Genomic DNA, 222,881 nt, shown 5'->3' on the forward strand with positions numbered 1-222,881 from the left:
CCGAAAGCCCAAGGTTTCCTTGCGCAACGTTAATCGACGCAGGGTGAGTCGGCCCCTAAGGCGAGGCAGAAATGCGTAGTCGATGGGAAGCAGGTTAATATTCCTGCACCTCGCACAAGTGCGATGGAGGGACGGAGAAGGTTAGGTCTACCGGGCGTTGGTTGTCCCGGGGAAAGGCGGTAGGAATGGATCTCTGGCAAATCCGGGATCCTTTATTCCGAGCACCGAGACGAGCTCATTAGAGCGAAGTGACTGATACCACGCTTCCAGGAAAAGCTCCTAAGCTTCAGCTTGTGCAGACCGTACCGTAAACCGACACAGGTGGGTAGGATGAGAATTCTCAGGCGCTTGAGAGAACTCGGGTGAAGGAACTAGGCAACATGGCACCGTAACTTCGGGAGAAGGTGCGCCCTTTCTGGTGGCTACATGCGTAGCTGAGCTGGGAGGGGCCGCAGTGACCAGGCCGCTGCGACTGTTTATCAAAAACACAGCACTCTGCAAACACGAAAGTGGACGTATAGGGTGTGACGCCTGCCCGGTGCCGGAAGGTTAATTGATGGGGTCAGCCGCAAGGCGAAGCTCTTGATCGAAGCCCCGGTAAACGGCGGCCGTAACTATAACGGTCCTAAGGTAGCGAAATTCCTTGTCGGGTAAGTTCCGACCTGCACGAATGGCGTAACGACAGCGGCGCTGTCTCCACCCGAGACTCAGTGAAATTGAAATCGCTGTGAAGATGCAGCGTTCCCGTGGCAAGACGGAAAGACCCCGTGAACCTTTACTATAGCTTCACACTGAACGTTGAGTTCGTCTGTGTAGGATAGGTGGGAGGCTGTGAAACCCTGGCGCTAGCTGGGGTGGAGCCATCCTTGAAATACCACCCTGTCGTGCTTGACGTTCTAACCTGGGCCCGTAATCCGGGTCGGGGACCGTGTGTGGTGGGTAGTTTGACTGGGGCGGTCTCCTCCCAAAGAGTAACGGAGGAGCTCGAAGGTACGCTCAGCGCGGTCGGACATCGCGCACTGTGTGCAAAGGCATAAGCGTGCTTGACTGCAAGATCGACGGATCAAGCAGGTACGAAAGTAGGACTTAGTGATCCGGTGGTTCTGTATGGAAGGGCCATCGCTCAACGGATAAAAGGTACTCCGGGGATAACAGGCTGATACCGCCCAAGAGTTCATATCGACGGCGGTGTTTGGCACCTCGATGTCGGCTCATCACATCCTGGGGCTGTAGTCGGTCCCAAGGGTATGGCTGTTCGCCATTTAAAGTGGTACGCGAGCTGGGTTCAGAACGTCGTGAGACAGTTCGGTCCCTATCTGCCATGGGCGTTGGAGATTTGAGAGGGGCTGCTCCTAGTACGAGAGGACCGGAGTGGACGAATCTCTGGTGTTCCGGTTGTCACGCCAGTGGCATTGCCGGGTAGCTATATTCGGAAGCGATAACCGCTGAAAGCATCTAAGCGGGAAGCGCGCCTCAAGATGAGATCTCCCGGGGCACAAGCCCCCTGAAGGAACCATCAAGACCAGGTGGTTGATAGGCAGGGTGTGTAAGCGCAGCAATGCGTTGAGCTAACCTGTACTAATGATCCGTGTGGCTTGACCATATAACCTCAAGTGGCCTTGGACTCGACGGCACGTCGATGTTCGAAGCAAACAGTTTCGCTACGTCCCAACTTATTCGCCGACGGCAGGCCGCTTCATGGGCTTGTTCCGAGGCAACCAACGAGAGCGTGTGCGCGTTTATCGGCCAATCCACCGGCTGCGCGACCCTCCACCCTCTCCCTGGTGACAATAGCTGCGTGGAACCACCCGATCCCATCCCGAACTCGGAAGTGAAACGCGCACGCGCCGATGGTAGTGTGCACCTAGCATGCGAGAGTAGGTCATTGCCAGGGTCTTTACCCCGAAACCCCACAGCCTTGGCTGTGGGGTTTCTTTTTGGTTTCTTCGCGTGATTTCGGGGCGGTCTTGCTCGAGCGCTTGCTACGCAGCCGTGGACCAGGGTCACGGGCTTGCGAACACAAGGATCCCGCCTTTCCCCAGGCCCAACCACTTTCGGAAGCCGGGATTCCCGGACGAGGGGCCGCGCTGGATTTGCGGTCAGAGCACGACCGGCGGCTCGCCGCCCACGATGACCACGTCCGCGGGACGTCGTGCGAACAGGCCGACGCTGACGACACCGGGGATCTGGTTGAGCTCGCGTTCGAGCACCAGCGGCTCGGTGATGGACAGGCCGTGCACGTCGAGGATCCAGTTGCCGTTGTCGGTCTGCACGCCTTCGCGCCAGACCGGCTGCGCACCGGTAGCGGCCACGATCGCGCGCGCGACCAGGCTGCGGGCCATCGGGATGACTTCGATCGGCAACGGGAACCTGCCCAGGACATCGACCCGCTTGCTTGGATCGATGATGCAGACGAACTTGTCGCTGGCCTCGGCAATGATCTTCTCGCGCGTGAGCGCCGCGCCGCCGCCCTTGATCAGGCACTTGTGCGGGTCGCATTCGTCGGCGCCGTCGACGTAGAGCGCCAGCCGGCCCGCGTTGTTGGGGTCGATCACCTCGATGCCGTGGCCGCGGAGCCGAGCGCTGCTCTGCTCGGAGCTTGAAACAGCCCCTTCGATCCTGTGTCGCATGCGCGCCAGGGCGTCGATGAAATAGGCCACCGTGGAGCCGGTGCCGACGCCGACGATCATCCCGTCCTCGACGAATTCGATGGCTTTCTCGGCGGCGAGTCGCTTGGCTTCGGTCATGGTGTTCGGGATTGGGGGTTGAGGGCTACTTCTTGCCTTCCAGCGCCAGCAGCAGCTTCCATTGCTTCGCGGTCACCGGCAGCACCGACAGGCGCGAGCCCTTGCGGGTCAGGGCGAAATCCTCGCCCAGCGCATCGGCATGGCCTCGGATCGTGTCCAGCGGAATTGGCGCGTCCAGCTTGCGCACGAAACCGACGTCGACCAGGAACCAGCGCGGCTGTTCCTGCGTCGCCTTGGCATCGTGGTACTTGGACTTTTTCTGGAACTGGGTCGGGTCCGGATAGGCGGTGCTGGCGACCTCGGCGATCCCGTAGATGCCCGGTACGTCGCAGTTGGAGTGGTAGAACAGGACACCGTCGCCAACCTGCATGTCGTCGCGCATGGAGTTGCGCGCCTGGTAGTTGCGCACGCCGGTCCAGGGCTCGGTGCCGACGCGCTGCAGGTCGTCGATCGAGAAATCCGTCGGTTCGGATTTCATCAGCCAGTAGCGTTTGCGTGGGCTCATTCGGTGTCGGGCGGTGCGGGAAAGACTCGTTGTTCGGTGCAGACCGCGTCCATGCGCACGTCCCAGGATTGGGCTGCGATCGCGTCGACCTGCTGGGCGGCGAAGGCTGCACCCACCAGCCAGGGCGGCGCGGCACGTTCCCGCCGGAACGCGAAGCTGCGATCGTACCAGCCCGCTCCCATGCCGAGGCGATGGCACCGTGCATCGAACGCGACCAGCGGGGCGACGACGAGCGCCATGTCCTCCGCGGCAAGCAGGCCGTCGGGTGTGATATCGGGCTCGGGAATGCCGTACCGGTTCGACAGCAGCGCGCCGCCGGGGCGCCACGGTGCGAAGCGCAGGCGATCCTCGTGCAGGACGGGCAGGCAATAAACGAGCGACGGCGGCAGGAGCAGCTGCCAGGCGTGCAGCCCGATCTCGCCGTCGATCGCCCAATAGCCGGCGACATGGCCGCGGTCGGGCATGAAGGGCAGCGACAACAACTGGTCGGCGAGGCGTTCGGCCGCGGAAATGCGCTGGCTGGCCGGCGTGGTCCGCCGCTGCTCGCGGATGGAGTGGCGCAATGCCTTTGCGTCAGCGGCGGCTTTTGCGTCCGCGTTCATGCGGGCATCGGCGCACTCGCGGCGCCACCGCTTGGCCGCGCGCAAGGCCGCGCGCGGGCGCAGGAAAATACGTCCTCCACCATGTCGATGCGTGCCAAACGACCTTGAACCCGGGGTTCAAGTGGGAGCGTCGGGAATCCTTCGGGCTTACCGCTGCGAGGCGGGCTTGCACACCCGGTTTCCACTGCGCCCCCGTGGTCGTCATTAAGGGACAAGGCGCATGTTTGTGCACGCCGTCGATCACGGCAGAGAACGCGGGAAGAGTATAGCGCGAGGCGACCGGTACCCGGTTCCGTTCGTCGGCCGGCATTCATGGTGGGCGTGGACGCATGCCGCGCGAAACGGCCGCCGCACTCAGGCATCGAACAGCGCATCGAGCTTGCGCTGCAGCTCGCCCACCGTGCTCGCCAGCTCGCGGTCGCGGCGCTCGGACTGTTCGCGCAGCTGCTGCAGTTCGTGTGCGAAGTTCAGCGCGGCCAGCACCGCGACCCGGTCGACCGCGGCCATGCGGTTGGCGCCGCGCACCTCGCGCATGCGGGTGTCGAGCAGCTTGGCCGCCGTCATCAGGCTGTCGCGTTCGTCCGGCTCGACGCCGACGGTGTACTCGCGGTCGAGGACGCGGATGCTGGCCGGTTCGCTGGCGCTCACGTGTGCTGCTCCAATGACTTGAGCCGGGCGATCATCGCCTCGACGCGCGAGCGCGCCTGCTCGTTCTTCGCCAGCAGTTGCGAGCGCTCGCCGGCCAGCTGTTCGTGCTGTTGGCGCAGGCTGCGGTTCTCTTCGGCCAGCCGGCGTGTGCGTTCGGCGAGCGCGTCGAAGCGGTCGGCGAGCGCGCGCAGCTGTTCGATCACGTCCGGGCTGTCCATGTCGGCAAGATAGGCACGCGGCGGGGGGCGGTCAAGGCGTGGTCGCAGTCGCGCCGGCACGGGCCGGGCCCCACTGGCGGATGAAGGCCAGGCAGGCGTGCGCGTCCAGCGGCCGCGATAGCCAGAATCCCTGGATCTCGTCGCAGCCCTGGGCGCGCAGGAACTGCAGCTGCGCCTGCGTCTCGACGCCCTCGGCGACGACGTTCAGCCCCAGCGAGTGGGCCATGGTGATGACCGTGCTGGTGATCGCCGCGTCGTCCGGATCGCGCGATAGGTCGCCGATGAACTCCTTGTCGATCTTGATCGTGGTGATCGGCAGCCGCTTGAGGTAGGCGAGCGAGGAATAACCCGTGCCGAAGTCGTCGATCGCCAGCGATACGCCGATCTCGCGGAACGCCTGCAGCTTGCCGGCCGTCTGCGCCGCGTTGGCCATCAGCACGCTTTCGGTCAGCTCCAGCTCCAGCGCGCTGGCCGGAACGCCGGTGTCGGCGAGGATGCGTTGCACGACCTCGGGGAAGTTGCCGCGCAACAGCTGCAGCACCGACATGTTGACGGCGATGTTCAGGTTCGCGAGGCCGTGCTGGCGCCAGCGGTGCAGGGTGAGGCAGGCTTCGCGCAGCACCCATTCGCCGATTTCCAGGATCTGGCCGCTCTCCTCGGCCAGCGGGATGAATTCGCTGGGCGGGATCTCGCCGTGCTCTTCGCTGGTCCAGCGCAGCAGCGCCTCGACCCCGGTGATGCGCGAAGGCTGCAGCGCCAGCCGCGGCTGGTAGGCCAGGTGCAGTTCGCCGCGGTCGATCACCTTGCGCAGCGCGCCGGAGATGGTGGCGCGCTGCCGGACCGACACGTCCATCGCGTCGTCGTAGCGGGTGAAGGTGCGGCGGCCGGCGGCCTTGGCCTGGTACATCGCGGTGTCGGCCTGCTTGAGCAGTTCGGTCGGGACCTGGCCGTGGTCGGGGTAGACGCTGATGCCGATCGAGGGCGAGATCGAGACTTCCTGGCGCTCGTCGATGATCAGCGGCGCTTCGAAAGCCATGATGATCTCGCGCGCGACCTTGTCCGCGTCGGCCAGGCTCTCCAGGTTTTCGAGTACCACCGTGAACTCGTCGCCGCTGAGCCGGGCGACGGTATGGTGCTGGCCGACGGTTTGCTGCAGGCGCACCGCCGCCGAGCGCAGGATCCGGTCGCCGGCGGCGTGGCCGAGCGAGTCGTTGATGTCCTTGAAGCGATCCAGGTCGAGGAACAGCACCGCGACGCGGTTGTTCTCGCGCCGGGCGCGCACGATCGCCCGCGACAGGCGTTCGGACAGCAGGGTCCGGTTGGGCAGGTTGGTCAGGGTGTCGAAGTTGGCGAGGTAGCGCAGTTCCTGCTCGGCGCGCTTTTGCTGGGTGATGTCGCTGAGCACGGCGACGTACAGCGGCGGCTCGCCTTCGGCCTCCTGCACGACGCTGGTCTCGATCGCGCAGAGGAACTCCTCGCCGTCCTTGCGCCGCTGCCACATCTCGCCGGAGAAACGCCCCTGGCGCGCGGCGATCTCGCGGACGTGGCGATAGAACGCGGGGTCGTGCTGCGGGCTGTCGAGCAGGTCCGCGCCGCGGCCGGCGATTTCCTCGTCCGCGTATCCGGTCATGCGGGTGAACGCGGGATTGACCGAGACGAATCCGAAATCATGGTCGAGGACGGCGACCGCCTCGTTCATGTTGCGCAGCACGGCGCTGGCGATCCGTCGCTCGCGTTCGACGTGGCGGTCGCTGGTGATGTTGAGCGCGGTACCGGCCAGGCGCAGCACGTTTCCTGCAGCGTCGCGCGACACCGCGCGCCCGCGTGCGCGGATCCAGACCCATTCGCCGAGGTTGTCGAGCACGCGGTGTTCGGAACGGAACATCGGCGTTGTCCCTTCGAGGTACTGGCGCAGGCGGTCGCGTGCCAGCGGCAGGTCGTCGGGGTGCACCACCTGCGAGATCTCGACCGGTCCGGCGAGCCTGGGGAACCCGTCGTCCTGGGCGATTTTTTCATCCGGCTGGAACCGGCGCAGCTTGCCGCTGGCCAGGTCGTAGTCCCAGTAGTGTTCGCCGGTGGCCCACAGCGCCAGCTTCAACCGTGCTTCGCGGTCGCGCAGCTTGGCCACGTAGTCCCGCTCGCTGCGTCGCCGCAGCGCCACGAGGGTCGCCAGCGCGGCGACCAGCGCCAGCACCAGGACGATGAACCCCAGCAGGAGCAGGTCGGCATGATCGGTCAAGACGAAAGCCCTCTGCCGCCTCCCCGCGGCTCGCCGCAGTGTAATCCAGATGCGGGCGCGCAGTGCCCGCGGCCGGGGCGGTGGCGTTGCTACACTTGGGACCCCCGAACCCGGATGCATGCCTTGTCCCCGGAACTGCCTTCCCTGCGCGAAATCGACGACGCCAGCCGCAGCCTCGGGCTGGGCGTGGATGCGCCGGAACTGCATGGCGCGCTGTGCGGATGGCTCGCCGGCGGCGGCAGCGACGGCCCCGACTGGCTCGGCAAACTGCTCGTCGACGCGGAGCTGCCGGCGATCGTCGAAGGCAGTGCGCTCGACCGCATGGCCAGGGCCAGTGCCGCGCAGCTCGAGGATCACAGCTTCGAGTTCGCACTGCTGCTGCCCGACGACGATGCAGGCCTGGCCGAACGCAGCGGCGCGCTGTTCGAATGGTGCCGCGGCTTCCTCGGTGCGTTCGGCCTGGCCGCCGGCAAGGACCCGCCGCTGTCGGACGAAAGCCGCGAGGCGCTGGCCGACATCGCCCGGCTCGCCGCCGCCTCGCCGCAGGACGATGGCGACGAGGAGGACGAGCAGGCGCTCGCCGAGATCGAGGAATTCGTGCGCGTGGCGACCCTGCTGCTGCACGGCGACTGCGCGCTGGGCCCGCGACACCGCAAGAACCTCAACTGACCGGCGCGTGGCCGGTTCGAACCCGACAATCCGGACGACGATGGCCAACAATCCAGTGATACCCCGGACCCAGCATGCGCGGCGGCGCAAGCAGTTGATGCGCATGGCCGGGAACGACGCGATCCTGATCCTGCCCGCTGCGCCCGAGCGCGTGCGCAGCCGCGACACCCACTATCCGTACCGGCAGGATTCCGACCTGCTGTACCTGGCCGGCTTTCCCGAACCCGAAGCGGTGCTGGTGCTCGTGCCCGGGCGCAAGCACGGGGAAAACCTGCTGTTCTGCCGCGAACGCGACCCCGCGCGCGAAGCCTGGGACGGGCCGCGCACCGGCCCGGAAGGCGCCGTCGACGCCTACGGCATGGACGACGCCTACCCGATCGACGACATCGACGAAATCCTGCCCGGCCTGCTGGAGGGCCGCACGCGGGTGTACTACCACTTCGGCCGCGACACCGACTTCGACCTGAAGCTGATCGGCTGGCTCAACCGCGTGCGCGCGCAGGTGCGTCGTGGTGCCGAGCCGCCGCACGAGTTCCTGGAGCTGGGGCACCTGCTCGACGAGATGCGGCTGTTCAAGTCGCGCGACGAGTTGAAGCTGATGCGCAAGGCCGCCCAGGTCACCGTGCTCGCGCACCAGGCGGCGATGCGCGCCGCGCGCCCGGGCGTGCGCGAATATGAGCTGCAGGCCGAGATCGAGCGGGTGTTCCGCGCCCACGACGGTTATCCGGCCTACGGCAGCATTGTCGGTGCCGGCGCCAACGGCTGCGTGCTGCACTACATCGCCAACTCTGCGAAGGCGAAGGACGGCGACCTGGTGCTGGTCGACGCCGGCGCCGAGATCGGCGGCTACGCGGCCGACATCACCCGCACCTTCCCGGTCAACGGCCGCTTCAGCAAGGAGCAGCGCGCGCTGCACGACCTGGTCGGCGCCGCGCAGGCCGCCGCGCTGGCGCAGGCGCGTCCGGGCGTGCCCTACGAGGCCGGCCACGACGCCGTGGTCGAGACCCTGACCGAAGGCCTGCTCCAGTTCGGCCTGCTCAAGGGCAAGCTCGAAAAGAACATCGCCGACGGCAGCTACAAGCGCTTCTACCTGCACAAGACCGGCCACTGGATCGGCCTGGATGTGCACGACGTGGGTGATTACCGCATCGACGGGCAGTCGCGGCTGCTCGAGCCGGGCATGGCGTTCACGATCGAGCCCGGTTTGTACATCCCGCCGGATGACAAGTCGGTGGCGGCGAAGTGGCGTGGCATCGGCATCCGCACCGAGGATGACATTGTGATCACCAAGGATGGCCACGAAGTGCTGACCGAAGGGCTGGCGCGCAGTGCCGATGAGATCGAGGAATTCATGGCAGCGCGCTAGGCGCGGCTTTTGCCTGGTCCTTCTCCCATCCGGGGGATGCACGATCAAGTCGACCATGCCGTACCCGATGGGGTCGTTGTGTCCTGGCGGTCGGGAGCCGCTTTCCCTCGGCAGGACATCCATGTCTTGACCCGGGCGCGCGCCATCCATGGCGCGCTTGTCGCTCATCCCCTCAGCCAACCCTCTCCCGCAAACGGGAAGAGGGCGGTGCGCGCGTGGGCGCTCAGCCCAGGTTGGCGAACTCTTCGCGCGTCAGGTTCACCGGCTCGCCGTCCGTGCACACGACGTCGTCCTCGATGCGGACGCCGCCATACGGGCGGAAGGCATCGATGCGCGACCAGTCGATGGCGTCGGCGTGGCCGTCCTGTTTCAGCTTCTCGAGCAGCATGTCGATCACGTAGATGCCCGGCTCGATGGTCACCACCATGCCCGGCTCCAGCACGCGGGTCAGGCGAAGGAACGGGTGGCCTTCGGGCGGCTCGATCCGGCCGCCGGTGTCGGAGGCGGCGAAGCCGGCGACATCGTGGACCTGCAGGCCGATCCCATGGCCCAGGCCGTGCGGGAAGAACGCCGCGCTGATGCCCCGGGCCAATGCGTCCCCGGGCGATACCTTGAGCACGCCGAAATCCTTCAGCACCGTCGCCAGCGCCAGGTGCGCGTCGATGTGCAGCTGCTTGTAGTCGGCGCCGGCGCGGACCTGCGCGCACATCTTCTGCTGCGCGGCGTCGACTGCGTCGACCAGCGCCTGGAACTCGTCGCCGGTGTCGGCCGAGTAGGTGCGGGTGATGTCGGCCGCGTAGCCGCCGTGGCTGGCGCCGGCGTCGATCAGGAAGCTGCGTACCGGTTTCGGCGGCAGGCGGCCGAGTTCGGTGTAGTGCAGGACCGCGCCGTGCTCGTTGAGCGCGACGATGTTGCCGTAGGGCAGCTCGGTGCTGTCTTGCCCGGCGGCCTGGCAGTAGGCCAGGTGGATGCCGAACTCGCTGGCGCCGGCACGGAAGGCGCGCTCGGCGGCGCGGTGCGCGCGCACGCCGCGGCGCGTGGCCTCGCGCATCATCGCGATCTCGTACGGCGTCTTGTACGCGCGGTGGTATTCGAGATAGTCGACAGCGGCTGGCGGGTTGTTGGGCTTGAACGCGCCGTACTGGCCCAGCGCGCTCTGCGGCTCGCCGAGGATCGCGCAGCGGCTGGCGTTCTTGGGCAGGTGCTGCTGCGCCTCGTCGGCGCTGCGGATCACCACCACCTCGAAGTGGTCGACCCAGTACCCGGCCGGCGCATCGGGCACGACGTGCCAGTAATCGTGCGGCTGCAGGTACACCAGGCGCGGCTTGTTGCCCGGCGTGTACACCAGCCAGCTGCCGGGATTGCGGGTCAGCGGCAGCCAGGCCTTGAACTGCGGGTTGACCGCGTAGGGATAGTCGCGATCGTCGAACAGCTGGTAGTGCACGGTGCCGCTGGGTACGACGAGATGGTCGAGGCTGGCGCGCTCCAGGGCGGCATCGGCGCGGTCTTTCAGCACTTCCAGGTGCGCGGCATATAGGATTGCGGGGTCTGCGTTCATCAACGGGGCACGATGGAGAGGTCCGCGCATTTTGCCGCAAGCACACGGTCGCTGCAGGACGACGGTGTCCAGGCGCAGTCGCTGCTGCTCGGCCTGCCGGCCTGGGTATTCGCGCTGGCAGGGCTGCTGGCGGGCCTGCTGGCGACCGCCGCGGTGCTGCTGCTCGAACGCGACAGCCTCCAGGCGGCGGCGCAGCTGCAGGATTCACAGGTGGCGCGGCGCAGCGTGGCGCAGGTGGAGCGGCAGCTCGAGACCAGCGGCCTGCTGCTGCGCGCGTTGCAGTCGTCGTTCATGGTCGGTGGCGACATCGACCAGCAACAGTTCGCGGGCGTGCACGACAACCTGCATGCGCAGGAGGTGCTTCCAAGCCTGGTGGCGATGGTGTTCGCGCGTCGCAGCGAGCCCGGACACCCCGGCGGGCCGCCGGGATATCGCTACGAGAACGTCGTGCCGCTGGCCGGCAATCGCAGCCTGGTCGGTTTCGACATGGCCGCGCAGGAGGCCAATCTGCGGGCGCTGCTGCGCGCCCGCGACATCGATCGCCCGGTGATGACCGCCGCCTTCCCGCTGCGCCAGCCGGTCGACGATGCGCGCGACGCGATGGGTATGGTCGTGCGGCTTCCGGTCTACAGTCGCGGATCGCGCCCGTCGAATGTCGCCCAGCGCCGTGCGCGCGAGATCGGCGCGCTGGGCATCAGCATGCGCGTGCGGCCAATGCTGCTTGCCGCGTTGCCGCCGGACGCACTGCATCGCTACCGAGTGGAAGTGCTCGACACCACCGGTGAAACGACCATGACCCTGTACGACTCCGGCGGCGATGTCGCGCCCGGTGCCGCGGTCCATGGCGGCGAGGTTTCCTTTGGCGAGCGCCGCTGGAAGGTGCAGCTGCAGCCGCGCGACAGCGGCTACGATGCCGGCCTGCTGTGGCTGATGGGTGCCACCGGCACCGTCGCCAGCCTGCTGCTGGCGCTGCTGCTGTGGTCGGCGGCGACCATGCGCCGGCGCGCGGTGACGCTGGGCCGGCAGCTGGCCCAGCGCTATCGCGAGAGCGAGGAACGCTTCCGCACCCTCAACGACCTGCTGCCGGCGCTGGTGCTGATGGCGCAGGCCGATGACGGTCGCATCGTCTACGCCAACGAGGCCGCCGCCGCGCGCCTGGGCGAGAACGTGGCCGACGGCGCGACCCTGGCGTCGCTGTTCGAGGATCCGGCGCAGCAGCGCGCGCTGGCCGCGCCGGTCGGAGACGTGCGCTGGAGCAACGTGGATGCGCCGCTGCGCACGCTCGGCAACGATCGGTTCTGGGCGTCGACCTCGATCAGCAAGGTGCAGCTGGGTGGCCTGGACAAGCTGCTGGTGGTGGCCAGCGATGTGTCCGAGCAGCGCCAGCTCACCGAGCTGCTGGGCTACCAGGCCACGCACGACGCGCTGACCGGCCTGTGCAACCGGCGCGAGTTCGAGCGCAGCGTGCGCCGCGAGCTGGAGGCCGTGGCGCGGGGCGGCCCGCAGGCGGCGCTGCTGTACATCGACCTGGACCAGTTCAAGCTGATCAACGACACCTCGGGCCACCTTGCAGGCGACCAGTTGCTGAGCCAGCTGGCGCTGGCGCTGGCCGAGCACCTGCGCGGCGACGACATCCTCGCGCGGCTGGGCGGCGACGAGTTCGGCGTGCTCGCGCGCGACGTGGATTTCGAAGGCGTGCAGCTGCTGGCCGAGCGCCTGCGCACGCGCATCGAGGGATTGATCTACATCTGGGAGCAGCGTTCGTACACGATCAGCGCCAGCATCGGCGTGGTGATGATCGACCGCCCGGGCCTGACCCTGGAAGACGTGTTCGCCCATGCCGACGCCGCCTGCTACATGGCCAAGGACCACGGCCGCAACCGCATCCATTTCTACTCCGCGCAGGACGACGAGACGGTGCGCCGCCGCGGCGAGATGGAGTGGGCCAACCGACTGCGCTGGGTGATCGACGAGGGCCGGCTGCTGCTGGACTACCAGGAGGTCCGTCCGCTGCAGGGCCAGCCCGCGGATGAGCCGTACGTCGAACTGCTGATCCGGCTGCGCGACGAGGAGGGGCGCGTGGTGCCGCCGGGCGCCTTCCTGCCCGCGGCCGAGCGCTACGGGATGATGCCGGTGCTGGACCGCTGGGTGATCGGCGAGGCGATCGCGAACTTCGACCGCCTCCATGCCAGCGGGCGCGCGCCGGGGCGCTGTTCGCTCAACCTCGCCGCGTCGACGCTCGACGACGACGGCCTGGCCGAATACGTGCTCGACCTGATCGACCGGCACGGCGTGGCGCCGTCGCGGCTGTGCTTCGAGATCACCGAGACCGAGGCGGTACGCAACCTGGCGCGCGCAGTGCGGGTGATGGAGCGGCTGCGCGCGGTTGGTTGCCGGGTTGCGCTCGACGACTTCGGCGCCGGCATGTCGTCGTTCGGCTATCTCAAGAACCTGCCCGTGGACGTGATCAAGATCGACGGCAGCTTCATCCGCGAGCTCGAGCACGACGCGATGAGCCGCTCGATCGTCGATGCCATCACGCAGATCGGCCACCAGCGCGGCCTGGAGGTGGTGGCCGAGTGGGTAGCCACTGCACGCGTGGTTGAACTGCTGCGCGAACTGGGCGTCGACTACGGGCAGGGGTATGCGCTGCACCGACCCGAGCGCGTGCTATACCAGCGGGGCGGGAGCGGGGAATGGAAGGTCGTCGATAGCCTGCCGTGACGTGGGCCGGGCCTGCGTGCCGGCACCTGCGCTGCAGGACTCCAGTTGCGGAGAAGCCATCGGGCGGTGCCCCGACGCGTGCAGCGCTTACTCGTAATGCCCGCCGGGTGCCTCGATCCACTTCTGCAGGTTGACCAGGCACTCCGGAGCGACGGCGATGAAGCGCAGGCCGATCCAGGCCTGGCCCGGGGCGCTGGCGCGGTCCATCCACAGCAGGTGGGCGCCGACCTCGACGGTCTCCGGCTGCGCCTTGTCGCCGGGCAGCGCGAACTGCAGCTGGTAGAGCGCGTCGTCGACCAGGGTTTCGTTGGCGATCAGCAGCATGCCGCTTTCGGACAGGTTGCCGATGCGGCCGACCACGCGTTCGGTCATCGCGTCGGTGACCAGGATGGTGTCGGCGGCCTTGCGGCGGCGTGCGCGGCGGAATTCGTTGATCATTTCGGCTCCAGCAGCGCCGGCTCGTCGCCGCGGCCGGCGAAGCTGCGCAGCGCGCTGACCGCGGCCTGCCAGGCGCGGTCGACCAGGCGCCCGCGCTCGGCGGTGACGATGCGCGCCTGCCCGGCGGCGACCATGCGCGCGAGGCTGTCGATCGAGTGCTCGCCCACGCGCTGGCCGCGCTGGTTCACGAACAGGGCGTTGTCGGTGACCGGGCTGAACCACGACAGGCGGCGGCGCACCAGGTCGCCCTGCTGGTTGATGACGAACTCGATCCAGGTGCCGAACGGCATCACCCGCAGCTGTTCGTAGCGCGCCTGCTCTTCCGGCGTCCGCGGCGGCAGCTTCGGGCGCCTGGCCTTGGCCGGGTCTTCGCCCAGTCGTGCGCGCGCCTTGAGCTTGATGGCCAGCTCGGTGCGGGAAGCCGGATCGTCCTCGTCGTCGGGGATGCGGCTGGTCAGGCGCTGTGCGATCACCCCGGCTTCGTCGGCGTGGTAGCCCACCTGGCCCAGCGCTTCGGCGACATGGGTGGTCAGCGCGGGATCGGCGGGCGCGTCTTCGTTGCAGCAGGCAGCGACGATGCGCTGCGTGGCCTCGACCTGCGTGCGCCACTGGTCGGAGCCTTCGCCCTGACGCAGCAGGGTCAGGGTGAGCACGTCCGCCCAGGCCTGGTTGAGCAGGGCGCGGACGAACTTGGCCAGGCGCTGGTCGCCGATGATCGCATCGAGCGTCTGCGTGGCGCGCAGCTTGGCGACCTCGAGCTTTTCCTTGCCGCGCGCGGCCTCGACGTGCCGGCGTTCGAGCAGTTCGGCCTTGCGGACCTGCTCCTGCAGGTGGGTCTCGAGCTTGCCGTTGCTGGCGTCGAACACTGCGTCGTCGCCGTCGTAGTTCTCGACCACATGGGTGACGGCCTGCTGCAGCGGCAGCAGCATCTGCGGGTCGTAGTCGTCCTTGTCCAGCCATTTGGCGGCCGACTCGGCGACGGTGTTGAGCAGCCGTCGCGCAGGGTGGTGGCCGCGGACGAAGAACGCGCGGTCCTGCAGCGCGACGCGCAACAGCGGCAGCTGCAGGCGGCGGATCAGCGCGGCGCCGGGCGCGTCCGAGCGGATCTCCTCCTCGATCTGCCCGTACAGCATCGAGATCAGTTCGAAGGTGTCGTTGTCCTTCTGCGACAGCGCCGCGCCCTGGCCGCGCTGCTGCCGCGCCTGCGCCAGCAGCGTCTGCTTGATGTCCTGCAGGCTGCTGCCCGTGTTCGGCGAGGACGGCCGGTTCTGCAGCTCGCCCAGCGCCTGGAACACGTCCCGGGTGCTCAGTTCCTGGCGCGGACCGGTGGGCTGGTGCGGGCGCAGCTTGCCGATCAGCGCATGGCGCCCGGCCATCAGCTGCTGCAGCATCGCCAGGGAGGCCTGTTCGTCCTCGCCGTCCGGATCGTCCCAGGATTCGCCCATCCAGGCGGTGTGCGGGCGCGGCTGGCCGGGAGGTGCACGCGTGCTGGCCGGCGTGGCCGCTGCGCGACGGTCGTTCGCGTGGCCGTCGCGAGGTGGCGATGTGCCACCGCCACCGCCACCGCTGCTACCACCGCCATCCCCGCTTCCAGCGTTGGCGGTCCTCGCCGTGCGACCGTCGCCCGTGGTCCCGGCCCCCGGCTTGCCGCCGGTTTCCTGCCCGCCCTGGGCCGTGGCGCGCGCGCGCACCGGGACGAAGGTCAGGCCCGGCAGCACGCCGGCGGCGTCCATTGCCTCGTCCAGTCGTTCGAGGACGCGCGAGTAGCCGGCCATCACCTGGCGATCGAAGATCCGGTACAGCAGCAGGCGCGCCTCGTAGGGCACCTGCAGCGTCTGGCTGGCGTCGCGCATGGCGCGGCACAGCGCGCGCGGACCCAGCGGGATGCGCTCGGCGTCGAAGGCCGGGCTGCCGGCCAGCACGCCGAAGCGCTGGCCCAGCAGGTGCAGCGGCAGCGCCGCGCGGGATTCCTGGCGGGTGGCGACCTCGCGCAGCACCGCGCCTTCGTCCATCACCTCGTCCTCGACCAGGCTCAGGTTCTGGAAGCGCACGCGATTGGCCGCTTCGGATTCCTCGGGCGGCGGTTGCGCGGTGCGGATCGCCGCGACCCCGGCTTCGAGTTCGAGCATGAAGCGCGGGATCAGGTCGGCGCGGTTCATGCGCAGCGTGCGCAGCGTCTGCATGTAGTTCGACTCGACGCCGGGCGTGCGCGCCAGGTCGGCAAGCCGGAACAGCTCCTGTTCGAACTCCTTGAGCATCGTGCCGAGGCTGTCGTCCAGCTCGACCGAAACCAGCGAGAGCGCCTGTTCGAGTGCCTTGCGCACGCGACGGGGCAAGCCTGCGGCGGCGAGCGTGCGCGGCGTGGCGTCGTTCGGTGGTGTCGAAGCGGACATGGATTCGATTGTGCTCCCCCGCATGCTTCTTAGCACGCCGGCGGCGGCGGGGCCAGCATACGGATTCCGAACGGGCATTCGGCCAGCGACTGGCGACCGGGCCCGGCGCCGGCGCCAGTGGCCTCAGGCATCGAGGAACAGCGCGATCACGTCGTTGCCGAAACGGCGTCCCAGCGCGGTTGGCCGCACGTGGTCGCCGTCGGTCTCCAGCCAGCCGTTCGCCCGGGCCCGTTCGAGCGGCGCGGCGATCGTCGTGCGTGACAGGCCGGTGCGCGCCTCGAACCGCGCCAGCGTGAATCCTTCCACCAGGCGCAGCGCGTTGAGCATGTATTCGAACGGCCGGCGCGCCGGTTCGATGCGCTCGTCGCCGCCGATCGCCTGCGCGGTCCCGGCCACGGCCAGGTATGCCGTCGGGTGCTTGTGCTTCCAGCGCCGCACGATTGCCTGCTCGGCGCCAAGCGTGAGCTTGCCGTGCGCGCCCGCGCCGATGCCGAGGTAGTCGCCGAAGCGCCAGTAGTTGAGGTTGTGCGCGCACTGCATGCCGGGCCGCGCGTAGGCGCTGACCTCGTATTGCGTGTAGCCGGCGTCGGCGAGCAGCGCCTGGCAGCGTTCCTGCATGTCCCAGGCCGCGTCCTCGTCGGGGATGCCTGATGGTGGCCTGGCGGCGAAGACCGTGTTGGGTTCGAGCGTGAGCTGGTAGTGCGAGACGTGCGCCGGCTGCAGCGCCAGCGCGCGCTCGATGTCGCGTTCGGCCATCGCCAGCGTCTGGCCGGGCAGGGCGTACATCAGGTCGAGGTTGAAGTTGTCGTAGCCGGCGTCGCGCGCGAGCTTCACCGCGGCATCGGCCTCGGCGCTGTCGTGGATGCGGCCCAGGCGCTGCAGCACGGCGTCATCGAAGGTCTGCACGCCGAAGCTCAGCCGGTTCACGCCGGCCGCGCGGTAGTGCTCGAAGCGGCCGTGCTCGGCGGTGCCCGGGTTGGTTTCCAGCGTCACCTCCAGCCCTGGCGCGAAGCGCAGCCGCGCGCTGGCGCCCTGCAGGAACGCATCGATCGCCTCGGCGGGGAACAGGCTCGGCGTTCCGCCGCCGAAGAACACGCTGTGCACGGTGCGGCCCCAGGCCAGCGGCAGGTCGTGGTCCAGGTCCGCCAGCAGCGCCTCGACGTACTGCGCGAACGGCGGCGTGCCACCGGCGCCGCGGAACTCGTGCGAGTTGAAGTCGCAGTACGGACACTTGCGCACGCACCAGGGCAGGTGGACGTAGAGCGACAGCGGCGGCGGGGTGAGCATGGCAGGCATTGTAGGAGCGGCGGAAGCCGCGAGCTTTGCTCCCTCCCCTGCCTTCGCAGGGGAGGGTCGGGGAGGGGTGCCGTTGGCATCGCCCGAACGGTGACCGCCCCCTCCCAGCCTCCCCCTGCCAGGGAGCAAAGCTCGCGGCTTCCGCCGCCCCTACAAGAGCGCCAGCCGCTCGCGCAGCGCCGCGAGCGCCAGGCCGCGATGGCTGATGCGGTTCTTCAGCGCCGGCTCGAGTTCGGCCGCCGTCCGGCCACGTCCGGGGTCGAGGAACACCGGGTCGTAGCCGAAGCCGCCGTCGCCGCGCGGCGCGTGCAGGATGCGGCCGTGCCAGCTGCCTTCGGCGATCAGCGGCTGCGGGTCTTCCGCGTGGCGCAGCAGCACGATCGCGGCGTGGAAGTGCGCGCTGCGGCGCTCGTCCGGCACCTCGCGCAGCGCGTCGAGCAGCTTGTCGATGTTCGCCCGTGCATCGCCGTGGGTGCCGGCGTAGCGTGCCGAGTACAGCCCCGGTGCGCCGCCCAGCGCGTCCACGCACAGGCCGGAGTCATCGGCCAGCGCCGGCAGGCCGGTTTCGCGCGCGGCATGGCGGGCCTTGAGCAGGGCGTTCTCGACGAAGGAAAGCCCGGTCTCTTCGACGTCTTCGACGCCGAGTTCGCCCTGCGCGACGGAGTCGATGCCTGCGTCGCAGAGCAGCTGCCGGAACTCGGCCAGCTTGCCGGCGTTGCCGCTGGCGATGACCAGCTTCATGACGTGCGCGGAGCGACGCGATCGTGGCGCATCAGCGCGCCAGGGCCTCGCGCTGTGCGGCGAACAGCTGCGTGCAGCCGGAGTCGGCCAGTGCCAGCAGGGCGTCGAGTTCGTCGCGGCGGAAGGCGTGGCCTTCGGCCGTGCCCTGCAGTTCGATGAAGCCGCCGCCGTCGTTCATGACCACGTTCATGTCGGTGTCGCAGTCGCTGTCTTCGGCGTAGTCGAGGTCGAGCACCGGCACGCCGCGATAAATGCCGACCGACACAGCGGCCACCGCGCCCACGATCGGCTGGCGGTTGCAGGACGGCGGCTTGATCGCGCGGCTGTCGAGCAGCCCCTGCACCGCGTCGACCAGCGCCACGTAGGCGCCGGTGATCGCCGCGGTGCGGGTGCCGCCGTCGGCCTGCAGCACGTCGCAGTCCAGGGTGATGGTGCGTTCGCCGAGCAGGCCGCGGTCGACGCAGGCGCGCAGCGAGCGGCCGATCAGGCGCTGGATTTCCAGCGTGCGCCCGCCCTGCTTGCCGCGCGCGGCCTCGCGGTCGCTGCGGGTGTGGGTGGCGCGCGGCAGCATGCCGTATTCGGCCGTCACCCAGCCCTCGCCCTTGCCGCGCAGGAAGCCGGGCACGCGGTTCTCGACGCTGGCCGTGCACAGCACGCGGGTGTCGCCGAAGCTCACCAGCACCGAGCCTTCGGCGTGGCGGGTGAAGGCGCGCTCGATGCGCACCTCGCGCAACTGGTCGGGCGCGCGGCCGCTGGGGCGGGCAATGAAGTTCATGGGCAAATCGCGAAATGGGGCGCGTGAGTCTAACGTAGAGCGTGCCCAGGACTTGATCCGCGGTCGGGGTCACGCCCCGACGGCTCGTGGTCCCGGTGCACCGCGCGTCGGGGGCGTAGCCCCGACCTACTGCGTCTTTCAGTCCGGGTCCGGGGCGTAGCCCCGACCTACGATCCTGCGGTGGCATACTTTGCGACTGTAACCGCACGAGTTGCCAACGCATGATCCGCAGCATGACCGCCTTCGCCGCAGGCGAGCGCAACACCGAATGGGGCGCGCTCGGCTGTGAGATGCGCGCGGTCAACCACCGCTTCCTCGAACTGGGCGTGCGCCTGCCCGAGGAACTCCGGCTGCTCGAACCCGCGCTGCGCCAGCGCGTCTCGGCGCGGGTGTCGCGCGGCAAGGTCGACCTCACCCTGCGCCTGCGCGCCGGCGAGGGCGGCGGCAGCCTGCAGGTCAACGACGCGCTGCTGCAGCAGCTCGGCGCGCTTGCGGGCGACCTGGACTCGCGCTTCCCCGGGATGCGCACGCAGTTCACCGAGGTGCTGCAGTTCCCCGGCGTGCTGCAGTCGACGGCCGGTGATCCCGCGGAGCTGCACGCGCAGGCGCTGGCGCTGCTGGACGAGGTGCTCGACGACTTCATCGCCGCGCGCGAGCGGGAAGGCGGCACGCTGGTGGCCGCGATCCTCGAACGCGTCGACGGCATCGCCGCGCAGGCCGCGCAGGTGCGCGAGTTGATCCCGGCGATCCGCGCCGGCCAGCGCGCCAAGCTCGACGCGCGCATCGCCGACCTGGCGCAGGCGGCCGACCCCGGGCGCATGGAGCAGGAACTGGTGCTGTGGCTGCAGAAGCTCGACGTCGACGAGGAACTCGACCGCCTCGACAGCCACGTCGTCGAGATCCGCCGCATCTTCACCCAGGAAAAGCCGGTCGGCCGCCGCCTGGACTTCCTGCTGCAGGAGTTCAACCGCGAAGCCAATACCCTGGGTTCCAAGTCCGTCGACGCGCGCACCAGCAACATCGCCGTGGAGCTGAAGGTGCTGATCGACCAGATCCGCGAGCAGGTGCAGAACATTGAATAGCGGGGGCCGGGGACTGGGGACTGGGGGCTGGGGCATCTTCCTGTCCGCAGTCGCGCCCGCTCCAGGGCTATCCGCAGACGAGTCGTACCATCATCCATGCCAATGAGCAGTCCCCAGATCCCGGATCCCAGCCCCTTTTCGCGCGGCACCCTGTTCATCGTCGCAGCGCCGTCCGGTGCGGGGAAATCCAGCATCGTCAACGCCTGCCTGGCGCGCGACCCGAACGTCTGCCTGTCGATCTCCTACACCTCGCGCGACCCGCGGCCGGGCGAGCGCCACGCCGAGCACTACAACTTCATCTCGCGCGAGGAATTCGCGCGCATGATCGAGGCCGGCGACTTCTTCGAGCACGCGCTGGTGCACGGCGACTGGAAGGGCACGGCGAAGCACGCGGTGGAGTCGCGCCTGGCCGAGGGCCGCGACGTGCTGCTGGAGATCGACTGGCAGGGCGCGCGCCAGGTGCGCGAGCAGGTGCCGGGGGCGGTGAGCGTATTCATCCTGCCGCCGTCGCGCGAGGCCCTCGACCAGCGCATGCGCAAGCGCGGGCAGGACAGCGAGGAAGTCATGGCCCGGCGCCTGGCCGCCGCGCGCGAGGAAATGTCGCACTACGACGAGTTCGACTACGTCATCGTCAACGAGCACTTCGACACCGCCGTCGACGAGATGTGCACGATCTTCGCCGCCAGCCGGCTGCGCCGGGAGGTCCAGGCGGGGCGCCACGCGGAGCTGATCCGGAACCTGCTGGCCGGGGAGTAGGCGTCAGGGCTCTTCGTGCCCTTGTGGGAGCGGCTTCAGCCGCGAGCTCTTGGGGCTGGTCGAAAGAAAAGCTCGCGGCTGAAGCCGCTCCCACGGGATTGTGGGCGTAGAATGGGTCGCAAGTGATTGATTTTCCGGCGGGACGCTTGTGCCGGCGCCGGTCGATCCCGTAAAATCCGCGGTCCCCTGTCCTTTGATCGACGGCCCGACCGGCCGCCGGGAGTGTTATGGCCCGCATTACCGTGGAAGATTGCCTGGAAGTGGTCGACAACCGCTTCGAACTCGTGATGATGGCCGCCAAGCGCGCGCGCCAGCTCGCCAATGGCGTCGAGGCGCAGATCGACAACGCCGAGAACGACGACAAGCCGACCGTGCTCGCCCTGCGCGAGATCGCCGCGCGCCGCATCGACCAGGACTACATCGACGCCGTCGACAAGGCCGAACGCGAGCGCAAGGAGCGCGAGGCGCTGGAATGGGCCGCCGCCGAGGTGGTCGCCGACGAGGACATGTCCAAGGGCGACGATCTGTAGGAATCCGGGAATCGGGATTTGGGATTTTGGATTCGGAAAAGCGGATCCCGGCGTTTTCCTCCAGTGCCGGATCGAACGCGGCCCCGCGAAAGCGGGGCCGTTGCGTTTCCGGCCCCCTGAACGCGGCTGGGCCGCGGCGACCACCGCCTTGGCCTTTCCGAATCCCGAATCCCAAATCCCGATTCCCAAATCCCGGCCTGAGGCCTTAGGCTCGCCCCATGACCCCTGCCGAGCCCGCCCATCTCGAGCACGCGACCCCCGCCGACGACGCCGTCCCCGACTACGTCCTCGACCTGGAGCGCGCCGCCGAGTACCTGCCTGCCGAGCAGCGCGCGCTGCTGCGCCGGGCCTGGGCGGTAGGCGCGGCGGCGCACGCCGGGCAGCTGCGCAAGTCGGGCGAGCCCTACATCACCCATCCGGTGGCCGTGGCGCGGGTGCTGGCCGAGCAGAACGTCGACGTCGAGACCCTGGTCGCGGCGATCCTGCACGACACCATCGAGGACACGCCGCTGGACCGCGCGCAGCTCGCCGCCGAGTTCGGCGAGACCGTGGCCGAACTGGTCGACGGCGTCACCAAGCTCGACAAGCTCAAGTTCCAGGACCGCCAGGAGGCGGCCGCGGAGAGCTTCCGCAAGATGCTGCTGGCGATGGCGCGCGACCTGCGGGTGATCCTGATCAAGCTCGCCGACCGCCTGCACAACATGCGCACCCTGGGCGCGCAGTCGCCGGAGGCGCGCGAGCGCATCGCCCGCGAGACGCTGGAGATCTACGCGCCGATCGCGCAGCGCCTGGGCATGAACCTGATCAAGTCCGAGTTGCAGGACCTGGGCTTCCGCGCGCTGCATCCGATCCGCCACGCGGTGCTGCAAAAGCGCATCCGCGCCCAGCCGCTGCTGCGGCGCGAGGCGCTGGCGCGGATCGAGGCGCAGCTGGCGCAGAAGCTGGCCAACGAAGGCCTGCAGCACCGGCTGGTGAGCCGGGTGAAGTCGCCGTGGAGCATCTACAACAAGATGCAGGCCGAGGGGAAGACATTCACCCAGGTCATGGACGTGTTCGGCTTCCGCATCATCGTCGGCACCGTGGCCGACTGCTACCACGCGCTGGGCGTGGTGCATTCGGTGTACAAGCCGCTGGACGGGCGCTTCCGCGATTTCATCGCCATTCCCAAGGCCAACGGCTACCAGTCGCTGCACACGGTGCTGTTCGGCCCCTACGGCTCGCCGATCGAGGTGCAGATCCGGACCCAGGAGATGGACCTGATCGCCGAGCGTGGCATCGCCGCGCACTGGACCTACAAGCACGGCGGCGAGGCGCCCAACAGCGCCCAGGTGCGCGCGCATTCGTGGATCAGCAACCTGCTCGAGTCGCAGCGCGGGACCGGTTCGTCGCTGGAATTCCTGGAGAACGTCAAGGTCGACCTGTTCCCGGACGAGGTCTACCTGTTCACGCCCAAGGGCGACATCCTGTCGCTGCCGCGCAACTCCACCGCGCTCGACTTCGCCTACGCGGTGCATACCGATGTCGGCAACCAGGCGGTGGCCGCGCGCGTGGACAAGAAGCTGGTGCCGCTGCGCACCAAGCTGGTGAGCGGGCAGAAGGTGGAAGTCGTCACCGCGAAATCCTCGATGCCCAAGCCGCAATGGCTGGAATTCGTGGTCACCGGCAAGGCACGCACCGCGATCCGCCACCAGCTCAAGCACCTCGAGCACGAGGACGCGGTGCGGCTGGGCCATCGCATGCTCGACCGCGCGCTCGAGGAACTCGGCAGCTCGCTCGAACGCCTGCCGGCCCCGCGCCTGGACGCCTACCTGGGCGAGCTGCGCTACCCGCGGCTGGAGGAGCTGCTGGCCGACATCGCCCTGGGCAACCGGATGCCGGCGCAGGTCGCCCAGGCGCTGACCCGCGACGAGGGCGGCACGCTGGACCTGCTCGACACCGGCGCGATGCCGCGCAGCGGCGACAAGATCCTGATCACCGGCAACGAGCGCGGCATCATCACTTTCGCCTCGTGCTGCATGCCGATCCCCGGCGACGAGATCATGGGCTACCACACCACCGGCCGCGGCATCATGGTGCATCGCATGGAATGCCCGAACGTGGCCGACTATCGCAAGTCGCCCGAGCGCTGGGTGGCGATCGGCTGGGACCGCGAGGTCAGCGGCGACTTCGGCGCCGCGCTGCGGGTCGAGGTGGACAACAGCCCCGGCGTGCTGGCGCAGGTGGCCGCGGCGATCGCCGAGGCGCACTCCAACATCGACGGCGTCGAATACCTGGAGCGCGACACCAACGTCGCGGCGATCCGCTTCTCGATCGAGGTCAAGAGCCGCAAGCACCTGGCGGACGTGATCCGGCGTACGCGGCGGCTGCAGGTGGTGCATGGGGTGCAGCGGCTGTAGGGCCGTAGGGCCGGGAATAGGGAATCGGGAATGGGGAATCGAAAAAGCCGCTGAACCGGCTTTTGCGTTTACGATTCTCCATTCCCGATTCCCTATTCCCGGCATCCACATGCGCCAGCCCATCCAGACCGACAACGCCCCCGCCGCCATCGGCCCGTATTCGCAGGCCGTGCGCTGCGGCGACACCGTCTACATGTCCGGCCAGATCCCGATCGACCCGGCCACCGGCGAGCTGGTCGCCGGCGACATCGGCGCCCAGGCACGTCGTGCGTTCGACAACCTCAGGGCCGTGTGCGAGGCCGCCGGCGGTTCACTCGATGACGTCGCGCGCGTGGGGCTGTACCTGACCAACCTGGGCCAGTTCGCCGAGGTCAACGCGGTGATGGCCGAATACTTCAGCCAGCCATACCCGGCGCGTTCCACCATCGAGGTCTCGGCGCTGCCCAAGGGCGCGGCGTTCGAGGTCGATGCGGTGATGGTCGCCGGCTGATCCTGTCCATCGGCCACCCGCTCCCACAAAGAACCCCCGATCAACGCCGGGGGCTTACGACCCGCCGCGCATCGCGCTCGGCGTGCGCCCGGTCCAGCGCTTGAACGCGCGCCGGAACTCGCGCGCGTCGCGGAAGCCGACGCTGGCGCCAACCTGGGCGATCGGCAGGTCGCCGGCGCGCAGCAATTCGCGCGCGCGTTCGCTGCGCACTTCGTCGTGCAGCAGGCGGAAGCCGCTGCCGGCCGCGACCAGCTGCCGGCGCAGGGTGCGTTCGGTCAGGTGCAGTTCGGCGGCGATGTCGCCAAGGCCCGGGTTTTCGTGCAGGCGCGCGCGCAGCAGCTGGCGCACCGCGGCCACGATCTCGCCGCTGGCCGGCCCGCGCGGCATCTGCGCGCGGCACAGCGCCAACGCCTGCTGCGCGCTGACCGGGTTCCAGGCCGGCAGCCGGCGCGGCAGCCAGGCCGGGTCGACCAGCTTGCGGTTGCGCGGCATGCCGAAGCGCACCTCGCACTCGAACAACGCCTCGTACTCTTGCGCGTAGGCAGGCGCCGGATACGCCAGTTCCAGCCGCAGCGGCCGGAACGACGGCCCCACCAGCCCGCGGCACAGCATCAGCGTGCTGGCGAACAGCTCCTCGCAAAGGAACGGCAGGATCGCCTCCTCCGGCGCGCGCGGGCTGGCCACCAGGGCAAGCGCGGCCGGGTCGGAGGCGTCCAGCTCCAGGTCCATCAGGCTGCCGGAGACCGGTGAGTACTGCAGCCCGATCGCCACCGCGTCGCCGAAGGTACGCGCGGTCATCATCGCCAGCCCCAGCAGGCCGAAGTTGGCGGTGGTCTGCTGGCGACCCAAGCACAGGCCGACATCGGCGTCGGGCAGGTCGCGCAGCGCGCGCTGGACCACGCGACTTGCCTGGCGGTACGACACCCGCACCGCGGCATCGTCCACCTGCGCCCGCGCCAGCGGCAGCCCGGCGAACCAGTGCCCGCAGGCGATGCCGCGCTCCTCGGCCATCAGGCACAGGCCCGACAGGATGTTGGTGGCGATGCTGGCGGTGGTCAGGCGCGGGTCGACGGCGTTGCGTTGCATGCGATTGCAGCCAGTTTGTCCGGTTTGCCCCCCGTGAGTATGCCGCCAATGCCCTCCACGCGCGCGGGCTGCCCGGTCGAGACTGTCATGGAGGGGCCGCCGTCACGCGCCGGCCGGGGAGGACGCCACCGATGTGGAAGACGACGCTGTCGACATTCGCCGCCTGCGCGCTGCTGGCTGCCTGCGGCCAGGGCCAGGAGGCCGCCGCGCCGCCGGTCGCGGACGCCGGTTACCAGAAGGTGCTGCAGCAGCAGTTGCTGGACGCCAAGCCCGGCGACGTGATCGAGATCCCCGCCGGTCGCCACGTGCTGGACCGCAGCCTCAGCCTGCGCGTGGACGGGGTGACCATCCGCGGCGCCGGCATGGACAAGACCGTGCTCAGCTTCAAGGGCCAGCGCAGCGGCGCCGAGGGGCTGATCGTGACCGCCGACGACTTCACCCTGGAAAACCTCGCCATCGAGGACAGCAGGGGCGACGGGGTCAAGGTCAACGAGGGCGAGAACATCACCATCCGCGGCGTGCGCGTGGAGTGGACCAACGGGCCGGACACCGACAACGGCGCCTACGGCCTGTACCCGGTGCAGACCCGCAACGTGCTGATCGAAGACTCGGTGGTGATCGGCGCGTCGGATGCCGGCATCTACGTCGGCCAGTCGCAGGACGTGGTGGTGCGCCGCAACCGCGCCGAGAAGAACGTGGCCGGGATCGAGATCGAGAACTGCATCCGTGCCGACGTGCACGACAACGTCGCCACCGGCAACACCGGAGGCATCCTGGTGTTCAACATGCCCGACCTGCCGCAGCCCGGGCACACCACGCGCGTGTTCGACAACCGCATCGTCGCCAACAACCACGACAACTTCGGCCGCGAGGGCACGGCGGTGGCCGCGGTGCCGGCCGGCTCGGGCGTGGTGATCATGTCCAACGACGCGGTGGAGATCTTCGGCAACGAGATCGCCGACAACAAGACCGCCAACGTGCTGATCGCCAGCCACTACTCGGCCGGCTACGACAGCAAGTACAAACCCTCGGCGGCGTTCGACCCGTACCCGGAGCGGATCTTCATCCACGACAACCGCTTCTCCGGCGGCGGCGACTCGCCCGACGGGCTGGACCTGAAGGCGCTGAAGGTGGCGATGTTCGGCCTGCGCGGGCATTTCCCCGACGTGTTCTGGGACGGCTACGCCAACGGCGAGCGCGCCGAAGGCCCGCAGATCTGCGTGCAGGGGGCGTCGGGCGTGGTCAACGCCGATGCGCCGAACAAGTTCAAGAACCCGACCTCCGATGCCAAGCCGTTCGACTGCACGCTCGAGCCGCTGGCGGCGGTGGAGTTGAAGCGGGGTTGAGCGGCGCGATGGCAGGCCCGCTCCAACGTCGTCATTCCCGCGAAAGCGGGAACCCAGCGACTTCCTTGCTTCCGCCGGACGTCTTCCGGGCAGGAAGAACACGAAGTCGCTGGGTTCCCGCTTTCGCGGGAATGACGATGCGGGGACTGGTTGGCGCATTCGTCCTGTGCGTCGCCGCCTGCAGTCCTGCCCCCGCCCCCGTCACCTTCCACGCCGACGGCTACCCGGAAAAGCTCAGCGACTGGAACGTCGTTTACCGCGCCGGCGACGCGCTGGCGCTCAACGACCGCGTGGTGCCGTTCGACCTCAACACGCCGCTGTTCAGCGACTACGCGCACAAGCTGCGCACGGTGTGGATGCCCGAAGGCGTGCATGCGCGCTACGAGGCGCACGAGGCGCTCGACTTCCCGGTCGGCACCATCATCAGCAAGACCTTCTTCTACCCGCTCGCCGACGGCAAGGACGCGGTCGCGCGCACCGAAGACACCGCGCACGATCGCGCCGGCGAGGGCCTGGACCTGCGCAACGTGCGCATGATCGAGACCCGCCTGCTGGTGCGCCGCGAGGCCGGCTGGGTGGCGATCCCCTACGTCTGGAACGACGCCCAGACCGAAGCCACGCTGGAACGCACCGGCGCCGACGTGCCGCTGCAGCTGGTCGCCGCCGACGGCAGCCGCGAGGACTTCACCTACGAGGTGCCCGACCAGAACCAGTGCGCCGGCTGCCACGCCAGCAACAACACCACGCGCGACACCAAGCCGCTGGGGCCGAAGGCGCGGCACCTCGACAAGGACTACGACTACGCCGGCGGGCGCGAGAACCAGCTCGCGCACCTGCAGCGGATCGGTTACCTGCAGGGCGTGCCGGCCGACGGCGTGCCGCGCAACGCCGACTGGCGCGACGCTGCGCACGCCAGCCTCGACGACCGTGCGCGTGCCTACCTCGACATCAACTGCGGCCATTGCCACAACGCGCACGGCCCCGCGGATACCTCGGGCCTGTGGCTGGACGCCGGCGAACACCCGCCACGGCACCTGGGCCTGTGCAAGCCGTCCGTCGCGGCGGGGCAGGGGACGGGCGGGCATCGTTTCGATATCGTGCCCGGCAATGCCGACGCGTCGATCCTGGCCTTCCGCATGGCCAGCGACGACCCCGGCGTGCGGATGCCGGAGGTCGGCCGCGACGTGGTCCATCGCGAAGGAGTCGACCTGATCCGCACCTGGATCGCGCAGATGGAAGGGGATTGCGGAAAGGGTTGAGACGGACGCGGAACGCCGCGGCCACGACGCATGACAACGTGCAGCACCATCCACCGGGGAAGGGAGAGAACGCGATGTCGCTGAAACAAGGGATCCTGTGCACCTGCCTGCGCCGCGCCATCTTCGGCGCGTGCGCCGTGCCGCTGGCGGCGCTGGCGCAGCAGCCGCCCGACCAGCCCGCGCAGGCGCAGCCGGCGGCCGTGTCCGCGCCGGTCGCCGAGGCGCAGACGCTCGACCGCATCATCGTCACCGCGCAGAGTCGCGAGCAGGAACTGCAGGACGTGCCGATCGCGCTGCAGGTGGTGGACGCGCAGGTCATCGAAGACGTCGCCGCCGAAGACCTCGGCGACCTCGACAGCTTCATCCCCGGGCTGGTGGTCAACAGCCAGCAGCCCACGCAGCCGAGCTTCGAGCTGCGCGGCATCAGTACCGACGACTTCGGCATCGGCACCGATCCGGCCGTGGGCGTCTATGTCGACGGGGTCTATGCCGGCCGCGGCGGCGGCGTGCTGCTGCCGTTCACCGACGTCGAGCGCATCGAGGTGCTCAAGGGTCCGCAGGGCACGCTGTTCGGCCGCAACACCGCCGCCGGCGCGATCTCGATCATTACCCGCAAGCCGGCCAACGAGCAGGAAGCGCGGGCCAAGCTGCGCCTAGGCAACTACGGCAAGCAGTATTTCGAGGCGATGTTCAACCAGCCGGTGGGCGAGGATTCCGCATTCCGCATCAATGGCCTGTTCAACCATGCCGACGGATGGATCGACGACGCGGTCACCGGCGAGCACCTCAACCCGGAGAACAACTGGGCCACGCGCGCCGCGTTCCGCACCCGCTTCGGCGACAACACCACGGCCATCGTCAGCTGGGACCACGAAAGCCTCGACCAGCGCGCGGTGGCGACCACCGGCGTCGTCGCGCTGCCGGCGGCGCCCGGGATCCCGGCGCTGCCGGTGGACGAGTCGGCGTACCTCGATCCGCGCAAGATCCCCACCGTCAGCGACGCGGTCGGCAGCAACGAGTTCCGCCGCTTCGACGGCGTGACGCTGATCGTCGACCACGCCTTCGAATGGGGCGGCCTGACCTCCACCACGTCATGGCGCGACTACGACTCGGCCAATGCCGCGGTCGACGAGGACGGCACCAACCGGCGCGACCTGTACGTGGATTCGACCAACACCGAGAGCAACACCAGCGTCTACCAGGAGTTCAAGTTCAACGGCAGCAGCGACCGCCTCGACTGGGTGGCCGGCGTGAGCTACTTCAAGGAGAGCGCCGACCAGACCAGCGAGGTCAACTCCTACACCGACGCGGTCGACACGATCGTGCGCAACCTCGGCATGGGCCTGCCGCCGCAGGTCGACCCGCAGGGCCGGCTGTTCGGCTTCGTCAGCGACGTGGCCGCGGCCAACGGGATCCCGCTGAGCCTGATGGGGCACCGCTGGAACGAGAAGTTCATCAACACCGGCGACACCAGGGCCTACGCGCTGTTCGGCGACGTGATCTGGCACGCCACCGACCGGCTCAACCTGACCTTCGGCCTGCGCTGGACCCGCGACGAGAAGGACTTCACCTGGCTCAACAACCCGCGCTCGGCGCCGACCCTGGACGCGACGCTGGCGCAGCTCGACGCGATCGGCCTGTTCGCCGCGCTCAACCAGATGGGGCTGCCGATCTCGCCCGACACCTTCATGTTCGACATCGCCTTCATCGATCCGCCGGCGATGCTCAACAAGGGCGTGTTGAACAAGGCCTCCAACTCGTGGACGGACGTGAGCCCGCGCTTCGTCGTCGACTACGACTTCAACGACGACACCATGGGCTACGCCTCGCTGGCCAAGGGCTACAAGGCCGGCGGCTTCAACTCGCTGCAGATCGGCAGCGACTTCGACAACGAGGACGTGTGGAACTTCGAAACCGGCATCAAGCAGGCGTTCCCGGACCTGCGCCTGCAATACAACGCCTCGGCGTTCTACTACGTCTATGACAACCGCCAGGCGGTGCGGCTGGACATGACCACGTCGATCCCGCGCTACGTGGTCGACACCTCGGACCTGGAAGCCTTCGGCGTCGACTTCGACACCCGCTGGCAGGCCACCGACGGCTTGGCGCTGGACTTCAATGCGTCGTACATCGACTCGACCTACAAGGACTACGTCACGCCCGAAGGCATCGACGTCAGCGGCCAGCCCACCGGCATCCCGAAATGGTCGGCGGCGATCGGCCTGGACTACCTGTGGCGGATGAACGACGCCGGCGACCTGCGCTTCACCCTGCGCCACGCCTATCGCGGCGCGACGCGCTGCAGCGACGAGTCGCAGTCGCAGGGCACCTGCGGCATCAGCCCGGCGCTGGACCTGGGCGAGTCGCAGCAGCTGACCAATGCGCGCATCGCGTGGACCTCGGCGCAAGGCCACTGGACCTGGGCGCTGTACGGCCGCAACCTGCTCGACAACCAGTACATCAACTCGCTGGGCACCTATGGCAAGACGGTGCTGGGCACGGTTGGCGCGCGCGTGAGCGAGCCGCGCACGTATGGCGTGGAGGTGGGCGTGAAGTTCTGATCGCGGCGCCGGGCACCCGCGGCCGCTCACTCGTGCTTCGGCGCCTGCGGCACGTAGTCGGAGCCTTCCTCGCGGTCGCGGTACAGCGCGGCGCGCACCAGCAGCATCAGGGTGATCGGGGTGGTCACGGTGAGGAACACCCCGATCAGGATCTCGTGGAAGACCGGGCGCCCGTGCAACACCGAGAAGCAGGTGATCGAGCCGGCCAGCACCAGGAACGTGCCCAGCGTGGTGCCCAGCGTCGGTGCGTGCACGCGCTGGTAGAAGTTCTTCAGTCGCAGCAGGCCGAGCGAGCCGATGAACGCGAACAGCGCGCCGGCGAGCACCAGCGCCGCGACGGTGATCGCCGCCCAGGGCGGCAGCGCGTCGAGATGATTCATTCGATCACCTCCCCGCGCATCAGGAACTTCGACAGGGCGACGGTGCTGGCAAAACCAAGCAGCGCGATGATCAGGCCGGCCTCGACGTAGAGCAGGCTGCCGGTGCGGATGCCGATCGTGAGCAGCAGGATCATCGCGTTGACGTACAGCGCGTCCAGGGCCACCACGCGGTCCTGGGCGCGCGGTCCGCGCACCATCCGCACGATCGAGAAGCCCATGGCGAGCAGCAGCAGGACCTGCGCCAGCATGATCGCCATGGCGAGCAGCTCGTGGCTCATTGGAAGATCTCCAGCAGGGGACGCTCGTATCGCTGCTGGATCGTGTCGATCCAGGCCTGCTCGTCGACCAGGTCCAGGACGTGGATCAGCAGCATGTTCCCGATCGGGTCGTAGCTGACCCAGATGGTGCCCGGCGTCGAGGTGATGATGCAGCCCAGCACCGCCAGGCCGTGGTGGTTGGTCAGGGCCAGCGGGATGGCGACGAAGCCGGAGTGGACGCCGCCGTCGCCGCGCAGGATGAGCCGGGCGACGATCAGGTTCGAGCGCACGATGTCGAACATGACCCGCAGCAGCAGCCGCGCGGCCATCGGATAGTTGCGGATGTGCGACTTGGGCGGTCGCAGCAGCCCGAACACCTTGCCCAGCAGCAGCCCGAGCACGATTCCCAGCAGGATCGTGCCCGGCGACAGGCTCTGGTTGAACACCAGCCAGATCAGCGCCAGCAGGCCCGACAGCAGCGGATACGGCAGCCAACGCCGGATCATGGCCGTGCCCCGTCCGCCGGCAGCACGCCGTGCACGTAGTTGCCGGCGTCGTGCAGCTGGCGCGCGGCGGCGTGCAGGTAGTCCAGCGGCGCCTGCACCACCACCGTCAGCAGCAGGCACAGGCCCAGCAGCAGCACGATGGCGCTGACCTCGGTGACGCGCGCGTGCGGGAAGTGCCGGTCCGCTTCTGCCCAGAAGATCTGGATGCCGGCGCGGCACATCGCGATCACCGTGCAGAAGCCGGACGCGATGACCAGGACGAACAGCGCCATCGTGCCGTCGCGCGACGGCGCTTCGAGCATCGGCGCGAGCATCGCGAACTTGGCCAGGAAGCCCGACAGCGGCGGCAGCCCGGCCAGCAGCAGCGCGCAAAGCAGGAAGCTCGCGCCCAGCATCGCGACCGGAGCCGGGATCACCACCCGGCTTTCGTCCTCGTCCGCGTACAGTTCGTCGCCGCGCCCGTCGCCGCCCACCGGCTCGTACGGCTCCAGCGCCAGCGCGTCGTCGTCCTCTTCCTCGCCCTCGGGCGTGAGCAGGCCGGCGACCAGGAACAGCGCGCCGATGCCCAGCGTGGAGACCACCAGGTAGGCCAGTGCGCCGGCGGTAACCGCCGGTTGCTGCAGGCCCACCGCGCCAAGCAGCGTACCGGAGGAAATGATGACGTTGTAGCCGGCCAGCTTGCCCAGGTCGCGCGCGCCGAGCATGCCGATGGTGCCGGCGACGATCGTCGCCACGCCGCCCCACAGCAGCCAGGCGCTGCCGAAGTGGCTCGAAGCCGGCCCCGCATCGTCGCCGAACAGCAGCAGGCTCAGCCGCAGCAGCACGTAGATGCCGACCTTGGTCATCAGCGCGAACATCGCCGCCACAGCCGGCGCGGACGCGGCGTAGGTACGCGGCAGCCAGAAGCCCAGCGGCCACATCGCGGTCTTGATCAGGAAGGCGATGCCCAGGATCGCGGCGCCGGCGTGCAGCAGCGAGCGCGTGTTCTCCGGCACGGTCGGGATCAGCTCGGCCAGCGCGGCCATGTTCAGCGTGCCGGTGACGCCGAAGATCAGGCTCACACCGATCAGGAACAGCATCGACGCGGTCAGGTTGACCGCGATGTAGTGCAGCCCGGCGCTAACCCGCCGCGCGCCGGAGCCATGCAGCGCCAGCCCGTAGGACGCGGCGAGCAGCACCTCGAAGAACACGAACAGGTTGAACAGGTCGCCGGTCAGGAACGCGCCGTTCAGCCCCATCAGCAGGAACTGGAACAGCGGCTGGAAGTAGTTGCCGCGATGCTGCCAGCGCGCCAGCGCGGCCGGCAGCACCGCCAGCGACATCACCGCGGTCAGCAGCAGCATCAGCGCCGACAGCCGGTCGACCACCAGCACGATACCGAAGCGCGCCGGCCAGTTGCCGATCCTGTAGACCGTAGCCAGCGCGCCGTCGCCGCCGGGCCGTGCGGCGGCCAGCAGCAGCATCGTCGCCAACGCAACCAGCGCCAGGCACGAGGCGATGCTCAGCGCCAGCACCGTTCGCTGGCGGCGCTCGCCGGCCAGCAGCATCAGCGCGGCCACCAGCAGCGGCAGCACGATCGGGGCGATGGCCAGGTGCGGATTCATGGCGTGCCGTCGCCGCCGTCGACGTGGTCGTTGCCGGTCAGTCCGCGCGAGGTCAGCAGCACGACGAGGAATAGCGCCGTGGTCGCGAACCCGATCACGATCGCGGTCAGCACCAGCGCCTGCGGCAGCGGATCGGCGTACTGGCCGATGTCACCGGCAGCCTGCTTGAGCACCGGATCGGCGCCGGTGCGCAGGCCGCCGATCGAGAAGATGAAAAGGTTTACCGCGTAGGAAATCAGGGTCAGTCCGATGATCACCTGGAAGGTGCGCGGCCGCAGCAGCAGCCACACGCCGGACGCGGCCAGGATCCCGATGGCGATCGACAGCACGAGTTCCATCAGTTCGCCCCTTCCGGTTCGATCGTGCCGTCCGCGGTCACGATGGTCGGCACGCGCGGGCGGCGCAGCGACTGGTGCGCCAGCGCGACCAGCATCAGCGTGGTGGCGCCGACCACCAGGCAGAACACGCCCAGGTCGAACAGCACCGCCGAGGCCAGCGGGATCTTCCCGAACAGCGGCAGGTCCGCATACTGGAAGTGCGAGGTGAGGAACGGATGTCCGAACAGCAGCGAGCCCAGGCCGGTGCCGACGGCCAGCAGCAGGCCGGCGCCGACCCAGCGCACCGGCTGCACCCGCAGGTGCGTCTCGACCCAGCGCGCGCCGCGCGTCATGTACAGCAGGATCAGCGCCACCGACACCGTGATGCCCGCGGAGAACCCGCCGCCGGGCAGGTCGTGCCCGCGCAGGAACAGGTGCACGCCGAACAGCACGATCACCGGGAACATCAGCTGCACGATCAGGCCCGGGATCATCAGGTAGTCGGCCGTCGACTGGTCGATGAGGCGGTCGGAGCCGGCCAGGTCGACCACCGAGTTGCGGCGCTGCTGGCGCAGCGTGTTGATGCTTTCGGCCGCGGGCCGGAAACGGCGCAGCAGCACGAACACCGTCAGCGCCACGGTCGCGAGCACGCTGATCTCGCCCAGCGTGTCGAAGCCGCGGAAGTCGACCAGGATCACATTCACCACGTTGCGGCCGCCGCCCTCGGTGTACGCGCGCTCGAGGAAAAAGCGCGAGACCGAGTCGGACACCGGATGCATCATCGCCGCATATGCAACGGTCGCCACGCCGGCCCCGACGGCCAGCGCGACCAGCGCGTCGCGCCAGCGCATCACGCGCGTGAGCCGGGCGTCGGGCGACATCCCCTGGATGCGCTTGGGCAGCCAGCGCAGGCCCAGCAGGATCAGGATCGTGGTCACCACCTCCACCAGCAGCTGGGTGGCCGCCAGGTCCGGCGCCGACAGCCACACGAAGCTCACGCACGACACCAGCCCGGCGCCGCCGGTGAGGATCAGCGCCGCCAGGCGGTGGAACTTGGCCTGGGTGGCGGCGCCGATCGCGCATGCCGCGCCCAGCACCCACAGCAGGGCGAACGCCGGGTCGATGCCGGCCCAGTCCGGCGACGGCGCGTCGAACGGCGCGGTGGTCGCGGCCAGCACGCCGGCCAGCAGTGCGGTGAGCACGATCAGCATCAGCTGCGGCTGCAGCCGCCGGCCGGGGAAGAACCGGCCCAGCCACGCCGGCACGTCCGCGGTGAAGATCGCCAGTGCGCGCTCGAAGATCCGCTTGCCGCTGATCCACCCGATCAGCGGCAAGCGCTCGCAGCGCCTGAAATAGCCGAGCAGGGCCACGTACAGCAGGCAACCGGAGATGAAGGCGATGACGCTCATCTGCAGCGGCGCATTCCAGCCGTGCCAGATCGCCAGACTGTAGCTCGGTGCCTGCGCGCCCAGCACTGCGCCGGCTGCCGCCTGCAACGACGGGCCGATCACCTGCGCCGGCAGGATGCCGACCAGCAGGCAGGCCAGCGCCAGCAGGCCGATCGGGATGCGCATCCAGCGCGGCGGTTCGTGCGGCTGGCGCGGCAGCCGCGGGGACACCGGGCCGAAGAACACGCCGCGCACGAAGCGCAGCGAATAGACCACGCCGAACGCGCTGGCCGCGATTGCCATCAGCACCGGCACGATGTCGGCCAGCATCCCGCGCTGCGCCGCCAGCGTTTCGGCGAAGAACATCTCCTTCGACAGGAAGCCGTTGAGCAGCGGCACGCCCGCCATCGCCGCGCCGGCGACCACCGCCAGCATCGCGGTGTTGGGCATGAAGCGGCGCAGCCCGCCCAGCTCGCGCAGGTCGCGCGTGCCGGCTTCGTGGTCGACCGCGCCGGCGGCCATGAACAGCGAGGCTTTGAACGTGGCGTGGTTGACGATGTGGAAGATCGCCGCCACCACGCCCAGCGCGCTGCCCATCCCGACCAGCATGGTGATCAGGCCCAGGTGGCTGATCGTCGAATAGGCCAGCACCGCCTTCAGGTCCTGCTGGAACATCGCGGCAAACGCGCCCAGCACCAGGGTGACCATGCCGGCGCCGCCGACGATCCAGAACCACTGCTCGGTGCCCGCGAGCACCGGCCAGAAGCGCACCAGCAGGAACACGCCTGCCTTCACCATCGTCGCCGAATGCAGGTAGGCCGACACCGGCGTCGGCGCCGACATCGCCTGCGGCAGCCAGAAGTGGAACGGGAACTGTGCGCTCTTGGTCAGCGCGCCCAGCAGCACCAGCACCAGCGTCGGCGTGTACAGCGGATGCGCGCGCACCAGTTCGCCGGCGGCGAGGATCGCGTCCAGGTCGTAGCTGCCCACGATGTGGCCCAGCAGCAGCACGCCTGCCAGCAGGCAGAAGCCGCCGCCGCCGGTGACGATCAGCGCCATCCGCGCGCCGTCGCGCGCCGAGGCGCCGTTGTTCCAGTAGCCGATCAGCAGGAACGAGAACAGGCTGGTCAGTTCCCAGAAGAACACCAGCTGGATCACGTTGCCCGACATCACGATGCCCAGCATCGCGCCCATGAATGCCAGCAACAGCGCGAACAGGCGCGACAGCGGGTCGTCGACGGGCATGTAGTAGCGCGCGTAGACGCCCACCAGCATCCCGATGCCGCACACCAGCAGCATGAACAACCAGCTGAAGCCGTCCACGCGCAGGGTGAAGTCCAGGCCCAGCGACGGCGCCCACTCGAACACGTGGCGCAGCGCCTCCCCGCCTGCGATCGCCGGATACAGCGACAGCGTCAGCACTAGGCACGCCAGCGCCGTGCACGTCATCAGCCATGCGGCCAGGGTGCGTCCGCGGCCGCGCAGCACGAACACGACCAGGCTGGCCACGAACGGCAGCCAGAGGATCACGCTCGGCACGGCGTGGTCAGGCATCGGTCAGCGCCTCGCTGGATGCGGGCCGGCGATCGCGTATCGCAACGCCGTGGTGGCCCGGCAACGCACGCATCGCCACGACGCCGGCGGCATGCGGCGATGCGGGCGTGGACGCGGCGTTGGCGGGACCTCGGGGCAAGCGGACTCCGTGATGGAAGTGGAACGAAGGGTGCCCGAACGCAGTGACCGGCGATTGCGCCGCGCCGCTGCATCGTGCGGATGACCGGGCTGCCCGCGCGGCGCAGGCCATCGGCTTGCGGCGAACTGCGATCAGCCCATGATTCTATACAGCCAAGGTCGCCACTGGCTGGCGATTGTGCAATCGTTGGCCGCATTTCCGGCTCCGGCCGCAGCATTGCGGGAGGTTATGCATGAGCGCTTCCAACCCGGTTCCGGCCCGGCCCCGCAGGATACTGATGGCGACCGACCTCAGCGCCCGCTGCGATCGCGCGCTCGATCGCGCCGTCCAGCTTTCCGGACAATGGCAGGTGCCATTGCAGGTGGTGCACGCGGCGCCGCGCGAGGCGGTCGGCGCGCGGTCCGCGGCGGACACGCTGGCGTCGATCCGCAAGCGCATCGAGCGCGACCTGGACGACGGGGCGATCGACGTCCGCGTCGAAGAGGGCGAGCCGGCCGAGGTGGTCCTCGACGTCGCCCGGCGAAGCGGCAGCGACCTGATCGTGCTCGGCGACGCCAGCGGCGTGCCCGGGCGCCGCCTGCTCGGCAACACGGTCGAAACCCTGGTGCGCAGCGCGCCCGCGTCGGTGCTGGTGGTCAAGCAGCGCCCGCGCGGCGGCTACCGGCGCGTGCTGGTCGGCACCGACCTCACGCCTGAGTCGCGGCACGGCCTGGAGACCGCCGCGGCGCTGTTCCCGGAGGCCGGGTTCACGCTGCTGCACGCGCTGGACATTCCATATGAATCGCTCTGGCTGGACGCCCGGCACCGGGGGGATCTCACGCGCATGGAAATGGCCACGATCGAAGCGTTCGCGGCACAGGCGCGGCTGCCGGCAGGCCTGCGCCGCCAGCTGCAACTGCGGGTCGAGCACGGCCACCCGGAAAGCATGCTGCGCAAGCACGCGCTGGAGTACGACTGCGACCTCACCGTGATCGGCGCGTTCCGCCGCGGCCTGGCCTTCCACCTGCTTGTCGGCGGTACCACGCGCCGGATCGTGCAGGTGGCGCCGAGCGACGTGCTGGTGGTGCGGGCTTCGACGCAGGCCGGCGACGCGCAATCGGAGGAGTAGCCGTCGGGGGCGTAGCCCCGACCTGCGGTTATTCCGACGCGTGGATGCGGACAATTCCGACACCGCGCCGCGGGTTGCCGGGTTTTCGTTTTGTGCGTGATCCCGGCATCCTTGCGTGATGCCGGTTCCCGCTGCCGCCGCCATGCCGTCCGATCCCGCCCACGCCCCGTTGACCGGCCTGCAGGGCGTGGGGCCGCGCGTAGCGGAGAAGCTGGCCGCGCGCGGCATGGCCACGCTGCAGGACCTGTGGCTGCAGTTGCCGCGCCAGTACGAGGACCGCACCCGGCTGGCGCCGATCCGCGGCCTGCAGGCGGGTGTGGCGGCGCAGGTCGAGGGTGTGGTCGAGGCGGTCGAACGCAGCTTCCGCTACCGGCCGATGCTGCGGGTGGCGATCGGCGACGACTCGAACGCGACCCTGGTGCTGCGCTTCTTCCATTTCCGCGCCGCGCAGGTGGCGCAGTTCGCGCCCGGCGTGCGGGTGCGCTGCTACGGCACGCCGCGACTGGGCCAGCACGGGCTGGAGATGGTGCATCCGAGCTACCGCATCGTCGGCGACGACGAGGCCGGCGCGCTCGGCGACAGCCTCGATCCCGTGTATCCGGCGATCGAGGGCATCGGCCCGGCGACGCTGCGCAAGCTGATCGCGCAGGCGCTCGACCGACTGCCCGAGGCGGACGCGCTGGAACTGCTGCCGCGCGACTGGCTCGACGGCGCGCTGCCCGGCCTGCGCGAGGCGCTGCTGACCATGCACCGCCCGCCGCAGGGCGCGGACGTGGCCGCGCTGATCGCCGGCACCCATCCCGCGCAGCGGCGGCTGGCGCTGGAGGAACTGCTCGCCCACCACCTGAGCCTGCGCCGCCAGCGCATCGCCCTGCAGGCGCACGCCGCGCCGGTGCTTGAAGGCGCGGCACTGGCCGAACGCCTGCGCGCGTCGCTGCCGTTCGCGCTGACCGGGGCGCAGCAGCGCGTGTTCGCGCAGGTCCGCGATGACCTCGGCAAGCCGGTGCCGATGCTGCGCCTGGTGCAGGGCGACGTCGGCTCCGGCAAGACCGTGGTCGCGGCGCTGGCGGCGATGCTCGCGGTGGAGGACGGCCGCCAGGCTGCGTTGATGGCGCCGACCGAACTGCTCGCCGAACAGCACCTGGCCAACCTGCGCGCGTGGCTCGAACCGCTGGGCGTCAACGTCGCCTGGCTCGCCGGCAAGGTCACCGGCCGCGCGCGCGCCGCGGCGCTGGCACAGGTGGCCGAAGGCCAGGCGCAGGTCGTGGTCGGCACCCACGCGCTGATGCAGGAGGGCGTCGCCTTCCACGACCTGGCGCTGGCGATCGTCGACGAGCAGCACCGCTTCGGCGTGCACCAGCGCCTGGCGCTGCGCGACAAGGGCGGCGAGGGCGGGCGCGTGCCGCACCAGCTGGTGATGACCGCCACGCCCATCCCGCGCACCCTGGCGATGGCGGCCTATGCCGACCTCGACGTGTCCGCCATCGACGAACTGCCGCCCGGCCGCACGCCGGTGCAGACCGTGGTGCTGGGCGCGCAGCGGCGCCCGGAGTTGATCGAACGCATCCGCGCCGCGTGCGCCGAAGGTCGCCAGGCGTATTGGGTGTGCACGATCATCGACGAGTCCGAGGAGATCGTCGCGCAGGCTGCGCAAAGCACGTTCGAGCTGCTGTCGAAGGCGCTGCCGGAGCTGCGCGTGGGCTTCGTGCACGGGCGCATGAAGGCCGGCGACAAGCAGGCGGCGATGCGCGCGTTCAAGGCCGGCGAGCTCGACCTGCTGGTGGCGACCACGGTGATCGAGGTCGGCGTCGACGTGCCCAACGCCTCGCTGATGATCGTCGAGAACGCCGAACGCCTCGGGCTTGCCCAGCTGCACCAGCTGCGCGGTCGCGTCGGCCGCGGCAGCGCGGCGTCGAGCTGCGTACTGCTGTATCAGCCACCGCTGTCGCAGATGGCGCGGCAGCGGCTGGAAACCATGCGCGAGACCAGCGACGGTTTCGTTATCGCCGAGAAGGACCTCGAGCTGCGCGGCCCGGGCGAGCTGCTGGGCACGCGCCAGACCGGCCTGGCCGCGTTCCGCGTCGCCGATTTGGTCCGCGACGCCGACCTGCTGCCGCTGGTGCACGACATCGGCGAGCGCCTGCAGCGCGAGGCGCCGGACATCGCAGACCGGCTGGTCGAACGCTGGATCGGCGGCGCCGCGCGCTACGCCTCGGCCTGAGCGAACTTTCGCAGGGCCGCGCGGAGTGCGACACTCACCCGCCGAACAGAGCAACGACCAGATGACCGAACGGATTCCCCTGCTCATCGACACCGATCCCGGCGTCGACGACGCGCTTGCACTCCTGATGGCCTTCGCCGACACCCGCCACGAGGTCGTCGGCCTCACCATCGCCGCCGGCAACGTCGGCCTGCGCCACACCGTCGCCAACGCGCTGAAGCTGTGCGAAGTGGCCGGCCGCGCCGACGTGCCCGTGTATGCAGGCTGCGAGGCGCCGCTGCTGCATCCCTCGCCCGATGCCGGTGACGTGCACGGGCAGGACGGCTTCGGCGACGTCGGCTACGAGGCCGCCGCCCGCAAGCCGGAGACCGAACACGCCGCTCAGGCGATCCTGCGCCTGTCGCACGAACACGCCGGCAGGCTGGTCCTGGTCGCCTTGGGCCCGCTGACCAACATCGCGCTGGCGCTCAAGCTCGATCCCACGCTGCCCACGCGCATCGCGCGGCTGGTGGTGATGGGCGGCGCGGTGACCTGCCACGGCAACATCACCCCGGCGGCGGAGTTCAACGTCTACTTCGACCCCGAGGCCGCGCACATCGTGTTCGAAGCCTTCCCGCGCTTCGACCTGTCCGACTGGGAGGCCACCATCGCCCACGGCCTGCACCACGACTCGGTGGTGGAATGGCTGCGCGCCGGCGGCGACGTCGCCGCCTTCTACGAGCACATCTCGCGCAGGACCCGCGAGTGGTCGGCCGACCGCCGCGGCGACCACTGGCACTCCGCCGACGGCCTGGCCATGGCCTACGCCCTGCAGCCCGACGGGGCGCTGGAGACCGCCGAGCGGCCGCTGGACGTGGCCCTGGAGGGCCCGCACGCCCGCGGCGCGACCCTGGTCGACTGGAACCGCCAGACCGGCCGGCCGGACCGGGCCCGGATCCTGCTGCGCTACGACCAGGCCCGGTTCGAGGGGCTGGTGCGGGCGGCGCTGGGCGCTGCCTGAGGCGGCTTGCGCCCGCCGGCCGTGGCGGGCTAAAATGCCGCTCTTGTCCCCAGCAGAACCGGTGCCGCCATGAAGGCCGACATCCATCCCGAATACAAAGAAGTCGTGTTCCAGGACGTGACTTCCGATTTCAAGTTCCTGACCCGCTCGACCCTTGGCAGCAAGGAGACGATCAAGTGGGAAGACGGCAACGAGTACCCGCTGATCAAGGTCGACGTGTCGTCGGCCACGCACCCGTTCTACACGGGCCAGAACAAGATCATGGATACCAGCGGCCGCGTCGACAAGTTCCGCAAGCGTTACGCGAAGTAAGACGCGCACGGCGCTGCGCGAATGCGTGCACGGACGGCCGCCACAGTGCGGCCGTCGTCGTTTCCGGCGCCCGCGTTCGCACTCGTCCCCGTCGCCGCCGGAACGCTGCGTGTGGCAGGGCAGGTGGCGGCTGTCGAGTCCCGGCTCAACGGCGCTGTGCGATAATTGCTGCATCGCGGCAAGCCGCGGATTCCATCCACCCCGTGCCGGGCAGGGCGGGCCACGAGGAGTGCATCAAGTGTCCGAAACATCCACGATCGAACAAGTCACGCTCAATGCCGGCGACAAGGCGGTCACGCTGCCGGTGGCGCGTGGCACGCTCGGCGCCCCCTGCATCGAGATCGCGAAGCTGCCGAAGGAAACCGGCTGCTTCACCTACGACCCCGGCTTCACCGCCACCGCCTCGTGCCGCTCGGCGATCACCTACATCGACGGCGACGCCGGCGTGCTGCTGTACCGCGGCTACCCGATCGAGCAGCTGGCGAAGGACTCGAGCTTCCTCGAGGTCGCCTACCTGCTGATGCACGGCGAGCTGCCGGACAGGCAGTCGTTCACCAGCTTCGAGCACGACGTCACCCACCACACGATGCTGCACGAGGCCTTCAAGGGCTTCCTTGGCGGTTTCCGCCACGATGCGCACCCGATGTCGATGCTGGTTGGCATGCTCGGCTCGATGGCGAGCTTCTACCACAACGACCTGGACTACGACGATCCGCAGCAGCGCCGCCTCGCCGCGATCCGCCTGATCGCCAAGCTGCCGACCATCGCCGCCGCCTGCCACCGCCATTCGGTGGGCTGGCCGCTGCGCTACCCGCGCAACAACCTCGAATACGTCGACCGCTTCCTGCACATGATGTTCGAGGTGCCGAGCGGACCGCTGGAGATGAACCCGGTCGCGGCCAAGGCGCTCGACCTGCTGTTCATCCTGCACGCCGACCACGAGCAGAACGCTTCGACGTCGACCGTGCGCCTGGTCGGTTCCACCGGCGCCAATCCCTACGCGTGCATCGCCGCCGGCGTGGCCGCGCTGTGGGGCCCGGCGCATGGCGGCGCCAACGAGGCGGTGCTGAAGATGCTGGCCGAGATCGGCGACGCGAAGCACGTGCAGTCGGCGGTCGACAGGGCCAAGGACAAGGAGTCGGGCTTCCGCCTGATGGGCTTCGGCCACCGCGTCTACAAGAACTTCGACCCGCGCGCCAAGATCATCCGCGAGATGTGCCACCAGGTGCTCGACGAGCTCGGCGTCGACGATCCGCTGCTGGAAGTGGCGATGCGCCTGGAGGAAGCCGCGCTCAAGGACGACTACTTCGTGCAGCGCAAGCTGTACCCGAACGTCGACTTCTACTCCGGCATCATCTACAAGGCGCTGGGCATCCCGACCGAGATGTTTACGGTGATGTTCGCCATCGCCCGCACCGCCGGCTGGGTCGCGCACTGGCTCGAGCAGCAGGAAGACCCGGAGTTCAAGATCGGCCGCCCGCGCCAGATCTACACCGGCCACGACGCGCGCGACTACGTGCCGGTGGGCAAGCGCTGAGTTCGCGCATCTCGATATCGCAGAAGCAAACGCCCCGCATCGCGGGGCGTTTTTCATTGAAAGCGCGCTCCGGCCCCGGTGTCTTGTCGAGGAACTCGGGTTCCGCCGCTCCTGCAGGCGCGCGACGATCGGTGCCTTTGCCTTTGCTGTTGCCTTTGATCTTGATCTTTGGGGCCCCTCCGTAGCGGCGGAGCCGGCGGACAAGACCCGAAGGGCGCCGCACATGGATGTGCGGCGTTTTCGGCAGGGCCAGGATGGCCCTTCCGAAAATCCCGCCGGCTCCGCGAACCCGGTGCGCAGCACCGGGCGCGCAGGCGGGGTGTGCTTTCTTTGCGCCAGGTTTCTTTGCACAAGCAAAGAAAGGTGGCTCGCGCCGTCACGGCGCGAAAGCTCTTGATCTTGATTTCGGCGAAACAGCAGGCGGGTCAAGACCAGCCCTACGACGGCGCCGCGACGCGAAAAGCGCGTCGGGGGCGTAGCCCCGACCTACGGCGCTGTTGAGGTTGATCCTTGATCTTCCGGGGCTTTGCCGTGGCGGACAAGACCCGCGGGAGCGTCGGGACGCAGTCACGTCCCGCCCGCGACGACGATCAGCCCCTCGCGACCTCGTAGCCCTCGATCTCCTCCTGCGCCAGCAACTCGCGCAGCTGCGCGGTCGAAGCACGCTTCATCGGTTTCTCGTCGATGCCCGACAGCGGCGCCTGGCGCAGGGCGTCGGCGGGCAGCACGGTCAGGTCGAACGTCAGGTCCTCGGCGCTGAAGACCCAGACCGGGAAATCCCCCTCGCGCGTACGGTCCAGGCGCACGTGGCGTTCGCGCGCGTCGGCCGGGATGTGGTGTTCGTCGAGGAAGCGTGGCACCGCGTCGGCGTCGTCGGCGTACAGCTGCAGCGCGACCGGCGTGTTGGCGTCGGCGGTGCCGTCGAGCACCGGGCCGACCAGGCGCGCGTCGAAGCCGGCGAAGAACTCCAGCGCCCGCAGCGCGGCCTCGCGGCGCAGGCGCAGGGCGGCGCGGTGGCTGTCGCCATGGAACAGCCGCTGGTACTCGCGCAGCGCATCCTCGATCTCGCGGTTGCGCGGCAGCGAGGCGTCGTCGTGGATGCCCAGGCGGGTGGCGGCCTTGAGCTTGGCCTGGTGGTAGTCGCGGATGCCGCCTTCGGCCATCAGCCTCGCGGCCTCATGGGCGAGGCGCCGCCTGCGTTCGCGGGTGCGGGTTTCGGCGTGCTGCCGGGCGCGATGCATGTCGATCTCCCTGCCGAAACCTGGGGCAACTGTACACAACGGCCCGTGGATGTCCATGTGAGCAGGCAGGGCGCGGATGTCGGGGGCGCAGCCCCGACCTGCGGCGCGCACATGCGTAGGCCGGGGCTACGCCCCCGATGGCGTCTTGGGTTCCTGGACGGTTCCTAGAAGATGTCGAACGCTTCCTCGTCCAGCGCGTCCTCGTCGCTGTAGTCGGTGTAGTTCTGCATGCGCTCGAGGTCCTCGACCTTGACGTACTCGGTGATCCCGCCGCCGCCGTCGGGGATCAGCGTGCCGTTGGCGGCCACCGAGACCTTGACCATGCCGTCGGGCGGATCGTTGGGCGCCACCGGGCGCCCTTCCAGCGCCACGCGCATGTAATCGATCCAGATCGGAAGCGCGGCGCGGCCGCCGTACTCGCGGTAGCCGAGCGAACGGAAATCGTCGCGCCCGACCCAGACCGTGGTGACCACGCCGCCGCCGAAGCCCGAGAACCAGGCGTCGCGGTAATCATTGGTCGATCCGGTCTTGCCGGCCACGTCCTCGCGGCCCAGCACCCTGGCGGCGGTGCCGGTGCCGCGCTGGACCACGTCACGCATCATCGAGACCAGCTGGTAGGCCACGCGCGGGTCGATCGCGCGCGGCGCGGCCACGAAATCCTCGGGCAGCGGCGCCGCTTCCGCCGGCGCGGGCTCGCTTTCCGCTTCGGGCGCGGGCTTGGGCGGTTCAGCGGGGCGCGCCGGGCCGAGGTTGAAGCCGTCGACCACGTTCGAGACCACGACCGCCTGCGAGCCACCGGTGCCGACGCAGCTGCGGCAGGCGGTCGGCGGCTTTTCCTTGAAGATGACCTTGTTGTCGCGGTCGCGGACCTCGTCGATGAACCACGGCGTGATCCGGAAGCCGCCGTTGGCGAACACCGAGTAGCCGCGCGCGATCATCAACGGCGGCAGCGACGCGGTGCCCAGCGACATCGACAGGTTCGGCGGCAGCAGCGCCTCGTCGAGGCCGAAATGGCTGATGTAGCGGCGTGCGTACTCGACGCCGATCGCATCGAGCAGGCGCACCGACACCAGGTTGCGCGACTGCACCAGGGCTTCGCGCAGCCGCATCGGGCCTGCGAAGTTGCCGCTGTCGTTCTGCGGCCGCCACACCTTGCCGCCGCGCATGCGGAACACCACCGGCGCGTCGAGCACGATCGAAGCCGGGTTGTAGCCTCGTTCGAACGCCGCCGCGTACAGGAACGGCTTGAAGCTCGACCCCGGCTGGCGTCGCGCCTGGGTGGCGCGGTTGAACTTGCTGCCGGCAAAGCTGAAGCCGCCGGTGAGCGCCAGCAGCGCGCCGTTCTCGGGGTTCAGCGACACCAGGGCGGTTTGCGCGCGCGGCAGCTGGTCGAGCTGCCAGGTCACCTTGACCTCCGGTGCGGCCGCCGCTTCGCCGTCCGCAGCGTCGTCGCCATCCTTGCTGCCGGCGTCTGCGGCGCCGGCCTTCTTCTTCACCGGCGTCTCGATCCTGCGCACGCGGACCAGGTCGCCGCGCTTGGCGAGCGCAGAGGGCGCGCGTCCGGTCCACTTGCTGTCGCCGGCGTCGAGCGTGAGCGTGGTGGCGTCGGCCAGGACCACGTCGATGCTGCCGTTGCCGCTGCGCATGACCACGGCCGGCAGCAGGTTGTTCTGCGCGGGAATGCGGCGCAGGCGCGCGGCCGCGGTGGCGGCGTCCTCGTCTTCGGCCAGGTCGAAGTGCTGTTCGACCTTGTTCCAGCCGTGGCGGTGGTCGTAGGTCTCCAGGCCATCGCGGGTCGCGGTGGCCGCCGCGGCCTGCAGGGTGGGGTCGATCGTGGTGGTGACGTGGTAGCCGCGGGTGAGCACGTCGCCGCCGTAGCGCGCGATCATCTCCCGCCGCACCATCTCGGCCACGTAGGGCGCGTCCACCTCGATCGGGCGCTCGTGCGGGCTGGCGTGCATCGGCACGGCGCGCGCGGCGGCCGCCTCCGCTTCGGACACGAAGCCCAGTTCCGCCATCCGCGCCAGTACGTAGTCGTCGCGCCGCTCCTGCGCCCGCTCCGGGTTCGACAGCGGATTGCCGCTGGACGGGAACTTCGGGATCGCGGCCAGCGAGGCCATTTCGTCGAGGTCGAGCTCGTCGAGCTTCTTGCCGTAGTAGAACTCCGCCGCCGCGGCGATGCCGTAGGAGCGGTTGCCGAAGAACGACTTGTTCAGGTACAGCTGGAAGATCTCGTCCTTGCTCAGCTCGCGCTCCATCTTCATCGCCAGCAGCATCTCGGCGAACTTGCGGGTGTAGGTGACCTCGGAGCTGAGGAAGAACTGGCGCGCGACCTGCTGGGTGATGGTCGACCCGCCGGGCACGCCTTCCTTCGACCCGGTCTTGATGATCAGCCAGATCGCGCGCGCCACGCCGTTGTAGTCGACCCCCCCGTGTTCGTAGAAGCGCGCGTCCTCGGTGGCCAGGAAGGCCTGCTTGAGCCGTTTGGGGACGTCGTCGATGTCGATCGGGTAGCGGCGGGTCTCGCCGAACAGCGCCATCAGGCGCCCGTCGCTGGCATAGACGTACATCGGCTCCTGCATCTCGACGTGGCGCAGGGCCTGCACGTCCGGGAGCTTGGCGGAGACAACGAAATAGAGCGTGGCCAGGGCAAGGCCGCCCAGCAGGACTGCCGCGGCGAACGCGATCAGCGTCCAGCGCAGCAAACGGCGGAAACGTGGCATCGGTGGGGAATTCCTGTGGTGCGTCATTGCGGGTATCGAAGGCGCGGAGTATAGAGGAGCGGCCGATTCGACCGGGTGCGGCACCGGAGCAGGAACGGGGCGCCGGAATGCGGCAGGGGGCACGGTCCTGCGATCGAATGGTTGCCAAGGGGTGAAAAGTCCGTTATTTAATGCCGCGGGGCACGAAGCGCGCGTAAGCGCCCGTGACAAGGGGAGAAATCGTGGGGCTCATCACAAAAAGCCAGGCACCGCTCGTCGGCGTCGACATCAGTTCGACCGCCGTCAAGCTGCTCCAGCTGTCGCGATCAGGTGATCGCTATCGCGTGGAGCACTATGCGGTCGAGCCGCTGCCGCCCAACGCGGTGGTGGAAAAGAGCATTGTCGAGGTCGAGGCGGTCGGCGAGGCCATCCGCCGGGCGGTCTCGCGTTCGGGCACGCGCGCCAAGCAGGCCGCCGCGGCCGTGGCCGGGTCGGCGGTGATCACCAAGGTGATCCCGATGCCCGCTGACCTGGACGACGACGACATGGAGTCGCAGGTCGAGCTCGAAGCGGTCAACTACATTCCGTACCCGATCGAGGAAGTGAACCTCGACTTCGAGGTGCTGGGCATGATGCCGGGCAACGCCGAGATGGTGCAGGTGCTACTGGCGGCCTCGCGTTCGGAGAACGTCGAGATGCGCGCCTCCGCGCTCGAACTCGGCGGGCTCACGGCGCGGGTCATGGACGTCGAGGCGTTCGCGATCGAGAACGCGTTCGCGCTGCTCGCCAACTCGCTCAACATCCCGCACGACGGCATCGTCGCGATGGTCGACGTCGGCGCGACGATGACCACGCTCAACATCCTGCGCAACGGCCGCAGCCTGTACAGCCGCGAACAGGTGTTCGGCGGCAAGCAGCTCACCGACGAGGTGATGCGCCGCTACGGGCTGAGCTACGAGGAAGCCGGCTTGGCCAAGCGCCAGGGCGGCCTGCCCGAGAGCTACGAGATCGAAGTGCTCGAGCCGTTCAAGGAGGCGCTGGTCCAGCAGATCAGCCGCCTGCTGCAGTTCTTCTACGCCGGCAGCGAGTTCAACCGCGTCGACCAGGTCGTCCTGGCCGGCGGTTGCGCCTCGATCCCCGGCGTGGCCGAAATGGTCGAGGAACAACTCGGCGTGCAGACGGTGGTCGCCAACCCGCTCGCGCAGATGACGCTCGGGCCGCGCGTGCAGGCGCATGCGCTGGCCCAGGACGCCCCTGCGCTGCTGATCGCCTGCGGGCTCGCCCTGAGGAGCTTCGACTGATGGCCCGGATCAACCTGCTGCCCTGGCGCGCCGAACGCCGCAAGCAGCGACAGAAGGAATTCGGCGTCATGCTGGCCTTCGCGGCGCTGGCGGGCCTGGCGCTGTGGTTCCTGGTCAACAGCTACTACAACGGCCAGATCTCCGGGCAGGAAGAGCGCAACGCCTACCTGCAGACCCAGATCAGCCAGGTCGACACCAAGATCAAGGAGATCGAGGAGCTCGACCGGCAGAAGTCGCGCCTGCTGGCACGCAAGGAGGTCATCGAGCAACTGCAGGCCAACCGCTCGCAGATGGTGCACCTGTTCGACTCGCTGGTGCGCACCATCCCCGACGGCGTGGTCCTGACCTCGATCAAGCAGGAGGGCGAGAAGCTCACCCTGGAAGGTCGTTCGCAGTCCAATGCGCGCGTCAGCACCTACATGCGCAACCTCGAAGGCTCGGGCTGGATGACCGCGCCGGAGCTGTCGATCATCGAGGCCACGGGCGCGGTCAAGGGCCTCCCGTACGCGTTCTCGCTCACCGTTACCCTGGCCAACCCCAATGCGGCCAAGGACGAAGACGGCGACGGGGTTCCCGATGCGGTGCCGCCGGTGGGTGAAGCGCCTGCCGACAGCGCCAAGCCGGCTGCCGCCGCCAACGAAGGAGCCGCGTCGTGAGCCAGAGAAAAGTGAAGCTCAGCGAGCTCGACCTCAACAATCCCGGCGGCTGGCCGCGGCCGTACAAGATCGGTTTCTGCGTGCTGCTCGGCGCGCTGATCTTCGGACTGCTGTGGTGGGTGGTTACCCGCGACAAGGGCGACCAGCTCGAGCAGCTCGACAAGCGCGAGGCCGAACTGCGCGACGACTTCGTCGAGAAGCAGGGCCGCGCCTCCAACCTCGAACCGCTCAAGCAGCAGCTCGCGCAGATGGAGCAGCAACTGCAGCAGATGCTGCGCCAGCTGCCGAGCAAGACCGAGATGCCCGACCTGATCGTCGACATCTCGCAGACCGCGCTGGCCACCGGCATCCAGAACGAGCTGTTCCAGCCCGGCCCGGAGACGCCCAAGGAGTTCTACGCCGAGAAGCCGATCGCGCTGAAGATGGTGGGTACCTACCACCAGTTCGGCGCCTTCGTCAGCGGCGTGGCCTCGCTGCCGCGCGTGGTGATCATGACCATGCACGACATCTCGCTGCGGCCGGTGAACGCCGACAAGGACCCTGCCGCCGCGATCCGCCCCAACTCCAGCCTCGAGCTCGCCGGTACGGTGAAGACCTACCGCTACCTCGACGAGGAAGAGACCGCCGCGGCTGCGGAAGCCTCGGCAGCCGCCAAGGGAGGGAAGTGACATGCGCATGTCGAACAACCTCATCCGCGGCATGCTCGCATTCGCCCTCGCCCTCGCGCTCGGCGCCTGCGGGCGCAGCGTCACCAGCGGCCCGGAACCGGCCTCGAACCTCGAAGAGTGGGTCGCCAACGTCAAGGCCAGGCCGGCCCCGCCGCTCGATCCGTTGCCGGTGATGCAGCAGTTCGAGACGTTCGAGTACGCGGCCCAGGGCATGCGCGACCCGTTCAGCGACGCCTTCACGTCGAAGGACACGGGCAGCGGCCCGCGGCCCGATTCGCATCGTCGCAAGCAGACGCTGGAGCAGTTCCCGCTCGACAGCCTCGACATGGTCGGCACGATTGGCCGCGGTGGCGGCATGGTCGGGCTGGTGGTGGCGCCCGACAAGGTCGTCTACCGGATCCACCCGGGCGTCTACATGGGGCAGAACGACGGTCGCGTGACGGCCGTCCATGAAGATCGCATTGAACTCGTCGAACTTGTGCCGGATGGCGCGGGCGGCTGGCTGGAAAGGCCGGCGTCGGTTGCGCTCGAAGACAATTGATAGGGGAAGCAAGATGACCGTTACCCAAGCGCAACACCTGCCCAAGAGCCGACGCGCCATGCCGCTGCGGGCCGGCATGGTCGGCCTCGTCGCAGGGCTGGTCTCGGCCTTCGGCGCCGTGCACGCCCAACCCGCCGCGGCGGCTTCGTACTTCGCGATCGCGCAGTCCGCCGCCCCCGCCGCGGTCGACCCCGCCAAGCAGGTTGCGGGCGGGCTGGCCGTCTCCAGCATCGACTTCAAGCGCGGCGACGGCGGCTCCGGCAAGCTGATCATGCGTTTCAGCGGCGACGGTGCCGTGCCCGACATGCGCAAGCAGGGCTCGGACGTGGTCATCAACGTCGGCAATGCGAGCATCTCGCCCGCGCTGCAGCGCCCGCTCAACGTCACCGACTTCGCCACCCCGGTGCAGCGCATCGACGCGAGCGCGTCCGGCGCGGGATCGCAGATCGTGCTCAGCACCGACGGGCCGTTCGAGTCGATGGCCTACCAGACCGGCCGCGACTACATCGTCGAGATCGTGCCGCGCGCCGCCACGGCCAAGCGTGCAGTGGGTGCGCCGCAGTCCGCCGCGAGCACCGTCGTCGATCCGCTGGAGCCGAAGTACTCGGGCAAGCCGGTGACCTTCGACTTCCAGAACATCGCCGTGCGCACGGTGCTGAAGCTGATCGCCGACGAATCCAACCTCAACATCGTCGCCTCCGACTCGGTCGTGGGCGACGTGACCCTGCGCCTGGACAACGTGCCGTGGGACCAGGCGCTGGACATCGTGCTGCAGGCCAAGGGCCTGGACAAGCGCCGCAGCGGCAACGTCATCTGGGTGGCGCCGCAGGTCGAGATCGCCAAGTACGAGCAGGACAAGGCCGACGCGCGCATCGCGATCGAGGAGCGCGCCGAGATGGTGACCGAGTACATCCCGGTCAACTACGGCAGCGCCGAGGACATCGCCAAGCTGCTGACCGAGGAAAGCAAGAGCAGCATGGGCTCCGGCGGCGGCGCGGGCGGCGGTGGCAACAGCCGCATCCAGAGCCGCGGTTTCCTGTCCTCGCGTGGCAGCATCAGCTTCGACCGCCGCACCAATACCCTGCTGGTGATCGACATCCCCGAGCGCGTGTCCAACATCAAGAACCTGGTGATGCAGCTCGACCGCCCGGTCGACCAGGTGGTGATCGAGGCACGCATCGTGATCGCGACCGAATCGTTCGCGCGCGAGCTGGGCGCCAAGTTCGGCATCAACGGCGCGACCGGCAAGCCGGGCGACCGCAGCTCGCTCGGGTTCGGCGGCACCGTCGCCGACTCCAGCAACAACGCCCAGGAGCGCGGCAACAACGTCGGTCCGGGCAACCCGCGCGGCTACAGCGATGCCTACAGCCAGGGCCTGAACGTCAACCTGCCGGCGACGCTCGCCGGGGCCGGCTCGTTCGCACTGTCGATCCTCAACGCCGGCTACCTGCTCGACATCGAGCTGTCGGCGCTGCAGACCGAGGGCCGCGGCGAGGTCATCTCCAACCCGCGCGTGGTGACCAGCAACCAGAAGGAAGCGGTGATCACCCAGGGTCGCGAGATCGGCTACGTCACGGTGACCGGCGGCCAGAGCAACAACGTGCCGACCGTGCAGTTCAAGGAAGCGTTGCTGCAACTGAAGGTCACTCCGACCATCACCAACGATGGCCGCGTGTTCCTCAACATGTTCGTGACCAAGAACGAGCAGGACGGGGAGGTGGACCTGGGCGACTTCGGCTACGTGCCCACCATCGCCCGCCGCGAGGTCAACACGGCCGTGCTGGTGGACGACGGCCAGACCGTGGTGATCGGCGGGGTTTACGAGTTCACCGACAGGAACAGCGTGTCCAAGATCCCGTTCCTCGGCGACATCCCGTTCCTCGGCAACCTGTTCAAGAACAGGTCGCGCGACAGGCAGAAGGCCGAGCTGCTGGTGTTCGTGACGCCGAAGATCCTGCGGGTGGCGCAGCGCTGAGGCCTGCCGGCAGGATTGCGGACCAACGGGGCCTTCGGGCCCCGTTTCCGTTTTCGTGGAGAAATCCTGAACGGCGCCCGGAACCACGCCGCCGCACTTGGGTCAAACTGCACCCGACGCCATCCGGGCGCCGCCGCACGGTCGATCCATGGACACCCCCAGCCACGACACCTCCCGCTTGCACGGCCTGTTCACCGCCCTGCGCGAGGATCTCTCGACGCAGATCGTCGGCCAGGCCGCGCTGGTCGAGCGCCTGCTGATCGCGCTGCTGGCGGACGGGCACCTGCTGGTCGAGGGTGCGCCCGGGCTGGCCAAGACCACGGCCATCCGCGCGCTGGCGTCGCGGGTGGAGGCGGATTTCGCGCGCGTCCAGTTCACTCCCGACCTGCTGCCGGCCGACCTGACCGGCACCGAAGTCTGGCGCCCGCAGGACGGGCGCTTCGAGTTCCAGCCTGGCCCGATCTTCCACTCGGTGCTGCTGGCCGACGAGATCAACCGCGCGCCGGCCAAGGTGCAGTCGGCCCTGCTCGAGGCAATGGGCGAGCGGCAGGTCACCGTCGGCCGGCAGACCTATGCGCTGCCGTCGCTGTTCCTGGTGATGGCGACGCAGAATCCGATCGAACAGGAGGGCACCTTCCCGCTGCCCGAGGCGCAGCTCGACCGCTTCCTGATGTACGTACGCATCGGCTACCCGGCCGCCGACGCCGAGGGCGAGATCCTGCGGCTGGCGCGCGAACGCGCCAGGAAAGGGCTGCAGGTCGAAGCGGCAGCGGCCGAGCCGATCTCGCAGGACGACGTGTTCGCCGCGCGCGCCGCGGTGCTCGACCTGCACCTGGCCCCGCAGCTGGAGCGCTACCTGATCGAACTCGTGCTCGCCTCGCGCGATGCATCGCGCTACGACCCGGCGCTGGCGCGCCGCATCAGCTGGGGCGCCAGCCCGCGCGGCTCGATCGCGCTCGAACGCTGCGCCCGCGCGCGCGCCTGGCTGGCGGGGCGCGATTTCGTGACCCCGGACGACGTCCGCGCGATCGCACCCGACGTGCTGCGCCATCGCGTGCTGCCCAGCTATGAGGCGACCGCTGAGGGCTGGGACGGCGACAGGCTGGTGGCCGAGCTGCTCGACAAGGTGCCGCTGCCATGAAAAGCCGAGATTCGGGATTCGGGATTCGGGATTCGGGAAAGAGCCAAGCCGTAGGTCGGGGCTACGCCCCCGACGCCGCGCCAAGCTTCGCCTGCCTGCGATCACGCGACCGGAGAACCGGGCGGTACACGCATGGTTCCGATTCGCGGCGTCGGGGGCGTAGCCCCGACCTACGGTGATGGGCGACGGCATCGTTCCCACGCTTGCCGAACTGGTCACCCTGCGCGCCGCCGCGCAGGGCCGGCGGCCGCCGCGGCGCGGGCGCCACGGGGTAAGCGGCCAGGCACCGTCGCCGCTGCGCGGGCGCGGGATGGAGTACGCGGAGTCGCGCGAGTACGCGATCGGCGACGACGCGCGCCACATCGACTGGCGCCTCACCGCGCGCAGTGGCAAGCCGCACACCAAGCTGTTCCAGGCCGAGCGTGAGCGGCTGACGCTACTCGTGGCCGACACCGCGCCGGCGCTGTACTTCGGCACGCGCGTGCGCTTCAAGTCGGTGCAGGCCGCGCGCGCGGGCGCGGTCGCCGCCTGGGCCGCGGTGCGTGATGGCGACCGCATCGCGGCGCTGCGCGGGAGCACCTCGGAACCCCCGGTGCCGCCCGCGGCCGGACCGCGCGGCGCGCTGCGCGTGCTCGACGCGCTGGTGCGCTGGTACTCGCAGCCGCCCGCGGACGATGGCGGCCTGGCGCTGGCGCTCGACCATGCCGGCCGGCTGCTGCGCCCGGGTTCGCGGATGGTGGTGCTGGCTGACGCTGCGAGCGTCGCCGCCGTGCCCGCCTCGCGCTGGCCGGCGCTGTCGATGCACGGCGAAGTGATCGTGCTGCTGCTCGGCGACCCGCTCGAGCGCGACCCGCCGCGCGCGCCGTTGCCGTTCGCCACCCCGACGCACCGGGTGGAGCTCGACCTCGGCGTCGCCGCGCAGCGCCAGCGCTGGCGGCAGGAGTTCGTCGCTCCGGTCGATGCCGCATTGGCGACATTGCCGCCGCGCGGCGTGCGCGTGCACCTGCTGTCCAGCGATGCACCCAGCGAGTCGTGGCTGCCCTCGTTCGCCGTGTCGAGGGTGGCGTGATGGCGCTGCAGGAGTTGCCGTTGCGCGACATCCACCAGCCACCGGCGCCGCCGTGGTGGCCGCCGGCGCCGGGCTGGTGGTGGCTGGCGGCGGTGGTGCTGGTGCTGCTGGCGTTCGCCGCGTGGTGGTGGTTGCGCGCAAGGCGAAGGCGCGCGGCGATCGTGCGCCTGTTCGACGAACGCATGCGCGCGGCGGCTACGCCGGTCGAGCGTGTCGCGGCGATGTCCGAGCTGCTGCGCCGCGCTGCGCGCCGTCGCGATCCTGCGGCCGATCGTCTGCAGGGCGATGTCTGGCTGGTCTTCCTCGACAACGCGAAGGCGACGGGCGCGCCGCGGAATTTTTCCGAAGGCGCAGGGCGCGTGCTGCTCGAAGGCGGCTTCCGTCGTGAAGTGGACGCCGCGGATGCCGACGCATTGCTGCCGCTGGCGCGCGAGCGCTATCTCGAACTGATGGCGGTGCGCCGGTGAAGCGCCTGCCGCCAACGCAGATGCGGGAGCGGCAGGCGCCGCGATGCAAAGGAATCGCCGGATCAGGGCCACTCCCGCGACGGTTGCCACGCCCATGACCGCGATCTGGCCAAGCTTTGCCGGCTTCGCCTGGCCGTGGCTGCTGTTGGCGCTGCCGCTGCCGTGGCTGGTGCGGCGCCTGCTGCCCGCCGCGCGCAGCGCATCGGCTGCGCTCAAGGTGCCGTACGGCACGCGGCTGGACGCGATCGCAGGCGGCAGCGGCCTGGCGCGCGGCGGCCGCGCATCGTGGTGGCTGTGGCTGGCGTGGCTGCTGCTGTGCGTGGCGGCGGCGCGTCCGCAGCAGCTGGGCGAAGCGGTGCAGCCGCCGCAGGCCGGGCGCGACCTGATGCTGGCCGTCGACCTGTCCGGCAGCATGGGCGAAGAGGACATGACCCTCGGCAACGCCATCGTCGATCGCCTCACCGCCGCCAAGGCGGTGATCGCCGATTTCCTCGACCGCCGCGCCGGCGACCGCGTCGGCCTGCTCGTCTTCGGCCAGAAGGCCTACGCCCTGGCGCCGCTGACCCTGGACCGCGAAAGCGTGCGCCAGCAGCTGCGCGACAGCGTGGTCGGCCTTGCCGGGCGCGAAACCGCGATCGGCGACGCCATCGGCCTGGCCGTCAAGCGCCTGCGCGCGCAGCCGGCCGGGCAGCGCGTACTCATCCTGCTCACCGACGGCGTCAGCAACGCCGGCCAGCTCGACCCGGTCAAGGCGGCGGAACTGGCGCGCGACAACGGCGTGCGCGTGCATACCATCGCGTTCGGCGGCGAGGGCGGCGACATGTCCGTGTTCGGCTTCCGCATGCCGATGCCCGGCGGCGGCGACAGCATGGACGAGGCCACGCTCAAGCGCATCGCCGACATCACCGGCGGGCGCGCCTTCCGTGCGCGCGACACCGCCGAGCTGGCCGGCATCTACGCGGAAATCGACCGTCTCGAACCGGTGCAGCGCCCGGGCGAAAGCGTGCGCCCGCGGCTGGAGCGGTATCCGTGGCCGCTGGCGACGGCGCTGCTGTGCTGGCTGCTGGGCTTCCTGCTGCCGCGCGGCATGCGATTGCCGCTGCGCACGAGGAGCGTGGCGTGAACCCGCAGGCGCTCGCGCAGGCATTCGAGGCGCTGCATTTCCTGCGCCCGCACTGGCTGTGGGCGCTGCTGGCGTTGCCGTTGCTCGCATGGGCCTGGCGCCAGCGCAGGCTGCGGCGCAGCGCGTGGCGCGGCGCGGTCGATGCGCACCTGCTGCCGCACCTGCTCGACCGCAGCGAAGGCCGGCGCGGCATCGCGGCGCTGTGCGTGCTGCTGCTCGGCTTCGCCATCGCGGTGCTGGCGATGGCTGGGCCGAGTTGGCGCCAGGGCGAGCAACCGTTGTTGCAGGGCGAGGCGCCGCTGGTGGTGGTGCTCGACATGTCGAGCGCGATGCTCGCCAACGATCTGCCGCCCTCGCGCCTGCTGCAGGTGCGCGCCAAGCTGGCGACGCTGCTGCAACAGCGCAGCGGCGGGCAGGTCGGGCTGGTGGTGTTCGCCGACGACGCCTACACCGTTGCGCCACTCACGCGCGACGCGGCCAACGTGGCGCTGTTCCTCGATTCGCTCGGCCCTGACGTGATGCCGGTCGACGGCAGCAACCCGGCCAGCGGCATCGAACAGGCGGTGCGGTTGCTCAGGCAGGCGGGATTCACCCGGGGCGACATCCTGCTGATCGGCAACCAGGGCGACGCGCGTGCACGCGGCGCCGCTGCCGATGCGAAGCGCGCCGGCTATCGCGTATCCGTGCTGGGGCTGGGTACGCCGGCCGGTGCCGCCTATCGTACGGGGCAGGGCACGATCACCCACACGCGCCTGGACGCAGCGTCGCTGCGCGCGCTCGCCGGCGCCGGTGGCGGACGCTACGAAATGCTGTCCGCCGGAACCGGCGATCTTGCCGCGCTCGGCGTGCTCGACGCATCGGCGGGCGGGCAGGATGTCGCAGCGGGCAAGGCTGCGACTTGGCGCGACGACGGCTACTGGCTGCTGCTGCCGCTGATGCTGCTGGGGCTGTTTGCGTTCCGGCGCGGCGGCGGCATCGCGGCGCTGCTGCTGTGCGCCTGCCTGCCGTGGCAGCAGGTGCTGGCGGCCGAAGACGGAACACTCTGGCGCCGCGGCGACCAGGTGCGGCATGAGCGCATGCAGGAAGGCGCTGATGCATATCGTCGCAAGGATTACGCTGCCGCCACTGATGCCTGGCAGGCGCTGCCCGGCGCCGATGCGGCCTACAACCGAGGCAATGCGCTGGCGCGTGCCGGCCGCTACGAAGACGCCATCCAGGCCTACGACCAGGCGCTGGCACAGCAGCCGGGCATGGCCGACGCAATCGCCAACCGCAAGCTGGTCGAGGCGGCGATGAAGCGCAAGCCGCCGCCTTCACAGCAGTCCGGAGGTCGCGGCGACGAGCAGCAAAACCCGGACAGCGGCAAGCCGAACGATGATGCGTCAAATCCGGACGGGAAGTCCGGCCAGCAGCCGCCGTCATCCTCCGAGTCCGGGTCGCGCGAATCGCAGGACAAGCCCGACCAGGGAAAGCCACGCAACCCCGGCGACGAACAGCAACCGCCGTCGCAACCTGATTCGCCACCGCAACCGGCCGACGCCGACGCCCAGCGCAAGGCCGACGCCGAGCAGCGCGCGCGCATGCAGCAGGCGCTGGACAAAGCACAGGCGGAGGGCGAACGCGCCGACGACGGCAAGCCGCGGGCCGGCGAGCAGGCGGCCGCGCAAAGCGCCGCCGAACGCGAGAAGCAGCGCGCCAACGAAGCCTGGCTGCGACGCGTGCCCGACGACCCCGGCGGCCTGCTGCGCGCCAAGTTCCGGCTCGAACACGAGCGCCGCCAGAAAACCGGAGAACGCTGATGCCACGCTGGTGCATATCGCTGGCCTGCCTGCTGCTGCTGTCTGCCAGCTTCGCCGCGCAGGCGCAGGTGCGGGCCTGGATCGATCGCGACCAGGTCGCGCTCGGCGAAACCCTGACCCTCAACGTCGAGACCAGCAACGCGGGCTCCGAAGCGCCCGACTGGTCGCCGCTGGAGAAGGATTTCGTCGTCAGCGGCAACAGCAGCAGCCGGCAGGTGGAGATCGTCAACGGACGCGCCAGCACGCGGATGCTGTTCGCCGTCGCCCTGCAGCCCAGGCGCGAAGGCCTGCTGACGGTGCCGGCGCTGGAGGTGGGCGGCCAGCAGACGCAGCCGCTGTCGCTGACCGTCACCGAAGCGCCGCCGCCCGCGCGCGCCGGCAGCGCGGCCTTCATCGAGGCGCAGATCGACGACGAGGACCCCTACGTGCAGCAGTCGGTGGGCTACACGCTGCGGCTGTACTACGCCACGCCGCTGGTCTCCGGGCAGCTGGACCAGGCCGCGCCCGACGGCGCCTCGCTGCAGCGCGTCGGCAGCGACCTGCAGTACACGCGCCTGGTCGGCGGCAAGCGCTATACGGTGGTCGAGCGCCGCTTCCTGCTGGTTCCCGAGCGCAGCGGACCGCTGACCATCCCCGGTGCACGCTTCAGCGGGCGCGGCAGCGGCGGTTTCTTCGACGACATGTTCGGCGATGGCTCGCGCGAGCTGAGTGCCAACGGCGCGCCGCGCTTCATCACCGTGCGCCCGGTCCCGGCAAAGGCGCCGCAACCATGGCTGCCGCTGCGCGGCCTCGGGCTGCGCTACCTGGCCACGCCGCAGCATGCGCGTGCTGGCGAAGCGGCGACGGTCACCATCGAGGCGCGCGCGGACGGCGCGACGGCGGCGCAGTTCCCGGAGATCGAGCTGCCGTCGATCGACGGCGCACAGGTGTTCGCCGAGCCCGCGCAGACCGACGAGACCTTCGAGAACGGCCGGCCAAGCGTCACGGTGACGCGCAAGTTCTCGATCGTGCCCTCGCGCAGCGGTGCGCTGCGCATCCCCGGCCCGCGCATCGCATGGTGGGACGTGCGCGCGGCCGTCGCGCGCACCGCGTCGCTGCCGGACCTGCAGCTGCAGGTGGGGCCCGGCGTTCCGGGTGGCAATGCGCCGGGTGCGCAGCCGGGTGCTGCGGGCAGCGAAGTCACCGACGGAGACGGCGGCGCCGTGCGCGTGCCTGGCGCGTCCGGCGATGCGCGGGCCTGGGCCTGGGCCACGGCCGGCTTCGCGCTGCTGTGGCTGGCTACGCTGGCGTGGGCACTGCAGCGCAGGCCGCAGGCGGCACCGCAGCACGACAAACGCGCCGAACCACCGAAATCCGGAGCAGGCCTGCGCGACCTGAAGCGCGTGCTCGACAACGGCGATTTCGGCGAGGTTGCCGAAGTGCTGTGCGCGATGGCCGACCCGCCCGCGGCAGACCTCGACGCCGTGCGCGAGCGCCTCGCCGATGACGCGCAGCGCGACGCCGTCGCGCAGCTGCAGCGCGCGCGATGGGGCGATGGCGATGGCCCGGCCGCGCGCGCCGGGCTGCGTGCGGCGTTTGCCGGCGGCCCGCGCTGGCACGAGCAGGGCAAGGTCGACACTCCGCCGCTGCCCCCGCTGTATCCGCAGCGGTGACGGCGTTCCGCGGCGCGCCGGAGCCGTCGTGCCGCATGCGCGCGGCATCGCTCCGCAGTACGGTCGATTCCATCGAAATGGCGTCGGTCGCCGTGCCTGCGGCTGGCCGCCTGCCCCGGTTTGCTAAGCTCCGGACCTTCCCGCGCGCGAGCGAACCACGCCCATGACCGAACCGACCACGCCCGCCAGGGCGGCCATGCCGCTGCACTGGAAGATCGGCATCGGCTTCTTCCTCGGCCTCGTCCTTGGCCTGATCGTGTACTACACGGGGCTGCATGGATGGACGCCCGTCGACCTGGGCTCCGCCGCCTGCGTGGCCGGCGAGCCTGCGTGGTACTGCCGCCCGGTGGTGGAGGTGATCGTGCACGGGATCACCCGGCCGTTCGGCCAGCTGTTCCTGTCGCTGATCTTCATGCTGATCGTGCCGCTGCTGTTCTCGGCGCTGGTGACGGGCGTGACCGAGATGGGCGACATCCGCTCGCTAGGCCGCATCGGCTGGCGCACGCTGGGCTACACCATCCTGCTGTCGGGCATCGCGGTGGTGCTGGGCCTGGTGATGGTGGACGTGTTCGAGCCCGGCGCCGGCGTGGACCCGGTGCTCGCGCAGCAGCTGCTCAGCGAGGGCGCCGAGCGCGCGCAGGCCATCGTGCAGGACAGCCAGGGCCAGGCCAGCGGCCTGGACATGCTGCTGTCGATCGTGCCGGACAACGTCGTCGGCGCAGCGTCGAGCAATGCCTCGATCCTGGCGCTGATGTTCTTCGCGCTGATGTTCGGCGTGGGCATTGTGGTCAGCAAGACGACGCCGGCGATCGAGACGCTGCGCCGCGGCATCGAGGGCCTGTTCGAGGTCTCGATGACCCTGATCGGGCTGGTCATCAAGCTGGCGCCGTACGCGGTGTTCTGCTTCATGTTCAACCTTGCCGTGCTGTTCGGCTGGGAGCTGCTGGTGCGGCTGGGCGCGTACGTGGCGGTGGTGTTCGGGGCGCTGGTGCTGCATACGCTCGTGACGTACTCGCTGGCGCTGAAGTTCATCGGCGGCTACTCGCCGGTGCGGTTCTTCAAGGGCGTGCAGGAGGCGATGCTGATGGCCTTCTCCACGGCGTCGAGCAATGCTACGTTGCCGACCGCGCTGCGGGTGGCGGACGAAGAGCTGGGCCTGCCCAGGCGCGTGTCGCGCTTCGTGCTGACCATCGGCGCCACCGCCAACCAGAACGGCACCGCGCTGTTCGAGGGCGTGACGGTGATCTTCCTCGCCCAATTCTTCGGCGTGGAGCTGACGATCGGCCAGCAGGTGATGGTGATGCTGGTGTGCATCCTCGGTGGCATCGGCACCGCCGGCGTGCCCTCGGGCTCGCTGCCGGTGGTGGCGCTGATCTGCGCGATGGTGGGCGTGCCGCCGGAAGGCATCGGCCTGATCCTGGGCGTGAACCATTTCCTCGACATGTCGCGCACCGTGGTCAACGTCACCGGCGACCTGGGCATCGCGGCGATGGTGTCGAAGGGCGAGCCGGAAACCACGGCGCTGGACGAACCGGCAAGCGCGTAGCCCCACTTCGCCCCCTTTGCAAAAGGGGGCAGGCCGGCGCGCAGCGCCAGACGGGGGATTTGCTTTTGACTTTGCCAACGCAGGCCAAGGCCAGGAGCAAATCCCCCGCTGCGCTTCGCTCCGCCGCCCCCTTTTCCAAAGGGGGCTTGAACTGCCAAGGCCGATGATGGTGATGCTGGTGTGCATCCTCGGCGGCATCGGCACCGCCGGCGTGCCGTCCGGCTCGCTGCCAGTGGTCGCGCTGATCTGCGCGTCGACTTCGCCCCCTTTGCAAAAGGGGGCAGGCCGGCGCATAGCGCCGGACGGGGGATTTGCTCTTGACGTTGCTTGCGCAGGGCAAGGCTAGGAGCAAATCCCCCGCTACGCTTCGCTCCGCTGCCCCCTCTCCAAAGGGGGCTCAATCCGGCCCCGGGCTTTTTGCTTCCTCCGGGAGGCGTGGGACAATGTGCCGCCCGCGAATCGCCGGGCGCCGCCTTCCGTGACTGCCCCCATGACGACGCCCAGCCGCCGCGATCTCGCCAACGCCATCCGTTTCCTCGCCATCGACGCCGTGCAGGCCGCCAACTCCGGCCACCCGGGCATGCCGATGGGCATGGCCGACATCGCCGAGGTGCTCTGGAACGACTACCTGGGCCACAACCCCAACAACCCGAAGTGGTTCAACCGCGACCGCTTCGTGCTCTCCAACGGCCACGGTTCGATGCTGCAGTACGCGCTGCTGCACCTGTCGGGCTACGACCTGCCGATCGAGCAGATCAGGAACTTCCGCCAGCTGGGGTCGCTGACGCCGGGCCATCCCGAGAACTTCGTCACCCCGGGCGTGGAGACCACCACCGGCCCGCTCGGCCAGGGCTTCGCCAACGCCGTGGGCATGGCGCTGGCGGAAAAGCTGCTGGCGCAGCGCTTCAACCGCCCGGAATTCAACATCGTCGACCATCGCACCTGGGTGTTCATGGGCGACGGCTGCATGATGGAAGGCATCTCGCACGAGGCCGCCTCGCTCGCCGGCACGCTGGGCCTGGGCAAGCTGGTCGCGTTCTGGGACGACAACCACATCTCGATCGACGGCGAGGTCGAGGGCTGGTTCACCGACGACACGCCGGCGCGCTTCGAGGCCTACGGCTGGCGCGTGGTCCGCGACGTCGACGGCCATGACGCCGACGCGGTCAAGGCGGCGATCGATCAGGCCATGGCGCACGACGACAAGCCGGTGCTGATCTGCTGCCGCACCACGATCGGCTTCGGCTCGCCCAACAAGGCCGGCAAGGAGTCCTCGCACGGCGCCGCGCTGGGCAAGGACGAGGTGGAGGCCACGCGCAAGGCGCTGGGCTGGGACTACGGCCCGTTCGAAATCCCGCAGCACATCCGCGACGGCTGGCGCGCCGGCAACGCGGGCCTGGTGCGCGAGGAGCAGTGGAACCGGATGTTCGACCAGTACGCCGCGCGCCACCCGGCGCTGGCCGAGGAACTGGTGCGCCGCTCGCACGCCGAACTGCCGGAAGATTTCGCCGCCGAAGCCGATGCCTACATCGCCAAGCTGCAGGCCGACGGCCCCAAGGTCGCCTCGCGCAAGGCCTCGCAGATGGCGATCGAGGCGTTCGCGCCGCACCTGCCGGAGCTGATCGGCGGCTCGGCCGACCTGGCCGGCTCCAACCTGACGTTGTGGAGCGGCAGCAAGACGGTGGTTGGTGACAGCCCCAACGCCAACTACATCTACTTCGGCGTGCGCGAATTCGCGATGACCGCGATCAGCAACGGCCTTGCCGTGCACGGTGGCTTCATTCCCTATGACGCCACGTTCCTCGTGTTCAGCGACTACGCGCGCAACGCCGTGCGCATGAGCGCGCTGATGGGCGCGCACGCGATCCACGTCTATACCCACGACTCGATCGGCCTGGGCGAGGACGGTCCCACGCATCAGCCGGTCGAACATCTGGCGAGCCTGCGCTACATCCCCGGCAACGACGTCTGGCGTCCCTGCGATGCGGTGGAATCGGCGGTGTGCTGGCGCGCGGCGATCGAGCGCCGCGACGGCCCGAGTTGCCTGGTGTTCTCGCGCCAGGGCCTCGCCCACCAGCCGCGCAGCGACGCACAGGTGGCCGACATCGCGCGCGGCGGCTACGTGCTGAAGGACAGCAACGGCGCGCCGGAACTGATCCTGATCGCGACCGGTTCGGAGGTGGACCTGGCGATGCAGGCGGCCGCGCAACTTGGAGACAAGGTGCGCGTGGTGTCGATGCCGTCGACCGACGTGTTCGACCGCCAGCCGGCGGAGTATCGCGAAGCGGTGCTGCCGAATGCCTGTCGCAAGCGCGTTGCCATCGAGGCGGGCGTCACCGACTTCTGGCGCAAGTACGTGGGCCTGGACGGCGCGGTGGTCGGCATCGACACCTTCGGCGCCAGCGCGCCGATCGAAGACCTGATGCCGCACTTCGGTTTCACGGTCGAGCACGTGGTCGAGGCGGAGCGTTCCCTGAAATAGCGTAGGGCGGGTCTTGACCCGCCGCCCGGCATCGCGCATCGCGCCATTCCATTGCCCAACCATCATGCGGCGGGTCAAGACCCGCCCTACGGCTGGACCGGGTTTCGTAGGAGCGGCGGAAGCTGCGATGCTTTCCCGGCGGCACCATCGCGGCTTCCGCCGCTCCTACGAATTCGCGGGGGGCTGCGTCTTCGCCAGCGCGAGCCGCAGCAACCGCGCCTGCAGCCATTCGCCAGCACCCTTTGGCGCCGACAACTCCATCCGCGCCAGTGCCGCGTCGTCGCGTGCGCCGGGTGACAGCAGCGCCGCGGTCACCGTGCGGGCCTTGCCGCCGGCGTTGCCGGTGCGCGCCTTCAGCCAGCCCAGCGCCTTGAGCAGGCGCTGCTCGACGTCGGTGAAATCGCTGCCCAGCGGATAGTCGGGCAGGGTGCCGTCGGCGCGGAACGGGGCCAGGGCCTCGCGCAGGCGTGCGGGCGTGTTGCGCGACCACGCCTCCGGTGCCACGAAGTCGCGCCGCAGCTTGCGGTCGCGCTTCGCCGCCTCGATGAGCCCGCGCTGGTGGCGCGCGTCGGCGATGCCGGCCATCGCGATCACGCAGTCCTCGTCGTTCCTGCCGCGCAGGTCGGCGATGCCGTACTCGTTGATGTACACATCGCGCAGGTGGCGCGGGATGGTGCAGTGGCCGTAGTTCCAGCGGATGTTCGAGCCGGCGCCGTCGCCTGCCTCGCGCGTGGCGCGCAGCAGCAGCACCGAACGCGCGTCCGGCAGCGCATGCGCCATCGCCACGAAGTTGTACTGGCCGCCCACGCCGGACACCACGCGCCCGTCGTCGAGCCCGTCCGACACCGCTGCGCCCAGCGCGGTCGCCATCATGCAGGTGTTGAAGAAGCGCGCCTCGCGCCGCTGCGCGCGTTCGAGCATTTCGTTGCCGCCGTAGAGCTGGTTCACCTCGCCCACGCGGCACATGCCGATGCCGCGGCGGGTGTCGTCGTCCAGGTCGCGCAGCCAGTCGTAGAAGTCCTGCGAGCCGAGGTAGAACGCGCCGTGCAGGAACTGGCCGTCGCGCGCGACCAGTTCGCGGTCCAGCTCGCTGGCCGTGCCGTCGTCCATGCGCTGCATCAGCGGCAGCTTGTCGACCACGCGCCGCCGCATCACGCCGCGTTCGACCAGCAGCTTGAAACCCTCGTTGACCATCTCGCTGCAGCCGTACAGGCCCTGCTCGAAGGGGCCGAGGCCACCGCTGGCGACGACTGCGGGGTGCCGTTCGAGCTCCGGGTCCAGCGCCGCCAGCACGCGCCGGTAGGCCGCGTTGTCCTCGTGGCGCAGTACCAGCGCGTGGCACAGCGCGTCCGACAGCGCGCCGATTCCGACCTGCAGCGTGCCGCCGTCGCGCACCAGCGCGCTGGCGTACAGGCCGATCGCGTGCTCCGCATCGCCCACGGGCTGGCGCGGCAGCGCGAACAGCTTCGGGTACGGTGCCGGCGGCGCGACGACGATGTCGAAGAAATCCAGCGGCACCGCCGCCGTGCCGCCCAGCCACGGCAGCAGCGGGTCGATTTCGGCCACCAGCAGCGGCCGCGGCAAGCCCGCTCCGGCCAGGGCGTCGATCGCGTCGAAGGTCAGGTCGGTGTTGGACGACAGCGATAGCTGCGTGCCCTCGGCGTTCGCGGCGACCTTCTGCACGACGCAGTTGAGCCCGCGATCGACCAGCGCGCGCGCCACGTGGGTGTAGTTGAGGCTGGCGTAGTGCCGCTGCGCCTGCGACGAGCCCAGCAGCGCGCCGGACTGCAGGTAGAACTCCTCGACCGTGACGTTGGCCGGCAGCGCGTCGCGCTTCTGCGCGGCCACGTAGTCCAGCCGCGGGAAGTCCTCGCCGAAGTGGCGCGCCACGAACGGGCCGAGGAAGCGGCCTTCCAGCCCCTTGCCGGGCGATGGCGGGTCCAGCGACAGCGCGGTGTACAGCGCCAGCGTGCGCGCGGGGTCGCGTTCGACGCGCCCGTACAGCGCATTGAGCAGGCGGTGCGGCTTGCCGAGGCCCAGGGGCGCGCCCACGGCCAGCGGCCCGGGGATGCGCGCGAGGATGTGGTCGACGGCCAGGTCCAGCGAATCGATGAATTCGGTCATCGCGGCAGGGTACGGAGGGAGGCGTTAAGGGGTGGAGTGGGGGCCGCCGTCGACGGCGCGTATCCCCACAGCGTAGGGCGGGTCTTGACCCGCCACTGCCGCCAACCGCCATCACTGCCCGCTGCCCGCATTGCCGGGCGGCGGGTCAAGACCCGCCCTACTTGACACTGCCAATATTTACGCGTGTAATCGATAAAAATTACAGGTGTAAACACATGCCCGTCAGCGACGCCGAAGCCCAGGTCATGCAGGTCCTGTGGGATCGCCATCCCCGCAGCGCCGACGAAGTGGTCGCCGCGCTCGCGGGCAGCACCGACTGGGCGGAGCCGACGGTCAAGACCCTGCTCAACCGGTTGCTCAACAAGGGCGCGATCGATGCCGTCCGCGACGGCCGCCGCTACCTCTACTCGCCGGTACTCACGCGCGAGGCGTGGGTGGCGCAGCAGAGCGAGGGCCTGCTCGAACGCCTGTTCGGCGGCCGCGTGGCGCCGCTGGTGGCGCACTTCAGCGAGCGGGGCCGGCTGAGCGAGGCCGACGTTGCCGAACTGCGCAAGCTGCTCGGGGAGATCGACGATGACGCAGGCTGAACTGTTCCGCTGGCTGGTCGAGAGCACCTGCGCCAGCAGCGCCGCGATCGTGCTGGTGCTGGTGCTGCGCCGGCCGTTGCGCTCGGCCTTCGGCGCCAACGCTGCCTACCTGCTGTGGCTGCTGCCGCCGCTGGCGGTGCTGGCCGCGTCGCTGCCGGCGCGGGTGGTGCGGGTGGTGGTGTCGGAGGCGGCGGGCAATGTCGGGGTCGGCAGGGTCGGTGCGGGCATGCCGCTGGACACGACGACCCCCGCGGTCGGGTGGCTGCTGCCGGCCTGGTTCGCGGGCGTCGCCGGGTTCGCCCTGTGGCAGTTCGCGGTGCAGCGGCGTTTCCGGCGCAGCCTCGGCGCCCTGCGCATGGGCGCCGACGGCCACCTGCGCGCCGAAGCCAGCGCGGGCCTGCCGGCGGTAGTCGGGCTGCGTGCACGGATCGTGCTGCCGGCCGATTTCGAGGCCCGCTACGGCGACGACGAACGCGCGCTGATCCTCGCCCACGAACGCATCCACCTCGCCCGCCGCGACGTGCTCGGCAACGCACTGCTTGCGGCGCTGCGCTGCGCGTACTGGTTCAACCCGCTGGCCTGGCTCGCCGCCGACCGCTTCCGCCGCGACCAGGAACTGGCCTGCGACGAAACCGTCGTCGCCCGCCACCCGCGCGCGCGCCGCGTCTACGGCGAAGCGATGGTCAAGACGCAACTGTCGGCGATGCCGGCGCCCCTGGCCTGCCATTGGTTCGGCGGCCATCCACTCAAGGAGAGAATCGCCATGCTCAAGCGTCCCGTTCCTGGTCCGCGCCGCATATTCGCCGGCCTTGCCACCGCCGCGGTGGTGGTGGCCGGTGCGTCCTATGCCGTCTGGACGATGCGTCCGGCCACCAGGGTCATTGCGGGTGGAGACACATCGTCGCCGGCGGCCGGAGCGTCGACGATCGCGCTGTCCGCCGTGGACCGGCCGGTGCGCGAGATCGCGCTGGAGGCCGCCGAACGCGCCGGCATCCGCGTGCTCAATCCGCAGGCGCTGGCGGAGAAGCCGGTGACGATGGAGTTCAGCAGCGTCAGCATCGAGACGGTGATGAAGATCGCCGCTGAGGAGTCCGGCCTCGTTGCCAGCTTCGACGGCGGCAACGTGTCGTTCCTGGCCTCCACCGAAGCGATCGCCCGGGGCAAGACGTCCACCGTGGCGGACGCCGGTGCGTCGGTCGACATCCGCTCGAAGAACCTGGCGCCGCCGAAGTATCCGGCCGAAGCCGTCGCCGCGAAGATCACCGGCAAGGTCGTGGTGATCGTCGATGTCGCCGCCGACGGCAGCGTGTCGGGCGTGCGGGTGGAGAAGTCGCAGCCGGCCGGCGTGTTCGACGAGGCGACGCTGGAGGCGGTCAGGAAGTGGACATTCGAACCGGCGATCAAGGATGGCCGGCCGGTCGCCGGTCGCGTGCGCGTGCCGGTGGATTTCGCAATGGACGCGCCGGCCAGCGCGCCGGCCGGCGGCAAGGCCTGATCCGATGCATGCCTGCGGTGCCGGCGCGCGGACGCTGGCGGGCCTGGTCCTGGCTGCCGTCGCGACGGGCTGCGCGACCCGCAGCAGCAGCGTCGACCACCGCATGCTGCTGCCGCAGGGTGGCGATCGCGTCGAGCTTGAGTCGCGGGAGCTGTTCGTGATGCCGGTTGCGCTGGCGTCGCCGGAGCCGGTGTTCCCCGCGGCCGCGGCCGGATCGGTCGAGGTGGAAGTCTGCGCCGAGATCTGGCTGTCGGCCGACGGCGACGTGACCCGGGTGGCGCCGTTCCATGCCACGCCCGAATGCGCGCAGGGCGCCGATCCGGCGGTGCGCGACTACGCGCAGGCGGTGGATGCGGCGTTGCGGCGCTGGGAGTTCACGCCGGCGATGATCTGCGAGTTCCCGCCGGAGCTGCTGGCCATGCGGGACGAGGGTGACTGCCGGGGTCCCGAAATCACGGTGCGGCGCGTGCCGGTGCGGTTGAACTATGCGTTCACTTTCAGCAGCCGTGGCGGGACGCGTCGGGTGGGGGTGGCGAGGCAGCGGGCGTCGGATGGTGTGGAGTAGCGCCGGATTCCCGGGAAAAATGGGCCCCATTCTCCCGCTTGCCGTAGGTCGGGGCTACGTCCCCGACGCGCTTTTCGCGTTGCGGCGCCATCGTAGGGCGGGTCTTGACCCGCCTGCTGTTCCGGTTCCGCTGAAATCAAGAAAGATCAAAAGCTTTCGCGCCGTGACGGCGCGAGCCACCTTTCTTTGCTTGTGCAAAGAAACCTGGCGCAAAGAAACACACCCCGCCTTCGCGCCCGACGCTTCGTGTCGGGTCCGCGGAGCCGGCGGGATTTTTCGAAGGGGCATCCTGCCCCTGCGAAAAACGCCGCACATCCCTGTGCGGCGCCCTGCGGGGTCTTGTCCGCCGTCTCCGCCGCTACGGAGGGGTCCCGAAGATCAAGATCAACGGCAACGGCAACGGCAACGGCAACGGCGAGAGGCGCTTCTGCGCGGGTTGGCCGTAGGTCGGGGTTACATCCCCGACGTGCTTTCCCGGCTGGTCAATCCAGTACATGCACCGCCCGCGTCAGCCGTTCGACTTCGTCGGCCGAGTGACTGACATAGATGATCGGCAGCGAGGTCTCGTCGCGCACGCGTTGCAGATAGGGGATCAGTTCGTCGCGGCGGGCCTGGTCGAGGTTCGACAGCGGTTCGTCGAGTAGCAGGATCCGCGGCTGCGACAGCAGGGCGCGGCCGAGCGCCACGCGCTGCGCCTCGCCGCCGGAGAGGTTGGCGGTGTGGCGTCCGAGCAGTGCGCCGATGCCGAGCAGGGCGACCACGTCGTCGAACGCGAACGCGGCCTGCCCGCCGGTGCGCCGTGCGTAGCGCAGGTTGCCGCGCACGCTCAGGTGCGGGAACAGCCGCGCGTCCTGGAATACGTAGCCGACCTGGCGCTCGTGCACCGGCACGTCGATGCCGGCGGCGGCGTCGAACAGGCAGCGCCCGTCGATCTCGATGCGGCCTTCGCGCGGTCGTACCAGCCCGGCGATGGCGTGCAGTACCGAGGTCTTGCCGGCACCGGAATGCCCGGCCAGTGCAATCACCCGCGCGTCGTCGGCGATGCGCACGTGGCGCCGGAAGCCGCCGCCCCTGCGCGTGCCACGCTCGATGACGATGTCCAGCGCGAGCATCAGCGCGCCCGCTCGCCGCGCTGGCGCCGCACCAGCCACTCGGACACCAGCAGCGCCAGCAGCGAAATCGCCATTGCCACCAGCGCCAGCCGCCAGATGCCGGCGTCGCTGCCAGGCACCTGCAGCAGGCCATAGATCGCCGAGGAAATCGTCTGCGTCTCGCCGGGGATCGCGGAAACGAAGGTGATCGTGGCACCGAATTCGCCCAGCGCCTTGGCGAATGCCAATACCGAGCCGGCAACGATGCCCGGCCACGCCAGCGGAAGCGTCACGCTGCGGAACACGCGCCAGGGCGTTGCGCCGAGCGTGGCGGCAGCCTGTTCGAGGCGGCGGTCGGCGGACTCGATCGACAGCCGGATCGTGCGCACCATCAGCGGGAAGCCCATCACCGCGCTGGCCAGCGCCGCGCCGGTCCAGCGGAAGGCGACGCCGACGCCGAAGTGCTCCATCAGGAAGCCGCCGATCACGCCGTTGTTGCCCAGCGCCACCAGCAGCACGTAGCCGACCACCACCGGTGGCAGTACCAGCGGCAGGTGCACCAGCGCATCGACCAGCGCCTTGCCGAAGAAGCGCTTGCGCGCCAGCAGCCAGCCGGTGGCGATGCCCAGCGGCAGGCTGGCCAGCGCGGCGACCGTGGCCACCTTCAGGCTCAGGGCGATCGCGGTGAGTTCGGCGGGGGTGAAGTGGAACATGCGGTGGGATGCTGCGCCGGTGCCTGGGGTGTGGGGTGCAGTTGTAGCACTGTCGTGCGGCTGGGGAAGCAACAGCAACAGCAAATCCCCCGCTGCGCGCTTCGCGCTTGCTGCCCCCTTTTTCAAAGGGGGCCAACGCAGATCAAGTCGTGGCAGCTTTTCAAGCCCCCTTTGGAAAAGGGGGCGGGCCGGCGCGCAGCGCCGGACGGGGGATTTGCTTGTCGTCGGTCGCGTCAGCGCACGCTGAACCCATGTTCGCGGAAGATCGCAGCGGCCGCCGGCGTGTGCAACCAGCGCACGAAGGCGGCCGCCTGCGGATGCCGGCTCGCCTTCACCTTCGCCACCGGATACACGATCGGCGGGTGCGAGTCTTGCGGGAACGTCGCCAGCACCTTCACCCGCGGCTCGGCCTTCGCGTCGCTGCCGTAGACCACGCCAAGCGGTGTTTCGCCGCGGGCGACCAGCAGCAGCGCGGCGCGCACGTTCTCGGCCTCGGCGGCGCGCGGCTGCAGCGCATCCCACATGCCCAGCGACGTAAACGCAGCCTTGGCGTACTTGCCTGCCGGCACGCTGTCGACCAGCGCCAGCGCGATCCGGCCGCGCGCGCCGAGCAGCGGGCGCAGGTCGGCGCCCTGCTGCAGTTCGACCGGTGCCGCGACGCTGTCCTCCGGCGCCACCAGCACCAGCGTGTTGCCGAGCAGCTCGCTGCGCGTGGCGATGTCGATCAATCCCTTCGACTGCAGTTCGTCCATCCAGTCCAGGTCGGCGGAAACGAACACGTCGGCCGGCGCGCCCTGTCCGATCTGCCGCGCCAGCGCGGAGCTGCCGGCGTAGGACACGCGAACCGCCTGGCCGGTGTCACGCTGGAACGCGAGCGCGGCTTCGTCCATCGACTCCTTGAGGCTGGCGGCGGCGAAGACGGTGAGCGGGGCGTCGGCCGCGCGTGCGGGGAGGGCGCAGGCGAAGAGGACGAAACAGGTGGCGAGGAGGAGTCGCATGGCGGGATTGTTTCCTTGCATCGGGAGGCTCGCGGCTTCCGCCGCTCCTACAGCGCGTCGGGTGTTGCAGGAGCGGCGGAAGCCGCGAGCTTTCCCCGTCGAGACGCCATCACGGCGCCACGATCACGGTGATCGCCCGCACCTGCCGCACCGAGCGCGCAGCGCGCGCTTCGCCGGGAACGACCAGTCGCAGCGGGCCGGCCTGTTCGTCGAGTGCCTTGCCGTTGCAGCGATCGACGAGGAACGCGGCATGGTTGCCGAGGGTGGGGTCGAACTCGGCCAGCGAAAACACAGCGCGATAGCCATCGCGGGCATCGACCTGCACGTAGCGGGCCAGCTGCGCGCCGCGCAGCGGTTCGGCGGGCATTGCGCCGGCCACCTGCATCAGTGCCGCCAGCGCAACGCCTTCGCACTGCAGCGTTTCGCCGTGCGCCGTGGCGGCGACCGTTTCGCGCGGCAGCCCGGCCAGCGTGGTGGCGTCGAGCGGGACCACCACCGGCGAAGGCAGCACCGGCGCTTGCGGCGGCGCGGCGTGCAGGTGCGGGTCGTGAGTTGCAGCGGACAGCGGCGTGGATGTCGTTGCCAGCGCAGGCGCAGGCGCAGGCGGTGCGGTGCCGGTCGTGGTGCAGGCCGGCAGCAGCAGGACAAGAACGAGCGCGATCAGGTGTCGTGACATGGCCATGCGACAAGTGTCCTGCAGCAGGCGCTGCCTGTCATCCGCCGGCTGCGGCACACCGGCGGAAGCGCCCGTGGCGCGGGACCTCGCCGGGAATGCCCTTGCGCCCACGAGGCGCTCCTACAGCGTATCGAGCGGCACCTTGAAATAGCGGATGCCGTTGTCTTCGGCTTCCGGCAGCGCACCGGCGCGGATGTTGGCCTGCACCGAGGGGATGATCAGCGCCGGCATCGCCAGCGTCGCATCACGCGCTTCGCGCAGGCGCACGTATTCGGCCTCGCCGGTGTCGCCGCGCACGTGGATGTTGGCGCGCTTCTGTTCGCCGAGCGTGGTTTCGAATGCCGGTTCGCGCCCGCCCGGGCCGTAGTCGTGGCAGACGAAAACGCGGGTCTGGTCGGGCAACGCGTCGTACAGGCGGCGGATCGAGCGGTACAGCAGCTGCGCGCTGCCGCCGGGAAAGTCGCAGCGCGCCGTGCCGCCGTCGGGCATGAACAGCGAGTCGCCGGTGAACAGCGCATCGCCAACCAGGTACGCGACGCTGTCGCTGGTGTGCCCAGGCACCGCGATCACCTGCACCCGGAGGTTGCCGATCGCAAACACCTCGTCGTCGGCGAAAAGGTGGTCGAACTGCGAACCGTCCACCACGAAGTCGTCGCCGAGGTTGAAGATCGGGCGGAAGGTTTCCTGCACCGTGCGGATGCCGGCGCCGATGGCGAGCGTCGCGCCGGGAAAATGCCGCGTCTTGAGCCAGTGTGCCGCGGACACGTGGTCGGCGTGGGCGTGGGTTTCCAGCAGCCAGCGCACGTTCGCCCCGCGCTCGCGTACCGCGTCCACAAGTGCCTGCGCCGACTGCGTGCCGGTGCGCCCTGATGCGGCCTCGTAATCGAGCACCGGGTCGAGCAATGCAGCGTCGCCACTGGCCGGATCGAGGACCACGTAGCTCCAGGTGCCGGTGCCGGCGTGGCGGAACGGCAGGACTTCGGGACGCATCGCAGTTCTCCGCGTGGCGGAAGCCGACAGTATCGCGCAGGCGGGAGAGGCACGGAATCCGGCACCCGTGAAACCCCGCCATGCCCGTAGGAGCGGCGGAAGCCGCGAGCTTCCGGTCTTCGGGTTGAAAAGCTCGTGGCTGAAGCCGCTCCCACAAGAGTGATTCCGCTTGCTCCCTGTCTCCGAGGGGAGGGGCCAAGGCAACGGCCCGCGGCTTCCGCCGCTCCTACGGCTCGTCTGCGTCCGGCGCGCCTTCGCCCAGCGCCTCGTTGAGCACCAGCGCCAGCCGGTACGCCGCCTGACGCACGCGCTGTTCGGCCAGCGGGCGGTATTCGTCGAGGTAGGCCTTGTCGAGCTTGTGCGTGCCGACCGGGTACAGCCCGCGCGCGTCGACCAGGCGGCAGGATTCGCCGGCCCAGGCTTCCGGGCTGCTGTGGCCGGCGTTCGTCATCGGCGGCCAGGGCAGGGCGCCGAGCTTGTCGGCGTAGGGCGTGACCGCCTTGCGGTCGGCGCCGAAACCGGCGGTGCCGAGGATGTAGTAGTCCCACACCGAGTGCAGGTTGGTGCCCATCACCCCGTTTTCGTAGTGCTTGCGCGCGTAGGCCTCGGGCGGCAGGTCGGTGCGCAGGCTGATCTGGTAGCCGTTGCCGCCGGCGTCGGTGTGGTTGGTGGCGTGCAGCGGCTGGTGCACGTCGCCGACGAAGTGGACCACGAACTTGAGTGCGTCGCGGCGAGCCGCATCCGGCTGGCTGCGGTCGGAGAGGATCGCCAGCTGTTTCTCGATCGCGCCGACCACGCAGTTGCCGTCCGGGCAGTCGCGTGCGGGGACGTAGCGGCAGCCACCGTCCGGCGCGGTGTTGACGTAGTGCCATCTGGAGGTGGCCTTGAAGCGCGGCGGGTCCTCGTTGCGCAGGGTATCGGCCCAGGCGGCGACGCCGGCAAGGGTCGGGTCCTTCTCGCCGGCCAGCAGCCGCGCGACTTCCGCATCGGCGGCCGGGGTGAGATGGCGTTGCGCCAGTTCGCCGACCAGGCGGTGGCCGAGCTGGGCCCAGCCCAGTGCGACGGGTGCCAGCAGCAGCAGGGCGGCGGCGAAAAGCAGGCGTGGCATCGTTTTCATGGCGGAAAGGGCTCGGCGGGGCTGAAAGCGCGGGCGGGAAACGGCTAAAATAACGCGCTTTTTCCCTTTCCGTGGTTTCCCCGGTTTTTCCCCGTCTTTCCTTGCAGGAGCGTGACATGGCGATCAAGGTTGGTATCAACGGTTTCGGCCGCATCGGGCGCAACGTGCTGCGTTCGGCCATTGAGAATTTCGGCAGCGACATCGAGGTCGTCGCCATCAATGACCTGCTGGAACCGGACTACCTCGCCTACATGCTGCAGTACGACTCCGTGCACGGCCGCTTCAAGGGCGACGTGAAGGTGGACGGCGGCAACATCGTCGTCAACGGCAAGACCATCCGCCTGACCCAGGAGCGCGACCCGGCCAGCCTGAAGTGGGGCGAGGCGGGCGTGGACGTGGTGATCGAATCCACCGGCCTGTTCCTGACCAAGGAAGCCGCGCAGAAGCACATCGACGCCGGCGCGAAGAAGGTGGTCCTGTCGGCGCCGTCCAAGGACGACACGCCGATGTTCGTCTTCGGCGTCAACGACAAGACCTACAACGGCGAGGCGATCATCTCCAACGCCTCGTGCACCACCAACTGCCTGGCGCCGCTGGCCAAGGTGCTGCACGACAAGTGGGGCATCAAGCGCGGCCTGATGACCACCGTGCACGCCGCCACGGCCACCCAGAAGACCGTCGACGGCCCGAGCAACAAGGACTGGCGCGGCGGCCGCGGCATCCTTGAGAACATCATCCCGTCGTCCACTGGCGCGGCCAAGGCCGTGGGCGTGGTGATCCCCGAGCTCAACAAGAAGCTCACCGGCATGAGCTTCCGCGTGCCGACCTCGGACGTGTCGGTGGTCGACCTGACCTGCGAGCTGGAAAAGCCGGCGACCTACGACGAGATCAAGGCCGAGATGAAGGCGCAGAGCGAAGGCGCGCTGAAGGGCATCCTCGGCTACACCGAGGACAAGGTGGTCGCCACCGATTTCCGCGGCGACACCCGCACCTCGATCTTCGACGCCGACGCCGGCATCGCGCTCGACTCCACCTTCGTCAAGCTGGTGAGCTGGTACGACAACGAGTGGGGCTATTCGAACAAGTGCCTGGAGATGGTGCGCGTCATCGCGAAGTAAGCCGCGACATGGCCGCATCGAAGAAGCCCCGCATTCGCGGGGCTTTTTTTCTCCCAACTCCGGGAGTCATGTCAATGCATTGTGCGATTCAACGCATTGTGCGATCGCACGCGGTGCCGCGATCTGGGGGGCCGGAAGCGACCGGCGGCCTTTGGGGGGGGAATGTCCTCCGGCATCCGCCTGCGGCGAATGCCTCCCCCTTGATTTCCCCCCAAAGGCCGCCGGCCACTTCCGGTCACGGGATCGCAGGCTTGCGGAGGACGGGCGTTTGCCCGCGCGCCAACATCGAACCGGTTCCGCTTTTCCCTCAGTTGGGAGAAGGACCTTTTATCGCTCAGCCGGGCCCGGGCGCGGCGGCGCGCCCGAATGCCGGAAGTCGTGCCCGCTGCGGGCTCAGCCGGTGGCTTCGCGGATCAGCAGCTTCAGCTTGTCCGGCACCCCGTCCCACTGCTTTGCGTCGGGCAGCGCCGGCTTCTTGCGGTCGATCACCGGCCATTGCGGCGCCAGTTCGGCGTTGATGGCGAGGAAATGCTCCTGCCCGCCGGGGACGTCATCCTCGGGATAGATCGCGCCGACCGGGCATTCGGCCACGCACAGGGTGCAGTCGATGCAGCTTTCCGGGTCGATGACCAGGAAATTCGGGCCTTCGTGGAAGCAGTCTACCGGGCACACTTCCACGCAGTCGGTGTGCTTGCAGTTGATGCAGTTCTCGGTGACGACGTGGGTCACGGTGCGCGGGGCGGTCGGGGACACGCGTAGTCTGGTCGTATCGACCGTGCAGTGCCCTGACCTGGATCAAGGCGCTTCCGCGACATCGGCGCGATCATCAGGCTTGGCCCTTCCTGCGCGGCGCTTGTGAACCGGCGCCGCGCCCGCATCTTTCCCGCATGTCCACGCAGCCCACCCACGAACAGATCGAAGTACTGGTCGACCGTTTCTACGACCGCATCCAGGTCCATCCCACGCTTGGCCCGGTGTTCAACGCCGCGGTCGACGACTGGGACGAGCACAAGCGCCTGCTGGTGTCGTTCTGGACCTCGGTGGTGCTGCGCGCCGGCACCTACCGCGGCAACCCGATGGCCGCGCACCGGCCGCACCCGATCACGACCGAGCACTTCGTGCAGTGGCTGGAGCTGTGGCGCGCCACGGCCGACGAGATGCTCGCGCCGGAACACGCCGAACTGCTGCACGAATACGCCGCCCGCATCGGCCGCAGCCTGCGCTACGGCCTGGGGCTGCCGGAACCGGGCGAGGCGCGCTCGCCGTTCGGCCCGGCGGTGACCCTGCGCGGCGGCTGAGCGGGGCGCTCAGGCCAGCGCGGCGAGTGCGGCGTCGTAGTCCGGCTCTTCGCCGATCTCGCCCACCAGCTGCGCGTGCACGATGCGGTCGTTCTCGTCGACCACGACCACCGCGCGCGCCGCCACGCCGGCCAGCGGGCCCTCGGCGATCGCCACGCCGTAGTTTTCGAGGAACTCGCGGCCGCGCATCGTCGACAGCATCACCACCCGCTCCAGCCCCTCGGCGCCGCAGAAGCGCGCCTGTGCGAACGGCAGGTCGGCGGAAATGCCCAGCACCACCGCGTTGTCCGGCTTCGAGGCCAGTTCGTTGAACTTGCGCAGCGCGGTCGCGCACACGCCGGTGTCGACGCTTGGGAAGATGTTGAGCAGCTTGCGCTTGCCCTTGAACGCGGCCAGCGACACGTCGGCCAGGTCCTTGCCGACCAGGGTGAACGGACGGGCCTGCTCGCCGGCGACGGGGAAACGGCCGTCGACGCGGACCGGATTGCCGTGGAAGGTGACCTGGGACATGAAGTGACTCCTTGATCGGGAAGGGGAGGTTGCCGCGCGCGCCGCGCGGCTCAGTAGAACATCAGCTTGGCGAGCACCACGATCGCCGCCATCAGGCACAGCACGACGTGGTGGGTGCGCCGGAACCGGCACGGGTCCATTGTCCCACGCATGCCGGCGCGGATCGCGGTGACGAACACCGCCAGCACCGCGAACGCCAGCGCCACCTTGGTCGACAGCAGCCAGCCGAAGCGCGAGCCGATGCAGGCGAAGCCGTCGCAGCGCAGGTCGAACAGCGCGAAACCGCTCAGGAACAGCAGCGCGACCACGAACGGCATGAAGCGCCGCACCCGCGCCATCACCGCCGCTTCGATGCGTGCCATGACCTCGTGCTCGAAGTGCCGGTGGAGCGATTCGAGCACCAGCACCTCGAAGGCCACCGCGCCGACGAACACGATCGCGCAGGACAGGTGCAGCAGCAGGATCAGCGGATACCAGGCGGCCATCGCCACCAGCGTGCGCGGCGGTGCGGGTCGCCGCGTTGACCTGCGTCAACCGGTGCACATTCCTGGGAGCGGCCGAGACCGGGCGCTTTTGCCCTGGCCCCTCCCCCTGCGACGGCAGGGGGAGGCTGGGAGGGGGTGGTCACGGTTCGATCTGATCCTGAAAGCACCCCTCCCCAACCCTCCCCTGCCTTCGCAGGGGAGGGGGCCAAAAGCGCGCCGCCCCCGCCACGCCTGCGCAAGCGGTGATGGCCACGGTTACGGCGATAGCGCCGCGCCAGTTTGCCTGCATCCCCGGGCGCCGGGACAATGGCCAGTCCATCCGCGGACGATCCGGCCGCGCACCGCCCCCCTTCCAGCGAACCACCAGGACCCCCATGACCATCCAGCGAATGACCGACCTCGACCTCTCCGGCAAGCGCGTCCTGATCCGCCAGGACCTCAACGTTCCGGTCGACGGCGGCAAGGTCACCTCCGACCAGCGCATCACCGCTTCGCTGCCCACGCTGCGTGCCGCGCTCGACGCCGGCGCCGCGGTGATGGTGATGTCGCACCTGGGCCGGCCGAAGGAGGGCGCCTGGAGCGAGGCCGATTCGCTGGCGCCGGTGGCCGCGCGCCTGGGCGAGCTGCTCGGCCGCGAGGTGCCGCTGGTGCGCGATTACCTCGACGGCGTCGACGTCGCCCCCGGCCAGCTGGTGTTGCTGGAGAACTGCCGCATGAACGCCGGCGAGAAGGCCGACGACGAGGCGTTGGCGAAGCGCTACGCCGCGCTGTGCGACGTGTTCGTGATGGACGCCTTCGGCACCGCGCACCGCGCGCAGGCCTCCACCCACGGCGTGATCCGCTTCGCGGCGAAGGCCGCCGGCGGCCCGCTGCTGATGGCCGAACTCGATGCGCTCGCCAAGGCACTCGACAACCCGGCGCGGCCGCTGCTGGCGATCGTCGCGGGCTCCAAGGTCAGCACCAAGCTCGAACTGCTGTCGTCGCTGGTCGGCAAGGTCGACCAGCTGATCGTCGGCGGCGGCATCGCCAACACTTTCATCGCCGCCGAGGGCTTCGGCGTCGGCAAGTCGCTGTACGAGGCGGACCTGGTCGACACCGCGAAAAAGATCATGGCCGACGCCAAGACGCGCGGCGCCGACATCCCGGTGCCCACCGACGTGGTGGTCGCGCCCGAGTTCAAGGCCGACGCGCCGGCCACCGTGAAGCCGGTGGACGCCATCGGCGCCGACGACATGGTGCTCGACATCGGCCCCGACACCGCGCAGCGCTACGCGCAGATGATCGCCAACGCCGGCACCGTGGTCTGGAACGGCCCGGTCGGCGTGTTCGAGTTCGATGCCTTCGGCAAGGGCACCGAAACCCTCGCCCGCGCGATTGCTGCATCGAACGCGTTCTCGATCGCCGGCGGCGGCGACACGCTCGCCGCGGTCGACAAGTACGGCATCGCCGGCGAGGTGTCCTACATCTCCACCGGCGGCGGCGCGTTCCTCGAATTCCTCGAAGGCAAGACCCTGCCGGCGGTGGCGGCGCTGGAAGCCCGCGCCGGCTGACCATTGCGGTTCCGCAGGAGCGGCGGAAGCCGTGACCTGTTCCGTCAGAGGCACACTGCCAACGCGCTCCCTCCATGAATGCGCCGGGCCTCACAGTCCCGGCACGGCATCACGCATCGCTTACATGACGCAGCGGGGGCGCTGCTAGCGTCGCTCGCGCGGCAACGTTGCCGCGCAAGGATGAAGGAGGCGCGTCATGCGTCGATCCACCCGTGTCGTTGCCGCATGCGCGGCGGTCGTGGCCCTGGCATCGCTGGCTGCCGTGGCGAAGAAACCGGGCCCCGAGTGGCCCGGCACCTACGTGTATTACGACGACGCCGGCAACGTCGTGGGCGAGGCCACCAACGTGCTGTGCAAGCCGCAGGCGGCGTGGGGCGAGGTGACCGCCAACTACGACTACAACCTGGGCTGCAACATCACCCGTTGACGAGGCGACGCGCGGCCAGCCCGTCGATTCCGGCGCTTCGCGCCGCCCTCGACGCGGGCCCGCGCGTCCCATGCAGGTAAACAGGAGAGCGAACGATGAAGATTTCGATGCGGAACCTCCGGCTGGTCGCGCTGGGCGCGGTCCTTGCGATCTCGGCCAGTGCGGCAGTTGCCGATGATGCCGCCAACTGCTGCTATCCCGGCTCGGTGGTGTACTACGACGAAGCCGACACCATCGTCGGCGTGCGCATGTTCGGGTGTGGCGATCCCGGCTGGGGCGTGGTGACGTCGAGGTCGAAGACCTACAACGGCTGCATCATGTAGGTCGGCGTCGCCAGGTTGCGACATGGCACGGCCCGGTCTTCCGGGCCGTGCTGCATTCCGCGCCGTGGGCGGTCCGCGATCCGGCGTGGGGCAAGGGTGGCAATCGATGTGCAGCCGGCTGTGGCGCGTGATGCGTTGGGCTACGATGGCAGCTTCCCGCCATCGCGGATTCCCGTATGTCCGAGCACCGCCGCCGTACCCGCATCCTCGCCACCCTCGGTCCGGCGACCGACGCGCCCGGCGTGCTCGACGCGCTGTTGCAGGCGGGTGTCGACGTTGTCCGGCTGAACTTCTCGCACGGCGATCCGGCCGCGCAGGCCGCGCGGGCCCAGGCCGTGCGCGATGCGGCGGCACGGGTGGGCAAGGAAGTCGGCATCCTCGCCGACCTGCCGGGGCCGAAGATCCGCGTGGAAACCTTCGTCGACGGTCCGGTCGCGCTGCGCGCCGGCGAGCGCTTCGACCTGGTCGCCAGCGACAATGCGCCACCGGGCGACGCGACCCAGGTCGGCGTGAGCTACCTGGACCTGCCGAGGGACCTGTCTCCCGGCGACATCCTGCTGCTCGACGACGGCATGGTGCAGCTGAAAGTGGAGCTCATCGAGGGCGAGCGCATCGTCACCCGCGTGATCAACGACAGCGTGCTGTCCGACCGCAAGGGCCTCAACCGGCTCGGCGGTGGCCTGTCGCTGGGTGCGCTGACCGACCGCGACCGCGAGCTGATCGGCGTCGCTGCCGGGATGGACGTCGATTTCATCGCGGTGTCGTTCTGCCGCAATGCCGCCGACATGGAAGAGGCGCGAACGGTCGCGCGCAAGCACGGCAGCCACGCCGCGCTGGTGTCGAAGATCGAGCGCGCCGAGGCGATCGAGAACCTGTCCGAGATCGTGGAGGCCAGCGACGTGGTGATGGTCGCGCGCGGCGACCTGGGCGTGGAGATCGGCGACGCCGAGCTGCCCGGCCTGCAGAAGAAGATCATCCGCGAGTCGCTCGCCCGCAACCGCGTGGTGATCACCGCCACGCAGATGCTGCAGTCGATGGTCGACAGCCCGATCCCCACCCGCGCCGAAGTGCTGGACGTGGCCAACGCGGTGATCGACGGCACCGACGCGGTGATGCTGTCGGCGGAAACCGCGGCCGGCAATTTCCCGGTGCGCGCGGTCGAGGCGATGGCGCGGATCTGCGTCGGTGCCGAAAAGCAGTTCGAGGTCGACATCGATTTCGGCAAGGCCTCGCGCGACATGCAGCGCGCCGACCAGGCGATCGCGATGGCGGCGATGTTCCTGTCCGAGCACATGGCGGTGCGCGCGATCGTGGCGATGACCGAATCCGGCGGCACCGCGCGCTTCCTGTCGCGGTTCCGCTCCAGCGTGCCGATCTACGCGCTGTCGCGGCACGGTGGTTCGCGGCGGCGGATGGCGCTGATGCGCGACGTGTTCCCGATCGACTTCGACAGCCGCGGCCTGGCCACCCGCGAGGCCGCGCGCGACGCCGTGCAGGCGCTGCACGACGCCGGTCTGCTAGCCGCCGGCGACCACATCATGTTCACCAGCGGCGACCACATGGAGCACCGCGGCGCGACCAACACGCTGCGCCTGCTGAAGGTGGGTGCGGGCGGCAGGGCCGAGGGGCTGGGCGAGTTGTAGGCCGGCCGCGGGCGGGCTTCCCGCGGGTCCGCGGCGGCCCGTGCCACGGGTCGCATGAAACCGGTTGCAAGCCTTTTTCCCGGCCAATCGCGCGCGGTGGCGGGCTATAATCGACAGTCTTTCCGCCGCCTCCGAGCCTTTCCGACATGAGTATCGAACAGCTTGCCGAAACCGCCCTGGCCATGGTCGCGCCGGGCAAGGGCATCATCGCCATCGACGAATCCACCGGCACCATCGCCAAGCGCTTCGCCGGCGTCGGCATCGAGAACACCGAAGAGAACCGCCGCGCCTACCGCGAGCTGCTGCTGACCACGCCCAACCTGTCCGAGCACATCAGCGGCGCGATCCTGTTCGACGAGACCATCCGCCAGAAGACGAAGGACGGCGTGCCGTTCGCCAAGTACATGGCCGACCACGGCATGATCCCGGGCATCAAGGTCGACAAGGGCACGCACGCACTGGCCGGTTTCCCGGGCGAGGTGGTGACCGAGGGCCTGGACGGCCTGCGCGCGCGCCTGGAGGAGTACTACAAGCTCGGCGCCCGCTTCGCCAAGTGGCGCGCGGTGATCAACATCGGCGACGACATCCCGTCCGGCACCTGCATCGAGGCCAACGCCCACGCGCTGGCGCGCTACGCCGCGCTGTGCCAGGAGCAGGGCCTGGTGCCGATGGTGGAGCCGGAAGTGCTGATGGACGGCGACCACGACATCGAGACCTGCTTCGAGGTCACCGAAGTCACCCTGCGCGCGCTGTTCGACGCGCTGTACCAGCAGAACGTCGCGCTGGAGGGCACCATCCTCAAGGCGTCGATGGTCGTCCCGGGCAAGGATTGCGACGAGCAGGCCAGCGTCGACGAGGTTGCCGAGGCCACGCTGATGTGCCTGAAGTCCACCGTGCCTGCGATCCTGCCGGGCATCGTGTTCCTGTCCGGCGGCCAGAGCGACGCCGACGCCACCGCGCACCTGGACGCGATGAACCGCCTCGGCCCGAATCCGTGGCCGCTGAGCTTCTCCTACGGCCGCGCGATGCAGTCCGCGGCGCTGAAGCTGTGGTCGCAGGACCTGGTGAACAACTACGCCGGCGCGCAGGACACCGTGTTCGCCCGCGCCCGTGACAACGGCATGGCCGCGCTGGGCAAGTGGGACCGCGCCGCCTGACCGCAGCTGCACAGTCGAAAGAACGCCGGCCCCGCGCCGGCGTTTTTTTTGCACGGCCGCCCGTAGGATGGGTAGAGCGAAGCGAAACCCATCGGCATGTCCAAACGCGCGGGATGACGGGTTGACCAGCTTCGCTGTTGAAGGCCGCTTCGCTCTACCCATCCTACGCGCGAGGGTAGGGTCACGAGGCGTCAAAGACCGGTACCGTAAGCTGTCCGCTGATCCGTCCGGGGCCGTGCCATGTCGTCGAACCCATTCCAGCTGCCGCCCGACGCCGTCGCCGCGCTGGCGCGTGGCGAGATGGCGGCGGCGGTCAAGGCCGTGCGCGAGGCGACTGGCATGTCGCTGAAGGACGCGCACGACCTGGTGCGTGCGCATGCGAACCGGCCCGGCGGCGCGCGCGTCGACGCGTCCGGGCGGGTGGAGTTCGAATTCCCGCCCGCGGCGGCGGCAGCCGTGGCGCGCGGCGAGTTCGTCAACGCCATCGCCCTGCTGCGCGAGGCGAACCCGCAGCTCAACCTGAAGACGGCAAAGGACGCGGTCGACCACGTCCGCCGCGGCGCGCTGCCGACCGCCGACCAGCCGGTGGAGAAGGCGCTGTCCCGGTATCCGCCGCGCGTCCCGACCGTGGTCGCCGGCGACCGCGGCAGCCGCGGCTGGCTGACGGTGATGCTGGTCGTGGTGCTCGGCGTCTTCCTGCTGTGGCTGCTGGGGGGCGTGTAGCCCGATCCGGCAGGACGCGGATGCATGTCCTGCGATCAAGTGACGATCGTAGGATGGGTAGAGCGAAGCGAAACCCATCGCCGCTCGCCCAACCATCGTGCCCGATCCATCGATGACCGATGGCCGATGGGTTTCGCTTCGCTCTACCCATCCTACGTGTCCCTTTCAGTTGGCCAGTAGCCTTCGATACTCTGTGGCGATACCGCTGCCGAAGCTGCACAGCAGCGTGCGTTCCGGCAGGTCTGCCGACCAGTCGCGCAGCTGCGCGGTCGCGATTGCCGCGGCTTCCGCATGCGGATACCCGAACACGCCGCAGCTGATCGCCGGGAACGCGATCGACGCCACCTCGTGCTCCGCTGCCAGCCGTAGCGAGTTCGCGTAGCACGCCGCCAGCAACTCCGGCTCTCCCGAGCCGCCGCCGCGCCAGACCGGTCCGACGGTGTGGATCACGAAACGCGCCGGCAGGCGATGCCCGCCGGTGATGCGCGCCTCGCCCGTCGGGCAGCGCACGCCGGGCCGCACTTCCGGCAATGCCCGGCATTCGGCAAGCAGCCCCGGCCCGGCTGCGCGGTGGATCGCGCCGTCCACGCCGCCGCCGCCGAGCAGCGACTCGTTGGCGGCGTTGACGATCGCGTCGACCGCGAGCGCGGTGATGTCGCCCTCGACGACCTCGATGCGCATCGTCGTGCCGGGACGTCTCAGCCCAGCGACGCCAGCCACGCGTCGTCGGAACCTTCCTCCACGCCTTCAAGCAGGAACGTCGACAGGTAGCGCTCGCCGGTGTCGGGCAGCATCGCCAGGATCACGTCGCCGTCGTTCGCCGATTTCGCCACTTCCAGCGCCGCCGCCACGGTGGCGCCGGCGGAGATGCCGACGAAGATGCCTTCCTCGCGCGCCAGCCGCAGCGAGGTGTCGCGCGCGACCACGTCGTCGACGGTCAGGATGCGCGTTGCGGCCTTGCGGTCGAGCACGGCGGGCACGAAGTCCGGCGTCCAGCCCTGGATCTTGTGCGGCGACCATTCCTTGCCGGCGAGCAGCGAGGCGACGGCGGGCTCGGCGGCGGTGACCTTCACCTCCGGGCGCGCCACGCGCAGCACGTCGGCCACGCCGGTGAGCGTGCCGCCGGTGCCCCAGCCGCTGACGAAGTGGTCCAGGCGCTTGCCGGCGAAGTCGCGCAGGATTTCCGCCGCCGTGGTCTGGCGGTGGTAGGCGGGATTGGCCTGGTTCTCGAATTGCCGCGCCAGGAACCAGCCGTGCTTCTTCGCCAGTTCCTCGGCCTTGCGCACCATGCCGGTGCCGCGCTCGGCGGCGGCGGTGAGGATCACCTTCGCGCCGTATGCGCGCATCAGCTTGCGGCGCTCGATCGAGAAGGTCTCGGTCATGATCGCCACGAAGTTGTAGCCGCGCGCCGCGCACACCATCGCCAGCGCCACGCCGGTGTTGCCGGAGGTCGCCTCGACCACGGTGTCGCCGGGCTTGAGCTGGCCGCGGGCCTCGGCGTCGAGGATGATGGCGATCGCCAGCCGGTCCTTGACCGAGCCGCCGGGGTTGAACGCCTCGACCTTGGCGTAGAGCTCGATGTTGGCGGGGGCGATGCGGTTCAGGCGCACGACCGGAGTGCGGCCGATGGTGTCGAGGATGCTGTCGTGGATCATGGCCAAACCTGTGCGTGACGGGGGGAAGGGCCGACACTACGCCCGTCGGCGGCCGCGCGCACGGCCACGGATGACACGCCGGGAAGCGGCCAATGGAACGATCGCCGCCGGGCAGCCGGTCCAGACGGGCGATCGGGCCCCGTGTCCGGGGTGCGTAACGCGCGGGCGGGCGGATGGTTGACGCCGGAACGGTGCTTTCGACCCGGCCTGATGGCACACGTCTGGCTTAGCATGGACCCGATAAACTCCGCGGGTTTTTACTCGTTTCCTCCACGATGACCGACTCCCGCGCCACGATGTCCCGCTTCGCCCCGTTCGCCCTCGCCGCGGCATGCCTGTGCCTTGCCGCCTGCAGTGACGATGGCGCCGCAGCGCGCGGTGATGCGCCGGTCGAGGCGGTGACCACGACGACACTGGCCATGAAGCCCTGGCATGACCGCATCCGCGCGCTGGGCACGGTCAAGGCGCGCGAGTCGGTGGACGTGACCGCCAAGGTCAGCGAAACCGTGGAGCAGGTGCATTTCGACAGCGGCGACGAGGTGGAGAAGGGCGCGCCGCTGGTGACCCTGAGCGGGCAGCAGCAGCGCGCCGCGCTGGCAGCCGCGCAGGCTGCGGCCACCGAGGCCGAGCGTCTCTACAACCGCCAGCGGGAGCTGGCGGCGCAGCAGCTGGTGGCGCGCGCCGCGCTCGACGCGCAGCGCGCCACCCGCGACTCGACCCGCGCACAGGCCGCGCAGATCCAGGCCAACCTGCGCGACCGCGTCATCCGCGCGCCGTTCGCCGGGCGCCTGGGCATCCGCCAGGTCAGTCCCGGCGCGCTGGTCACGCCGGGCACGGTGATCGCCTCGCTCGACGACATCGCCCGCGTCCACGTCGACTTCCCGGTGCCGGAAACGCAGATGGAGCAGGTCGCCGTCGGCCAGCGGCTGACCGGGACCACCGCCGCGCTGCCCGGGCGCGAGTTCGAGGGCACGGTGTCGGTAGTCGACGTGCGCCTGGATCCGGCCACCCGCGCGGTGACCGTGCGCGGCGACTTCGACAACGCCGACCGTGCGCTGCGCCCGGGCATGCTGGTGCAGGTTGAGATCGAGCGCCCCGAACGGCAGGCGCTGCTGGCGCCGGAGATCTCCATCGTCCAGGTCGGCCGCGACTCGTTCGTCTATCGCGTGCGCGACGATGGCACGGTGGAGCAGGTGTCGGTGACGATCGGCGCACGCGGCCAGGGGCAGGCCGAAATCCTCGAAGGCCTGGCGCCGGGCGACCGCATCGTGGTCGACGGCACCGGCAAGCTGCGCCCGGGCGACCGCATCCGCGAGGACGCCGCCGCGACCGCGCCGCCGACGCCGCGCGAGGCCGCGCCCACCGCGGAGGACTGAGCCATGCTGCTGTCCGACGTCTCCATCCGCCGCCCGGTCTTCGCCACCGTGGTGAGCCTGCTGCTGATGGTGCTCGGCATCATGGCGTTCTCGCGCCTGACCCTGCGCGAGCTGCCGGCGATCGATCCGCCGATCGTCTCGGTCGACGTCAACTACCCCGGCGCCTCGGCGGCAGTGGTCGAGACGCGCATCACCCAGGTGCTCGAGGACGCGCTGTCGGGCATCGAGGGCGTCGAGATCATCCAGTCGCGCAGCCGCAACGGGCGCGCGTCGGTGGACATGGAGTTCACCCTCGAGCGCGACATCGAGGCCGCGGCCAACGACGTGCGCGACGCGATCAGCGGCGTCGCCGACCGCCTGCCCGACGAGGCCGATCCGCCCGAGGTGGAGAAGGCCGACAGCGACTCGGACACCATCATCTGGCTCAACATGAGCTCGACCACGATGGACACGCTGGAGCTGTCGGACTATGCCGACCGCTACATCGTCGACCGCCTGTCGAGCCTGGACGGCGTGGCCCAGGTTCGCATCGGCGGCCGCCAGCGCTACGCCATGCGCATCTGGCTCGACGCCGCGGCGATGGCCGCGCGCGGCGTCACCCCGAACGACGTCGAGACCGCGCTGCGCGCCGAGAACGTGGAGCTGCCCGCAGGCCGCATCGAATCGCAGACGCGCGACTTCACCCTGCGCGTGGCGCGCGGCTACACCACGCCGGAGGACTTCGCCGCAGTCCCGCTGCGCAAGGGCGACGACGGCTACGTGGTGCGGCTGGGCGACGTGGCCCAGGTGGAGCTGGCGTCGGCAGAGCGCCGCGCCTACTACCAGAGCAACGGCCAGCCCAACATCGGCCTGGGCATCGTCAAGACCTCGACCGCCAACGCGCTCGACGTCACCCGCGCCGCGCGCGCGATGGCGGTGGAAATCCAGAAGTCGCTGCCCGACGGCACCAACATCTTCGTCGCCTTCGACGACACGGTGTTCATCGAGGCCTCGATCGAGCGCGTGTACTGGACCCTGGGCGAGGCGATCGTGCTGGTGCTGGTGGTGATCTGGCTGTTCCTGGGCAGCCTGCGCGCGGCGCTGATCCCGGCGGTGACGGTGCCGGTGTGCCTGCTGGCGGCCTTCATCCCGCTGCTGCTGTTCGGCTACTCGATCAACCTGCTGACCCTGCTGGCGCTGGTGCTGTCGATCGGCCTGGTGGTGGACGACGCGATCGTGGTGCTGGAGAACATCCAGCGCCGCGTCGACCTGGGCGAGCCGAAGCTGGTCGCGGCGGTGCGCGGTACCCGGCAGGTCGCGTTCGCGGTGATCGCGACGACCACGGTGCTGGTGGCGGTGTTCCTGCCGGTGGGCTTCATGGAAGGCAACACCGGGCGCCTGTTCCGCGAACTGTCGGTGGCGCTGGCCGGCGCGGTGGCGCTGTCGGCGTTCGTGGCGTTGACCCTGACGCCGATGATGGCCTCCAAGCTCGTGCGCCCGCACGCACAGGAGAAGGCGACCCGGGTCAACCGCGGGTTCAACCGCGGCCTGGACGCGGTCGCCCGCGGCTACAACGGCATGCTTGCGCGGCTGGTGGCACTGCGGCCGCGACGGATCGTGATCGGCGTCGCGCTGACCATGCTCGCCTGCCTCGCGGCGATCTACGGGCTGGCCAGGTTCGTGCCTTCGGAACTTGCGCCGGCCGAGGACCGCGGCGCGTTCTTCGTCTCGATCGTCGGTCCCGAGGGCGCGGGCTTCGACTACACCGTCGAGCAGATCAAGCAGGTCGAAAAGATCTTCGCCGACCGCGTGCAGGGCGATTCCCCGGTGATCCGTCGCTACAACACCCGCGTGCCCGGCGGCTGGGGCAACAGCGAGGAAATGCACACCGGCAACGTGATCGTGTTCCTCGAGGACTGGCAGAAGCGCGACCAGTCCACGGCCGAAGTCGCCGAATCGCTGCGCCAGGACCTGGGCGCGCTCAGCGGCGTGCGTGCGCAGCCGCGCGTGGGCGGCGGCCTGGTCGGCAGCCGCGGGCAGCCGATCCAGATCGTGCTGGGCGGCCCCGAGTACAAGGAAATCGCGCGCTGGCGCGACATCATGATGCAGCGCATGGAGGCCAACCCGGGCTTCTTCTCGGTCGACTCGGATTACAAGGAAACCCGCCCGCAGATGCGCGTACAGATCGATCGCGCGCGGGCCTCGGACCTGGGCGTGAGCGTGACCGACATCGGCCGCGCGCTGGAAACGATGATGGGCAGCCGCCAGGTCACCACCTTCGTGCAGGAGGGCGAGGAGTACGACGTGCTGGTGCAGGCCGGCCGCGACGGCCGCGCCGAGCCGGCGGACCTGGCCTCGATCCGGGTACGCGCGCGCAACGGCGACCTGGTGCCGCTCTCGAACCTGGTCACGCTCAGCGAGCTGGCCGAAGCGGGCAGCCTCAACCGCTTCAACCGCCTGCGCGCGATCACCATCAGCGCCGGCCTCGCCTCCGGCTACAGCATGGGCGAGGCGCTGGAGTTCCTCGAAGGCGTCGCCCGCAACGAATTGCCCGACTACGCGCAGATCGACTGGAAGGGCGAATCGCGCGAGTACCAGAAGGCCGGCAGCGCGGTGCTGCTGACCTTCACCCTGGCGCTGCTGGTGGTGTACCTGGTGCTGGCGGCGCAGTTCGAGAGCTTCATCCACCCGTTCGTGATCATGCTGACGGTGCCGCTGGGCGTGCTCGGCGCGCTGATCGGGCTGGCGGTGACGGGAGGCACGCTCAACCTGTTCAGCCAGATCGGCATCGTGATGCTGGTGGGGCTGGCGGCGAAGAACGGCATCCTGATCGTCGAGTTCGCCAACCAGCTGCGCGACGAGGGCCGCAGCGTGGCCGAGGCGATCGTCGAATCGGCGACCGTGCGCCTGCGCCCGATCCTGATGACCTCGATCGCCACCGCGGTCGGCGTGGTGCCGCTGGTGGTTGCCGGCGGCCCCGGCTCGGCCAGCCGCGCGACGATCGGCGTGGTGGTGATCTTCGGCGTGTCGTTCTCCACCCTGCTGTCGCTGTTCGTGGTGCCGGCGTTCTACGCCCTGCTGGCCCCGTTCACGCGCTCGCCCGATGCGGTGGCGCAGGAGCTGGAGAAGCTGGAGAAGCAGGCCCCGTCGGTGGGTGGCCACGCCTGACACCCGCCGATCTGTAGGATGGGTAGAGCGAAGCGAAACCCATCGTCCGGCCGGCATCAAGTCGCACGGGAAGATGGGTTGACCAGCTTCGCTGTTGAAGACCGCTTCGCTCTACCCATCCTACGGTTGCCTTTTGCAGGGCGGTCGCTGCGATCGACAGCTCGCGTATCCTTTCCCGATGGCCACAGCAGACGCCAACCGCGCAACGGAAATACGGGTCGAACCCACCAGGCAACTGCGCCCGTGGCGCGCCGACGACCTCGAACTCGGCCAGCTGCATGGCCTGCGCGTCTTCGCACTCACCACGGACACCCTGACCAATGCCGACTGATCCTCCTGCATCGCCGTGGAAGCGGAGCCCACAGCGGCCCGACGCGAAACCACGCGCGCAGCGGCGCACGCGCGGCGAGGAGGTCGTGGAGACGTCCGGCTCCGGGGCTCCCGCGCCGCACGTCGCGCGCAACGAAGAACTGCGCCTGTACGGATTCAACGCCGTGCAGGCGGTGTTCGCGCGCCGTCCCGACGCGATCCGCAAGCTGTATCTCGCCGAGGACCGCATCCCCCGGCTGCAGCCGCTGCTCAAGTGGTGCGTGGCCAACCGCGTCGGCTACCGCGTCGTCGACGAAGCCGACCTGCGCAAGCTCGCCGCCAGTGCGCACCACGAAGGCGTGGTGGCCGACGTGCTGCGTGAGGCGCCGCAGTCGCTGACCGCGTGGCTTGAAACCTTGCCGCCCGAGCCGTGCTGCGCGCTGTGGCTGGACGGCGTCGGCAACCCGCACAACCTCGGCGCGATCCTGCGCTCGGCCGCGCACTTCGGCGTGTCGGCGATTTTTCTGCCGAAGCATTCGCCGCTTGCGCTGTCGGGTGCCGCCGCGCGCGTGGCCGAAGGCGGCGCGGAGGCCGTGCCCTTCGTGCGCCTGGGGCGCGACGACAACGCCATCGCCCAGCTGCGCGGCGCCGGGTTCCAACTCGCCGCCACCGTCGTGCGCGGTGGCGAGGACGTGTTCGCCGCGGACCTGCCGCAGCGGCTGGTGTACGTGCTCGGCGCCGAAGGCGAGGGCATGGACGCCGCGCTGGCCGGTGCCTGCGACCTGCGGCTGTCGATCCCCGGCAGCGGTGTCGTCGAAAGCCTCAACGTCGCCGCCGCGACCGCGGTGCTGCTGGCGCAGTGGGCGCGTGCGTGACGATCCGTGGAACTTGTGGGAGCGGCTTCAGCCGCGAGCTTTGCTCCCTCCCCTGCCGTCGCAGGGGGAGGGGCCAAGGCATGACCTCGACAGACCCTGACGCATGACGTCGTCTACCGAAACCGCATCGCGCCGCCTGTTGCCCGCGGCCCATGCACTGGCGCTGCTGTACCTCCTCGCCGGCATCGCCGCGATGTGGTGGCTGTCGCCGCGCGTCCCGTACGCAGACGGCTGGCGCTTCCTTGGCCACTTCCTGCAGGCGCCGTTCCCGCACGACATCCTCGCGCCCGACAACGGCCACCACGAGGTGCTGCCAAACGCGGTGCGGGTGCTCGAGCTGCATGTGTTCGGCGCGGGGCAGTGGCTGCAGGTCGCGGCCGGCATCGCGCTGGCGCTGGCCACGGTGCTGGTGTTCGCACGCGGGATCCGCGGGGTCGTCGATGTGCGGGCGAAGGCTGCGGCGTTGCTCGCCGTGGTGCTGGGCCTGTTCTGGCTGGGCAACATCCGCGCGCTGGCGCACGGCAACGAGTCGGTGCATGCGTACTGCGTCACCCTGTTCCTCGCGATCGGACTGCATGTGCTGTCGAAGGCGCGTACCGGGCGCGGCGGTATCGTCGACGCCGCGATCGCCGCCGCGTGCGGGCTGGCCGCCGCGTTTTCGTTCGGCAGTGGATTCGCCTGCTTCGTCGCCTTTGCCGCCTTGCTGTTGCTGCAGCGTGCGCCGTGGCGACAGTGGGCCGTGCTTGTCGCCGGACTCCTCGCCACCCTCGTGCTGCTGCGGCTGGACGGCGGCACCGGCGCCTCGATCGCGATCGCGCCGCTGCGCCAGGGCGAGATGCTGCTGCGCTGGCTGTGCGGCCCGTTCGTGTATGCCGCGTGGCCGCTGCTGGATCCGCAGATCGCCTCGCAATTGCCGATCGCCGCCGCGCGGGCGCCGGCGCTGGCCGTCGCGCAGGCCTACGAGGGCGCGTTCGGACCCGTGCTGCTGGCGCGCTGGCCGCAGCTGCTTTTCGGCCTCGCGGGGCTCGGCTGGCTTGCCGCGCTGGGCTGGCGCGCGTGGCGCGATCGCGAATCGGTGACGCTGTCCGCGCTGATGGGGATCGGGCTGGCCTGCTTCGCGGCCGCGGTCGGCGTGATGATCGCGACGGTGCGCCTGGATTACTTCACCACGCACCCGGATCAGCTGCTGGCGCCACGCTACGTGGTCTGGTCGAGTCTGTTCTGGGGCGGCCTGCTGCTGGCGACCGCCGCGCAGGCCCGCAGGCCGGCGCGCGCGCTGCTGGCGGCCGTGCTGGTCGCGATCGCGCTGCTGCCCAGCCAGCTGTGGATGGCCAGGCTCGGCGGCAACATGCAGGCGGTGGCCGGACAGACCGGGCTGGCCGCGGCGGTCGGCGTCGTCGAAGCGGACCTGCCGCTGGGTGAAACAGTGTTCGAGGATCTTGCAGCCGCGTTGCCGCCGGCGCGCGCCGCGGGCGTGGCCGTGTTTGCGTGGCCGGAGACCCGGTGGCTCGGCCGCAGGCCGGAGGCGGATGCGCTGCGCCTGCTGGAGGCGCGCGATCTTGAGGTCACGGTCGTCGACAACCGCCTCGACGCACACGGGCGCGGGCGACGGGTGCGCTTCGCGCTCGGCGATGTGCCGGCCAATCGCCTGCTGCTGCTCGACGACGACGGCACGGTGCGTGGCCTGGCAATGCGCGACCGCGAAGATGGTCGCTGGATCGGGTGGATGCGTGGGGCGGGGCACGAGCCTCCGCGCGTTGCCGCTGCGGTGGGACCGCCTTCGCGACAGGAGCGTCGGTCCCCTTGATCGTCATCCCCGCGGAGGCGGGGATCCAGTGACTCTTGGCCGGGGGGAAGAGCTCGCGGCTGAAGCCGCTCCCACAAGAGCTGGCGTCTTCTTGATCGTCATCCCCGCGGAAGCGGGGATCCAGCGACTTGGCCAGAGGGAAAGGACTCGCGGCTTCCGCCGCTCCTACGGGGGTGGCCGGTGTGGTGCCGCAGGCTCAGTCTTCGGCGTCCGCCGCCTTCGGTGCGCTGCCGAAGTCGCCCTCCGCCTGCGCCGCCAGCCAGGTGAACACGGTGTAGGCCGCCACGTTCTGTGCCAGGGCTTCCGGGTCGACCTTGTCGAGGGTGTCCTCGGCGTTGTGGTGCAGGTCGAAATAGTGCGTGCCGTCGTGGCCCAGCCACGCCCAGGCCATGCCCTGCCGCGTCATCGGGCCGATGTCGGATTCGGGGCTGCCTTCGCCCGGCATCGCCTCGATGCCCAGCGGCGCCAGTGCGGCGGCGATCTTGTCGAAGGCGGCCTTCTCGCCTTCTCGCGCGCTCGAGTCGAAGCCGTAGATCCGCCCGGCGCCGAAGTCGCTCTCGGCGGAGATCACATGCTTGGCCACTTCACTGGCGTGCTTCTCGGCGTAGGCGCGGCCGCCCCACAGGCCCTGCTCCTCGTTGGCGAACGCGACCACGCGGATCGAGCGCTTCGGCTGCAGCGGCTTGAGCAGCGCGCCGGTGGCCATGGTGATGGCGATGCCGGCGGCGTCGTCGATCGCGCCGGTGCCCAGGTCCCAGGAGTCGAGGTGGCCGGCGAGCAGCACCACTTCATCCGGGCGCTCGCTGCCGGTGATCTCGCCGATCACGTTCTGCGAGGTGTACTCGCCGTCGAAACCGCAGTCGAGCGCGACGCGCACGCGGGTCGGGCCGAGGGCGACCAGGCGCGCGAGCTGGTCGGCGTCGATCGTCGACAGCGCGGCCGAGGGGATCGGCTCCAGCCCGTCTTCGAAGCCGGTATTGCCGGTGTGCGCCGCGCGGCTCTTGTCGGTGCCGGCCGAGCGCATCAGGAAGGCCTTCGCGCCCTTGCGGATGGCCAGCGACGGCCCGCCCCAGCGCACGCCGCCGCCGTTGCGGTAGTCGCCGCCGTCGCGCTGCCGCTTCATCTGGTAGTCGACGAAGGCGATCTTGCCGGCCAGCGAACCTTCCGGCGCGGCCTTGAGCGCGTCCAGGTCGGCGAAGCGCACGACTTCACCTTCGACCGTGCCGCCCGGGCTGCCGCCCAGCGCGGTGAGCACCAGCGGCTGCGCGTGCTCGCCGAGCACTTCGGCGCTTTCGCTGCGGCGCTCCCACTTCGGGAAGGTGACCGGTTCGGTCCAGACCTTGTCGTAGCCGAGCTCGGCGAACTTCGCCTTCGCCCACGCCACCGCGCGCGCGTCGGCCTCGGTGCCGGCCAGGCGCGGGCCGACCTCGGTGGTCAGCGATTCGGTGATCTTCCAGCCCAGGTCGCTGGCCAGCGCCTGTTCGCGCAGCTGCCCGGCCTTGTCGACGGCCGCATCGGGAATGCGCGTCTGCGCGTGCAGTGCGCAGGCGGGCAGGGCGAAGGCAAGGGCGAGCAGCAGCGGGGCGAGGCGCATGGCGGTCTCCGGAATGGCGCGTCGCGCGGCGATCGCCTGCAGCGCCGGAAAAAGGACGAAGCCGCAAGGGTGGCAGCCCATGCGGCTTCGTGGCCCGTGACACAAGTCATGCCGCGCGCGGCGGCCGTCACGCTCAGCGTTTGAGCGAATCGCGGATCTCGCGCAGCAGCAGCACGTCTTCCGACGGCTCGGCCGGGGCTTCCTCTTCCTGCTTGCGGTTCATGCGGTTGATCGCCTTGACCACCAGGAAGATCGCGAACGCCAGGATGATGAACTGGATTACCGCGTTGAGGAACTCGCCGATCCCGATCACCACGGCGGGCACGGCCTCGCCGGCGGCGTCCACCGTGGCCTCCTTCAGCGTGAGGACCCATTTCGAGAAGTCGACGCCCCCGATCAGCAGCCCGATCGGCGGCATGATGACCTTGTCGACCAGCGCGGTGACGATCTTGCCGAAGGCCGCGCCGATGACCACGCCGACCGCCAGGTCGACGACGCTGCCGCGCATCGCGAATTCCTTGAACTCACTCATCATGCCCATCTGCTCTCTCCTCGGCCTGCGGTGGTGGGAACCCTAGACTACACGCGCGGTGGCGCGATGCGGCAGTTCAGTTCCAGCAGGTCGTCGAGCCGGCCGGTGCACGCGTCGCCCGGCTGCAGCGTGGCCACGCCGGCGGGCGTGCCCATGAATACGAGGTCGCCGGCGCGCAGGGCGTACAGCTTCGACAGCTCGCATAGGATGTCAGGCACGTCCCAGATCAGCTGGTCCAGCCGCGATTGCTGGCGCAGCTGGCCGTTGATCGTGAGCGACAGCTTGCGCGGCGCCAACTCGCCCGCTTCGGCGGCCGGCACCAGCTCGCCGACCGGCGCCGACTGGTCGAAGGCCTTGCCGGTGTCCCACGGCAAACCCTTGGCCTTGGCCACGGCCTGCAGGTCGCGGCGGGTCAGGTCCAGGCCCAGGCCGTAGCCGAACACCAGCGCCTGCGCGGCGTCGCGGTCGAGGACGCCGGGCGGGGCGTCTTGGCCGAGCGCGACCACCAGTTCGATCTCGTGCTGCAGGTCGGCGGTGCCCGGCGGGTAGGCGGCTTCGCCATCGGTGACGATGGCGTCGGCGGGCTTGAGGAAGAACGTCGGCTGGCCGCGCTCGGCTTTCGAAGCGGGGGCCGTCGCGCCCATTTCGCGCGCATGGTCGGCGAAGTTGCGGCCGACGCAGTAGATCCGGCGCACCGGGAACGTGCCGCCGCCGCGCACCGGGACGCGCGGAGTTGGCGGCGCGGGGATCACGTCGTGGTCGGTCATGGGTTCGGAAACCGCTGGCGAGGGACGGGTCGCCGCCAGCGCGGCGGGCTTTCAGCGCAGCAGCGGCTGGCCGGTCTTGTTCACGACGCGGTATTCGCCGTCGACCACGCGGGCGTCCTGGGCCACCGGCTTGCCGCGCTGGCGCAGCAGCCGCATCACCAGGCCGCCGGTCAGCATCGCCACGCCCACGAACAGGCCGATCACCAGCAGCCCGACCAGCAGCAGCACCCCGACCACGCCCAGCAGCGCGCGCAGCAGCGGGTGGCGCGGCTTGCGCGGCGCGAACAGGGCCGACAGGCCGGCGCCGGAGAAACGGGAGTGGAAGGAGCGGAAAACGTGGACTGACATGGGACCCGGGGCGGTACGATGGTGAACAGGTGTCGCAGTATCGGGTCCGCAATGCACGAAGATGTAAGGGGTTTGTTAAATCCTGATGAAAGCGGCGCCCCGCTGGCATCGCTGTCACAGATCGAGGACGGCGGATTCGCCGAGGCCGAAGCGACCATCGACGGCGACGCCGAATCGCTGATCCTGCACCGCGACGGCGATGCCGTCCGCGCCTGGCTCAACATCTGCCCGCACGCCGGCCGCCGCCTCGACTGGGCGCCGGGGCAATTCCTCAAGAGCCGCGAAGGCCACCTGGTCTGCGCCGTGCACGGGGCGACGTTCGAGCTGTCCGGCGGCGTCTGCGTCGCCGGCCCTTGCCGCGGCGAATCGCTGCGCGCGGTCGCCGTCGCCGTAAAGGACGGCAACGTCGTCTTGCCGTAGGTCGGGGCTACGCCCCCGACGGCTCCTTGCCGCGAATCAAAAGCCGTCGGGGACGTAGCCCCGACCTGCGCGCGGCGTGGATTCAGCGGTCGGCCTAGAACATCAGGTTGACCATCAGCACCACGATCGCGGTGTAGACCAGGGACAGCGGCCCGCCCACGCGCCACATGTCCTTTGCGGTGTAACCCGCCGGGCCGGTGATCATCGAGATCGACGGGTTCGACGCGGTCATGAAGTTGTTCGACGCCGACAGCGCCACGATCAGCGCGAACGCGGTCGGGTTGCCGCCCACCGCCAGCGCCAGGTTGATCGCCAGCGGCACCATCACGATGGTCGCGCCGACGTGGCTGATCACCAGCGAGAACAGCGTGGTCAGCAGCGCCATCGCCAGCTGGATCAGCCACACCGGCAGGCCGTCTGGCAGTCGCTCGATGCTGTGCCCGGCCACCCACGCCGCCGCGCCGCTGGAGTCCATCGCCCAGCCCAGCGGGATCAGGCAGGCCATCAGGAACACCGTCTTCCAGTTGATCGCCGAATACGCCTCGTCCATCTTCAGCACGCCGCTGACCAGCATCCCGGCCACGCCCGCCATCAGCGCGATCGAGGTCGGGATCCTCGACGACAGCGCGATCAGCATGGTGACGGCGAAGATCACCATCGCGATCTTGAACTTGTGCGGCCGCTGCTCGCCCTTCGGGTAGTCGGTGACGATGACGAAGTCGCGGCTGGCGGCGGTCTGCGCCAGGTCCTGCCAGATGCTGTGCAGCACCAGCATGTCGCCGGCGCGCAGCGGCACGTTGCGGGCGTTCTCGCGCAGCACTTCCTTGTCGCGGTTGATCGCCAGCAGGCTGATGCCATGGGTCTTGCGCAGGTGCAGGTCGGCCGGGGTCTTGCCGATGAACTTCGACGTCGGCGGCACCACGGCCTCGGAGATGCCGGCGCGGCTGGGATTGAACAGGTCGCCGAACTCGCGCAGCCGCGTGCTCATGCGCAGGAACTGGTTCTGCGCGAAGTCCGCCACCTGTTGCCGCGCGCCCATCGCGCCGATCACGCTGCCGACCCAGATCCGCGCATCGCCCGGCGGCGCCAGCCGCGACTCGTTGCCGGTCTTGAGCGCCAGCAGCAGCGGCGCGCCGTGCAGCGCCTCGGCCTCGCCCAGCGACATGCCCACCAGCGGGCTGTCGGCGCTGACGGTGAGCTCGAACACCTCGCCCTCGATGCCGTAGGACTTGGCGAAGTAGCTCTGCGTGCGCGCCGGCGTCACGCCCTTGTCGGTGTCGTCGCGCAGCTGCCGGTTGCCGAAGAAGTGGAAGTACGCCAGCGCCGCCACCAGCAGCGCCAGGCCGATCGGCATCGGCGCGAACATCTGCAGCGGCTCCAGCGTGCCCACGCCCGAGGGCAGGTTGGCGTTGGCCGCGACCAGCAGGTCGTTGAGCAGGATCAGCGGCGAGTTGCCGACCATGGTCAGGCCGCCGCCCATGATGATCGCCGCCGACACCGGCATCAGCAGCCGCGACAGGCTCACGCCGGTGCGCGCGGACAGGCGCGAGACGATCGGCAGGTACAGCGCGGTCACCGAGGTGTTCTGCATGAACGAGGAGTTGAGGCCGGCGATCGCCGACGACAGCAGGAGCAGCCGTTGCTCGACGCCGCGCGAACGCCGCAGCAGCCAGCCGGCCAGGCGGTTTAGCGCGCCGGTGCGGTCCAGGCCCATGCCCAGGATCATCGTCGCGATCACGTTCATCACCGCGTTCGACGAGAAGCCGCTGAAGATGTCCTCCGGCGCGACCAGCCCCGTGAGGCCGAGCACCACCAGCACCACCAGCGCCACCACGTCCGCGCGCACGCGCTCGAACAGGAACAGCAGCATGGTCAGCACGACCAGGCCGAGTACGAGGGCCATGTCCGTGGTGAGGGTGAGTGCGGTGTCCATCAGGGGCTGGGGCCTGGGGATCGGGGGCTTGGGAGACCGCCCGGGCGTCCGGCTTCGCTGATGGGTGCCACGGGTGCAGCGTGCGACCGGATCCGCATCGCCGCTCCCTGCGCTTGGCCAGCCCCCGGTCCCAAGATCCTAGCCCCCGCTCCTGTCATACAGCAGATCCCATACACCATGCCCCAACCGCTGGCCGCGCGTCTCGAAATGCGTCTGCGGCCGCCACTCGGGTCGCGGCACGTGGCCGCGCGGGCCGGCGCGGTTGCGCAGCCCGGGCGTGGCGTCGAGCACGGCCCACATCTGTTCGGCGTAGTCCTGCCAGTCGGTGGCCAGGTGCAGGCGGCCGTCGGCGGCGAGTTTCCTGGCAAGCAGCGCGGCGAACGCGGGCTGCAGCAGGCGGCGCTTGTTGTGGCGCTTCTTGTGCCAGGGGTCGGGGAAATAGATGCGGATCTCGTCGAGCGCGCCGTCGGCGACCTCGTGTTCCAGCACCTCGACCGCATCGTGGTGGTAGAGGCGCACGTGGTCGCTGCCGTCCTCGTCCAGCGCGTTGAGCAGGCGCCCGACGCCAGGCGCATGGACTTCGATGCCGATGTGGTCGCGCTCGCGGTCGCGTGCGGCGGAAAAGCGCAGCGCTTCGCCGTTGCCGAAGCCGATCTCCAGCACGCGCTTGGCATCGCGGCCGAACACCGCGCCGAAATCGCGCGGCTCGCCGGTGAAGTCCAGCCCGAAGCGCGGCCACAGCGCGTCGAACGCGCGCTGCTGCGCCGGCGTGAACCGCCCCTGCCGCAGCACGAAGCTGCGCACGCGGCGCTTGCCTTCCTCGACGGTGAACGGTTTCGGCGGGGCCTTGGCGCCTTCGCTGGAGAACGGATCGGTCATCGCGTCCCGGTCCGAGTGGCTGGGGCGGCCGCGGTCGCCATCGTCCGGGTCATCATCCAGTCCGTAGGGCGGGTCTTGACCCGCCATTGCCCGTGGCCTGGGGGTGCTGGCGCGGGGCGGCGGGTCAAGACCCGCCCTGCGGGTGCGCGAGCTGTCACCCGATCAGTCCTTCCACCGGACTCGACGCACTGGCGTAGCGCTTGCGCGGGATGCGTCCGGCGCGGAACGCCGCGCGCCCGGCTTCGATCGCCAGCTTCATCGCATGGGCCATCAGCACCGGGTCTTTCGCACCGGCGATGGCGGTGTTCATCAGCACGCCGTCGCAGCCCAGTTCCATCGCAATCGCGGCATCCGAGGCAGTGCCGACGCCGGCGTCGACGATGATCGGCACCTTGGCGTTCTCGACGATCTCGACCAGGTTCCACTTGTTCTGGATGCCCAGGCCCGAGCCGATCGGCGCGGCCAGCGGCATCACCGCCACGCAGCCGATTTCCTCCAGGCGCTTGCACAGCAGCGGGTCGTCGGAGGTGTAGACCATGACGTCGAAGCCGTCGGCGACCAGCTGTTCGGCGGCCTTGAGCGTCTGCACCACGTCCGGGTACAGGGTCTTCTGGTCGCCGAGCACCTCGAGCTTGACCAGCGTGTGGCCGTCGAGCAGTTCGCGCGCCAGCCGGCAGGTGCGCACCGCATCCTCGGCGGTGTAGCAGCCGGCGGTGTTGGGCAGGATGGTGTAGCGGTCGGGCGGCAGCACGTCGAGCAGGTTGGGCTCGCCCGGGTTCTGGCCGATGTTGCTGCGGCGGATGGCGACGGTGACGATCTCCGAGCCCGCCGCCTCGGTGGCGGCTCCGGTTTCGTCGAGGTCCTTGAACTTGCCGGTCCCGGTGAGCAGGCGGGAGCGATAGGTCTTGCCGGCAACGACCAGTGCGTCGCCATCGTGTGCTTGGGTATCCATCGCCGGATTATCGCGCAAGTGCGCGGGCGATTCAGGTGATTGCGCCGCGCCCGGTCAGCGTGGAGCAGGTGGCTGGCGTGGAGCGGGTGCCGGGCCTGCGTCGCTGGTGGAAGCGACCACGTCGGTTCCAAGGTCGCGGTTGCCATCCATGGCGCGACATCCGTGGCTTCGGGCCGCCCGGCCCGGCCATCGATGGCCGGTCGTTCGCAAACGCTGCCGATGCCGATAGGGCATCAATCGCATGTTTGGGATTGTGGCTGCCATCCATGGCGCGGCTTTGGGGGCTTCGGATCGTCCGGCCCGGCCATCCATGGCCGGTCGTTCGCAAGCGCGCGAGGCGGTGCCTCGCAAACGCGCTTGCTCACCCACCTCCCAGCGCATGCACGATCTCGACCTTGTCGCCGGCAGCCAGCACGTGCTCGGCGTGCCGGCTGCGGGGGATGATCTCGCCGTTGATCTCGACCGCAACGCGGCGCTGCGCCAGGTGCTGGGCCTCGAGCAGGGCGGCCAGCGTGGTCTGGTCGGGCAGTGGCAGCGACTGCCCGTTGAGGATGATGTCCATGCGCGTATTGTGGCCGCTTGCCGCGGCGGCTGCACTCGTGATGCCGCGGCGCACCTTGAGCGCATCCGGCGTTCGTGGAAACATGCGCCACCATCCGCCCCCGTACGTCGCGGGCGGCCCATTTCCCCAGGAGAACTCCATGGCGTTGCTGTCCCGTCCCCTCCGCCACACCCTAGCCGCCGCGCTGGCGCTGGCCGCCGCACCCGCCTTCGCGCAGGGCGACAGCCCGTACAGCAACACCGTGTTCTTCGGTGACAGCCTCACTGACGCCGGCTATTTCCGCCCGGTACTGCTGCAGGTGGTCGGGCCCTCGGGCGCGCTGATCGGCAAGTTCACCACCAACCCCGGGCTGGTCTGGTCGGAATACCTGGCGCAGTACTACGGCACCGACGCTTCGCCAAACGGCAACGGCCAGAGTGGCGACAACTACGCCGCCGGTGGCGCGCGGGTGGGCGTGGACGTGACCAATGCACTGGGCTTCGTCCCTTCGCTGTCCACGCAGATGAACAGCTACCTGGCCGCCAACGGCGGCCGCGCCGACCCGAACGCGCTGTACACCGTCTGGGGTGGCGCCAACGACGTATTCGCTGTGGTATCCGACCCGTCGCAGGCGCAGGCGATCATCGGCGGCGCGGTCACCGCGCAGATCGGCATCGTCGGCACCCTGCAGGCGGCGGGCGCGCAGTACGTGCTGGTACCCAACCTGCCCGACATCGGCCTGACCCCTTCGTTCCGCGCCGGCGGCGCGGCGGCCATGGGGCAGGGCACCGCGCTGGCGGCCGCCTACAACGACGCGCTTTACGGCGGCCTGGCGGCCAGCGGGCTGCGGGTGATCCCGGTCGACACCTTCCACTTCCTGCAGGAGGTGGTGGCCGATCCCGGCCTGTACGGCTTCGCCAACGTGACCAGCGCAGGCTGCGGCGTGCAGCCGGCGCCGGCGGGTGATTCGTCGCTGTTCTGCAACCCCGGTTCGTACGTCGATCCCAGCGTGCAGAGCAGCTACCTGTTCGCCGACGGCGTGCATCCGAGCGCCGCGGGGCAGCAGGCGATCGCGCAGCTCGCGCTGGGCATGCTCGAGGGCCCGCGCCAGATCGCGGTGCTGCCGCGTTCGGCGGCGACCACCGGGCGCGGGCGCGCGGACATCGTCGCGATGCACGTGTCGGATGCGCCGGAGTCCGACGGCATGCACTGGTGGACCAACCTGCGCGGCGACTTCCAGCGCTACGGCAGCGGCGACGACTACGACGGCGTGATCCCGGCGATCGCCGGCGGCGTGGACTGGAGCAGCGGCAACATGGTGTTCGGCGGCTTCGCCGGCTACGGCCGCGGCCGCATCGACTTCGGCCGCGCCGGCGGCGACTTCCGCCAGTCCGAGGCCACCCTCGGCGCCTTCGCCGGCTGGTACGGCGACGCCGGGCTGTGGGTCAACGGCCAGCTGAGCTGGTCGAAGCTGGACTTCGACGTCGAGCGCGACCTGCGCCTGGGCCAGGCGGTGCGCACGCATTCGGGTTCCACCGACGGCGACAACCTCACCGCCGCGATCAACGCCGGCTGGAACTTCGGCAGCGGCGCGCTCCGGCACGGCCCGGTGCTGAGCGTGGTCTCGCAGCAGATCGACGTCGACGGCTATGCGGAAAGCGATCCGGCGCTGTCCTCGTCGCTGGCCTACGCCGACCAGAGCTTCGACTCGCTGATCGGCAGCGTCGGCTGGCAGGCCAGCTACGCGATCAACGACCACCTCGTGCCGTATGCGCGCTTCACCTACGACCACGAGTTCGAGGAAGGCCCGGCGCAGGTCTTCGCCAGCGCGCAGTCGATCCCCGGCTCGCTGGAGTACGCCGTGCCGGGGCTGTCGTACGACAGCAACTACACCACCATCGTGATCGGCGCGCGCACCCGCCTGCTCGGCCTGGACGCGAACATCGGCGCCACCGCCACCGTGCAGCAGGGCGGCGGCAACAACGCCACGGTGTTCGCAACGGTGGGGAGCAGCTTCTGACGCAGCCCGCATGTCGCAAGTCGAAGGGCCCCTCGCGGGCCCTTCGCTTTTGCCGGCAGGTGCCGCCCGGACGGATTGCCATGACGCGCGCGGCGGGCATAGACTGGCGGCCTCCGCGGGTGTAGTTCAATGGTAGAACTTCAGCTTCCCAAGCTGATAGCGTGGGTTCGATTCCCATCACCCGCTCCAGTTGCAGACGGCGGCGCGTCCCATGGGCGGGCCGCCGTTTTTTGATGGCGCATGCCGATGGCGCGAACGCTCGATGGTGCGGGACAGGAACCGGCGATGGTCGAGCTGGGCTGGCGCGAATGGGTGGCGCTGCCGGCGCTGGGCATCGCGCGGCTGCGGGCCAAGGTCGACACCGGCGCGCGCAGCTCGGCGCTGCACGTCGACGCGCAGTGGCGGTTCAGCGAGGGCGGGGCGCCGTGGGTGGGTTTCCGGATCACGCCGGCGCGCGGTGGCGATGAAGTCGAAGCGCGTGCGCCGATCCTCGACGAACGCGAGGTCGCCGACTCCGGCGGCCGTCGCACGCGGCGGATCTTCCTCTCCACCCGGCTGCGGCTAGGCAGCGTGGAGCGCGAGATTGAAATCAACCTGACAGATCGCCGCAACATGCTGTTCCCGATGCTGCTGGGCAGGACCGCCATCGCGGGCGCGTTCACGGTCGACCCTGCACGATCCTCGCTCCACGGCAAACCGCCGCGACACCTCCCCGGACCCGCCGCATGAAGCTCGCCATCCTCTCGCGCAACAGCAAGCTGTACTCGACCCGGCGCCTGGTCGAGGCCGCGCGCGAGCGCCGCCACAGCGTGCGCGTGCTCGACCCGCTGCGCTGCTACATGCGCATCAGCGTCGAAGGCTTCGACCTGCGCTACAAGGGCCGGCCGATCGCCGGCTACAACGCGGTCATCCCGCGCATCGGCGCCTCGATCACGCGCTACGGCAACGCGGTGCTGCACCAGTTCGAGCTGATGGGCAGCTACAGCCCCAACCCGTCGGTGGCGATCATGCGCGCGCGCGACAAGCTGCGCTGCCACCAGCTGCTCGCCGCGCAGGGCATCGGCCTGCCGGTGACGGTGTTCGGTGACAACCCCGACGACACCAGCGACCTGCTGGCGATGCTCGGCCCGCCGCCGCACGTGATCAAGCTCAACGAGGGCACCCAGGGCAGCGGGGTGATGCTGACCGAAAAGCCGTCGGCCTCGCGCAGCGTGATCGAGACCCTGCGCGGGCTGTACGCGACCTTCCTGGTGCAGGAGTTCATCGAGGAAGCCAAGGGCACCGACCTGCGCTGCTTCGTGGTCGGCGACCGCGTGGTCGCGGCCATGCGCCGGCAGGCGCCGCAGGGCGACTTCCGCTCCAACCTGCACCGGGGCGGCAGCGGCAAGGCCGCCCGGGCCAGCGCCGCGGAACAGGCAGTGGCCGTGCGCGCCGCGCAGGTACTGGGGCTGGGCATCGCCGGGGTCGACCTGATCCGCTCCCGGCGCGGCCCGCTGGTGCTGGAGGTCAACTCCTCGCCGGGGCTGGAGGGGATCGAGCAGGCCACGGGCGTGGACATCGCCGGCCGCATCATCGACCACGTGGCCGCCGGCGCGCCGGCCACGCCGAAATCGCGGGGCCGGGGCGCCCGGAAATCGGGATTAATCAAAAAATAACATCCGGTTTAACCACCGCCTAACCGGGCCGGTCGTAATGTTTCCCGAACCGGAATCGCGCGCTCTCTCCAGACAATCTTCAGGTCAGTCGGCGGATTACGGTTATCGGGGCAGTACCTTTTTCGGCCCAAGCGACCATCTCGCTTGGGCCTTTTGTTTTGTGCCAGACTCCAAAAAAGCCCGCCCGGCGGCAATGTGCCGCTTCCATCCACCGGAGACGAATCATGCTCAGAGGAATCGTGTTCGCGGGGCTCCTGCTGGTGGCCAGCGGGGCCATGGCCGGAGATGGAGAAGCAGGACAGGACGCCAGCTCATCCCGGTTCGAGTCCCAGAGGATCTCGATCCAGAAGGCGCTGGACGATGGCGAAACCTATGGCGAAATCAGCTCCACCGAGCGTCGTGAAGTGCTCGCGGCGCTGGCACGGATCCAGAAGGCGCTGGGCCCAACGGGCGATGCCGGCCGGCTCAGTGAGAGGCAGAAGCTCCAGGTCTTCAACGACCAGGAACTGATCAACAACATCCTCACCCGGGCGGACAAGGACAACCGGCTGGTATGCAGGCGGGAGAAAAAGACCGGCACCCACATGGCGTCCAACCAGTGCCTGACGGTCGCCGAACGCGAGCGGGCCGCAGAGCACGCGCGCGCCACGCTCACCCGCACGCCGCCCCACGCGCTTTCGCATTGACCTTGGCCCAATGCCCATCCCCGTCATCGAAGACAACCGGGATATCGCGGCCAACGGCGTGACCGGGCTGCATCCGGCCGCGATGCGCGTGGACCTTTTGTTTTGTGCGAAACTCTGGAGCATTTTCCAGTCGGAGGAAGAGAAGACATGTACAGGGGCATGACACTTGCACTGCTGGTATTGATTGCCGGCACGACGATGGCCAGCGAGCGCGGGACGCGCGTCGATGTCGAGGAGCAGTTCGCCGAGCAGCGCGCGCAGATCCTCGAGGAGCTGGGCGATGGCGAAACCTTCAGCGAGATCGAGAACGCGGACCGCGAGAAGGTGAAGTCGGCGCTGGCACGGATTTCGACCGCGCTCGACCAGTCCGGTGGCGTCGCCCAGCTGAGCGAAGAGCAGAAGGTCGCGGTGTTCAACGACCAGGAGCTGGTCAACAACATCCTGACCGAGGCCGGCGAGAACAGCCGCCTGGTCTGCAAGCGGGTGAAGAAGACCGGTTCGCATATGTCCAGCAACCAGTGCATGACGGTTGCCGCGCGCAATCGCGCCAGGGAGAACGCGCAGGACCAGCTCCGGAGCACTCCGCCGCGCCAGTTGCTCAAAGAAGGCATGTAACCAGCCCATGCGCATCCTCGTCATCGAAGACAACCAGGACATCGCCGCCAACCTCGGCGACTACCTGGAAGACCGCGGCCACACCGTCGACTTCGCCGCCGACGGCGTGACCGGCCTGCACCTGGCCGTGGTGCACGACTTCGATGCGATCGTGCTTGACCTCAACCTGCCGGGCATGGACGGCCTGGAGGTCTGCCGCAAGCTGCGCAACGACGCGCGCAAGCAGACACCGGTGCTGATGCTCACCGCGCGCGACAGCCTCGACAACAAGCTGGCCGGCTTCGACTCGGGCGCCGACGATTACCTGATCAAGCCGTTCGCGCTGCAGGAGGTGGAAGTCCGCCTCAACGCGCTGTCGCGGCGCGGCCGCGGCGTGCAGGCGCGGGTGCTGGAGGTGGCCGACCTCGAGTACAACCTCGACACCCTGGAAGTGCGCCGCGGCGGCAAGCTGCTGCAGCTCAACCCCACGGCGCTGAAGATCCTGCAGGCACTGATGGAAGCCTCTCCGGCGGTGGTGACGCGGCAGGAGCTGGAAACCCGAGTCTGGGGCGAGGAGCTTCCCGACTCCGACTCGCTGCGCGTGCACATCCACGGCCTGCGCGCGGTGGTCGACAAGCCATTCCCCGTCCTGCTGATCCAGACCCGCCATGGCATCGGATATCGCATCGCCGAGCCCGATGCGAACACCTGAGCGCGCGCTCGCGCGCAAGCGTCGCTACCGGCGGCGGCTGCGCAGCCGGATCATCCTGTCTTTCGTCATCTTCGGGTTCGTCCTGACGGCGCTGATCGCCACGACCGCCGTTTACCTGCGAAACCGGGTCGAGGACCAGGTGATCAGCGCGGCTTTGCTGAAGAACAACAATGTGTTCGCCGAGGGTTTCTATCGCAATCCCAACGCGATCGGCGTGCCGTTCGAGAAGATCCAGGGGCGGCAATTCAGTACGAGCAAGCTCGATCGCGTGCCCGATGCATGGCGCGACCTGTCCAATGGTGTGCATGAGCTGACGGAAACGGATCCGGCCACGGGCGAAGAGCGGGTCTACCGGTTGGCGGTACGCAAGGATGCGCAGTATTGGTTCTTCCTCGCGTACGACATTGCCGAGGAACGCGAGAGCCAGCAGCGACTCAATCGTGCGCTCATCGGCAGCGTCGGCTTCTTCACCCTGCTTTCGGCGCTGATCGGATGGTGGTCGGCGGCAAGGGTGATGAGCCCGGTGTCCGAGCTGGCGCGGCGCCTGCAGGCGTCCGGAGACAGCACGAGCCCCGAGCCGCTGGCCACGCACTTCCCCGAGGACGAAGTCGGCCAGCTCGCCTCCGCACTCGACGACTATGCCGAGCGCCTCACCGAGGTGGTCCAGCGCGACCGCGAGTTCAACGCCGACGTCAGTCACGAGTTGCGCACGCCGCTGGCGGTGGTGAAGGGCGCGGTCGAGCTGCTGCTCTCGCGCCCGGGCATCGACGAGAAGACGCAGGCGCGCCTGCTGCGCATCCAGCGCGCCGAGCAGCAGTGCACGGACCTGATCAGCGCGCTGCTGCTGCTGTCGCGCAACGAGCGCGGGCACGGCGCCACCGACGTCAGGCGCGTCGCCGAGCAGCTGCTCGATGCCCACCGCACCCAGCTCGGCGGCAAGCCGCTGGAGCTGCGCCTGGAAGGTGGCGGCGAGCTGGTGGTGGACGCGCCGGAATCGGCCATCAACGTCGCGCTCGGCAACCTGATCGGCAACGCGGTCAAGTACACCACCCACGGCGAGGTGATCGTGCGCCTGCTCGACGACGCGGTGGAAGTCATTGACTCCGGCCCCGGCCTGTCCGCGGAAGACGCCGCGCGCCTGTTCGAACGCGGCTATCGCGGCACCCACGCCGAGCATTCGCTCGGCGGCGGCATCGGCCTGTCGATCGTGCGCCGCCTGTGCAAGCTGTACGGCTGGGAAGTGCGCGTGGTGCCGGGCGAGGAGCGCGGCGTGGTGGCGACGCTGACGTTCTCGAAGGCGGACACGTAGGTCGGGGCTACGCTCCCGACGGGCCGTACGGTGTGTGCGTCGGGGGCGTAGCCCCGACCTACGTGCGGTCCACCGGCTCCAGCCAGCCGTACTTGTCCGGCGTGCTGCCATCGAACAGCCCGAAGAACATCTCCTGCATCTTCCGCGTCACCGGCCCGGCCTTGCCGGCGCCGATCTGGCGGCCGTCGACCGAGCGGATCGGGGTCACTTCCGCCGCGGTGCCGCACATGAACAACTCGTCGCACAGGTACAGGTATTCGCGCGGCATGTCGCGTTCGACCACCTCGATGCCGGCGTCGCGCGCGAGCGTGATCAGGCTGTTGCGGGTGATGCCGTTGAGCAATGCCGCGCTGACCGGCGTGGTATGCAGCGTGCCGTCGAAGACCAGGAAGATGTTCTCCCCGGCGCCCTCGCTGAGCAGGCCGGTCGACGCCAGCGCGATGCCTTCACCGAAGCCCAGCCGTCGCGCCTCGCGCGCGATGAGCTGGCCGGACAGGTAGTTGCCGCCGGCCTTGGCGCCGGTGGGGATGGTGTTGGGCGCCATGCGCTGCCAGCTCGACACGCAGGCGTCGATGCCCTGTTCGAGCACGCCGTCGCCAAGATAAGCACCCATCTGCCACGCCGCGACGGCGACGTCGATCGGCGTTTCCGCCGACAGCCCGAAACCACCCAGCCCACGCCACGCCACCGGCCGCAGGTAGGCCTTGCCCAGCGCGTTCTTCTTCAGGACCTCGCGGCAGGCGGCGTTGATCTGTTCCAGCGAATACGGAATCTCCATGTCGTAGATCCGCGCGGACGCGAACAGGCGCCGGTTGTGGTCGCTCAGGCGGAAGATCGCGGGGCCGCGGGGCGTGTCGTAGCTGCGGATGCCCTCGAACACCGACGAGCCGTAGTGCAGCGCGTGCGACATGACGTGGGTGGTGGCTTCGGCCCATGGCTTGATGGTGCCGTTCTGCCAGATCCATTCGGGGTATTGCATGTCGATCGCCCGTGATTCGGTGGAACCGGCATTTTGCCTGATCACGGATGGATGGGCCGATCCCACGGGATCCCGTTGCTGCCGCGATCGGCCCTACAGCACGATCCACCAGCACCCCATGTGCCGCCGCAGGCCGAACATGGTGCGCGAGGGCGTCGAGCCGTTGGACAGCACCTGCTCCACGCGCAGCGCGACGGGGCGCCTGCGCACCACCGTCGCGCCGGGGTAGTCCTGCGCATCGACCGCGCCGCTGACGGTCATGCCGCCGCCCGCGTCGACGCTGAGCTGCGGCGCCGGCAGCACCGCGCTTACGTCGATCAGCGGCCGGTTCGCGATCACGTCCAGGCGGCCGAGCACCGCATAGCCGTTGCGGCTCGACATGCCGGTCCAGTTGTAGACCGCGGCCAGGCGATTGACGTCGCGGCTGTCGATCGCCGCGGTGACCTCGAAGATCAGGTCGCGCAGGCTGCGCGAACAACCCCGCGCCCAGGTCTTGCCGCCGTAGACGGGCGAATGCACCGAAGGCTTTGGTCGCGCGACCCCGCCGACGTCGGCGCAGGCACGATCGGTGAACACCACCTCGCCGTCCGGCCGCGTGCAGCGCCGGATCTGCGCGTCGGCGGGCGGTGGCCAGAGCATGGCGGCCACGAGCAACGCCAGGGCGAGGAAGGAAATGCAGGAACAGCGCATCCCGTGAAGACTAGCCGCGCCCGCGCCCCGCGGGAAGTGATGCAGGCACGGGAGACCGCGCCCGGGCTCAGCGCAGCCGCGACAGGACCGCCTCGGTCGGCCTGGCGAGATTGAGCGTGTAGAAGTGCAGCGAAGGCGCGCCGCCGTCGACCAGGCGCTGGCACAGGGCACTGACGATGTCGGCGCCGAACTCGCGCACCGCCTCGACATCATCGCCGTGCGCCTGCATGCGCTTGGCGATCCAGCGCGGGATCTCCGCGCCGCACGCCTCGGAGAAGCGCCGCAGCTGGCTGAAATTCGAGATCGGCATGATTCCCGGCACGATCGGGATGGTGACGCCGAGCTTGCGCACCGAGTCGACGAAGTGGAAGTACGCGTCGGCGTTGTAGAAATACTGCGTGATCGCGCCGTCCGCGCCGGCGTCGACCTTGGCCTTGAAGTGCTTCAGGTCGGCCAGCGCATGCTCGGACTGCGGGTGCGTCTCGGGGTAGCAGCCGACCTCGATGTGGAAATGGCCGTCGTGTTCGCGACGAACGAAGTCCACCAGGTCCGTGGCGTAGCGGAATTCGCCGGGGTGGCCCATGCCCGAGGGCAGGTCGCCGCGCAGCGCGACAAGGCGCCGGCAGCCCATGGCCTTGTAGCGCTGCAGCAGCGCGGCGATCTCGGCGCGCGAGCCGCCGACGCAGGAAACGTGCGGCGCGGCGTCCAGCCCGTGATGCCCGTGCAGGCGGTCGATGGTTTCCGGCGTGTGGTCCAGCGTCGAACCGCCCGCGCCGAACGTGCACGACACGTATTCGGGCGCATGCGCCTTGAGCTTCTTCGCCGTGCGATCGAGCTGGGTGCGCTGGTCGTCGGTCTTGGGGGGATAGAACTCGAAGGAAATCGGGATCATCGCGGACTGTCCGGGCGAAGCAAGGCAGGCATAATATCGCTTTATCGCGATGAATGTTATCAGGCCAGCCGGTTCGATGGTGGCAACGGATGCCGTGGCGCAGGCCGGCCACGTGCCGGCTGCGGATCCGTCGCATCGTGCATTGCGCGGCGGTTGGCTAGACTCGCCGTCCGTTTCCGGTCCCGGTATTTCCGATGTCGATCATCCTGACCCCGTTCGCCCGCACCCGACTGTTCCCGGGCGAGCGCCGCTCGAACACCATCCAGGATTGCACGGCCGAGGCCTTCGAGCGGCACCTCAACGACGTGCCGCCGCTGGAGGTGCTCGACGGCTACGCGCCGTTCTGCAAGCTGCACGTGCACCGCAACTGGACGTCCACGCGCTGCCTGACGGTGCCGGTCACCGACGACAACCGACACCTGCTGCGTTCGGCCTACGAGGCGCGCTCGCGCGAGGAACTGCCGGTGCTGGTGCGCTGGTTCGAGGGTGTCGAGGCGCCAGTCGCGGGTTACTTCGTGGTGATCCTCTACAGCCGCGGGCAGTTGGCGAAGGAGGGCGTGGCCATCGACGCCGACTGGGGCGTGGTCGGCTGCCTGTACACCGCGGAGCCCGAGGAGATCCCGATGGCGCCGATCACGATGATGCGCAATGCGCTGGGCGTGGAGGAAGGCGGTTCCGGCGTGCCACTGGATCGCGAGGCGTACCGGCGCAGCGTCGAGTTCTGGGAGCGCAATGCGAACTGGCGGCCTTGAGGCCAAGCGGTCGGGGGCGTAGCCGACGTACGGGCAAAAAGCCGTCAGGGACGTAGTCCCGACCCACGCCCCAAAAGCCGTCGGGGATGTAACCCCGACCTACGACGTATCCGGCGACGTTGCCGTAGGTCGGGGCTACGCCCCCGACACCCCGCGCAGCATCGATTCGCAGCCAACTGACACCCACCGCCACCCCTCACCACCCGCACCAACGAAAAACGGGCGCCCAAGGCGCCCGTTTCGCGTAAAGCCACGAAGTGGCTCAGTACCGGTAATGGTCCGGCTTGTACGGCCCTTCCACCTGCACGCCGAGGTAGTCGGCCTGCTCCTTCGACAGCGTGGTCAGCTTGACGCCGATCTTTTCCAGATGCAGCCGCGCGACTTCCTCGTCGAGCTTCTTCGGCAGCAGGTAGACCTGCTTGCCGTAGCTGTCCTTGTTGGCCCACAGGTCGATCTGCGCCAGGGTCTGGTTGGCGAACGAGTTGGACATCACGAAGCTCGGGTGGCCGGTGGCGCAGCCCAGGTTCACCAGTCGGCCTTCGGCCAGCAGGAAGATCGCGTTGCCGTTGGCGAACACGAACTTGTCGACCTGCGGCTTGATGTTGATCTTCTCCACGCCCTTGAGCGCATACAGCGCGTCGACCTGGATCTCGTTGTCGAAGTGGCCGATGTTGCAGACGATCGCCTGGTCCTTCATCGCCTGCATGTGCTCGACGGTGATGATGTCCTTGTTGCCGGTGGTGGTGACGTAGATGTCGCCGTGGCCGAGCGTGCTTTCGATCGTGTTGACCTCGAAGCCCTCCATCGCCGCCTGCAGCGCGCAGATCGGGTCGATCTCGGTGACCACCACGCGCGCGCCGTAGGCCCGCAGCGACGCCGCGCAGCCCTTGCCGACGTCGCCGTAGCCGCAGACCACCGCGACCTTGCCGGCCAGCATCACGTCCATCGCGCGCTTGAGGCCGTCGGCCAGCGACTCGCGGCAGCCGTACAGGTTGTCGAACTTGCTCTTGGTGACCGAGTCGTTGACGTTGATCGCCGGGATCAGCAGCTTGCCCTGCTCGGCCAGCTGGTATAGGCGGTGCACGCCGGTGGTGGTCTCCTCGGAGACGCCCTTCCAGCCTTCGACCACGGTGTGCCAGTAGCCCGGGCGCTCCTTGTGCACGCGCTTGAGCAGGTTCTTGATCACCTGCTCCTCGTGCGAGGAGGCTTTCTCGTCCACCCAGGTCGAGCCGTTCTCGAGCTCGTAGCCCTTGTGGATCAGCAGGGTGACGTCGCCGCCGTCGTCGACCACCAGCTGCGGGCCGAGGAAACCGCCCTTGCCGTCGGGGAAGCTCAGCGCGGCCAGCGTGCAGTCCCAGTATTCCTCCAGCGTCTCGCCCTTCCAGGCGAACACCGGGGTGCCGGTCGCGGCAATCGCGGCGGCGGCGTGGTCCTGGGTGCTGAAGATGTTGCACGAGGCCCAGCGCACGTCGGCGCCGATGTCCTTGAGCGTCTCGATCAGCACCGCGGTCTGGATCGTCATGTGCAGCGAGCCGGTGACGCGCACGCCCTTGAGCGGCGCCTGCGCGGCGTACTTGCGGCGGATCGACATCAGGCCCGGCATCTCGTGCTCGGCGATGTCGATTTCCTTGCGGCCATAATCGGCCAGCGAGATGTCGGCGATCTTGTAGTCGCCTTCGGTGGAGAAGGTCTTGGCTACGGCATTCATGGTGTTGCTCCGGTGGATTGGTACGAGCGCCGTTGTCACGGTTCACGCCCATCGAGCCTGTTCCCTTGCGCAATGCGCGCCGGGCTTGCAGCGCCCCTCGATGGGGGAGGGCGCGCGGCGGTGGTCGCCGTGCGCCCCGGGTTGTTTGCGCCCGCTACTTCAGCTTCGCGGCCTTGCGCAGTTCTTCGGCCTTGTCGGTCTGCTCCCACGAGAACGCGGTGGCGGTCTGCTGCTTGCCGGCGGCGTCGGTGTAGGTGACCTGCTCGGGCTTGCGGCCGAAGTGGCCGTAGCTGGCGGTGCGCTGGTAGACCGGGTGCACCAGGTCGAGCATCTTGAGGATGCCGTACGGGCGCAGGTCGAAGTGGCGGCGGATCAGCTTCTCGATCACGTCGTCGCCGACCTTGCCGGTGCCGAAGGTGGTGACCGCGATCGAGGTCGGCTCGGCCACGCCGATGGCGTAGCTCACCTGCACCTCGCAGCGGTCGGCCAGGCCCGCGGCGACCACGTTCCTGGCGACGTAGCGCGCGGCGTACGCGGCCGAGCGGTCGACCTTGGACGGGTCCTTGCCGGAGAACGCGCCGCCGCCGTGGCGGGCCCAGCCGCCATAGGTGTCGACGATGATCTTGCGCCCGGTCAGGCCGCAGTCGCCCACCGGGCCGCCGATCACGAACTTGCCGGTCGGGTTGATGTGGAACTTGGTGCCCTTGTGCAGCCACTTGGCCGGCAGCACCGGCTTGAGCACGTGCTCGCGCACCGCCTCGACCAGGTCCTTCTGCTTCACGCCCGGGTCGTGCTGGGTGGACAGCACGACGGCGTCGATCGCGACCGCCTTGCCGTCCTCGTAGCGCAGCGTGACCTGCGACTTCGCGTCCGGGCGCAGCCACGGCAGCGGCGAGTTCTTCTTCTTGCGTACCTTGGCCTGCTGTTCGACCAGGCGGTGCGAGAGGTGGATCGCGGCGGGCATGCCACTGTCGGTTTCATTGGTGGCGTAGCCGAACATCAGGCCCTGGTCGCCGGCGCCCTGCTTCTCCGGATGCTTGCGGTCCACGCCCTGGTTGATGTCCGGTGATTGCTTGCCGATCAGGTTGAGCACGCCGCAGGTCTCGCCGTCGAAGCCGACGTCGGACGAGTCGTAGCCGATGTCCAGGATCACCTTGCGGGTCAGCGCTTCCAGGTCGATCCAGGCACTGGTGGTGATCTCGCCGGCGACGATCGCCACGCCGGTCTTGACCATGGTCTCGCAGGCCACGCGGGCGCGCTTGTCCTGGGCCAGGATCGCGTCCAGCACGGCATCGGAGATCTGGTCGGCGATCTTGTCCGGATGGCCTTCGGAGACCGACTCGGAGGTGAAGAGGGTGCTGGACATCGGGCTTATATCCCTTGATTCGGATGAAAAGATGGGTGCGCATGATACACCGCCGCACCGGCCTGCGCATTGTGCCCCGGAGCGGGTTGGGTGAGGGTTAAGCCGTGCGGCGCCGCAGTCGGCCCGTCCGGTCGGATGGGGCGTGGCAGCGGGGCGAGGGGGGTTGTCATCACCGCGCCGCAAAACCGCCATCTTCCTGTCGCGCCGCGACGGCAGTCTGCTGCCAACCGGGGTCGTCCACGCTTCCCATGCTCAGACTGGAACAACGCCTGCAGCAGCGCTATCCGGACTGGTTCCGCGGCCGTCGCGGCCGCGTCGCCGCGCCCCTGCTGCGCGGGGTGGCGCGCTGGTCGCGCTTCGACGCGATCGACGGCTTCCTTGCCGAAAGCAGCCACCTGCGCGGATTCGAATTCGTCGACGCGGCGCTGCGGCACCTGCAGCTGAAGTACGAGGCCGACGACGGCGCGGCGCGGATTCCCGCGGCCGGCCGGCTGCTGGTCGTCGCCAACCATCCCTCCGGCGCGCTCGATGCGCTGGCGCTGCTGGACCTGGTGGGAAAGGTGCGGCGCGACGTGCGCATCGTCGCCAACGACGTGCTGTCGCTGGTCGACCCGCTGTCGGACCTGCTGCTGCCGCTGCGGGTCCTCGGCGGCAGCGCCGGGGCCGACAGCCTGCGCGCGATCGAGCGCGCGCTGGAGAACGAGGAATGCGTGATCGTGTTCCCGGCCGGCGAGGTCTCGCGCCTGGGGCCGCGCGGCGTGCGCGACACGCGCTGGCGCCGCGGCTTCCTGCGCTTCGCGCGAAGGGCCGGCGCGCCGGTGCTGCCGGTCCGCATCGCGGCGCGCAACTCGTCGCTGTTCTACGGCCTGTCGGCGCTTTGCAAGCCGGCTTCGACCGCGCTGCTGGCGCGCGAGATGTACGCGCGCCGGCACCGGCCGCTGCGGCTGCGCGTCGGCCAGCCGCTGGACTTGGCCGATGCCGCCGATGACGACGCCACGCTGCGCCAGGTTCGCCGCACGCTGTATGCACTCGGCAAGCGCCGCGCCGCCGCGGCGGCCGGACCCGAGCCGCTGGCCGCGACCGTCGATCCGAAGGCGCTGTGGATGGCGGTCGAGGGCACCGAACTGCTGGGCCAGACCAGCGACGGCAAGCAGATCCGGCTGGCGCAGTGCGCGGCCGGTTCGCTGCTGCTGCAGGAGATCGGCAGGCTGCGCGAACTGACCTTTCGCCAGGTGGGCGAGGGCACCGGCCGCAGCCGCGACCTCGACGATTTCGATCCGCACTACCAGCACATCCTGGTGTGGGACGCGGCCGCGATGCGCATCGCCGGCGCCTATCGCATCGCGCGCGGCGCGCAGGTGCTGGCGCGCGCCGGGCTCGCCGGGCTCTACACCGCATCGCTGTTCCGCTACGCCGACGACGCCATCCCGCGCCTGGCCGAAGGCATCGAGCTGGGCCGCAGCTTCGTCGTGCCCGACTACTGGGGCAGCCGCAGCCTCGACTACCTGTGGCAGGGCATCGGCGCCTACCTGCAGCGCTTCCCGCGCGTGCGCTACCTGTTCGGCGCGGTATCGATCAGCGCCGCGCTGCCGCGCAGCGCGCGTGAGCAGCTGGTCGCGTACTACCAGCGCTATTACGGCAGCGAGGACGCGCTGGCGGCATCGGCGCGCCCGTTCCGCTACTTCGCCGCGCCACCCTCGTTCGACGGCCTCGACGCCGGCACCGCGTACGACGTGCTCAAGGCCAACCTGTCGACGCTCGGCGCCGGGGTGCCGATGCTCTACAAGCAGTACACCGACCTGTGCGAACCGGGCGGCGCGCGCTTCCTCGCGTTCGGCGTCGACCCCGGTTTCAGCGACGCGATCGACGGCCTGATCGAGGTCGATCTGCATCGCATCCGCCCCAACAAGCGCCGCCGCTACCTGCGACAGGCCGGAGCGGTGCCGGCATGAGCCCGGCCACCGCCACCGGCCAGCGTCGGCGCGCGGTGTTCATCTCCGATGTCCACCTCGGTGCCCGCCACTGCCACGCGGCCGAACTGGCGGACTTCCTCGCCGGCCTGCACTGCGACAGGCTGTATCTGGTCGGCGACATCGTCGACCTGTGGTGGCTGGCGCAGCGCCGCGCGACCTGGGGGCAGGCGCACAACCGCGTGGTCGAGGCGCTGCACGCGCTGCGCCGGGCCGGGACCGAACTGGTCTACATCCCCGGCAACCACGACCGCCCGATCCGCCGCTTCTGCGGCCTCGCGCTGCCGGCGATGCAGGTGCGCCGGCGCTGCGTGCACACCACCGCCGACGGTCGCCGGCTGCTGGTCGTGCACGGTGACGACTACGACGCGGTGACCCACTTCGGCGGCCTGCAGGAGCGCTTCGGCGACTGGCTGTACTACCGCATCCTCACTGGCAACCAGTGGTTGAACCGTGTCCGCCGCAGGTTCGGCCTGCGCTACTGGTCGCTGTCGGAGTTCCTCAAAAGCAGGAGCGGCGCGGCGGAACGCTATATCGCGCGCTTCGTGCAGGCGGGACTGGACGATGTGCGCCGGCGCGGGCTCGATGGCATCGTCTGCGGCCATATCCACCGGGCTGCGCTGGTGCAGCGCGACCACCTGGTCTACGCCAACGATGGCGACTGGGTGGAAAGCCTGACCGCGCTGGCCGAGGACATGGACGGCACCCTGCGGCTGTTGTCGCACCACGGCGAAACGCTGGCCGAACTGCCACCGCGGCTGCGCCTGGTACGCGAAGCAGCCTTCCCCCGCGCCGCGTAGGTCGGGGCTACGCCCCCGACGGCCCTTGATCGCGGAGACGACGCGCGGATGTCGCGCGGGATGTCGGGGGCGTAGCCCCGACCTACGGCCGGAGGGTGAGCCGGGGCATGCATCCGTCGGCGTCGGGGGCGTAGCGGCAATACCGGATCAAGTCCGGGGCAGGCTCTGCGGCGCTGCTAGCATCCGTCGATGGATTCATTGACCCAGATACTCCTGGGCGGCGCGCTCGCCGCCGCCATCGCGCCGCCGCGCCATCGCCGCGCGGCCCTGCTTGCCGGCGCCGCGTTGGGTACGTTGCCCGACCTCGACTCGCTGCCCATCGCGCTGCTGACCGACGACCCGGTCGCGCTGATGACCCTGCACCGCGGCTTCAGCCACTCGCTGTTCGTGCTGCCGCTGCTGGGCTGGTTGATCTGGGTCTTCTTCCGCCGTCGCGGCGGTCGCGTGGCCGAGTCGCCGAAGCGCTGGTTCTGGGCGATCCAGCTGGCGTTGCTCACCCATCCGCTGCTCGACGCCTTCACCGTCTACGGCACCCAGCTGCTGTGGCCGCTGCCGCTGCGGCCGGTGATGTGGTCGAGCGTGTTCATCATCGACCCGCTGTACACGGTCTGGCTGCTGGCGGCCTGCGTCGCCGCGTTCTTCCTGCGCGAGCGGCCGGCCGCGCAGCGTGTGCTGGTGGCAGGCCTCGCGCTGAGCACGGCCTACCTCGGCTGGTCGCTGGCCGCGAAGGCCATGGTCGAGCGCGAGGCCGATCGGGCATTGGCGGCGATGGGGCTGGCCGATGCGCCCCGGTTCTCGGTGCCGACGCCGCTCAACACCCTGCTGTGGCGGGTGGTGGCGATGACGCCGGACGGCTACGTGGAAGGCTTCCGCTCGCTGGTGGCGGACGCCGGGCCGATGGCGTTCCAGGGGCATCGCTCGAACACGCAGGCCTGGGCCGAAGCGAAGGACATTCCCGCCGCGCGCAGGCTGGAATGGTTCAACCACGGCTTCATGCGGGCGCAGGTGGTCGATGGCGAACTGGTGCTCAGCGACCTGCGCATGGGCAGCGAGCCGGACTACTTTTTCAGCTACGCGGTGGCGCGGCGCGAAGGTGACGACTGGCAGGCGCTCCGGCCCCCGCGGCAGCTCGCACTGGAGCGTGACTTCGGCCCGATGTGGCAAGCAACCTGGCACCGGATCTGGAACGAACCCTGATCCGCGTTGTGCTCTTGCGGGAGCGACCATGGCCGCTCCCACAGGCACGTTGCCGGGGGATCATCCCGAGAAGCCAACGTAGGATGGGTGGAGCGAAGCGATACCCATCGCCCGCGTTCCGGCATGCCCATGGGTATCGCCTTCGGCTCCACCCATCCTACGGACTTGTCGTGGGCGATGACCTACGAGAAGAAATACCGGGTGACGTGGAAGAAGATCGGCGCGGCGAAGGTCACCGAGTCCATCCGGTCCATCATCCCGCCGTGGCCCTCGATCATGTGGCCCCAGTCCTTGGCGCCGAGGCTGCGCTTGACCGCCGATAGCGCCAGCCCGCCGAGCGCGCCGCAGGTCACGATCAGCGCAGACATCAGCGCCGACTGCAGCGGCGTGAACGGGGTGATCCACCACAGCGCGGTGCCGATGCCGGTCGCCGCCAGGCCGCCGCCGACCAGGCCTTCGACCGTCTTCGACGGACTCACCGTCGGCGCCAGCTTGCGCTTGCCGAACAGTTTTCCGAACACGTACTGCAGCACGTCGCTGATCTGCACCACCAGCATCAGGTACAGCAGCAGCAATGGGCCCTGGCCTTCGTAACCGCGCAGGTCGAGGATCAGCAGCGCCGGCGCGTGGCTGATGCAGTAGATCGCGATCATCACGCCCCACTGGATCTTGGTGGTGCGTTCGAGGAACTGCTCGGTGTCGCCGCCGAACACTGCCAGCGCCGGCAGCGCAAGGAATGCGTAGACCGGGATGAAGATCGAGAACAGCCCGTACCAGTCGTCGCCGATCAGCCAGTACTGCACCGGGATCAGCACGTAGAACGCCACCACCAGCGGCAGGTGGTCGCCGGGCCGGGTGGGGGTGAGCGTGATGAATTCGCGCAGCGCGAAGAACGAGATGAAGGCGAACACGACCAGGTTCGCCACCGGTCCCAGCCAGAAGCACACCGCCAGCACGGCGACCATGCCCCACCACGCGCGCACGCGGGCGTTGAGGTTGGCCACCACCTCGGTGCGGCCCTTGCGTGCCTGCAGCGCCCAGCCGACGAGCGATGCCAGCGCCAGCAGGGCGACGATGCCGCCGAAGACCCAGAGCAGTTTCTGTTGTGCGTTCATGCCAGCGCCACCACCGCGTCGCGCGCGCGTTCGAGGAATTGATCGCGCGGTTCGTCGTCGATGCGCGGCATCGCCGCGCCGAAGCGCACCGTGCAGTACAGCGGCAGCGGGATGTGCGCGCCCTTGGGCATGCTGCGGTGCAGGGTGTCGAGGTAGGCGGGGACGAGCTGCAGCTGCGGGAAGGCTTCGGCAAGGCGGAACAGGCCACCGCGGAAGCGCTGCGGCAGGCGCTGCGCGGTGCGCGTGCCCTCGGGGAACAGGATCAGCGAGTCGCCGGCATGCAGCGCTTCGATGACCGGTTCGAGCGGATCGCCGTCGCGCTCTTCGCGCCGGCGCTCGATCAGCACCGCGTGCAGCACCTTGCCGGCGACATAGCCGCGCAGCCCCGGTTTGTCCCAGTAGTCGCGCGCGGCCACCGGACGGGTTTTCGCACGCTGCGCGGGTGACAGCGCCGACCAGATCGCCATCGTGTCCAGGTGGCTGCTGTGGTTGGCGAAGTACAGGCACTGCCCGGCCGGCGGCGTTGCGCGCCACTGTGCGCGTGCGCCTACCAGCAGGCGGGTGGTGCCGACCAGTGCCGCCGCGGCGGCTCGTTCGATCACGCGGCCTCCCGCAGTTGCCGCGCGATCACGCGCAGGCGCGTCCAGCAGGTCAGCGCCGAACCGGCCGCGATGGCGATGACGGCCGTCGACAGCGTGTACGCGGTGCCGGCGAAGCGGGTTTCCAGCGGCGCCAGCACGCAGGCGGCGACCATCAGCCACATCCGGTGCGGCTTGGCCATCGGCCCGCGGAAATCCTGTGATCCCAGCACCGTGCCACCGAGGGTGCGGATGTAGGCGGTCAGCGCCGCCAGCAGCGCGGCCAGCCAGCCGCACCAGGGCAGGCCTGCGGCGTAGCCGAGTGCGACCAGGAACAGGCTGTCGGCGAGGCGGTCGGGCACCTCGTTGTAAAGCACGCCGGTCGGCGTCTTGCGCGCGTGTTCCACTGCCACCAGGCCGTCGAACAGGTTGCACAGCAGCCGCAGCACGATCGCGATCGCGCACAGCCACGGGCCCCAGGGGGATTCGAGTTCGAGCAGTGCGGCGGCGCCGAGCGCGGCGAATGCGATGCTCACCATCGAGATCAGGTTCGGCGAGACGCCGGCGCGCGCCAGCCACGCGCTGAAGCGCTGGACCAGGGCATTGCCGCGGGCGGCGATCGGGCGGCGGTTGCCGGTTTTCGGTGCGGATTGATCCGGTTCCACGTGGTCGTGCTCCCTGCGTCTGGCCATGTGGGACTGTATCCGGAAACCGGCGGCGTGCGCTCCCACCGCCAATTCCCCGATGCGATGGTCTCGTGGGAGCGGCTTCAGCCGCGAGCTTTTCGTGACCCCGGATCGCAAGCAAAAGTTCGCGGCTGAAGCCGCTCCCACGATAGCCGGCCAGGCCCGGTGCCGGGCTCAGGCCGCTTGGGGAAGGGCCGGGGCGACGCCGGCGGCCAGCGCGTCGAAATAGTCGCGCGTGAGCGCCAGCTGCATGTCCGCGGTCTCCGCGCGGTTGACCACGGCGCGGAAGGCGTGGTTCTCGGGCCGGTCCTTCGCGTACCAGCCCAGGTGCTTGCGCGCGATGCGCACGCCGGACGGTTCGCCGTAGAAATCGTGCAGCGCGTGCAGGTGGCCGAGCAGGATGTCGCGGATGTCGGCCAGCGACGGCGGCGGCAGCAGTTCGCCGGTGGCGAGATGGTGTGCGATCTCGCGGAAGATCCACGGGCGCCCCTGCGCGGCGCGTCCCACCATCACCGCGTCGGCGCCGGTGTGTCGCAGCACGAACGCGGCGCGCTGCGGCGAATCGATGTCGCCGTTGGCGATCACCGGGATCGACAGCAGCGACTTGACCTGCGCGATGGTGTCGTACTCGGCGACGCCCTTGTACTGCTGGTCGCGGGTGCGGCCGTGCACGGCGAGCGCGGCGATGCCGCTGTCCTGCGCGATGCGCGCGACCGCCGGCGCGTTGCGGTGGGTGGCGTCCCAGCCGGTGCGGATCTTCAGCGTCACCGGCACGTCGACCGAGCGCACCACGGCCTCGCAGATGCGTGCCACCAGGGTTTCGTCGCGCATCAGGGCCGAGCCGGCCCAGGCGTTGCAGACCTTCTTGGCCGGGCAGCCCATGTTGATGTCGATGATCTGCGCGCCGTGGTCGACGTTGTACCGCGCGGCGTCGGCCATCACCTCCGGGACCGTGCCGGCGATCTGCACCCCGACCGGGTCGGGTTCGCCGACGTGGTCCATGCGCCGCAGCGACTTCTCGGTATTCCAGAAGCGCGGGTCGCTGGTGGTCATCTCCGACATCGCCAGCCCCGCCCCCAGCTGCTTGCACAGCAGCCGGAACGGCTTGTCGGTGACCCCCGCCATCGGGGCGAGGATCACCCTGGGGGTGATGGCGTGGGAGCCGATTTGCATGGCGGGCATTGTAGCGGCGCCCGCCCGTGGCCCTTGCATATGTGGGAGCGGCGGAAGCCGCGAGCCTTTTGGGGGATCAAGAGCAAATCCCCCATACCCCCTTTTCCAAAGGGGGCAAGAGCGGAAAGCTTTTCCCGAATCCCGAATCCCGAATCCCGAATCCCGCGGTGCGGCCGGTTCAGGCGGTCTGGTCGTCCACCGCCGCGCCCGGCGCGTTGGCCTTCACCGAAGCGATGCCGTTGTCGCGCCCGCCCTCGTCGGCGTACATCTGGCTGCTGCCGATCGTCTGGCCGTTGCTTGCGGTGAGGTTGAAGAAGAACTTGCCGTTGCTGGCGGTCTTGCGCTCGAAGCGGGCATCGTCCTGGCTGTTCTTGCGGACCGATTCGATGCCGTTGGTGCACGAGCCCTTGGCCGAATAGCCCTCGCTGCTCAGGATCACCTGGCCGTTGCCGGCCTTGAGGTTGAACTGGAACTCGCCGTTGGCGCGCTTGCTGATCTCGAACTTGCCTGCCATGCCTGCTCCCCGGAATTGCGGATGAAGGCCGGATTCTGCAGGCGTGCAGGTGACGAAATCGTTATCCGCCGAAACGCGCGGCAACCTCTTCGCGACGCGGCATCGCCAGCGCCGCGCCTTCGCGCTCGGTCGACAGCGCGGCGTAGCGCGAGGCGAACTGCAGGTGCCCGGCGAACGCGGCGTCAGGCGCGTCCGCAATCGCCGCGGCAAGCGCGCCGTTGAATGCGTCGCCCGCGCCGGTGGAATCGACGACGCGGACCTGCTCGGCACCGAGCCGGTAGAAGGCCTTGTCGTCGCCGCGCAGCGCGTCGTCGGCGTGCGACACGAAGCAGCCGCTGGCGCCGAGGGTCACGACCACCGTGCCCGCGGGCAGGAGGTCCCGGCACAGCGCGTGCAGGTGCGGCTGGTCGAGCGAGGCGACGGCGTCGCCGTCGAGGCGCTCGCCGACGTGGCGCGACACCAGGCCCGCGAACTCGGTCTCGTTGGGCGTGGTGACCTCGGCAAGCGCCAGCAGTTCGCGCGTGGTCGGTGCGTTGGCCGGCGCCGGATTGAGCAGGGCGACCGCGCCGCGCGCGCGCGCCGTCCGCAGCGCCGCGGCGATGGCTTCGGTGGGTGATTCGAGCTGCGCCAGCACCACGCGCGCGTCGTCGAAGGCATCGCGCTGCGCGTCGACGTGGCCGGGCGAGAGCGCGGCGTTGGCGCCGGCGCCGATCACGATGCTGTTGCGGCCTTCGCCGTCGACGTAGATGCCTGCGGTGCCGGTCGGTTCCGTGCTGTCCAGCGCACGCAGGTCGATGCCGTCATCGGCCGCCAGCGCGCGCGCCAACCGGCCGCCCGGGTCGTCGCCGAGCGCGCAGACGAACGTCGTGCGTGCGCCGGAACGCGCGCAGGCCACGGCCTGGTTGAAACCCTTGCCGCCGGGTCCGGTGGTGTAACGACCGCCGAGCGTCTCGCCTGGTTGTGGCAGCGTGTCCGTGGACCAGACGTGGTCGACATTGAACGAGCCGACGACGACGACCCGGCTCATGCCATCGCCCTGGCCGCGGTCACGGCGCCAGCTCGCCTTCCGCGCGCTGCTGCGCCCTGCGCATCGCGTCCGGGTCGTGCTTGTGCTTGAACAGCGGCACGAACACGACCGCCATCGCCAGCGCGTACAGGGCGAACGTCACCCAGATCCCGTGCCAGTCCTTGGTGCCGTCGGCGGCGGTGAAGAAGTGTTCGATCAGGAAGCCCGAGGCCAGGCTGCCGAACACCGCGCCCACGCCGTTGGTCATCACCATGAACAGCCCTTGCGCGCTGGCGCGGATGCGCGAGTCGCTCTGCTGTTCGACGAACAGCGAGCCGGAGATGTTGAAGAAATCGAACGCCATGCCGTAGACGATGCACGACAGCACGATCATCCACAGCCGGTCGCCGGGGTCGCCGTAGGCGAACAGGCCGAAGCGCAGGAACCACGCCAGCATGCTCATCGTCATCACCGCCTTGATCCCGAAGCGGCGCAGGAAGAACGGGATGGTGAGGATGAACAGGGTTTCGGAGATCTGCGAGATCGACATGATGATCGCGGGGTACTTCACCGCGATCGCGTCCTGGAACGCCGGCACGTTGGCGAAGTCGTGCAGGAAGGTGTCACCGTAGGCATTGGTCAGCTGCAGCGCCGCGCCCAGCAGCATGGCGAAGACGAAGAACACCGCCATGTTCCGGTCCTTGAACAGGCGGAACGAGGTCAGCCCGAGCACGTCGACCAGCGCGCGGCTCTCGCTGTGGCCCATGCGCGGCGGCGCCGGCGGCAGGGTGAACGCGTACAGGCCCAGCACCAGCGACGCCGCGGAGGCGATGTAGAACTGGCCGGACGTGGTTTCCATGTGCAGCAGGCTGGTCGTCCACAGCGCGGCGATGAAACCGACCGTGCCCCACACGCGGATCGGCGGATACTGGCTCACCACGTCGCGCCCGTCGCGCTTGAGCGCGTTGTAGGCCACCGTGATCGCCAGTGCGATCGTCGGCATGTAGAAGATCATGTTCAGCAGCATCACCCAGAACATGGTGTGCGGGTCGTCGACCATCGGCACGCAGAACAGCATCACCGCGCCGCCGATGTGCAGCAGGCCGTAGAGTTTCTCGGCATTGATCCACTTGTCGGCGACCACGCCCATCAGTGCCGGCATGAACAGCGACGCGATGCCCATCGTGGAGAAGATCGCGCCGAACGCGGTGCCCGACCACTGCTTGTTCTGGAACCAGTAGGCGCCGATCGTCAGCAGCCAGGCCCCCCAGATGAAGAACTGGAGGAAGTTCATCACGATCAGTCGCAGCTTCAGGCTCACCCGGCATTCTCCCCTCTCGCGCCGGCCGCACCATGCGAGGACGCTGCGCGGCAGGTTACGGGCAAACCGCGGGCGAGTGAAGCGCGGGGCTGCCGGCGCCGGTTCAGGCGTCGCGCGCGACCACCCGGTTGCGGCCGTCGCGCTTGGCCAGCTGCAGGCGGCGGTCGGCGCTGCCGAGCAGGGCGGAGACGTGGCCGCCATCGACCGGGAACGCGGCCAGGCCGCCGCTGAAGGTGATCACCTGCGGGTCGCGGCCGGACTCGGGCAGGAACGGCCGGTCGCCCATCGAACGGCGCAGGCGGTCCAGGCGTTCCCAGGCGCTGCCGATGGGGCAGTGCATCAGCACCACGAATTCCTGCCCGCCGATCCGCACCAGGCGCTCCTTCTCCTGCAGGATCTCGTTGACCGCGGCCACGAAGTGGCGGATCGCGCGGTCGCCGTCGCGGTGGCCGATTTCGTCGTTGATGCGCTTGAAGCGGTCCAGGTCGAGCAATGCCAGCGTCAGCGATCCGCCGTCGTTGCGGATCGTCTCGAACATCCGCGGCATGCCCTGCAGCAGCCAGGCGCGGTTGGGCAGGCCGGTGAGGCCGTCGTTGCCGGACATCTCCACCAGCCGCTGCATGCGGTAGACGATGACCGAGGTGAGCAGGCCCATCATCAGGATCACGAGAAGGCGCTCGACCTGGGTGGCGATCGACGCGGTGCCGTAGTCGATCGACACCAGGGTTTCGTGCGGTGCGAGCGAGAACACCACCGCCACCAGCAGCGCGTACTGCAGCAGCGCGAGCGCGCTGACGTAGAGGGTCAGGCGGCCGTCGTTGCGCAGCGCGGTGATGGCGATGGCGATCAGGTAGAAGCACCAGACCACGATGCTGTTGGTCGCAGCGACCGGGTCGCCGAGCGCGAGCAGCACCAGCACCAGGGTGGTCAGGCTGACGTCGTAGGTGCCGGTGGCGTAGGGCAGCCAGCCGTAGCGCAGCTGCCGGCGGGCGAGCGCGAGCCAGATCTGCGCCATCAGGTTGACGAACACCGCCAGCGCCAGCCCGATCACGACCTCGCTGGACTTCGCCCCGCCCAGCGCCGCGATCAGCGGCATGGCCAGGATCAGCAGCGACAGCAGCGCTCGCAGGCGCGCGACCAGCAGCTCGCCGCCGGCGCCGAGCGAGAGCATGATCTCGTCGGGCCGCGCGAGCAGCCGCGCCACCAGGTCCTTCAGGCCTTGCATCGATGCGAGCATGGGTATCCCCCGGCGCGCAGCATACCGCGCGGCGGTGCGTGCATCATTGGGGCGCGCGCTCTGGTGAGGCGGCTCCACGGCCCGCATCGCCGTAGGTCGGGGCTACGCCCCCGACGCGCTTTTCGCGTTGCGGCGCCATCGTAGGGCGGGTCTTGACCCGCCTGCTGTTCCGGTTCCGCTGAAATCAAGAAAGATCAAAAGCTTTCGCGCCGTGACGGCGCGAGCCACCTTTCTTTGCTTGTGCAAAGAAACCTGGCGCAAAGAAAGCACACCCCGCCTTCGCGCCCGACGCTTCGCGTCGGGTGTAATGCGCGGAATGGTCTGGCCAGCGGCGCGGGATGGTTTGTCCAATGCCTCTGATGGGCCTTTGAAGGCACATTAAAGCCCTCCCAGCTGGGTCAGGACGGCCCGCAGGCCGGCCTCGTTGGTGGCTGCCTGGGCCAGGGCGGCCTCCCTCGGCAGAGCCGGGGCGGTGCCCCGGGCGGCGACGGCGTCCCAGGCGTGGCCGGCGACGTGGTGGCGCAGGGCCCGGGCGGCGCTCTCGTACTCGGGCAGGTAGGCGTCGAGCGGTGAGCCGCCGGCCCTGACGACGTTGCCCGGGGAGCCAGGCTGGGTGGTCATCGGGGCCAGGTAGAAGGCGGCGGCCAGCAGCAGGTAGGCCGTGTCCCGGCGGCCCACCGGCTTGCCGTCGAGGAGCTGGCCAGCCCGGTTCTGCATGGCCCCGTACATCTGACGGAGCGGCAGGTCGCGGTAGGGGTTGGAGGGCAGCTCTTGCATGCCCGGCATCGTAAGCCATGCCGCCGCTACGCTCGCCGCCGGCCCGGCCGCCAGGTGGTGTAGATCCTCTCCTGCCTGGCGGCGCCGCGGCCGCCGCCGATGGTGTAGCGGATCGGGATGGTCCGGCCGGGGAAGCGGTCGAACCGGGCGCGCATGTCGGGGTGGTCGTTGATGGTCAGCACGGCGCGGCCCTTGAGGCCGGCCATCGTGTCGGCCAGGGCGTCGTATTGCTCGATGCCGAACTCGCCGCCGTAGCCCTCGGTCTGCCAGTACGGCGGGTCGAGCAGGAACACCGTGCCGGGGGTGTCGTACTTGGCGATGCACTGCTGCCAGGGCAGGTGTTCGATGACCACGCGGTGGAGGCGAAGATGGGCGGCGCTCAAGTCCTCTTCGAGGCGCAGCAGGTTGATGCCCTTGGTGCCGCCCGGACCCACGCCCAGGGTCTGCCCCTGGACCTTGCCGCCGAAGGACAGCTTCTGCAGGTAGTAGAACCGCGCCGCGCGCTCGATGTCGGTCAGCGTGTCGACGTGCTGCAGCTGCGCCCAGCGGAACATCTCGCGGCTGGTGAGCGACCACCGGAAGTGACGCACGAACTCGTCCAGGTGCCGCGCGACCACGCGGTACAGGCGCACCAGTTCGCCGTGGGTGTCGTTGAGCACTTCGACCTTGACCGGCTCGCGCGCGAACAGCGCAGCCGCGCCGCCGGCGAACGGCTCGACGTAACAGGTGTGCGGGTTGTCAGAGAGCAGCGGCAGCAGGTGCTGCAGCAACCGGGTCTTGCCACCCGGCCAAGGGAACAGCGTGTTGGTTTTCGGCACGTTCTCAGCCTTTGCGATGTCGACCGGCCAAGGTGTCCGCACTCCCGCGGGGGTAGCAGGGGCCTTGGCCAACGGCACGCGGCTGTTCGCGTGTACTGCGGCGTCGCGTCGGCATTGCCGTGCCGGCGCGGCGCCCTTGTTCTATTGCTTGCTCTGGTTGTGGCTGACGATACGCATCAGCGGGTTCTCGCCGGCGAGCAAGGAATGACCGCCAACGCTGATGCGCACTACCTCACGCGCGCCCACCGGATGGCACTCGGTTACCACGTCCCAGACCAGGCCGCCTTCGCCGTGGTCGCGCAACACCTCCTGCCCGAGCATCTGGCTGGCGTACAACGTGGATCCGTCCCGCATCGTGAAGGGCGTGCTCTCCGACAGCACACACGCGGCGCCATTGGCGGTTGCGATGCGATAGCAGGGTTGAACGCTGACCGCATCCGCGAGCACGACAAGGCGCGAAACCTGGGCACCGGCCCCGGTCAGCACACCATCGATGGCCTGGCCAACCTCCACGGCCCCGGCGATCATGTGCCGGGAAAGGCACATGTCGACAGCCGGGCAACCAGTGCCACCGCCACCTCCGGTGGCCACTTCCGCGGTGCATCTAATATCGAAAACACCCGTGGATACGATCGCGCCACCGGTGATGCGGATCTCGACCACCACCGAATACTCGACGGTCGACAACCCCGTCGTGAACCGCTGCGACTTGACCGACAGCTGCCGCGCTGACGACAGCGCGACCCAACCGGTGGCCGTGTTGGCGACGACGCCAGCCGAGGCGCTACTCCGGGTTGGTGTGATGCGGACTTCGTAGGCGTCGCCGGCCCCGCTGCCGATCGGCGAAAACCAAGCGCCGCTGCTGGTCGGATAGCCGGTGCCGCTTCCAGTCCAAGTGCCGTCCGGGTTCACGTTGAACAGCACCGTCGCTTCGGACGATCCGCTCGCGCTCGCGAACCCCAGCAGCGTCTGGTAGACCGGCGAGGCGATGATGCCGCCGGCAGGCGCGTCCATCAGCAGCCGCCGGTGCAGGAGGCCCGGGATCATACGGCCTCCAGCATTCCGCCCAGGCGCCAGGTATTGGCGGCGACCTTGTACAGCACAACCACCGCTTCCTGCCCCATCGTGGCGGCATTGAACGCGGAGTGCTTCTTGATCGGGTTCACGCCGGATCCGGCAACAATGCTCACCTTGCCGACACCGGCCTGCACGATCTCGATCGCCGTGCCGACTGGAAGGTTCAACGTCGAGTCCGGCCGCACGGTGTAGGTCGCGGCCGCAGTGTGCGAAACCTGCACGACGCTTTCCGCGTGCGCCGCCTCGGTCTGCTGCGACGCACCCGACACCGACACCACGCTGCGCCGGATCTGGCTCGCGCTCAAGGTGCCTGCGTAGACCTTCTGCGCCAGCTGCTGCAGTGCCGCCTCGACGTCGCCGCCGGACAAGTAGTCGCCCGCGTCCGCGATAGAGACGCCAGCCGCGGTGACGGCCACGCCGCCACCGGCGATGAGCGTTGTGATCGCAGCCAGCAACTGGTTGTTGACGGCCTTGTTCATGTTGATGCCGGCAGCGCCCAGGACAGAGATGATCTCCTCCTGGATCGCATTCAGCCAGTCGGCTGTCACCTCGGTCGCAGGCGTCCCTGTTGCCGGGTTGCCTTCGGTGAACTTGTTGTTGCTGGTGGCACCTTGGCCATCGATACGATGCATGGGATTCTCTCGTGATGGGTCAGGCGGACCAGCTGCTCATGCGGTACTTGCTGGCGGCGTACTCGTCGAGCAGCGATCGCAGGTACGCGTTCTTGCTCAGGTCTTCATCGAACACCGCGAGGTGCCCGAGGTGGCCGACGTACTTGTTGCCCGCCTGGCTGTCGGTCCACCTGCCCAGGTTGGCATCGCCGGAAGGCGCGGCGACCCCGCCGACCGTGCCGATATCCGAGGATCCATCTCCGTAGAGCACCGCGGTGCCGTCGTCGATGTTGAACCCGCACATATAGTTGATCAGCTTCGTCTTGATCGAAGCGATGGCCAGGGTTGCCCCGGCGTCCAATGCAGCCACGGCCGTCGGCGCGATGTAGAAGTTCTGGTCCGCCGACAGACGATCGGAGAGCACGATGCACGAGCCGCTCCAGGAGCCGGGTGCATGCAGGAACATGTTGACCGACTGCTCGTTCTTTCCCGAGAACAGGCCCGAGGACAGCATCTCCCTGGAACCATCGAAGTAAGCACTCGGCACGCCGTTGACCGACGAGACGACAGGCGCCAATTCCGTATTGGCCTGCACGAAGTGCCGATCGTTTCCGGATCGGTCGTTGATCTGCATGATGCTGGAGCCGCTTACCACGACATCCGATGCATCGAAGAAACCACGCAACGTCGGATAGCTGAGGATCTCGGCCTCCAGCGCGGAGTAGTCGTAGTCGACCAGCTTCGGCATATTGGCGCCGGTGAACTTGGTGTCGAGACGGATGATCTTGCCCATGTTGGCTCCTCAGAAGATGTGCTTGAAGGCGACGCACCAGTTGTAAAGCGCGGCGCCGGTGTAAACGGAACTGTCGGGATCGGAATCGCGCAGGCAGCCGCGAGACCCGTCGATGTGGCCGGAGCTGCCGTTGGTGCCGTTGTGGATCGCATAGCTGAGCACTGCGTCCGCTGGCGGCGCGGCGCTCAGCGAGACGGTGACCTGGGAGTCTCCAGTCAACGCCACCGACTCGATCACGACCGCGCCGGCGTCCTTCAGGACAAAGCCGTAGTTACCGGGGTCAACGACCAGGTCGGTGTCGAGAACCAGCGGCCCCACCGGCACGTTGAAATCGATCACTACGTCGCTGCCGTCGAGCGCGATGTTGCTGGGACTGACCGGCCTCCAATCGAGGCCCTCGATCACAACACGCCGGTAGACCTTGGCGTAGTACTCGCCATGCAGGCGCTCGGAAACCGCGTCGATGTGGGCGTGGTCGACGTAGCCCAGGTGGTACTTCGGGCCGACCAGGAAGATGCGCGGGTTCGATTCCGATGCGAGCAGCTGCTGGAACGGCGAGACGAACGTGTCTCGGTTGGCATCGTTGGTGTAGCCGGAAGCCGACGACGTTTGGCAGAGCAGCAGCACGACCGGCTCAACCTGGCCGTTGGTGGCGGCGATGTCGGCGGAGAAGTCCGCGAGCAGCTCCTCGAGATCGGCGGCGTAACCGGTGTTGTAGGCATCGGCTTCGCCGTGGATCAGGAACAGCGCCCGCACCGCCGCGCGGCCATCGAGCGCAGCGCCATAGGCCACCTGCTGGATGTTGTCCGCGTAGGTCGTGTAGTTACCGCCCTTCTTGATGTCGTCGTAGCTGGCGCCGCCGTAGGCCTGCCCGGAGACCAGCAACACGCGATCGAGGGCGAACGAGAGCAGCTTGCGCGCGAAGCCGGTCGAGATGGTCTCGTAAACCGACTCGGCCAGCGGTGCGATCGTGGAAACGATGTCCTCGTTATCGGATCCGATGGGCCCGTTGCTGAACTTGAACGCGTTGGCCGGGTACGGAGGCACAGTGGTGATCGCCGCATTGGCGCCGCCCTGGGCGAGGCTCTGGCCGGTGATCAGGACCTGCTCGTACAGCGCGAGATCGGCATAGGCGCGTTGCTCAACGAGCCCTGCAGCATCCACCTGGTACTCGGCGACCAAGCCGCGCCGCCGCGACGACAGATATCGGACCTTCGCACCCGCAATGGCCGGATGCGAGTTATCGCCGGTCTCGGTCAGCTGCCTGGCAGCTGCACCGCCCTGAACGAGGAAGATATCGCCGGAGCTTTCATAGACCGTGCCGGCAATCGGAGCCTCGACACCCGGGAACTTCCCCACCAGCGTGCCATCGACTTTGATGCCGAACGCCACGTTGCCGTCTTCGTCCGTAACCGCGTAGGCCAGATCGAGATTGTTGGTCGCGCTCAACGGTCCCTCGCGACCAGCAGCCGAGACCACGCCGCCGGCACGCGTGACGCCGAAGCCCAGGCGGCCATCGGCGTCGACCACCCCCCAGGCCAATCGCTCGCTGTTGGATTCGCTGAGCCGTGCTTCCTCGCCGCCAGGTACCAGCATCGACCCGCGCCGGGTCAGCCCGAACCCAACCTGGTCCGCTTCGTCGGTGATGGCGAACACAACGTCGGGCTGCGAAGTGTGCTGCGACAGCGGCCGCGTGCCGCGTTGCGCAATTCGCGTACCCAGGCTCACTTCGGCCGCCTGCAGGTCGCGGGCCAGCGTGGCGTCGGCGTCGGCCAGCGTGCCCAGGTTGCCTTCCAGCACTGTCACCCGGTCGGCCGACTGCACCCAGGACCCGCTGCCACTGGCTCCGGTCTTGCGGTACGTGCCGTTGTTGGTCGCGGTGCTGTCGTTGGTCACAACCGCCAGCGCGCCAGCGGCATGGGCCAGGTCGGCATCCAGGGCAGCCTTGGTTGCAAAGCCGATCGAGCCGGAGGCCTGCGCCAGCTCGATCGTTTTCAGGTCGTCGTGCGTGGCCACGCCGCCTGGCGCACCCACGATGGCGCGGTAGTCCCGGCCGTTCTTGACCCCGTAGACCTCAAGGCCGTCGGCGTCCTCGACGAACTCCATCGCCCGGAGCGCCTTGCCGTTGATGGGAGAGATATCGTCTGTCATGTCGATGGGTCTCGAAGAAGAATGCTGGTCCCGTCCTGGTTCAATACGGGGCCGCCCTGCTCCAGGAGCAGGGCACCGCCGCCGAGCAGCCCGCCGTAGGCGAACTGAAGCTGCGTGTGTGCGGGCTTCACGCCCTGGATGCGGCATTCCAAAGCGTCATTGCCCCAGCGAGCGATGGGCTCGCCGGCGGCCGAGCGGCCGGCCCGGAAATGCGTCACCGTCACTTCGGCGCTGCGCACGCGCCAGGTGAACTTCCAGTCGCCGTTGCTCACGCGGTCGCCGGCCACCGAACGCCCCGCGCGGAATGGTTTGAACTCCTCGATCTCGACCTCGAACCCAAGCGAGGCCGCGACACGGGTGTAGTACTCCCGCGACTGGCCGCCGCTGCTCACCAGCTTCGACACCAGGTCCGCACGCCGCCCCTGCAGCGTGTCGCGCAACGTGCCGCTGCAGTTGTCAGGCAGGCCGGCCACGCCTTCCCAGTCGACAAGCATCTCGTTGGTGCTGGTCGGGATCGACTCGTCGACCAGGGCGTCGGCGCGCGCGTGCACGCGGGCGTACTCTTCGGCCGCCGCGTCCAGGTAGTGGGTCACCGTCGCGTCGGGCGAACGCGACCACGCCCGGCCCTGCGGCAGCAGTGCCTGCAGCTGCTCGCGATAGGCGGCTGCGGTCAGGCCCATGAGATCGTCCCGAGCGTCGGCATTTCGCCCGTGTCGGCGACGACATCGCCGGCGGGCACGGTGATGGTGTGGTCGTGCTCGCCGCTGGCCAGCGACACCGCTTCGTTGAGGTGGCTGAACAGCAAGGTGCCACCGGGCACCGACTCGCGCAGGAAGACATCGGCCAGTTCGGCTTCGATCGCCGCGCGCACCTCCGCGGAGTCCGGTTCGGCAGACAGGGTGATGTTGACCGGCAGCGCAACCGGCGCGACCACGAACACCTCGGCGGTCACCGGCCGGCGAGCGTCGATGTAGGCCTGCACCGCAGCGACTTCGGCGCTGTCGGGCAGGATGCCGGCATCGCCGTCGCGAACGAAGCGTACGGTCACCGTGCCGGCACCCATCTCCAGCGGCGACACCCACACGCGCGTCACGCCAGGCACTTCCAGCGCCCAGCCCGCATAGTCGAAGTCGGCGCCACCGTGAGGCGGCTGCTGGATGCGCGCCAGGACACGCGCACGCAATGCGGCGTCGGCCTCGACATCGGTTCCGCGGCTCAGCCCGCCAGCGGCCACGGTGGCGGCACTGGACACCCCGATGATCTGCGCGGCAAGCGCCAGGCGCGTGCCGGCGGTTGCGTTGCCGGCTTCGCCCGGCGTCCGCGCGATCACGGACAGGGTTGCGGTGCCCGCGGTGATCGTGCCGGCAGCGCTGGTTTCGTACTCCACGCCATCGGCACGCTGCAGCAGCACGCCCGCGGGGATGATCATCCCGCTGGCGCCGGTGAACACCACGCTGCCCATCGCCGCATCCGCACCCTTGCGGGCGAGCCCCCAGATCGAGGCGTGCCGCTCCAGCACCTCGGCCTCGGCCGTGTCCGGCATCACCTGCCGGGCGACGTTGTCGACGTATCCGTACAGGCCATGCATGCCGCCGGCCTGTGCGCGCGCCAGCACCGCCAGATTGCTCCGGCGCAAGCGCGCATCGGCACCAGGCAGGCGCGACTCGATGTCGGCACTGACCCGGTCGATGATGGCGGACAGCGAAGGACGGTTAAACGGCATTTTCAGTGCCCCAGAAGATCTCGAACCGGAAGCGGACCGGGCCGGCGACGGCGCGCTCCACCGTGACGGTCAGTGCAAGCACGCCCAGGCCCACGAACTGCGCGTCGGCCTCGACGTTGCGGGCGATGCCGTCGTCGACCAGCCAGCGCAGGGATTCGCGCGCGTAGTCGCGGGCGCGCTGCAGCACGACGGGCAGTTGTTTCTCGCGCGCCAGCAGCCAGAGCCGCGAACCGATCAGGTCGCCGTCGAACTCGGCGAAGCTGTCGCCCCACCAACCGCGACGGTGCTCGCTGCCGGCCGGCAGTACATCGCCGGCGTCGGCGAGGCGATCGGTAAACAGGCTCAGCGTGATGGCGGTCTCCAGGCCGTCGTCGACGGCCAGCTGCATGCCGCCCAGCAGCCAGTCGGCAGTCAACCCATCGGCAGAGATCCGGGTGCGCAGGTCCATCAGGACATCTCCTGCGCGGGCGCCTGGGTGCTGCCGGCACCGCTCTGCACGCCCGGATGCGTGTGCGCGTTGTACGTGTCGCGCATTTCCTGCATCGAACCCGAGTGGTCGGACACGTCGCCGTCGCAGGTGATGTCGCCCTGCACGTGCAGGTTGCCGGTGCACTTGGTCTCGGGCGCGTCGACGTAGACCTTGCTGCTGGCCACCACGTCGATGGTGCCGTCCTCGCGGACGTGCACGCGGTCGCCGTGCTGGTTGTAGATGCAGGTCTCGCCGGGCTTGAGGTCGACGCGGCGATAGCGGCGGTCGTCGGTGGCCACCACCACCATGTGGCTGCGCGAGCCGCCCACGGCCAGCGCGATCGCTTCGCAGTCGGCCAGCGGCACGCTGGTGAAGCCGTACTGCTGGAAGCGCTCGACCTCGGCGCGTGCCTCGCCATCGAGCAGCACGACCTGCACGCCCTGCAGTTTGGCGGCGTCGTTGACCAGCTTGATGATGGCGCGGCTGACGATCAGGCCGACGCGCCGCTGCACCGTGGCCAGCCCGCTCACGCGTCACCGCCTACGGAGAAGACATCGTCCGACTTGTCGGCCCGCTTGCGCCCGCGACGCCGCGGCGCGTTCTTGCGGTCGGCGATCGGCAGCAGGGTGTAGGCATCGGGCGGCGTCAGCACCAGCTCGGCGAACGTGCCGCTCTGGTCGACGACCAGGTCGACGTCGCGCACCAGCAGCTCGCGATCGATGCGCGCGGTCGGCGCGGCCAGGCGCACCAGCTGGTTGGGCGCCCACAGGCCGCTACCATTGGACCAGCCCTGCACGCGCACGGTGGCCGTCAGGGCGCGCGCGGCGCGCACGCTGGCTTCCCACCTGGCCCGCTTCTGGAAGCTGGCGATGTCGCCCTGGTCTTCGACCAGGACAACCTGCGGCCGGTAGCGCACCACGCCGGCGTCGTCGGCCGTGGCCTTGATCTGCGCCGCGCTCGCGCCATTGGTGTCGTCGTCGCCGCTGCGCTGGCCGATGACCCGGTACTTGCTGAACCGCTGCGACGCGTCGTTGGCCACCTCGCAGCTGAGCAGGTTTTCGCCCTCGACCAGCGAAACGCCGGCCTGGGCCGCGGGCGTGACGCCGACGACCAGCCCGCCGCGGCCATCGCTGAGCAGACGCACGCCACGCTGGCGCGCCGCGCGCTCGATGCAATCGAACGCGGTCTCCCCTGGCTCGATGGCGTAACGGTCGAAGGGTGCGCCCACGTCGCCGGCGACCGAGACCTGGATCCCGAACGGCTTGCACAAGTCGCGCGCGATCTGGGCGATGGACGCATTGCGCCATTCGCCCTTGCCGTGCTCGGCCGCGCAGTCGACCAGGTCGCCGGTGGCATCGCGGCCGGACACCGTGTTGCCGTGGTTGTGCGCGTCGTAGCTGATCGCGGCGCGATCGATGTGGCCGGTGATCAGCGTCTGGCCGTCCACGCGCACGGCGCAGGCGTCCTGCGCGCGCACCTCCAGCGGCGGCACGGTGGCCGACCAGCGCTCGGCCACTCCGAGGTCGAAGGTGCCGGCGATCTCCTCCAGGCCACGATGGACCCGGATGCGGTTCCAGCCGGCGTGCGCGCGGCCGGCGACGATGAGCTGCAGGTCAGCCATTGACCGGCACCTCCAGCGCATGGCCCGCCGGCACGAAGCCTGGATGCACGATGCGATTGCGCGCCAGGATGTCCGCTTCGAGCGTCGCGTCCTGGTAAAGCCGGTGAGCAAGCACCAGCGCCGGCAGTGTGGTGACTGGCGTCACCGCGACCAGGCGGGCGAGATCGGCCCCGCGCGCCGCGATGTCGCGCACGACGGCAGCGCGCAGCGCGCTCAGCGCGTCGAACACGCGGTCGTCGGTCGTGGTGTCGGCGACGGTATCGATCTGTGCCACCACGCTGTCGCGCACCGCGACGGCATCTTCGTAGTCGGTGAACTCGATGTCGGCCACGGCGCGAGCGCGCTCGATCGCCACGCTGGCCTGCAGGTAGGGAATCAAAGCGGCGCGGCATTGCGCATCACGCCGCCGCGTTGCCGTGGTCAAGGGCAGCGGCGCCTCGCCCTGGCCAATGCTGGCCAAGCCACCGAACACCCGCACGGCCGTGCGGCCGTCCAGGCCGATGCGCATGGTGTCGACCAGGTTGCCGATCTCGTTGGTGAATGCCATGCCGTTGCGCAGCAGGCTGCCCAGGTCGGGCGACAGCGCATCGAGCAGGCCGAGCACGCTGCCCCGGCCGCTGGCGACGCCAGCGATCGGGCCGATGACATTGCGCACCTGGTCGAGGAATGCGCGCGCACGGTTGATCGACAGCTCCTGCGCCCACGCGGGCAGGTTGTCCAGGCTGAAGCGCGACAGGAACCCCGCGATCGCGGTGCGCTTGCCGTCATCGGCGACCGCCTTGAGGACGTCCTGGGTGGCGACCTGCGAAGCAGGAAACCGCGCCTCGCCGCTCTCGATGCAGGCGAAGTTGATGCGCGCCATTCCGCCTTCGGTATCGGTCTGCTCGACCGTGACACCGCTGCCGCTGATGCTGACGGTGAGCTCGCCGTACTTCGGGTGCACCAGCTTGCCGGGGCCAGCCTGCTCGATCGCGGCGATCAGGCTGTCCAGCGTGGTCAGGTAGTCGTCGCCCAGGACGAAGCCGACGATGCGGATCTCGCGCGCCTTGCGGCCGAGGTCCTCGCTGTAGGGCAGATCGCGGAACGGGAACTCGTGCAGCACCGTGCGCCGGCCGAAGGTGGCGCTGTCGCTGACGGTGTGGAACTCGACGCCGCGGAAGCTGGCCCGGCGCAGTTGGTCGCGCCAGCTCACGCATCACCCCCGCGGTCCGCCATCGCCCGGCCGGTGCGATAGGTTGACGATGAACCGCTGCGGACGTTGACGAAGTCCTTGCCCACGGTGCGCGTGCGCACGGTGGTGAGGTTGTCGTTGACGTTCACGTCGACGATCAGCTGTTGTTTGATGTCCTTGGCGCCGGCGATCGCGTTGTTGACGATCTCCGGCAGCGCAGGCAGGAAACCCTTGGCCACGATGGCGCCGATCGAGTTGTCCACGCGCGGCAGGTACGCCTGCAGGCCCTTGCTGATCAGCGTACCGATGCCCCAGCCGGCGGCGCCCGCGACGCCGACGCCGCCGGCCGTCATCGCGGCGCCGCCAGTGCCCATCGTGGCGAGCGTGCCCACGCCCACGGTGCCGGCGGCGGCGCGGAGAATCGCGCCCGTCCCCACGCGCCGCGCCACGCCGCCAGCAGCGCCCCCTGCAGCGCCAGGCAACAGGCCGCCGGCGCCGCCGCCCAGCAGACCAGGCGCGGCGCCGACGATGAACACCGGCGTCGCGGCGCCGGCTTTCTCCAGCGCGGTGCCCATCGCCACGCCGCCGGCCAGGCTGCCCGCGCCACTGAGCAGGCGGCCGGCCAGGCCGCCCAGGACACGCTTGAGCACGTAGCCGCCGGCCACCGTGGCCACGCCCGTGCCGATCAGCCCGGCGTTGCTCAGGCCGCTGCCCTCGCTGCCGTCGCCCAGGGCCTTGGCCAGCACCTTGGTGTAGACGTCGTTGATCGGCTGCGCGAACGCGTCTGCAGCGTCCTTCAAACGGGCTTTGAGGCGGCCGGTCTGGTCGACGGCGTTGGCGATCGCCGCCGGCAGGTCGCGTTCGATGGTGCCGCTGGCGCCGCCGATCTCGCTGGTGAAGCGCACGACCTTCGATAGCGAGTCGCCCGACAGCAGCGTGCGCAGGCCCTTGATGGTGTCCAGGTCCGCATTGCCGAACGCCTTGGACAGGAAGCCTTCGCGCTGGGCGTCGGTCTTCATGCCGTCCATGATCTTCTTCAGGTCGGCCAGCGTTTCCAGCGGGTCGCGGCGCGCGCCGGTCTTGTTGTCGAAGAAGCGCACGCCCGTGGCCTTCTGCGCGGCGGCCATGTAGCGGGCGTTGGTGAACAGCCGGATGGTGCTGTCGGCCAGCGTGGCCAGGCGCTCGGGCTGGCGCTCGATCATCGACAGGCCTTCGATGAACGCCAGCGTCTGGTCGAAGCTGAAACCGGCGCCCTGCGCGTTGACACCCACGCGCGCGAAGATGCTGCCCAGGTTCTCCAGCTCGGCGTTGCCCAGGCGACCGGCGACGGTCATCTTGTCGAGCAGGTCCAGCGCCATGCGCGGCTTGGCCAGGTCGAAGTCGAACGCGGTGCTGGCCACGCCCAGGGAACCAGCCAGCGTGTCAGCCTGCGCGCCGGTGACCGCCATCGCCTTGTTGATCCCGCCCAAGGTCGCGCGCGCCTCGCCCCACTGCAGGCCGGACTGCACCAGGACATCGAAGCCCGCGGTCAGGTCGTCGGTGGCGCGGCCGGTCTGCCCCGCCATGCCGAAGAGCTCGCCGCGCAGGCCGCGCACCTGCTGCTGGGTGGCGCCGGCGGTCTGGCCGATGCGGGTCAGGGTCTTGTCGAGGTTCGCCGACTTGACGATCTCCGCACCCACCGCGAACCCGGCGCCGAAGCTGGCCAGCTTGGCGCCGGTGCTGGTGAGGAAGTTCTGCAGCTCCCCCATCTCGCGCACCACCGCGCCCTTGAACGAGCGCGTGCGGCGCTGAGCGTCCGCCAAGCCACCCGTCCAACCCTGGGGGTTGAGCGTGAGGCGGGCGGCAAGGGCGAGAGAGCTACTCATTTGGTGGTGGCGTCAACGATGGTCTGCAGGTAGTGGTTGAACTCGGAAACAGGAAGGTCGCGAATCTCGCGCCGCGACCATCCGGTTTTCATTGCGATGAGCAGCACGGCGTCCAGGCGCGGCTTCAGCCGGGCTGCTGTTCTTCCCCCTCGGCTTCGAGCTCCGCGCGGGCGGCGACCATCTGGTTGAGGTCGGACGGGTGCAGGCGGCCGAGCATCGCCACGGTGAACGGCCCGGTGAACTCGCCGATGCGCACCAGCTGCTGCGCGACCAGGGCAGCCTGGAACGTGATGCTCTTGCTCGAATCCGCGCCCGAGGCCTCGGCGGCGAAATAGTCGGCCGCCGTGCACTGGCGCAGCTCGAACTCCTTGTGCGTGGCGTCGCCGACCTTCAGGCCCTTGCGCAGCGTGCCGGTGCCCACGGCCTTGTCCTGGCCCATCAGCGCACCTCCTCGCACGGGATGCCTTCGTAGACCAGCGACCAGCCCTCGTTGCCCAGCACCGGCGGGTTGGTCAGCCAGGCGTTGCCGCAGGCGTACACCTGGCCGGTGTCGGTCTCGAACACGTAGCTGATCAGCTGGCCAGCCTTGAAGTCGCCGACGCCCGTCTGCGTGCCGTGGCTGACGGTGCAGTTGAGCACCGACTGCTTGGGCGCGGACGACGGCCCGAGGATCTCGTTGCTGCCGATGACGGTGGTGGCGGTTTCGCCGCCGACGTCGAGCGTGGCGCCCGGCATCGATTCCAGGCGGCTGCTGCCGAGCTTGATGGTGACTTTGCCGAGGCGGCGCGTGGTGGACATGGGGGCTCCTTACAGGCGGAACTGGATCAGGCCAGCGAAGATGCGCAGCTGGTTGACCACGTTGGGCGGGATCAGCGCGTCGATGCGGTTGGCATCGGTGGCGTTGCGTTCGACGATCAGGTCGGCCTTGAACTGCTCGAAGCCCTCGACCAGGCCGGCGCCTTCCCACTCCCGAAACAGGTGCAGGATCTCGGCCTTGATCAGCTTGGGCGTGGCCACCGCCTGGCCAGGCGCGAACAGCGTGCCGTCGTCGGCCAGCTTGTGGCGCGGGTAGCGCAGCGCGATGCGGGCGCGCAGCGTGGCGCGCAGGTAGGCCAGCGTGCGCACGGTCTCGATGTCCAGGTAGCTGACATCGGCCTCGCCGGTGGCGCTCTCCTGGTACGTGGTGATGAAGCGCTCCACGCGCACCACGTCGCCGGCGTCCACGGTAGTGGTGGCGATGCCGTCGTGCAGCAGCAGGTCGCGCTCTTCGCGGGTGAAGCGGTCGGCCGAGGCGGGCGCGAGCAGGCCCGGCAGCGGCAGCGTCTGGCGCGGGCGCGCGGGATCCGGCTCGGCCGCGTCGACCGCGCCACAGACCGCAGCCCAGATCCACGCCGGCGTCGGCGACTTGCCGGCGGCGACCAGGGTCAGGTGCGGGCTGTTGCGCGCGTCGCCCAGGGTGACCAGCGCGGCGTGCGTGCCCGAGACCGCGGCGAAGGCATGGCCCTCCAGCTGCACCATCGGCCCCCAGCGGTCGGCGAGCTCGGCCTCGATCGCGGCCAGGTTGGTGGCGTCGTTGTAGGCGACCACCACGGTGGCGTACTGCGTGTCGGCCATCGCCGCGATCGCGGTGGCGATGTCCGGGTTGCCGGTGCCGCCGGACATCGCCACGAAGGTGGCGCCGATGCCGGCCGGCAGCAGCTCGCCCAGGGCGTAGTTGGCGCGCAGGTCGATGCCGTTGCCGCTCTCGCCCTTGTGGCGGGCGGTGATGTCCACCAGCGAGGTGTCGCTGCCGTTGACCTCGGCGGTCACCGGCAGGTGCGTGGCGGCGTTGATCGCCGCGGCCGTGGCGGTGGCCAGCTGCGCAGCGGTCATCGCCGCGGTCACGCCGACCTGCACGCGCACGCCGCCGATGTACAGGTTGAGCGTGCCGGCGGCCGTGGCCGGGCCGGTGAACGCCACGCTGCCCGCGGCCGCGGCGCCGGCGCCCAGGTCGTCGAGCGCGATCGCGGTCACGTCGCTGGTGCCGTTGGCGGCCTTGAACGCCGCCAGCATCGCGGCAAGCATCGAGCCGGCGCCGAACGCGGCCTCGGCCTGGGCGGCGGAGAGGATCCGCGTGGGCACGCCGGCATCGACGTTGCCGGTGGCCAGGCGCTGGCCGATGACCAGGACCTTGTGCGCGACGGCCGGCAGCCCGCGCAGGGCGCGCGAGTTGTCGAACTCGATGTACTGGCCCGGCGTGCGGATGTCGATCGGGATGGCGTTGAAGCTGATGGTCATCGGTTACTCCTGGGCGCCGCTGGCGGCGGCACGCTTGGTGGACTTGGCGGGTGCGGGGCGTGGCGCCTTGCCGAACGACACGTCGCCGTCCTGGATGCGGCGCCACCAGTAGCCGGTCATGCGGATGCCGGCGCCTTCGGCCGGCAGCGCGTCGCGGGTGCCAGGGATGCGCACGCGCAAGCCGGGCTTCGGGACGATGTACGAGTAGTCGGTGGTCATTGCGGCAGCTCCACGTGGTCTTCGGCCTCGGCCTGGCCATCGGCCGGCGCCAGGTCGAACTTGTCGTTGAAGGTCTTGAAGTCGTCGAGCGTGGCGCCGCCGGTTTCGTCCGGCGCGATCGACATGCGCAGCTCGAACTCGGCGCCGTACAGCGATGCGCCCTGTTTCTCGACCGCGCCGCTGAACAGGTTCTGCACGTCGGTGCAGAGCATCTGGTCCTCCCCTGGCACCACGTGCTGGTGGAACAGCTGGGTGCAGATCTCGATGATTTCGTAGGCGCCGATCTCGCGGCTGTCGCCGTGGCGCTGCGCCAACTCCCCGCTGGCGTGCGCGGTGACTGCCATCAGCCCCCACCTGGCGTTGATCACCAGGCCGTCGTCGACGGTGGTGTCGCGCGGGCCGCCGCCGAACACCACGAACAGGCCGGGCGCCAGGCGCAGGATGCGGCGGAAGGTGTCTTCGTCCCAGTCCGCGGGCAGGCTTTCAACGGCCTTCAAACGGTTGCCGAAGCGGGCCTTGGCCGTGTCGATGATGTGCTGCTCGACGCTGGCGATGCTCATCCGGTGAAGTCCTTGAGCTTGTCGCGGTTGAACACCGGCTCGCGCGCGGAATACTCCGGCGCGCCGGCCGCGCTCGGCGGCGCATTGCCCTCGGGGTCGGTGCCCAGCTGCACGCTGCCCTTGGCCACCAGCTCCAGGAAGCGGATCGCGTCCTTGTAGCGCTGGGCGACGTACTCGGTCGGGCGGTCGTCGAACAGGTGGTACCTGGCGATGTCGCAGGCGACGCGCTGCAGCGCGGCCGGGACCGGATTGAGCGGCAGCGTGTAGCGGCCGACCAGGTAGCTGTTGATCTCGGCCTCGGCGTCGCCGAGCTTGGCCGCCACCACGTCCACGTCGATCGCGCCGGTGTTGGCGCGATCGCTGAGCTGGATGACCTCGGTCTCGCCGAAGCGATCGACCAGGTCCTGCTGGGTGGCGTAGGGCATGGCGGGCCAGCTCGCTTACTTGGCGCCGCCGGTCGTGGCCGGATCCTTCGGCGGATCCTGCTTCTCGCCACCCTTGGCCGAGTCCTTCTTCGGGTCCTTGGCCTTGGCTTCCTTCACGAGCTCCAGCTCGCCGCGCGCCAGGGCGTCGGCCGCGTCGCCGGCCGACATCTCGACCTCGCCGGTGCGTTCGATCTTCTTCCCGACCTTGATGGGGCTGAGCACCTTGTACTTGGGCATTGCTTCTCTCCTGGGAGGGCTTGCGGAAATCGGCCCGGCCAAAGCCGGGCCGATCGGGCGCAGGGATGACAGCGGGGCCGGCGGTTACTGCGCGGCGCCGGCGTCCTTGATCACGAACCCGGCGACCATGCCGCTGAGCACCGGCGTGGCGTCGTTGCTGACGCCGTACACCCAGGACTTGGTGCTGTTGTCCCAGTACGCCTGCTCGACCGAGGGCATGCCCGGGATCGCGTAGGTGTAGCCGTAGCTCGGCTGTGCGGCGTTGCGGCGCCCGTCGCTGCGGCCCGGGGCCACGTAGGCGATGACCACGTCGTTGCCCCACACGTCGCCGAAGTCGTCGTCCTGGCCGGTGGCCACGACGGCCTCGCCCACGACCACCTTGCCGACGTTCCACAGCTTGGCCAGGAGCTCGGCGGTCACCGAGTCGCGGCCGGTGTACTTCAGCCGGTCGAGGATCTTGGCGTTGAACTGGCAAGCCGCGAACGCGGTGGCCGAGAGCGCCACGGTGTTGCCGCGCACGCCGATCGAGCTGCGGATCGCCTCGACGCCGGACTGCACGTCGACGCTCGGGTCGCTCGCGCTGCCGGTCCACTTGCTGGTGCCGGTCAGCGTGACCTTGTGATTGGCGTCGTAGTTGCTGGCGTCGCGGGCGATCTGGGCCGAGTCGTACTCGTGCTCCAGCTCGATCGCGTCCAGGGTCACGTCGACGGCGTCGCTGGCCAGGTCGATGCCGGGCACCTGGCTGGCATCGCGCATCAGCTCGCGCGGCACCTGCGCTTCGAGGGCGGCCGGCACGATGGCGTAGGCCTTGCCCTCGTAGCCGAAGACGATGCGCTTGGTGGCGCTGCCGGGCGCGCGCTTGGTGTTGTAGAGGCGGAACGCGGACTTGTCGAACTCGATCACCTTGCCGCCGTAGGCGGCGACTTCGGCGACCGGGAACAGGGCCTTGGCGATGTTGCCCGGCCGGACGTAGCCGCGCGCGTGCTGCGAGAGGATCGGGTCGACCACGCGGGTCTGGCCGGGAGTCATCTGGGGCATTTCGAAAACCTCTTGAAAGGGCGTGGAAGAGAAGCGCGCGTGAGAGCGCCCGCCAGCCTTGTCAGGCGATGGTCGGGGCGTTCGGGATCAGCAGGATCTCGATGGGATCGCCGTCGGCGGACGCGGCCTCCAGGGCCTTACCGACCGCGGCACCACCGGACGCCTGGGTGATGGCCTTGCCGTCGGTGCCGACCTGGACGTAGGCGCCCGCGGCGATCGCGGCGCCGGCGGTGACGACCGCGGTGCCGGCGACGTCGACCGGGACCAGGTCGCCGATCGCGGCGTCGGTTGCGGCCACGCCGTCGGCGTTGCCGGCAGCGGTGGCGACGGCGCCCGCGGTCGTGACGAAGCGCTGGGCCGTCAGCGCGGCAGCGGCGAGGATCGTGAGGGTGAGCAGGGAATGCTTCTGGGACATGTCGATGCGCTCCTGGCGCGAGTGCGAAGGGTCAGCGGGTGGCGAAGGCCAGGCGGGCGGTCAGGCGCCGCCCACGGCCTTGTAGGCGTCGACGAACGACACGCCGGCGTGCGTGGCCTGGTAGGCCAAGGCCTTGCGGTGCAGCTCCAGGCCATCGGCGCTGACCACCGTGCCCTGCGGCGCGGCGAAGCTGGCGGCGCCGGCCTCGCTGTCCTCGGCGTGCGACTTCTCGTTGAAGTCCATGCGCTGAGGCAGGCCGGCGAGCAGCTCGCGGAAGAGCTCCGCGGCGGGCTTCTCGATGGTGTCGTCGCCGCTGGCGAACGAGAGCGGCGCGGCGGTGGGCAGGGCGAGCAGCAGCTCGACCACCGGGGCCTTGTCCTTGGGCAGCAGCTTGCCGTCCTTGACCAGGCCGTCGGCGAACTCGGCCGCGTCGTCGCGGCGGGCCTTGGTCTCGCGGTCGGCCAGGGCCTTCTCGCGCTGCTCCAGGGCGGTGGTGTCGTCGGCGATCTTCTGCTCGCGCGCGGCGAAGTCGGCGGGGGTGTTCTTGTCCTGCGGCATGTCGGGGACCTCGATGGTGGTGATTTCCTCGGCGCCGGCCGGCGCCGCGTAGTGACTCGTCGGCGACGGCTCGCGGGAGGCTTCGCGGATGGAATCGATCAGGTAGGTCGGAAAGGCCAGGTTGGCCTTCTCCAGGCCATTGCTTTCGATCTCGCGCTCGCGCAGGCCGCGGAAGAGATCGGCGATGTAGCCGAACACCCACCAGCGGATCGGCTCGGCAAACTCGACGAAGCCGGTGGTGTCGCCGGCGAAGTTGACCTCCTTGAGGCCCTTCACCGCCGGCACCGCGCCGCCCAGGAAGCCGACGTGGCGCAGGGCGTACTTGCCGGGCGTGGGGTTGTCGCTGCCGTCGGGCAGGAAGATCGAGGCGCTGCGCTTCTTGAAGCGGCCGGCGCGGACCATGTCTGCGAAGTCGGCGTCGACCTGGTGCAGCTGCGCCGACAGCACGTCGCCGTCTACCTGCAAGCCGCGCACCCAGCCGAAGGCCGGGGTGTTGTCCTTGGGGTGGCCGATGACCACGGGCGCCTCGTGGAGCGCCGGGTCGTAGCCCGCGGCGATGTCGGCCAGGTCCTGGCGGGAGAACTCGATGGTGCGGCCGTGCATGTCGGTCTGGCGGCCGGCACGGAAGATCTCGATCACCTGGGCGCCGTCGCCGGCGATGTCGCCGGTGGCCTGGGAGGATGCGGTAGCGCTGGCGGGCTTCGTCATGGCCCGGCCAGATTCGCCGGGGGCGGCCTGCCCGTGGGATTAGCGCGTGCTAAAGATTGCAGCTGGCACAAGGGCCGGCCGCGGGCGCTGGTCAGGAGGTGCCGGCGGCGATCGCCGCGGCGCCGCTCACACTACCGGTTTGCGGCCGATTCGGGCAACTGGCGGCAAAGGCGGCCGGGCCGAGACCCCAGGACCCCCTTCAAAACCGTTTCAAATCGTCGCAGGCGGCCGACCAGCCCTGCCAGAGGCATCCACGTGGCGCCCAGGGGCCTCCAGCGGCCGCTGGGGGCCGCACAGGCGGTCGTCACTTTTGGGCCGCTTCGGTGATGCGGCGGCGCAGGATGGCCAGGATCCCGTCGACGTCGGCCTGGCCGAACCCGGCGAAGCGCCGCGCCGGCCGGAACATCAGCCGGCGGTGGGCCTTGACCATCGACGCGCGCACCGAGAAGGCGCCGCGCTCGCCGTAGTCGCGCCGGATCATCCGGCGGTGCGCGCCGACGTTGACCACCTTGAGGATGCCGAAGTGGTTGACCGCGGCATAGACCACGTTGGTGCCGGCCTCGGCGTAGTCGCTGCCGGCGCGCCAGGTGAGCGAGCGGAACAGGCGGTTGGTGTCGCGCAGGGTCTGGCCGCCGCGTGCCTTTGCCGCCTTGCTGGGCACCCACGGCTTGCCGTCGGGATCCACCTGGCGGCGGAACCGCATCTGCATCGCGGTCTTCATGTACCGCCCGATCGACGCCATGATGCTGCGCCCCTCGCGCCGCGGCAGCTGGCGCAGGCGGTCGAGCCAGGCGAGTACCTGGGCGTCGTCGAGGTCGATGCGGGCGTCGGTCATCGCGTGCCCTGGTCGAATGCGGCGCGCTTGTCGGCCGCCAGTGCGCGCAGCTGCGCCTGGCGGTCCTGGCCGGGGTTGTAGGCAAAGCCGGGGTCGATGCCCAGCGGCACCTGCATGACCTCGCCGGTGCGGCGGTTGGTCCACTCGCGCGTCTTGACCGGTGGCGCGGTGTCGGGCGCGGACTTGCCGGCCAGCGCCAGCTCATCCTCACCGAGCTGGATCACGCTGCAGCGGCAGTTCCAGCCGTTGGGCGGGCGGTGCGTCTGCCACCAGGGATCGTCCCAGCGCAGCACGGTGCCGTCCCAGGCGCGGTGCTGCTCGCGCGTGCGGTTGTCGTCGACGGCGTCGTACATCAGGTAGGGCGCGTCCTCGGCCGCGTCCTGGATCTGCTGCCACTCGCCGGCGGCGTAGGCCGTCATCATGTTGGTGCGGAAGATCGTCTCCAGCCGGCGCGGGCTGCCCAGCTGCACCAGCTGCTTCGCGCCGGTCTCCGGATCCGCCTGCTCGCGCACGCCCCACCAGCCGGCGCTGACCAGGCGCGGCGTGATCTGCGCCTTGAACTGCTGCAGCGTCAGGCCTTCGGCCATCGCCTGGTCGACGGCGTCGCGCACGTCGGACAGCAGGTCGAGGTCCACCATCTTCGCGACGGTGAACGCGATCTCGTGCTCCTGCTGCCACACGTCCTGCCAGGCGAACGAAGCCAGCAGGCCCTTGTCGCGGAAGAAGGCGACGGCCTCTTCGGGAGCGAGGTCGAAGGCGGCTTGAACCGGCATTGATTGTCAGCCGGCGAGTTCGTGCAACGCGTCGCGGAGGCGGAAGCCCAGCAGCGGCCAGATCTTGTTTACGGCGTTCTGCCGCGCGATCTGGCGCCCGATGTCGCGGTCGTAGTTTTCCGGGCTGGCGCAGGCGGATTCGCCGGTGACGGTGAAGCCGTTGCGCAGCACAAGCACGCAGAAGGTCAGCTCCTCCAGCGAGGAGGCATTGCCGGCCGGGCTGGTACCCATCTCCGATTCCCCGCGCACGCCATCGCCGGCCGTGAAGTAGAACTCGCTGGTGATCTCCGCCTCGATGTCGGCCGGCGTCACACGCGGCGCGTTGAGGCCCTTGTCCTGGATCTGTTGCTCGACGTCTCGATCGTCCATTTCACTTCTCCTTGGGAAGCCGGCCCAGCAGCTGCGCGCCAAAGCCGGCGCGGGCGATCGCCTCGACGAACTCGCCCTGGGGATCCGCGTCGGCCAGCTCCACGATGCGGTCGCGGAAGTCGGCCAGGTCATCGGACTGGTCGAGCAGCACGCGCAGCTCGCGGATCCGCGGCGCGACGAAGGCGTGCCAGTTGCTGCTGGCGTCGGTGGCGCCGGCCTCGATCGCGTCGAGGCGGTCCTGCGCGTCGGCCTTCAGGCGCGCGATCGTGGGCGCGTCGGCGAACTCCACCGGCGGCTCGGTGTCCGGCACGGCAGGCGCGCCAGGCGCGACCGGCGGCGGCTCGGGCGCCTTCTCCTCCCAGTGGTCGCCGTAGGTCTCGCGCACGTAGTCCAGGCCGGGCTTGAAGCCCATGTCCATCACGGCCTTGTCGCGCTTGGCCAGCTCGTTGGCGTCCTCCGGCTCCTCCACCTGGCGGAACACGCGCGGCGGCTCGGCGCCGGGGAAGTTGAACATGGTCAGCCAGCGGATCGGGCCGAGGTTGAGGCTCTCGCACACCAGGTCCGCGTCGGCCTTGACGATGTCCTGGCGTACGTCCATGTGCACCTCGGCCTGCGCCTTGCTGCTGCCGTTGTCGGTGGTCATGGTCTGGCCGAGGATCGCCTTGCTGATCGTCTCGTCCATCGTGTCGTGCAGGACCTTGTAGTCCGCCGTGCCGCTGCGGGCGGCTTCGAGGAGCTCGCCGGTCATGCCCTCGGGGAAGATCACGGCGCTGTCGGTGCGGATCGCGGAGAGCGCCTGCAGCAGCTTGTTCTTCTCGTCGGCCGTGGCGTTGACCGGATAGGTGCCCTTGGCGGTCGGCGCGGCGAACTTCTCCAGGAACGTCAGCCAGAAGGCGATGCCGTTGCGCTTGAACAGCGTGGGCCAGTAGCACCAGTGGCCCAGGCCCGTGCCGTAGGGCTCGTCGTCGTGGTCGGCGCCGGTGGCCACGTGCCAGAAGTACGGTGCCAGGCACGGCTCGCCCTCCAGGGCGTTCTGCACGGTGAGCATGCGCAGCTCGCCGTCGGCCTTGAAGCGAAAGCGGCGACGGTCGCGCACCTTGATCGCCTTCCAGCCGAGCAGCCCGTCCTTGACCTCGTAGATGATCTCGGACACGGCGTAGCCGTAGAAGACGCTGTAGAGCATCTTGTCGGTGAGGTTGTCGAAGCCCACCGCCTTGATCTGCCGCTCGATCCAGTCGGCGGCCTTCTTGTCCACGCGGCGATCGCTGGCGGCTTCCACCGTCCATTCGCAGCTGGTCACGGCATTGCGGCGCTGCTCGAAGCACGCCTTCACCTGGGGATCGCTGAGCACCTGCTCGTAGATCAGCAGGTCGCCGGCGCCGCGCACGCGCAGCACGCGGTCGGCGGGCACCAGCAGCGGGCCGACGAAGGGCCGGGTGATGTCGCGGCCGTCGGCGCTGGTGGCGACCTCGCGGCCGATCTCCGGGCGGGCGATGGTCATGTCGTTCATTGGCCGAATCCTGCGAAGTCGTTGCGGCCGCCGATCGTGCCGAAGCCAGTGTCGGTGGCGATGGCGCGGCCACCGATGAAGTCATCGGCTACGCGCTGGCCGGCGTTGGTGCCGCTGGAAAGGAACTCGATCGGGACGAAGTCTGCGCGGGCCACGCTGTTGGCCAGCACCAGCGAAATCGCGCCGTCGCCGTGGCGCTTGCCGCCTGCTTTGCTGGTCGTCCGCTTGTCGGGCACCTTCGGCGTGCCCTTGACGTTCTGCACAGCGCGCAGGTCGTCCATCCAGTCGCCGGTCTTCGGCAGGCCCGACACGGTGCCGTCCTGCAGGTCGGCCTTGAGCTTGGGGAAATTCTCGCCGTAGAAGCCGTCGTTGATCATCACCTGGGCGATGCGGCTGCCGTAGCGCTGCGCAGCCACTTCGCCCAGGTACATGCCATTGCCGGTGGAGTCGTGCGCGCCCGCGCGCAGCCGCGGCAGCCGGTCGGCCACGTAGAACAGCACCTGCTTCTGCTGTTCGAACGGCACCTTGCGCAGCTCCAGCACGAACGGCACGCGGCGCAGCAGATGATGGTCTTCGACAAGCGGCGTCATGATCGACAGGTCTACGTGGCGCGCGAAGTCCCAGCCGTACACGATGCCGCGGAACTCGCCGCTGCAGACCTGCAGCCGCTGCAGATGCGGCAGGACCTGGGCGTCCAGCCACTCGTTCACCTGGCCCACGCGCACGGACTCCGGTTCCATCTCGAAGCCTTCGGGCAGCGACAGCGACAGCACCGGGGTAGCGGCGTCCATGCGCGACTCGATCAGGGCGCGCGACAGGTAGGCGCCGCCGCTGTTGCGCGGCACGCAATCGAGCTCCTCCTCGGCCGCGTCGCCGTAGGTGCCGTAGATCTCGGTCACGAAGGCATCCTCGGCATGCTGCGACCACTGGCGGCCAAGGCGCAGGCAGATGCGGCGGTAGAGCCCCTCCTTCACCGCGTCCAGGAAGGTGACCTTGTGCACGCTGCCGTTGCGCTTGCCGCCGCGGATCTCCTGGATCACTTCGTTGAAGGCGTTGTCGGCGCCGTCGTGGGTGGAGATCAGGCGCACCTTGCCGCCCCAGATCAGGAACGCCACCGCGGCCTTGATCAGCTCCGGCAGGTCGTCGACGAACGCGGACTCGTCGCCCACCAGCACGCCCTGGCGGCCGCGCAGCTTTCGCGGGCGGCTGGCCAGGGCGACGATCTTGTTGCCGCTGGCAGGGAACCGGATCGTGTAGGTCTTGATGTGCTTGTCATCGTCCTCTTCGTCCCAGAAGCCTTCTTCCATCGCGCCGGCGGCGTGGTTGAACGCCTTGGCCCACATGGCACACGCGCCGATGTATTCCTCGGTCATCTCCTTGTCGGTGCCCAGGTAGTAGACGTTCTGGCCGCCCGCGCTCTTGGCGCTGGCGGCGATCAGCACGTTGTCCGCGGCCTCGGCCCAGGTGATGCCGGTGCGGCGCCCCTTCTCCATGACCTTCAGGCTGGCCGGGTCGGAGATCCACCGTTGCTGGTACGGCAGCAGCACCGCGGGCACGTCGGCCGCGGCGGTGTCGGGGACCAGCTGGCGGGCGGCTTCGGTCACGAGGCCTGGCCACCGATGCCGAGGATCTGCTCGCGCAGTTGCTTCGCGCCGTCGGCGGTCAGGCCACCGCTGGATGCAATGCGGTCCACCGCTTCCACCGCTGCGCGCGCGCGGTCACGCACTTCGCTGGCGTATTTCTTCTGCGCGATCGACGCACGCGCGATCGGTGCCAGCGCCTTGGCCAGGCTGCCCAGGTTGACCTTCTTCGGATCCACCTCCAGCGACACCAGCGCGCTGAAGATGCGCTCCTGCATCAGCCGCATCAGCGCCTCGGACATGTCGCCCTCGTCGTCGGGGGATGCCTTGACGATGGCCTTGGCCTGCTGGGTGGCGATGCGCAGCGCGTCCACGCGCTCCTCGAAATCCGAGCCCCAGCGGTGGACGCTGGATTTGGAGATCTCGAAGCCCTGCTCGGTGAGCCATTCGGTGAGCGCCTCGTAGCCGCCGAAGCCGTTGGCGATCAGCTTCTGTTCGAGCTCCTGGCGCACAGCCTCCGGCAGTTGGTCGACTTTCGAGCGCGGCGCCATGTCAGTCCCACTTCGGCGGACGGGCGATGCCGGGGAAGCACTCGACCGTGTATTCGACGATGTCCACGCCGTAGTGCGTGAGCTCGGCCGACCACACGGGCGACGTGCGCCGGCCGTGCAGGATCACCAGCTTGCGGTCCTCCAGGTAATCCAGCTCGCGGCGCAGCGCGGCCAGGGTGATGGGCAGCGCGGTATCCTGCAGCACCTGCAGGATCAGGTCCTCGGCCACCGGCGCGGGACGGCCGGCGTCGAGCACCTTGAGGATGCGCCAGCGGGTCTTCTCCCGCTGCGCCTTTTCCAGGTCAATTCCGTGCATTGCTGTTCCCCCTGGTCTGCAGCACCAGCTCGGCGAGCCGGTCCAGCTTGTGGTCGATCACCGCCGAGAAGCGGATGTGGTCCTCGCGCCGCACGTACTCCAGCGGCAGGACGCGGCTGAGGTCGTCGACCTTCTCGCGCAGGTTGGCCAGTGCGATGTTCTCCTCGGCCTGGCGCATCTTCAGCGCGTCGAGCTGCAGGTCCCACGCCTTGTCCTGCGCCTGGAAGCGCTCGGCGATGCGCTTGTCGAACTGCGCCAGCAGGATCTTCCCGAACGCGAACATGCAGCCCAGAAAGGCGACCACCAGCGTGATGGCGGCGGGCAGCGGGATCTCGATCACAGCGGCCACCGCTCGCGATAGCCCTGTTCCACCAGCGCCGAGCAGCGCGTGCAGCGGCGCGTGTGCGGGTAGGCCTCCAGCCGCTCGGCGCGGATGATCTCGCCGCAGTCGATGCAATCGACCGGCACGTTCGGGTCGCGCGGGCGCATGCTCTCGGCGATGCGCTGCAGGCGCTGCTGCTCGAACAGCGCCATTGCGCGCTCGTGGTCGGATACGACCTGGTCTCCGGCGTCACTCATGCGGCGCGCATCCCTCGGTGGAGAGCCCCAGCTGCGCCACCGCGCTGCAGTACCACTGCCAGGCGGTGCGGCGCCATTCGGCCAGCGCCTGCTGCAGGTTGTCCGTGCGCGCGCTGCAGGCGTGATACAGCGCCGCCACCTGGTCGTGGTTCTCCAGCAGGTCCGGGGCCAGGTCGCTGCGCGCCGGCGGGAGCGGCGGGCACGACGTCCGCTGGTTGGCCTGCAGGCCGGGCGGCGGCGGGGGCGGCGGCGTCGCCGGCTGGGCCCGCGTTGCTGCGGTTCCAGTGGCGCAGGACGTCATCGCCGAGACGCAGAACACCAAGGTCAGGCCGGCGAGAAACCAGGTCAGCCAGCGCATCGTGCTGGCGCGCGGTGAAGGTGCGGTTCGTTTCAAGGGTGCTCTCCAGGGCGCCGGCGAGCGCGCCCATGCGGTCGAAGGCGTTGCGGGTTGCGATCGACGTGGCCACGTCGTGTTGCTGCAGGCCTTGCGCGGTCGTGAGCAGCTCGCGGTAGGCCTTCGCGTCGGCCTCGCGCTGCGCCTGCAGCTGCCCGACCTTCTCGATCGCGTTGGCGCCGCTCTCCCAGCGCATGCCTGCCCAGGTGCCGGCGCCGCCGGCGAGCAGCACGACCGCCAGCAGCGTCCAGCCGAACGCCGGCAACAGGCCGGCGCTCGAAGCGGCTGCGAACGCGAGTCGAAGCGCCTTCAACACACCGCGCTCCCCGGCCAACCGGCCGCGAGGTAGCGCGGTTCGAGCACCAGCAGGATCCGGCGCGGGTAGCCGATGTTTTCCTTGTGCGCCCAGCCGGCGCGCACGCGGTGGCGCTCGATGTCGCGCCAGTCGTTGGCGTCGTCGCCGGCGCGCTGTGTGGCCAGGCGCTCGCGCTGGATCCAGCCGAGGCCTCCGTTGTAGCTGCGCAGGGCGAGGTTCCAGTGCGTGCAGTCGCTCATGCCACCGGCGTATCGAAAGGGCTTCACCTGGGCGTAGAGCCAGGCCATGTAGCAGGCCTGCGCGCGCAGGCTCCAGTCCGGGTCCCAGGGGTCGGGCTTGCCCACGGCCGGGCAGACCTGCGGCAGCCAGGCGGCGGTCGCGGGCGTGAACTGCGCAAGGCCCTGGGCGTAGGCGCTGGCCGCCTTCGGGCGCCAGCCGCTCTCCTGGTGGATCTGCGCGGCCAAGCGCGCGACCGGTGCGTCGAGGCCGAAGTTGCGCGCGGCCTCGCGCTCGATCTTGAGGCGGTACAGCGTGGAGACTTCCGGCACCGGCACGGCGCGCTCGGCGGCGTGCACCGGCTGCGGCATGCAGCTGCCCACGCAGCCCATGAGCACCAGCACGCCGATCAGGCAGACCGCGACCAGGTTGCGGTGGATCCACCGCCCCAGCGGGTTGAGGTCGTCGTGACGCCGGTTCACGGGATCAACGCCGCAGCGACCAGGGCGGCCGCGATGATGATGGCGCGGCGTTTCCATGCCGTGCCCTTGCTGATGCCTTCCAGCGCGTGCGGCCGGTCCTCGGGGCGGAACGCCCAGCGGTCGACGAAGTAGCCCAGGTAGCCGCCCATCGCGATCTTGGCGATGCCGAACAGCGCCAGGCCCGCCTTCATCGGGTTGAGCAGCAGCACCACCGGGAACGTGACCAGGAACAGCACCAGCAGCGGCCACGCGCGCAGCAGGTCGACCAGGCGCGCATGCCACGCGTCGCCGAGGAGCTTTCGCAGTGCATCGTTGATTCGCATCGCCGCCTCCGTTGGAGAAGGCCGGCGGCGACGACAAGGAGGGCGCCGCCGCCGGCAACGCGAAGCGGCCTCGAACGGGCCGTCATCGCGGCGGGGAAGCTTTCGGTCATTCCTCCGCGCGCCCACGATGCGGGGGTAGGCCCCGCAGTCGTGTTTAGTGCGCGCTAAACAAGAAGCCCCGCACGGTGGCGGGGCTTCGGGGATGGGCGGCTTCCGAGGCGTCAGTTGCCTGCGAGCGCGGCCTCGCACATTGCCTGATCTTCGCTGAAGAACTTCTTCTTCTGAACATCGAACGACGTCGAGTACTTAGACGAGGCGCAGTTCATCGCGCGGCTCGCGGTGTTGACCAGCATCATGTCACAGGCGTCGAAGTCGAACTTTTCGAGGTCGGTGGCGTTGACTTCGTCCTGCCAGTACTCCGACGCCCTGCTGGCTTCGCGCCAGATCCTCAACGTCTCTGCTTTGTCCGTGCGGCAGGCTGCGTCCAGTTCGTTCCACAGCTGAGCACCCAGTGCGTGGCTCTTCTGCGCCTCATGCTTGAGCTCTTGCCGAGTTGCTTTCGGCCCCAGGGTTGCAACGGCTTCCGGCGCCGGCGCCGGCGCCGGCTCAGCCGCCACCGGCGGTTCGGGCGCCCTCGGTTGTGGCTCTTGGCTGCATCCGGCCAGGACGAGGCAAAGCAGGATGGCGCTGGCGGTCTTCATTCGTTCTCCTCCTTCATTCGTTCTCCTCCTTGTTGAACAGCTCGCGCTGCGTGCGCTTGATGTGTAGCCGGCGCTGCTCGGCGATCACGCGGTAGGCCGTGGGCTCGGTGACATCGAAATCCCGCGCCAGGCGCTGGATGTCGCCGTGCCGCTGCCAGGCGGCGTGCATGGCATTGTCGCGCAGGGCCTGCTTTAGCCGGTCACCGCGCGGAATGTACACCACCCGTCCGCCGACCTGGAATGCGGTGGCGCCCACGCCGATGCCGGCCAGGCGCTCGGCGATCTCCTCGTAGCCGGCGTTGCGGAAGGCTTCGACGTTGGCGTCGTAGATCTCGGCCAGCGTCGGCGCCCACTTGTGCGCGGGCAGTTCGGACAGGTCCGCCTGCGCCAGATCGTCGGGCGTGGCGCCGCCCAGCATGTCGCGCTGCTCAGCCATTGCTTGCTCCGTACTTCGCGCGCGCCTGCGCTCGCTTGGCCTCGCGTTCTTCGCCGGTCAGCTGGCCCAGCTCGTGCTGGCGCTCGATGAACTTCAGCTCCGCCACCAGCGGCGACTCGTGGTCGGACTTTTCTGACCCCGCGGCGAGGTGCTTCCCGGCGCGGGCGTTGGTCTCGCGCTGACGCTCGGCCGCGGCGTCTGCCTGGTCGGCCAGGCCGAAGACGATGGCGCGCAGGTAGTTGTGGTTCTTCAGCGGCAGCGTGAGGGCGGCGCGCTGGGCGAGCATCTGCTCGATGCCGGTGGCCCACGTCGCCGGCGAGCACGGGCGGCGCACGCCGGTACGTTCGTCGTTGGTGACGCTGCCGGCTTCCGCCAGGGCGCGCAGTTCCTCGGCCAGCTTCACCGCGCGCGGCAGGCGCAGCGCGGTCTTGCCAGGCTTGAACAGGCCCAGGTATCCGATCGTCGCGCGGCCGAGCTCCGGCGCCATGCCGGCGAGCACGGCGGCCAGGCGCTTGCCGTCGGCTTCGGCGAAGAATGCGGACACGTGGCCGTCGGCGCCGCAGTCGGGGCAGGTGGCGCGCATCAGGATTCGCTCGCTGTGTTGTTGTCGGTCTTCGTCATGTCCCTAAATAGGCCTTGTTACGTGTTACGCCTCGCTTGAGAGGCCGAACCTGTGTTAGGCCTCCGGTTCGCATCGATCTGCAGCGCGCTCACGAGCTTGTGCAGGTCGTGGTCGTTGAGCCATTCCACGCGGTTCACGTGGAACATGCGTTGCGCCATTTCGTGGGCGTAACTCCAGGGCTTCTTGCCGTCGGCGAGCAACGCGCCGACCTTGCGGACCATCGGGCGCCAGGTCTTTCGATCGCCGCTCGGTTGGCCGGCGTAGGCGCGCTTTCGATCGGCGTTCGAGGTGGCCTTGAAACCGAGCCGCGCCATCTCCGCCAGCACGGCGTTGCGCTCGGCATGGGTCATCGCGCCGGACGAGGCCTTGCCCGTCACGCGCTGCAGCAGGGCGCGGTACGTGGCGTCGTCCATGCCCAGCTGTTTGGCCGCCTGGTGGATGCGGCCGAGCTGCAGGTGGCGGGGGTCGGGCTTGGCGCTCACTCGCGCTCCTCGATCCGCACCAGCGTCGGGAACGCCTTGCTGCGCACCAGGCGGTGGCTGGCCGCGTCGCCGCGGCGCTCCAGGTACGTGACGGCCTGGTCGACGTGGTGCCAGCTGTCCATGCTGCAGGTCTTCAGGTCGAACCAGTCGTGATCGCTGCCGGCGACGCAGCGGCATTCGCACTGGATCAGCGCGGCCGAGGCCACGTCGGCGATCGACGCGGCCAGCTCGTGGATGTCGACCTCGGTCCAGCCGGCGACGGGGTGTTCGGCAACGGCGTTCATGACTTCTCCTCGAAGTGGACGATGTTCGGGAACGAGGGGTCGCGGACCAGGCGCCAGGGGAAGGCGTCGCCGCGCAGGTCGATGTAGAGCAGGGCATCGGCCACGGCCTTCAGGCGGGCGGCGTTGTCCTCCGGCGTGGCCTTCTCGTCCTGGCACGGCTTGCTGGTGTCGTAGACGTTGTGGTGACCGTGCTCCTTCCAGAAGGCCCAGCACTCGATCTCGGTGCGCACGCTGGCGTCGGCGATGCGCAGGGCGAGGTTGAGCACCTGCATGCTGTGCTCTTTGCTGGCCGTAGAAGACTCTTCGACCTCTTTGAGGCGCCACACCGTGAAGCAGTCGTGAGCCTCGATTTGCTTGAGACTGGTGGCGTCCGAGTACCCGAGCTTTCGGGCGAGCGCGCGCACGGCCATTTCCGCCGACTGCGTGCAGCTGGCCGTCTTGCCTTGCGCGCGGGCTGTGTATGTGCCGGTCGAGAAGCGGCAGGTGGCCCGGATCATGACTGCACCCCTTCGCGCTCTTCGTCGATGGCGTGCGCCGCCATGCGCAGCAGCTTCTGGGCGATCTGGACGGTTGCGCCGTCGACGGCGGCGGCGCACTCCATCGCTTCGAAGTAGACCGTGCCAGCTGCCGCGATGAGCGTGGCGTCGGCGCCGGCGTCCGGATCGGCGAGGACTTTCCGCATGTCCTCCCGGTTCAAGGAAACCTGGCCCATCACTGCACCTCCTCGATCTCGGTCTCGAAGGGCTTGATCACGAAGTCCTCGCCCTGGGAGATCGACAGGCCCTTGATGTCCTGGACGGCGCCGGGCTCGCCGAGGATGGCGGACTTGTCGACCTCTTCCTTGGTGCGCACGAAGCGCTCCAGGCCCAGGCGCTTGAGCGCCTCGATCACGATGCCTTCGCCGCGCACGGACACGCGCGGCGGGCGCACGCGCCAGGACACTTCACCGGCGGCGAACTTGGCGGTCTTGGTGCGGCCGTCGCGGGTCAGCTCGACGCGGTTGCCCTCGCACCACACCTGCACGGCCTGGCCGAGGTCCTTGATGACGGCGGCGTGCGGCAGCGCCTGCTCCTCGAAGCGGGCGCGCACGGCGGCGAGCTCCTCGTTCATGGCGGTGTTGATGGCGTCGCGCTGACGCTGGGCGGCGCCGATGTGGGCGATGGCGACGTTGACCTCCTCGCGGTTGGCGAAGGTGACCGCGACGGCGTCGGACTTGATGCGGGTTTTCTTGCTCATTGGGGGGACCTCGAAGTGTGGGGGTGGGTGCCGGTTGCCGCCGGGCTTGTGTCTCGCGCGAGGGGGTCGAACTGGCCGGTGGCCGCGAGGTAGGCGCGGCGCCAGCGGTGGGCGGTTGCGCGGTGGACGCCGAACTCGGCGGCGATCACCTCGTAGTGCGGGATCTGCCGCTGTTGCTGCATCCAGGTGACGAAGCGGATGGTCAGCTCGAAACCGGCTGCCATTGAGTTCTTCGATCCGTGCAGGACGCCGATGCAAGTCACGTCACGCCTCCAGCTGCTGCAGCGTGCGGACGGCCGCGCGTCGCAGGTCGACCAGGGCGCGCACCAGCTCGGCCGGGGCGTCGTACTCGCGCGCGGCGACCAGCGCGTCGCGGGTGTCGGCGTCGAGCATCCGGCACTGCTCCACCAGCCGGTGCGCCTTGAAGCGCTCGACCTGCGGGTTGTGGCGCACGGGCGGCGGGTCGCGCAGCAGCAGGTAGGCATCGCGGGCGCCGTTGCGCCGGGCGCGGATCCAGCCGGCGAGGACGCCGTCGGCGATGCCGCTGATCACGTCCAGGCGCGACCAGCCGTTGGGCACGTCAGGCAGGATCTGGTCGAGCATCCGCGCATCGTGCTTGTCGAGCACGGCGGCGAGTACGTCCTCGATGCGGCCCTGGGCGCGGTTGGCGGGGACCGGGCCGCTGGCGACAAGCTCGCCGGCAACGGTGCCGAGGCTGGCGGCGAACACCGGCGGTAGCTGCACACCCGCGCATGCAGCCGCTTCTGCGCTGAGGCCTTCGAAATCCCTGAGGCTCCGGGCGCGCTCCGCGGCGACATCGAGCAGCCGGTACTCGTAGGCCCGGTATTCGCCGCGGCGTTCGGCGCGGCCGTGCTTCCACAGCTGGCCGAGGATGACGTTCGCCGTCTTGCGGTGCTGCTCGGGCACGGCGTTCGACACCCAGCCGCAGGTGTGCCATTTGCCATCAGACATGACCGCGATCACCGAGGCGGTGAGGCCGACCTTCCTAGCCATTGCCAGGCACCTCCGCAATCTGCACCACCGCCAGCTTCGGTTCCGGCGCGACGGAGATCTCGCTCATGACCCGCAGGACCACGCGCGGGGCGCGGTCCTTCTCGACCAGGCGCGCGGCCTCGTCGGCGGCCATGTAGGGGTCGTCGTGGCGCTTGGCATCGCGCACGGCGTGCAGCGGCAGGACGACGTACTGGTCAGCCATTGGGCACCACCTGCGGCTTGAAGCCGCGCTCGGGGACCGGGCCGCGCGCGGGGCGCATGTACTCCAGCTGGCAGCCGTGGAAGTGGGCGGCCTCGACCACGGTGTGGCCGCCCATGCCGCTGGGCTCGCGGCGCTTGATGCCGACTTCGACGTTGGGCGGCATGCCGTTGACGACCAGCACCGGCCGGCGGCCGTTGCACAGGGTGGCGATGACCTCGATGCCGAGCTCTGCCAGGCGCAGCGTGACCACTGCCGCCTGCGTCATCTGGTTGGCCATGCCGTTGAACTCAACCGGCGCTGCGGGGGTTGCGTTGCTCATCGTGCTCTCCTTGTTCATCGGGATCGGGCAGACCGAGTTGCCCGTACAGGTCCGGCATGGCCACGCGCTTCATCGCGGCGACCTGGCGGAGGGTGGAAACCGCGCGCCGCGTGAGGAACACGCAGGTGCGGTTGAGGTCATCGGCGTCGGCGGCGTGGTGGTAGCCCGACTCGGGCGTGGCGCACACGGCGTGGCCGTCGTTGCGCAGCTGCTCGATCACCTGGCGCAGGCGGCGTTCGTCCGCCGGCTCCGCGGTGGTCCCGAGGATCTCGCTGGCCAGCGCCTTGGCGCTGGCGCCGTTGGCGGCGCCGGGGCGGCGCACCAGGGCGTCGAGCACGGTGTGCGGTGTGATCTCGCGGGTGAGCAGCTGGAGTTGCATCAGTCGCCGCTCACCTGGCTGACCGGGTTCCGCCCCTGTACCTGGGCGTTGATCGCCTCCTGCTCCTGCGCCAGGCGCAGGACGTGTTCGTCGACCTGGCGGCCGAGGGCGGCCAGCGCGCTGGCACGGGTGCCGCGGTCGACGCCGGGCGCGTGGGCGATCTTGTTGACGACGGCGCTGGCTTCGGCCAGCAGCTTCGTGGTGCTCATGATTCGGCTCCTCGACGGTTGGGACACTTCGGGCAGGTGTTGGCCAGCTGCACGCGCAGGTGGTTGGTGGCGGCGAAGGGCTGGCGCTGGTATTCCAGGCAGCGGTTGCGGGGCAGCTCGCCGACGACGGGGCACTCGACGGTCAGGCCCATCAGGGCGCCTTCGACCTTCTGTCGAACGGCCTTCGAATCGCCCTTGTAGTTGCCGTTGAGCACGGCGCTGACCACGGCCTGGGAGTAGCCGATCGCCTCGGCGGTCTTCTTGCCGCCGTGGGCCTTGCGGTGCGCGCGCAGGGCGTCGATCCAGTCGGTTTCACTCGGTGCCATCAATGCGGTACTCCTGTTCGGTGTTGTGGTCGTAGACCACGGCCCCGCGCTGCAGCACCGACGGGCACGCCGGCCCGCTGTTGCGCACGAGGACATAGGTGGTGGGCTCGTGGCGGCCGCGGTTGCCGTGCCGCGCGCGGACGAAGCCGGCGCGCGCGAGGATCTGAAGGAAGCGCTGCACGCTCTTCTTGTTGTCCTGCTCGGCCACGGCCATCAGCTCGCCGACGGTCGTGGACCGCAGGATCCGCAGCGCGCGCCACAGCGTGCCGCGCATGTGCCCGTCGCCCTTGGTGCGGGCGATGCGGGCGCCGATGCTGCGGGTGGCGTAGCCGGCGTGCTTGGCGGCGCGCTGGGTCATTCCGGCAGCACCAGGGATTGCGGCAGCGCCAAGGGTTCGAGCGCGGCGCGCAGGCCGCTACGGAAGACCGCATCGGCGTGGGCGTCCCAACCCCGCAGGAACATCGTCCATTCGGCGGCGGTATGACCTGGACCGCGCTCTGGACGACCGGGCCGCTCTTCGCCGTCGGCCCGGTGTGCCGCTTCGAGCAATGCGACGTAGCGCGTGCGCAACTGACGCAGGGGGATCGTCTGCTCATAGCTGCAGCCGGCGAGCCGCAGCTTCTGCTCGGCTTCGTGCAGCACGACCACCGCGTCCAGCGCTTCGGCGCTCATGCCGTCACCGCCTGCAGGCGCTTGCGCGGCGCACCGGCGCCCAGGAAGAAGTCGGCGCCGCGCGGCCAGTCGGCCAGCGCCACCTTGCCGGTGCCGCGGGCGCGGGCGTGCTGCTCGATCTTGCCCAGGCCGACGACGATGTTGCGCACGCTGCCGCCGGCGCGGGCGTGCAGCTCGGCGACCAGGTCGTCGGCGACGTCGACCTCGCACAGCTCCTTTGCGAGCAGCTTCGCGTCCTGAACGGTGGACGGCTGGAACTGCACCCACTGCGCCATGCGGCCGGACAGCTGCGGGCTGAGCGAGATCCGGCGGTCGATGCCGGCCATGCCGATCAGGATCACCGGCACGCTCGACAGGTCGTGCACGTCGCGCAGGGTGTCGATCAGGCGGCTCTGGCCGACGACGTAGTCGGCTTCGTCGACGAACAGCGGGCGGCCGGTCTCGGCCAGCTTGCCGACGATGGCGTCGACGGTCTGCGCGACGCGGGCGCGGGGGGCGATGTTGAGCTCGCGCGTGATGGAGTCGAGCAGGCTGGTCGGCGTGCTGGTGGCCATCGCGCGGACGTAGACGCCGTGCTGGCGCGTGGCCAGCCAGGCGATGGCGGTGGACTTGCCCAGGCCGGTCTCGCCGAAGCACAGGCCCATGCCGGGCATGCCCGGCGAGCGGGTGAGCAGCGCCTCGCCGGCTTCGGCCAGGCGCGCGACGTTGGACACCGGAACGATCTTGGTGCGCATCAGGGTTCTCCTTGTTGTGCCCGGGAAAGTCGATCGAAGGCAGCGCCGTCGGGCAGCAGCGCGGCAAATTCATCGGGGAGGCCGAAGGCCGAGGGTCCGAAGTCCTCGAACATCGTCCAGCGGCCGAGGAACTCGGCCGACGTGAGGTGGTTGCGCAGGAAACGACGCTCGATGTCGTCGCGCTCGCCCTCTGGCTTCATCAGCGAGCGCAGCGCGCGGCGGAAGCGGTCCTCGGCGGTTTCGTCCTGGGCCTGCTCACCGCGCATGGCGTCGCGCAGGTTGGCCAGGTGGTCGAGGGTGACCGGCTCGGCCGGCGGCGCCTGCGTTCCCGCCTCGTACTGCTCCAGCGCGTCGGCCGCGTCGCCGGCGGCCTCGATGGCGGGCGTGAGGTGCACGACGTTGGGCGCGGGTAGCGTGCCGAGCGATGCGTTCTGCCGGGCCTTGTGGTCGAGGATGTCGCGCGCGAGGTCGGCGGTGTTGGCCTTGCGGCCGAGCGCCTTGAGCTCGCGCTTCTTCTGCTGCATCGCGGCCGCCTGGCGCGCCTTGCCCTCGATGGCGATCTCGCGGCGGGACACGCCGGCGACCTCGGGGCACTCGGCGATGCACAGGAACTGCTCGCCGTGGTAGACGACGATGCGGCCCAGGTCGCCATCGTCCTGGCGCACCAGCACGTCCTGGCCGACGACGCTGGCCAGCTCGGGCGCGATGTAGACCAGGTTGTCGATGCGCAGGCCTTTCTTGGTCACGCGGCGCATGGCGCCGCCGCCGAGCAGCAGGTCCAGCGCGCGCACGTCGCCGATGCGGTTCACGACGTCGCGCAGCTGCGCGTAGCGCTCGAACGGCGTGCAGCCGAGGCCTTCGTGCTTCTCGTGCTCGTAGTAGTGGCGGCACCAGTCGTCGCAGAACGCCTGCAGCTCGGCGGCGGTGAGCTTGAGCTCGATGACCTCGTTCTTCTTGAACAGCCGCTCGGCGAAGGACTTGCCGGCGCGCAGCGCCTGGGCCTCGGCGACGTTGTGGCCGCTGTAGCCGGGCAGCAGCTCCAGCAGCGAGTGGCTGAAGGTGCGGAACGCGCGCTCGATGTTGCCCTTCTCCCAGGGGGAAAACGGCGCGCTGAAGCGGGCGTCGATGTGCAGCGCGGTGAGCATGGAACCCACGCGCTGGCTGGCGTAGTCGCGGCCGTTGTCGACCTTGATCGCCTCGGGCACGCCCCACTCGATGATCGCGCGGCGCATGACCTGGGTGACGGCCTCGGCGCTGCTGGTCTTGCACACGTGCAGGCGGAAGCCGCGCCAGGCCACGTCGATGACGCCGACCAGGTTGTAGCGGCCGTCGACCAGCTGCAGGTCGGCCGGGGTGCTGTCGAGCATCCACAGCTGGCAGGCGCGCGTGACGGACTCGCTGAGCGAGCCGAAGCCGGACATGTAGCGGTTCTTCCAGGCGTCGGGGTTGGCGACGGCCAGGAGGACTTCGGCGTTGTCGCGCTTCCAGCGCGCGAGCCAGTCCTGGACGGTGCGCAGCTTGGGCAGGTCGTCACGCTCTGCGAAGCGCGCCTGCAGGGCTTCGAACACCAGCTTGGCGCTGATGTGCGGCTTGTCGGCGATCAGGCCGATGGTGAAGTCGTGCAGCTGCGGGGCGGTGTCGAGCACGCCGGTGCCGGCGCGGTTGCCATAGCCGCCGGCGAGTGCAGCCGGGCCCTGGGTCTTGTTGAGGTGGCGCCAGCGCCGCAGGGTGCGCGGCGCCAGTGCGGCGCCGGTGTGCATGCGCACGGTGATCGGCACGGTCAGCTCGCCGCTGTTGTAGGCGTCGCAGAACTCGGCCATCGCGGCGCAGATGCCCAGCTGACGGTTGTGGGCGAAGGTGGCCAGCAGCGCGAGCAGCGCGAGCTTGGCGTCCATGCGCTCGCGGGACTTGCCGGTGAGCGCGGCCGCGCTGGCCAGGCCGGTCTCGCGGGTGCGCTTCTGCACGGCGCCGTCGACCTTCGCGGCGATCGCCAGCTTGCGGGACAGCTGGTTGCCCTGGGCGAAGGCGTCGGAGGCGAGCGCCTGGGTCTTGCTGAGCGCGGCGCGGCGACCGATGTCGTCGCGCGCTTGCTGCGGCAGCGAGTCGAAGGCGTATTCCCAGCCCTTGCCGCGCAGGCGGCGGCGCTTCATCCAGCCCTCGCGCTCGGCTTGCTTGTGCACGCCGCGTTCGGTGGTGGGCAAGCCGGCAACGCCGGCCAGCTGTGCAGGCACGTACCAGTGCATCCCCTGGATTCCCCCGTCGGCCATCAGCGGACACTCCTCCGCAGCTGGCGCAGTTCTTTCAGGCGGTCGTCGATCTCGGATCGATCGCCTTGCAGGCGTCCGATCTCGGCGTCGATCGCGGCAGGGCCGAGGACCATGCGCCCGCCACGCACCGAGGCGTTCCAGTCGCTGTAGATCGTGCTGTCGCACGCCACTTCGAGCGCCGGCATCAGATACGCCGGTGCGTTGAAGGACTCGCGCGACTCGGCGGTGTAGCCGTCGAGCATCGCCTTGGACACATCCTTGCCGGTGAGGCGCGAGACCTTGGCCGCGATCATTGCGCGGTCCATCTCGGGGTCCCGTGCCTTCGCGACCGCCAGCATTTCGCTGACCAGGAAGGCCACTTGCGTGCGGTAGTCCATGCTCCCGGGGACGCTCGGTGCCGGGCGCGGAATCGCGGCGAAAAGCTCCCCCGTGAGGCCATCGGAGCGGCGGCTCATACGATGGCCCCACGGGTCGGCCGCTGCGCGCTCACGCAGGCGGATACGTCGCCTCCTCGCCGCGGGGGAGGAGCCGGGTTGGAGGCCGCCACCACGTGGCAAACCTGCGCGCGCACTGCCGGGGTTTTCGCGGAACGACTCGCGGGGCACTCTCCGGCTGATCCCCACCCGTTGGCCCGGGCCAGGCTGTGCTGCTGACGGCTCATGCCCGGCGCTCCTCGCCGGCGTAGGCCGGCGGGCACTCGGCCACCATTTCGCGGATGCGGGCGAGCAGCTGGTCGAGTTCCTCGAACAGCGGATCGAAGGTCTGCGGGTAGACCGGCAGCGGCGCGCATTCGCGCTCGGCCGGCGGCGCCCAGGTGCCGGTGCCGACCAGGTCGTCGTTGCCACGCTGGACGCCTGCCAGGCCGTCGTCGCCGAGGCGGAAATCGCTGGGCGCGTAGATAGGCCGGGTATCCATCAGGCACCCGCCTTTTGTCGATTGCGCGCGAGGCGCAGCCTGCTAGGCTTGGCGCCGTGGGGCAGCATCGGCTTCGGGCCGGAGGGGCCGCGGTTCGGCTTCCCGTCGCGCCCGTACCGGCTCGGCCAGATCGTGGCCGGCGCCACGCCGATGGCCTCGGCGATGATCCCCTCCGCCAGCGGGTATGGCCGGCGCAGGGCCGTGGTCAGGCTGTTCTCGTTGCCATACCCGTTGAGCTTGGCCAGCTGCCGCAGGGAGTACCCCTTCATGCGCAGCGCGGCGACCACCTCGGCGGGGTGCCAGTCCTCTGGGCTGGTTTTTTTTGCGGCTGGGCGTGCTGTCACGTCGAGTCCGAATAGCGGGTGATGTCTGGGCGATAGATATACCCGCACATTTTCTAGCGCGCAAGAGTTTTTTCTAGTTCCGATTCGAGCAGGAGGGCGAGAGGTGCCAAGGAAGCAAAAAATTGGCGATGCTTCAGGGACTTACGCGCGAATCGGAACAGGCGATGACGGTTCCGATTCCGGTTCCGATTCGCAGCTGGAGCTGGCCCCGGGAATCGGAACGCGCATATCTGCGGCGGCCAGCAAGCTGCCGACCCGCATATTCGCGGCTCGCCGGATGGGCATTTCTCCGGACATGCTGCAGCGCTACATCCGGGAGGAGAGCCAGCCGTCCTTCAAGCCGCTGGCGCGCCTGTGCCTGCTCACGGGCACCTCGATGCACTGGATGGCATCTGGCGAGGAAGAAAAAGTCTCGGATCAGCCGGCCGCCGCGTCTCACGCGTTGAGCGAGGAGCACCTGACCATCGCGCTCGAATTCGCGGACAGGGCAATCGGCGTGGGCTGGCTCCCACGGCCGCGCTACGCCCGGCTGGTGCGTCTGCTCTACGACGGGATTTCCCAGGGCCTGCCGATGGCGCAGGTAGAGCAGTTCGCCCGTTCCGCCGCTAAATCGTTGGCAGAAGGGGGGAATGTGGATGACGGTGAGCAGGAAGTGGGTGGCGGAGGTGGAGGCGGTTCTGGCGGAGGTGGTACACCGCCGCCCCTGCTCCCAGGGCAGGGCGTCTACTGATTCGGCGGCCTGGGATCGCTATCAGAACGAACAGCGGCTGCAGGCGCCCGCGCCGCTGGAGCAGACGCCCAGGGCACGTGGAATCCGCGAGATCATCCGCATCAGCAGCTGGTACCGCGGGCTGGAGAGCGAGATCCCTCGGGCCTTGGACGCCGCACATGCGTCCCGCCTCGAAGATCTCGACGAGACCGCCCTCGACCAGCTGCTCGCCCGGATGCGCCTACTGGAGGACAACATCCAGAACGGTGGGGAAGCCCCGGACGCCCCGGCGGCCCGCTGATTGGACAAACCATGCTGCGCCGGAGGCCCGCATCGCCCCGGCGCGAACAAAACCATGCTGCGCCGGCGCTTTTTTTTCTGGCCCTTCGAAATGCTCTGAAACCCGCATCACAGCGGGCTTTCATCCCATTTCATCCCGCTTTTTCCCTGTCTATCCCGGATGGATGGAAGTGGCCACACCACACTGCGGGGAAGATCGGGTCCGCGGAGCCGGCGGGATTTTTCGAAGGGGCATCCTGCCCCTGCGAAAAACGCCGCACATCCATGTGCGGCGCCCTTTGGGTCTTGTCCGCCGGCTCCGCCGCTACGGAGGGGCCCCCGAAGATCAAGATCAAAAGCGACGGCCAAAGCCTCGACTCCCGCGCCCGTCTGTAGGAGCGGCGGAAGCCGCGAGCCCTTCGCGACCACAGCCATGTCGACACGCTTTCGAATGTCGATACCCCTAGACTGGCCGCCTTTCCAACAGCATCGCCGGGCCGCGTCCGGCAGCAGGGGTCCTCCATGCAATACCGTCGCCTCGGTTCTTCCGGCCTGCAGCTGTCCGCGCTGTCCTTCGGCGCCTGGGCCACGTTCGGCGGCCGGGTCGCGCGCGGCGAGGCGCGCAACCTGATTGCCGCGGCCTGGGACCACGGAATCAATTTCTTCGACAACGCCGAGACCTACGCCAACGGCGTCGCCGAACAGGTGATGGGTGACGTAATCAGCGACCTGCGCCTGCCGCGCGACGGCTTCGTCGTGTCGAGCAAGGTGTTCTTCGGCGCCATGGACGATCCGCGGCCGACGCAGAAGGGCCTGTCGCGCAAGCACGTGCGCGATGCCTGCGACGCGGCATTGAAGCGCCTGCGCGTGGACTACCTCGACCTGTACTACTGCCACCGTCCCGATCCGGACACGCCAGTGGCCGAGACGGTGGCGGCCATGGACGCGCTCGTCCGCCAGGGCAAGGTGCTGTACTGGGGCACGTCCGAGTGGCCGGCCGAACGCATCCGCGAGGCGCACGAGGCCGCGCGCGCGGGTGGTTTCCAGGCGCCGACCATGGAACAGCCGCAGTACAACCTGCTGCACCGCGAGCGGGTCGAGGCCGAATACGCGCCGCTCTACGCCGACTTCGGCATGGGCACCACGACCTGGTCGCCGCTGGCCTCCGGCCTGCTGACCGGCAAGTACAACGACGGCGTGCCGGACGGCTCGCGCATGGCCAGCGAGGATTACGCGTGGCTGCAGCGCGACGTGCTCGGCGATGCCGCGTCGCGGCGCCTGCCGCGCGCGCGCGCGTTCACCGCGCTGGCCACGGAGCTGGGCGTCGGGCCGGCGCCGCTCGCGATCGCCTGGTGCCTGCGCAACCCGCACGTGTCGAGCGTGATCCTCGGCGCCAGCCGGGTGGCGCAGCTGCTGCAGAACCTGGAGGCGCTGGATGTCGCCGGACGCGTCGACGAGGGCGGCTGGGCGCGGGTCGAGGCGGCGATGGCGTAGGGGCTGCGGGAAATCCAGGAAACCGCTTGACAGGCAAATGAGAATCATTAGCATTGATCACCCCAATCGAGGGAGTCGATCGATGCTTGCCGTCCACCCGCACGCGCACGACCCGTCCCACACCACGCATCACACAGCCGAACGGCCGTCCGCGGTCGAGACCGTCGAAATCGACAGCACCCGCCTGCTCAAGGGCCAGCGCGAACTGCTGATCCGCCACGGCAACGAGTGCTATCGGCTGCGGCATACCCGTAACGACAAGCTGATCCTGACCAAGTAGGTCAGGCGGGTCCGGGGGTTCGCCCGGCCCCGTTGCTTCCGGTCGTGGACCGGAATGCCAACCCTCTCTCCAGGCCGCCCGCCACCGGTACCCCGGACGCCAGCTCGCCGACCGTTTTCCACCTTCGACGAGTCCTTCCATGCGTCCCAACCTGTTGTCGTTCGCGCTGTGCCTGGCGTTGCCGGGCATGGCCCTCGCCCATGGCGAATCTTCCGCTGCCGAAGCCGCTCCGGCCGGTGTCGAAACCACCGAGTTCGACCGCGTCGTGGTCACCGCCACCCGCACCGAGCGCGCGATCGCCGACGTGCCCAACACCGTCGACGTGATCGACCGCGAGCGCATGGACGAGATCCTGGCGCGCGACCTCAAGGATCTGTTCCGGTACGAGCCGGGCATCACCGTCACTTCCGGCTTCGGCCGCTTCGGCATCGGCGGCATCCGCATCCGCGGCCTCGACGGCAACCGTGTGCGCATCCAGACCGACGGCATCCCGGTGTCGGACGCCTTCCTGATCGGCAGCTTCTCCGACGCCAACCGCAACTTCGTCGACATCGACACGCTCAAGCGGGTCGAAGTCGTGCGCGGGCCGACCAGTTCGCTTTACGGCTCCGACGCCCTCGGCGGCGTGGTGTCGTTCGTGACCAAGGACCCTTCGGACTATCTGGAGGAAGGCAAGGACGCCTATTTCGGCCTGCGCCTGGGCTACGAAGGCGCCTGGGACGGCCTGTTGGCCGGTGCCACGGCCGCGTTCGGCGGCGAGCGCTGGTCGGGCATGGCGGTGGTCAACCATCGCCAGGGGCAGGAACCGGAGAACCAGGGCACGGTGGGCGGCGAGGGCAGCGCGCGCACGCGGCCCAACCCGCAGGACCGCGACGGCCGCAGCCTGCTGTCCAAGCTGGTGTTCGCGCCGAGCGCGGAACAGCGCTTCCGCCTGACCGTGGAAGGCAACGAGGACGCCGCCGACACCGACGTGCTGACCTCCCATGGCCTGCAGGGCCTGACCGGTGCGAACAACCTGCTGGTCACCGCCGACGACCACCAGACGCGCGCGCGGGTGTCGTTCGCGCACGAGATGGACAACGTCGGCGCCGGCTTCGCCGACAGCCTGGACTGGCAGGTCTATCGCCAGGACAGCGAAACCACCCAGGACACCATCGAAGTGCGGCGCACCGCGGGTGGCGTCAACGAGCGCCGCGAGCGCGAGTTCAACTTCGACCAGCGGCTGTACGGCGTGCAGCTGAACCTGCGCAAGGAGTTCGAGACCGGCAGCGTGCGCCACGCATTGGCCTACGGCCTGGACGTCTCGCGCACCGAAACCCGGCAGAAGCGCGACGGCCGCGTGTATAACCTCGACACCGGCATGGTCAGCAACGCGATGTTGCCGGACGTGTTCCCGGTGCGTGATTTCCCGGTCAGCAAGACCACCAACGCGGCGCTGTACCTGCAGGACGAGATCAGCTTCGCCGCCGGCGCGTTCCGCCTGGTCCCGGCCGTGCGCGTGGACCGCTATGAACTGCGGCCCGAGTTGGACCCGATCTTCGCCGAGGACAACCCGGGCGTGGCGGTGGCCGACCTCGACAAGACCAGCGTGTCGCCGAAGCTGGGCGCGGTGTGGCATTTCGCGCCGGACTGGTCGCTGTTCGGCGGCTACGCGCGCGGCTTCCGCTCGCCGCCGTACGGCGACGTCAACATCGGTTTCACCAACGTGATGTTCGGCTACACCGCCATCGCCAACCCGGACCTGAAGCCGGAAACCAGCGACGGCATCGAACTGGGCGTGCGCTACGTCGGCGAAGCGGTCTACGCCAGCCTGTCCGGTTACGACAACCGCTACCACGACTTCATCGAGTCGTTCGCCTTCGTCGGCTTCAACGACGCCGGGCTGATGGTGTTCCAGTCGCGCAACGTGTCCGATGCGCGCATCCGTGGCGTCGAGTTCCGCGGCGGGATCGATTTCGGCGCGCTGTCGCCGGCGATGGACGGCTGGTCACTGCGCGCGGCCGCGGCCTGGGCGCGCGGCGACAACCGCACCGACGACGTGCCGCTCGAATCGGTCGACCCGCTCACCGCGACCCTGGGCGTTGCCTACAACACTGACACCTGGGGCGCCGAGCTGGCCGGCCGCTTCGCCGGCCGCAACGACCGCCTGCCGCCGGCGGCCGAAGGGGAGTACTTCGAGACCCCTGGCCATGGCGTGCTCGACCTGCTGGCGCACTGGGAGTTCGCGCCGGGCGCGAAGATCAACGCCGGCATCTTCAACCTCACCGATCGCCGCTATTTCGACCTCGGCAGCATGGGCCTGGTCAGCCGCGACAGCGCCACGCTCGACCGCTACACCGCGGCCGGCCGCAATCTTTCGCTCAGCGTCGCCTTCGCATGGTGACGCGTTTGATCCGACGATACCCACGTTCCATCCAAACCGGAGAACCGCAATGAAATCCACACTGGCAGCCGCGCTGGCACTTTCGGCGTTCGCCACCGGCATCGCGGGCGCACAGGACCCGCACCCCGCAACGGCCGCGCCCGACCAGGCTCGCGACCGCGCCTCGATCCTCGCCATGCAGGGCGAGCACATCGTCGACTTCGCCTTCGACGAGACGGTCCTGCTGAAGGAAGGCTACGAGCGCAGCCCGGCGATGCGCAGCGGCGGCGACGAGGTGGTGATCGTGGTCGAGGACACGCCCACGCGCGTGGTGCTGCAGCACATCCTGGTGGATGCGAAGAGCGGCCATGTCACCAAGCACTGGCGCCAGGACTGGGTCTACGAGGCGCCCACGCGCTTCGAGTTCAGCGCCGACCAGACCTGGACCGTGCGTGCGCTGTCGCCAGAGGAAACCCGCGGCGCCTGGACCCAGTGCGTGTACGAGGTCAGCGACGCGCCGCGCTACTGCGGCACCGGCAAGTGGAGCTACGACAACGGCATCGCGACCTGGACCAGCGACCTCACCGCGCGCCCGCTGCCGCGGCGCGAGTACACCAAGCGCGACGACTACAACGTGGTGATCGGCATCAACCGCCACACCATCACGCCCAGGGGCTGGACCCACGAGCAGTTCAACACCAAGACCATGCGCAAGCCGGACGGCAGCCAGGTCGAGCTGGCGCGCGAGTTCGGTTTCAACGACTACCGGAAGGTCGACGACATCGACTTCCGGCCTGCCTACGACTACTGGAAGGCGACGAAGGATTTCTGGGCGCAGGTGCGCGAACGCTGGGACGGCTTCCTGGCGCAGTCGCCGGGCGTGCACATGAAGACAAAGATCGACGGCATGGCGATGATCATGCCGCTGTTCGAGCAGGCCGAGGCGATCCAGGGCGGCGCGGCGGTGGACGAGGCCGCGATCGACGCGGTGTTCGCGCAGTGGGTCGAGCCGGTGCCCGCCGCAGCCGTGGCATCGCACTGACGCAGGTCGGGGCTACGCCCCGACGCCGCGAAGACGGAATCACGCCAGGAACCGTCGGGGACGTAACCCCGACCTACGCGGCCGGCGCCTTCGGCGCCGCGGGAGCGGCGGGCGGAGGTGGAGGCGCCATCGCCTGCGGGGCTGTCGGGGCGGCCGGTGGCGATGGTGCCTTCGGCGGTTTCGGCGGGGCGGGTGGTGCCGGCGGCAGCGGCGGCAGTGGCGCGAGTTCCGGCACCACGACCCGGGCATTGCCCGCCTTGCGGTCGCGCAGGTAGTCGATGGACACCTTCGTGCCGCCGGGCTTGTCGCCCATCGCAGCCATCGCCTCGCGCGGGCTGGCCACGGCCTTGCCGTCGATGCGCTGGATCACGTCGCCCGCCTGCAGGCCGGCCAGGTCGCCGCTCGAAAGCACCAGAACGCCGCGGTCGGTGCCGAAATAGCGGCCGAGCTGCTTGTCGATGGTGGCCAGGTTCAGGCCGTTCCAGCGGAAGGCGGACATCAGCACCACGGTATCGCAGGCTCGGTCCGTGCACTCCATTCCGGAAGAAAGGCGGGCGATCTCCCTGGAGACACCAGGAGGCGCAGCCCCCGGGCGATAGAACTCGATGCTGTCGCCGCTGACCTGGGTGGCTCCATTGTCGGAGCGCGCGATGCGCACGCTTCCCTCGGCGCGCGCCAACGACCCGTCGTTGCGCAGGATGTAGACGCCCTGATCGACCCGGGGTGTCACTTCCACGCTGTCAGGCTTGCCGTCGCGCACGTAGCCGATCCGGACCGCCGCGTCGCTCTCCATGTCCGACAGCAGTCGTTGTGCGTCGCGCAGGCGTCGCGTGCCGCTGCTGCCCTCCAGTTGCCTGCCATCGATCATGACGATGCGGTCGCCGGTCCTGAGCCCGGCATCTTCCGCGCTGCTGCCCGGCGTGACGGCAGTGATCCGGACGCCCGCCACCTCGTCCGGTGACAGCACCACGCCGATCACCGGGCGCAGCTGCAGCGACGGAGGCGACAGGATGCCGCGACGGAGGAAGCGTTCTTCCGTCGGCTGCCGGCGCTCCTTGCGGATATTCTCGACGGCCCGCGAAACGTTCCGGTCGGGGTGATGGGCGATTTTCCCCACCGCCTGTGCCTGCGCGTGCGCCGGCACCGCGGCGGCCAAGCCGGCCGCCAGTGCGGTCGCCAGCAGGAACCTGATCGTGTTGTTCATGATGCCTCCATGGAGTAGGTGGGTGGGGTGCCGGTGCTGCGGTCAATCGACGTGCACCAGCGCGCCGTCGTAACGTTCGCCATTGGCGGCCAGCCAGCGGCGCGTGCTTTCGAAGCCGGCGGAGGCGCGCAGGATTTCGACGCGCTCGCGCCACAGCCCTGCCTGCCGCGCCGGGTCGAGTCCCGGCTGCATCAGCGCGGTATCGATCGCAGCGAGTTGCGCGTCGAACCGCGCCGCCACCACTGCCGCCGTGCCGCTGGCCACGCGCCCGTCACGGGCGTATCGCAGCAGCGCTTCCAGTCGGGCGGATTCGGCCTGCAGCTGTTCAAGGCCGCGCACATCACTACTTGTGGCGCCTCCCTGCTGCTGCGCGACAGCCGCAGGTGGTGCGTCGGTCGGCGGTGGCAGCCATGCCGGCACGACGGCCAGTGCCAATACCGCGGCAGCGGCCAGCGGCAGCGCCCAGCGTCGGCGCCGCCGCCGCGCGTCGAGTCGACGCGAAACGGCGGCCCAGCCAGCGGCCGGGGCGTCCTCTTGCGGCAGCGCGGCGAAGGCGTCGTGCCATCCGGCCGGTGCGGCGTTCTGGTGAAGGTTGGGGTCAGCCATGGTCGTGTTCCTCGATTTCCAGCAGCGCGCGCAGCCGGCGCGTGCCACGCGCCAGCTGCGACTTGGAGAAGCTCGGCGTGCGCTGCATCAGCGCGGCGATCTCCTCGTGGGTATAGCCCTCGGCGTGGTACAGCCACAGCACGCCGCGGGTGTTGGCCGGCAATCGCGCCAGCGCGCGCTGCATCAGCGCGGCGTCGGCTGCGGCCGGCGGGGGCAGGGCACGCTCGTCGGCCGGCTCGTGGCCGTCGTCGGGCAGCTCGCCGGCCTGGCGACGCCCGCGGCGCAGGTGCATCAGCGCCTCGTTGACCGCGATCTGCCGCAACCAGCCCCAGAACGGGCTGCCGCCGCGGCCGCGGAAGTCGCCGATCCGGGCGAACACCTTGAGCATCGTTTCCTGCAGCACGTCCGCCGCCGCCTCGCGCTCGCCGCACAGGCGCAGGGCCAGGGTGAACACCGGTCGTTCGAAGCGGCGGTAGACCTGTTCGAAGGCCGCCCGCTCACCGGCGCGGATGCGCGCCAGCAGCGCGTCCGTCACCTCGATCGCAAAGCTCGAGGGGCGGCCGGATGCGGCGGCAGGTGTGTCGGCGGCGGGAAGGGTTTCGATCAGCATTCCCCTGCATGGATGCCGTGGTGGGCAAAAGCGTCGCAGGCGGCCGCGACGGCCCCCCGGCAACCTATACTGGCTGCATCAGAAGGGGAGGGTTGCCATGTTCAGTGGATCGTTGCTCGCCATCGTCCTGCTCGTCGCGGGCGTGATCGTCCTGTTCAAGACCGTGCGCGTGGTGCCGCAGGGCTACGAATGGACCGTCGAGCGCTTCGGCAAGTACACCTACACGATGACGCCTGGCCTGCATTTCCTGGTTCCGATCATGTACAGCGTCGGGCGCAAGATCAACATGATGGAGCAGGTGCTCGAGGTGCCGAGCCAGGACGTGATCACCAAGGACAACGCGGTGGTCAAGGTCGACGGCATCGTGTTCTTCCAGGTGCTCGACGCGGCCAAGGCGGCCTACGAGGTGGCGACGCTGGAAATCGCGATCCTCAACCTGGTGATGACCAACATCCGTACCGCGATCGGCTCGATGGACCTGGACGAGTCGCTGTCCAAGCGCGACGAGATCAACACCAAGGTGCTGGTGGCGGTCGACCAGGCCACCCATCCCTGGGGCATCAAGGTCAACCGCATCGAGCTCAAGGACATCGCCCCGCCGCGCGACCTGATCGACGCGATGGCCAAGCAGATGAAGGCCGAGCGCGAGAAGCGCGCCAACATCCTCGAGGCCGAAGGCCTGCGCCAGGCGGCGATCCTCAAGGCCGAGGGCGAGAAGCAGTCGATGATCCTGGAAGCCGAGGGCGACAAGGAAGCCGCGTTCCGCCAGGCCGAGGCGCGCGAGCGCCTGGCGGAAGCCGAAGCGGCGGCGACCAAGTCGGTGTCCGACGCGATCGCAGGGGGCAACGTGCAGGCGATCAACTACTTCGTCGCGCAGAAGTACATCGAGGCGTTCAAGGCGCTGGCCGAGGCGCCGAACCAGAAGTTCGTGATGATGCCGATGGAGTCGGCCGGCGTGATCGGGTCGCTCGGCGGCATCGCCGAGTTGGCGAAGGAAGCGCTCGACCACCAGCCGTCAGGCAATGCGCCCCGCACGCAACCGCCCGCCATGCCGCGACAGGGAGGCTGACCCGCCATGCGCTGGGACGTGTTCACCTGGGCCGCGGTCGCGCTGCTGCTGATGGCCGCCGAGACGATGGCGCCGGGGGCATTCATGCTCTGGCTGGGCTTCGCCGCGGCGGCGGTGTTCGTCGGCGTGCTGCTGGTGCCGGGGATCCCGGTGCTGGCGCAGGTCGTCGCGTTCGTGGTGCTCAGCTTCATCTCGATCCAGGTCTACCGGAAGTGGTTCCGCAGCCGCGAACCGCAAAGCGACCGGCCGGCGCTCAACCGCCGCGTCGCCGCGCTGGTGGGCACGGTCGCGACTCTGGAGCGGGCGATCGACAACGGCCGCGGGCGGGTGCAGATCGCTGACGCCTACTGGGACGTGACCGGCCCCGACCTGCCGGCGGGTGCGCGGGTGCGGGTGGTGGCGGCCGACGGCATGACGCTGGTGGTGGAAGCCGCCGGATGAGCATCCCGGCGCCATGCGTGTCCGCGGCGATGCGGCGGGCAGGCGGATGGTTCTCAGCCGCGGCGCTCGCGCTGCTGCTGGCGGGCGCCGCGCATGCCGCCGAGGCGTCGCGCGAGGTGCCGTACAAGAAGCTCGTGCGGATCCCGCTGATGATGGAGAAGGTGGACGACGACCACGTCTTCAGCGGTGAATTCTCGGTGGCGTCGGCCGATGCGAAGCAGCCGCTGCCGGGCGATCTGCGTGTGGAAGTCCTGGTCGGGGACAAGGCGGTTGCCGTGCGGGTCGATCCCGACGGGCGCCTGCGGCTGCCCGTGCGCCAGGACTGGGTGGACGCCGGTGCCAGGCTGCGCATCAACCAGCCCAAGGACAGGCTGGTGCTGGGCTACAACTTCCGTGCGCGCCCGCCGTCCGGCACCCGCATGCGCTACGCGAAGCTCGCCGAATCGGCGGACGTCATGGCGCGCGGCATCAAGGCCGAAGCGGGATGGCTGGGCTTCGCGGCACCCGGCCCGTACGCACTGGACATCCGCTTCCCGCCCGGACCGGCGCAGACGCTCGAGATCCGGTTCGCCGACGGCAGCAGCAAGCGCTGGACCGCTGTCGCGAAGGGCGACGGCGGTTACAACGGCATCGAGCTGCCGTGGAAGCCGGAGTGGCGCGATGCGGAGGTCACCCTCAGCGAGCCGCTGGGCGGCGTGATGCCACTGGTGAAGTAGCGGCAGGCCGCGCGGCGGCGCGCGCCGGTGGCGTCTGGGATAATGCCGGGCTCCGCCCCATACGAGCCCGCCATGACCCGCAAGACGATCCTCAACGATGCCCACCGCGCACTCGGCGCGAAGATGGTCGACTTCGGCGGCTGGGACATGCCGCTCAACTACGGTTCGCAGATCGAGGAGCACCACCAGGTGCGCCGCGACGCCGGCATGTTCGACGTCTCGCACATGACCGTGGTCGACCTGCACGGGGCGAAGGTGCGCGACTTCCTGCGCAAGCTGGTCGCCAATTCGGTCGACAAGCTGAAGAAGCCGGGCAAGGCGCTGTACACCTGCATGCTCGACGAGCAGGGCGGGGTGATCGACGACCTGATCGTCTACTACCTGGCCGATGACTGGTTCCGGATCGTGGTCAACGCCGCCACCCGCGACAAGGACATGGCGTGGATCGAACAGCAGGCCGGGGCATTCGACGTCGAGGTCCGGGAGCGCACCGACCTGGCGATGATCGCGGTGCAGGGACCGAACGCGCGCGACAAGGTCATCGGCCTGCTCGCGGAGGACGACCGCGCCGGCGTCGGCAAGCTCGGCAAGTTCGCCGCCGTGGAGGCGAAGTCGGCCGACGGCGCGCCTCTGTTCATCGCCCGCACCGGCTACACCGGGGAAGACGGCTTCGAGATCGTCCTGCCCCAGGACCACGCCGTCGCCCTGTGGGATGCGCTGCTTGCCGCGGGCGTGAAGCCCGCAGGCTTGGGTGCGCGTGACACCCTGCGTCTGGAGGCGGGCCTGAACCTGTATGGCCAGGACATGGACGAAACCGTCTCGCCGTGGGAAGCCGCGCTCGGCTGGACCGTGGCCCTGGACGAAGGCCGCGATTTCATCGGCCGCCAGGCGCTCGAGTCGCAGAAGGCCGCCGGCACCGCGCGCCGCATGATCGGCCTGGTGATGGACGAGAAGGGCGTACTGCGCCACGGGCAGAAGGTGCTCACCGCGGCCGGCGACGGCGAGATCCTGTCCGGCACCTTCTCACCCACGCTGGGCAAGGCGATCGCCTTCGCGCGGGTGCCGGCCGGCGATGCGGCCGACGACGGGGGCGTGCGCGTGGACATCCGCGGACGCGAGGTCCCGGTGCGCGTGGTCGCGTTCCCGTTCGTGCGCGACGGCAAGCCGCGGGACGGCATCTGAACGCGCCCGGCATCCGGTTCCGGGTGGCGCAGCAGCGCCCGCCGGCGCCCCTGTCGCCACGCTTTTCCTTCGCTAAACTAGCCTCCCCTTCCACCGACAGCAGCACATCCGGAGCACCAGCATGAGCGAGATCCCAGGCGACCTGAAGTTCATGAAATCCCACGAGTGGGCCCGCGTCGAAGGCGACGGCAAGGTCACCGTCGGCATCTCCGACCATGCACAGGGGCTGCTCGGCGACCTGGTCTACGTCGACCTGCCCACGGTCGGCGATCGCGCCGAAACCGGCACCGCCAGCGCCGTGGTCGAATCGGTCAAGGCAGCATCCGACGTGTACTCGCCTGTGTCGGGCACCATCACTGCAGTCAACAGCGCGCTGGCCGACAAGCCCGAGACGATCAACGAGGATGCTTTCGGCGAAGGCTGGATCTTCGTCGTCGAGATCGACGAGCCCGACCAGCTCAACGACCTGCTTGACCCGGACGCCTACGCCGAACTGCTGGAAGAAGACGACCACTGAGGTCGTCCACCCCGGTGCGCCCTTCGTGGCGCGCAACACCATGCGGCGCGGAGCGAATGTTCCGCGCCGCATTCATTTCCGCCACTGGTCGTGGCCTGCGTCGGGTAGCGAGGCGCCGTCCGTCGTCCCTTCCGCACCGGACTGCACTGGTGCTCCGACCGCTGCCGGACCGGATCCTGCCCGAACAAACCCGCGCGAATGAATGCGTGGCAATGCATGCCTGCACCGCTGTCGGAGCGTCGTGCTTCTGCGCGCGTTTGCATGGCAGCCGACGCACGTCGCGCAGTGCACGCGGCGACTATTCCCCGCATGCGGGTGCATGCGTTTTCCACGCCGCCGGATCGATGCATCACCGACCATCGTGATGGCCGGGGGCGGTCCGGACTGTTCGCGGCGGGGTGTTCGGAGGGTCGTCGAGCTTGCGCAGTTTTGCGCAATCCGGCTTGTGCGGTGCCGGAAATCCGGGGTTCGCCCGAAGCGCTCCGACAGTCGCCGTACACCTTCGCGGACATGCCGACGATGTGTGCGGCATGTGCTGTTGCGTTTCGAACCGTTCGCGCCTGCCATCGGGGACTTCGCGAAAAACACCTTGTTTCATGCACTTTTTCGAACAGGGCAGGTGTCGTGCGTGCATGACGGGACGCGTCGATGCCGCGTCGGTGCGGAACATCCGTCCGCGGCACGGCGGCGCTGCGCCGGGAAACGGTTGCGGAAAACATGACGAAGGTGTTGACAGTTGAAAAAACCGTGATTAGGTTTCGCTGCAACAGACGTTGCCGCAGAAGAGAGTGAGTCGAACCAGGACGCAAACGTGCAGCACAACCAAGACCTCTGCCCGGACATTCCTCAAGGTGGAATCAGGCATCGTCTCCGCTGCGAAAGCGCAACGTCACCGGAACCCCAGCCCGCGTCGCCATGCGATGCGGGTTTTTTGTGCCGGCGCAATGCCGGTGGGAGTGGGTTCCATGCAAGCGGCCTGCCCTCCTGGCGGGCTGGCTCTGAATCCGTCCCGACGCGCTGTGCGCGTCGGCGGTTGGTCGCGGGTCCGATACCCGTGGCGATGTTTTGAACTGGGCTGCTACACCCGATAGTTCCACTGACGAGGAGAGCCATCTCATGGCCACGAAGAAAGCTGCGAAGAAACGTCCCGCCAAGAAGGCGGCGAAGAAATCGGTCCGCAAGACCGCGAAGAAGGCAGTTCGCAAGACGAAGAAGGCCGTCCGCAAGGTCGCCAAGAAGGCTGCCAAGCGCCCGGCGAAGAAGGCCACCAGGAAGGTAGCGAAGAAGAAGGTCGCCAAGAAGAAGGTTGCCAAGAAAAAGGTAGCGAAGAAGAAGGTCGCCAAGAAGAAGGTTGCCAGGAAGACGGCCAAGCGGCCGGCGAAGAAGGCTGCCAAGAAGACCGCGAAGAAGGCCGCCAAGAAGAAGACTGCGAAGAAGACCGTCAGAAAGGCGGCGAAGAAGCGTCCGGCGAAGAAGGCTGCCAAGAAGGCGACCAGGAAGACGGCGAAGAAGGCCCCTGCGAAGCGTGCCAAGAAGGCCGCCAAGAAAAAGCCTGCCAAGAAGGCCGCGAAGAAGGCCAAGCGTCCGGCGAAGCGTGCCAAAAAGGCCGCTCCCGTGGCGATCCCCGCCGCACCTGCGCCGATGATGTAAGAACAAGAAACCGATCAGCCGTCATCAGGCTCCCTCTCCGCATGCCCAGGCGGAGAGGGAGTTTTTTTTTGGTTCTTCACCCATCCGAGGGGTGCACGACCAAGTCGATGCGCGGGCTTCGGTGGGCCGCCGTGCCCTGTCGACCGGGACGCCGCTACTTCCGAAGCCCATGCATGGCCCATCTTCCCGGGGCGCCACACCTCGGCTCTTCGCACCGCGGCCGAGTCAGGACAGAGGGGGGACTTTCGACTGCCGCCGCCGCCGTGCCCGTCGTGTGACGGGCACGATGAACCCTCAGCGCGGGTTGGCGTTGGCCGACGACGTCTGCGCGCCGCCGGCATGTTCGGCGTGCGGCAGGTTGGGCCTCGGCTGGTCGTCCTCGGCGTACAGCACGTCCGGGAACGGATCCACGTCGAGCCAGCGGTGTGCCGGCAGGCCGATCGCGCGGTCGAGGATGGTCGGCAGCAGCCCCGAGGGCTGGTTGCTTTCGCCATTCCACAGGATCGCCACGCCGAGGTCGCGCTGCGGCAGCAACGCGATCACGCCGCGGTATCCCTGCACGGCGCCGCCGTGGTAGACGACGCGATGGCCGGCGTAGTCGTAGACGCGCCAGCCGATCGCATAGCCGGCGGCATTCAGGCGCTGCCGGCGCCAGGAAGAGCCCCGTGTCTCGCCGGGCGTCGCCACGACCGGCGCATGCAGGGTGGCCAGCAGCGGCGCCGGCAGCACGTCGGGGCGGTGCCCGGTCTGCGCCACCAGCCACTGCGCCATGTCGCTGGCGCTGGCGTTGACGCCGGCGGCAGGCGCGACCCGGTAGTAGGTGGGCTTGGGCGTGAGCGAACGCCAGCCGCCGCCGGCACGCACGTGCGGCCGCGCCCAGCTCGGGCTGGCTTCGATGCCTTCGAGCCCGTAGCTGGCGTCGTTCATGCCCAGCGGCTTGAAGATGCGGCGGGTGACGGCCTCGCTGAAGAACTGCCCGCTAGCGCCGTACACCACGTTGCCGACCAGGCTGAAGGCCACGTTCTGGTAGCTGTAGCACTCGCCGGGCGCGCACTTCATCGGCGCGTAGGCCAGCTTCCGCACCAGGGTGTTGTAGTCGACGTTGCGTTCCAGGTCGCGGTCGTAGGCGTTGCGGGTCAGGCCGACGCGCTGGCTCAAGACTTCGGCGACGGTAAGCTGTTGCGCCGCGCCGGGTTCGGAAAACTGCAGCGACGGCATGTAGTCGGCCACGTGGCTGTCCCAGCGCAGCGCGCCTTCGTTGACCAGCAGCCCGGTGATGGTGCCGGCGAAGGCCTTCGACAGCGATGCCAGGCGGAACACGGTGTGCGCGTCGACCGGCTCGGCGTCGCTGACGTCGGTGATGCCGTAGCCGCGCGCGCTGAGCACCTTGCCGTCCTGCACGATGGCCATCGCAAGGCCGGGCACGCGCTGGTTGGCGACCAGCTCCTGGGCGATCGCCTCGAACTGGCGGACGTTGAAGTCGAGCGACGGCGGCATGACCTCCTCGACCGGCGGCAGGTAGGCCGGGATGGAGGCGGGTTGGGTCGGGAGCGGCTGCGGCGACGTGGCGGCAGTCGAAGGCGCCGGCTGGACGTTCCAGCGCAGGGGCGTTTGCGCCGAGGTGGCAAGCGCCATTGGCAGCAGGGTACCGATGAGACCGCCCCGCCATGTGAGCCGGTGCCGTCTCTTCTTGTCTTTCATCAGGCTTGCCCCCTGCGTATGCTGCGATTGCAGGCCGATCATAACGCCTGATGCCAGAATTGCATGAACAAGGAGAGCTTTGATGATTACCGTGTTGATCCTGCTCGCAATTGTGATCGTGTTCGCGCTCTGGGCGGTCGGCATCTACAACGGCCTGGTCACCGCGCGCAACGCGTACAAGAACGCCTTCGCCCAGATCGACGTGCAGCTGCAGCGCCGCTTCGACCTGATCCCGAACCTGGTCGAGACCGCCAAGGGCTACCTCGAGCATGAGCGCGGCACCCTCGAAGCGGTGACCGCCGCCCGCAACGCCGCCCAGGCGGGCCTGGCCGCTGCCAAGGCATCCCCGGGCGACCCGGCCGCGATGGCCGAGCTGACCCGCAGCCAGGGCATGCTCGACGGCGCGCTGGGCCGGCTGCTGGTCACGGTGGAGGCCTATCCCGACCTCAAGGCCAGCCAGAACATGATGCAGCTGACCGAGGAGCTGACCAGCACCGAGAACAAGGTCGCCTTCGCCCGCCAAGCGTTCAACGACATGGTGATGGCCTACAACAACAAGCGCGAGGTGTTCCCTTCGAGCATCGTCGCCGGCATGTTCAATTTCGCCCCGGCCGCGCTGCTGGAGATTCCCGCCGACCAGCAGGAGCAGGTGCGGGCGGCGCCGAAGGTCGAGTTCTGAAAAGCCGGGAATCGGGAATGGGGAATCGGGAATCGAAGAGGCGGAACCGCGCGGCCTGCTGCACCCGTCGATTGCCGTTGACCGTGTCCCTCGGATGGCTGAACCGTCTGGCTTCGGCCGGATGGAGTCGATCCTGCTCTACCGATTCCCCGTTCCCCATTCCCGATTCCCGGCGTCACCCATGAACTTCTTCGAACACCAGGCCAAGGCCCGGCGCACCTCGACCCGGCTGGTGCTGCTGTTCGCGCTCGCCGTCCTGGCCATCGTGGTTGCGATGGACCTGGTCATGCTGGCGGTGTTCGGGCGCGGCGAGGGAGCGGGCGGCGTCCTGGTGTTCACCACGCTGGTGACGCTGGCGGTGATCGGCGGGGCCTCGATGTACCGCATCGCCTCGCTGCGCGGCGGCGGCGAGGCGGTGGCGCTGCAGTTCGGCGGCACGCCCGTGCCGGAGGACACCACCGACCGCTACCTGCAGCGGCTGCGCAACGTGGTCGAGGAGATCGCGATCGCTTCGGGGGTGCCGGTGCCGGGCCTGTACGTGCTCGAGCACGAGTCGGCGATCAACGCCTTCGCCGCCGGCTACTCGCCCTCGGACGCGGCCATCGCGGTCACGCGCGGGGCACTGGAGAAGCTCAACCGCGACGAGCTGCAGGGGGTGATCGCGCACGAGTTCAGCCACATCCTCAACGGCGACATGCGCCTGAACATCCGCCTGATCGGGGTGCTGTTCGGGATCATGGTGATGGGCATCGTCGGCCGCCGGCTGATGCTGCACGGGGGCATGAGCCGCAACAGTCGCGATGGCGTGGCGATGTTCCTGGTGGTGGCGCTGGTGGCGATCGTGATCGGCTACATCGGGCTGCTGTTCGGACGCATGATCAAGGCCGGCATCAGCCGCACGCGCGAGTCGCTGGCAGATGCCTCGGCGGTGCAGTTCACCCGCCAGACCGCCGGCCTTGCCGGCGCGCTGAAGAAGATCGCCGGCATCTACGAGGGCTCGAAGCTGGCCAACCGCGGCGAGACCGAGGAGATCAGCCACATGCTGTTCGGCGACGGGATCGGCTTCAGCGGCCTGTTCGCCACCCACCCGCCGATCCTCAAGCGCATCCAGGCGCTGGAGCCGGGGTTCCGCGCCGAGCAACTCGAGCGCCTGCAGGCGCAGTGGCATGCCGCGCCGCCGAACGGCCTGCAGGAAGACGCGCGCATGGGCCTGGCCGGCGCGCACGACGCGCTGCCGGCGGCTTCGTCGCAGCTCAACGTCACGCCGGCGATGGTGTCATCGCAGGTGGCGCAGCCCGAGTCGGACGATTACCGGCGTGCCGATGCCATCGTCCATTCGATTCCCGACGAACTGCGGACGCTGGCGCGCCAGCGTGAACAGGTGATGCCGCTGCTGCTGGCGATGCTGCTCGGCAACGACCAGGGCGTGCTGGGCAAGCAGCGCATCGAGATCGCCTCGCGCATGGGCAACGAGGCGGCTGAAGCGGCCTTCGGCCTGCGCGGCACGCTGGCGCAGTCGCTGCATCCGATGCAGCGGCTGCCGCTGGCGGCGGTCGCGTTCCCGGTGCTGCGCCTGCGGCCGCGGCCGGAGCTTGATGCGTTCATGGACACGGTGTTCGCCGTGGTCAACGCCGACGGCCAGGTGTCGCTGTTCGAATACTGCCTGGGCCGGCTGTTGCACGTGCAGGTGCGCGAGTCGCTCGACCCGGGGCGCTACGCGCACTTCGGACGGCGCAAGCCGGGCAACGTCAAGCAGGAGTTCGCGACGTTGCTGGCGGTGGTCGCGAAGGCCGGCAACCCGGACGACCCGGCCGAAGCGCAGCGGGCGTATCTGGCTGGCATGCAGCGCGTGCTGCCGCGCGACCACGTGCCGTACGCGCCGCCAGCCGAGGGCGTGCTGGCGCTCGACGCGGTGTGGGAACCGCTGGACGCACTCGACCCGCTGGCCAAGCAGGTGATGGTGGAAGCGATCACCGCGGCAGCCAGCCACGACGGCCGCATCTCGGTGGCCGAGGCGGAGCTGCTGCGCACGGTCTGCGCGGTGCTGCACTGCCCGCTGCCGCCGATGCTGGAGCGGGCGTAGGGCGCATTGCCGCATGGGGCATCACCGGGCGCCGAATCCCGAATGCAGGGCGGGTCTTGACCCGCCACCGCGCCGCCGGCTTGCGAGGAATGGGGCGTGCGATCCTGGAGGCGGGTCAAGACCCGCCCTACGGTGGTTCGGGGTCCATCATGCCGCGGACGACTGGATAGCCGCTTGACCCGACAATCATCCTCGGAAACCGTGGCGAAAAAACGTAGGGCGGGTCTTGACCCGCCAGCCAGCCGTGAAATCACGCACGGCCGCGAATCAGATCCGCCGCGCGCTCAGCGATCATGATCGTTGGCGCGTTGGTGTTGCCGGTGACCAGCGTCGGCATCACCGACGCGTCCACTACGCGCAGGGCGTCGATGCCACGCACGCGCAGCCGGGGATCGACCACGGCCGCGGCGTCGTTGCCCATGCGGCAGGTGCCGACGGGGTGGTAGACGGTTTCGGCCTTGGCGCGGATGAAGTCCACGAGTTCCGCGTCCGACAGGCCGTCGCGTTCGGGGAAGATCGGCGCGCCGCGGTAGGGGTCGAGCGCCTTCTGTGCGAATACCTCGCGCGAGACCTTCGCGCATTCGACCATCATCGCCAGGTCGAAGCCCTCGTCGTCGCTGAGGTAGTTCGCTTCGATCCGCGCCTTGCGCGAGGGGTCGGCGCTGTCCAGCGCGATGCGGCCGCGGCTGCGCGGGTGCAGGAAGCAGGCGTGCAGGGTGTAACCGTCGCCGGCCAGTCGGTGGCGGCCGTGGTCGTCGAGCATCGCCGGGACGAAGTGGAACTGGATGTCGGCGCGGTCGTCAGGCGCCAGCGGCGAGCGCACGAAGCCGCCGGCCTCGGCGATGTTGCTGGTGCCGGCGCCGCGGCGGCCGCGCAGGAAGTAGTCGAAGGCGGTCTTCAGCTCGCTGGCGCGGTCGTAGGTCACGCGCCGGGTCGAGTGCCGCAGCGTGCAGATGTCGAGGTGGTCCTGCAGGTTGGCGCCGACGCCCGGCGCGTCGAACGCGACCGCGATGCCGTGCCGGCGCAGTTCGTCCGCCGGCCCGATGCCTGACAGCATCAGCAGCTGCGGCGAGTTGATCGCGCCGCCGCACAGCAGCACTTCGCGCGCGGCACGCGCGGTCTCGACGCGGCCGCCGCGCGCGTACTCGACGCCGGTTGCGCGTCCGCCTTCCAGCAGCACGCGACGGGCGAGGGCGCCGGTGCGGATCACGAGGTTGGGCCGCGGGCGCGCGGGGTCGAGGTAGGCCACCGCTGCCGAGCAGCGCGCGCCGTCGCGCTGGGTGACCTGGTACAGCCCCACGCCCTGCTGGCCGGGGCCGTTGAAGTCGTCGTTGCGGGCGAAGCCGGCCTGCACGCCTGCCTCGACGAAGGCGTGCGAGAGCGGATTGACGTGGCGCAGGTCGGACACCGACAGCGGGCCGTCGCCGCCGTGCAGCGCGTCGCCGCCGCGCCCGTTGCCTTCGCTGCGGCGGAAGTACGGCAGCACTGAGTCCCAGTCCCAGCCGGTCGCGCCCTGCGCGGCCCAGCCGTCGTAGTCGGCGGGCACGCCACGCACGTAGCACATGGCATTGATCGAACTCGATCCGCCGAGCACCTTGCCGCGCGGCCACCACAGCGTGCGGCCGCCCAGCTGCGGCTCCGGCGCGGTGTCGTAGTCCCAGTTCACGCCTTTCTGGCCGACCAGCTTCGCCAGCCCGGCCGGCATGTGGATGAAGGGGTGCCAGTCGCGCGGGCCGGCCTCGAGCAGCAGCACGCGCACGCCGGGGTCTTCGGACAGGCGGTTGGCGAGCACGCAGCCGGCTGAGCCGGCGCCGACGACGATGTAGTCGTAGTCCAGGCGCGGCGGGTCACGGAACTTGGTCATCGGAACAACTTAGGCAGCCAGGCTAGAGCATATGCTCGGCGAGGTGGCGCGTGGCCCGCGCTTTGGGATACCGTTTGCGCGCCCCACGGCGCGGAAACCGGATGAGCAGCGCAAACGACCATGACGCCAACGCGGGCCGCACCGCGCGCCTGCGTGCCGCGCTGGCAGAGTCGCCGCCGTTGCTGTGGTCGTTCCTGTATTTCTTCTGCCTGCTCAGCGGCTACTACGTGCTGCGGCCGGTACGCGATGCGATGGGGGCGTCGAGCGATGTCGAAGCGGTGTTCCCGCCGGAGATGGTCGGCTTCTTCGCTGCGCACGGGATCCCGCTGCAGGAACTGATCCTGCAGGTGCTGTCCACCTGTTCCTTCATCCTGATCCTGGTCGCGCAGCCGATCTACGGCGCGCTGGTCAGTCGCTTCCCCCGCCGGGTGTTCCTGCCGGTGCTGTTCGGCTTTTTCATCCTGTGCCTGCTCGGCTTCCACCTGCTGTTCGACAGCCGGGTCGCCGGGCGTGGCATGGCGTTCTTCCTGTGGGTCACGGTGTTCAACGTGTTCTCGGTGGCCGTGTTCTGGAGCTTCATGGCCGACGTGTTCTCCAATGTCGAGGCGCGCAGGTATTACGGCTACATCGGTGCGGCGGGCACGATAGGCGCGTTCACGGGCCCGCTCCTCACCCGCGCGTTGGCGGAGAAGGTCGGGCTGGCGAACCTGATGCTGGTGTCGGCGGGCTTCCTCGCCGCCTGCGTGCTGTGCATCTGGAAGCTGCGGCAATGGGCGGTCGTGCGGGAACGCGAAGCCGGGCGCGACAATGAAAGCGCGATGGGCGGCGACGTGCTGGCCGGCCTGAAACTGATCGCGAAGGAGCCGCTGCTGCGCTGGCTGGCGGCGATGGTGTTCCTCGGCGTGGGCGTCGGCCAGCTGCTCTACAACGAGCAGGCTTCCATCGCCCGCGCCGGTTTCGCCACCGCCGAAGCGCGTACCGCCTATTACGCCGGTATCGACATCGCAGTGAACGTGCTGACGCTGGTCGTGCAGCTGTTGCTGACCCGCTTCCTGATGTCGCGCTACGGCCTGCTGGCCGTGCTGATGATCCCGATGGCATGCCTGCTGGTCGGCTTTGCGGTGCTGACCGCTTCGCCGCTGCCGATCGTGGTCGGCATCGTCCAGGTGGTCACGCGTTCCAACGAGTTCTCGATGATGAAGCCGGGGCGCGAGACCATCTACACCCGCGTGCCGCGCGAATGGCGCTACAAGGCCGGTGCAGCCATCGACACCGCGTTCTTCCGTGGCGGCGAGATCACTTTCTCGTGGACGTACAAGGCGCTGGCGGCCTTCGGTTCGCAGATGGTGTTCGGCGTCGGCCTGCTGTTTGCCAGCGTGATGACGCTCAGCGCGTGGCGGCTGCTGCGCGAAGAGAAAAAGCTGCCCTCCGAGCGTGCGCACGCGCCGGCTGGAAACGGAGACGGGAACGGGCAGGCGGGCGCCGGCGCGCGGCCCGCTGCGGGCGCGGGTTGATGCGCGGCGCGCGGGACGGGTGCCCTTGAACGGCCAGGCCGGGCTGGAGCCGGCGGCGCCCGCTGGTCGCTGCCGGAACGCCGCGATCACGGCCGTCGCGCTGGCGGCGGGCCTGTGCAGCCTTTCCCTGGCCGCCGCGCAACCCGGCCAGCCGTCGTCGGTGATCATCAACGAGGAGGTCCGGCACTACACGATCGAGGCCGGCTCGATCGACGAGCTGCGCGACCGGCTGCGGCACGATGTGCCAGGGCGTGGCGGTACGCATGGGCGCACCTGGAGCGACGTGCGCATCGCCTACGAACTGGACCGCTCCGGCGAGGGCTGCCGCATCCGCGACCTCGAAGTGCGGCTCGACATCGAAGTCACGCTGCCGGAGTGGGAGCCGGGAAACCGGGTGCCGAAAGCGCAGCGCGAACGTTGGACGCGGGCGCTGGCCGCCCTGGAGCGGCACGAAGCCACGCACCGCGCGAACGCCCGCGCGGCGGCAGAGGAAGTCCGCGATCGGGTCCAGGACATCGGTCGGTTGCCGGGCTGCAAGACGGTGCGCGACACGGCCAACCGCCTGCTGCGGCGGACGATGCTGAAGTACGAGTTCCGCGATCGTCGCTACGATGCCCGGACCCGCAACGGCGCCGAACAGGGCGCCGTGCTGTAGGTCGGGGCTACGTCCCCGATGCTTCTGGGGCCAACAGCCTTGTGTAGGTCGGGGTTACGTCCCCGACGCTTTTGGAGCCAACAGCCGTCGGGGACGTAGCCCCGACCTACGAGGTCCCGGACCCTGCGCGGCGCGGCGACACCCACATCGCGATGCGCGCGCGGAACACGGCCTCACCCGACGGATCGGTGACTTCGACCTCGACCGGCAGTTCGTATCCCGAATCAGCCTCGACCACCGGCTGCGCCGGCGTCGCCACCGCGCGCATCGTGCCGACCGCCTTGCGCAGGTATTCGACGGTCATGCCCTTGGGAATCCAGCGCATCGACGGCGGCAGGCTGGCGTCGACCGCCAGGCCGCCGCTCAGCTCGGCCAGGTTGCACAGCGCGATCGCGTGCACGGTGCCGATGTGGTTGGTGACGGCGCGGCGGTGGCGCAGGCTGGCCACGCAGCGGCCCGGTTCGAGCAGTTCGATGCGTGGGCGGATGCTGGCGAAGTACGGCGCCTTGAAGCAGGCCGCGCGCGAGAACAGCCAGTGGCCGGCGGGCCAGCGGTTGATGCGGTGGTAGAGCGCGAGGACGGAGGTGGGCATGGTGGTGACCTTTGAAGCCTGTAGACGAGCGGCTTCAGCCGCGAGCTTTTGCCCCCTCCCCTGCGAAGGCAGGGGGTGAGGAGGTGCGCTTGCGAGCCATTGGCTCGCGCGCCGACGAACGCACGCCAGCTGTGCTGGCGGGCCGGACGGGTTGGGGAGGGGTGCCTTTGGCCTCGCCGCGAAGCGTGAGCACCCCCTCCCAACCTCCCCCTGCCTTCGCAGGGGGAGGGGCCCTGCGGATCAGGCCGCCTCGCGCGGCTCGCGCTTGTGCTGCGGCAGGTCGTAGTACGACGCGGCGCGCAGCTCGTGCGTGTCGAAGTCGTCGACCATGATCGCGTCGAGCGTCAGCGTGCGCAGTTCCTCGAGCTGCACGCGTTCCTCGGCGGTGATCCAGCCCTCGCGCACGCCCTCGTCGAGCTGCGAGGCGAAGTCCAGCGCCTCGATGTCGCTGTTCTTCAGCGCCTTGAGGAACTTGCGCTCCACCGGCTCGGCGGCGATGGCCTTGGCCAGGTAGCTGTCGATGCGGCCGGCCGGGTTGTTCTCGCCGGGCGTGGTGAACACGCCGCGGGCGAGGCGGTCGCGCGCCTCGTTGGGCGCCATCAGCAGCGCAGCGGCGCGGTGGCCGAGGCGATCGCTCGGCGCCTGCGCGCGGCGGCCCCAGGGGAACACCAGTGCCCACAGCAGCCAGCCCACCGGGCGGATCGGGTAGTTGCGCAGCGCCGCCGACAGGGCCAGTTCGGTGCGGTGCACGGAGTCGTGGAACGCCCAGGCCAGCAGCGGCTGGTCGCCGACCGGGCAGCCTTCGTCCTTGTAGCGCTTGAGCATCGCGCTGGTAATGTACAGGTGGCTGAGCACGTCGCCCAGGCGCCCGGACAGCGACTCCTTGAACTTGAGCTTGCCGCCCAGCAGCAGCATCGAGGCGTCCGCGATCAGCGCCAGGTTGGCCGAGTAGCGGTCGAGCTTGCGGAAATAGCGCCGCGTGTAGTCGTCGCCCGGCGCCTTGCCGATCTTCGCGCCGGTCAGCCCGAACCAGAACGAGCGCACCGCGTTGGAGATCGCGAAGCCGATGTGGCCGAACAGGTTGCGGTCGAACTCCTCCAACCCTGCCTTCTCGTCCGGATTCTGCGCCGCCTTCATTTCCTTGAGCACCCACGGATGGCACAGGATCGCGCCCTGGCCGAAGATCAGCAGGCTGCGGGTCATGATGTTGGCGCCCTCGACCGTGATCGCGATCGGCGCCGCCTGCCAGGCGCGGCCGGCGAAGTTGCGCGGCCCGAGGATGATGCCCTTGCCGCCGAGCACGTCCATCACGTCGCTCGACACCTCGCGCGCCATCGTCGTGCAGTGGTACTTGGCGATCGCCGACGGCACCGCCGGCGTCTCGCCGCGATCCACGGCCATCGCCGTGGCCTGCGACAGCGCACTGATCGCGTAGGCCTTGCCGGCGATGCGGGCGAGCGCTTCCTCGACGCCCTCGAAGCGCCCGATCGACAGCCCGAACTGCTTGCGGATGCGCGCATACGCGCCGGTGGCGACCGCGCCCATCTTGGCGCCGCCGCTGGCGGTGGAGGGCAGGGTGATCGAGCGGCCGATCGACAGCTGTTCGTTCAACATCTGCCAGCCCTTGCCGGCGTAGTCCTCGCCGCCGAGCAGCTGGCTCAGCGGAATGAACACCTCGCGGCCGTGGATCGGGCCGTTCTGGAACGGCGAATTGAGCGGGAAGTGGCGGCGGCCGATGTCCACGCCAGGGGTTTCGCGCGGCACCAGCGCGATGGTGATGCCGATGTCATTGGTGTCGCCGATCAGGCCGTCCGGGTCGTACAGGCGGAAGGCCAGGCCGATCAGAGTCGCCACCGGCGCCAGGGTGATGTAGCGCTTGTCGAAGGTGAGCTTGATGCCCAGCACGTTGGCGCCGTTCCACTCACCCTGGCAGACGATGCCGTAGTCGGGGATGGACGTGGCGTCGGAGCCGGCAAACGGGCCGGTCAGGCCAAAGCAGGGCACCTCGCGGCCATCGGCCAGGCGCGGCAGGTAGTAGTCCTTCTGTTCCTGGGTGCCGTAGTGGACCAGCAGCTCGCCCGGGCCGAGCGAATTGGGCACGCCGACGGTGGAGCTGACCACGCTCGACATCGAGGCGATCTTCTGGATCACCTTGTGGTGCGCCAGCGCCGAGAAGCCCAGCCCGCCGTACTCCTTCGGGATGATCATGCCGAAGAACTTGTGCTGCTTGATGAAGTCCCACAGCGCCGGTGGCAGGTCGGCGTGGACGTGGGTGATCTCCCAGTCGTTGATCTGCTTGCACAGCTCCTCGACCGGGCCGTCGAGGAAGGCCTGCTCCTCGTCGGTGAGCTTCGGCGCCGGCTGCGACAGCAGCTGGTCCCAGTCCGGGTCGCCGGAGAACAGCTCGCCCTCGAAGCCGACCGAGCCCGACTCCAGTGCGATGCGCTCGGTCTGCGACAGCGGCGGCAGGATCTTCCGGTAGAACTTCAGCAAGGGCGCCGTGATCAGCGGCTTGCGGATGGCGGGGATCAGCAGCGGCACGGCGATCAGGGCCACCAGCACCGCGGCGATGGCGGTGGCGACCGGGTTGGCCCCCAGCAGCCAGCAGCCGACCAGCAGAGTGGCGGTGATCGCGGCCCACCAGGCCAGGCGCAGGCGGTGGTAGGCGGCGAATGCGCCGGCGAGGAGGAAGGCGACGAAGGGAAGCGCGATGCTCATCACTGGACTCCGGTGAAGCTGCCTGAACGGGAAGGGTAGACCGCGCGGCGTTGCGATCGCGCGACCCATGACCATACGCAAAAGTATGGAGGCTGGAGTTGCAAAGTCAATGTTGCAGCGCAGCGAGACCGACGACGGCGCCTGGTCAGCCCCCGAGCCCGCGGACAGGGGTCTTGAAGCGTTTTGTCCGATTGCCAGTCAGCACCGCGAGGCGTATTTGCAACCCTTCCGGCCGGGATTCCTGTTCAGCCGGCCTGCCCGGATTGCAATCCGGGTAAAAAAACGGTTGTTAAAGATTTGTTTCAGCACTTATAGTCAGTTCAGTCATGCCGTTCGGGCCTTGACTGCATGCGGTCGCATCGATAGGGGCAGCCAAGCTGCGATGCCGCCCGCGTGGAAATCCTTTCAACCGAAACTGTTCCTGGGGAGGGTTCACCTTGATGACTTCCAGTCATTCCTTTGCCAAAAGCCTGAAGCGCAGCGCGCTGAGCGTTGCGCTGGGCATGTGCTTCGTCGGCGCGGCACTGGCCGCCGAAACCGGCGGCCTGCGCATCACCATCACCGGCAGCGACGGCCAGCCGATTCCGGGCGCGACCGTGAGCGTGAGTTCGCCGGACAGCCTGGTATCGAAGACCGCCGTGACCGAGGCCGATGGCAGCGTCCGCCTGACGGGCCTGGATCCGGCGACCAACTACACCGTCGTGGTGGACGCTTCGGGCTACAGCGACTTCAGCGCGAACAACGTCGCGGTGGTCAGCGGCAAGAACCTCAGCCTGGGCTACGCGCTCGGCGCCACGACCCTGGACACGATCGTCGTGACCGGCACCTCGCTGGCGGCCGTGGATACCACCTCGGCAGTCGTCGGCACCACCCTGAACCTGGACATCGTGGAATCGCTGCCGACCGGCCGCAGCTACCAGAGTTATCTCCAGCTCGTCCCGGGCGTCAAGCCCAGTGACGGCAACAATCCTTCGTCCAAGTCGGGCATCAACTATTCCGACGTCGGTGGCGCCATCGGCTCCTCGTCGGACAACGTCTACTACCTGGACGGCGTCAACGTCACCGATCCGCTGACCGGCACCTTCGGCGCGAACCTCAACTCGGAGATCATCCAGGAGCAGCAGGTGCTGACCGGCGGCATCCCCGCCGAGTACGCCGGCGGCTCGGGCCTGGTCTCCAAGGTGATCACCAAGTCCGGTGGCGACGAGTTCCACGGTTCGATCAACTACTACCTGCAGAACGACAGCCTGGTGTCCGACGACAAGCACGGACGGTCCGCGGGTTTTTCCACGTTCGACACCGCGATCACCCTCGGCGGCCCGATCGTCAAGGAAAAGCTGTGGTTCTTCGGTTCCTACCAGATCAAGAACCGCGAGGACGACGTCGTCGACCCGAACACGGGCGATGCGCTGCGCACGGTCAACACCGACCAGGACCTGGCGTTCTTCAAGGCCACCTGGCAGATCACCGACGACGACCGCCTGACGGGTACCTTCTTCAACGACCCGTACGAGCGCGACGGTTCGCTCGACCCCACCATCCTGGCCAACCGCGACACGGCACGCGAACAGGGCGGCGACAACTACAAGCTCGAGTACACGCACGACTGGGAAAACCTGCGCCTGAACATGTACGGCTATCGCCATGAAGCGCAGCTCTCGACGCTGGCGGCGGACCCGGCCACGCGCAACGACGTGGCCTTCTTCGGTGGCGACCCCACCAATGCCGACCTCCAGCAGGGTGGCTTCGGTACCAATACCGAAACCTGGCGCAACCGCGACGAGTACGGCCTGAGCCTGGAGTACTGGCTGGACACGTCATGGGGCAGCCATACCATCAAGGCCGGCTACACCCAGAGCGACAACGACTACACCGAGGACGCGCGTTACACCGGCGCGGACAGCGCGCTCTACCGCTCGATCGCGATCGACAACATCGGCGCGACCTTCGACGAGTTCACCGGCGCAGGCTGGACCGGTACCCGTTCGATCGTCGCCGGCGATACCGCCCGCATCATCACGGCCATCGGCAACAGCGCGGACAGTGCCTACTTCATCGGCCTGCTCGATGCCAACGGCGATGGCGCCGTCGACGACGCCGAACTGGGCGCCTACCAGTTCAACAGCACGGCGGGCAACCCGACCGGCCAGGTGAACAACTACCGGATCCGGCAGTCGGGACCGGCGCCGTACACGGTGACGACCAAGGGCAAGGCGTTCTACATCCAGGACACCTGGACGCTGAACCAGTGGACCGTCAACGCCGGCTTCCGCACCGAGCAGTGGGGCCACTTCGACTCCTTCGGCAACGAGGTCTTCACCTTCGACTGGGAGTTCGCGCCGCGCCTGAGCGTGGTCTACGACCTGATGGGCGACGGTCGCAGCAAGGTCTGGGGCTTCTACGGTCGCTACTACGATCCGATCCGCAACGACATGACCGACTTCGCCGGCGCCGGCGCGGGTCCGGTGTACGACGAGCAGATCTTCCTGGGCGACCGCTGGCTGACCTTCCGCTCGCGTGGCCCGGGTGACGCGGTCTTCTCGCCGACCACCAAGACGCCGTACACGGACGAGTTCGTGCTGGGCTATTCGACCACCTTCGGCCAGAACATGAACCTGTCGGTGATCTACACCAAGCGCGAAACGAAGGACATCTTCGAGGACTACGACCTGGGCCTGTACTCGAACCCGAACGGCGACACGGAGAACGGCCAGGCCGACGAGAACTCGGACTTCTACCTGCCGTATTCCTACTTCGGGTACGACGGGGCGCCGCCGTTCAACTACGTGATCGGCACGCTCAAGGGCGGCGAGCGCAAGTACCAGGGCCTCGAGGTCACCCTGCAGAAGCAGAAGAGCAACAACTGGCAGGGCATGCTCTCGTACACCTACAACGACGCCGAGGGCAACTCCAACTCGGACGGCAACGCGGACTTCCAGGGCGACTGGATCGCGCTCGACCCGCGCGCGCCGAACCAGTGGGGCCCGCAGCCGGGCAACATCGAGCACCAGTTCAAGGCGTTCGGCACCTACTTCTGGGACTTCGGGCTCGAGATCAGCGGCGTCTTCAACTGGAACAGCGGCGCGCTGTACAGCCGCACGTACTCCCTGTATGGCCGTCATCTGCCTGAAATGGTCGACGTGCCCTACGAGGTTGGCGGCGTCACCGATACCTGGATCGTTCCGGGTACGGTGGGTGGGGAAACCGGTCCGGCGTACTACACGTTCGACGTCCGCGCCAAGTACACGCGGGAACTGCCGGTCGGCAAGCTCGAGTTCTTCCTCGACCTGTTCAACATCTTCGACAAGCAGTCCGCGATCTCCGAACAGGACCTGATCGCCGGCGATGGCGTGTATGCCTTCGGCGAGGCCACCGACTGGGTGGAACCGCGTCGCGCCTACCTGGGCGTGCGCTACTCGTTCTGATCCGCCGTTCCAGCTGGAGCGACAACTCGATGCCGGCGCGCAAGCGCCGGCATCTTTTTTGCCACGGATCTACACGAATCAAACCCGACGTAGGATGGGTAGAGCCGAAGGCGAAACCCATCATCCGCGTACCTGGACATGCCGATGGGTTTCGCTGCGCTCTACCCATCCTACGGTGCAGTGCTGCTTGATCCGGACCGCGGTCAGCCGGAGCCCGGCCGCGCCTCGGGAATGCTCCGCTGCGAGTACCTGCGCTGCTCCAGCGCCAGCGCGTGGTCGCGGGCGCGCCGCGCCGCGCGGTCCTTGCCGGCTTTCTCGTACGCATCGGCCAGGCTGCGATGGAATTGCGGCTGGTTCGGCAGCAGGCGGATGGCGCGCCGGTAGTGCGACGCCGCCATGTCGTAGGCGCCCGAATCCATGAGGCCCTGCGCCATCAGGAACTGCGAGAACGGATCCGACGCCTGCACATCCCGCAGGCGATCGTCGTATCTGTCCGCCAGCCGGGCCGCGCCGGTGGCGCGATACAGGGCGACCAGGTTGCCCAGGGCGCCGATGTTGTCGCGGTCCAGGTCCAGTGCGCGGAGGTAGGCCCGTTCCGCAGCGTCGCGGCGGCCCGAGCGCAGTTCGATCACGCCGGCGTTGCTCCAGATCATCGCGCTGTCAGGATCCAGCGCCAGGGCCGCGGCGATCTCGACCGCCGCACCTGCCCGGTCGCCGCCCTGCAGGTTCTCGACCGCGTTGTTGTTGTGCAGCAGGGCCACCAGCTGCGCGTCGGAAATCCGCCGCGGCCGGCGTTCGGCCACGATCGAACGCCAACCCACGTCGACGGTGTACTGCAGGCGGTTGGCATCGATGCCGGCCTTCACGTGCCTCGCGCGGAGCAGGGTGTCGTCGACCAGGCGCATGGCGAGCGTGTCCTCGGACATCTGCGCATAGGCGTCGACCCCGGCCGCCCGCGCCAGGGCAATGAACATCATGGTGAACGACAGGCAGTTCACCTCGCGCCGTGCGTAGCTTTCGGCGATTCCGTAGGTGGGTTGTTCCAGGTAGCGCAGGGCGAGGCCGTCTTCGGCGACCATGAACTCGAACAGCCGCCGCACGCGGTCGAGCTCGGAGACGTTGTCCAGTTCCAGCGCCGGCAGCGCCTGTCGCAGCTCGTCGGGCAGCGCCATCGCGGCCTGGATCTGCGCTTCCGGCGCTTGTTCGGCCGGGGTAGGCCCCCTGGCATAGGCGGCGCCCGCCAGGGCGATCAGCAGCAGGAACAGCGTGGCCCGTGACATGGCCCCTCCTTGCGTGGAGCCAGATCGCTCCACATCACCAGCGATGAGGGGCAGTATGCGCCGATCTTGCCGGATGGCGCATCCGGGGCCTGCGGTTTCGATCGACGAAACCGGGCATTCCAGCCGGTCGTGGCCGATCGGTCGAGAGTGTTGCAATGCAGCAAACCCGGACGGAAAACGATACTGTTCCGGGCGGTGGCGTATGGATACACTGTGACGATGACGTCGACAACAACGGCACCGGCATCCGACAAGCCGGAACGCAAGGGGCGCCTGAGCGCCGAAGACTGGGCCCAGGCCGCGCTTGACCTGATCGCCGAGCATGGCGTGGCGGCCGTTGCGGTCGAACCGCTGGCGCGACGGCTGGGCGTGACCAAGGGCAGCTTCTACTGGCACTTCCCTTCGCGCGACGCGCTGCTGCAGGCCGCGCTGGAGCGCTGGGAGAGCTTCGAGCAGGAGGCCGTGTTCGGCACCCTGGAAACCATTCCCGATCCGCGCGAGCGCTTGCGCAACCTGTTCCAGCTGGTCGCGCACGAGGCCAAGTCTCACGTGATCTACAGCGCGCTGCTCAAGGCGCTTGACCATCCGGCCGTGCAGCCGGTGATGGAGCGCGTCTCCGAGCGCCGGCTCGAATACCTGACCGCTTCCTTCCGCCAGGCTGGCCTTGGCCGCAGCGACGCCCAGCACCGGGCGCGCCTGGCGTACGCGGCCTACGTCGGTTTCCTGCAGCTGCAGCTGCAGTTGCAGCAGTCGCGTCCGCCGCGCGAGGAGTTCGAGGCCTACGTCGAACACATGATGGCGACGCTGATTCCACCCCTTCCACGGCACGAGGCCAACTGATGAACGCAAACCCCATTCCTTCCCCGTCTCCGAGCTCGCTGGAGGCCCTGAATGACTGGGTCGCGGACGTCGCGGCACTCACCGCGCCCGACCGGATCCACTGGTGCGACGGCAGCGATGCCGAATTCGACGCCCTGGTCGCGGCCATGCAGGCCGACGGCACCCTGCTGCCGCTCAACCACGACACCCACCCGGGCAGCTGGCTGCACCGCTCCGACCCGGACGACGTGGCCCGCGTCGAGCACCTGACCTTCGTCTGCCACGAGAAGGAAGAAGACGCCGGCCCCAACAACCACTGGATGGCGCCGGCCGAGGCGCACGCGAAGATCGACGCGCTGTTCGACGGCTGCATGCGCGGCCGCACGATGTACGTGATCCCGTACTGCATGGGGCCGATCGATTCGCCGCTGTCGCGCTGCGGCGTGGAGATCACCGACTCGCCGTACGTGGTCGCCAACATGCGCCTGATGACGCGCATGGGCGCGCCTGCGCTGGCGCGGATCGAGCGCGAGGGCAAGTTCGTGCGCGGCCTGCATTCGACCGGCGAGCTCGACCCGGATCGCCGCTACATCATGCATTTCCCCGACGAGCTGAGCATCAAGTCCTACGGCTCCGGCTACGGCGGCAACGCGCTGCTGGGCAAGAAGTGCCATGCGCTGCGCATCGCCTCGCACCAGGCGCGCAACGAGGGCTGGCTGGCCGAACACATGCTGATCGTCGGCATCGAGAACCCGCAGGGCGAGACGCATTACATCGCCGCCGCGTTCCCCAGCGCCTGTGGCAAGACCAACCTGTCGATGCTGATCCCGCCGGACGCCTATCGCGAGAAGGGCTGGAAGGTGTGGACGGTGGGCGACGATATCTGCTGGATGCGCCCCGGCGAGGACGGGCGCCTGTACGCGATCAACCCGGAGGCCGGCTACTTCGGCGTCGCGCCGGGCACGTCGGACAAGTCCAATCCGAACGCGTTGGCGTCGATCCAGCGCGACACCATTTTCACCAACGTCGCGGTGACCGACGACAACCAGCCGTGGTGGGAGGGCCTGGACGACCGCGTGCCGGCCAAGGACTGGCAGGGCCGCGACTACGTGGCCGGCAATGGCAAGGCCGCGCATCCCAACTCGCGCTTCACCGTCAGCGCGAAGCAGTGCCCGTCGTACTCGCCGCAGGCCGAGGCCGCGCAGGGCGTGCCGATCTCGGCGATCGTCTTCGGCGGCCGCCGCGCATCGCTGGTGCCGCTGGTGTTCGAGGCCCGCGACTGGACCCACGGCGTGCTGGTCGGCGCCTCGATGGGTTCGGAAACCACCGCCGCGGCCACTGGCCAGGTCGGCGTGATGCGCCGCGACCCGATGGCGATGAAGCCGTTCTGCGGCTACAACTTCGCCGACTACTTCGGCCACTGGCTGTCGTTCGACAAGCCCGGTGCGAAGCTGCCGAAGGTGTTCCACGTCAACTGGTTCCGCAAGGGCGACGAGGGCGATTTCCTGTGGCCGGGCTTCGGCGACAACCTGCGCGTGCTGGAGTGGATGATCGGCCGCGTGAAGGGCGAGGCCGGCGCGGTCGACACCCCGATCGGCGCGCTGCCGCGGCCGGAAGACCTGGACCTGGCAGGCGTCGAACTGACCGACGAGGCGCGCGAGAAGCTGTTCGGTTTCGAGCCGGAGGGCTGGAAGAGCGAGTTCGACGGGATCAGCGAGTACCTGGCCGGATACGGTGAGCGCACGCCGCAGGCGTTGCTGTCCGAGCACGCCCGCATCGCCAAGCGCCTCGACGGCTGACCATGCCGGTTGCCGTGGGAGCGGCCATGGCCGCTCCCACCGGGCTTCGGCCCGATGCGGCCTGCCGCGTGGGTGGGTATGCGATGAGTCAACGTAGGATGGGTAGAGCGAAGCGAAACCCATCGCTCGTCCGTCCGCCGCCCGCACCGGTCGTTCGCCTGCCAGCCGATGGGTTTCGCTTCGCCGCTCTACCCGTCCTACGGAGAGGTTTCGCTACGGCCTGCGTGCGGTCAGCGTCCAGCCCATGAGCATGCCGTTGTCGTGGTCGATCGGCGCGTGGGTGATGTCGACCAGCCCGTGGGCGGCCAGGCGCGCGGCGAATGCCGCGATCATGCCCTCGTCCATCGCGCATTCGCACAGTTCGGCGTAGCGCAGGCGGGCATCGGCGAGGTTGTCGCGGTAGGTGCGGACCTGGGCCAGCACGTCTTCGGTCGGACGGTCCTTCAGCGACGCCAGTGCCTGCGCCGCGAAACTGCGCGCTTCTTCCAGCAGGTCGGGAAAGGCGCTTGCCGCAGCCTCGGCCGTGAGTGACTGCATGCCGTGATTGAACGCGTCGCGGGCGCGGTGGGCATCTGCGTTGCCCTGCAGCGACGCGCGGCCCTCGGCAGTGGTCGCCTGCCTGATCCAGGGGGCGATGGCTTCGAGGTCGTCCAGGAAGGCCGTCGGCCGCAGCAGCCAGTCGGCCAGGCGCAGTTCCTCGCGTGCCACCTGCGCGAGCCGCGAGTCGGCGTGGTGCAGCAGCAGGGCGACGCGGCCGCCGGGGACGAGCACGCGGGCCACCTCGGGCGTGGTGCGCGCGTCGTCGCAGTACTCGATGCCGTACTGGCTGGTGACCAGGTCGAACGAGGCGTCGTCGAACGGCAGCGCCTCCGCGGAGACGCCCGAATGGAAGTGCAGGGCGTCGCGGCACGTCGCCGGCTGCGACGACACCCAGGCCGGCGCGACCTGCGCGAGGTCGATGGCATCGATGCGGGGCATGCCGGCGGCGTGGCCGGCGCAGTGCGTGCAGGCCAGCTGCGGGATGGGGCCGTTGCCGGTGGCGATGTCGAGCATGCGCCGCCCGCTGCCGAGGTCGGAGAAGCTGTCGAGCCAGAAGCGCTCGATGCGGCCGGCGTAGTTGCCGCTGAACGAACCGGGCAGCGAGTGCAGGACGTCCTGCTTCCAGTACCGCGACCATGCGGCCTGGCGATGCGCGTTGTCGTGGGCGTGGTCCGGCATCGGCGGAGTATAGCGGGCAAAAAAAGAGGGGCCCGAAGGCCCCTCCAGTGTTGCAACGTTGCGAACGATCAGAAGCGCTGTTCGTAACGCATGTACGGCGTACGGCCGTAGGCGTCGTACAGGTAGAAGTTGAACGGACGACCGTCGTAGCCGATCAGTTCCGGCATCTTGTCGGTCACGTTGTTGACGCCGAGCGTGAACTTCGCGTTCCACGGCAGTTCCACGCTGGCCTGCAGGTCGTGCGTGAGGTAGGCGTCGGTGGAGCTCGCACCGTCACCGTTGGAGCCGATGTAGCGGGCGATGTAGCCCACGCCCCAGTCGCCGCGGCTCCACTGGTTGTTCAGCGTTGCGCGGGTGGACGGGAAGCCCTGCAGACCCACCTGGTCGACACCACCGTCGATGGTGTAACCCATCTGGTGGCTGGCCTGCAGCACGTTGCTCAGCTTGCCGCCGGCGCCGAGGTCGAAGTTGGTGCGCAGCGTCAGGTCGACGCCGTCGGTCTTGACCTCACCTTCGTTGAAGTAGCAGTTGTGGATCTCGACCACCGCGTTGCCGCGGGCCGGATCGCGGATCAGCGAGCACGGCGCACCCGGCATCGGGGTCGGGTCGTCACCGTTGTCGATGTTGATCAGCTTCTGCGAGCTGAAGTACGCGATCCGGTCCTCGAGCTTGATGTTCCAGTAGTCGACCGTCACGTTCAGCCAGTCGGTCGCATCCCAGACCACGCCGAACGAGTACTGGGTCGATTCCTCCGCGCCCAGGCCTTCGGCCTTCTCGCGGTAGGCGTTGACCTGGTTGCCGCCGGCCGTGTCGCACGCGTCGACGTCGGGCTCGCCGTAGAAGGCGCAGGTGGCCGGATCGACCACCGGGTCGGCCGAGAACGCGGTTTCCTGGGTGATGACGTCCAGGGTCGGGGCAACGAAGCCACGGCCCACCGAGCCACGCAGGGTCAGGCTGTCGATCGGGTGCCAGCGCAGCGCGACCTTCGGGGCGAAGTTGCTGCCGTAGTCGGAGTACTTCTCGTAACGGCCGGCGATGTCGGCTTCCAGCGTGCTGGTGAACGGCAGCAGCATTTCCGCGTAGACCGAGCTGACCTCGCGTCCGCCACCCGAGGAGGCGCCGGAGCTGCCGAGGATCACGCCCGCCGAGGACAGCGAGTCGTAGGTGTCGGCGTAGTCTTCCTTGCGGAACTCGCCACCGACGACCAGGCCGGCGCTGCCGCCGCCCATCTCGAACAGGTCGTTGAAGGTGACGTTGCCGAAGGCTTCCTTGGTGGTGAACACGCTGTTGCGGGTGATCGTGGCCTTGATCGAGTTCAACACGTCGATCGGCGTCGCGCCCGGGTCGAAGATATTGTAGCTGCCGTCATTGATCGCCTGCGCAGCCAGCGAGCCGACGATGTAGTTGCGGCCGAACTCGTCGTAGCGGTAGGTGTTGTAGCGCACGCCGAAATCGACGTCGACGGTATCGCCCATCGTGCCGCGGAAGCCGAGCATGATGTCGTAGACGTTGGCGTTGGTTTCGTTGTCGCGGTTACCCGCGGCGGCGAAGCGGTGGTACAGGTACATGGTGGAGTCGGCCGGACCCAGGTTCTGCACGGTGTTCGGCGCGACGGCCACGACGCCCGGGGTCGGCGCGTAGCGGCCGAAGCTCTTGGCGTTGGAGACGTTGGTGGTGAAGTAGGTCGACCAGTCGTCGTTGATCTGCACTTCACCGTTCAGGAAGAACGACTTGTTGCCGTAGCTGGCTTCGTCCGCCGCGGTGGCGTTGAAGTCGTACACGCAGCGGCCGGTCGACGCCTGGATGTAGAAGTCGTCGTTGGTGCACCCGCCCGGAACCGGGTTGAAGGTGTCGATGCCGTTGACGTAGTTGGAGTTGACGAGGTTGCCGTCGGCGTCGACCGAAAGGTAGTTGTTGCCGAACGTGCTGGCGCCGGGGACGCCGCCCCACGGGCGGGCGTTGGTGAAGATCATCGCGCGACGGTTGTGCGAGAAGCCGCCGACGATGTGGCCGCGGTCGCCGCTGACGCCGAACAGGATCGAGGCTTCATCGGTCGGGCCCCATTCCGGGCTCGAGTGGCCGACGGTGACCTGCGCGCCGTTGTAGTCCTTGCGCAGGATCAGGTTGATCACGCCGCCGACCGCGTCGGCGCCGTAGATCGCCGAGGCGCCGTCGGTGAGCACTTCGATGCGCTCGACAGCAGCCAGCGGGATGGCGTTGAGGTCGGTACCCGAACCGGCGGCGAACGGCGCCTTCGGAGCGCGGTGGCCGTCGATCAGGACCAGGGTACGCTGGCCGCCGAGGCCGCGCAGGTCGGCGAACGCGCCGGCCTGGGCCGAGCTGCCCGACTGCGGGCGGAACTGGCCGACCGAGTTGAAGTTGGTGGTACGCAGGTAGTCGGCGACGGACACTTCGCCGCTGGCGTCGATGGTGGCGCGGTCGATGACCGTGACCGGCATGGCGCCTTCGATCTCGGCGCGCTTCAGGCGCGAACCGGTGACTTCGATGCGGTCGAGGGTGGTGGTGTCGGACGCGGTGGTGTCCTGGTCCTGGTCCTGCGCGAACGCAACACCGGTGCCGGCGAGGCCGGTGGCGCCCGCAACGAGCGCGAAGGTGATCGCGTCGCGGAGCTTGGTGGTCTTGAACGTCATCTCTCTCTCCAAACGTAAGAGTGCTCGGGTAAACCCATGGGAACCTCCCCGGTGACGTCAAAGAAAGACACCAACGCCGGCAAGGCTGTCGCCGATAGTATCCCCGCCTGCCGGAAAATTAAAGTGTCGTTAACAAATCGGAAAATTGGCGTGCAGGGTGCGGAGTTCGTTCAGTACCGGGCCGTATGTCGTGCAGGAGCCGCATGGGATTCCTTTCATGATCAGGCAGATATGGGCGCAGGAAAGAGGCCGCCCTCGCCGATCGGAGCGCATTCAGCAAGTGCTCGGGCCGGTAGTCGGGCAGCTTGCCTGTCCCGGATCAGTCGATGCGGCCCGGGTCGGCGGCGGGGAACGAGTCCGGATCGAACGCCGGGAGGCTGTCGGCGTGGCGTTGCCAGCGCCCCGAGGAGCGCCGGTGGATCGGTTCGCGGACCTGCCAGCGGCTGGGGGTCTGCACGGTGCGGTTGCTGCGGTGGAACTCCAGGCAGGCCGGCTCCCAGTCCAGGCCGAGGAAGTCGATCAGGCGCCGGGCCTCGGGTTCCGGCGACTCGACCAGGGCTTCGTACTGCAGTTCATGGATCGGCAGCGGCAGCACGGATTGCCAGTGGCGCATGAGGCGGGTCTGCAGCGCGATGGAATGGGCGATGGCGTCGAGGTCGGTCGCGAACCGGGAGTTGAGTGCGAAGTTCTCGCTGTAGATTGAGATCGCGATGTCACGCGGATCGCGGCGGCACCACACGACCCGTGCTTGCGGAAACAGCAGGGCGACCAGGCCGAGGTTGAAGTAGTTCAGCGGCGTCTTGTCGACCAGCCGCAGGACATCCGCGGCTGCATGCCGGGAAGCGGCCTGGAGGTAGCGTGCGGCTTCGCGTTCAAGGAGCCCGGGTTCGAGATCCCTGGCGATGTCCGGCCAGCGTGTGCCCAGGGTCTTGACGATCAGCGGCAGGTCGGGCAGTTCGCCGCAGCCGTGCGCGCGCGAGTGCATCGCGATGATCTGCTCGGTGAGCGTGGTCCCGCTGCGCGGCATCCCGACCACGAACAAGGGCCGTCCATCATGGCTGCCGACCGCAGCCTGCGGGTGCGCGAAGAAGCCTGCGTCGAAGACCTCCATCAGGCGCCGGGCGTCTTCCTCGGCCCGTGGCCTGTTGTATTCGCCGCTCATCCGGCGCCTGGCGGCGTTGGCGTCGTGCCAGCTGGCCATCGCGGCCGCGTGCATGCCGCGGCTGTCCTGGATCTTGCCCAGCGCGTAGCCGAGCAGGGCGCGGTCGCGGTCAGCAAGGTCCGGGCGCGCCTGGATGGCGATTGCCTGGTCGACAAGCGCGTCGGGCGCGTCCTTGCGCTGCAGTGCCAGCAGCCCGGCCAGCGGCGTGACCCAGCCGGGCTTGAACCGCAGAGCGCGGCCGTAGGCCTCGATCGCTTCCTCGCGGGCGCCGCCGTCCTCGCGGGTCTGTGCAAGCGCCATCCAGATGTCAGCCGATTCGGGCAGCAGCGACAGCGCGTCCTCGTAGTTCGCGATCTCCTCGTCCAGCAGGACGAGGCGGTTGAGCGTTTCGCCCAGTCGCAGCCGCGCGTTCACGTCGCCCGGGCGCGCAGCGACCACCTCCTGCCACAGCGGCAGCGCGTCGCCGGCCGTGCCGGCGTGGAACTCCGCGTCGGCCAGGGCACGGGTCGCGTCGGGATGGGTCGGTTGCAGCTGGTGCGCCCGGCGCAGGAAGGGCAGGGCCTGTGCCTGGCGCTCTTCACGCATATAGGTAACGCCGAGCAGGAACCATGCCTCGAACAGGGCCGGGTCCAGCTGCGTTGCCTGCCCGAAGCTGAGCCGGGCGCCGTCGAAGTCGCCGGTGGCGGCCTGCAGGCGGCCGAGTTCCAGCGCATTCGTCGCCGACTCCGGCGCCAGCCGGCAGGCCAGCTGCAGGTGCGACAGCGCTGTACGCGGGTCGCGCCGGGCGGTGAACAGTTCGCCAAGCGCGCGGTGCACCAGGGGGTCCGAGGGATGGGTCTTCGACAGCGGCAGCAGCAGGGCGCCGGCCTCGGCGAGCCGGCCGGACCTGGTCAGCGAAGTTGCGTGTGCGAGCTGTGCGGCAGGCGCGCGTGACGACGGGGAGGAGTCTGGGGTAGTCATCCCGGGAAGGTTAACCGCCGGGAATCGCGATGCCTATCGGGCCTCAGACGCAAGGCGATCGCATTTTGCTCGTCATTCCCGCGAAGGCGGGAATCCATGGGCTTTGATTTTCGACAGGCCAGTGTCCGTGGATCCCCGCCTTCGCGGGGATGACGACAGTTGTCGGGAGGCTTCCTGGAGTCCTGCTTGTAGCGGACGCAGGGAAGATGACGGCAGTTGCCGGAGGTTCCCTAGAGATGAGGTTCCCTACAGATCCTGCTCGTAGCGGACGTACGGGATGGCGCCTTCGTCCTGCTCGCCGTCCGTGCGCGGCGAGAACGGGTTCTTGCCGCGGGTGACCAGGTTGTCGGCGCCGATGGTGAGCTGGCCGCTCCAGGGCGTGCGCCAGGTCAGGCCGATGCCCAGGCCCGACCACTGCTCCTGGCCGGGCGTGCTGACGACCTGGCCGATGATGTTGGCGCCGAACGCGCCGTAGGCGCCGCCGATCGACAGCGTCTTGCTGTCCCAGTTGTCGGACAGGCCCGCGGGGATGTCGCCGCTGGGGATCAGCTGCGCCTTGGCCACCGTGCCGGCGATCGACACCGTGCCTTCGCGGCCGATGTTCTTCTGCGCGAAGACGGTGAGGTCGTTGATGTTGATGTCGCCTGCGCTGCCGCGATTGGGCGTGAGCCAGGCCGGCAGGTTCGCCCGGCCGCTGCCCGCGCTGACGCCGACGCGGCCGCCGGGCCTGCTCAGCGCGGCCGTGGCGCTGGCGTGGTGGGAGTCGTCGTCGCCGTTGATCGAGCCGAGCTGGCAGTTGTTGGCCAGGCTGGACAGGGCGCTGCCGATGCCGCTGCTGCACAGCAGGGCCAGCGAGTCGCCGGCGTCGAGGCCGAACGCGGCGTCGAGCTCGTTCTTGCCACCGAAGCGCCAGCGTGCGCCGACCTGCGATTGGTCGGTGGGTTCGAGCAGCAGGTAGGCGCCGACCTTGTTGCCCGCATCGCTGTAGATGATGGGCAGCACCGCGGTGTTGTCCGGCGTATTGTCCGAGCCGGCCTTCGACTGCGCGAGCGCGCCCGATGCAGCGCCAAGGGCGAGCAGGGCGGCGATCGACAATTGGAGAAGGCGCATTCGCATGAGTAGAAATCGACCCTTTCCCCTAGCCGAAGTTCCCACGGTGACGGGCAATCGACTCTATCCGATTTATATTTCTTTAACAATCCCCGGGCGTCGGACGATTCATTGAAGTCCCCCCGGCGCGAGCGCCTCCGGCGCCGTCTGGCTGAACAGGGCTTCGACCTCGTCGGCGGTGAACCGGTAGGCCTGGCCGCAGAACTCGCAGCGAACTTGGGCACTGCCCCCGATGACCGCGGCCAGGGCCTCTTCCCGGCCCAGCGACTGGAGCATGGCGCCCACCCGCTCGGACGAGCAGGAGCAGGCGAAGCGCAGCGGCTTGTCGCCGAGCAGGCGGACATCTTCCTCATGGAACAAACGCGTCAGCAGGGTCTCGGCCGGCCACTGCAGCAGTTCGTCGGGCCGCAGGGTGTCGAACAGGGCGCTGGCGCGGTTCCAGCCGTCCTCGTCGCCTTCGTCGCCCGGCAGCTTCTGCAGCATCAGGCCGGCGGCGTGGTGTTCGTCGGCGGCCAGCAGCAGGCGGGTGGGGAGCTGTTCGGACTGCCGGAAATACTGTTCGAAAGCACCTGCCAGCGAATCGGCCTCCAGCGCCACGACGCCCTGGTAGCGCACCGGCTCGCGCCCGGCCGCGCCGCGGTTCTCGATGGTGATCGCCAGGATCGCGCCGGGGCCGAGGTCGCGCAGGTCGCGCGAGACCGGGGAGGCGTCGTCTTCGGCCAGCCGGGCGATGCCGCGCAGGGTGCCGGCGGCGGTGCACTCGGCGAACAGGGTGCGCAGCCGGCCCTCGCTGCGCAGCTGCACGGACAGGTGGCCGTCGATCTTGGCGTGGCCGGTGAACAGCGCGGCGGCGGCGGCGGCTTCGCCCAGCAGTTCGGTCACCGCCAGCGGGTAGTCGCCGTGTTCGCGGATCTGCGTCCAGCTGTCGCCCAGGTGCACGCGCACGCCGCGCACCCCGGCGCGGTCGAGCAGGAAGCGGGTCAGCAGGTCGCTGTCGGCGGCCACGGCGGTCACAGCTCGCCGAGGTCGGCGTCGTCGCCGTAGTAGGCGAGCATGCCCTGCACGGTCTGCGAGACGAGTTCGCGTTCGAGTTCGGTCAGCATCGGGTGCCAGACGTCGAAGATCAGCACCACCCGCAGCCGGTCGCTGTAGTTCCAGGCTTCGTGGCGGATGGTGTCGTCGAACATCAGCAGCTTGCCCGGCTCCCAGGTGCGGGTCTCGTCGCCCACGCGCAGCGCGCAGTCTGGCGGGATGACCAGTGGCATGTGCACGGTCAGGCGGGTGTTGGTCGCGCCGTTGTGCGGCGGGATGTGGGTGCCGGGCTTGAGCGCGGAGAAGAACGCCACCGGCGCGCGCCCGGGCACGGTGTTCTGCGGCGCGAGCGCGAGCGCGGCCTCGGTGCGCGGGCACAGGTCGGCGTGCGCGTCGATCCGCTGGCCGTCCTTCCACAGGAAGTAGGCGCCCCAGTCGAGGTTGTGGTCGAGCGCGGCGAACTGCGCCGGCGGCTCGCCCTCGGCGGTCTTGACGTACGGCTCGAAGGCCTGCTGGCTGGCGAGCACGCCCTGCAGCTCTTCGAGCATCGCCGGGAACGCGGCTTCCACGTCCTTCACCCACGGGTAGTCTTCGCGTTCGAAGAACGGGATCGCCGGCAGGCGCGGGAACGGCAGCATCAGCGGCCGCGCGGTGACGAACGGGCGGCGGCCGGTGACGATGTCCAGGCAGTGTTCGAAGCGCTCCAGTTCGCGCCTGGTTGCCGTGCCGGCACGGCTGGCGAGGTCGACGCGCTGCGAGAGGAACGCGTGCAGTTCGGACTGGTTGGCCTTGACCGCTTCCCTGGCCTGGTTGACCCAGGGCTGCGCCTGCGGCGAGTTCGCGACCGGCTCGGGGATGTACGAGAGCATCTTGCTCCAGGACATCGCGGCCTGCTGCCGGCGGCCGGCGTCCTCCAGCAGGCGCGCCTTCTCGAAGTGCGGGCCCCAGGCCGTGGGTTCGGCGGCGATCGCGCCGTCGATCGCCTTGAGCGCGGCCGCGCGGTCGCCGCGCAGCGAGTGCAGGCGCGACAGGTTCGCGTGCGGCATCGCGAACTTCGGATCGCTGGCGATCGCGCGCGCGAAGTGGTCCTGCGCGAGCTGCAGCTCGCCGCGGTTCATGGCCTGCGTGCCGAGGTGGTTGAGCGCCGGCGCGTGGTCGGGGCGCATATCGAGGACCCGCTGCCAGATCGAGGCGGCGGCCTCATGCTGCCCACGCCTGGACAGTTCGTCCGCCTGGGCCACTAGGCCGGCAATCGCATCGGGGGAAGGTTGGTTCACGACGGAATCGTTGCAGGTGCTGGCGTGGTTGCCCCTACTATACGTATCCGGTCAAGCCGCCGACTCACGGGATGGGAATGACAGCGAAGACGGAGCGGCAACGACGTTCGGGCGTGCGCCGCTGGCTGCGCTGGTTGTGGAAACTGCCGCTGCTGCTGGTCGCGCTGAGCGTGCTGCAGGTGCTGGCGCTGCGCTTCGTCGACCCGCCGTTCAGCGCCTTCATGGCCGCGCGCCAGGTACAGGCGTGGATGGCGGGCGACGGGTCGTTCCGCATCGCCTACGACTGGCGCGACCTGGACGAGATCGCGCCCAGCCTGCCGCTGTCGATGATCGCGGCCGAGGACCAGAACTTCGCCCGCCACCGCGGCTTTGACCTGGAGGCGATCGAGAAGGCGCGCGCCAGCAACGCCCGGGGCGGCCGGCTGCGCGGGGCCAGCACGATCAGCCAGCAGGTGGCCAAGAACGTGTTCCTGTGGAGTGGCGACAGCCGCGCGTCGCGCTGGGCGCGCAAGGGCGTCGAGGCCTGGTACACGGTGCTGATCGAGGCGCTGTGGCCGAAGACGCGGATCCTGGAGGTGTACGCGAACGTGGCCGAATTCGGCGACGGCATCTACGGCGCGCAGGCCGCGGCGCGCAGCTACTGGCGCAGGGACGCCGCGCGGCTGACGCCGGCGCAGAGCGCGACGCTGGCCGCGGTGCTGCCCAATCCGAAGGAGTACAGCGCGGCGCGGCCCGGGCCGTACGTGCAGCGGCGCGCGCGGTGGATCGAGCGCAACGTGCGCCGCATCGGCGGCGTCGGTTATCTCGACAACCTGTAGGGCGGGTCTGTACCCGCGCTACGGGGTTGAAGCCCTCCCCTTCAAGGGGAGGGTTGGGTGGGGATGGGTTTCCCCACCGCCGCCGCAAACCCGGCCAAACCCCATCCCCATCCCGGCCTTCCCCTTGAAGGGGAAGGAGACAAGCGCAAGCCTTCCCCTTGAAAGGGAAGGAGAAAAGCCGGAGCCGGCCTGGACCCTGCCCCCGCGACGCCATCCCCGTTACGATGCGCGCCATGCACCGCGACCTGCTCACCGTCGTCATCGCCGCCTTCAACGAGGCCCAGGCCCTGCCGGCACTGCATCCGCGCATCGCCGCCGTGCTGGACGAACTGGCGGTCGAGGTCGACGGGCGCGTGCTTTACGTCGACGACGGCAGCAGCGACGGCACCTGGGACGTGCTGCTCGGCATCGCCAATGGCGACGCGCGGGTGTCGCTGCTGCGGCTGTCGCGCAACTTCGGCAAGGAGGCGGCGCTGACCGCGGGGCTGGACCGGGTCGAGGAGGGGGCGGCCATGATCCTCGACGCCGACGGCCAGGACCCACCGGAGCTGATCCCGCGGTTCGTCGAGAAATGGCGTGAAGGCCACGACGACGTCCACGGCACGCGCAGCGGCCGCGAGGGCGAGTCCTGGCTGAAGAAAGCCACCGCGCATGCCTTCTACCGGGTCATGCAGCGGCTGTCGAAGACGCCGATCCCCACCGACACCGGCGACTTCCGCCTGCTGTCGCCGCGCGCGCTCGCCGCGCTGCGGCAGCTGCGCGAGCGGCACCGGTTCATGAAGGGGTTGTTCGGCTGGGTCGGCTTCCGCCAGGTGTCGATCCCGTACCAGCGCGAGGCGCGGCTGGCGGGGAACAGCAAGTTCAGCTTCTGGCGGCTGTGGAACTTCGCGCTCGAGGGCATCACCAGCTTTTCGACCGCGCCGCTGCGGCTGGCCACCTACCTGGGCGTGCTGACCGCGCTGCTGGCCTTCGTCTACGCGGTGTGGATCGTGTTCAAGGCGCTGCTGTGGGGCGACGCGGTGGCCGGCTACCCGAGCATGATGGCGGTGATCCTGTTCCTCGGCGGCGTGCAGCTTGTGGCGCTGGGCATGATCGGCGAATACCTCGGGCGCCTGTACGAGGAGTCCAAGCAGCGGCCGCTGTACCTGGTCGATAGCTGGCGTCCGGCGTTGCGGGTATGCTCGGATGGTGTCCAAGGCCGGGGAGAATCCCATGCGTACGGTGAGGCACCTGCTGGAAGCAAAGAACCCTGAGGTTTTCGCGATCGGCCCGGACGTGCCGGTGATCGAGGCAGTCCGCCTGATGGCGGAGAAAGGCATCGGCGCGGTGCTGGTGATGCAGGGCGGCCGGCTGGCCGGCATCCTGTCCGAGCGCGACTACGCGCGCAAGGTGGTGCTGCAGGGCCGCGCGTCGTCCGACACGCCGGTGCGCGACATCATGACCGCCGATGTGCTCAGCGTCAGGCTCGACGACACCGCCGAGCGCTGCATGCAGATCGTCACCGAACGCCGCATCCGCCACCTGCCGGTGGTCGACGGCGACGCGGTACTCGGCGTGGTGTCGATCGGCGACCTGGTCAAGGCGGTGATCGAGGACCAGCAGCACGAGCTGGACCAGCTGCAGCGGTATATCGCGTCCTAGGAAGACCTGGACAACGCGGTTTTCGCACTTCATCCAACCCCTCGCGAGAGGGGCCGCGGATCACGGATCAGTCGACTTCGCTGCACGCCAGTTCGCGCATGCCGTCCTGCTGCGACAGATGCGCCGCGTCCGCGCCGAGCGTGAAGTACAGCGAATCGCCGACGTAGACCTCCGGGTCGCTGTCGGCGATCTTTTCCAGCGCGTAGCTCTCGCCGCCGGGCAGGGTGGCGCGCGCGGTGCCGTCCAGCACGACAACGGCGGTGTCGGCCTGGCAGTCGAAGCGGCGGGCATCCGGGTCCACGGGCGCTGGCGCCACGGCCTTCGCCGGAGTGGTCTCCGTCGCCGCGGGTGCGGCGGCGGTGTCCGCGGTGGCGGCGGGGCGGTCGCCGCAACCGGCGACGCAGGACGCGATGACGGCGACGGTGATGATGGAAAGCTTGCCCATGATGATTTCCCGGACGGGGTCGCCCATTCTCCGCGGCGCCGGTCAAGCGACGGTGATTGCCGGCACAGGCCTCTCGGGGCCCGCTTCCCTGCGGCTACCTACTTCGCGTACGGCCCTCCGCAGCCGCTGTCTTCGCCGCCGCCCAGGTCGATGGTGGCCAGCAGCGCCGCCGGCGGCGCGATGCTTCCCAGCGCTACCGCGATCGCGCCGCGCAGGCCCAGGCGCTTGAGGTCGGGGCGGAACGACGGATCCTTGAACGTACCGTCCACCACCAGCGGCGAGCGCAGGGTCAGGATGCTGCGGTCCTTCGGCCGCGGCTTGAGCAGCAGGTCGAGGGTTTCGTCGCGCAGGTTCACCGTGCCTTCGCCGACGATGATCGTGTCGGTGGTGTCGAACGCCAGCGCGCGCGAGGTCATCAGCCCGTCCTCGACGCCGAAGTCGCCGAACGCGCAGCGGATCGGCACCTTGTGGTCCTTGCCGATCAGGAATTTCAGCGACTCGTAGATGTCGATGCCGGCCAGCTCCATCAGCAGGTTGCTGATCTGGCCGTGGCCCATGCCCAGCGCGATGTCACCGTCGGCGCTGCCGAGCATCGCCGCGATCGAATTGCCGGTGCCGGTGATCGCGACCTTGCCGCCAATCGCGCCGACCGCGTCGTCGGTCAGCTTCGCGTCCGGGAACAATTCGCCGAGGTTGAGGCCGCGGGCAGTGATGTCGGCGCGGGTGCGGATGGCCTTCTCGCGCGCGTCCATGCGGATGGTGGAGCGGATGTCGCCGCCGGCGACGCCGAAGTTCAGCGGGTCCAGCCGCAGCAGGCCGTTGTCCAGCAGCAGGTGCGCATCCATGTCGTCCAGCGGCAGCGACGGCGCGTTGATGCGTTGCGCCTTCAGGCGCACGTCGGCGTCCATCGCGCGCAGCTTCTCGAGCTTGTAGGGCGTGTCGGGCAGCAGTTTCGGATTGGCCTCGCGCTTTGCGGCCAGCGCCTCGAGCTCGGGATTGCTCGACTCATCGCCCCCCGCCTGCGGCGCGCCGCCGATGAAACCCGCGAGGTCGTCGAAGTCCAGCCGCCTGGAGACCAGCTCCGCGCGCAGGAATGGCCGATCGCTGCCGGTCTCCACGCTGGCGGTGCCGGCAAGGTCGCTGTCACCGACCTTGCCGGTGAAACCCTCGTAGCGCCAGGTATTGCCGGCGCGGATGAAGCGCCCGTCGAGCGCATACGGCGGCGTTGGCGGCAGCGAGATGCCGAGCAACGGGTAGAGGTCTTCGAGGTTCTTGCCCGACAGCGCCATGCGCAGGTCGAAGCTGCGGAACCGGAACGGATTGACCAGCGTGCCGCGCGCATGCGCCTTCGTGGCGCCGGCCGCCGCGCGCAGGTCGATGCGGTAGGGCTTGTCGGTTTGCTGCAGTTCCAGCGGTGACTCCGCGGTGCCCTCGAGGGTGAAGGGACTGCCCGCCCACTTGCCGCCGCCTTCGAGCGTCACCGGCGGCGCGCCGCCCGCTTTTTTCGCCTCGCGGCTGGCGATGTCCACCTCGATGTCGGTCTTGTTCGCGGCATCGACGAACTGCAGGTGGCCGTCGTCGATCCAGACCCGCTGCAGCCGCGGTGGCTGGCCATCGCCGGAATCGTCCAGGCCGAAGTCCCAGTTGCCGCCACCCTCGGGCCCGGTTTCCAGGCGCACGTCGGGCTTGGCGAGGCGGATCTCGGGGATGACGACATCGCCGCGCAGCATGGCGAAAGGCCGGACCTGCAGTTCGAGGCGATCGACGCTGGCCATCCGTGCCTGCTTCGACCAGTCGGCGTTGCCCAGCTGCAGCCTGTCGGCGCGGATCGTGGTGGTGCGGCCGAGGTCCACGTCCAGGTCGCCGCCGATCTCGAAGCTGCGCCCGGTGCGCGCTTCCACCGCGCGTTCGACTGGTCCCTTGAACCAGTTCCAGTCCCACAGCAGCGCAAGCACCACGAGCGCCAGCGCCACGGCGACCGCGACCGTGCGCCAGGGATGCCAGGTGAAAGCATCGCGCGCGCGCTGGCCTGCGGTGGGGGAATGGGTTTCGGGCATGCCGCCACCTTCGCCGCCGCGCCATCAAGCAGCGGTGAATGCGCTCAGTCACGGTTCATCGCGCCGGCAGCACCTGCGCCATTACCGCCACGTAGTGGCAGACGCTGCCGGCGATGCAGAACAGGTGCCAGATCGCGTGCGAGTAGCGGACCGATTCGCGGTGGTAGAACACGGTGCCCAGGGTATAGAACAGGCCGCCGGCCAACAGCCAGCCAAGCGTCCAGCCGTCGAGCGCGGCCATCACCGGCTTGATCGCCACGACCACCAGCCAGCCCATCGCGACGTAGATCGCGGTCGACAGCAGCTTGAAGCGGCCGGTGAAGAAGAGTTTGAACACGACCCCGGCGATCGCCAGCGTCCAGATCGCGGCGAACAGCGACCAGCCCAGCGTGCCGCGCAGGCCGATCAGGGTGAACGGGGTGTAGGTGCCGGCGATCAGCAGATAGATGGCGCAGTGATCGAACACCTTCAGCCGGGTCTTGGCGACCGGGTGCGAGACCGCGTGGTACAGCGTGGAGGCGACGTAGAGCAGCAGCAGGCAGATGCCGAACACGATCGCGGCGGTCAGCTGCCAGCCGTCGCCGCGCAGCGCGGCCAGCGCGATCAGCACCGCGCCGCCCGCCAGCGCCGCCGCCGCGCCGACGCCGTGGGTCAGCGCGCTGGCGAATTCCTCGCGCGGGTCGTGGACGATGGCGGAAGTCGCGGTCATCGGCACACCATGCGTCGTGCGCGTGGAGCAATCAATCGGTCGATGCCTGCGTGCTGCATTTCCTTGCGTTGCCTTCGCCTTCGAACAGCTGGATGTCGTCGCCGTCGCGCTGCAGCGACACGGTTTTGCCGACGAAGACCTCGCCGCCGCCCTTCGATGCGGACTGCGCCTTGGGCAGCGACACCATGCGGCCGTCGGGGAGTTCGACGCGTGCCTGGTCATCGCCCCAGGCCACGGAGACCGTGCTGGTGTCGTTGCATGCGTAGCGCATCGGCGTGTCGCGCCCGGCAGCGCCAGGCAGGGCGTCGGCGGCCGGCGGCATGGGGTTCGGTTCTTCGGCGATCGATGCAGTCGCGCGCCGCGCCGGGTCGGAAGGTGGCGGGGTGGGGCCGCAGGCCGTGCAGGCCAGCAGGACGGAGGCGACGGCGGGAAACAGGAGGCGCGACATGGCCGGGCTCCAGGCGAGGGGGAATCACGATTCTGCCCGATCCCACCCGCGTAGGTCGGGGCTACGTCCCCGACGCCCCGCGTGACCGGAAGAAAAGCCGTCGGGGGCGTAGCCCCGACCTACGGCCGGTGTTTCGTGCGGTCTGAGAGGCGCCGCCTCAGCGCGCAGCCACGACGTGCGCCTGCTCGCGCGTGGCCATGAACTCCACGCCCGGCGCGCGCTCCTGCGCCAGCTGCAGGTTGACCCGCGTCGGCGCGAGGTAGACCAGCTCGCCGGCGCCGTCGACGGCAAGGTTCATCGCGTTCTTCTCGCGGAACTCCTCCAGCTTCTTCGCGTCGCCGCACTTGATCCAGCGCGCGGTCGCCACCTGCACCTGCTCGAACGCCGCTTCCACCCCGTATTCGTCCTTGAGCCGGTACGCGGCCACGTCGAACTGCAGCACGCCCACCGCGCCCAGGATCAGGTCGTTGCTCATCAGCGGGCGGAAGAACTGCGTGGCGCCTTCCTCGGCCAGCTGCGCCAGCCCCTTCTGCAGCTGCTTGAGCTTGAGCGGGTCGCGCAGGCGCGCGCGGCGGAACAGTTCGGGGGCGAAATTGGGGATGCCGGTGAACGAAATCGCCTCGCCCTCGGTGAAGGTGTCGCCGATCGAGATCGTGCCGTGGTTGTGGATGCCGATCACGTCGCCGGGATACGCCTCGGCGGCGATCTCGCGGTCGCTGGCCATGAAGGTCAGTGCGTTGGCCAGCTTCATCTCCTTGCCGCCGCGCACGTGGAAGGCCTTCATGCCGGCGACGAAACGGCCCGAGCACACGCGCATGAACGCGACGCGATCGCGGTGCATCGGGTCCATGTTGGCCTGGATCTTGAACACGAACCCGCTGAGCTTCGGCTCGGCCGGCTCGACCATGCGCGTGGTGGTTTCCCGCGGCCGCGGCGCCGGTGCGTGGCGGACAAAGAAGTCCAGCAGCAGCTGCACGCCGAAGTTGTTGACCGCAGAGCCGAAGAACACCGGCGTCTGCTTGCCGGCGAGGTAGGCGTCGAGGTCGAACGGGTGCGAGGCGCCCTGCACCAGCTCCAGCTCGTCGCGCACTTCGCGCAGCATGTCGGCGCCGATGCGCGCTTCGAGCTGCGGGTCGTCGATCGAGGCGAAGATGGTCGAGTCCTGGCGGGTGAAGTTGCGGCCCGGTTCGTACAGGTGCACCTCGCCCGTGACCAGGTGCACCACGCCCTTCAGGCGCTTGCCCATGCCGATCGGCCAGGTCACCGGCGCACACTGGATGCCGAGCACGCTTTCCACTTCGTCGAGCAGGTCGACCGGGTCGCGGCCCTCGCGGTCGAGCTTGTTGATGAAGGTCATGATCGGCGTGTCGCGCATGCGGCACACCTCCATCAGCTTGATCGTGCGCTCTTCGACGCCCTTGGCGACGTCGATGACCATCAGTGCCGAGTCCACCGCGGTCAGCACGCGGTAGGTGTCCTCGCCGAAGTCGGCGTGGCCGGGGGTGTCGAGCAGGTTGACGATGCGCCCCTCGTACGGGAACTGCATCACCGAGCTGGTCACCGAGATGCCGCGTTCCTGCTCCAGCGCCATCCAGTCGGAGGTGGCGTGGCGGGAGGTCTTGCGCGACTTGACCGACCCGGCCATCTGGATCGCGCCGCCGAACAGCAGCAGCTTCTCGGTCAGGGTGGTCTTGCCGGCGTCCGGGTGCGAAATGATCGCGAAGGTGCGGCGGCGGGCGGCTTCTGCGGCGACGTCAGGCATGGCGAAAGCGCCAGCTGGCGCGACGGGGGTGCGGGGAAGGTGCGGATTATACGGGTTGCCGCGTGCCGGCTGCGGCGCCCGGGCTCTGAAGCCCTGCTTCTGAAGCCCCCTTATGAAAAAGGGGGTATGGGGGATTTGCTCCTGTTTTTGGCCCGCGGCTGAAGCCGCCACTGCAGGCAAGAGCAAATCCCCCGTCCGGCGCTCCGCGCCGGCCTGCCCCCTTTTTCAAAGGGGGCTGGTTCAAAGGAGGCTAGTTCAAAAGGGGGCCAGTCGTTCGATCTTCTTCAGCAGGCACGCTGAAACGCAGGATGCCGCGGTCGCCGAACATCCGGAACGGGATCGACTCCAGGTGCATGCCGCGGTTGACCTGGACGGCGAAGTGCAGGTGCGGCGCGCTGCTGGCGCCGCTGTTGCCGGACAGGCCGATCGGCCGGCCGCGCCGGACCCGCTGGCCCGGCTGCACCAGCGCGCCGCCTGGCTGCAGGTGCGCGTAGACGGCCATGGAGCCGTCGTCGTGGAGGACGCGGATCAGGTTCGCTTCGCCGTGCTCGCCGGCCGCCGGCGGCCCGGCCATCCGGATCCGCATCACCATGCCGTCGCGCGCGGCGAACACCACCGTGCCCGGGGCGGCGGCGAAGTCCACGGCGTAGCGGTTCTCCGCGTCGGCGTGGCTGTGGCGGCCGCCCCAGGCCTGCTCGACGCGAGGTTCGCCGGCCGGCAGCGGGAACAGGTACTCGTAGTCGCGCGGGCGCGCGTTGACGCTGCCCGGCACGGTCTCCAGGCGCAGCCCCAGGCCGCCCGCGGGCGCCGGATGCACGCGCGCGACCAGCACGCTCGAATGCGCCGGCACGGTGGCGCGCGCCGGCAGCGCCGGCTCCCCGCGCACGCCGGCGCGGTCGCTGTGCAGCATCACCTCCACCGGGCCGGGGAGGGTGTTGTCGGCCCAGGCCAGGTAGCTGCCGGCATCGCCTTCGATCCGCAGCTGGACGTCGTCGACGGGGCGGGCGTCGGCTGCGGTCGCGATCGCCAGCAGCGCGAACGCCACCGCCGCGCGCCACGCGGCCGTCCGCGTACGGGTCGGGTTTTCCCCATGGGGGTCGGCCCTAGCTGGTCGGCGGCGCGGGTTGGCGTTCAAATCAACGCACGAATCAGGCATGGACATGCATTCCGGGAGGGCAAAGAGATGGGCGACTTCATCAGCGGCAACTTCAACTTCAGCGCCACCGAGAGCATCGCCGCCGGCGGTTGCGTCGGACGCGGCGAAGGACCGAGCACCAGCAGGACCTCCGACGGCAAGGTGCAGTTCGAGAACGACAACTATCGCATCACCGCCGACGACAACAACGAAGTGACGATCTTCAACAAGCAGACCGGTGAAAACTACCGGATCTGGGGCGACCCGCACGTCGAGATCGACGGCAAGCATGCCTTCGACTTCTGGGGCAACACGACGTTCGTCCTCGACGACGGCACCCGCGTCAGCATCGCGACCACGCCGTGGGACAAGGGCAACAACGGCGCCACGGTGGCCTCGCAGGTGGTCATCGTCGACGGCGGCGGCCAGTACGCCACCCATATCCAGGGCGTGGACTCGAACACCACGGGCGACCTGGGCTTCTACGACATCGAGGTCGGCGAGGCCGCCAAGCTCGAGGTCACGGTCACCGAGGGCAACGTGATCGAGGAGAACGAGAACGGCCGCGGCTTCGTGGCGGTGGGCAGCGACGGCGAGTTGCAGGGCGTGGACCAGGCGTTCATCAACGCCACCGACGAGGTCAAGCAGCACGGCACGTCGGTGATCAGCGAGCTGGCGAGCATTTTCCAGCACTTCAGCGGCGTGGTGTCGCTGTCGCTGTCGGGTTCGTTCTTCTCGTTCAGCGGCAGCTTCGAGATCGGCGAGCCGGAACCCGAAGCGCAGCCGGTGGCGCAGGTGGACTACGTGCCGGGCCAGGAAGAGGACTTCACCTTCCGGATGACGATGGTGCACGCCTGATCCGCGGCGCGCACTTCCCAGTACCAGCCGCCGGCCCCATGGCCGGCGGTTTTGTTCTTGCTTCTTCACCGGTCCGAGGGAGACAACCAGGCCGGCCATGCGGGCTCCGGTGGGACGCCGTGCCCTGTCGGCCGGGATCCGCTTTTCCCTCCGCAGGACATCCCCCGCCTTCGCGGGGGCAGGCTCTGTCCTGAGTCGGGCGCGCGCCATCCATGGCGCGCTTGTCGCGGCCCCGCCCGCCATGACACGGCTCGTCTCAATGCAGGCATCGGCGCTTCGGTTGAAGCCGCGTAGGTCGGGGTTACGTCCCCGACGGCTCTTGATCTTCAGTTGCCGATGAAGAAACCGGGACGCCGCTGCTTCCGAAGCCCGTGCACAGACCGTCTTTTTGCGCGTCGCGCCGCACTCAGGGCGCGCAGGCGGGATCGAGCGCCAGCGCACGAACCACGTCGCCCAGGTCGAAGGCGGCCACGGCCTCGTCGTCGTGCACGGCGAACAGCGCGCCGTAGGGGAAGGCCGCCGTTGCCGCGGCGTGCAGGGCGATGCCGTCGGTGTGCGCCGTCACTTCGCCCATGAAGCTGCCGCGCGGCGCCAGGCTGTCGCGTTCGAACAGCAGGAAGTGGGTCTGCGGGTAGCGCTGGTCGGCGGCGACCCAGTAGCCGATGTCCGGCGTGCAACTCCACAGCGCCACGCCCTCGGCTTCGGCTTCGAACGTGCCGGCCGGCAGTTCGCGCCCGGTGGGCTTGCCGTCGAAGGTGTATTCGCGCAGGTTCGACGGATGGCCGCCGCCTTCGTCCGAGGTGTATTCGTCGGCCACCAGCAGCCGCTGCCTGGCCGGGTCGCCGGCGATCGATTCGACGATGCGCAGCGCCTTGGCCTCGCTGGTGTCGCCGAACGAGCCCTCGTCGCGCACGAGGAAGTGCGACGGGTCGGCGAACGTGACGCGGTAGCGGCGCACGCGGCGGTCGAGCTGGTCCAGCGGCGGCACCACGTCGTAGCGCTCGCCCTCCATGAAGCTGTCGGTGACGTAGACCTCGTACTCGGCGGGCGCACTTTCGTGGATCCACAGCCCGTAAGGGCTGCGCAGCTGGTCGGCGCCGAAGGTACTCAGCGGGGTGAAGTCCGGCAGCAGCAGCACCTGCACGCGGTGGTTGTCGCGTTCGGCGACGAACAGGTGGTTGCCGTAGATCGCGATGCCGTTGGGGCGCAGGAACTCGCCCGGCCCGTCGCCCTTGCCGCCGACGCTGCGCATGCGCTCGCCGGTGTCGGCGTCGAACACCACCAGCGAGTGGCTCGACTTGGCGGTGGCGATCAGCCAGGTGTGGCCGTCTTCGGCCGGCCAGGTGGCCAGGGAATCGATCTCGTCGCCCGGGTTGTCGGCCGAGACGTAGCGCTCGGGCACCAGGACCGTGGGGGGGGGGACTTGGCTGGCGATGGGCGCCCGGGTGGTGAGCGGCGCGGTGGTCGTGCAGGCCGACAGGCACAGGGCGGCGGCAATGCTGAACAGGGCAGGTCTGGACATCGGTGGAGTATGAAGGAGGTGGCCGGGGAAGGGCGATCCGCGGAACCGTGACCGCCATGGCGAAATATCCATCGCTTCATGCCGATAAAGCGATTGACATTCGGGGAAGCCCCGTGCAACCTGTGCGCTCCATCGAGACCGGCTGAGGGACAGGCCCGAAGACGCCGGGGCAACCTGATGGAGCGAACCTCGCGGTTTGCTCCTTCGCGGTGCCAAGTCCTGCGGGGACCTGTGCGTCCACCGGAAGATGGTTGCGGAACCTGCCTCGCGGCGGGTTCGCACGTGCCGCGATGCGGCCCCTTCCGGCATGCCCCGCGCGCCTTGATGGCCTTTCCCGCCATCGGAACGCGCCCATGAGCCTCGTCGAAAGCCCAGCCCGGCAAACCAATCCCGCTCCTCGCTTCCAGCCGACCGGCTACGCGCCGGAACCGCCCGCGAGCGCCACGGTCACCGCCTTGCGCGGCCACGTCGACCTGCTGCTGCCGATGCGCCACGCCGGCGTGCGCAGCGTGCGGATCGCGTTCGAGGCGATCGGCGCGGCCGACGCGCCGGTGGTGCTGGTGGCCGGCGGCATCTCCGCGCACCGCCACGTCGCGGCCAGCGCGCAGTTCCCGGAGGCCGGCTGGGCGAACGACCTGGTCGGCGCCGGGCGCGCGCTCGACCCGGCGCGCCATCGCATCCTCGCCTTCGACTACGTCGGCGCCGACGGCACGCTCGACGCGCTGATCGACCCGGCCGACCAGGCCGACGCGGTCGCCGGCCTGCTCGACGCGCTGGATATCGACGCGCTGCAGGCCTTCGTCGGCTACTCGTATGGCGCACTGGTCGGCCTGCAGCTGGCGGCGCGGCATCCGCTGCGCGTGCGGCGGCTGGTCGCGGTGAGCGGCGCGCATCGCCCGCACCCGTATGCGGCTGCGTGGCGTGCGCTGCAGCGCAAGGCGGTCGAACTCGGCCAACTCCAGTGCGCGGACGGGCAGGGGCTGTCGCTGGCGCGGCAGTTCGCGATGCTGTCGTACCGCACGCCGCAGGAATTCGAACAGCGCTTCGATGCCGCGCCCGAACTCGTCCACGGCCGCGTGCGCGTGGCCGCCGAGGACTACCTCGATGCGGTCGGCGCGCGCTACGTCGGGCGCACGCCGGTGACCGCCTTCCTGCGCCTGTCCGAATCGATCGACCTGCAGCGCGTCGACCCTGCGCAGGTGCGTGCCCCGACCACCGTGGTCGCCGTGGAAGGCGACTGGCTGGTGCCGCTGTCCGATGCCGTCGCCCTGGTCGAAGGCCTGGGAGTGCTGGGCAAGCTGCGCCTGCTGCGCTCGTCCTACGGCCACGACGCCTTCCTCAAGGAAACCGACCGCATCGACGCCATCCTGGCGAATGCGCTGCGCGACAACGGAGACATTGCATGAGCTTCCAGGACGCTTCGACCGACAGCACCTGCCGCGCCCCCGCCACCCGCGCCGTGCGCGCCGGCATCGACCGCGACGAGGCCTTCGGCGCGGTCACCCCGCCGCTGGTCCTGTCGTCGAACTTCAGCTTCGCCGGCTTCAACGACAAGCGGCAGTACGACTACACCCGCAGCGGTAACCCCACGCGCGACCTGCTCGGCGAGGCGCTGGCCGAACTCGAAGGCGGCGCCGGCGGCACCATCACCGCCACCGGCATGGCCGCGATCACCCTTGTGCTGCACGCGCTGCTCGAACCGGGTGACCGCCTGGTCGTGCCGCACGACGGCTACGGCGGCAGCTGGCGGTTGTTCAAGGCGCTGGCGGCCAAGGGCGCGTTCGAACTGGTGCTGGCCGACCTGACCGACCCGCGCGCGCTGGCAGCCGCGTTCGACCCCGTGCCGAAGGTGGTGTGGATCGAGACGCCCTCCAACCCGCTGCTGCGCGTCACCGACCTGCGCTTCGTGATCGACGCCGCCCACCGCGCCGGCGCGCTGGCGGTGGTCGACAACACCTTCCTTTCGCCCGCGCTGCAGGCGCCGATCACCGACTTCGGCGCCGACGCGGTGGTGCATTCGACCACCAAGTACATCAACGGCCACAGCGACGTGGTCGGCGGCGCGGTGGTCGCGCGCACGCCGGAGCTACACGAAAAGTTCAGCTGGTGGGCCAACTGCCTGGGCATCACCGGAGCGCCGTTCGACAGCTTCCTGACCCTGCGCGGCCTGCGCACGCTCGACGCACGGCTGCGCGTGCACCAGGAGAACGCGGCAGCGATCGCCGCACAGCTCGACGTGCATCCGGCGGTGGCGACCGTGTACTACCCGGGTCTGTCCTCGCACCCGGGCCACGCGCTGGCGGCGCGGCAGCAGAAGGGCTTCGGCGCGATGCTGTCGGTCGAACTGGGCGGCGAAGGCGCCGCGCAGGAAGCCGCGGTGCGCGCCTTCCTCGATGGCCTGCAGTGCTTCACCCTGGCCGAATCGCTGGGTGGCGTGGAAAGCCTGGTCGCGCATCCGGCAACGATGACGCATGCCGCGATGTCGCCCGAGGCGCGCGCGGAAGCCGGCATCTCCGACGCCCTGCTGCGACTGTCGGTCGGCATCGAGGCGCAGGGCGACCTGCAGGCCGATCTTGCCGCCGCGCTGGACCGCGCACAGGCCGTGATCGAAGGCGGCCGGCGTGCGCAGGCCGCACGGGGGGACGCATGAACAACGTCGTCTCCCTGCCGCTGCCGGCAACGGCCGCACGCCCCGCCACGCCGCCACGGCTGGCGCTGCTGGGCACCGGCAACGTCGGCGGCGCGTTCGTCGCCCGCTGCGACGCGCTGCGGGCAGCCGGCGTGCCGCTGCCGGCGTTCGCCTGGCTGTCGAACTCGCGCGCACTCGATCCGTGCAGCGACCACATCCCCGAACGCGCCCTCGAGCGCCTGCGCGCCGCACCGGCGCGGCAGGGCCCGTGGTCGCCGTGGGTCGAGGCCGAGGCGCTGCGTCGCGGCGACATCCTCGTCGACGCCAGCGCCAGCGACCTGGTCGCCGGCTGGCATGGCGAATGGCTGGCGCGCGGCATCCACGTGGTTACCGCCAACAAGCTCGGCAACGGCGCCGACCTGCTGCGCGCACAGGCCATCGTCCGTGCGCAGCGCGACGGTGGTGCACGTTACGGCGACAGCGCCACCGTCGGCGCCGGGTTGCCGCTGCTGCGCTCGATCCGCGAACTGGTCGCCGGCGGCGACCGCATCCACGCCGTCGAGGGCGTGCTTTCGGGTTCGCTGGGCTGGTTGTTCAACCACTACGACGGTGAGCGGCCGTTCTCGGATTTCGTGCGCGAGGCGCGCGATGCCGGCTACACCGAGCCCGATCCGCGAATCGACCTGTCCGGCGAGGACGTGCGCCGCAAGCTGCTGATCCTCGCGCGCGCCGCCGGCCTGTCCCTGCATCCGGACGACGTCCGCGTGGAGTCGCTGGTGCCTGAAGCGCTTGCGCGGGCCGACGCCGTGGCGGTCGATGGCCTGCTGCCGTCGCTGGACGTACCGCTGCGCGAACGCCGCCGGCAGGCCGAACGCGACGGCGCGCGCCTGCGCTTCGTCGGCCGCTTCGAGGCGGATGCCGCAGGAGGGATCGTGGCCGACGTCGGCCTGCGCGCGCTGCCGGCGGACCATGCGCTGTGCGGCGGGAGCGGTACCGACAACCGCGTGGCGATCTCCAGCGACCGTTACCGCGAACAGCCGCTGGTGGTCCAGGGCCCGGGCGCCGGCGCCGAAGTCACCGCCGCGGCCCTGCTCGACGACGTGATCCGCATCGCACGGCTCCCGCAGGAGTCGCGCGCACCTTCGTCTTCGAAGCCGTCGGGGGCGTAGCCCCGACCTGCGTCGGCGGGGGCATCCCGGACGCGCCGCGCGATTTGCCGTAGGTCGGGGCTACGCCCCCGACATGCTTTTCGTACCGGGTCCCGGTCGGTTTACGCCGGGCATTTCCCCGTCTCCAGCTTCGGTGGCACGTAACCTGGCGGATCGACGTCGCCGGTTTCCGCGCGCAGCTGCGTGATGCGGGTCTTCAACCGTGCGACGAGTTCCGCGTGCGCGGGGTCGTCGATCAGGTTGTCCATCTCGTCGGGATCTTCCTGCAGGTCGTACAGCGCCCACTCGTCCGGCATCTCCCAGAAATGGATCAGCTTCCAGCGATCGGTGCGCACGCCGCGGTGCTTGCGCGCGCAGTGCACGGCCGGGTATTCGAACCACTCGTAGAGGAAGTCCTCGCGCCAGTCGACATCCTTGCCTTCCAGCAGCGGCTTCCAGCTGCGGCCCTGCATCCAGTCCGGCGGGGTCACGCCGGCCAGGTCCAGCAGCGTCGGCGCCACGTCGATGTTGAGCACCATGTCCTTGTCGTCGACTTGCCCGGCCTTGATCCGCTTCGGCCAGCGCAGCAGCATCGGCACGCGGATGGACGGTTCGAGCATCATCCGCTTGTCATAGAAGCCGTGCTCGCCGAGGAAGAAACCATTGTCCGAGGTGTAGACGACGATGGTGTTATCGGCCAGGCCTTCCTTGTCGAGGTAGTCGAGCACCCGGCCCACGTTCTCGTCCACGCCCAGCAGCACGCGGTAGTAGTTGCGGACGAAGGCCTGGAACACTTCGTGCAGGCGCTGCTCCTCGGGCAGGTCCTTGTCGACCAGCGGCGGGCGGCGTTCGGCCTTGTGGAAGAAGTCGCCCATGTTGGCGATTTCCTGCGTGGTCTTGGAGAACGCCACCGGCGCGTCGTCCGGCCTCGGTTCGCCGAAGCCGGGCGGCAGCGGGATCTCGACGTTCTTGAACGCGTCGTAGAAGCGCGGGTCCGGTTCCCACGGTCCGTGCGGGGCCTTGAACTGGTAACACAGGCAGAACGGCTGGTCCTTCGGCCGGCGTCGCAGGTAGGCCATCGCCTGGTCGCCGATCACGTCGTCGGTGTGGCCGCGGAAGCGCACCGGCGCGTCGTTGACGATGAACTGCGGGTCGAAATAGCTGCCCTGGCCACGCAGGATCGCCCAGTGGTCGAAGCCGCGCGGCAGCGACTTGATGTGCCACTTGCCGACCACCGCGGTGTGGTAGCCGGCCTGCCGCAACAGCATCGGATAGGTGATCTGGTCCGGGCGCAGGCCCATCTGCTCGTACCAG

216 protein-coding genes, 1 tRNA gene, 2 rRNA genes, 1 other RNA gene, 1 pseudogene and 2 riboswitches (2 of these 223 only partly in view) are annotated in these 222,881 nt (G+C 69.3%); of the genes and pseudogenes, 86 read left to right on the plus strand and 135 right to left on the minus strand.

Annotated features, from left to right (window positions below; translation table 11 throughout):
- Together ACFONC_RS10985 and rrf are read left to right on the plus strand one after the other, a co-directional pair.
- Positions 1-1,603, plus strand: a 23S ribosomal RNA gene (locus ACFONC_RS10985); it begins 1,275 nt to the left of the window's first position.
- Positions 1,604-1,780: 177 nt separating this feature from the next.
- Positions 1,781-1,894, plus strand: a 5S ribosomal RNA gene (rrf, locus tag ACFONC_RS10990).
- 205 nt (positions 1,895-2,099) lie between these two features.
- Here the strand turns inward: rrf and rpiA are convergent.
- The 7 genes from rpiA to ACFONC_RS11025 all read right to left on the minus strand — a co-directional run bounded on the left by rpiA (position 2,100) and on the right by ACFONC_RS11025 (position 6,959).
- The gene (rpiA, locus tag ACFONC_RS10995) at positions 2,100-2,747 is read right to left on the minus strand and encodes a ribose-5-phosphate isomerase RpiA (protein ID WP_386744005.1); all 648 of its coding nucleotides are present in this window, start codon (positions 2,745-2,747) and stop codon (positions 2,100-2,102) included.
- A gap of 25 nt (positions 2,748-2,772) precedes the next feature.
- Positions 2,773-3,252, minus strand: coding sequence for an EVE domain-containing protein (locus tag ACFONC_RS11000; protein ID WP_386744006.1), 480 nt, complete (start codon positions 3,250-3,252; stop codon positions 2,773-2,775).
- Positions 3,249-3,854, minus strand: a complete 606-nt coding sequence (locus tag ACFONC_RS11005; RefSeq protein WP_386744007.1) for a 5-formyltetrahydrofolate cyclo-ligase — start codon at positions 3,852-3,854, stop codon at positions 3,249-3,251. The genes ACFONC_RS11000 and ACFONC_RS11005 overlap by 4 nt, the downstream gene beginning before the upstream one ends.
- 69 nt (positions 3,855-3,923) lie before the next feature.
- Positions 3,924-4,109, minus strand: a non-coding RNA gene (ssrS, locus tag ACFONC_RS11010) — 6S RNA.
- Positions 4,110-4,208: 99 nt separating this feature from the next.
- On the minus strand, positions 4,209-4,502 hold the full coding sequence (locus tag ACFONC_RS11015) for a cell division protein ZapA (protein WP_386744008.1): 294 nt from the start codon (positions 4,500-4,502) through the stop codon (positions 4,209-4,211).
- Positions 4,499-4,720 (minus strand): TIGR02449 family protein, encoded by a 222-nt coding sequence (locus ACFONC_RS11020; RefSeq protein ID WP_386744010.1) that lies wholly within the window; start codon positions 4,718-4,720, stop codon positions 4,499-4,501. The genes ACFONC_RS11015 and ACFONC_RS11020 overlap by 4 nt, the downstream gene beginning before the upstream one ends.
- A gap of 31 nt (positions 4,721-4,751) precedes the next feature.
- A complete protein-coding gene (locus ACFONC_RS11025) occupies positions 4,752-6,959 on the minus strand; it encodes a putative bifunctional diguanylate cyclase/phosphodiesterase (protein WP_386744012.1) in 2,208 nt (735 codons plus the stop codon).
- 123 nt (positions 6,960-7,082) lie between these two features.
- Between ACFONC_RS11025 and ACFONC_RS11030 the strand changes: the two genes are divergently transcribed.
- Positions 7,083-7,628, plus strand: coding sequence for a UPF0149 family protein (locus tag ACFONC_RS11030; RefSeq protein WP_386744014.1), 546 nt, complete (start codon positions 7,083-7,085; stop codon positions 7,626-7,628).
- A gap of 40 nt (positions 7,629-7,668) precedes the next feature.
- Positions 7,669-8,994 carry an aminopeptidase P N-terminal domain-containing protein gene (locus tag ACFONC_RS11035; protein ID WP_386744016.1) on the plus strand — a complete coding sequence of 442 codons (1,326 nt, stop codon included), beginning with the start codon at positions 7,669-7,671 and terminating at the stop codon, positions 8,992-8,994.
- 223 nt (positions 8,995-9,217) lie between these two features.
- Here ACFONC_RS11035 and pepQ read toward each other — a convergent pair whose 3' ends face one another.
- A complete protein-coding gene (gene pepQ, locus ACFONC_RS11040; protein ID WP_386744017.1) occupies positions 9,218-10,552 on the minus strand; it encodes a Xaa-Pro dipeptidase in 1,335 nt (444 codons plus the stop codon).
- A gap of 12 nt (positions 10,553-10,564) precedes the next feature.
- On the opposite strand from pepQ, the gene ACFONC_RS11045 reads away from it, so the two are divergent.
- A complete protein-coding gene (locus tag ACFONC_RS11045; RefSeq protein ID WP_386744018.1) occupies positions 10,565-13,276 on the plus strand; it encodes a bifunctional diguanylate cyclase/phosphodiesterase in 2,712 nt (903 codons plus the stop codon).
- An 87-nt stretch (positions 13,277-13,363) separates the two neighbouring features.
- Here ACFONC_RS11045 and ACFONC_RS11050 read toward each other — a convergent pair whose 3' ends face one another.
- The 5 genes from ACFONC_RS11050 to rph all read right to left on the minus strand — a co-directional run bounded on the left by ACFONC_RS11050 (position 13,364) and on the right by rph (position 18,919).
- The gene (locus tag ACFONC_RS11050; protein ID WP_386744020.1) at positions 13,364-13,714 is read right to left on the minus strand and encodes a PilZ domain-containing protein; all 351 of its coding nucleotides are present in this window, start codon (positions 13,712-13,714) and stop codon (positions 13,364-13,366) included.
- A complete protein-coding gene (locus ACFONC_RS11055; RefSeq protein ID WP_386744022.1) occupies positions 13,711-16,107 on the minus strand; it encodes a DUF1631 domain-containing protein in 2,397 nt (798 codons plus the stop codon). The genes ACFONC_RS11050 and ACFONC_RS11055 overlap by 4 nt, the downstream gene beginning before the upstream one ends.
- Before the next feature lie 123 nt (positions 16,108-16,230).
- Positions 16,231-17,394, minus strand: coding sequence for a radical SAM family heme chaperone HemW (hemW, locus tag ACFONC_RS11060; protein ID WP_386744024.1), 1,164 nt, complete (start codon positions 17,392-17,394; stop codon positions 16,231-16,233).
- Positions 17,395-17,553: 159 nt separating this feature from the next.
- Complete coding sequence (gene rdgB / locus ACFONC_RS11065; RefSeq protein WP_386744026.1) at positions 17,554-18,144, minus strand: RdgB/HAM1 family non-canonical purine NTP pyrophosphatase; 591 nt, start codon at positions 18,142-18,144, stop codon at positions 17,554-17,556.
- A gap of 31 nt (positions 18,145-18,175) precedes the next feature.
- Positions 18,176-18,919, minus strand: coding sequence for a ribonuclease PH (gene rph / locus ACFONC_RS11070; RefSeq protein ID WP_386744027.1), 744 nt, complete (start codon positions 18,917-18,919; stop codon positions 18,176-18,178).
- A 221-nt stretch (positions 18,920-19,140) separates the two neighbouring features.
- On the opposite strand from rph, the gene ACFONC_RS11075 reads away from it, so the two are divergent.
- The 5 genes from ACFONC_RS11075 to ACFONC_RS11095 all read left to right on the plus strand — a co-directional run bounded on the left by ACFONC_RS11075 (position 19,141) and on the right by ACFONC_RS11095 (position 24,173).
- Positions 19,141-20,001 (plus strand): YicC/YloC family endoribonuclease, encoded by an 861-nt coding sequence (locus tag ACFONC_RS11075; RefSeq protein WP_386744029.1) that lies wholly within the window; start codon positions 19,141-19,143, stop codon positions 19,999-20,001.
- Positions 20,002-20,103: 102 nt separating this feature from the next.
- Entirely contained in the window at positions 20,104-20,757 is a 654-nt protein-coding gene (gene gmk / locus ACFONC_RS11080) for a guanylate kinase (protein WP_386744030.1), read from the plus strand.
- A gap of 227 nt (positions 20,758-20,984) precedes the next feature.
- The gene (gene rpoZ, locus ACFONC_RS11085; RefSeq protein WP_386744032.1) at positions 20,985-21,287 is read left to right on the plus strand and encodes a DNA-directed RNA polymerase subunit omega; all 303 of its coding nucleotides are present in this window, start codon (positions 20,985-20,987) and stop codon (positions 21,285-21,287) included.
- A 218-nt stretch (positions 21,288-21,505) separates the two neighbouring features.
- Positions 21,506-23,683 carry a RelA/SpoT family protein gene (locus ACFONC_RS11090; protein WP_386744034.1) on the plus strand — a complete coding sequence of 726 codons (2,178 nt, stop codon included), beginning with the start codon at positions 21,506-21,508 and terminating at the stop codon, positions 23,681-23,683.
- Positions 23,684-23,792: 109 nt separating this feature from the next.
- Entirely contained in the window at positions 23,793-24,173 is a 381-nt protein-coding gene (locus ACFONC_RS11095; RefSeq protein ID WP_386744035.1) for a RidA family protein, read from the plus strand.
- A gap of 54 nt (positions 24,174-24,227) precedes the next feature.
- On the opposite strand, the gene ACFONC_RS11100 is transcribed toward ACFONC_RS11095, so the two are convergent.
- Positions 24,228-25,259 carry an AraC family transcriptional regulator gene (locus ACFONC_RS11100; RefSeq protein WP_386744037.1) on the minus strand — a complete coding sequence of 344 codons (1,032 nt, stop codon included), beginning with the start codon at positions 25,257-25,259 and terminating at the stop codon, positions 24,228-24,230.
- Positions 25,260-25,390: 131 nt separating this feature from the next.
- Between ACFONC_RS11100 and ACFONC_RS11105 the strand changes: the two genes are divergently transcribed.
- The 3 genes from ACFONC_RS11105 (at position 25,391) to ACFONC_RS11115 (ending at position 30,425) form a co-directional block, all read left to right on the plus strand.
- Positions 25,391-26,605, plus strand: a complete 1,215-nt coding sequence (locus ACFONC_RS11105; RefSeq protein WP_386744039.1) for a parallel beta-helix domain-containing protein — start codon at positions 25,391-25,393, stop codon at positions 26,603-26,605.
- Positions 26,606-26,742: 137 nt separating this feature from the next.
- The gene (locus tag ACFONC_RS11110) at positions 26,743-27,864 is read left to right on the plus strand and encodes an SO2930 family diheme c-type cytochrome (RefSeq protein WP_386744041.1); all 1,122 of its coding nucleotides are present in this window, start codon (positions 26,743-26,745) and stop codon (positions 27,862-27,864) included.
- Positions 27,865-27,938: 74 nt separating this feature from the next.
- Complete coding sequence (locus ACFONC_RS11115; RefSeq protein WP_386744042.1) at positions 27,939-30,425, plus strand: TonB-dependent receptor; 2,487 nt, start codon at positions 27,939-27,941, stop codon at positions 30,423-30,425.
- Positions 30,426-30,451: 26 nt separating this feature from the next.
- On the opposite strand, the gene mnhG is transcribed toward ACFONC_RS11115, so the two are convergent.
- The 7 genes from mnhG to ACFONC_RS11150 are packed head-to-tail and all read right to left on the minus strand — an operon-like array spanning position 30,452 to position 36,570.
- Complete coding sequence (gene mnhG / locus ACFONC_RS11120) at positions 30,452-30,805, minus strand: monovalent cation/H(+) antiporter subunit G (protein WP_386744044.1); 354 nt, start codon at positions 30,803-30,805, stop codon at positions 30,452-30,454.
- Positions 30,802-31,083, minus strand: a complete 282-nt coding sequence (locus ACFONC_RS11125) for a K+/H+ antiporter subunit F (protein WP_386744046.1) — start codon at positions 31,081-31,083, stop codon at positions 30,802-30,804. The genes mnhG and ACFONC_RS11125 overlap by 4 nt, the downstream gene beginning before the upstream one ends.
- Complete coding sequence (locus ACFONC_RS11130; RefSeq protein WP_386744048.1) at positions 31,080-31,568, minus strand: Na+/H+ antiporter subunit E; 489 nt, start codon at positions 31,566-31,568, stop codon at positions 31,080-31,082. The genes ACFONC_RS11125 and ACFONC_RS11130 overlap by 4 nt, the downstream gene beginning before the upstream one ends.
- Positions 31,565-33,172, minus strand: coding sequence for a monovalent cation/H+ antiporter subunit D (locus ACFONC_RS11135; protein WP_386744050.1), 1,608 nt, complete (start codon positions 33,170-33,172; stop codon positions 31,565-31,567). The genes ACFONC_RS11130 and ACFONC_RS11135 overlap by 4 nt, the downstream gene beginning before the upstream one ends.
- Positions 33,169-33,510: a Na+/H+ antiporter subunit C gene (locus tag ACFONC_RS11140; RefSeq protein ID WP_386744051.1), complete on the minus strand. Its 342-nt coding sequence runs from the start codon at positions 33,508-33,510 to the stop codon at positions 33,169-33,171. Before ACFONC_RS11140 ends, ACFONC_RS11135 begins: the two co-directional genes overlap by 4 nt.
- The gene (locus ACFONC_RS11145) at positions 33,510-36,431 is read right to left on the minus strand and encodes a monovalent cation/H+ antiporter subunit A (protein WP_386744053.1); all 2,922 of its coding nucleotides are present in this window, start codon (positions 36,429-36,431) and stop codon (positions 33,510-33,512) included. Before ACFONC_RS11145 ends, ACFONC_RS11140 begins: the two co-directional genes overlap by 1 nt.
- Positions 36,424-36,570 (minus strand): hypothetical protein, encoded by a 147-nt coding sequence (locus ACFONC_RS11150; protein WP_386744055.1) that lies wholly within the window; start codon positions 36,568-36,570, stop codon positions 36,424-36,426. Before ACFONC_RS11150 ends, ACFONC_RS11145 begins: the two co-directional genes overlap by 8 nt.
- A 277-nt stretch (positions 36,571-36,847) precedes the next feature.
- Here ACFONC_RS11150 and ACFONC_RS11155 point away from each other — a divergent pair, with 277 nt between their 5' ends.
- The 5 genes from ACFONC_RS11155 (at position 36,848) to ACFONC_RS11175 (ending at position 42,748) form a co-directional block, all read left to right on the plus strand.
- A complete protein-coding gene (locus ACFONC_RS11155; RefSeq protein WP_386744057.1) occupies positions 36,848-37,678 on the plus strand; it encodes a universal stress protein in 831 nt (276 codons plus the stop codon).
- Positions 37,679-37,796: 118 nt separating this feature from the next.
- Entirely contained in the window at positions 37,797-39,899 is a 2,103-nt protein-coding gene (gene recG, locus ACFONC_RS11160; RefSeq protein ID WP_386744648.1) for an ATP-dependent DNA helicase RecG, read from the plus strand.
- A gap of 61 nt (positions 39,900-39,960) precedes the next feature.
- A complete protein-coding gene (locus tag ACFONC_RS11165) occupies positions 39,961-40,899 on the plus strand; it encodes a nucleoside hydrolase (RefSeq protein ID WP_386744649.1) in 939 nt (312 codons plus the stop codon).
- Between the two features lie 69 nt (positions 40,900-40,968).
- The gene (locus ACFONC_RS11170; protein ID WP_386744059.1) at positions 40,969-41,211 is read left to right on the plus strand and encodes a type B 50S ribosomal protein L31; all 243 of its coding nucleotides are present in this window, start codon (positions 40,969-40,971) and stop codon (positions 41,209-41,211) included.
- Between the two features lie 238 nt (positions 41,212-41,449).
- Positions 41,450-42,748 carry a citrate synthase gene (locus tag ACFONC_RS11175; protein ID WP_386744061.1) on the plus strand — a complete coding sequence of 433 codons (1,299 nt, stop codon included), beginning with the start codon at positions 41,450-41,452 and terminating at the stop codon, positions 42,746-42,748.
- 590 nt (positions 42,749-43,338) lie between these two features.
- Here ACFONC_RS11175 and ACFONC_RS11180 read toward each other — a convergent pair.
- Positions 43,339-43,989 carry a hypothetical protein gene (locus ACFONC_RS11180; RefSeq protein ID WP_386744063.1) on the minus strand — a complete coding sequence of 217 codons (651 nt, stop codon included), beginning with the start codon at positions 43,987-43,989 and terminating at the stop codon, positions 43,339-43,341.
- A gap of 164 nt (positions 43,990-44,153) precedes the next feature.
- Positions 44,154-46,712: a penicillin-binding protein 1A gene (locus ACFONC_RS11185; protein ID WP_386744064.1), complete on the minus strand. Its 2,559-nt coding sequence runs from the start codon at positions 46,710-46,712 to the stop codon at positions 44,154-44,156.
- A gap of 221 nt (positions 46,713-46,933) precedes the next feature.
- Here ACFONC_RS11185 and ACFONC_RS11190 point away from each other — a divergent pair, with 221 nt between their 5' ends.
- From ACFONC_RS11190 to tkt, 13 genes are all read left to right on the plus strand, one after another.
- Complete coding sequence (locus ACFONC_RS11190; RefSeq protein WP_386744066.1) at positions 46,934-47,992, plus strand: pilus assembly protein PilM; 1,059 nt, start codon at positions 46,934-46,936, stop codon at positions 47,990-47,992.
- The gene (locus ACFONC_RS11195) at positions 47,992-48,648 is read left to right on the plus strand and encodes a PilN domain-containing protein (RefSeq protein WP_386744068.1); all 657 of its coding nucleotides are present in this window, start codon (positions 47,992-47,994) and stop codon (positions 48,646-48,648) included. The genes ACFONC_RS11190 and ACFONC_RS11195 overlap by 1 nt, the downstream gene beginning before the upstream one ends.
- Positions 48,645-49,316: a type IV pilus inner membrane component PilO gene (pilO, locus tag ACFONC_RS11200; protein ID WP_386744070.1), complete on the plus strand. Its 672-nt coding sequence runs from the start codon at positions 48,645-48,647 to the stop codon at positions 49,314-49,316. The genes ACFONC_RS11195 and pilO overlap by 4 nt, the downstream gene beginning before the upstream one ends.
- Before the next feature lie 7 nt (positions 49,317-49,323).
- The gene (locus ACFONC_RS11205; protein ID WP_386744072.1) at positions 49,324-49,857 is read left to right on the plus strand and encodes a pilus assembly protein PilP; all 534 of its coding nucleotides are present in this window, start codon (positions 49,324-49,326) and stop codon (positions 49,855-49,857) included.
- A 13-nt stretch (positions 49,858-49,870) separates the two neighbouring features.
- On the plus strand, positions 49,871-51,832 hold the full coding sequence (locus ACFONC_RS11210) for a type IV pilus secretin PilQ (RefSeq protein WP_386744074.1): 1,962 nt from the start codon (positions 49,871-49,873) through the stop codon (positions 51,830-51,832).
- Between the two features lie 148 nt (positions 51,833-51,980).
- Positions 51,981-52,973, plus strand: coding sequence for an AAA family ATPase (locus tag ACFONC_RS11215; RefSeq protein WP_386744076.1), 993 nt, complete (start codon positions 51,981-51,983; stop codon positions 52,971-52,973).
- A gap of 178 nt (positions 52,974-53,151) precedes the next feature.
- The gene (locus ACFONC_RS11220) at positions 53,152-54,042 is read left to right on the plus strand and encodes a DUF58 domain-containing protein (RefSeq protein ID WP_386744078.1); all 891 of its coding nucleotides are present in this window, start codon (positions 53,152-53,154) and stop codon (positions 54,040-54,042) included.
- A complete protein-coding gene (locus tag ACFONC_RS11225) occupies positions 54,042-54,509 on the plus strand; it encodes a DUF4381 family protein (RefSeq protein WP_386744651.1) in 468 nt (155 codons plus the stop codon). The genes ACFONC_RS11220 and ACFONC_RS11225 overlap by 1 nt, the downstream gene beginning before the upstream one ends.
- Before the next feature lie 94 nt (positions 54,510-54,603).
- Positions 54,604-55,632: a vWA domain-containing protein gene (locus ACFONC_RS11230; protein WP_386744080.1), complete on the plus strand. Its 1,029-nt coding sequence runs from the start codon at positions 54,604-54,606 to the stop codon at positions 55,630-55,632.
- Positions 55,629-57,431, plus strand: coding sequence for a VWA domain-containing protein (locus tag ACFONC_RS11235; RefSeq protein ID WP_386744082.1), 1,803 nt, complete (start codon positions 55,629-55,631; stop codon positions 57,429-57,431). The genes ACFONC_RS11230 and ACFONC_RS11235 overlap by 4 nt, the downstream gene beginning before the upstream one ends.
- Entirely contained in the window at positions 57,431-59,083 is a 1,653-nt protein-coding gene (locus ACFONC_RS11240; RefSeq protein ID WP_386744084.1) for a BatD family protein, read from the plus strand. The genes ACFONC_RS11235 and ACFONC_RS11240 overlap by 1 nt, the downstream gene beginning before the upstream one ends.
- 163 nt (positions 59,084-59,246) lie before the next feature.
- A complete protein-coding gene (locus tag ACFONC_RS11245; RefSeq protein ID WP_386744086.1) occupies positions 59,247-60,629 on the plus strand; it encodes a dicarboxylate/amino acid:cation symporter in 1,383 nt (460 codons plus the stop codon).
- Between the two features lie 490 nt (positions 60,630-61,119).
- Positions 61,120-63,111, plus strand: coding sequence for a transketolase (tkt, locus tag ACFONC_RS11250; protein ID WP_386744087.1), 1,992 nt, complete (start codon positions 61,120-61,122; stop codon positions 63,109-63,111).
- Positions 63,112-63,276: 165 nt separating this feature from the next.
- Here tkt and ACFONC_RS11255 read toward each other — a convergent pair whose 3' ends face one another.
- Positions 63,277-65,235: an acetyl-CoA hydrolase/transferase C-terminal domain-containing protein gene (locus ACFONC_RS11255; RefSeq protein WP_386744089.1), complete on the minus strand. Its 1,959-nt coding sequence runs from the start codon at positions 65,233-65,235 to the stop codon at positions 63,277-63,279.
- A gap of 215 nt (positions 65,236-65,450) precedes the next feature.
- Between ACFONC_RS11255 and ACFONC_RS11260 the strand changes: the two genes are divergently transcribed.
- The 3 genes from ACFONC_RS11260 to ACFONC_RS11270 are packed head-to-tail and all read left to right on the plus strand — an operon-like array spanning position 65,451 to position 67,882.
- Positions 65,451-65,822 (plus strand): BlaI/MecI/CopY family transcriptional regulator, encoded by a 372-nt coding sequence (locus ACFONC_RS11260; RefSeq protein WP_386744091.1) that lies wholly within the window; start codon positions 65,451-65,453, stop codon positions 65,820-65,822.
- Positions 65,809-67,317, plus strand: a complete 1,509-nt coding sequence (locus ACFONC_RS11265; RefSeq protein WP_386744092.1) for a TonB family protein — start codon at positions 65,809-65,811, stop codon at positions 67,315-67,317. Before ACFONC_RS11260 ends, ACFONC_RS11265 begins: the two co-directional genes overlap by 14 nt.
- Before the next feature lie 4 nt (positions 67,318-67,321).
- Positions 67,322-67,882 (plus strand): hypothetical protein, encoded by a 561-nt coding sequence (locus tag ACFONC_RS11270; protein ID WP_386744093.1) that lies wholly within the window; start codon positions 67,322-67,324, stop codon positions 67,880-67,882.
- Positions 67,883-68,364: 482 nt separating this feature from the next.
- Here ACFONC_RS11270 and ACFONC_RS11275 read toward each other — a convergent pair whose 3' ends face one another.
- The 6 genes from ACFONC_RS11275 to ACFONC_RS11300 form a co-directional block, all read right to left on the minus strand.
- Positions 68,365-68,994 carry an ATP-binding cassette domain-containing protein gene (locus ACFONC_RS11275; RefSeq protein ID WP_386744095.1) on the minus strand — a complete coding sequence of 210 codons (630 nt, stop codon included), beginning with the start codon at positions 68,992-68,994 and terminating at the stop codon, positions 68,365-68,367.
- Complete coding sequence (gene modB / locus ACFONC_RS11280; protein WP_386744097.1) at positions 68,994-69,686, minus strand: molybdate ABC transporter permease subunit; 693 nt, start codon at positions 69,684-69,686, stop codon at positions 68,994-68,996. The genes ACFONC_RS11275 and modB overlap by 1 nt, the downstream gene beginning before the upstream one ends.
- A 233-nt stretch (positions 69,687-69,919) precedes the next feature.
- Positions 69,920-70,684 carry a molybdate ABC transporter substrate-binding protein gene (gene modA, locus ACFONC_RS11285; RefSeq protein WP_386744099.1) on the minus strand — a complete coding sequence of 255 codons (765 nt, stop codon included), beginning with the start codon at positions 70,682-70,684 and terminating at the stop codon, positions 69,920-69,922.
- A 109-nt stretch (positions 70,685-70,793) separates the two neighbouring features.
- Entirely contained in the window at positions 70,794-71,366 is a 573-nt protein-coding gene (locus tag ACFONC_RS11290) for a molybdopterin-dependent oxidoreductase (RefSeq protein WP_386744101.1), read from the minus strand.
- A 114-nt stretch (positions 71,367-71,480) separates the two neighbouring features.
- Positions 71,481-72,350 carry an MBL fold metallo-hydrolase gene (locus ACFONC_RS11295; protein WP_386744102.1) on the minus strand — a complete coding sequence of 290 codons (870 nt, stop codon included), beginning with the start codon at positions 72,348-72,350 and terminating at the stop codon, positions 71,481-71,483.
- Between the two features lie 226 nt (positions 72,351-72,576).
- Positions 72,577-73,458, minus strand: a complete 882-nt coding sequence (locus ACFONC_RS11300; protein ID WP_386744103.1) for a S1/P1 nuclease — start codon at positions 73,456-73,458, stop codon at positions 72,577-72,579.
- Between the two features lie 125 nt (positions 73,459-73,583).
- Here ACFONC_RS11300 and gap point away from each other — a divergent pair, with 125 nt between their 5' ends.
- On the plus strand, positions 73,584-74,585 hold the full coding sequence (gene gap / locus ACFONC_RS11305; protein ID WP_386744105.1) for a type I glyceraldehyde-3-phosphate dehydrogenase: 1,002 nt from the start codon (positions 73,584-73,586) through the stop codon (positions 74,583-74,585).
- Positions 74,586-74,978: 393 nt separating this feature from the next.
- Here gap and fdxA read toward each other — a convergent pair whose 3' ends face one another.
- Positions 74,979-75,314 carry a ferredoxin FdxA gene (gene fdxA / locus ACFONC_RS11310; protein ID WP_386744653.1) on the minus strand — a complete coding sequence of 112 codons (336 nt, stop codon included), beginning with the start codon at positions 75,312-75,314 and terminating at the stop codon, positions 74,979-74,981.
- A gap of 158 nt (positions 75,315-75,472) precedes the next feature.
- Between fdxA and ACFONC_RS11315 the strand changes: the two genes are divergently transcribed.
- Complete coding sequence (locus ACFONC_RS11315; protein WP_386744106.1) at positions 75,473-75,883, plus strand: group III truncated hemoglobin; 411 nt, start codon at positions 75,473-75,475, stop codon at positions 75,881-75,883.
- Positions 75,884-75,892: 9 nt separating this feature from the next.
- Here ACFONC_RS11315 and tpx read toward each other — a convergent pair whose 3' ends face one another.
- Both tpx and ACFONC_RS11325 read right to left on the minus strand, forming a co-directional pair.
- The gene (gene tpx / locus ACFONC_RS11320; RefSeq protein WP_386744108.1) at positions 75,893-76,393 is read right to left on the minus strand and encodes a thiol peroxidase; all 501 of its coding nucleotides are present in this window, start codon (positions 76,391-76,393) and stop codon (positions 75,893-75,895) included.
- 50 nt (positions 76,394-76,443) lie between these two features.
- Positions 76,444-76,878 (minus strand): hypothetical protein, encoded by a 435-nt coding sequence (locus ACFONC_RS11325; protein WP_386744110.1) that lies wholly within the window; start codon positions 76,876-76,878, stop codon positions 76,444-76,446.
- Between the two features lie 374 nt (positions 76,879-77,252).
- Here ACFONC_RS11325 and ACFONC_RS11330 point away from each other — a divergent pair, with 374 nt between their 5' ends.
- The 6 genes from ACFONC_RS11330 (at position 77,253) to ACFONC_RS11355 (ending at position 82,701) form a co-directional block, all read left to right on the plus strand.
- Positions 77,253-78,428 carry a phosphoglycerate kinase gene (locus ACFONC_RS11330; protein WP_386744112.1) on the plus strand — a complete coding sequence of 392 codons (1,176 nt, stop codon included), beginning with the start codon at positions 77,253-77,255 and terminating at the stop codon, positions 78,426-78,428.
- Positions 78,429-78,624: 196 nt separating this feature from the next.
- A complete protein-coding gene (locus tag ACFONC_RS11335) occupies positions 78,625-78,855 on the plus strand; it encodes a DUF6289 family protein (protein ID WP_386744114.1) in 231 nt (76 codons plus the stop codon).
- Positions 78,856-78,950: 95 nt separating this feature from the next.
- Positions 78,951-79,178, plus strand: coding sequence for a DUF6289 family protein (locus ACFONC_RS11340; RefSeq protein WP_290366080.1), 228 nt, complete (start codon positions 78,951-78,953; stop codon positions 79,176-79,178).
- 176 nt (positions 79,179-79,354) lie between these two features.
- A complete protein-coding gene (gene pyk, locus ACFONC_RS11345) occupies positions 79,355-80,821 on the plus strand; it encodes a pyruvate kinase (RefSeq protein WP_386744116.1) in 1,467 nt (488 codons plus the stop codon).
- 146 nt (positions 80,822-80,967) lie between these two features.
- Positions 80,968-81,978, plus strand: a complete 1,011-nt coding sequence (locus ACFONC_RS11350; protein WP_386744118.1) for a class I fructose-bisphosphate aldolase — start codon at positions 80,968-80,970, stop codon at positions 81,976-81,978.
- Between the two features lie 240 nt (positions 81,979-82,218).
- The gene (locus tag ACFONC_RS11355) at positions 82,219-82,701 is read left to right on the plus strand and encodes a hypothetical protein (RefSeq protein ID WP_386744120.1); all 483 of its coding nucleotides are present in this window, start codon (positions 82,219-82,221) and stop codon (positions 82,699-82,701) included.
- A 165-nt stretch (positions 82,702-82,866) separates the two neighbouring features.
- Here ACFONC_RS11355 and ACFONC_RS11360 read toward each other — a convergent pair whose 3' ends face one another.
- Complete coding sequence (locus ACFONC_RS11360) at positions 82,867-83,382, minus strand: O-acetyl-ADP-ribose deacetylase (RefSeq protein WP_386744122.1); 516 nt, start codon at positions 83,380-83,382, stop codon at positions 82,867-82,869.
- A gap of 17 nt (positions 83,383-83,399) precedes the next feature.
- Positions 83,400-84,356 (minus strand): cysteine synthase A, encoded by a 957-nt coding sequence (cysK, locus tag ACFONC_RS11365; protein ID WP_386744124.1) that lies wholly within the window; start codon positions 84,354-84,356, stop codon positions 83,400-83,402.
- A gap of 296 nt (positions 84,357-84,652) precedes the next feature.
- On the opposite strand from cysK, the gene ACFONC_RS11370 reads away from it, so the two are divergent.
- From ACFONC_RS11370 to ACFONC_RS11390, 5 genes are all read left to right on the plus strand, one after another.
- On the plus strand, positions 84,653-85,732 hold the full coding sequence (locus ACFONC_RS11370; RefSeq protein WP_449284281.1) for an efflux RND transporter periplasmic adaptor subunit: 1,080 nt from the start codon (positions 84,653-84,655) through the stop codon (positions 85,730-85,732).
- A gap of 3 nt (positions 85,733-85,735) precedes the next feature.
- Positions 85,736-88,879: an efflux RND transporter permease subunit gene (locus ACFONC_RS11375; protein WP_386744127.1), complete on the plus strand. Its 3,144-nt coding sequence runs from the start codon at positions 85,736-85,738 to the stop codon at positions 88,877-88,879.
- A 178-nt stretch (positions 88,880-89,057) separates the two neighbouring features.
- Positions 89,058-89,210 (plus strand): hypothetical protein, encoded by a 153-nt coding sequence (locus tag ACFONC_RS11380; protein ID WP_386744129.1) that lies wholly within the window; start codon positions 89,058-89,060, stop codon positions 89,208-89,210.
- Entirely contained in the window at positions 89,200-90,063 is an 864-nt protein-coding gene (locus tag ACFONC_RS11385) for a TrmH family RNA methyltransferase (RefSeq protein ID WP_386744131.1), read from the plus strand. The genes ACFONC_RS11380 and ACFONC_RS11385 overlap by 11 nt, the downstream gene beginning before the upstream one ends.
- 103 nt (positions 90,064-90,166) lie before the next feature.
- Positions 90,167-91,870 (plus strand): hypothetical protein, encoded by a 1,704-nt coding sequence (locus ACFONC_RS11390; protein WP_386744132.1) that lies wholly within the window; start codon positions 90,167-90,169, stop codon positions 91,868-91,870.
- Between the two features lie 196 nt (positions 91,871-92,066).
- On the opposite strand, the gene ACFONC_RS11395 is transcribed toward ACFONC_RS11390, so the two are convergent.
- From ACFONC_RS11395 to ACFONC_RS11410, 4 genes are all read right to left on the minus strand, one after another.
- Positions 92,067-93,464 (minus strand): M28 family peptidase, encoded by a 1,398-nt coding sequence (locus ACFONC_RS11395; protein ID WP_386744134.1) that lies wholly within the window; start codon positions 93,462-93,464, stop codon positions 92,067-92,069.
- Between the two features lie 133 nt (positions 93,465-93,597).
- Complete coding sequence (gene mscL / locus ACFONC_RS11400) at positions 93,598-94,005, minus strand: large-conductance mechanosensitive channel protein MscL (protein WP_386744136.1); 408 nt, start codon at positions 94,003-94,005, stop codon at positions 93,598-93,600.
- Positions 94,006-94,043: 38 nt separating this feature from the next.
- Complete coding sequence (locus tag ACFONC_RS11405; protein ID WP_386744138.1) at positions 94,044-94,763, minus strand: fumarylacetoacetate hydrolase family protein; 720 nt, start codon at positions 94,761-94,763, stop codon at positions 94,044-94,046.
- A 51-nt stretch (positions 94,764-94,814) separates the two neighbouring features.
- On the minus strand, positions 94,815-95,111 hold the full coding sequence (locus ACFONC_RS11410) for a hypothetical protein (RefSeq protein ID WP_386744140.1): 297 nt from the start codon (positions 95,109-95,111) through the stop codon (positions 94,815-94,817).
- Between the two features lie 51 nt (positions 95,112-95,162).
- Here ACFONC_RS11410 and ACFONC_RS11415 point away from each other — a divergent pair, with 51 nt between their 5' ends.
- Positions 95,163-95,531, plus strand: a complete 369-nt coding sequence (locus ACFONC_RS11415) for a Rieske (2Fe-2S) protein (RefSeq protein ID WP_386744142.1) — start codon at positions 95,163-95,165, stop codon at positions 95,529-95,531.
- 94 nt (positions 95,532-95,625) lie between these two features.
- Here the strand turns inward: ACFONC_RS11415 and ACFONC_RS11420 are convergent, their stop codons facing one another.
- From ACFONC_RS11420 to thiS, 4 genes are all read right to left on the minus strand, one after another.
- Positions 95,626-97,464 carry an SLC13 family permease gene (locus tag ACFONC_RS11420; protein ID WP_386744144.1) on the minus strand — a complete coding sequence of 613 codons (1,839 nt, stop codon included), beginning with the start codon at positions 97,462-97,464 and terminating at the stop codon, positions 95,626-95,628.
- Positions 97,465-97,602: 138 nt separating this feature from the next.
- Positions 97,603-98,343 (minus strand): tRNA (guanosine(46)-N7)-methyltransferase TrmB, encoded by a 741-nt coding sequence (trmB, locus tag ACFONC_RS11425; protein WP_386744655.1) that lies wholly within the window; start codon positions 98,341-98,343, stop codon positions 97,603-97,605.
- A 154-nt stretch (positions 98,344-98,497) separates the two neighbouring features.
- The gene (locus ACFONC_RS11430; protein WP_386744145.1) at positions 98,498-99,295 is read right to left on the minus strand and encodes a thiazole synthase; all 798 of its coding nucleotides are present in this window, start codon (positions 99,293-99,295) and stop codon (positions 98,498-98,500) included.
- Positions 99,296-99,656: 361 nt separating this feature from the next.
- On the minus strand, positions 99,657-99,857 hold the full coding sequence (thiS, locus tag ACFONC_RS11435) for a sulfur carrier protein ThiS (RefSeq protein WP_386744657.1): 201 nt from the start codon (positions 99,855-99,857) through the stop codon (positions 99,657-99,659).
- Positions 99,858-99,996: 139 nt separating this feature from the next.
- Between thiS and ACFONC_RS11440 the strand changes: the two genes are divergently transcribed.
- The 9 genes from ACFONC_RS11440 (at position 99,997) to ACFONC_RS11480 (ending at position 106,812) form a co-directional block, all read left to right on the plus strand.
- The gene (locus ACFONC_RS11440) at positions 99,997-101,856 is read left to right on the plus strand and encodes an autotransporter domain-containing protein (RefSeq protein ID WP_386744147.1); all 1,860 of its coding nucleotides are present in this window, start codon (positions 99,997-99,999) and stop codon (positions 101,854-101,856) included.
- A 115-nt stretch (positions 101,857-101,971) separates the two neighbouring features.
- Positions 101,972-102,045: transfer RNA gene (locus tag ACFONC_RS11445), tRNA-Gly, on the plus strand.
- Positions 102,046-102,096: 51 nt separating this feature from the next.
- Positions 102,097-102,585, plus strand: a complete 489-nt coding sequence (locus ACFONC_RS11450; RefSeq protein ID WP_386744149.1) for an ATP-dependent zinc protease family protein — start codon at positions 102,097-102,099, stop codon at positions 102,583-102,585.
- Entirely contained in the window at positions 102,582-103,511 is a 930-nt protein-coding gene (gene rimK / locus ACFONC_RS11455) for a 30S ribosomal protein S6--L-glutamate ligase (RefSeq protein ID WP_386744150.1), read from the plus strand. The genes ACFONC_RS11450 and rimK overlap by 4 nt, the downstream gene beginning before the upstream one ends.
- 224 nt (positions 103,512-103,735) lie before the next feature.
- Positions 103,736-104,197, plus strand: a complete 462-nt coding sequence (locus tag ACFONC_RS11460) for a hypothetical protein (protein WP_386744152.1) — start codon at positions 103,736-103,738, stop codon at positions 104,195-104,197.
- 10 nt (positions 104,198-104,207) lie between these two features.
- Positions 104,208-104,360, plus strand: coding sequence for a hypothetical protein (locus ACFONC_RS11465; RefSeq protein WP_386744154.1), 153 nt, complete (start codon positions 104,208-104,210; stop codon positions 104,358-104,360).
- Complete coding sequence (locus ACFONC_RS11470) at positions 104,357-104,812, plus strand: hypothetical protein (protein WP_386744156.1); 456 nt, start codon at positions 104,357-104,359, stop codon at positions 104,810-104,812. Before ACFONC_RS11465 ends, ACFONC_RS11470 begins: the two co-directional genes overlap by 4 nt.
- A gap of 7 nt (positions 104,813-104,819) precedes the next feature.
- Positions 104,820-105,503, plus strand: coding sequence for a response regulator transcription factor (locus ACFONC_RS11475; RefSeq protein WP_386744158.1), 684 nt, complete (start codon positions 104,820-104,822; stop codon positions 105,501-105,503).
- Positions 105,490-106,812 carry a sensor histidine kinase gene (locus ACFONC_RS11480; RefSeq protein WP_386744160.1) on the plus strand — a complete coding sequence of 441 codons (1,323 nt, stop codon included), beginning with the start codon at positions 105,490-105,492 and terminating at the stop codon, positions 106,810-106,812. The genes ACFONC_RS11475 and ACFONC_RS11480 overlap by 14 nt, the downstream gene beginning before the upstream one ends.
- 58 nt (positions 106,813-106,870) lie before the next feature.
- Here the strand turns inward: ACFONC_RS11480 and ACFONC_RS11485 are convergent, their stop codons facing one another.
- The 3 genes from ACFONC_RS11485 to metF all read right to left on the minus strand — a co-directional run bounded on the left by ACFONC_RS11485 (position 106,871) and on the right by metF (position 109,373).
- Entirely contained in the window at positions 106,871-107,797 is a 927-nt protein-coding gene (locus tag ACFONC_RS11485; protein WP_386744659.1) for a branched-chain amino acid transaminase, read from the minus strand.
- Between the two features lie 87 nt (positions 107,798-107,884).
- Complete coding sequence (locus ACFONC_RS11490) at positions 107,885-108,439, minus strand: hypothetical protein (RefSeq protein WP_386744162.1); 555 nt, start codon at positions 108,437-108,439, stop codon at positions 107,885-107,887.
- 109 nt (positions 108,440-108,548) lie between these two features.
- Positions 108,549-109,373, minus strand: coding sequence for a methylenetetrahydrofolate reductase [NAD(P)H] (gene metF, locus ACFONC_RS11495; protein ID WP_386744164.1), 825 nt, complete (start codon positions 109,371-109,373; stop codon positions 108,549-108,551).
- 194 nt (positions 109,374-109,567) lie between these two features.
- On the opposite strand from metF, the gene ACFONC_RS11500 reads away from it, so the two are divergent.
- Positions 109,568-110,125, plus strand: coding sequence for a DUF3228 family protein (locus ACFONC_RS11500; protein WP_386744166.1), 558 nt, complete (start codon positions 109,568-109,570; stop codon positions 110,123-110,125).
- Positions 110,126-110,387: 262 nt separating this feature from the next.
- On the opposite strand, the gene ahcY is transcribed toward ACFONC_RS11500, so the two are convergent.
- Both ahcY and metK read right to left on the minus strand, forming a co-directional pair.
- Complete coding sequence (gene ahcY / locus ACFONC_RS11505) at positions 110,388-111,833, minus strand: adenosylhomocysteinase (RefSeq protein ID WP_386744168.1); 1,446 nt, start codon at positions 111,831-111,833, stop codon at positions 110,388-110,390.
- Positions 111,834-111,850: 17 nt separating this feature from the next.
- Positions 111,851-111,938, minus strand: a riboswitch (S-adenosyl-L-homocysteine riboswitch).
- A gap of 49 nt (positions 111,939-111,987) precedes the next feature.
- On the minus strand, positions 111,988-113,199 hold the full coding sequence (metK, locus tag ACFONC_RS11510; protein ID WP_386744169.1) for a methionine adenosyltransferase: 1,212 nt from the start codon (positions 113,197-113,199) through the stop codon (positions 111,988-111,990).
- 248 nt (positions 113,200-113,447) lie between these two features.
- On the opposite strand from metK, the gene ACFONC_RS11515 reads away from it, so the two are divergent.
- From ACFONC_RS11515 to ACFONC_RS11525, 3 genes are all read left to right on the plus strand, one after another.
- Positions 113,448-115,151 carry a GNAT family N-acyltransferase gene (locus ACFONC_RS11515; protein ID WP_386744170.1) on the plus strand — a complete coding sequence of 568 codons (1,704 nt, stop codon included), beginning with the start codon at positions 113,448-113,450 and terminating at the stop codon, positions 115,149-115,151.
- The gene (locus ACFONC_RS11520) at positions 115,148-115,969 is read left to right on the plus strand and encodes a UDP-2,3-diacylglucosamine diphosphatase (RefSeq protein ID WP_386744171.1); all 822 of its coding nucleotides are present in this window, start codon (positions 115,148-115,150) and stop codon (positions 115,967-115,969) included. The genes ACFONC_RS11515 and ACFONC_RS11520 overlap by 4 nt, the downstream gene beginning before the upstream one ends.
- 189 nt (positions 115,970-116,158) lie before the next feature.
- Entirely contained in the window at positions 116,159-117,166 is a 1,008-nt protein-coding gene (locus tag ACFONC_RS11525; protein WP_386744172.1) for a metal-dependent hydrolase, read from the plus strand.
- A gap of 182 nt (positions 117,167-117,348) precedes the next feature.
- On the opposite strand, the gene ACFONC_RS11530 is transcribed toward ACFONC_RS11525, so the two are convergent.
- The 65 genes from ACFONC_RS11530 to ACFONC_RS11850 all read right to left on the minus strand — a co-directional run bounded on the left by ACFONC_RS11530 (position 117,349) and on the right by ACFONC_RS11850 (position 163,695).
- Positions 117,349-118,281, minus strand: a complete 933-nt coding sequence (locus ACFONC_RS11530; RefSeq protein ID WP_386744174.1) for a phosphatidate cytidylyltransferase — start codon at positions 118,279-118,281, stop codon at positions 117,349-117,351.
- Positions 118,278-118,883 carry a lysophospholipid acyltransferase family protein gene (locus ACFONC_RS11535; RefSeq protein ID WP_386744176.1) on the minus strand — a complete coding sequence of 202 codons (606 nt, stop codon included), beginning with the start codon at positions 118,881-118,883 and terminating at the stop codon, positions 118,278-118,280. Before ACFONC_RS11535 ends, ACFONC_RS11530 begins: the two co-directional genes overlap by 4 nt.
- Complete coding sequence (locus ACFONC_RS11540) at positions 118,880-119,551, minus strand: CDP-alcohol phosphatidyltransferase family protein (protein WP_386744178.1); 672 nt, start codon at positions 119,549-119,551, stop codon at positions 118,880-118,882. Before ACFONC_RS11540 ends, ACFONC_RS11535 begins: the two co-directional genes overlap by 4 nt.
- Positions 119,552-119,719: 168 nt before the next feature.
- Complete coding sequence (dusB, locus tag ACFONC_RS11545; RefSeq protein WP_386744180.1) at positions 119,720-120,718, minus strand: tRNA dihydrouridine synthase DusB; 999 nt, start codon at positions 120,716-120,718, stop codon at positions 119,720-119,722.
- A 178-nt stretch (positions 120,719-120,896) separates the two neighbouring features.
- Entirely contained in the window at positions 120,897-121,232 is a 336-nt protein-coding gene (locus ACFONC_RS11550) for a YegP family protein (RefSeq protein ID WP_386744182.1), read from the minus strand.
- 61 nt (positions 121,233-121,293) lie between these two features.
- Positions 121,294-122,259, minus strand: coding sequence for a ribokinase (locus ACFONC_RS11555; RefSeq protein WP_386744184.1), 966 nt, complete (start codon positions 122,257-122,259; stop codon positions 121,294-121,296).
- Positions 122,260-122,278: 19 nt separating this feature from the next.
- Positions 122,279-123,559, minus strand: coding sequence for a nucleoside permease (locus tag ACFONC_RS11560; protein ID WP_386744186.1), 1,281 nt, complete (start codon positions 123,557-123,559; stop codon positions 122,279-122,281).
- Between the two features lie 103 nt (positions 123,560-123,662).
- On the minus strand, positions 123,663-124,796 hold the full coding sequence (locus ACFONC_RS11565; protein WP_386744188.1) for a GGDEF domain-containing protein: 1,134 nt from the start codon (positions 124,794-124,796) through the stop codon (positions 123,663-123,665).
- A gap of 378 nt (positions 124,797-125,174) precedes the next feature.
- On the minus strand, positions 125,175-125,573 hold the full coding sequence (locus tag ACFONC_RS11570; RefSeq protein WP_386744190.1) for a hypothetical protein: 399 nt from the start codon (positions 125,571-125,573) through the stop codon (positions 125,175-125,177).
- Between the two features lie 26 nt (positions 125,574-125,599).
- A complete protein-coding gene (locus tag ACFONC_RS11575) occupies positions 125,600-126,391 on the minus strand; it encodes a DNA adenine methylase (RefSeq protein ID WP_386744192.1) in 792 nt (263 codons plus the stop codon).
- Positions 126,392-126,532: 141 nt separating this feature from the next.
- On the minus strand, positions 126,533-127,438 hold the full coding sequence (locus ACFONC_RS11580) for a hypothetical protein (protein WP_386744194.1): 906 nt from the start codon (positions 127,436-127,438) through the stop codon (positions 126,533-126,535).
- Positions 127,435-128,100, minus strand: coding sequence for a hypothetical protein (locus tag ACFONC_RS11585; RefSeq protein ID WP_386744196.1), 666 nt, complete (start codon positions 128,098-128,100; stop codon positions 127,435-127,437). Before ACFONC_RS11585 ends, ACFONC_RS11580 begins: the two co-directional genes overlap by 4 nt.
- 19 nt (positions 128,101-128,119) lie before the next feature.
- Positions 128,120-128,872 (minus strand): hypothetical protein, encoded by a 753-nt coding sequence (locus ACFONC_RS11590; protein WP_386744198.1) that lies wholly within the window; start codon positions 128,870-128,872, stop codon positions 128,120-128,122.
- Positions 128,873-128,881: 9 nt separating this feature from the next.
- A complete protein-coding gene (locus ACFONC_RS11595) occupies positions 128,882-131,023 on the minus strand; it encodes a hypothetical protein (protein WP_386744200.1) in 2,142 nt (713 codons plus the stop codon).
- On the minus strand, positions 131,020-131,703 hold the full coding sequence (locus ACFONC_RS11600; protein ID WP_386744202.1) for a YmfQ family protein: 684 nt from the start codon (positions 131,701-131,703) through the stop codon (positions 131,020-131,022). Before ACFONC_RS11600 ends, ACFONC_RS11595 begins: the two co-directional genes overlap by 4 nt.
- Positions 131,694-132,746, minus strand: a complete 1,053-nt coding sequence (locus tag ACFONC_RS11605; protein ID WP_386744204.1) for a baseplate J/gp47 family protein — start codon at positions 132,744-132,746, stop codon at positions 131,694-131,696. Before ACFONC_RS11605 ends, ACFONC_RS11600 begins: the two co-directional genes overlap by 10 nt.
- On the minus strand, positions 132,736-133,194 hold the full coding sequence (locus ACFONC_RS11610; RefSeq protein WP_386744206.1) for a phage GP46 family protein: 459 nt from the start codon (positions 133,192-133,194) through the stop codon (positions 132,736-132,738). The genes ACFONC_RS11605 and ACFONC_RS11610 overlap by 11 nt, the downstream gene beginning before the upstream one ends.
- Positions 133,194-133,745, minus strand: coding sequence for a phage baseplate assembly protein V (locus tag ACFONC_RS11615; protein ID WP_386744208.1), 552 nt, complete (start codon positions 133,743-133,745; stop codon positions 133,194-133,196). The genes ACFONC_RS11610 and ACFONC_RS11615 overlap by 1 nt, the downstream gene beginning before the upstream one ends.
- Positions 133,742-134,836: a phage baseplate assembly protein gene (locus tag ACFONC_RS11620; protein ID WP_386744210.1), complete on the minus strand. Its 1,095-nt coding sequence runs from the start codon at positions 134,834-134,836 to the stop codon at positions 133,742-133,744. The genes ACFONC_RS11615 and ACFONC_RS11620 overlap by 4 nt, the downstream gene beginning before the upstream one ends.
- The gene (locus tag ACFONC_RS11625; protein ID WP_386744212.1) at positions 134,829-136,028 is read right to left on the minus strand and encodes a DNA circularization protein; all 1,200 of its coding nucleotides are present in this window, start codon (positions 136,026-136,028) and stop codon (positions 134,829-134,831) included. Before ACFONC_RS11625 ends, ACFONC_RS11620 begins: the two co-directional genes overlap by 8 nt.
- Complete coding sequence (locus ACFONC_RS11630; RefSeq protein ID WP_386744214.1) at positions 136,025-137,809, minus strand: phage tail tape measure protein; 1,785 nt, start codon at positions 137,807-137,809, stop codon at positions 136,025-136,027. The genes ACFONC_RS11625 and ACFONC_RS11630 overlap by 4 nt, the downstream gene beginning before the upstream one ends.
- Before the next feature lie 187 nt (positions 137,810-137,996).
- Entirely contained in the window at positions 137,997-138,311 is a 315-nt protein-coding gene (locus ACFONC_RS11635; RefSeq protein ID WP_386744216.1) for a phage tail assembly protein, read from the minus strand.
- Positions 138,311-138,670: a phage tail tube protein gene (locus ACFONC_RS11640; RefSeq protein ID WP_386744218.1), complete on the minus strand. Its 360-nt coding sequence runs from the start codon at positions 138,668-138,670 to the stop codon at positions 138,311-138,313. Before ACFONC_RS11640 ends, ACFONC_RS11635 begins: the two co-directional genes overlap by 1 nt.
- A 9-nt stretch (positions 138,671-138,679) precedes the next feature.
- A complete protein-coding gene (locus ACFONC_RS11645; RefSeq protein ID WP_386744220.1) occupies positions 138,680-140,149 on the minus strand; it encodes a phage tail sheath subtilisin-like domain-containing protein in 1,470 nt (489 codons plus the stop codon).
- Positions 140,150-140,152: 3 nt separating this feature from the next.
- On the minus strand, positions 140,153-140,368 hold the full coding sequence (locus tag ACFONC_RS11650; RefSeq protein WP_386744222.1) for a DUF2635 domain-containing protein: 216 nt from the start codon (positions 140,366-140,368) through the stop codon (positions 140,153-140,155).
- Positions 140,365-140,928 carry a phage protein Gp37 gene (locus tag ACFONC_RS11655; RefSeq protein ID WP_386744224.1) on the minus strand — a complete coding sequence of 188 codons (564 nt, stop codon included), beginning with the start codon at positions 140,926-140,928 and terminating at the stop codon, positions 140,365-140,367. Before ACFONC_RS11655 ends, ACFONC_RS11650 begins: the two co-directional genes overlap by 4 nt.
- The gene (locus tag ACFONC_RS11660) at positions 140,925-141,353 is read right to left on the minus strand and encodes a gp436 family protein (protein WP_386744226.1); all 429 of its coding nucleotides are present in this window, start codon (positions 141,351-141,353) and stop codon (positions 140,925-140,927) included. The genes ACFONC_RS11655 and ACFONC_RS11660 overlap by 4 nt, the downstream gene beginning before the upstream one ends.
- Before the next feature lie 15 nt (positions 141,354-141,368).
- Positions 141,369-141,590, minus strand: coding sequence for a hypothetical protein (locus tag ACFONC_RS11665; protein WP_386744228.1), 222 nt, complete (start codon positions 141,588-141,590; stop codon positions 141,369-141,371).
- A gap of 84 nt (positions 141,591-141,674) precedes the next feature.
- Positions 141,675-142,628: a hypothetical protein gene (locus ACFONC_RS11670; protein WP_386744230.1), complete on the minus strand. Its 954-nt coding sequence runs from the start codon at positions 142,626-142,628 to the stop codon at positions 141,675-141,677.
- A gap of 61 nt (positions 142,629-142,689) precedes the next feature.
- On the minus strand, positions 142,690-143,043 hold the full coding sequence (locus ACFONC_RS11675) for a capsid cement protein (RefSeq protein ID WP_386744232.1): 354 nt from the start codon (positions 143,041-143,043) through the stop codon (positions 142,690-142,692).
- Positions 143,044-143,103: 60 nt separating this feature from the next.
- Complete coding sequence (locus tag ACFONC_RS11680; protein WP_386744234.1) at positions 143,104-144,309, minus strand: hypothetical protein; 1,206 nt, start codon at positions 144,307-144,309, stop codon at positions 143,104-143,106.
- 304 nt (positions 144,310-144,613) lie between these two features.
- Positions 144,614-145,144: a phage virion morphogenesis protein gene (locus ACFONC_RS11685; protein WP_386744236.1), complete on the minus strand. Its 531-nt coding sequence runs from the start codon at positions 145,142-145,144 to the stop codon at positions 144,614-144,616.
- Positions 145,141-145,917, minus strand: a complete 777-nt coding sequence (locus tag ACFONC_RS11690) for a phage head morphogenesis protein (RefSeq protein ID WP_386744238.1) — start codon at positions 145,915-145,917, stop codon at positions 145,141-145,143. Before ACFONC_RS11690 ends, ACFONC_RS11685 begins: the two co-directional genes overlap by 4 nt.
- Positions 145,918-145,923: 6 nt before the next feature.
- Positions 145,924-146,286, minus strand: coding sequence for a Gp49 family protein (locus ACFONC_RS11695; protein ID WP_386744240.1), 363 nt, complete (start codon positions 146,284-146,286; stop codon positions 145,924-145,926).
- A 1-nt stretch (position 146,287) separates the two neighbouring features.
- Positions 146,288-147,796, minus strand: coding sequence for a DUF935 domain-containing protein (locus tag ACFONC_RS11700; RefSeq protein ID WP_386744242.1), 1,509 nt, complete (start codon positions 147,794-147,796; stop codon positions 146,288-146,290).
- Complete coding sequence (locus ACFONC_RS11705) at positions 147,793-149,400, minus strand: hypothetical protein (protein ID WP_386744244.1); 1,608 nt, start codon at positions 149,398-149,400, stop codon at positions 147,793-147,795. Before ACFONC_RS11705 ends, ACFONC_RS11700 begins: the two co-directional genes overlap by 4 nt.
- The gene (locus ACFONC_RS11710) at positions 149,397-149,927 is read right to left on the minus strand and encodes a DUF3486 family protein (RefSeq protein ID WP_386744246.1); all 531 of its coding nucleotides are present in this window, start codon (positions 149,925-149,927) and stop codon (positions 149,397-149,399) included. The genes ACFONC_RS11705 and ACFONC_RS11710 overlap by 4 nt, the downstream gene beginning before the upstream one ends.
- Position 149,928: 1 nt before the next feature.
- The gene (locus ACFONC_RS11715) at positions 149,929-150,243 is read right to left on the minus strand and encodes a hypothetical protein (RefSeq protein ID WP_386744248.1); all 315 of its coding nucleotides are present in this window, start codon (positions 150,241-150,243) and stop codon (positions 149,929-149,931) included.
- Positions 150,230-150,592 (minus strand): hypothetical protein, encoded by a 363-nt coding sequence (locus tag ACFONC_RS11720; protein WP_386744249.1) that lies wholly within the window; start codon positions 150,590-150,592, stop codon positions 150,230-150,232. Before ACFONC_RS11720 ends, ACFONC_RS11715 begins: the two co-directional genes overlap by 14 nt.
- Entirely contained in the window at positions 150,580-150,822 is a 243-nt protein-coding gene (locus ACFONC_RS11725; RefSeq protein ID WP_386744251.1) for a TraR/DksA C4-type zinc finger protein, read from the minus strand. Before ACFONC_RS11725 ends, ACFONC_RS11720 begins: the two co-directional genes overlap by 13 nt.
- A complete protein-coding gene (locus tag ACFONC_RS11730) occupies positions 150,815-151,216 on the minus strand; it encodes a hypothetical protein (protein ID WP_386744253.1) in 402 nt (133 codons plus the stop codon). The genes ACFONC_RS11725 and ACFONC_RS11730 overlap by 8 nt, the downstream gene beginning before the upstream one ends.
- A gap of 309 nt (positions 151,217-151,525) precedes the next feature.
- A complete protein-coding gene (locus tag ACFONC_RS11735) occupies positions 151,526-152,230 on the minus strand; it encodes a transglycosylase SLT domain-containing protein (RefSeq protein ID WP_386744255.1) in 705 nt (234 codons plus the stop codon).
- Complete coding sequence (locus ACFONC_RS11740; protein ID WP_386744257.1) at positions 152,227-152,553, minus strand: hypothetical protein; 327 nt, start codon at positions 152,551-152,553, stop codon at positions 152,227-152,229. The genes ACFONC_RS11735 and ACFONC_RS11740 overlap by 4 nt, the downstream gene beginning before the upstream one ends.
- Before the next feature lie 221 nt (positions 152,554-152,774).
- A complete protein-coding gene (locus tag ACFONC_RS11745) occupies positions 152,775-153,254 on the minus strand; it encodes a hypothetical protein (protein ID WP_386744259.1) in 480 nt (159 codons plus the stop codon).
- A 13-nt stretch (positions 153,255-153,267) separates the two neighbouring features.
- Positions 153,268-153,690 (minus strand): Mor transcription activator family protein, encoded by a 423-nt coding sequence (locus tag ACFONC_RS11750; protein WP_386744261.1) that lies wholly within the window; start codon positions 153,688-153,690, stop codon positions 153,268-153,270.
- Complete coding sequence (locus ACFONC_RS11755; protein ID WP_386744263.1) at positions 153,683-154,273, minus strand: hypothetical protein; 591 nt, start codon at positions 154,271-154,273, stop codon at positions 153,683-153,685. Before ACFONC_RS11755 ends, ACFONC_RS11750 begins: the two co-directional genes overlap by 8 nt.
- Before the next feature lie 56 nt (positions 154,274-154,329).
- Positions 154,330-154,794 carry a gp16 family protein gene (locus ACFONC_RS11760; protein WP_386744265.1) on the minus strand — a complete coding sequence of 155 codons (465 nt, stop codon included), beginning with the start codon at positions 154,792-154,794 and terminating at the stop codon, positions 154,330-154,332.
- Complete coding sequence (locus tag ACFONC_RS11765; protein ID WP_386744267.1) at positions 154,791-155,078, minus strand: hypothetical protein; 288 nt, start codon at positions 155,076-155,078, stop codon at positions 154,791-154,793. Before ACFONC_RS11765 ends, ACFONC_RS11760 begins: the two co-directional genes overlap by 4 nt.
- Positions 155,075-155,575: a hypothetical protein gene (locus ACFONC_RS11770; RefSeq protein WP_386744269.1), complete on the minus strand. Its 501-nt coding sequence runs from the start codon at positions 155,573-155,575 to the stop codon at positions 155,075-155,077. Before ACFONC_RS11770 ends, ACFONC_RS11765 begins: the two co-directional genes overlap by 4 nt.
- Positions 155,572-155,790: a hypothetical protein gene (locus tag ACFONC_RS11775; RefSeq protein ID WP_386744271.1), complete on the minus strand. Its 219-nt coding sequence runs from the start codon at positions 155,788-155,790 to the stop codon at positions 155,572-155,574. The genes ACFONC_RS11770 and ACFONC_RS11775 overlap by 4 nt, the downstream gene beginning before the upstream one ends.
- Positions 155,790-156,314 (minus strand): host-nuclease inhibitor Gam family protein, encoded by a 525-nt coding sequence (locus ACFONC_RS11780; RefSeq protein ID WP_386744272.1) that lies wholly within the window; start codon positions 156,312-156,314, stop codon positions 155,790-155,792. Before ACFONC_RS11780 ends, ACFONC_RS11775 begins: the two co-directional genes overlap by 1 nt.
- A complete protein-coding gene (locus ACFONC_RS11785; protein WP_386744274.1) occupies positions 156,311-156,538 on the minus strand; it encodes a helix-turn-helix domain-containing protein in 228 nt (75 codons plus the stop codon). The genes ACFONC_RS11780 and ACFONC_RS11785 overlap by 4 nt, the downstream gene beginning before the upstream one ends.
- Before the next feature lie 40 nt (positions 156,539-156,578).
- Complete coding sequence (locus ACFONC_RS11790) at positions 156,579-157,328, minus strand: hypothetical protein (protein WP_386744276.1); 750 nt, start codon at positions 157,326-157,328, stop codon at positions 156,579-156,581.
- Positions 157,321-157,530, minus strand: a complete 210-nt coding sequence (locus tag ACFONC_RS11795; protein WP_386744278.1) for a hypothetical protein — start codon at positions 157,528-157,530, stop codon at positions 157,321-157,323. Before ACFONC_RS11795 ends, ACFONC_RS11790 begins: the two co-directional genes overlap by 8 nt.
- Positions 157,523-157,849, minus strand: a complete 327-nt coding sequence (locus ACFONC_RS11800; protein ID WP_386744280.1) for a hypothetical protein — start codon at positions 157,847-157,849, stop codon at positions 157,523-157,525. The genes ACFONC_RS11795 and ACFONC_RS11800 overlap by 8 nt, the downstream gene beginning before the upstream one ends.
- On the minus strand, positions 157,818-158,228 hold the full coding sequence (locus ACFONC_RS11805) for a hypothetical protein (RefSeq protein WP_386744282.1): 411 nt from the start codon (positions 158,226-158,228) through the stop codon (positions 157,818-157,820). The genes ACFONC_RS11800 and ACFONC_RS11805 overlap by 32 nt, the downstream gene beginning before the upstream one ends.
- On the minus strand, positions 158,228-158,437 hold the full coding sequence (locus ACFONC_RS11810) for a hypothetical protein (protein ID WP_386744284.1): 210 nt from the start codon (positions 158,435-158,437) through the stop codon (positions 158,228-158,230). The genes ACFONC_RS11805 and ACFONC_RS11810 overlap by 1 nt, the downstream gene beginning before the upstream one ends.
- Positions 158,434-158,763, minus strand: coding sequence for a hypothetical protein (locus ACFONC_RS11815; protein WP_386744286.1), 330 nt, complete (start codon positions 158,761-158,763; stop codon positions 158,434-158,436). Before ACFONC_RS11815 ends, ACFONC_RS11810 begins: the two co-directional genes overlap by 4 nt.
- Positions 158,750-159,121 (minus strand): hypothetical protein, encoded by a 372-nt coding sequence (locus ACFONC_RS11820; RefSeq protein WP_386744288.1) that lies wholly within the window; start codon positions 159,119-159,121, stop codon positions 158,750-158,752. Before ACFONC_RS11820 ends, ACFONC_RS11815 begins: the two co-directional genes overlap by 14 nt.
- Positions 159,118-159,435 (minus strand): hypothetical protein, encoded by a 318-nt coding sequence (locus tag ACFONC_RS11825; protein WP_386744289.1) that lies wholly within the window; start codon positions 159,433-159,435, stop codon positions 159,118-159,120. The genes ACFONC_RS11820 and ACFONC_RS11825 overlap by 4 nt, the downstream gene beginning before the upstream one ends.
- Positions 159,432-160,169 (minus strand): AAA family ATPase, encoded by a 738-nt coding sequence (locus ACFONC_RS11830; protein ID WP_386744291.1) that lies wholly within the window; start codon positions 160,167-160,169, stop codon positions 159,432-159,434. The genes ACFONC_RS11825 and ACFONC_RS11830 overlap by 4 nt, the downstream gene beginning before the upstream one ends.
- Positions 160,169-162,436, minus strand: a complete 2,268-nt coding sequence (locus ACFONC_RS11835; protein WP_386744293.1) for a DNA-binding protein — start codon at positions 162,434-162,436, stop codon at positions 160,169-160,171. The genes ACFONC_RS11830 and ACFONC_RS11835 overlap by 1 nt, the downstream gene beginning before the upstream one ends.
- Positions 162,436-162,891: a hypothetical protein gene (locus ACFONC_RS11840; protein ID WP_386744295.1), complete on the minus strand. Its 456-nt coding sequence runs from the start codon at positions 162,889-162,891 to the stop codon at positions 162,436-162,438. The genes ACFONC_RS11835 and ACFONC_RS11840 overlap by 1 nt, the downstream gene beginning before the upstream one ends.
- A gap of 202 nt (positions 162,892-163,093) precedes the next feature.
- Positions 163,094-163,351 (minus strand): hypothetical protein, encoded by a 258-nt coding sequence (locus ACFONC_RS11845; protein ID WP_386744297.1) that lies wholly within the window; start codon positions 163,349-163,351, stop codon positions 163,094-163,096.
- Positions 163,351-163,695: a helix-turn-helix domain-containing protein gene (locus ACFONC_RS11850; protein WP_386744299.1), complete on the minus strand. Its 345-nt coding sequence runs from the start codon at positions 163,693-163,695 to the stop codon at positions 163,351-163,353. The genes ACFONC_RS11845 and ACFONC_RS11850 overlap by 1 nt, the downstream gene beginning before the upstream one ends.
- A gap of 103 nt (positions 163,696-163,798) precedes the next feature.
- On the opposite strand from ACFONC_RS11850, the gene ACFONC_RS11855 reads away from it, so the two are divergent.
- From ACFONC_RS11855 to ACFONC_RS11875, 5 genes are all read left to right on the plus strand, one after another.
- Positions 163,799-164,425, plus strand: coding sequence for a hypothetical protein (locus tag ACFONC_RS11855; protein ID WP_386744300.1), 627 nt, complete (start codon positions 163,799-163,801; stop codon positions 164,423-164,425).
- 780 nt (positions 164,426-165,205) lie between these two features.
- Positions 165,206-166,177, plus strand: coding sequence for an aldo/keto reductase (locus ACFONC_RS11860; RefSeq protein WP_386744301.1), 972 nt, complete (start codon positions 165,206-165,208; stop codon positions 166,175-166,177).
- Between the two features lie 82 nt (positions 166,178-166,259).
- Positions 166,260-166,457: a hemin uptake protein HemP gene (gene hemP, locus ACFONC_RS11865; RefSeq protein ID WP_386744302.1), complete on the plus strand. Its 198-nt coding sequence runs from the start codon at positions 166,260-166,262 to the stop codon at positions 166,455-166,457.
- Between the two features lie 139 nt (positions 166,458-166,596).
- Positions 166,597-168,840, plus strand: coding sequence for a TonB-dependent hemoglobin/transferrin/lactoferrin family receptor (locus ACFONC_RS11870; protein WP_386744303.1), 2,244 nt, complete (start codon positions 166,597-166,599; stop codon positions 168,838-168,840).
- A gap of 49 nt (positions 168,841-168,889) precedes the next feature.
- Complete coding sequence (locus ACFONC_RS11875; protein ID WP_386744305.1) at positions 168,890-169,861, plus strand: DUF6607 family protein; 972 nt, start codon at positions 168,890-168,892, stop codon at positions 169,859-169,861.
- 73 nt (positions 169,862-169,934) lie between these two features.
- On the opposite strand, the gene ACFONC_RS11880 is transcribed toward ACFONC_RS11875, so the two are convergent.
- The 3 genes from ACFONC_RS11880 to ACFONC_RS11890 are packed head-to-tail and all read right to left on the minus strand — an operon-like array spanning position 169,935 to position 172,281.
- On the minus strand, positions 169,935-171,065 hold the full coding sequence (locus ACFONC_RS11880) for a PDZ domain-containing protein (protein ID WP_386744306.1): 1,131 nt from the start codon (positions 171,063-171,065) through the stop codon (positions 169,935-169,937).
- A 42-nt stretch (positions 171,066-171,107) separates the two neighbouring features.
- Positions 171,108-171,671: a hypothetical protein gene (locus ACFONC_RS11885; RefSeq protein WP_386744307.1), complete on the minus strand. Its 564-nt coding sequence runs from the start codon at positions 171,669-171,671 to the stop codon at positions 171,108-171,110.
- Positions 171,664-172,281: an RNA polymerase sigma factor gene (locus tag ACFONC_RS11890; RefSeq protein ID WP_386744309.1), complete on the minus strand. Its 618-nt coding sequence runs from the start codon at positions 172,279-172,281 to the stop codon at positions 171,664-171,666. Before ACFONC_RS11890 ends, ACFONC_RS11885 begins: the two co-directional genes overlap by 8 nt.
- Positions 172,282-172,378: 97 nt before the next feature.
- Between ACFONC_RS11890 and ACFONC_RS11895 the strand changes: the two genes are divergently transcribed.
- From ACFONC_RS11895 to ACFONC_RS11920, 6 genes and pseudogenes are all read left to right on the plus strand, one after another.
- Positions 172,379-173,350, plus strand: a complete 972-nt coding sequence (locus ACFONC_RS11895) for an SPFH domain-containing protein (protein WP_386744310.1) — start codon at positions 172,379-172,381, stop codon at positions 173,348-173,350.
- Between the two features lie 6 nt (positions 173,351-173,356).
- Positions 173,357-173,791, plus strand: coding sequence for an NfeD family protein (locus ACFONC_RS11900; RefSeq protein WP_386744311.1), 435 nt, complete (start codon positions 173,357-173,359; stop codon positions 173,789-173,791).
- A complete protein-coding gene (locus ACFONC_RS11905) occupies positions 173,788-174,507 on the plus strand; it encodes a hypothetical protein (RefSeq protein WP_386744313.1) in 720 nt (239 codons plus the stop codon). The genes ACFONC_RS11900 and ACFONC_RS11905 overlap by 4 nt, the downstream gene beginning before the upstream one ends.
- Positions 174,508-174,579: 72 nt before the next feature.
- Positions 174,580-175,689 carry a glycine cleavage system aminomethyltransferase GcvT gene (gene gcvT / locus ACFONC_RS11910; protein WP_386744314.1) on the plus strand — a complete coding sequence of 370 codons (1,110 nt, stop codon included), beginning with the start codon at positions 174,580-174,582 and terminating at the stop codon, positions 175,687-175,689.
- Between the two features lie 121 nt (positions 175,690-175,810).
- Positions 175,811-176,206: a glycine cleavage system protein GcvH gene (gene gcvH / locus ACFONC_RS11915; protein WP_386744316.1), complete on the plus strand. Its 396-nt coding sequence runs from the start codon at positions 175,811-175,813 to the stop codon at positions 176,204-176,206.
- A 1,257-nt stretch (positions 176,207-177,463) separates the two neighbouring features.
- Positions 177,464-177,541 (plus strand): annotated as a pseudogene (locus ACFONC_RS11920) (histidine biosynthesis protein HisIE); the annotation flags it as partial.
- Between the two features lie 609 nt (positions 177,542-178,150).
- Here the strand turns inward: ACFONC_RS11920 and ACFONC_RS11925 are convergent.
- On the minus strand, positions 178,151-179,557 hold the full coding sequence (locus tag ACFONC_RS11925) for a serine hydrolase domain-containing protein (RefSeq protein WP_386744318.1): 1,407 nt from the start codon (positions 179,555-179,557) through the stop codon (positions 178,151-178,153).
- A gap of 85 nt (positions 179,558-179,642) precedes the next feature.
- On the opposite strand from ACFONC_RS11925, the gene ACFONC_RS11930 reads away from it, so the two are divergent.
- Together ACFONC_RS11930 and ACFONC_RS11935 are read left to right on the plus strand one after the other, a co-directional pair.
- Complete coding sequence (locus ACFONC_RS11930; protein WP_386744661.1) at positions 179,643-180,236, plus strand: LemA family protein; 594 nt, start codon at positions 179,643-179,645, stop codon at positions 180,234-180,236.
- Between the two features lie 181 nt (positions 180,237-180,417).
- Positions 180,418-182,319, plus strand: a complete 1,902-nt coding sequence (locus ACFONC_RS11935) for a M48 family metallopeptidase (RefSeq protein WP_386744320.1) — start codon at positions 180,418-180,420, stop codon at positions 182,317-182,319.
- 250 nt (positions 182,320-182,569) lie between these two features.
- Here the strand turns inward: ACFONC_RS11935 and ACFONC_RS11940 are convergent, their stop codons facing one another.
- The gene (locus ACFONC_RS11940) at positions 182,570-184,183 is read right to left on the minus strand and encodes a GMC family oxidoreductase (RefSeq protein ID WP_386744322.1); all 1,614 of its coding nucleotides are present in this window, start codon (positions 184,181-184,183) and stop codon (positions 182,570-182,572) included.
- Positions 184,184-184,284: 101 nt separating this feature from the next.
- Between ACFONC_RS11940 and ACFONC_RS11945 the strand changes: the two genes are divergently transcribed.
- Positions 184,285-185,697 carry an NTP/NDP exchange transporter gene (locus ACFONC_RS11945; protein WP_386744324.1) on the plus strand — a complete coding sequence of 471 codons (1,413 nt, stop codon included), beginning with the start codon at positions 184,285-184,287 and terminating at the stop codon, positions 185,695-185,697.
- A gap of 25 nt (positions 185,698-185,722) precedes the next feature.
- Complete coding sequence (locus tag ACFONC_RS11950; RefSeq protein WP_386744326.1) at positions 185,723-186,352, plus strand: DUF922 domain-containing protein; 630 nt, start codon at positions 185,723-185,725, stop codon at positions 186,350-186,352.
- 106 nt (positions 186,353-186,458) lie between these two features.
- On the opposite strand, the gene ACFONC_RS11955 is transcribed toward ACFONC_RS11950, so the two are convergent.
- Together ACFONC_RS11955 and ACFONC_RS11960 are read right to left on the minus strand one after the other, a co-directional pair.
- A complete protein-coding gene (locus ACFONC_RS11955) occupies positions 186,459-186,944 on the minus strand; it encodes a hotdog fold domain-containing protein (RefSeq protein ID WP_386744328.1) in 486 nt (161 codons plus the stop codon).
- Positions 186,945-187,184: 240 nt separating this feature from the next.
- Entirely contained in the window at positions 187,185-189,662 is a 2,478-nt protein-coding gene (locus tag ACFONC_RS11960; RefSeq protein WP_386744330.1) for an acyl-CoA dehydrogenase, read from the minus strand.
- A gap of 440 nt (positions 189,663-190,102) precedes the next feature.
- Between ACFONC_RS11960 and ACFONC_RS11965 the strand changes: the two genes are divergently transcribed.
- Entirely contained in the window at positions 190,103-193,087 is a 2,985-nt protein-coding gene (locus ACFONC_RS11965; protein WP_386744332.1) for a TonB-dependent receptor, read from the plus strand.
- Between the two features lie 203 nt (positions 193,088-193,290).
- Here the strand turns inward: ACFONC_RS11965 and ACFONC_RS11970 are convergent, their stop codons facing one another.
- Positions 193,291-194,367 (minus strand): tetratricopeptide repeat protein, encoded by a 1,077-nt coding sequence (locus ACFONC_RS11970; RefSeq protein ID WP_386744334.1) that lies wholly within the window; start codon positions 194,365-194,367, stop codon positions 193,291-193,293.
- Positions 194,368-194,586: 219 nt separating this feature from the next.
- Here ACFONC_RS11970 and ACFONC_RS11975 point away from each other — a divergent pair, with 219 nt between their 5' ends.
- Together ACFONC_RS11975 and ACFONC_RS11980 are read left to right on the plus strand one after the other, a co-directional pair.
- Entirely contained in the window at positions 194,587-195,207 is a 621-nt protein-coding gene (locus ACFONC_RS11975) for a TetR/AcrR family transcriptional regulator (protein ID WP_386744336.1), read from the plus strand.
- Positions 195,207-196,985 carry a phosphoenolpyruvate carboxykinase (GTP) gene (locus tag ACFONC_RS11980; RefSeq protein ID WP_386744338.1) on the plus strand — a complete coding sequence of 593 codons (1,779 nt, stop codon included), beginning with the start codon at positions 195,207-195,209 and terminating at the stop codon, positions 196,983-196,985. The genes ACFONC_RS11975 and ACFONC_RS11980 overlap by 1 nt, the downstream gene beginning before the upstream one ends.
- A gap of 213 nt (positions 196,986-197,198) precedes the next feature.
- Here the strand turns inward: ACFONC_RS11980 and ACFONC_RS11985 are convergent, their stop codons facing one another.
- From ACFONC_RS11985 to ACFONC_RS12010, 6 genes are all read right to left on the minus strand, one after another.
- On the minus strand, positions 197,199-198,203 hold the full coding sequence (locus tag ACFONC_RS11985) for a class I SAM-dependent methyltransferase (protein WP_386744340.1): 1,005 nt from the start codon (positions 198,201-198,203) through the stop codon (positions 197,199-197,201).
- Positions 198,204-198,271: 68 nt separating this feature from the next.
- On the minus strand, positions 198,272-200,854 hold the full coding sequence (locus ACFONC_RS11990) for a TonB-dependent receptor (protein WP_386744342.1): 2,583 nt from the start codon (positions 200,852-200,854) through the stop codon (positions 198,272-198,274).
- A gap of 319 nt (positions 200,855-201,173) precedes the next feature.
- Positions 201,174-202,976 (minus strand): tetratricopeptide repeat-containing sulfotransferase family protein, encoded by a 1,803-nt coding sequence (locus ACFONC_RS11995; RefSeq protein ID WP_386744344.1) that lies wholly within the window; start codon positions 202,974-202,976, stop codon positions 201,174-201,176.
- A 246-nt stretch (positions 202,977-203,222) separates the two neighbouring features.
- Complete coding sequence (locus ACFONC_RS12000) at positions 203,223-204,056, minus strand: XOO1806 family protein (RefSeq protein ID WP_386744663.1); 834 nt, start codon at positions 204,054-204,056, stop codon at positions 203,223-203,225.
- A gap of 138 nt (positions 204,057-204,194) precedes the next feature.
- Positions 204,195-205,091, minus strand: coding sequence for an Hsp33 family molecular chaperone HslO (gene hslO / locus ACFONC_RS12005; RefSeq protein WP_386744346.1), 897 nt, complete (start codon positions 205,089-205,091; stop codon positions 204,195-204,197).
- Between the two features lie 5 nt (positions 205,092-205,096).
- A complete protein-coding gene (locus tag ACFONC_RS12010; RefSeq protein ID WP_386744348.1) occupies positions 205,097-206,395 on the minus strand; it encodes an aspartyl/asparaginyl beta-hydroxylase domain-containing protein in 1,299 nt (432 codons plus the stop codon).
- Between the two features lie 71 nt (positions 206,396-206,466).
- Here ACFONC_RS12010 and mtgA point away from each other — a divergent pair, with 71 nt between their 5' ends.
- The 3 genes from mtgA (at position 206,467) to ACFONC_RS12025 (ending at position 208,854) form a co-directional block, all read left to right on the plus strand.
- On the plus strand, positions 206,467-207,213 hold the full coding sequence (gene mtgA, locus ACFONC_RS12015; protein WP_386744350.1) for a monofunctional biosynthetic peptidoglycan transglycosylase: 747 nt from the start codon (positions 206,467-206,469) through the stop codon (positions 207,211-207,213).
- Positions 207,214-207,446: 233 nt separating this feature from the next.
- Complete coding sequence (locus ACFONC_RS12020) at positions 207,447-208,466, plus strand: glycosyltransferase family 2 protein (protein ID WP_386744352.1); 1,020 nt, start codon at positions 207,447-207,449, stop codon at positions 208,464-208,466.
- Positions 208,426-208,854: a CBS domain-containing protein gene (locus tag ACFONC_RS12025; RefSeq protein ID WP_386744354.1), complete on the plus strand. Its 429-nt coding sequence runs from the start codon at positions 208,426-208,428 to the stop codon at positions 208,852-208,854. Before ACFONC_RS12020 ends, ACFONC_RS12025 begins: the two co-directional genes overlap by 41 nt.
- 67 nt (positions 208,855-208,921) lie before the next feature.
- On the opposite strand, the gene ACFONC_RS12030 is transcribed toward ACFONC_RS12025, so the two are convergent.
- The 6 genes from ACFONC_RS12030 to ACFONC_RS12055 all read right to left on the minus strand — a co-directional run bounded on the left by ACFONC_RS12030 (position 208,922) and on the right by ACFONC_RS12055 (position 215,320).
- Positions 208,922-209,299 (minus strand): hypothetical protein, encoded by a 378-nt coding sequence (locus tag ACFONC_RS12030; protein ID WP_386744356.1) that lies wholly within the window; start codon positions 209,297-209,299, stop codon positions 208,922-208,924.
- 98 nt (positions 209,300-209,397) lie between these two features.
- Complete coding sequence (locus ACFONC_RS12035) at positions 209,398-211,356, minus strand: AsmA family protein (RefSeq protein ID WP_386744358.1); 1,959 nt, start codon at positions 211,354-211,356, stop codon at positions 209,398-209,400.
- 55 nt (positions 211,357-211,411) lie between these two features.
- Entirely contained in the window at positions 211,412-212,065 is a 654-nt protein-coding gene (gene trhA / locus ACFONC_RS12040; protein WP_386744360.1) for a PAQR family membrane homeostasis protein TrhA, read from the minus strand.
- 31 nt (positions 212,066-212,096) lie between these two features.
- Positions 212,097-212,513, minus strand: coding sequence for a hypothetical protein (locus ACFONC_RS12045; protein WP_386744362.1), 417 nt, complete (start codon positions 212,511-212,513; stop codon positions 212,097-212,099).
- Between the two features lie 157 nt (positions 212,514-212,670).
- Positions 212,671-214,275 carry a peptide chain release factor 3 gene (locus tag ACFONC_RS12050; RefSeq protein WP_386744364.1) on the minus strand — a complete coding sequence of 535 codons (1,605 nt, stop codon included), beginning with the start codon at positions 214,273-214,275 and terminating at the stop codon, positions 212,671-212,673.
- 250 nt (positions 214,276-214,525) lie between these two features.
- Positions 214,526-215,320 carry a M23 family metallopeptidase gene (locus tag ACFONC_RS12055; RefSeq protein WP_386744366.1) on the minus strand — a complete coding sequence of 265 codons (795 nt, stop codon included), beginning with the start codon at positions 215,318-215,320 and terminating at the stop codon, positions 214,526-214,528.
- Between the two features lie 138 nt (positions 215,321-215,458).
- On the opposite strand from ACFONC_RS12055, the gene ACFONC_RS12060 reads away from it, so the two are divergent.
- Positions 215,459-216,268, plus strand: coding sequence for a DUF1521 domain-containing protein (locus ACFONC_RS12060; RefSeq protein ID WP_386744367.1), 810 nt, complete (start codon positions 215,459-215,461; stop codon positions 216,266-216,268).
- 406 nt (positions 216,269-216,674) lie between these two features.
- On the opposite strand, the gene ACFONC_RS12065 is transcribed toward ACFONC_RS12060, so the two are convergent.
- Complete coding sequence (locus ACFONC_RS12065; RefSeq protein ID WP_386744369.1) at positions 216,675-217,790, minus strand: 6-bladed beta-propeller; 1,116 nt, start codon at positions 217,788-217,790, stop codon at positions 216,675-216,677.
- A 126-nt stretch (positions 217,791-217,916) separates the two neighbouring features.
- Positions 217,917-218,044: riboswitch (SAM riboswitch) on the plus strand.
- Between the two features lie 36 nt (positions 218,045-218,080).
- On the opposite strand from ACFONC_RS12065, the gene metX reads away from it, so the two are divergent.
- From metX to ACFONC_RS12080, 3 genes are read left to right on the plus strand one after another with little or no spacing between them, the layout of a single operon-like run.
- Positions 218,081-219,196: a homoserine O-succinyltransferase MetX gene (gene metX, locus ACFONC_RS12070; protein ID WP_386744371.1), complete on the plus strand. Its 1,116-nt coding sequence runs from the start codon at positions 218,081-218,083 to the stop codon at positions 219,194-219,196.
- On the plus strand, positions 219,193-220,440 hold the full coding sequence (metB, locus tag ACFONC_RS12075) for a cystathionine gamma-synthase (RefSeq protein WP_386744373.1): 1,248 nt from the start codon (positions 219,193-219,195) through the stop codon (positions 220,438-220,440). Before metX ends, metB begins: the two co-directional genes overlap by 4 nt.
- Positions 220,437-221,588: a homoserine dehydrogenase gene (locus ACFONC_RS12080; protein WP_386744375.1), complete on the plus strand. Its 1,152-nt coding sequence runs from the start codon at positions 220,437-220,439 to the stop codon at positions 221,586-221,588. The genes metB and ACFONC_RS12080 overlap by 4 nt, the downstream gene beginning before the upstream one ends.
- A 101-nt stretch (positions 221,589-221,689) precedes the next feature.
- Here ACFONC_RS12080 and ACFONC_RS12085 read toward each other — a convergent pair whose 3' ends face one another.
- A protein-coding gene (locus ACFONC_RS12085; protein ID WP_386744377.1) for a sulfatase family protein crosses the window boundary here: on the minus strand, positions 221,690-222,881 show its 3' portion. 359 nt of this gene lie beyond the right edge of the window; only the last 1,192 of its 1,551 coding nucleotides appear in the window; its start codon lies beyond the right edge, outside the window; it ends in the stop codon at positions 221,690-221,692.

It is taken from the genome of Luteimonas soli, assembly GCF_042648865.1.
Classification (GTDB): domain Bacteria; phylum Pseudomonadota; class Gammaproteobacteria; order Xanthomonadales; family Xanthomonadaceae; genus Luteimonas; species Luteimonas soli.

Bases quoted from the DNA above. Each gene is read 5' to 3' on its own strand.
- rpiA (WP_386744005.1), bottom strand. From the start codon at position 2,747: ATGACCGAAGCCAAGCGACTCGCCGCCGAGAAAGCCATCGAATTCGTC.
- ACFONC_RS11000 (WP_386744006.1), bottom strand. From the start codon at position 3,252: ATGAGCCCACGCAAACGCTACTGGCTGATGAAATCCGAACCGACGGAT.
- ACFONC_RS11005 (WP_386744007.1), bottom strand. From the start codon at position 3,854: ATGAACGCGGACGCAAAAGCCGCCGCTGACGCAAAGGCATTGCGCCAC.
- ACFONC_RS11020 (WP_386744010.1), bottom strand. From the start codon at position 4,720: ATGGACAGCCCGGACGTGATCGAACAGCTGCGCGCGCTCGCCGACCGC.
- ACFONC_RS11035 (WP_386744016.1), top strand. From the start codon at position 7,669: ATGGCCAACAATCCAGTGATACCCCGGACCCAGCATGCGCGGCGGCGC.
- pepQ (WP_386744017.1), bottom strand. From the start codon at position 10,552: ATGAACGCAGACCCCGCAATCCTATATGCCGCGCACCTGGAAGTGCTG.
- ACFONC_RS11045 (WP_386744018.1), top strand. From the start codon at position 10,565: ATGGAGAGGTCCGCGCATTTTGCCGCAAGCACACGGTCGCTGCAGGAC.
- ACFONC_RS11050 (WP_386744020.1), bottom strand. From the start codon at position 13,714: ATGATCAACGAATTCCGCCGCGCACGCCGCCGCAAGGCCGCCGACACC.
- ACFONC_RS11055 (WP_386744022.1), bottom strand. From the start codon at position 16,107: ATGTCCGCTTCGACACCACCGAACGACGCCACGCCGCGCACGCTCGCC.
- hemW (WP_386744024.1), bottom strand. From the start codon at position 17,394: ATGCTCACCCCGCCGCCGCTGTCGCTCTACGTCCACCTGCCCTGGTGC.
- rdgB (WP_386744026.1), bottom strand. From the start codon at position 18,144: ATGAAGCTGGTCATCGCCAGCGGCAACGCCGGCAAGCTGGCCGAGTTC.
- rph (WP_386744027.1), bottom strand. From the start codon at position 18,919: ATGAACTTCATTGCCCGCCCCAGCGGCCGCGCGCCCGACCAGTTGCGC.
- ACFONC_RS11075 (WP_386744029.1), top strand. From the start codon at position 19,141: ATGATCCGCAGCATGACCGCCTTCGCCGCAGGCGAGCGCAACACCGAA.
- gmk (WP_386744030.1), top strand. From the start codon at position 20,104: ATGAGCAGTCCCCAGATCCCGGATCCCAGCCCCTTTTCGCGCGGCACC.
- rpoZ (WP_386744032.1), top strand. From the start codon at position 20,985: ATGGCCCGCATTACCGTGGAAGATTGCCTGGAAGTGGTCGACAACCGC.
- ACFONC_RS11090 (WP_386744034.1), top strand. From the start codon at position 21,506: ATGACCCCTGCCGAGCCCGCCCATCTCGAGCACGCGACCCCCGCCGAC.
- ACFONC_RS11095 (WP_386744035.1), top strand. From the start codon at position 23,793: ATGCGCCAGCCCATCCAGACCGACAACGCCCCCGCCGCCATCGGCCCG.
- ACFONC_RS11100 (WP_386744037.1), bottom strand. From the start codon at position 25,259: ATGCAACGCAACGCCGTCGACCCGCGCCTGACCACCGCCAGCATCGCC.
- ACFONC_RS11105 (WP_386744039.1), top strand. From the start codon at position 25,391: ATGTGGAAGACGACGCTGTCGACATTCGCCGCCTGCGCGCTGCTGGCT.
- ACFONC_RS11110 (WP_386744041.1), top strand. From the start codon at position 26,743: ATGCGGGGACTGGTTGGCGCATTCGTCCTGTGCGTCGCCGCCTGCAGT.
- ACFONC_RS11115 (WP_386744042.1), top strand. From the start codon at position 27,939: ATGTCGCTGAAACAAGGGATCCTGTGCACCTGCCTGCGCCGCGCCATC.
- mnhG (WP_386744044.1), bottom strand. From the start codon at position 30,805: ATGAATCATCTCGACGCGCTGCCGCCCTGGGCGGCGATCACCGTCGCG.
- ACFONC_RS11125 (WP_386744046.1), bottom strand. From the start codon at position 31,083: ATGAGCCACGAGCTGCTCGCCATGGCGATCATGCTGGCGCAGGTCCTG.
- ACFONC_RS11130 (WP_386744048.1), bottom strand. From the start codon at position 31,568: ATGATCCGGCGTTGGCTGCCGTATCCGCTGCTGTCGGGCCTGCTGGCG.
- ACFONC_RS11135 (WP_386744050.1), bottom strand. From the start codon at position 33,172: ATGAATCCGCACCTGGCCATCGCCCCGATCGTGCTGCCGCTGCTGGTG.
- ACFONC_RS11140 (WP_386744051.1), bottom strand. From the start codon at position 33,510: ATGGAACTCGTGCTGTCGATCGCCATCGGGATCCTGGCCGCGTCCGGC.
- ACFONC_RS11145 (WP_386744053.1), bottom strand. From the start codon at position 36,431: ATGCCTGACCACGCCGTGCCGAGCGTGATCCTCTGGCTGCCGTTCGTG.
- ACFONC_RS11155 (WP_386744057.1), top strand. From the start codon at position 36,848: ATGGCGACCGACCTCAGCGCCCGCTGCGATCGCGCGCTCGATCGCGCC.
- recG (WP_386744648.1), top strand. From the start codon at position 37,797: ATGCCGGTTCCCGCTGCCGCCGCCATGCCGTCCGATCCCGCCCACGCC.
- ACFONC_RS11165 (WP_386744649.1), top strand. From the start codon at position 39,961: ATGACCGAACGGATTCCCCTGCTCATCGACACCGATCCCGGCGTCGAC.
- ACFONC_RS11170 (WP_386744059.1), top strand. From the start codon at position 40,969: ATGAAGGCCGACATCCATCCCGAATACAAAGAAGTCGTGTTCCAGGAC.
- ACFONC_RS11180 (WP_386744063.1), bottom strand. From the start codon at position 43,989: ATGCATCGCGCCCGGCAGCACGCCGAAACCCGCACCCGCGAACGCAGG.
- ACFONC_RS11185 (WP_386744064.1), bottom strand. From the start codon at position 46,712: ATGCCACGTTTCCGCCGTTTGCTGCGCTGGACGCTGATCGCGTTCGCC.
- ACFONC_RS11195 (WP_386744068.1), top strand. From the start codon at position 47,992: ATGGCCCGGATCAACCTGCTGCCCTGGCGCGCCGAACGCCGCAAGCAG.
- ACFONC_RS11205 (WP_386744072.1), top strand. From the start codon at position 49,324: ATGTCGAACAACCTCATCCGCGGCATGCTCGCATTCGCCCTCGCCCTC.
- ACFONC_RS11210 (WP_386744074.1), top strand. From the start codon at position 49,871: ATGACCGTTACCCAAGCGCAACACCTGCCCAAGAGCCGACGCGCCATG.
- ACFONC_RS11215 (WP_386744076.1), top strand. From the start codon at position 51,981: ATGGACACCCCCAGCCACGACACCTCCCGCTTGCACGGCCTGTTCACC.
- ACFONC_RS11220 (WP_386744078.1), top strand. From the start codon at position 53,152: ATGGGCGACGGCATCGTTCCCACGCTTGCCGAACTGGTCACCCTGCGC.
- ACFONC_RS11225 (WP_386744651.1), top strand. From the start codon at position 54,042: ATGGCGCTGCAGGAGTTGCCGTTGCGCGACATCCACCAGCCACCGGCG.
- ACFONC_RS11230 (WP_386744080.1), top strand. From the start codon at position 54,604: ATGACCGCGATCTGGCCAAGCTTTGCCGGCTTCGCCTGGCCGTGGCTG.
- ACFONC_RS11240 (WP_386744084.1), top strand. From the start codon at position 57,431: ATGCCACGCTGGTGCATATCGCTGGCCTGCCTGCTGCTGCTGTCTGCC.
- ACFONC_RS11245 (WP_386744086.1), top strand. From the start codon at position 59,247: ATGACCGAACCGACCACGCCCGCCAGGGCGGCCATGCCGCTGCACTGG.
- tkt (WP_386744087.1), top strand. From the start codon at position 61,120: ATGACGACGCCCAGCCGCCGCGATCTCGCCAACGCCATCCGTTTCCTC.
- ACFONC_RS11255 (WP_386744089.1), bottom strand. From the start codon at position 65,235: ATGACCGAATTCATCGATTCGCTGGACCTGGCCGTCGACCACATCCTC.
- ACFONC_RS11260 (WP_386744091.1), top strand. From the start codon at position 65,451: ATGCCCGTCAGCGACGCCGAAGCCCAGGTCATGCAGGTCCTGTGGGAT.
- ACFONC_RS11265 (WP_386744092.1), top strand. From the start codon at position 65,809: ATGACGCAGGCTGAACTGTTCCGCTGGCTGGTCGAGAGCACCTGCGCC.
- ACFONC_RS11270 (WP_386744093.1), top strand. From the start codon at position 67,322: ATGCATGCCTGCGGTGCCGGCGCGCGGACGCTGGCGGGCCTGGTCCTG.
- ACFONC_RS11275 (WP_386744095.1), bottom strand. From the start codon at position 68,994: ATGCTCGCGCTGGACATCGTCATCGAGCGTGGCACGCGCAGGGGCGGC.
- modB (WP_386744097.1), bottom strand. From the start codon at position 69,686: ATGTTCCACTTCACCCCCGCCGAACTCACCGCGATCGCCCTGAGCCTG.
- modA (WP_386744099.1), bottom strand. From the start codon at position 70,684: ATGCGACTCCTCCTCGCCACCTGTTTCGTCCTCTTCGCCTGCGCCCTC.
- ACFONC_RS11290 (WP_386744101.1), bottom strand. From the start codon at position 71,366: ATGGCCATGTCACGACACCTGATCGCGCTCGTTCTTGTCCTGCTGCTG.
- ACFONC_RS11295 (WP_386744102.1), bottom strand. From the start codon at position 72,350: ATGCGTCCCGAAGTCCTGCCGTTCCGCCACGCCGGCACCGGCACCTGG.
- ACFONC_RS11300 (WP_386744103.1), bottom strand. From the start codon at position 73,458: ATGCCACGCCTGCTTTTCGCCGCCGCCCTGCTGCTGCTGGCACCCGTC.
- gap (WP_386744105.1), top strand. From the start codon at position 73,584: ATGGCGATCAAGGTTGGTATCAACGGTTTCGGCCGCATCGGGCGCAAC.
- ACFONC_RS11315 (WP_386744106.1), top strand. From the start codon at position 75,473: ATGTCCACGCAGCCCACCCACGAACAGATCGAAGTACTGGTCGACCGT.
- tpx (WP_386744108.1), bottom strand. From the start codon at position 76,393: ATGTCCCAGGTCACCTTCCACGGCAATCCGGTCCGCGTCGACGGCCGT.
- ACFONC_RS11325 (WP_386744110.1), bottom strand. From the start codon at position 76,878: ATGGCCGCCTGGTATCCGCTGATCCTGCTGCTGCACCTGTCCTGCGCG.
- ACFONC_RS11330 (WP_386744112.1), top strand. From the start codon at position 77,253: ATGACCATCCAGCGAATGACCGACCTCGACCTCTCCGGCAAGCGCGTC.
- ACFONC_RS11335 (WP_386744114.1), top strand. From the start codon at position 78,625: ATGCGTCGATCCACCCGTGTCGTTGCCGCATGCGCGGCGGTCGTGGCC.
- ACFONC_RS11340 (WP_290366080.1), top strand. From the start codon at position 78,951: ATGAAGATTTCGATGCGGAACCTCCGGCTGGTCGCGCTGGGCGCGGTC.
- pyk (WP_386744116.1), top strand. From the start codon at position 79,355: ATGTCCGAGCACCGCCGCCGTACCCGCATCCTCGCCACCCTCGGTCCG.
- ACFONC_RS11350 (WP_386744118.1), top strand. From the start codon at position 80,968: ATGAGTATCGAACAGCTTGCCGAAACCGCCCTGGCCATGGTCGCGCCG.
- ACFONC_RS11355 (WP_386744120.1), top strand. From the start codon at position 82,219: ATGTCGTCGAACCCATTCCAGCTGCCGCCCGACGCCGTCGCCGCGCTG.
- ACFONC_RS11360 (WP_386744122.1), bottom strand. From the start codon at position 83,382: ATGCGCATCGAGGTCGTCGAGGGCGACATCACCGCGCTCGCGGTCGAC.
- cysK (WP_386744124.1), bottom strand. From the start codon at position 84,356: ATGATCCACGACAGCATCCTCGACACCATCGGCCGCACTCCGGTCGTG.
- ACFONC_RS11370 (WP_449284281.1), top strand. From the start codon at position 84,653: ATGTCCCGCTTCGCCCCGTTCGCCCTCGCCGCGGCATGCCTGTGCCTT.
- ACFONC_RS11375 (WP_386744127.1), top strand. From the start codon at position 85,736: ATGCTGCTGTCCGACGTCTCCATCCGCCGCCCGGTCTTCGCCACCGTG.
- ACFONC_RS11380 (WP_386744129.1), top strand. From the start codon at position 89,058: ATGGCCACAGCAGACGCCAACCGCGCAACGGAAATACGGGTCGAACCC.
- ACFONC_RS11385 (WP_386744131.1), top strand. From the start codon at position 89,200: ATGCCGACTGATCCTCCTGCATCGCCGTGGAAGCGGAGCCCACAGCGG.
- ACFONC_RS11390 (WP_386744132.1), top strand. From the start codon at position 90,167: ATGACGTCGTCTACCGAAACCGCATCGCGCCGCCTGTTGCCCGCGGCC.
- ACFONC_RS11395 (WP_386744134.1), bottom strand. From the start codon at position 93,464: ATGCGCCTCGCCCCGCTGCTGCTCGCCCTTGCCTTCGCCCTGCCCGCC.
- mscL (WP_386744136.1), bottom strand. From the start codon at position 94,005: ATGGGCATGATGAGTGAGTTCAAGGAATTCGCGATGCGCGGCAGCGTC.
- ACFONC_RS11405 (WP_386744138.1), bottom strand. From the start codon at position 94,763: ATGACCGACCACGACGTGATCCCCGCGCCGCCAACTCCGCGCGTCCCG.
- ACFONC_RS11410 (WP_386744140.1), bottom strand. From the start codon at position 95,111: ATGTCAGTCCACGTTTTCCGCTCCTTCCACTCCCGTTTCTCCGGCGCC.
- ACFONC_RS11415 (WP_386744142.1), top strand. From the start codon at position 95,163: ATGCACGAAGATGTAAGGGGTTTGTTAAATCCTGATGAAAGCGGCGCC.
- ACFONC_RS11420 (WP_386744144.1), bottom strand. From the start codon at position 97,464: ATGGACACCGCACTCACCCTCACCACGGACATGGCCCTCGTACTCGGC.
- trmB (WP_386744655.1), bottom strand. From the start codon at position 98,343: ATGACCGATCCGTTCTCCAGCGAAGGCGCCAAGGCCCCGCCGAAACCG.
- ACFONC_RS11430 (WP_386744145.1), bottom strand. From the start codon at position 99,295: ATGGATACCCAAGCACACGATGGCGACGCACTGGTCGTTGCCGGCAAG.
- thiS (WP_386744657.1), bottom strand. From the start codon at position 99,857: ATGGACATCATCCTCAACGGGCAGTCGCTGCCACTGCCCGACCAGACC.
- ACFONC_RS11440 (WP_386744147.1), top strand. From the start codon at position 99,997: ATGGCGTTGCTGTCCCGTCCCCTCCGCCACACCCTAGCCGCCGCGCTG.
- ACFONC_RS11450 (WP_386744149.1), top strand. From the start codon at position 102,097: ATGCCGATGGCGCGAACGCTCGATGGTGCGGGACAGGAACCGGCGATG.
- rimK (WP_386744150.1), top strand. From the start codon at position 102,582: ATGAAGCTCGCCATCCTCTCGCGCAACAGCAAGCTGTACTCGACCCGG.
- ACFONC_RS11460 (WP_386744152.1), top strand. From the start codon at position 103,736: ATGCTCAGAGGAATCGTGTTCGCGGGGCTCCTGCTGGTGGCCAGCGGG.
- ACFONC_RS11465 (WP_386744154.1), top strand. From the start codon at position 104,208: ATGCCCATCCCCGTCATCGAAGACAACCGGGATATCGCGGCCAACGGC.
- ACFONC_RS11470 (WP_386744156.1), top strand. From the start codon at position 104,357: ATGACACTTGCACTGCTGGTATTGATTGCCGGCACGACGATGGCCAGC.
- ACFONC_RS11475 (WP_386744158.1), top strand. From the start codon at position 104,820: ATGCGCATCCTCGTCATCGAAGACAACCAGGACATCGCCGCCAACCTC.
- ACFONC_RS11480 (WP_386744160.1), top strand. From the start codon at position 105,490: ATGCGAACACCTGAGCGCGCGCTCGCGCGCAAGCGTCGCTACCGGCGG.
- metF (WP_386744164.1), bottom strand. From the start codon at position 109,373: ATGATCCCGATTTCCTTCGAGTTCTATCCCCCCAAGACCGACGACCAG.
- ACFONC_RS11500 (WP_386744166.1), top strand. From the start codon at position 109,568: ATGTCGATCATCCTGACCCCGTTCGCCCGCACCCGACTGTTCCCGGGC.
- ahcY (WP_386744168.1), bottom strand. From the start codon at position 111,833: ATGAATGCCGTAGCCAAGACCTTCTCCACCGAAGGCGACTACAAGATC.
- metK (WP_386744169.1), bottom strand. From the start codon at position 113,199: ATGTCCAGCACCCTCTTCACCTCCGAGTCGGTCTCCGAAGGCCATCCG.
- ACFONC_RS11515 (WP_386744170.1), top strand. From the start codon at position 113,448: ATGCTCAGACTGGAACAACGCCTGCAGCAGCGCTATCCGGACTGGTTC.
- ACFONC_RS11520 (WP_386744171.1), top strand. From the start codon at position 115,148: ATGAGCCCGGCCACCGCCACCGGCCAGCGTCGGCGCGCGGTGTTCATC.
- ACFONC_RS11525 (WP_386744172.1), top strand. From the start codon at position 116,159: ATGGATTCATTGACCCAGATACTCCTGGGCGGCGCGCTCGCCGCCGCC.
- ACFONC_RS11530 (WP_386744174.1), bottom strand. From the start codon at position 118,281: ATGAACGCACAACAGAAACTGCTCTGGGTCTTCGGCGGCATCGTCGCC.
- ACFONC_RS11540 (WP_386744178.1), bottom strand. From the start codon at position 119,551: ATGGCCAGACGCAGGGAGCACGACCACGTGGAACCGGATCAATCCGCA.
- dusB (WP_386744180.1), bottom strand. From the start codon at position 120,718: ATGCAAATCGGCTCCCACGCCATCACCCCCAGGGTGATCCTCGCCCCG.
- ACFONC_RS11550 (WP_386744182.1), bottom strand. From the start codon at position 121,232: ATGGCAGGCAAGTTCGAGATCAGCAAGCGCGCCAACGGCGAGTTCCAG.
- ACFONC_RS11555 (WP_386744184.1), bottom strand. From the start codon at position 122,259: ATGAGCCGGGTCGTCGTCGTCGGCTCGTTCAATGTCGACCACGTCTGG.
- ACFONC_RS11565 (WP_386744188.1), bottom strand. From the start codon at position 124,796: ATGCTCGCATCGATGCAAGGCCTGAAGGACCTGGTGGCGCGGCTGCTC.
- ACFONC_RS11570 (WP_386744190.1), bottom strand. From the start codon at position 125,573: ATGCAAGAGCTGCCCTCCAACCCCTACCGCGACCTGCCGCTCCGTCAG.
- ACFONC_RS11580 (WP_386744194.1), bottom strand. From the start codon at position 127,438: ATGATCCCGGGCCTCCTGCACCGGCGGCTGCTGATGGACGCGCCTGCC.
- ACFONC_RS11585 (WP_386744196.1), bottom strand. From the start codon at position 128,100: ATGCATCGTATCGATGGCCAAGGTGCCACCAGCAACAACAAGTTCACC.
- ACFONC_RS11590 (WP_386744198.1), bottom strand. From the start codon at position 128,872: ATGGGCAAGATCATCCGTCTCGACACCAAGTTCACCGGCGCCAATATG.
- ACFONC_RS11595 (WP_386744200.1), bottom strand. From the start codon at position 131,023: ATGACAGACGATATCTCTCCCATCAACGGCAAGGCGCTCCGGGCGATG.
- ACFONC_RS11600 (WP_386744202.1), bottom strand. From the start codon at position 131,703: ATGGGCCTGACCGCAGCCGCCTATCGCGAGCAGCTGCAGGCACTGCTG.
- ACFONC_RS11605 (WP_386744204.1), bottom strand. From the start codon at position 132,746: ATGCCGTTTAACCGTCCTTCGCTGTCCGCCATCATCGACCGGGTCAGT.
- ACFONC_RS11610 (WP_386744206.1), bottom strand. From the start codon at position 133,194: ATGGACCTGCGCACCCGGATCTCTGCCGATGGGTTGACTGCCGACTGG.
- ACFONC_RS11620 (WP_386744210.1), bottom strand. From the start codon at position 134,836: ATGGCTGACCTGCAGCTCATCGTCGCCGGCCGCGCGCACGCCGGCTGG.
- ACFONC_RS11635 (WP_386744216.1), bottom strand. From the start codon at position 138,311: ATGGGCCAGGACAAGGCCGTGGGCACCGGCACGCTGCGCAAGGGCCTG.
- ACFONC_RS11640 (WP_386744218.1), bottom strand. From the start codon at position 138,670: ATGTCCACCACGCGCCGCCTCGGCAAAGTCACCATCAAGCTCGGCAGC.
- ACFONC_RS11645 (WP_386744220.1), bottom strand. From the start codon at position 140,149: ATGACCATCAGCTTCAACGCCATCCCGATCGACATCCGCACGCCGGGC.
- ACFONC_RS11650 (WP_386744222.1), bottom strand. From the start codon at position 140,368: ATGACCACCGACTACTCGTACATCGTCCCGAAGCCCGGCTTGCGCGTG.
- ACFONC_RS11655 (WP_386744224.1), bottom strand. From the start codon at position 140,928: ATGAGCATCGCCAGCGTCGAGCAGCACATCATCGACACGGCCAAGGCC.
- ACFONC_RS11660 (WP_386744226.1), bottom strand. From the start codon at position 141,353: ATGCCCTACGCCACCCAGCAGGACCTGGTCGATCGCTTCGGCGAGACC.
- ACFONC_RS11665 (WP_386744228.1), bottom strand. From the start codon at position 141,590: ATGCCCAAGTACAAGGTGCTCAGCCCCATCAAGGTCGGGAAGAAGATC.
- ACFONC_RS11670 (WP_386744230.1), bottom strand. From the start codon at position 142,628: ATGCCCCAGATGACTCCCGGCCAGACCCGCGTGGTCGACCCGATCCTC.
- ACFONC_RS11675 (WP_386744232.1), bottom strand. From the start codon at position 143,043: ATGTCCCAGAAGCATTCCCTGCTCACCCTCACGATCCTCGCCGCTGCC.
- ACFONC_RS11680 (WP_386744234.1), bottom strand. From the start codon at position 144,309: ATGACGAAGCCCGCCAGCGCTACCGCATCCTCCCAGGCCACCGGCGAC.
- ACFONC_RS11685 (WP_386744236.1), bottom strand. From the start codon at position 145,144: ATGACCGACGCCCGCATCGACCTCGACGACGCCCAGGTACTCGCCTGG.
- ACFONC_RS11690 (WP_386744238.1), bottom strand. From the start codon at position 145,917: ATGCCGGTTCAAGCCGCCTTCGACCTCGCTCCCGAAGAGGCCGTCGCC.
- ACFONC_RS11695 (WP_386744240.1), bottom strand. From the start codon at position 146,286: ATGGACGATCGAGACGTCGAGCAACAGATCCAGGACAAGGGCCTCAAC.
- ACFONC_RS11700 (WP_386744242.1), bottom strand. From the start codon at position 147,796: ATGAACGACATGACCATCGCCCGCCCGGAGATCGGCCGCGAGGTCGCC.
- ACFONC_RS11710 (WP_386744246.1), bottom strand. From the start codon at position 149,927: ATGGCGCCGCGCTCGAAAGTCGACCAACTGCCGGAGGCTGTGCGCCAG.
- ACFONC_RS11715 (WP_386744248.1), bottom strand. From the start codon at position 150,243: ATGCACGGAATTGACCTGGAAAAGGCGCAGCGGGAGAAGACCCGCTGG.
- ACFONC_RS11725 (WP_386744251.1), bottom strand. From the start codon at position 150,822: ATGAGTGACGCCGGAGACCAGGTCGTATCCGACCACGAGCGCGCAATG.
- ACFONC_RS11740 (WP_386744257.1), bottom strand. From the start codon at position 152,553: ATGCGAATCAACGATGCACTGCGAAAGCTCCTCGGCGACGCGTGGCAT.
- ACFONC_RS11745 (WP_386744259.1), bottom strand. From the start codon at position 153,254: ATGAAGACCGCCAGCGCCATCCTGCTTTGCCTCGTCCTGGCCGGATGC.
- ACFONC_RS11750 (WP_386744261.1), bottom strand. From the start codon at position 153,690: ATGGCTGAGCAGCGCGACATGCTGGGCGGCGCCACGCCCGACGATCTG.
- ACFONC_RS11755 (WP_386744263.1), bottom strand. From the start codon at position 154,273: ATGCGCGCCACCTGCCCCGACTGCGGCGCCGACGGCCACGTGTCCGCA.
- ACFONC_RS11765 (WP_386744267.1), bottom strand. From the start codon at position 155,078: ATGAACGCCGTTGCCGAACACCCCGTCGCCGGCTGGACCGAGGTCGAC.
- ACFONC_RS11770 (WP_386744269.1), bottom strand. From the start codon at position 155,575: ATGATCCGGGCCACCTGCCGCTTCTCGACCGGCACATACACAGCCCGC.
- ACFONC_RS11775 (WP_386744271.1), bottom strand. From the start codon at position 155,790: ATGGGCCAGGTTTCCTTGAACCGGGAGGACATGCGGAAAGTCCTCGCC.
- ACFONC_RS11780 (WP_386744272.1), bottom strand. From the start codon at position 156,314: ATGAGCAAGAAAACCCGCATCAAGTCCGACGCCGTCGCGGTCACCTTC.
- ACFONC_RS11785 (WP_386744274.1), bottom strand. From the start codon at position 156,538: ATGGCAGCCGGTTTCGAGCTGACCATCCGCTTCGTCACCTGGATGCAG.
- ACFONC_RS11790 (WP_386744276.1), bottom strand. From the start codon at position 157,328: ATGGCTAGGAAGGTCGGCCTCACCGCCTCGGTGATCGCGGTCATGTCT.
- ACFONC_RS11795 (WP_386744278.1), bottom strand. From the start codon at position 157,530: ATGGCTGACCAGTACGTCGTCCTGCCGCTGCACGCCGTGCGCGATGCC.
- ACFONC_RS11800 (WP_386744280.1), bottom strand. From the start codon at position 157,849: ATGAGCAACGCAACCCCCGCAGCGCCGGTTGAGTTCAACGGCATGGCC.
- ACFONC_RS11805 (WP_386744282.1), bottom strand. From the start codon at position 158,228: ATGCAACTCCAGCTGCTCACCCGCGAGATCACACCGCACACCGTGCTC.
- ACFONC_RS11810 (WP_386744284.1), bottom strand. From the start codon at position 158,437: ATGAGCACCACGAAGCTGCTGGCCGAAGCCAGCGCCGTCGTCAACAAG.
- ACFONC_RS11815 (WP_386744286.1), bottom strand. From the start codon at position 158,763: ATGGCACCGAGTGAAACCGACTGGATCGACGCCCTGCGCGCGCACCGC.
- ACFONC_RS11820 (WP_386744288.1), bottom strand. From the start codon at position 159,121: ATGACCCAGCGCGCCGCCAAGCACGCCGGCTACGCCACCCGCAGCATC.
- ACFONC_RS11825 (WP_386744289.1), bottom strand. From the start codon at position 159,435: ATGAGCGCCGAAGCGCTGGACGCGGTGGTCGTGCTGCACGAAGCCGAG.
- ACFONC_RS11830 (WP_386744291.1), bottom strand. From the start codon at position 160,169: ATGCGCACCAAGATCGTTCCGGTGTCCAACGTCGCGCGCCTGGCCGAA.
- ACFONC_RS11835 (WP_386744293.1), bottom strand. From the start codon at position 162,436: ATGGCCGACGGGGGAATCCAGGGGATGCACTGGTACGTGCCTGCACAG.
- ACFONC_RS11840 (WP_386744295.1), bottom strand. From the start codon at position 162,891: ATGAGCCGCCGCTCCGATGGCCTCACGGGGGAGCTTTTCGCCGCGATT.
- ACFONC_RS11845 (WP_386744297.1), bottom strand. From the start codon at position 163,351: ATGGATACCCGGCCTATCTACGCGCCCAGCGATTTCCGCCTCGGCGAC.
- ACFONC_RS11860 (WP_386744301.1), top strand. From the start codon at position 165,206: ATGCAATACCGTCGCCTCGGTTCTTCCGGCCTGCAGCTGTCCGCGCTG.
- hemP (WP_386744302.1), top strand. From the start codon at position 166,260: ATGCTTGCCGTCCACCCGCACGCGCACGACCCGTCCCACACCACGCAT.
- ACFONC_RS11870 (WP_386744303.1), top strand. From the start codon at position 166,597: ATGCGTCCCAACCTGTTGTCGTTCGCGCTGTGCCTGGCGTTGCCGGGC.
- ACFONC_RS11875 (WP_386744305.1), top strand. From the start codon at position 168,890: ATGAAATCCACACTGGCAGCCGCGCTGGCACTTTCGGCGTTCGCCACC.
- ACFONC_RS11880 (WP_386744306.1), bottom strand. From the start codon at position 171,065: ATGAACAACACGATCAGGTTCCTGCTGGCGACCGCACTGGCGGCCGGC.
- ACFONC_RS11885 (WP_386744307.1), bottom strand. From the start codon at position 171,671: ATGGCTGACCCCAACCTTCACCAGAACGCCGCACCGGCCGGATGGCAC.
- ACFONC_RS11890 (WP_386744309.1), bottom strand. From the start codon at position 172,281: ATGCTGATCGAAACCCTTCCCGCCGCCGACACACCTGCCGCCGCATCC.
- ACFONC_RS11895 (WP_386744310.1), top strand. From the start codon at position 172,379: ATGTTCAGTGGATCGTTGCTCGCCATCGTCCTGCTCGTCGCGGGCGTG.
- ACFONC_RS11900 (WP_386744311.1), top strand. From the start codon at position 173,357: ATGCGCTGGGACGTGTTCACCTGGGCCGCGGTCGCGCTGCTGCTGATG.
- ACFONC_RS11905 (WP_386744313.1), top strand. From the start codon at position 173,788: ATGAGCATCCCGGCGCCATGCGTGTCCGCGGCGATGCGGCGGGCAGGC.
- gcvT (WP_386744314.1), top strand. From the start codon at position 174,580: ATGACCCGCAAGACGATCCTCAACGATGCCCACCGCGCACTCGGCGCG.
- gcvH (WP_386744316.1), top strand. From the start codon at position 175,811: ATGAGCGAGATCCCAGGCGACCTGAAGTTCATGAAATCCCACGAGTGG.
- ACFONC_RS11925 (WP_386744318.1), bottom strand. From the start codon at position 179,557: ATGAAAGACAAGAAGAGACGGCACCGGCTCACATGGCGGGGCGGTCTC.
- ACFONC_RS11935 (WP_386744320.1), top strand. From the start codon at position 180,418: ATGAACTTCTTCGAACACCAGGCCAAGGCCCGGCGCACCTCGACCCGG.
- ACFONC_RS11940 (WP_386744322.1), bottom strand. From the start codon at position 184,183: ATGACCAAGTTCCGTGACCCGCCGCGCCTGGACTACGACTACATCGTC.
- ACFONC_RS11945 (WP_386744324.1), top strand. From the start codon at position 184,285: ATGAGCAGCGCAAACGACCATGACGCCAACGCGGGCCGCACCGCGCGC.
- ACFONC_RS11955 (WP_386744328.1), bottom strand. From the start codon at position 186,944: ATGCCCACCTCCGTCCTCGCGCTCTACCACCGCATCAACCGCTGGCCC.
- ACFONC_RS11960 (WP_386744330.1), bottom strand. From the start codon at position 189,662: ATGAGCATCGCGCTTCCCTTCGTCGCCTTCCTCCTCGCCGGCGCATTC.
- ACFONC_RS11965 (WP_386744332.1), top strand. From the start codon at position 190,103: ATGACTTCCAGTCATTCCTTTGCCAAAAGCCTGAAGCGCAGCGCGCTG.
- ACFONC_RS11970 (WP_386744334.1), bottom strand. From the start codon at position 194,367: ATGTCACGGGCCACGCTGTTCCTGCTGCTGATCGCCCTGGCGGGCGCC.
- ACFONC_RS11975 (WP_386744336.1), top strand. From the start codon at position 194,587: ATGACGTCGACAACAACGGCACCGGCATCCGACAAGCCGGAACGCAAG.
- ACFONC_RS11980 (WP_386744338.1), top strand. From the start codon at position 195,207: ATGAACGCAAACCCCATTCCTTCCCCGTCTCCGAGCTCGCTGGAGGCC.
- ACFONC_RS11985 (WP_386744340.1), bottom strand. From the start codon at position 198,203: ATGCCGGACCACGCCCACGACAACGCGCATCGCCAGGCCGCATGGTCG.
- ACFONC_RS11990 (WP_386744342.1), bottom strand. From the start codon at position 200,854: ATGACGTTCAAGACCACCAAGCTCCGCGACGCGATCACCTTCGCGCTC.
- ACFONC_RS11995 (WP_386744344.1), bottom strand. From the start codon at position 202,976: ATGACTACCCCAGACTCCTCCCCGTCGTCACGCGCGCCTGCCGCACAG.
- mtgA (WP_386744350.1), top strand. From the start codon at position 206,467: ATGGGAATGACAGCGAAGACGGAGCGGCAACGACGTTCGGGCGTGCGC.
- ACFONC_RS12020 (WP_386744352.1), top strand. From the start codon at position 207,447: ATGCACCGCGACCTGCTCACCGTCGTCATCGCCGCCTTCAACGAGGCC.
- ACFONC_RS12025 (WP_386744354.1), top strand. From the start codon at position 208,426: ATGCGTACGGTGAGGCACCTGCTGGAAGCAAAGAACCCTGAGGTTTTC.
- ACFONC_RS12030 (WP_386744356.1), bottom strand. From the start codon at position 209,299: ATGGGCAAGCTTTCCATCATCACCGTCGCCGTCATCGCGTCCTGCGTC.
- ACFONC_RS12035 (WP_386744358.1), bottom strand. From the start codon at position 211,356: ATGCCCGAAACCCATTCCCCCACCGCAGGCCAGCGCGCGCGCGATGCT.
- trhA (WP_386744360.1), bottom strand. From the start codon at position 212,065: ATGACCGCGACTTCCGCCATCGTCCACGACCCGCGCGAGGAATTCGCC.
- ACFONC_RS12045 (WP_386744362.1), bottom strand. From the start codon at position 212,513: ATGTCGCGCCTCCTGTTTCCCGCCGTCGCCTCCGTCCTGCTGGCCTGC.
- ACFONC_RS12050 (WP_386744364.1), bottom strand. From the start codon at position 214,275: ATGCCTGACGTCGCCGCAGAAGCCGCCCGCCGCCGCACCTTCGCGATC.
- ACFONC_RS12060 (WP_386744367.1), top strand. From the start codon at position 215,459: ATGGGCGACTTCATCAGCGGCAACTTCAACTTCAGCGCCACCGAGAGC.
- ACFONC_RS12065 (WP_386744369.1), bottom strand. From the start codon at position 217,790: ATGTCCAGACCTGCCCTGTTCAGCATTGCCGCCGCCCTGTGCCTGTCG.
- metX (WP_386744371.1), top strand. From the start codon at position 218,081: ATGCGGCCCCTTCCGGCATGCCCCGCGCGCCTTGATGGCCTTTCCCGC.
- metB (WP_386744373.1), top strand. From the start codon at position 219,193: ATGAGCTTCCAGGACGCTTCGACCGACAGCACCTGCCGCGCCCCCGCC.
- ACFONC_RS12080 (WP_386744375.1), top strand. From the start codon at position 220,437: ATGAACAACGTCGTCTCCCTGCCGCTGCCGGCAACGGCCGCACGCCCC.